Origin of the sequence: Streptomyces sp. NPDC014734 (assembly GCF_043083325.1) — a bacterium.
Lineage (GTDB): Bacteria > Actinomycetota > Actinomycetes > Streptomycetales > Streptomycetaceae > Streptomyces.
In genome coordinates this window covers 1-227,083 of sequence record NZ_JBIBYN010000006.1, presented here as the reverse complement: position 1 = coordinate 227,083, position 227,083 = coordinate 1, and the positions used below count along the sequence as shown (strand labels likewise).

Sequence of the window (227,083 nt, the reverse complement as noted above, 5' to 3'; positions counted from 1 at the left end):
CCGTGCGGCGCTACAACGGCACGATGTCCGGGGCGCCGAGCCGGGCCGCGTCGGCAGTGAGGTCGTCCGGCTGACGCTGCGACTCGCGCTCCGCCTCCACCCGCTTCTCGTAGTGCTCGACCTCCCGGTCGATGTGCTGTCCGTCCCAGCCCAGCACCGGCGCCATCAGTTCCGCGCAGAGCCGGGCGCTGCGCGTGCCGCGGTCGAAGGTCTCGATGGAGATCCGGGTGCGGCGGGTCAGCACGTCGTCGAGGTGCCGGGCCCCCTCGTGCGAGGCCGCGTAGACGATCTCGGCCTTCAGGTAGTCGTCAGCGGCGGGCAGCGGCTCGCCGAGCACCGGGTCCGCGACGATCAGATCCAGGATCTGCTCCGTCATGGAGCCGTAGCGGTTGAGCAGATGCTCCACCCGGGCGACATGGAGCCCCGTCCGGGCCGCGATTCTCGCCCGGGCGTTCCACAGCGCCGGATAGCCCTCCGCGCCCAGCAGCGGGATGTCCTCCGTGACGCACTGGGCCACCCGCTGGTCGAGACCGTGCACCGCCTCGTCGACGGCGTCCTTCGCCATCACCCGGTACGTGGTGTATTTTCCGCCCGCCACGACCACGAGACCGGGTACCGGGTGCGCCACGGTGTGCTCGCGCGAGAGCTTGCTGGTCGCCTCCGACTCGCCGGCCAGCAGCGGTCGCAGCCCGGCGTAGACACCCTGGACGTCATCCCTGGTCAGCGGCGTGGCCAGGACGGTGTTGACGTGTTCGAGGAGGTAGTCGATATCGGCGCTGGACGCCGCCGGGTGGGCCTTGTCGAGGTCCCAGTCGGTGTCGGTGGTCCCGATGATCCAGTGCCGCCCCCACGGGATGACGAACAGGACGGACTTCTCGGTGCGCAGGATCAGGCCGGTCGAGGAGTGGATGCGGTCCTTCGGGACGACCAGATGGATGCCCTTGGACGCCCGGACATGGAACAGCCCGCGCTCCCCGATCAGCGCCTGGGTGTCGTCCGTCCACACACCGGTCGCGTTCACCACCTGCTTGGCCCTGACCTCGTACTCCCCGCCCGCCTCGACGTCCTGCACCCGGGCGCCGACGACCCGTTCGCCCTCCCGGAGGAAGCCGATCACCCGCGCCCGGTTCGCGACGTGGGCGCCGTACCCGGCGGCGGTGCGCACCAGCGTCGCCACATAGCGGGCGTCGTCCATCTGCGCGTCGTAATACTGCAGGGCCCCGACCAGGGCGTCCTTCCGCAGCGACGGGGCCACCCGCAGGGCGCGGCGGCGGGAGAGGTGGCGGTGGACGGGCAGGCCGCGGCCGTGCCCCGAGGACACCGACATCGCGTCGTACAGCGCCACGCCGGAACCGGCGTAGAGCCGCTCCCACCCCTTGTGCTGCAAGGGGTAGAGGAAGGGCACCGGCTTCACCAGATGCGGGGCCAGCCGCTCCAGCAGCAGCCCGCGCTCCTTCAGTGCCTCCCGGACCAGCGCGAAGTCGAGCATCTCCAGATAGCGCAGCCCGCCGTGGATCAGCTTGCTCGATCTGCTCGATGTGCCCGAGGCCCAGTCGCGCGCCTCGACCAGACCGGTCGAGAGTCCCCGTGTCGCCGCGTCCAGTGCCGTGCCGGCGCCGACCACGCCCGCCCCCACGACCAGTACGTCCAGTTCGCGCTCGGCCATGGCGGCGAGTGCCTCGGCACGCTCCGCGGGTCCCAGTGTCGCTGTCCTCACTGCTGCCTCCCGGGGTGGATCGGGGTGGTCCGGCACGGGACGTGGCACGACCGACCGGTCGGACGTCCCTGCCCACCACTCGATTCTGTCCGCCGTCCACGACTTCGGCCACCGCCTGTGGACAACACCCGGCGGCACGGGCCAGACAATGCGACATATAGGTCATATTTACGCCTAGTCTGACATCGCACCGTCCCCAGCGGTTGCGCTTTCTGCTCCCCCATGGTCGTGTACCGGCCGGATCATGAGGTCGCCGCCCTCCGTGAACCGGCCGGTCCGAGGGAAGGACGGCCCATCCCCATGCCCGCAGACCTCGCTGTCATCGGACTCGGCCACCTCGGCCTGCCCCTCGCACAGGCCGCCGTCGCCGCCGGCGTCCAGACCGTCGGCTACGACACCGACCCACGCGCCCACGCGGAACTCGCCGCGGGCCGCACCCCCGCCGAGGGCGCGCTCACCGCCTCGGGGGTCCGCCGGATGCTCGCGGGGGGCTTCCGTCCCACCACCGACCCTGCCGAACTGGGCCGGGTCCGCACCGCGGTGATCTGCGCGCCCACCCCGCTCGGCGCCGACCGCACCCTCGACCTCACCGCCCTCACCGACGCCACCCGCGCCCTCGCCGCCCGGCTGCGCCCGCACACCACCGTCCTTGTGGAATCGGCCGTCCAGCCGGGCACCACCGAGAACCACGTCCTGCCCCTCCTCGAAGCGGGATCGGGACTGCGCGCCGGGCGCGACTTCCACCTCGCCTACTCCCCCGGCCGCCTCGACCCCGGCAACCGGACCCGCGTCTACGCCAACACGCCCAAGGTCATCGGCGGTCTCACGCCCGCCTGCACCGAATCCGCCGCCGCCTTCTACGGCCGGCTCACCGACAAGGTGGTCCGGGCCCGCGGCCCGCGCGAGGCCGAGATGACGAAGGTCCTGGAGACCAACTTCCGGCACGTCAACATCGCCCTGGTCAACGAGATGGCCGTGCTCTGCCACGACCTCGGCGTCGACCTGTGGGACGTCATCCGGTGCGCCGAGACCAAGCCCTTCGGCTTCGAGCCGTTCCGCCCCGGGCCCGGCGTCGGCGGGCACGGCGTCCCCGTCGACCCGGGCCGTCTCCCGTACCACAGCCGCACCCCCGGCCACCCGTTGCGGATGGTCTCGCTCGCCCAGGAGATCAACGACCGGATGCCGCAGTACGTGATCCAGCGCTGCGCCACCCTGCTGAACGAGCACGGAAAATCGGTGCGCGGCGCCCGGGTCCTGCTCCTCGGCGTCACCTACAAGCCCGACCTCGCCGACCAGGAGGCCTCGCCCGCCCGGGAGATCGCCTCCCGGCTGATCGACATGGGCGCCCAGATCGGCTACCACGACCCGCACGTCCTGGACTGGCGGGTGCGCGAACGGCCCGTCCCGCGCGCCGACTCGCTGTACGAGGCGGCGGCCGGCGCCGACCTCACGGTGCTGCTCCAGCACCACCGCACCTACGACCTCCAGGGCCTCGCCGTGAAGGCCCAGCTCCTGCTGGACACCCGGGGCGCGACCCCTGCGGGGGCCGCGCACCGGCTGTGAGCAGAAGATTCCGAAGATTTTGGTGGGCGATGTCATAGGTGACTGCTAGCCTGCGGCGTCACATCTCGCACATTCGTGCGCTTCCGTTCCCAGGGGGATCCCACCATGAGCCAGCCCGTGCCGCCGCCGAACCAGCAGCCCGGCGGACAGCCTTTCGACGGCAACCCTTACGCGGGCGGCCAGCAACCCGGTGCCCAGGCCGGCAACCCCTACGCCGACCAGCAGCCGGGCGCCCCCACCGGCAACCCGTTCGCGGGCCAGCAGCCCGGCCCGTACGGACAGCCCGGACAGCCCGGTCAGCCGGGACAGCCGGGACAGCCCGCCCCCGCGTTCGGCGGCGCGCCGTTCGCCCCGCCCGCACCGCCCGCCCCCGCCCGCGACAACGTGGGCCTCGGGCTGCTGACGGCGCTGGTCGCGGCGGTCGTCACGGCCTTCCTGTACGGCGTGATCGCCGGGGCGATCGAGCGCGAGGTCGGCTACATCGCCGTCGGCGTCGGCTTCCTGGTCGGCTTCGCGGCGAGCAAGGTCGGCGGCCGCAGCCCGATCCTGCCCGTGGTCAGCGCCGTCCTGTCGGTGGGCGCCGTCTACCTCGGCCAGCTCATCGGCGTCTCGATCATCCTGTCCGACCTGGTCAACCAGTCCGCGTCCACGCTGTTCATCGACCACTTCGACATCCTGACGAAGGCGTGGAACGAGGCTGCGGACTTCAAGACCTACCTCTTCCTGCTGCTCGGTGCCGTCGCCGCGTTCGGTGGCGCCAAGAAGGCAGCCGGCTCGTAGCCCGGGCCCGGCGCCCCGGTGCCGGACATGCGCGAGGGCCCCGGAAGCCGCCGACAGCGGTTTCCGGGGCCCTCGCCCGTGTCCCTGAGCGCGCGAGGCGGTCAGCGGCTGTGCTGCGAGTCCGCCACCGTCACCTCGACGCGCTGGAACTCCTTGAGCTCGCTGTAGCCCGTCGTGGCCATCGCCCGGCGCAGCGCGCCGAAGACGTTCATCGAGCCGTCGGGCGAGTGCGAGGGTCCGGTGAGGACCTCCTCGGTCGTGCCGACGGTGCCGAGGTCGACCAGCTTGCCGCGCGGCACGTCCTCGTGGACCGCTTCCATGCCCCAGTGCCGGCCGCGCCCCGGCGCGTCCGTCGCACGGGCCAGCGGGGAGCCGATCATCACGGCGTCCGCGCCGCAGGCGATGGCCTTCGGCAGGTCGCCCGACCAGCCGACACCGCCGTCCGCGATCACGTGCACGTACCGGCCGCCCGACTCGTCCATGTAGTCGCGGCGGGCCCCGGCCACGTCGGCGACCGCGGTCGCCATCGGGACCTGGATGCCGAAGACGTTGCGCGTGGTGTGCGCGGCGCCGCCGCCGAAGCCGACGAGCACACCGGCCGCGCCGGTGCGCATCAGGTGCAGGGCCGCGGTGTACGTGGCGCAGCCGCCGACGATCACCGGAACGTCCAGCTCGTAGATGAACTGCTTGAGGTTGAGCGGCTCGGCGGCGCCCGAGACGTGCTCGGCGGAGACCGTCGTCCCGCGGATGACGAAGATGTCCACACCCGCGTCGACGACCGCCTTGGAGAACTGCGCGGTGCGCTGCGGGGAGAGCGCGGCGGCGGTGACGACGCCGGAGTCGCGCACCTCCTTGATGCGCTGCCCGATCAGCTCCTCCCGGATCGGGGCGGCGTAGATCTCCTGGAGGCGGCGGGTCGCCGCCTCGGCGGGCATCTCGGCGATCTCGTCGAGCAGCGGCTGCGGGTCCTCGTACCGGGTCCACAGCCCTTCCAGGTTGAGGACGCCGAGTCCGCCCAGCTGACCGATGCGGATCGCGGTCTGCGGGGAGACCACCGAGTCCATGGGGGCGGCCAGGAACGGCAGCTCGAAGCGGTAGGCGTCGATCTGCCAGGCGATCGAGACCTCCTTCGGGTCGCGGGTTCGGCGACTCGGTACGACGGCGATGTCGTCGAACGCGTATGCCCGGCGGCCGCGCTTGCCGCGCCCGATCTCGATCTCAGTCACGATGGTGTGGCCTTTCCCTCTACGTCTGCGCTGTCCAGTATCCCCGACACACGCCGGAGGGGCGGTCCCGGGAACCCCGCCCTGTCGGAAACCGACAGTGCGGGAAGCCCCTGGCCGCCCCTCGGTCGCGTCGGTGCGCGTCACTTCCTGCTGTAGTTGGGGGCCTCGACCGTCATCTGGATGTCGTGCGGGTGGCTCTCCTTGAGGCCCGCCGAGGTGATCCGGACGAACCGGCCGTTGGCCTGGAGCTCCGGCACGGTGCGGCCGCCGACGTAGAACATCGACTGGCGCAGACCGCCGGTGAGCTGGTGGACGACCGCGGAGAGCGGGCCCCGGTAGGGAACCTGGCCCTCGATGCCCTCGGGGACCAGCTTCTCGTCGGAGGCGACGCCCTCCTGGAAGTAGCGGTCCTTGGAGAACGACTTGCGGTCGCCGCGGGTCTGCATCGCGCCGAGCGATCCCATGCCGCGGTACGACTTGAACTGCTTGCCGTTGATGAAGAGCAGCTCGCCCGGGGACTCCTCGCACCCGGCCAGCAGCGAACCCAGCATCACGGTGTCCGCGCCGGCCACCAGGGCCTTGGCGATGTCGCCGGAGTACTGCAGGCCGCCGTCGCCGATGACCGGGACACCCGCCGCCTTCGCGGCGAGCGACGCCTCGTAGATCGCGGTGACCTGCGGGACACCGATGCCGGCCACGACGCGGGTGGTGCAGATGGAACCGGGGCCGACACCGACCTTGATGCCGTCGACACCGGCGTCGATCAGCGACTGGGCGCCGTCCCGGGTGGCGATGTTGCCACCGATGACGTCGACGCCGGAGGCATTCGACTTGATCTTGGAGACCATGTCGCCGACCAGGCGGGAGTGGCCGTGGGCGGTGTCGACGACGATGAAGTCGACGCCCGCCGCGACGAGCGCCTGGGCCCGCTCGAAGGCGTCGCCCGCGACACCGACGGCGGCGCCGACCAGCAGCCGGCCCTCCTTGTCCTTGGCGGCGTTCGGGTACTGCTCCGCCTTGACGAAGTCCTTGACGGTGATCAGGCCCTTGAGCACGCCCGCGTCGTCGACCAGCGGCAGCTTCTCGATCTTGTGGCGGCGCAGCAGCTCCATGGCGTCCACGCCGGAGATGCCGACCTTGCCGGTGACCAGCGGCATGGGCGTCATGACCTCGCGCACCTGGCGCGAGCGGTCCGACTCGAAGGCCATGTCGCGGTTGGTGACGATGCCGAGCAGCTTGCCCGCGGGGTCGGTGACCGGGACGCCGCTGATCCGGAACTTGGCGCACAGCTCGTCGGCGTCGCGCAGCGTCGCGTCCGGGTGCACCGTGATCGGGTCGGTGACCATGCCGGACTCGGAGCGCTTCACCAGGTCGACCTGGTTGGCCTGGTCGGCGATGGAGAGGTTGCGGTGCAGCACGCCCGCGCCGCCCTGCCGGGCCATGGCGATCGCCATGCGGGCCTCGGTCACCTTGTCCATCGCGGCGGAGAGCAGCGGGATGTTCACCCGCACGTTCCTGGAGATGTACGAGGAGGTGTCGATCTGGTCGGGCGCCATGTCGGACGCGCCCGGCAGCAGCAGCACGTCGTCGTATGTCAGCCCGAGCGTCGCGAATTTCTCGGGCACTCCGTCGACGTTTGCAGTCATGACACCTTCCCCAAATGGCCTTGATCGGTGCGGATGTCCATGCTAACGGCCTTCGCGGGCGTCTCATTCCACGCGCAAGATCACCAAGGGTTCCCGTAGCTTCCCGCTCCACCTGCAACCGTACGGTCGTACGCATCCCGAACGGAACCCGGCCCTCGTCCGGGCCCGCCGCGTGCGCGCCGGGCGCGCGACCCCGCCGGGCCCGGCACCGCGTGCCCGGCGCGTGCCGCGCGCCGGGCCCCGCTCACTGTTCGGCGAGCGCGCGCAGTCTGCTCAGCGCCCGGTGCTGGGCGACCCGTACCGCGCCCGGCGACATGCCGAGCATCTGTCCGGTCTCCTCGGCGGTCAGGCCCACCGCGACCCGCAGCACCAGCAGTTCCCGCTGGTTGTCCGGGAGGTTGGCGAGGAGTTTCTTGGCCCAGGCGGCATCGCTGCTGAGCAGCGCGCGCTCCTCGGGCCCGAGCGAGTCGTCGGGCCGCTCGGGCATCTCGTCGGAGGGAACGGCGGTCGACCCCGGGTGCCGCATGGCGGCCCGCTGGAGGTCGGCGACCTTGTGGCCGGCGATGGCGAAGACGAACGCCTCGAAGGGTCTGCCGGTGTCCTTGTAGCGGGGCAGCGCCATCAGCACCGCGACGCAGACCTCCTGCGCGAGGTCCTCCACGAAGTGGCGCGCATCACCGGGCAGACGGTTCAGCCGGGACCTGCAGTAGCGCAGCGCGAGCGGATGGACGTGGGCCAGCAGGTCATGCGTGGCCTGCGCGTCGCCCTCGACGGCACGATGCACCAGTGCACCGATCACCGTCGTCTCGTCGTCGCGCATCGAACCATGGTGCCTCGGAGTCTTGTCTTCCGCTCCGCCGCGTCCGTAGTTGTGCACCGAAGCGTTATGAGCGGGTGCGCCGGAAGTCATGTCCTGCGCCCTCCCCTTCCGCTCGACCGAATCGTTCCCGAGGAACTCCACATCTCAAGGATGCGGCATCGGCCGGAAAGCGTCACACGCCGTCGGCGCGGCGGGCACCGCCGACGGGGCGGCGCCCGGCCCACGCGCCGCGACCGCGACACCCCGTCCGCCGGAGCACGGACGGGGAAGCGACCGGCCTCCGGCCGCAGCCGCAGGTCAGCGGACCAGGCCCCAGCGGAAGCCGAGTGCGACGGCGTGCGCCCGGTCCGAGGCCCCGAGCTTCTTGAACAGGCGCCTGGCGTGCGTCTTCACCGTGTCCTCGGAGAGGAACAGCTCGCGCCCGATCTCGGCGTTCGAACGACCGTGGCTCATCCCTTCGAGCACCTGGATCTCCCGCGCGGTGAGGGTGGGCGCCGCCCCCATCTCGGCCGACCGCAACCGGCGCGGGGCGAGCCGCCAGGTCGGATCGGCCAGCGCCTGGGTGACGGTGGCCCGCAACTCCGCCCGGGAGGCGTCCTTGTGCAGATAGCCACGGGCACCGGCGGCGACCGCGAGCGCGACCCCGTCCAGGTCCTCGGCGACGGTCAGCATGATGATCCTGGCGCCGGGATCGGCGGAGAGCAGTCGCCGGACCGTCTCCACACCCCCGAGACCGGGCATGCGTACGTCCATCAGAATCAGATCCGAACGGTCGGCGCCCCAGCGGCGGAGGACTTCCTCGCCGTTGGCCGCCGTCGTCACCCGCTCGACGCCGGGCACGGTCGCGACCGCGCGCCGGAGCGCTTCTCGGGCAAGCGGGGAGTCGTCGCAGACGAGGACGGATGTCATGACCGTCCTCCGCAGCTGATGCGCGTCACCTTGAGCCTCCAGGCTGTTTACAAGTCGTCACCTGAGCGGTTGACGCTCTCGGACACCTGCCCGATCGCTTTTCCTGTCAACCGCCTCCGCCCTCTCAACGACGGTCACTCGAAAGAGTTACGGGTCGGACGGCCGGGTTCGGCACTCTACGTGAGGACTCGTGCACGGAGGAGAGTGACGCGGATTGTCCAGCCATCAACCGGATCTTCATATAAACCTGTGCCCCATTTAGCGGGTTTTCTTTCCTTTTCCTGGTGTCTGTGACTAGATTCGCAATCAGTCATATTTACATCTACATGCACCGTGGATGTGAATGTCATGAGCACGGTCAACCTTTACGACACCGGACGACATCAGACGACACCGGACGACTACGACGTTTCCGACTCAGCATGGTTTCGAGGGGACAAGCAATGGCAGATTTCTCCCGCCTTCCCGGACCCAACGCCGATCTGTGGGACTGGCAACTGTTGGCGGCCTGCCGCGGAGTCGACAGCTCGCTGTTCTTCCACCCGGAGGGTGAACGCGGGGCGGCGCGCAGCGCCCGCGAGAACTCGGCGAAAGAGGTCTGTATGCGATGCCCGGTACGCGCCGAGTGCGCGGCACACGCCCTGGCGGTGCGCGAGCCCTACGGGGTGTGGGGCGGACTCACCGAGGACGAGCGCGAGGAGCTCATGGGGCGGGCCCGCAACCGCCTGATCGCGGCGACGGCGCCGTCGGGCGGCGTGCCGTCCCCGTCGGGGCACGGCTGATGGCCCCCGCCCCGCCCGGTCGCGGTACGACGCCGCCGTCCAGATAAAACGTTTCTCCAGAGTGACCCGGCCGCCGGGGACCGCCGAAGCGCTCCGGGCACGTCCGGGCAGCCCGGCTCAGCGGGCCGCCGCCAGGGACAGCCGGTCCAGGGTGGCCGCCACCGCGGGCACCTGCGCCAGATCGGGAAGAGTCAGGGCGACGATCTCGCGCTCGACGGCGGGCTCCACCATCACGGTGCGGACCCCCTTGGCGCGGACCGACTCGATCGCCAGCTCCGGCAGCACCGCCACCCCCAGTCCGGCGCCGACCAGACCGACGACCGCCGGGTAGTCGTCGGTGGCGAAGTCGATCCGGGGCGTGAAGCCCGACTCCTCGCACACCTCCACCAGCTGGCGTCGGCAGCGCGGGCAGCCCGCGATCCAGGAGTCGTCGGCAAGTTCGGCGACGCCGACCGCGCCCGAGCCGGACAGCCGGTGCCCCTCGGGGACGAGGCCGATCAGCCGGTCGGTGAGCAGCGGGCGCACGACCAGGTCGTCCCACTCCGCGCCGGAGGCCCCGTACCGGAACGCCAGCGCGATGTCGCAGTCGCCCTCGCGCAGCATCTCGACCGAACGCGGCGGCTCGGCCTCGACGAGGGAGACCCTGGTCCCGGGATGGGCCGCGCGCAGCGCCGCGAGGGCCCCGGGAACCAGGGTGGAACTGCCGCTGGGGAACGAGACGAGCCGGACCCGGCCCGCCCGCAGACCGGCGATCGCGGCGACCTCCTCCTCGGCGGCGGTGAGTCCGGCGAGGATGCCCGAGGCGTGCCGGACGAGGGCCTCGCCCGCCTGGGTGAGCCGCATCTCGCGTCCGGTGCGGATCAGCAGGGTGGTGCCCGCGGAGGATTCCAGGGCCTTCATCTGCTGGCTGACGGCGGGCTGGGTGCAGCCCAGTTCACGGGCCGCGGCGGAGAACGATCCGGTGGTGGCGACGGCGCGCAGAACGCGGAGGTGGCGGGCTTCGATCACCCCTCAACCATAAGCAACTCTTGGGCGTGAAGCGAACTATTCCCGTGCACCTTTGAGGACCTTGTGGCTACGTTCCTCCCATGAACCCGATGGAACGAACCGCCCCGGGCACGGCGACGGAATCCACACCCCCGGCCGGACCGGCAGGACGCGCGCAGACGGCGCCGCCCACCGCCCCGGCCGGAGCGTCGGCGAAGGTGCCGATGACGGTGCTGACGGTGAACGTGGGCCGCGCCGAGGCGGCCCCGCACACGGACGCGCCCGGCGGCGCGACGGGGATCGGCAAGCGGCCGGCCGCCGGGCCGGTGCGCGTCCGCGACCCCGGCCCGAAGGGCTCCGGCGGCAGCGGTCTGGCCGGGGACGCGGTGTGCGACCTGCGTCATCACGGCGGCAGCGACCAGGCGGTGTACGCCTTCGCCCGCGAGGACCTCGACGGCTGGGAGCGGGAACTGGGCCGGGCACTGCCCAACGGCGCGTTCGGCGAGAACCTGACGACCGCCGGAGTGGACGTGAACGGCGCGAGGATCGGCGAGCGCTGGCGGGTGGGCCCGGATCTGGTGCTGGAGGTGTCGTCGAGCCGGATCCCCTGCCGGACGTTCGCCGGTCATCTCGACGAGCGGGGCTGGGTCAAGCGGTTCACGCGGGCCTGCGCCCCGGGCGCGTACCTACGGGTGATCGAGCCGGGCGAGATCCGGGCCGGGGACGCGGTCGAGATCGTGCGCCGTCCCGCCCACGACGTCACCGTGCGGCTCGACTTCCTGGCGTCGACGACGCGGCGGGATCTGCTGCCGCGGCTGCTCGCGGCCCGCGACGCCCTGCACCCCGAGGCGCTGCGGGCCGCGCTCGCGTACGTGGAGCGGCACACGGCCGACGGGTGAGTCCGCTGGCCGGCTGTGCCGGGGCGCCCGTCCGGCCGTGATCCGCCGGACGGGCACGTCACGGCCCGGGCGATAGGGGGGACGGGCACGCCCCCCTATCGCCCCCCAGGCCGTAACGTGCCGCCCATGACGACTGCACTGATCACGGGCGCGACCGCGGGCATCGGTGCCGCCTTCGCGCGACGGCTGGCGGCCGACGGGCACAACCTGGTGCTGGTGGCCCGCGACACGGAGCGGCTGCGCGAGCAGGCCACCGAACTGCACGACCGGCACGGCATCGAGGCGGAGGTGCTGACGGCCGACCTGTCGACGGACGAGGGGATCGCCTCGGTCGAGGAACGCCTGGCGGATGGCCGGCACCCGGTCGACCTGCTGGTCAACAACGCCGGGTTCGGCAACAAGGGGCGGTACCTGGAAGTACCGATGGCCGACGAGCTGAGCATGCTCAAGGTGCACTGCGAGGCGGTGCTGCGGCTGACCTCGGCCGCCGTGCCCGGGATGCGGGAGCGCGGGCGCGGCGGGGTCGTGAACGTGGCCTCGGTGGCGGCGTTCGTGCCGCGCGGGACGTACGGCGCGTCCAAGGCGTGGGTGGTGCAGTTCACCCAGGGGGCGGCCAAGGACCTCGCCGGTTCGGGGGTGCGGCTGATGGCGCTGTGCCCGGGTTTCGTGCGGACGGAGTTCCACCAGCGGGCCGGAATGGGCACCGGCAGCATCCCCGGCTGGATGTGGCTGGACGCCGACAAGCTGGTGTCCGCCGCCCTGACGGACCTGGCGCGCGGCAAGTCGCTCTCGGTGCCCGATCCGCGGTACAAGGCGCTGATGGGGGTCGTGAAGCTGACGCCCCGCGGCCTGCTCGGAGGGGTCGCCTCCACCACGGGCCGCAAGTACGGGCCGCGGTGAGAGCCTGGCGGGTGACCTTCGGCCGGACAGCGGACGCGGCATGGTGCGTGCGATTCCCAGGCGCCGGGAGGGCCCGGTGGCGGAGCTGCTCGGCCGTTCCGGCGACGCCGGAGGCGTGCGTGCCAGGACGTGGCCGCCCGGCCAGAGGTCACCCGCCAGGCTCTCGGCCGCGGCGGCTTCCAGCGGTCTCCGGGGCCCGGCGTGGTGACCGGGCCCCGGAGACCGGGAGGGGCGTCGCCGGTGGAGCGCCCGGCGCCGCGGCCGACGGGGTGGACCGGTGGGCCCTTCCGGCCGCCGCACGGCCCGGACCGCGGCCGGACCGCGGCCGGACGACGGCACGTTGAAGGAACCGCCTAACGCACCCCGCGGCCCGCGTAGGCGCCGATGTTGGGGGCTCCCGGCCGCACCTTGTCGCCGAACCAGTCCTTGCCGCCGTTGTTCTCGATCACGGCTCCGGCGGCGAGGGCGGGCGAGCCGGCTCCGAGCCGGAAGTCGGCCCGGAGCTTCGGATCGGCGGTGATGCCACCGGGGTTCGGGCGGGTCATGTCGATGCCGAAGAAGGCGTTGTGGTCGAAGGAGAGCCCGGGTGTCGGGTTCTTGAAGGCGTACCCTCCGGTGCCCTCGCTGACGAAGACGTTGTTCCTGATGGCCAGTTCGTGCTGGGTGGTGGCGGGGCTTCCGGCGTCGTCCTGGACGAGGTAGCCGGGAATCTGCTCCTTGTTGTGGAAGGTGTTGTTGTAGATCTTCGTGTCGAGGATCGGGCCCCAGCAGTTCTGGATCAGGCGGGCGCCGTCGTTCCGGCTGACGTTGTAACGGGCCACCGTGCCCACGGTCCTGGCGCCGCTGTACGGGCAGATCAGCAGGAAGCCGCCCTTGTTGTCGTGGCTGTAGTTGTACTGGAAGACGGTGTTCTGCGAGGCGCCGTCGGCGTCGAAGGACATGCCGTCGTGGGTGTTCCCGCCGCCGGAGACCTCGTTGTACTCGACGGTGGTGTCGTCGGTGTTGAAGGTCCAGATGCCCGCGTTGGCGGAGGGCGAGCGGAGCTGGAAGCCGTCGATCCGGTTGTGGTCGACGCGGGCGCCGCTGGTGGTGTCGAGCTTCATGCCGTCGCCGGCCAGGGAGGTGAGCGTGTTGTGGTGGATGCGGACGCGGGTGCTGGGCGTCCACTCGCCCGGGTAGACGTTCGGGTCCTGTTGCTCGCCGACCAGATCGCGTTTGGAGAACGTCGACTTGAAGTAGACGCCCTCGCGGTCGACGTCCTCGATACGGTTGTTGCCGATGTCCAGGCCGTCGTACCAACTGGCCTTCGTGGTGCCCTCGACGGCGATGTGGATCGCGCTGGAGCCGGAGACCGTCTTGTAGTCGCCGCCGCGCACGTCGTGGATGTACAGGCCGGAGATGTCGAAGCCGCGGGCGACGCCGTAGTCGGTGAGGAGGAGACGCACACCGTTGCGCTCGCTGCCCGGGTTGTCGGCGTTGGTGATCTCCAGCGCCTTGAGGTGCACGTACTGCGTGTCGGCGAGCAGCACCACGTCGTGGGCGCCCGCGCCGTCGAGCCGGGCGCGCGCCGCGGCGTTGCCGTAGTCGGCGATGGTGAACGGGGCTCGGGCGGATCCGGAACCCCGGGGGGCAAGGGTGCCGGCGCAGGTGGATCCGCGCTTGAAGAGCAGCCGGTCGCCGGGGCCGTAGGTGTGGGCGTTGGCCTCGGCGAGCGACGTCCAGGGGTGCTGCCTGCTGCCGGTGGCGCCGGCCGGTGCGGCGGCGCAGTCGACGTGGAAGGCGCGGCCGTGGGGCGCGGCCTGTGCGGCGGTCTGGCCGGTGACGGTCAGACCGGCGGCCGTCAGGGCCGCGAGCGCCGCGGCGGTGACGCGATGTCTCACAATTCCTCCGTACGAACAGTCGTGATGGGACGAGCGGTCGGGGACGGGATCGGGCAATCGGTCGGGGACGGGGTCGAGTTCGGGGCCGGGCGGGCGATCGGGTGATCGGTCGGTGGGTCCGGGGACCGGCGAACGGACGGGAACGGACGGGGACATGCCGGGGACACGCCGGGACGGGACGGGTCGACGCACAGGGCGGGTCGACGCGGCACGAACCGGTACGGGCCGATCCGGTGTCGCCGGAATCCCGCACTCGGACTGCCGGAATCCTGGACTCGGATTGATCGAACGTCAATGGATCGCGTTTGAATGATCGAAACTGCCATCGTTCGATCACGTTGGTCTAGGGTCGGACAACGGCCCCGGCACCGGCCGGTCCGGGGGTCGGGCCACAACACTGCGAGGGGACTGCCGCTGTGCGCGAAAGTGCTGCTGAACGTCATGACCGCCTGCTGGGGCTGGTACGGGAACGGGGTTCGGCCCGGGTCTCGGACCTGGCCTCGCAGCTGGGGGTCTCGCCCGTCACCGTGCGCCGGGACGTGGAGGAGCTGGCCGGCCGGGGGCTGCTGGACCGGGTCCACGGTTCGGTCTCCTGGCCCCGGGACGCCGCCGCGCCCGCCGCGGGGCCGGGCGGCAGCGGCCTGGTCCTCGGCATGCTCGCGCCCTCGTCGACGTACTACTTCGCCGAGGTGATCCGCGGCGCCCACGAGGCCGCCGCCCGGGCGGGCGCACGGCTGATCCTGCGGATCTCCGACTACCGTCCGCAGGAGGACCAGGCCCGCACCGAGGGACTGCTCTCCGCGGGCGCCGAGGGACTGCTGGTGGCGCCGGGCTGGCAGCATCCGGGGGACCCCGCCGCGTTCGGCGACTGGATCGCCTCGTTGCCCGTGCCGACCGTGCTGCTGGAGCGCAGGCCCGCCGCCGGTTCCCCGCTGGACGGCCTGGACCGGGTCTGCTCGGACCACGCGCACGGGGTGCTGCTCGCCGTGCGCCACCTGGTGGAGCTCGGGCACGGGGCGCCGCTGCTGATGGCCCGCGCCGACTCCCCGACCGCCGTGGCGGTGCGCTCCGGGTACGCGGAGGCGCTGGCCGTGCTCGGGCTGCCCGCTCCGCAGGAGGTGATCGACTCCGTCCCGGCCGAGCTGGCGCCGGACGCGTTCGAGGAGGCCGTGCAGGCCCTGCGCGCGGCGGTCCGCTCCGGGGTGGCCACGGCCGCGCTGATCCACAACGACGTGGACGCGATCCAGGTCGTGCAGCGCCTTGCCGAACTGGGGGTGCGGGTGCCGGACGACCTGGCGCTGATCGCCTACGACGACGAGGTGGCGGCGCTGGCGGACACCCCGCTCACCGCGGTGGCCCCGCCCAAGCGTGAGGTGGGCCGGCACGCGACGGAACTGCTGGTGGAACGGCTCGGCAGGCGCACGGCCGAACCGCGGCGGCATCTGACGCTGCTGCCACAGCTTCGGGTACGCGAATCGTGCGGCGCCCCGCTCGCACCGGCCGGCCAGGGGTGAGGGGCCGGGGCGGGCCGGGAACCGGGAGGCGGGAGGCGGGAGGGTGGCACGGGGGCGGCACGGCGTGTCCGGGGCCGCGGCCGGAACGATGTTCCACCGCCCGTCACCCCAGCGTAGCCCAGGGCATTCCCTCCGCTTCCGTACGTAAATTATCTGATCTTTTTTCGATCAATCGCTCTTTCGCTCTTGACTTCGGTCACGGCTGGTCCAAGGATCACGGCCAACGCCAATGTCGTCGTCAGTTCAGGAGCCTCGCTGTGAGCCGCAGTTCGAGCAGAACCTCTCTCGCCGTCGTCGGCGCCGCCACCGCCCTCACCGTTCTCACGGCCTGCGGCGGCAGCGGCGACGAAACCGCCTCCACCGGAAGCGACGGCAAGCCCGTCAGCATCACCTTCTGGGGATGGGCCAAGGGGTCCAAGGAGGTCGTCGACGCGTTCAACGCCTCGCACAAGAACATCAAGGTGGTCTACGAGGAGATCCCGTCCGGGAACGCCGGCGGCTACGCCAAGATCTCCAACGCGGTGAAGGCGGGCAACGCCCCCGACCTGGTCTCCATCGAGTACCCGCAGCTCCCCGAGTACGTCAGCCAGGGCGCGCTCCAGGACATCGGCAAGTACTTCACCGACGACGTCAAGAAGAAGCTGCTCCCGCAGGCCGTCGAACTGACCACGCTCGGCGGCAAGAGCTGGGCCGTTCCGTTCGACGCCTCGCCGCAGTCCTTCTACTACCGCAAGGACCTGTTCGAGAAGTACGGCGTCGAGGTCCCCAAGACCTGGGACGAGTTCCGCAAGGCCGCCGAGAAGATCAAGAAGGCCGACAAGAAGGCCCGGATCGGCACGTTCTTCCCCGACGACCCGACCACCTTCCAGGCGATGGCCTGGCAGGCCGGTGCCCAGTGGTACAAGCCCGAGGGCGACACCTGGAAGGTCAGCACCGCCGACGCGGCCACCAACAAGGTCGCCGACTACTGGCAGGGCCTGCTCGACGACGACCTGATCCGCGCGAACGCCTCGTTCAGCCCCGAGTGGACCAACTCCCTCAAGAACGACGGCACCGTCGGCTACCTCGGCGCCGCCTGGGGCGCGGGCGTCCTCAAGGGCACCCTGCCCGAGCAGAGCGGCAAGTGGGCCGTCGCCCCGATGCCCAGCTGGGACGGCAAGCCGGCCAGCGGCATGCTCGGCGGCTCCACCTTCGCGGTGACCAAGACCAGCAAGAAGGCCGAGGCCGCGGTCGAGTTCGCCACCTGGATGTCGACCACCGAGGAAGGCATCAAGGCCCGCATCGAGTCCGGCACGTCGAGCGCCTTCCCGGCCGCGGCGGCCCTGCGCCCGGTGGCCAAGAAGTCCTTCGACGCCGGGTTCTACGGCGGTGAGGACATCTACCAGGTGTTCGAGGGCGCCGCGACGTCCATCGGCCGGAACTGGAACTGGGGCCCGACGACCGGCACCACGAACACCACCATCAAGGACCAGTTCGGCAAGGTCGCCAGCGGCTCCACCACCATCAAGGACGCGGTGAAGGCCGGACACGACGCCACCGTCGCCGAGCTGAAGAAGCGCGGACTGAAGGTCGAGGACGCAGGCTGATGAAACGCGCCCGGACGAACAGAGCCGCCGCCATCCTGCTGGGGCCCTTCTTCGTACTGTTCACCCTGGTCATGGTGTTGCCGATCGGATACGCGGTCTGGCTCAGCCTGTTCACGGAGAAACAGTCCGGCCTGGGCTTCGGCGGCACCGAGTCCGTCTTCAGCGGACTCGACAACTACCTGGCGGCCCTGGGCGACCGGGCGTTCCTTGAGGGCTTCGGCGTACTCATCGGATACTGCCTGATCTACATTCCGCTGCTGCTCGTCGGAGCCCTCGCCCTCGCCCTGCTGCTGGACTCCGCGCTGGCCCGCGCCCGACGCTTCTTCCAGCTCGCGCTGTTCCTGCCGCACGCCGTGCCCGGCATCATCGCCGCGCTGATCTGGGTGTACCTGTACACGCCCCAGCTCAGCCCGGTGGTCAGCGCCATGGAGTCCGGCGGCATCGGCTTCGACTTCTTCTCCCCCGAGGGCGCCCTCCCCTCCATCGTGAACATCGCGCTGTGGGAGTGGCTCGGCTACAACATGGTGATCTTCTACGCCGCGTTGCAGGCCATCGACCGCTCCGTACTGGAAGCGGCGACGGTCGACGGGGCGGGTGCCTGGCGCATCGCGATCGGCATCAAGGTGCCGCTGATCCGCGCCTCGGTCGTGATGGTCGCGCTGTTCACGGTCATCGGCTCGCTCCAGCTCTTCACCGAGCCGCTGATCCTCAACAAGGGGACCGGTTCCGCCGTCTCCTCCACCTGGACGCCGAACATGTACGCGTACACCGCGGCCTTCGAACGCAACGACTACGGTCTCGCCGCTGCCGCGTCCATCCTGCTGGCGCTCACGGCCGCGCTGCTGTCCTTCGTCGTCACCCGCTTCACCGGCCGGAAGGGCAAGAAAGCATGAACTCCCCCGCCTCCCGCAGCCGCTGGATGTCGAAGGCCGCCGTCAACGGCTTCCTCCTGCTCGCCGTCGTCTACATGCTCTTCCCCCTCGTCTGGCTGGTCACCGCCGCCACGAAGGACACCGGCGGTCTGCTCGCGGGCAACGCCTTCTCCTTCGAGGACTTCAACCTCGGCGAGAACCTGTCGAACCTCGCCTCCTACGGCGACGGCGTCTACTTCCGCTGGTACCTCAACAGCCTCCTGTACGCGGGCGTCGGGGCGGTCGTCTGCTCGCTGATCTGCGTCGCCGCGGGATACGCCTTCGACAAGTACGACTTCCGGGGCAAGGAGAAGCTGTTCGGCCTGGTGCTGATGGGCGTGCTCGTCCCGACCACGGCGCTCGCCCTGCCGATGTACCTGCTGGCCTCCAAGACCGGCCTGGTCAACACCTACTGGTCGGTGCTGATCCCGGTGCTCGTCAACCCGTTCGGCGTGTATCTCGCGCGGGTGTTCAGCACCGGCTACATACCGAACGAGGCCCTGGAGGCCGCCCGTATCGACGGGGCCGGCGAGCTGCGCGTCTTCTGGTCCATCGGGCTGCGCATGATCATGCCGGGCTTCGTGACGGTCTTCCTCTTCCAGTTCACCGCGATCTGGAACAACTTCTTCCTCCCCCTCGTGATGCTCTCGGACCGCAAGCTCTTCCCGCTGAGCCTCGGTCTGTACTCCTGGAACACGAACACCCACGGCGAGCCGAGCTTCTACCCGCTCGTCGTCACCGGTTCGCTTCTCGCCGTGATCCCCCTGATCGTCGCCTTCGTCTCGCTCCAGCGGCACTGGAAGGCCGGCCTGACCGCCGGCAGCGTCAAGTGACCCTTCCCACGAGCCCCCCACGAGCCCCGAGGAGTACGGGTTCCACCATGCCCCACGCCACTGACAACCGGCCGACGTCCCTGCTCGCGATGGGTCCCGGCATAGCCGACCGCCTGCTGACCGACCACCACCGCGCCCGGCTGGCCGCCCTCACCCGCACCGACCCGTACCTCGTCGCCCACGACCTGACCGACCCCTCGCCCGAGGTGGCCGCCGCGCTCGCCGAGGCCGAGGTCCTGTTCACCTGCTGGGGCGCGACACCGCTCACCGCCGAGGTGCTGGCGGCGGCACCCCGGCTGCGGGCCGTGGTGCACGCGGCGGGTTCCGTGAAGCACCACATCACGGACGTCTGCTGGGAACGCGGCATCGCCGTCACCTCGACGGCCGGGGCCAACGCCCTGCCGGTCGCCGAGTTCACGCTCGCCACGATCCTCCTCGCCAACAAGCGCGTGCTCCACTCCGCCGACCGCTACCGGGCCCTGCGCACCCAGCACGACTGGCTCGCCGAACTCGACACGTCCGGCAACTACCGCCGGACCGTCGGCATCATCGGCGCCTCGCGCATCGGCCGACGCGTCATCGAACTGCTGCGCCCCTTCGACCTGGACGTCCTGCTGTACGACCCGTACGTGGACGCTCCGGAGGCGGCGCGGCTCGGCGTCCGGCTCGCCGCGCTCGACGAGCTGTGCGCGAACAGCTCGGTCGTCTCGGTGCACGCCCCGCAGCTCCCGGAGACGCACCACCTCGTCGGCGCGGCGCAGTTCGCCGTCATGGCGGACGGGACGACGCTGATCAACACGGCGCGGGGTTCCCTTGTCGACGAGGCGGCGCTGCTGCCCGAGCTGACGTCCGGCCGGCTGCACGCGGTGCTGGACGTGACCGACCCCGAGGTCCCGCCCGCGGACTCGCCGCTGTACGGGCTGCCGAACGTGCTGCTCACCCCGCACGTGGCGGGTTCACTGGGCAACGAGCTGCACCGGATGGCCGACCATGCGCTCGACGAGCTGGAACGGTATGTCCAGGGGCAGCCGTTCGCCGACCCGGTCCGGGCCGGGGTGCTGCCGCACTCGGCGTGATTCCGCCGGCCCGTCCGGTACGTCTGAAGGCCCGCGGCCGGAGCCGCGGGCCTTCAGACGTACCGGAGCGCATGCCGGAGGCCCGGTACCCCTCGACGGGATACCGGGCCTCACTGGCTGGGCGAGAACGCGTCAGTGCGCGTGGCCGTGGCCGCCGTGACCGGCGTCGGCCTCCTCCTCGGCCGGCTTCTCGACGACCAGGGTCTCGGTCGTGAGCAGCAGCGACGCGATGGACGCGGCGTTCTCCAGCGCGGAGCGGGTGACCTTGACCGGGTCGATGACGCCGGCCTTCACCAGGTCGCCGTACTCGCCGGTCGCGGCGTTGAAGCCCTGGCCCTTGTCGAGCTCGGCGACCTTGGAGGTGATGACGTAGCCCTCGAGGCCGGCGTTCTCGGCGATCCAGCGCAGCGGCTCGACGGCGGCACGGCGCACGACCGCGACACCGGTGGCCTCGTCGCCGGTCTTGCCGAGGTCGCCCTCCAGCACCTTGACGGCGTGGACCAGGGCGGAGCCACCACCGGAGACGATGCCCTCCTCGACCGCGGCGCGGGTCGCGGAGATGGCGTCCTCCAGACGGTGCTTCTTCTCCTTGAGCTCCACCTCGGTGGCGGCACCGACGCGGATCACGCACACGCCGCCGGCCAGCTTGGCGAGGCGCTCCTGGAGCTTCTCGCGGTCCCAGTCGGAGTCCGTGGCGTCGATCTCGGCCTTGATCTGGTTGACCCGGCCCTTGACGTCGCCGGGCTCGCCGCCGCCGTCCACGATCGTGGTGTCGTCCTTGGTGACGGTCACACGGCGGGCGGTGCCCAGCACGTCCAGACCGGCCTGGTCGAGCTTGAGGCCGACCTCCTCGGCGATGACGGTCGCACCGGTGAGGGTGGCGATGTCACCGAGCATGGCCTTGCGGCGGTCGCCGAAGCCCGGGGCCTTCACCGCGACGGCGTTGAAGGTGCCGCGGATCTTGTTGACGACCAGGGTCGACAGGGCCTCGCCCTCGACGTCCTCGGCGATGATCAGCAGCGGCTTGGAGCCACCGGCCTGGATGACCTTCTCCAGCAGCGGGAGCAGCTCCTGGATCGCGCCGATCTTGCCCTGGTGGATCAGGATGTACGGGTCGTCGAGGACGGCCTCCATACGCTCCTGGTCGGTCACCATGTACGGGGACAGGTAGCCCTTGTCGAAGGCCATGCCCTCGGTGAAGTCGAGGTCCAGACCGAAGGTGTTGGACTCCTCGACGGTGATGACACCGTCCTTGCCGACCTTGTCCATCGCGTCCGCGATGAGCTCGCCGACCTGCGGGTCCTGCGCGGAGAGCGCGGCCACGGCGGCGATGTCGGACTTGTCGTCGATCGGGCGGGCGGTCGCGAGGAGGTCCTCGGACACTGCCTTGACCGCGGCGTCGATGCCCTTCTTCAGGGCGGCCGGGGAGGCACCCGCGGCGACGTTGCGCAGACCCTCGCGGACGAGCGCCTGGGCCAGCACGGTGGCGGTGGTCGTACCGTCACCCGCGATGTCGTTGGTCTTGGTGGCGACCTCCTTCACCAGCTGGGCACCGAGGTTCTCGTACGGGTCCTCGATCTCGACCTCGCGCGCGATGGTGACACCGTCGTTGGTGATGGTGGGGGCGCCGAACTTCTTGTCGATGACGACGTTGCGGCCCTTGGGGCCGATCGTCACCTTGACCGTGTCGGCAAGCTTGTTGACGCCGCGCTCAAGGGCGCGACGGGCGTCCTCGTCGAACTTCAGGATCTTCGCCATGGGAGCTGAGCTTTCCTCTCGAAACGAACTGCGCCCCCGACCGCCCGGCTGATCATGACGCACGGGGCCAGGGGCGCAGAACGGAAAAACGTGGGTGAATTACTTCTCGATGATCGCGAGAACGTCGCGAGCCGAGAGGACGAGGTACTCCTCGCCGTTGTACTTCACCTCGGTGCCGCCGTACTTGCTGTACAGCACGACGTCGCCGGTCTTGACGTCGAGCGGAAGGCGCTCGCCGTTCTCGAAGCGGCCCGGGCCCACGGCCAGGACGACGCCCTCCTGGGGCTTCTCCTTGGCGGTGTCCGGAATGACCAGGCCGGAGGCCGTGGTCTGCTCGGCGTCGAGCGGCTGGACCACAATGCGGTCCTCGAGCGGCTTGATCGCAACCTTGGAGCTGGCGGTCGACACGATCCGGTCTCCCCCTTCGGAGATCTCACGGGGTTAAGAGTCTGTGGGTGGCGACCAGGTGGATCCGTCGTCGCGGGTGCCGGACCTGCCAGTCGCACAGTACTGCTGGCACTCTCCAGGGGTGAGTGCCAGAACCGAGACTATGACCGCGATTAGCACTCGGTCAAGCGGAGTGCCAATTCAGCCAGTCGTGGCGCCCGGACGCTCCCCGTCCCGGACGACGGTTCCGGGCGGACATCGGTTCCGGCGGGGACGGTGCCGGGCGGACGACGGTGCCGGGCGGACGACGGTCCCGGCGGGGACGGTTCCGGGCAAACGACGGTTCCGGACGGACGGCGGATCCGGTGGGGCATGGGCGAGGCGACGATCCGAGCACCATGAGGGACAACGCGGAGACGGGCCGTCCCGTTCCGTACGACCGTGGGGCGCATGCCCGAAAGCCCACCCCGACCCGCCTCCGCCCTCCTCACAGGGCGCGGCGGCGCTCGTGCCGTGCCTCACGACCGTGCCGGCCTCGCACGGCGACTACCGTCGCGCGCACCCCGAGCCGATACCCGCCCCCTCGTACGACCCCGGCCGGTCCGGCCTCCCGTGTCCGAGTGGTGGGGACAGCCGGGAGTGCCGGGAGGCGGGCGGCTGATGGCAGGTGGCGGAGGTCCGCGGTCCCGGTGCCCCTCGACCGCCGCCCGGAACCCCCCGCGGGTCCGCGGGCGGGCCCGCGGCGGGTTCCGGCCGCGGATGGGTGATGTTCCGGGCGGCCTTGCGGCCCAGCCGTTCGATCGGGTCGACCGACTGCGCGCACCCGGCGGTCGCGGTCAGCAGCGCCCCGGCCGCCAGTACCCCGGCGACCAGCCGGTGCGCGCGGCTCATACGTAGTCCTCCAGCCGGGCCACGGCGAACCCCTGGTCCGTGATCGTCCGCATGACGGAGCGGACCAGGTCGGTCATGCCGACGCCCCACTCACCGCGGCCCCGGAAGTGCGTGAGGATGACGTCGCCGGGGTGCAGTGCCTGGTCCCCGCGCCACTCCATGTGGTCCGGGAACGCCTCCGCGTTCCAGAGCGGCACGGCCCTGATGCCGCAGGACCTGGCGATCCGGAGCGTGTCCCCGTTGTAGTTGCCGTAGGGCGGACGGAACAGGGCGGGCCGCTTCCCGAGCCGTTTCTCGATGACGTCCTGCTGGCCGCAGATCTCGCGCTTCTGCTCGTCGTACGAGAGCCCGGGAAGGTAGCGGTGGTGGAGCGTGTGGTTGTTGGCGGTGACGCCCAGCCGCTGCGCCTCGCCGAAGTACCCGTAATCGTCGCCCACCTCCTGGTCGGTGAGGAACGCGCTGTACGGGATGGCAAGTTCGTCCATCATCCGCAGCAGTTCGGGGTCCTTCTCGGCACCATCGTCCATGGTCAGGAAGACCACCCGGTCCTTGGTCGGAACGGTGGTGAAGACCGGCGGCAGGCCGTCGTCTCCGCCCTCGACCTCGAACCCCGCGCGGGTGGTGAGACGCGGTTTGACGGCGGGGGGCGGGGGCGCGACCAGCGGGGTGCGGACCAGCCCCCATTTCTTCGCGAGCGCCGTCCGGACGGCGGGGGCGAGTTGAGCGTTCTCGCGCGCGGGCGCGTCGGCCGGCCTGCGCGCGCGGGCGCCGGGCCGTGCCCCGGGCTGCCCGTTCGGCTGCCCGGCGGCCGGGGGCGGGGCCGCGTGGCCGGGGCCGGTGTCCGGCCGTTTCCCGGTCTCCGAGGCGCAGCCCGAACCGACGGCGGCGACCAGAAGCCCTGCCAGGATCGCGCGGGCACCCCGCCTGCCGCCGGAAGGACGCGCCCTCGATTCGCACCTCATCATGGCTAATTTTCCTTTTGTCGCATAAATGGCAGGGCGTCGCATACTGCCAGCGCGAGGGGGGTGGACCGGCCCGACACCACCGCAGGCCGGCCCGGTCAACCCGACTGGCCCACCGTCCCGGCTGGCTCACAATGGGGCGGGTGAACGCTTTCGCCCCGCACGGCCCGTCCGAACCGCACGGCCCGTCCGAACCGCATCACCCGTCCGCGCCGAACGATCCGTCCGGACCGGACGCCCCCTCCGGACCGGACGCCTCCCACGGACCGGACGGCCCGCTCGCCGCCTTCCTGGCCCTGCGCACCCCCGAGGGATCGGCGCTGCTGGAGGAGCTGCGGTCGTACGACCCCGCCCAGGAGCTGGCCGTCGCCACCCGGCTGCGCCGCACCCACCCGGCCGCCCTGGTGTCGGCGGCGCTGGGGCAGGCACGGCTGCGGCAGCGCGCGGTGGCGAAGTTCGGCGCCGAGGACGCGTACCGGATGTTCTTCACGCCGAACGGCGTCGAGCAGGCGACCCGGACGTCGGTGGCCGCCCATCGGGCGCGCAGGCTCGTGGCGGCGGGCGGGGTGCGCCGCGTCGCGGACCTCTGCTGCGGGATCGGGGGCGACGCGATCGCGTTCGCGCGGGCGGGCATCGCGGTCCTCGCCGTGGACCGGGACCCGCTGACCGCCGAGGTGGCCCGCGCCAACGCGGCGGCGCTCGGCCTGGCGGAGCTGATCGAGGTGCGGTGCGCCGATGTCGCGACGATCGACACCTCGCCGTACGACGCGGTCTTCGTCGACCCGGCCCGGCGCGGCGGCCGGGGCAGGATCTTCGACCCCGAGGCGTACTCGCCGCCGCTCTCCTGGGCGACCGCGGCCGCGCTGCGGGCCCCCCGCGCCGCGCTGAAGATCGCCCCCGGAATCCCGCACGAGGCGATCCCGGCGGAGGCGGAGGCCGAGTGGATCTCGGACGGCGGCGACGTGAAGGAGGCGGTGCTCTGGTTCGGCGACGGCTTCGCGGCCGGTTCGTTCCGGGCCACCGTGCTCCCGGCGGGGGCCGGCCTGTGGTCCGCGTCCCCGCTGCCCGCCCCGCCGGTCGGCCCGGTCGGACGCTATCTGTACGAGCCGGACGGCGCGGTCATCCGCGCCCACCTGGTCGCCGACGTCGTGGCCCGGTGCGAGGGCCGGCTGATCGACGAGACCATCGCGTACGTGACGAGCGACCGGCCGTACACGTCCCCGTGCACCACCGGGTACGAGATCACCGACCGGCTGCCGTTCAACATGAAGCGGCTGAAGGCGTTGCTGCGGGAGCGGAAGGTCGGAGTCCTGACGGTGAAGAAGCGCGGCTCGGCCGTCGAGCCGGAGGAGCTGCGCCGCCGGATGAAGCTCCAGGGGCCGAACACGGCGACGGTCTTCCTGACCCGGGTGGCCGGGGCGCCGACGATGCTGATCGGCCACCCGATGACGGACCCGGCCTGACCGGCCCGGCCGGGGCGCAGACGGCCGGGCCGTCCGGTCAGGCCAGGTCGGTGGGGCCGGTCAGGCCAGGTCGGTGAGGTCGTCGGCGTACACCTGCGAGAGCGGCTGCGGGCCCACGTACTGCTGGCAGTTGCACTGCCCCGGCTCGAAGCGGACCGGCTTCTTGGCCTCGTCCCAGGCCGTCGGCACCTCGACCCGTTCGTGACACCTGCCCTGCTTGTCGTGCTTGGCGAGGTGGTGGGTGCAGCCGCAGACCGGCTCCGGCGGCCGCTCGGCGGCCTCGACGGCCAGCCGCTCCCGGCGGGCGGCCTCCAGGAGTTCCAGCTTGCGGGTGTGCCGGTTGCGCAGCGCGGTGCGGGCGTTGTCGACGGCCCAGCCGAAGCCACCCGTCCAGAAGATGATGAGCACCCACCAGTACCACGCCATGAGACGCCCCCCTGTTTCCGGTCCTCGCGTCCGGCGTCCGGTGCCCGGTCCGCGTGTTCCGGCCAGGATAGGACCGCGGTCAGCGATGGGCGCCGCCGCCGAGGGAGAACAGCGGTTCCGGCGCGGGAACTCCGACCAGCACCCGCGCCACCCAGCGGCGGTGGGCGAACGCCTTGACGATCCCGATCAGCCCGGTGATCCAGGCGATCATCCCGAGTCCCATGATCAGCGCGACGAGCCCGTAGGGGTCCCCGAGCCCCTCCTCGGTCGCCGGGACGGCGATGCAGGTGTACAGCCCCAGTGCGCACAGCGCGTAGGACATCAGCAGCCAGAGCAGGGCGGCCCCCGGCTTCCGCAGCCGTACGTCCCGCTCCGGGTCGTGCGCCAACTCGCCCCAGGCGTGGAGCAGTCGGCGGATCTCGCGGTCGCGTCCCAGGCCGAGGCAGACGAGGGCGACCGCGGGCACCAGGCAGGCGACCCCCATGACCGCGAGGATCAGCGCGAGTACGACGCCGACCAGGTCGTAGTTCTCCTGGAACGTGATCATCGCCGTGCTGATCAACGACCAGCCCACCGCGCCGAGCACGCCCCACAGCCACAGCAGCACCAGCCGGCCCGGCGAGACGTGCCCGCGGACCAGCTCGCCGAGGACCACGGCCCGGTCGGCGAGCATGGCCTCGCGGTCCGGCCAGGCACGTATCTCCACAGGCGGTGGGGGCGGGGGAAGTTGGGTGTGCTGGGACATGGCCCGACCCTACCGAGCGGGTGTCGCGGCCCCGCGGGCGGCACGATGCGCCGATGCCGCCGGAATGCCATGCTGGGGAGGAACACACGGAGGTTCGCGATGGGGTTCTACGCCGAACGGATCGTGCCCCGGGTCGTCGACGCCGTCGGCGGGAGGAAGTCCGCCGAACCGTTGCGGCGCCGGGTCTGCGAGGGCCTGTACGGCGAGATCATCGAGATCGGCTTCGGCTCCGGGCACAACGTGCCCTTCTACCCGGAGGCCGTCACGGACGTGGCCGCGGTGGAGCCGTCCGACCTCGGCTGGAGACTGGCCCGCGACCGGATCGCCGAGGGATACGCCGCGGTGCGGCGCGTCGGGCTGGACAGTCAGTACCTGCCGTTCGACGACGCCACGTTCGACGGCGCGCTGTCCACCTGGACGCTGTGCACCGTTCCGGACGCCGACGCCGCGCTGCGCGAGGTGCGGCGGGTGCTCAAGCCCGGTGCGACGCTGCACTTCCTGGAGCACGGGCTGGCGCCGGAGGGGGACGAGGACGTGCGTCGCCTGCAGCACCGGCTCGATCCGCTGGAGCGGCGGCTCTTCGCGGGGTGCCGTCTGACCCGGCCGATCGCCGAGATGCTGACGGCCGCGGGCTTCACCGTGGTCGACCTCGACGAGTTCTACGAGAAGGGCGCGCCGCGAGCGATGGCCGCCGACTCGCTGGGCGTGGCGATGCGCTGACCTCCCCCGCGCCGGCCTCCCCGCCCGGCCTTTCCCGGGTCCGGCTTTTCCGGGTCCGGCCTTCCCGGGTCCGGGCCCGGGCCGGCCGGTGCCCTCCGGGCCCGGGCGGGACGGGCCGCCACGACGCGCCGTACCCGTCCCGGAGCCCGCTCCTCACCCTCGCGTCGGGCGGGGGGCGACCTGTTCGGCTCCTTCCCCGGCGTCCTTCGGCGAATGTCCCGCCGCGGCGACCGGAACGGTCCGGTCCGGTCGCGGGAGCAGCAGCAGGGCGGCCAGTGCCGCCGTCGCGAGCAGGCCCGCGCAGACCCAGAACGCCGCCGCGTATCCGGACGCCAGATCGGCCGGGCGCCGCCCGTCGCCGGTGACCTGCGCGGCAACGGTGACCAGGACCGCGAGCCCCAGGGAGCCGCCCACCTGGCGGGCACTGTTCAGCAGCCCGGAGGCCATGCCGGTCTCCTCGGGCGCGACATCGGTCGTGGCGGCGGTGCCGAGCGGTACGAAGCACATGCCGATGCCGACGCTGCTGACCAGGGACGGTACGAGGATCGAGAGCAGGAAACCGCCGTCGGCCCGCGCGGTCGCCGCGAACCCCGCCAGGCCGCATGCGGCGAGGACACCGCCCACCGCCAGCAGTCGTCTGGTGCCGAGTGCCGCGACCGTGCGGGTGGCGATGATCGAGCCCGCGACGACGCCCGCCGAGAACGGCAGGAAGGCGGCGCCTGCGGCGGTCGGCCCGTAGCCGAGCACGAGCTGCATGTAGAGCGAGACGAAGTAGAACGCGGCGAACTGGCCCGAACTCAGCAGCAGGGCGAAGAGATTCGCGGTGAGCACCGGTCGCCCCGCGAGCAGGCCGAGGCGGAGCAGCGGGGTTCCGGTCCGCAGTTCGACGGCGACGAAGACGATCAGCAGCAGCAGGGCGGCACCGAGCGTTCCCAGCGTCCGGGCGGATCCCCACGGGTGGGTCGAGGTGCCGACGAGCCCGAGGACGAGCAGGGTCGTGCCCCCGGTGGCCAGCAGCGCCCCGGTCACGTCGAGCCGGGCGCCGGTCCGGCCGGTGTCGGTCCGCAGTCCGGTGCGCGCGGCTCCCACCAGGGCGAACAGCACGATCGGCACGTTCACCAGCATGACCGCGCGCCAGCCCGCCGCGTCGGTGAGCAGGCCGCCGGCGAGCACGCCGACCGCACCGCCCGCCGCACCCGCCATGCCCCACAGCCCCAGTGCGCGGGAACGGGCGGGTCCGGCCGGGAAGGCCAGGGCGATCAGCGCGAAGCCGACCGGGGCGAGCGCGGCGGCGCCGACCCCCTGGACGGCTCGTGCGGCGATCAGCTCGCCGGGCGACCGGGCGAGCCCCCCGGCCAGGCTCGCGACGCCGAACAGCACGAGACCCGCCGTCAGTATCCGGCGGCTGCCGATCAGGTCCGCGAGGCGCCCGCCGAGCATCAGCAGCCCGCCGAAGGCCAGCGCGTAGGCGTTCACCACCCACAGCAGCCCGTCCGGTGTGAAGCCGAGTCCGCGCCGTATGTCCGGCAGCGCCACGTTCACCACGGACATGTCCAGCGCCACCAGGAACTGCACGGTGAGCGCCACCGCCAGCAGCCACCGCACATGTCGTGACTGGTCGTCCACAACGTCTCCTTTCCTTGCGCGTTCCTGCCCGGACACCCGGGCAGATGATTAATATACGCGTATAAAAAATGATCTCCCGAAGTCGGGGAGCGGGAACGGGAACGACCGGGGGACAATGCGGTGGTGCCAGGGACGACAGAAGACGCGCCGGAGCCGGAGAAGACCCCGAAGGCGGCGGAGAGGCCGACGACGGGCGGGAAACGAACCCCGCAGAAGCGGGCCGTCGGACGGCCCCGCAGGCTCGACCCGGACACGATGGTCGCCACCGCGCGCCGCATCATCGAGGAAGAGGGCGTGGACGCCCTGAGCATGCGGCGGGTGGCGAAGGAGCTCGGCTCCACGCCGATGGCGCTGTACCACTACGTGCGGGACAAGGACGAGCTGCTGATGCTCACCCTGTCGGGCACCGCGGACACCTTCCCCCGCCCCCCGCTGCCCGAGGACCCGCGCGAGCGACTCCTCGCGGTGGCGGTGCACATGCACGGCATCCTGGCCCGCATCCCGTGGGTGCTGGACGTGCTGGCGCTGGGCGAGCTGACCGACAAGAACGCGCTGTGGATGGTCGAGGAGATCGTCGACGCGGCCATCACCTGCGGCCTCTCCCCCGCCCGCGCGGTTTGCGCGTACCGGACGATCTGGAGCTACGTCTACGGCGACCTAATCTTCCGCAGGGCGGCCGAGCGACGGGCCGGGAATCCGCCGAGCACGCGGTACTTCCCCGAGATGATCACCGAGGAGGACGCCGGGGCGCTGCCCCGGCTCGCCGAGGTCAAGGACCGGTGGCGGGAGTACGCCGCCTCGTACGAGGTCGCCGAGCAGCTCGACGCGATCATCGACGGACTGCTCGGCCACGGGACCCGGCCCGCCCGGTCAGCCGACCGGCCCGACTGACCGGGCGCCCGGCCGCGCGGAGCCGATGCCGTTCCCGGGCGCGGAAGTGCGCACGGCCGGTATCGAGTGCCCGCGGAAGTGCGTACGGACGGTACCGGACGCGTGCCGAAGTGCGGACGGCCGGTACCGAGTGCGCGCGGAAGACGGACGGCCGGTACCGGACGCGCGCGAAAGGCGGCGTCCTCCCCGTTGGTCTCGGTGTCGCGATTCCGCCAGCACGCCGGGAGCCGGGCCTTCGAGACTGGGTGCCATGACCACATACACAGCTCGCCCCATTCCCCCCGCCGCGCTCGCGGAGCTCCGCGCCACCGACGACTCGGGCCGCCCCCTGCGGCCGTACACCGCACGCGAGGAGGGCGCTCCGATCGACTCCGTGGGCAGTCCGCTGCGCTGCTGCCTGCGGCCGATCGAACCGGGCGAACGAGTGGCCCTCGTCTCGTACGCGCCGCTGCGGCGCTGGGCCGCGGCCACGGACGCCGACCCCGGGGCGTACGACGAATCGGGGCCGGTGTTCATCCACGCCCAGGAGTGCGAGGGGCCACGTGACGCCCACTCCGGCTACCCGTTCGCACGGACCGGCGCACTGCGCACCCTGCGCCGCTACGACGCCGCGGGCCGCATCGTCGGGGGCCGCTGCTTCGAGATCCCCGAGGACGCCGGGAAGGGGTTCGACCGGGCCTTCGAGGAAGCCTTCGAGGACCCGGAGGTGGCACTCGTGCACGTGCGCGCCCTGGAATACGGCTGCTTCCAGTTCGAGGTGCGACGCCCGTAGGCCGGGTCCCCGAAGACACGGCGTCCCGGAGGACCCGGCCCAGGCCCTCCGGCGACCCGCGGAAGACCGCGGACGGGCTCGCGGACAGCCCACGGGCAGCCCGCGAACGGGACCTTCTCGGACGGACTCCCGGACAGCTCTCAGAACCCGTCGGCGGACTCCACCGCGGCCACGGACTCGAAGCGCCAGCGGTGCACCGCCCGGGTGACGAGTTCCGGCGCCGGCTCGGGAAGTTCGGGCAGCGCCGCGGCCGGGTCCGCGTCCCACCAGGTGATGACGAGGACCCGGTCCTGCGCGGCGCGCAAGAACTCCCGCCGCAGCGGCTCGCCGGCCAGTTCCGCGGCGCGGGCGCGCGCCCACTCCAGGAGTTCGGGGCCCCGGCCCGTGACGGCGCGGGCTTCCCACATCAGCGCGACCGTCGTCCCGCCCGCACCACGCTCATCGCCGGTGACGTCCGTCTCGCCCGTGCCGCCCATACTGCCCGTACCGTGCGTGCCGCTCATGAGTACAGGTTGTCCTTGCTGATCTCGTGCACATGGTCGTGATCGTGGGCATGACCGTGCGCATGGGCGCCGGGGACGTGGGTGTCGGTCACCGGCAGCGACGAGTCCGCGGACAGCTCCAGATCCGAGTGGGGCCTGTTCCGGGCCACCATCTCGGCGCCCAGTGCCGCGACCATCGCGCCGTTGTCCGTGCACAGCCCCGGCCGCGGCACCCGCAGCCGGATACCGGCCCGCTCGCACCGCTCCTCGGCCAGCGCCCTCAGCCGCGAGTTGGCGGCGACACCGCCGCCGATCATCAGGTGGTCGACGCCCTCGTCCTTGCAGGCCCGCACGGCCTTGCGGGTGAGCACGTCCACCACGGCCTCCTGGAAGGACGCCGCCACATCCCGTACCGGCACCTCCTCGCCCGCCGCCCGTTTGGCCTCGACCCAGCGGGCCACCGAGGTCTTCAGGCCGGAGAAGGAGAAGTCGTACGCGGGATCGCGCGAACCGCTCAGCCCGCGCGGGAACGCGATCGCCGCCGGATCGCCTTCCCGTGCCAGCCGGTCGATGACCGGGCCGCCGGGAAAGCCGAGGTCCAGCACCCGGGCGATCTTGTCGAACGCCTCGCCCGCCGCGTCGTCGATGGTCGCGCCCAGGGGCCGCACGTCGTTGGTGATGTCCGGCGCGAGAAGCAGCGAGGAGTGGCCGCCGCTGACCAGCAGCGCCATCGTCGGCTCGGGCAGCGGACCGTGTTCCAGCTGGTCGACGCAGATGTGCGAGGCCAGGTGGTTCACCCCGTAGAGCGGCTTGCCCAGCGCGTACGCGTACGCCTTCGCGGCCGAGACGCCGACCAGCAGCGCGCCCGCGAGGCCGGGCCCGGCCGTGACGGAGATCCCGTCGAGGTCGCGGGCGCTGATCCCGGCCTCCTTCAGGGCCCGCTCGATGGTGGGGACCATCGCCTCCAGGTGCGCGCGGGAGGCGATCTCCGGGACGACGCCGCCGAAGCGGGCATGCGTGTCGACGCTGGAGGCGACGGCGTCGGCGAGCAGGGTCGTGCCGCGGACGATGCCGACGCCGGTCTCGTCGCAGGAGGTCTCGATGCCGAGTACGAGCGGTTCGTCAGCCATCAGTCAGTCTCTGTTTCCTGTGCGGTCTCTGTTTCCCGCGCGATCCCCGGTACGGGTTCGGTGCCGTCCTCGGTCAGGCGCAGGCGCATGACGAGCGCGTCGACGTTGCCCGGCTGGTAGTAGCCGCGGCGGAAGCCGATCGGTTCGAAGCCGAAACGTTCGTACAGCTTCTGCGCCCGGGTGTTGTCGACGCGGACTTCGAGGAGCACCTCGGCGCACTCGAAGGCCGTGGCGTGCTTCAGCAGGTCGGTGAGGAGCGCGGAACCGAGGCCGCCGCCCCAGTGGTCGCGGCCGACGCCGATGGTCTGCACGTCGGCGAGGTCGCCGGCCGCGGCCAGACCGGCGTAACCGGCGATCCGGCCGGTGGCGGGGTCCTCCGCGACGACGTAGCGGCGGGTGGCCCGCGGCCCCCGGGAGTGCGCCAGCTCGGACCAGAACATCCCGGCCGACCAGGCGTCGTCCGGGAACAGCTCGTGTTCGAGCTCCAGCACCGGACCGATGTCCCACCAGCGCATCTCGCGCAGTACGGCAGTCGTGCTCGTCACTTCGGGGTGACCACCTTGTAGTTCTTCGGAACCTGGGCGTCGGGCCTGCGCAGGTAGAGCGGCTGCGGCGGCAGCAGTTCGGCGCCCGCGGCGAGCCGTTCGGCGGCGAGCGCGGCGAGCGCGCCCGCGGACACGTGCTCGGGGCCCCGGGCGTCCGGGAACGCCTCGGGGTAGAGCACCGCGCCCGCCCCGACGACGGGGATTCCGGCGAGCCGCTCGGCGATGTCGGCGGGGCGGTCGACGGCGGGGCCCTCGGAGCGGGTACGGGAATCCTCGTACCGCGCCCAGTAGACCTCCTTGCGACGGGCGTCCGTCGCGACGGCGAACGGCCCCTCCAGACCGGCCCGCCCGGCGGCGTACGCGAGACCGTCCAGGGTGCACAGCCCATGCACCGGAACGGAGAGCACCGAGCCGAAGGTGGCGGCCGTCACCAGGCCGACCCGCAGCCCGGTGTACGGGCCCGGGCCGACGCCCACGACCACGCCCGTCACGGCGTCGAGCTTCGTCCCGGCCTCGGCGAGGACCCGGTCGACGGCGGGCAGCAGCAGTTCCCCGTGCCTTCGGGCGTCGACCTGCCCGTACTCGGCGACGACGGAGGTTCCGTCGTGCAGGGCGACGGTGACGGCGGGGGTGGCGGTATCCACGGCGAGCAGGAGCACGCAAACAGCCTACGGCTCCCGCGACCGGTGTACCGCGCCCCGTCCGGCGTCCCGGTACGACCGGCCCCGGCTGCTACCGTCACCGTGCACACGCGTGTACGACGTAACGACGTACACGCTTGTAGTACAGGCGCCGACCCGCTTGCACTACAGACGCAGAGACGCGGATACGACGGACGCAGGGCGAAAGGGGCGCGCACGGTGGCTAGGGGCAGCTCGGGAATCGTGGCCGGGCTCACCGCGGCGGCGCTCGCCGTGGTCGGCGTCCTGGCGTACCAGGCATCGGCGAGCGCGCCCGCCTCCGTCGCCGCGCCCGGACCCACGGCCTCCGTCAGCGCCACCGGGCACGCGAAGCCGGAGAAGACCAAGGAGCCCCCGGCCGCGCTCCCGGCCGGGTCCGGGACCGGCAAGCGCCTGGTGTACGCGCTGGCCGACCGCCGGGTGTGGCTCGTGGACGAGTCCGGGAAGGTGCTCAGGACCTTCCCGGTCATGCCGAGCGCGCTGAATCCGCAGCCCGGCACGTACCAGGTGGCCACTCCGCGCCAGGGGCCGCCCACCAAGGGTTCGGACGGCGTGATGATCGAGCACGTGGTGCGGTTCGCGACGGTGGACGGGGTGTCCGTGGGTTTCAGCGCGGCCGTGGACGGCTCGATGAAGAGCCCGGACCCCGCTCTGAAGACGGGCGGCGTGCGGATGTCCCGGGCCGACGGGAACGCGGTGTGGGACTTCGCCGCGGTGAGCACCGCGGTGGTCGTCGTCCCGTAGTCGCGGACACACGCGCGGGCCGGAGGTGTCTTCGGACGGACCACCGCCGACGCCCCGCCACCCGTGGTCGCGGACACACGCACGGACCGGAAACCCGGCTGTCCCGGCCGTCAGCCCGCCCGGCCGTCAGCCGGCCCGGTGGGCGGGGGCGGGGGCGGGCCCGGTCTCGCACTCCTCGGTGCCGGACGGCTCGGCGCCGTCCTCGGTGCCGGACGGCTCGGCGCTTTCCGGGGTGCGGTCCCCGGACGGCGGGGGCGGGGTCGAGACGGCCGTGGCCGCGGCGCAGGCCGCCAGCAGGTCGCTCATCGACGGTGACGGCACTTCACGTTCGGCGGACATCGTCATGGATGCCTCCTGAGGCTCCGGTGGAAGGCGTTGTTAGGCAGACCTAACCCGCTCTCGTCCTCCATGTGACCACGGCGTCCCCGCCCGGCGCAACAATATGCCGACACGCTGTCGGAAAGTGGTATCGGGCCCGTCACCCGGCAGCCCCCAGAGCCTGCCGGGTGGCCTCCGCCGGGCCAGAGATCACCCGGCGGGCTCTCAGTCGCCCAGCGCCTCGCGCGTCTCCGCCAGCCCCGCCCAGCGCGGGCCTACGCCGACCAGGGTCACCGTGCGCCGCTCGTCGTCCGTGTCGCCGACCGCCCGGTGGATCAACACCCGCAGCCGGTCCTGGGACAGCTCCTCGACCTTGCCGTCGCCCCACTCCACGACCACCACCGACTCCGGCAGCGACACGTCGAGGTCCAGGTCCTCCATCTCGTCGAGGCCACCGCCCAGGCGGTACGCGTCGACGTGGACCAGTGCCGGACCGCCGGTCAGCGAGGGGTGGACGCGAGCGATCACGAAGGTCGGGGAGGTGACGGCGCCGCGCACGCCGAGCCCCTCGCCGAGGCCCCGGGTCAGCGTCGTCTTCCCGGCGCCGAGCTCACCGGTGAGCATCACGAGGTCGCCGGGGCACAGCATCCGGGCGAGTCGGCGGCCCAGGTCCTGCATCCGTTCGGGGGAATCGACGGACAGGGAGACGGTGACGGTGTCCGGCCCGGCGCCCTCGGCCGCCTCGGCCACCGGGCTGTTGTGCGGTGCTTCCATGTCCGCCAACGTTAGACCAACCGGCGGACGACGGGAGGCGACGTCGCGCGCCCGCCCAGGACGCGGCATCGCGTACGCACGCAGGAAGCGGCATCGCGCGCACCGGAGGCGACATCACGTACGCGCACCGGAGGCAGCGGCGCGCACGTACCCCGAAGGCGGCATCGCGCGCACCGGAGGCGGCGGTGTCGCGCGACGCGCCCTCAGCCGCCGCCCGGGTGTCGGTCGGTCCCGGTCGCCGAGGGCACCGCTCCGGCGCGCACCAGCAGGTCGGCCAGCCGGTCCGTCACCGTCTCCGGGTGCTCCAGCATCACCAGGTGGCCGCCGTCCGGGACGATGACCAGTTCCGCTTCGGGCAGTTGGTCGGCGATGGCCTCGCTGTGCGAACTGGGCGTCACCAGGTCCTTGTCGCCGGCCAGGATCAGCACCGGGACGTCGCGGAACGCGGGCAGCACACCGCTCTTGTCGTATTCGGTGAATGCCGGGTAGAACTCGGCGACCACGTCGATCGGGGTGGACTCGATGAGCCGTTCGGCGAACCGTTCGACCGCCGGGTCGACGTCCCGCGATCCGAACGAGTAGCGCTTGATCAGCCCGGCGAACAGGTCGGCGGTGGCCCGTCGGCCGCGCTCCACCAGCTCGGCCTGGGAGCCGAGCGCCCGGAGCACCCCCGGCAGCACCCTCCGCACCGCGTTGACGCCCGCGACCGGCAGTCCGAAGCTGACCTCGCCGAGCCTGCCGCTCGACGTGCCGACGAACGCGACGGCGGCGACCCGGTCCCGGAAGAGCCGCGGGTACTGGTCCGCGAGCGCCATCATCGTCATGCCGCCCATCGAGTGCCCGACCAGCACCAGCCTGCCCTCCGGCGCGGACGCGTCGATGACCGCCTTCAGGTCCCGGCCGAGCTGGTCGATGCCGACCGTCACCCCGTCCGCCTGGCCCCGGCCCCGCTCGGAACGGCCGTGGCTGCGCTGGTCCCAGTGGACGGTGCGGACCAGGCCGCGCAGCGCCGCCCGCTGGAAGTGCCAGGAGTCCTGGTTGAGGCAGTAGCCGTGGCTGAAGACGACGGTGACGGGCACCGGGGCCTTGCGGCCGAAGAGCCTGCGGCGGCGGGTGCCGTTGCCCGTGGTGGCGTCGGTGCCGTCCGCCCCGGTCCCCGCCCCGCCGTCCGCCCCGATACCCGTGCCGCCGTCCGGTTCGACCTCGTCGACCTCGTAGTACAGCTCGGTTCCGTCGTCGGCGACGGCCCTGCCCGGAAGTCCGCGCAGCGACCCGTACGGACCGGAGGCGTCCAGGGCCAGCCGTGCCCGTCTGCGCATGCCGCGGCCCACGGTCAGCCGCTCGACCGCGACACCGGCCGCCGCGCCCGCCGCGAGCACGCCTATGGCGGCCCCGGCGATCCCGGCCCGGCGCCAGCCCACCGCCGTGGCGGCGTCCGCCACCGCGTCCCCCGCGCTGATCTCGCTCACCGTGCCGCGCTCCTCGTCGGTCGTGGTCGGTCGTCTCCGCCGGGCCGGGGCCGGCCCGTCCCGGTCCTGATCAGATCGTGCCCGGTCGGCGGTGCCCGATCGGTCAGGACCCGGCCGGGGTGGCGTGCAGATGGACGCGCGGCACCCGGGAGCCGATCCGGGTGATGATCTCGTAGGCGATCGTGTCGGCGGCCCGCGCCCAGTCCTCGGCGGTCGGCTCGCCCCGGTCACCCGGGCCGAAGAGGACGGCCTCGCTGCCCACCTCGACCGTGTCGCCGTCGAGGTCGACGACGAACTGGTCCATGGCCACCCGGCCGGCGACCCGCCGCCACGCGCCGCCGACCAGGACGGGCCCGCGCCCGGAGGCGTGGCGCGGGATGCCGTCCGCGTAGCCGACCGGCACCAGGCCCAGGGTGGTCTCGCGGGGTGTCGTGTAGTGGTGGCCGTAGCTGATGCCATGACCGGCCGGCACCTGCTTGACCAGGGCGATCGACGCGGCGAGCGTCATGACGGGGCGCAGCCCGAAGTCCGCCGGGGTGCCCAGTTCGGGACTCGGCGAGAGCCCGTACATCGCGATCCCGGTCCGTACGAGATCGAAGTGGGCCTCGGGGATGGTCAGCGTCGCCGGGGAGTTGGCGATGTGACGCACCTCGGGGTCGACGCCCTCCTTCCCGGCGTAGTCGACCATGTCCCGGAAGGCGGTCAGCTGGGCGGCGATCGAGGGGTGGCCAGGTTCGTCGGCGCAGGCGAAGTGGGACCAGAGGCCGGTGATCCGGAGGGTTCCCGCCTCCTCCGCGGCGCGGGCCGCGGACACCAGCTCGGGCCAGTCGGCGGGCTGGCAGCCGTTGCGTCCGAGGCCGGTGTCGGCCTTGAGCTGGACACGGGCCGGAATTCCGGCCTCCGTGGCCGCGGCGACGACCTCGCGCAGCGCCCACATCCCGCTGACCGACACGTCGACGTCGGCCTCGATCGCCTCCCGCCAGGGCCCGCCCGGCGTCCACAGCCAGCACATCACCCGGCCGCCGAGTCCGGCGGCCCGCAGGGCGAGCGCCTCCTGCGGTGTGGCGGTGCCCAGCCAGGTCGCCCCGGCCTCCAGCGCGGCGCGGGCGCAGGGCACCGCCCCGTGCCCGTACGCGTCGGACTTGACGACGGCCATGAGTTGCGCACCGGCCGCCCGGGCGCGCAGCGCGCGCACATTCGCGCGCAATGCGGCGAGGTCGATCTCGGCTCGGGCTCTCAAGGACGCTGTCTCGTTCATCGCGCCCAGTCTCTCAGAGCCGCGCGCCGGGCCCTTCGGGCAGCGGCCGGAGCGGACCCCCGGTGCGGGCCGGGGACCGCCCAGGTGGTGCGGGCGTCCACCCCGGAACCCGACCGGAGACCTTCGATCGGAAAGCAGGCATGGCACTACGCTTGCGATTCCAAGGCTCCGAGCGTGTGCGTGCGCGTCAGCACGTGGCCGCCCGGTCAGAGGGCACCCGGCAGGCTCTCAGAGCCTGTCGGGTGGCCTTCGGCAGGCTCTCAGCGGTGGTGGCGCAGTTCGTGCTCCAGATGGTCGACGAGAACCGGGACATGGCTGTGCGGGACGTCCTTGACCGCCGTGACCAGCGTCACCGGGCCGCCCTCGCGGACCAGGTGCACCAGCTTGTCGACCGCCGCCGTGTGGACGGGGTCGGCCAGCTCGGCCCGGTAGCGGTCCGCGAAGGTGTCGTAACGGGTGCCGGTGCGGTCCTCGTGGTACCAGGAGCGCAGTTCCTTCGACGGGGTGACGTCCTTGAGCCACTCGTCGATCCCGGCCCGTTCCCTGGACACGCCACGCGGCCAGAGCCGGTCGATCAGGACGCGGGTGCCGTCGTCGTTCTCCTGCGGGTCGTACACCCGGCGTACGCGCACGTCGTCGGTGCCGCCGCTGCCTCCGCTGCTGCTGCTGCCCACGATCGGTCCTCCTGTCGGTGCGGGGCGGGACCCGCCCGGAGCGGGCCGCCGTCGTCGTTCCGGCCGGGCCCCATCTCCCGTCGCTCCCGTCGCTCCCGTGCCCAGGATCGCTCAGGCGCGGACGTCCCGCCACGCCTGCGGGAGCGCGTCCGCGACGTCCTGCGCGGCGACGGGCGATCCGTCGGCGGCGTGCCGGGCGGCCAGGCCGTGCAGGTACGCGCCGACGGACGCGGCGTCGCGCGGGGCGAGGCCCGCCGCCAGCAGGGAACCGGTCAGGCCGGACAGGACGTCGCCGCTGCCTGCCGTGGCCAGCCAGGACGTGCCGGTCGGGTTGACCCGCGCCGGGACGTCCCGGTCGTGGGCGGCGACCAGGGTCGTCGAACCCTTCAGCAGGACCGTGGCCCGGTGGCGGTCGGCCAGCTCGCGCACGGCGGCCAGCCGCCCGGCCTCGACCTGTTCGCGGGGGACGCCGAGCAGGGCGGCGGCCTCCCCCGCGTGCGGGGTCAGCACGGTCGGCGCGGTGCGGGCGCGTACGGCGTCGGGGTCGAGCAGCCGCAGCCCGTCCGCGTCCACGAGCACCGGGACGTCGGTCGCCAGCACATCACGGACCGCGTCCGCGGCGTCCGCCCCGTCGCCGAGGCCGGGCCCCACCACCCACGCCTGCACCCGGCCCGCCCTCGACGGGGGGCCCATGTGCACCAGCGTCTCCGGATGTGCCGCGATCACCGCGTCGCCGCCCGGACCGACGTACCGCACGGCCCCGGCCCCGCCCCGCAGCGCCCCGGACACGGCGAGCACCGCCGCCCCCGGATAGCGGGCCGACCCGGCGACGATGCCGACGACGCCGCGCCGGTACTTGTCGCTCTCGGCCGCGGGCACCGGCAGCAGCGCGGCGACATCCGCGTACTGCAACGCCTCCAGGTCGGGCACCTCGGGCAGTTCGGGCCCGAGCCCGATGTCGACGAGGCGCAGCGCGCCGGCCAGCTCGGCGGCGGGGTCGACGAGCAACCCGGGCTTGTACGTGCCGAACGTGACGGTCGCGTCGGCGCGCACCGCGTCACCGAGCACCTCGCCGGTGTCTGCCTCCACCCCGCTGGGCAGGTCCACGGCGACGACGGCGGCACCGGTCGCGCCGAAGGCCCGCACCAGTGCGGCGGCACCGGGGCGCAGCCCGCCGCGCCCGCCGATGCCGGTGATCCCGTCCACGACGAGATCGACGTGCCCGCCCCATGCGGCCATCACCACGGCGTCCGCCTCCGCGTCGGGTGACGGTCCGCCGCCCTTCGCGTCCGTCGCCACCTCGTCCGCCGCGTCCCGGTCCGTCGCGTCCCGGTCCGTCGGGTCCCGGTCCGTCGTGTCCCGGGAGGGGCGGCCGTCTCCGGCACCCCGCTCCCCCGGACCGGGTCCCGTCCCCACCACGCGCCCGCCCGCCGCGAGCAGCGCGGCGAGGCCGCCCGGGTGGGCCCGGCCCGGCGAGGTGAGCACGGCGCGCACCCCGGCGCCCCGGCGGGCCAGCCGGGCGCCCGCGTAGAGCGCGTCGCCCCCGTTGTCACCGCTGCCGACGAGCAGGACGACCCGCGCCCCGTACACCCGTCCGCGCCGCCGCAGCACATCGCCGCAGGCCGCGGCGAGCCCCGCCGCGGCGCGCTGCATCAGGGCGCCCTCGGGCAACCGGTCCATCAGGGCGCGCTCGGCGGCCCGCACGGTCCGAACGCTGTACGCGGTACGCATATGTGCTCAACCCTCCTCGACCGTCCGTCACCGCACATCGCACGCGCCGCACACGACGCTCTCCGTCGCCGTGCGCGGCGTTTCCCGTGCCGTGCTCAACCCTCCGCGATCACCACGGCCGACGCCACCCCCGCATCGTGGCTGAGCGACACGTGCCAGTGCCGGACGCCCAGCTCGGCGGCGCGCGCGGCGACCGTGCCGCGGACCCGGAGCCGGGGCTGCCCGCTGGCCTCGACGTACACCTCGGCGTCCGTCCACAGCAGGCCGCCCGGCGCGCCGAGCGCCTTGGCGATGGCCTCCTTGGCCGCGAACCTGGCGGCGAGCGAGGCGATGCCGCGCCGCTCGCCGCCGGGCAGCAGCAACTCCCGTTCCAGGAAGAGCCGGTCGGCCAGGTGCGGCGTACGCTTCAGCGCCGCGTCGAACCGTTCGATCTCGGCCACATCGATCCCCACCCCGATGATCACACGCGTTCCCTCTTCGCTCGCTCGTCCGACGCTCTGTTTCACGCGTGACACGCACGCACGCGGCACGTCTCACGCATGGAAGAAAGCTAGTGCTACTCCACGGTCACGGACTTCGCCAGATTGCGCGGCTGGTCCACGTCGTTGCCGCGGGCCGTCGCGAGTTCGCAGGCGAAGACCTGCAGGGGCACGGTCGACACCAGCGGCTGGAGCAGCGTGGGTGTCACCGGGATCCTGATCAGGTGGTCGGCGTAGGGGATCACCGTGTCGTCGCCCTCCTCGGCGATGACGACGGTGCGGGCGCCACGGGCCCTGATCTCCTGGATGTTCGACACGATCTTGTCGTGCAGCACCGAGCGGCCGCGGGGCGAGGGCACGATCACGACGACCGGCAGGCCGTCCTCGATGAGCGCGATCGGCCCGTGCTTGAGCTCTCCCGCCGCGAAGCCCTCGGCGTGCATGTAGGCGAGTTCCTTGAGCTTGAGCGCGCCTTCCAGGGCGACCGGGTAGCCGACGTGGCGGCCCACGAAGAGCACCGTGTCGTGGTCGGCGAGGGACCGGGCGAGTGCCCGGACGGGTTCCATGGCCCCCAGGACGCGGGCGACCGAGCCGGGCATCTCGGAGAGCTGGCGGACGACGGTGCGGATCTCGTCGCCCCACTTGGTGCCGCAGTTCTGGCCCAGGTACAGGGCGACCAGGTAGCAGGCGACCAGTTGGGTGAGGAACGCCTTGGTGGAGGCGACGGCGACTTCCGGTCCGGCGTGTGTGTAGAGCACGGCGTCGGATTCGCGCGGGATGGTGGAGCCGTTCGTGTTGCAGATGGCCAGGACCTTCGCGCCCTGTTCGCGGGCGTGCCGTACGGCCATCAGGGTGTCCATCGTCTCGCCGGACTGCGAGATCGCGACGACCAGGGTGCGCGCGTCGAGGATCGGGTCGCGGTAGCGGAACTCGCTGGCCAGCTCGGTCTCGCAGGGAATCCGGGTCCAGTGCTCGATGGCGTACTTGGCGATCATCCCGGCGTGGAACGCGGTGCCGCAGGCGACGACGACGACCTTGTCGACCTCCCGGAGTTCGTGGGGCGCGATCCGTACCTCGTCGAGGCGGAGCGCGCCCGAGCCGTCGATCCGCCCGAGTAGGGTGTCGGCCACGGCCCGGGGCTGGTCCTCGATCTCCTTGTGCATGAAGGAGACATGGCCGCCCTTCTCGGCGGCGGAGACGTCCCAGTCCACGTGGTAGCCGCGGACGTCGGCGGGCCGCCCGTCGAAGTCGGTGACGGTGACGCCCTCCCGGCGCAGCTCCACCACCTGGTCCTGGCCCAGCTCGATCGCGGAGCGGGTGTGCGCGATGAACGCCGCGACGTCGGAGGCGAGGAACGACTCGTCCTCCCCCAGCCCCACCACGAGCGGCGAGTTGCGCCGGGCCCCGACCACCGTGTCGGGCGCGTCCGCGTGCACGGCGACCAGGGTGAAGGCGCCCTCCAGCCGTCGGCAGACCTGACGCATGGCCTCCGCCGGGTCCGCGCACGACGAGAACGCCTCGGCGAGGAGGTGGGCGACGACCTCGGTGTCGGTCTCGGACGCCAGGTCGTGGCCGCGTTCGGCGAGTTCGGCGCGCAGGGCGGCGAAGTTCTCGATGATCCCGTTGTGCACGACGGCGACCCGGCCCGCGTTGTCCAGATGCGGGTGGGCGTTCACGTCGGTGGGTGCGCCGTGGGTGGCCCAGCGGGTGTGCCCGATCCCGGTGGTCCCGGCCGGGAGCGGGGCCTCGGCCAGTGCCTTCTCCAGATTGACGAGCTTGCCCGCCCGCTTGGCCGCGGCCAGCCCGCCGTCCGCGAGCACGGCGATGCCCGCCGAGTCGTAGCCCCGGTATTCGAGGCGCTTGAGCCCCGCGACGACGACATCCTGCGCCGACTGCCCGCCGACGTAACCGATGATCCCGCACATACCGTTTCCTTCCCTGCGCACCGACTCACTCTGCCGCATTCGCCCCTTTTCTCCGCATCGTCGCAGAAGCCGGGGCGCCCGGCAGGGGAAGCCGTGACGGGAGGGGCGGCACCGACGAGGGCGGCGACAGCCGCGGGGCGGTCCGTCAGGCAGGTACGCCGGGGCCCCCGCACCGCCCGCTCGCCCGATGCGCGGGGCCGCCCCGGGCGGATCCGAGCCCACGGAAGGCCTCCAACACACCCGACCGCGTTCGGCATCCGGGGCGAGGTACGTCCGCCAACGGGCGTGCCGGGGAGCACGACCTTGCAACCGCTCCGGCCCGGCGGGTTCAGCCAAGACCAATGCTCCACACGTCTCCGTGCCCCAGCCATCCGTCGCGCTCCTCGTGATCGTTATTGACCAGAACGGACACCTTGGTCGCACGCGAGCGGTACTCAAGGAAATCACCTTGATCAACGAATTCGAGAACGGGAGGATGCGGCAGCCTTTCCAGCTCCGCACGCAACTCATCCCATGCGAGATATCGGGCGAAATCATCTCCCATGGCAACGCGCCAACGATCGGCCACATCACTGCGGGCGGCCAACCTGTGCAGTTCGACGGCTCCCCCGGAAACGCTCCAGACCTGGTCGAGATTGAGGTAGAACTCAATGAATCCGTAGTCGCGCCTCATCGAATCGCCGTCCTCGTCGACAACATCCACAAAGTCGCAGATAATATTTTGCCGAAGATTCGCGAGAGTGGAGCCGATACCGACTCCGTACAGTCGCCCCGTCGCAATGAATGAGGCGATCATTTCAGCACCTCTCACGGCCATCCCTCCAATTTTTCAATGAGCGCCTGCATTTCATCTGCCCGATTCTTCTTGTTTCCCCAGTTATGATCAAGCATATGCTCCCGGGCCGATCTGGCCTTGACAAGGAGGTCGGAGCGGAGCTTGGGATCGGTGCGCACCGCATCCACTGCCGCTTGGACGCTCTTTTCCGATGCCCAGCCTTGCTCAAGCCTAATTGGTTCACCCGCGATGTTACCTTTTTCGTCCACGAACACATGCACTTCGTCCTCAAGACCGGGCTTCTTCTTGAGTGGAATATGAATATGAGCACCTTTGGTTGCCCAGTCGGACGCCACGGGAGATACACGTATCCTGCAAGGCTTCAGCCCTAACGGGTCAGCCATTGTGTGCGGATTATCCACATACGTCACGGCGTTGGGCGCAGGATCGAGACCCAAGGGGTCGGAGGTCACATAGCGAGCCGTTTCGGGGTCGTAGTACCTGTGGACGTTGTAGTGCAGACCGGTTTCGGGGTCGAAGTACTGGCCGGGGAAGCGGAGTGGCGTATACGCCGCACTCTTCGCCGCCCACGTTGTCGTACCCCAAAGTGTGGTGCGTGTGCACCAGGCCAGTTTCCCCGATTCGTCGATGAGTTCGCGCGGGGTGCCGATCAGATCGGTAACGATTGCGAAGAACCGCTCGTCAACGACCTCTTGACAGGAATCGTCTGCGAAAATGCGCTCCACCTGGACAGACGGACGCATGCCGTCATGATCCCATGTGAGTGTGACGGGCCCGAGCAAACTTCCCCCAGTAGTCCGCTGCTCGCAGAGCTGTGCGTCGTCCCAGGTGAAGCAGGTCTGCTCCAGCACAACGTCGCCGTCGCCGGCAAGGCGTCGCTTGGCCGTACGACGGCCCAGCGGGTCGTGTCCGCTCCAGGTTCGCCAAGTCCCGGACCTTCTTCGGGTACCGCGCCTCCTCCAGGTCCTTCTTCATCGCGACGATCTTGCCGCCCGCGCGCAGGACCTGGTCCGCCTTCTCCAGGAACTCCGGTTTGGGGATGCGTGTACGGCCCTCCACCTTGTAGACCTGGTCCTCGCCGTAGCCGATCGCGGCGCCCAGTTCCTTCGCCCGCATCCCCGCCGACTCACGTCACAGCCGGATCTGACGTCCGACAGCCGCGATCACCGGACCCGAGCCGTCCACCTGGTCGAAATCCCGCTCGGCGTCATCCACTGCGTCATCCGCTGCCTCGTCCGCCGCGCAGTTCCCGCCGTGCTCGTCCGCGTCCCTGTCCGCCATACGGCACCCGCTTTCGTTCCGCGCCCGCGCGTTGTGCGCCCGACGCCGTACCTGGAGGACAGCCCCGCGTCACCACCAGGCGGTCACTGCCCGTACCCGTTCCCTTGCGGTTCAGCGTAGGCAGCAACGGACACGCGGCACGGCGCCAACCGAGAAGTCACCCAACCGCGTGTCATCGGCTCCCTGTTCGCAGCCGCCGCTGCCCGTCCTACCGGTGGCGGGTCGCGCGGCCCACGCTCATGTACGTGAAGCCCGCGTCCAGCATCGCCGTGGACTCCAGCAGGTTGCGGCCGTCGAAGAACAGCGGGTGGCGCATGCGGCGGGCGGCGGCGGGCCAGTCGACGTCCACGAGTTCGGGCCATTCGGTGACGAGTACGGCGGCGTCGGCGTCCGACACGGCGTCGTCCACGGTGTCGTGACGGGTGGTCGAGGACCAGGGCTGGACCGGGCCGGGACGGGCCATCGGGTCCCAGCAGGTGACCTCCGCGCCCTCGGCGAGGAGGCGGGAGGCGATGACGGCACTGGGGGCCTCGCGCATGTCGTCCGTGCCGGGCTTGAACGTGAGGCCGAGCAGGGCGACCCGGCGGCCCCGCAGGCCGCCGAGTTCGGACTTCAGCCGCTGGATGGCGCGCCGGGGCTGGAGTTCGTTGACCTCGATGACGGCGTTGAGGAGCTGGAAGGGGTAGCCGGAGTTGCTGGCCATCGCCCGCAGAGCGCGTGAGTCCTTCGGGAAGCAGGAACCGCCGTAGCCGAGACCGGCGTTCAGGAAGTACGGGCCGAGCCGGTGGTCGCGGCCGATCGCGCGGGCGACGTGTTCGATGTCCGCCCCGGTCGCCTCGCACACGGTCGCGATCTCGTTGATGAAGGTGATCTTGGTGGCGAGCAGGGCGTTGGCGGCGAGTTTGACCATCTCGGCCGATGCGACGTCCATGGTCTCGACCGGCCCGTCGACTCCCGCGTAGAGCCCCTCCACCCAGCGGGCCGTGGCCTCGTCAAAGGCGCCGATCACCACCCGGTCGGGGCGCAGGAAGTCGTCCACCGCGCTTCCCTCGGCGGTGAACTCGGGGTTCGAGGCGTAGCCGACGTGGTGCAGCCCTGCCTCGTCGAGGGCGACTCGCACCCGGTCCCCGGTGCCGACCGGCACCGTGCTCTTGACCACGACCGCGACGAGGTGCGAGGCGGTGTCCTTGAGCGCGTCGACAACGGCCCAGACCCGGGAGAGGTCGGCGTCGCCGGATGCCGTGGGCGGGGTGTCCACACACACGTACACCACTTCGGCGTCCCGTACTGCCTCGTGCACGTCGAGGGTGAACGAGAGCCGTTCCTTGTTCCGGAGGATCAGGTCGCCGAGGCCGGGCTCGAAGAACGGGACGTCGCCGGAGCGCAGCAGGTCGATCCGCTCGGGCTGGATGTCACGTACCACCACCCGGTGGCCGAGTTCGGCGAAACAGGCCCCGGTGACCAGGCCGATGTAGCCCGCGCCGAACACGGCGACCCGCCGGGGCGAATGGGGAAGAGGAAGGGGAAGGGCAGGGGAATGGGGACGGGGAAGCGATGCGGAAGGGAGGGGGGCGGAGGGCAGGGCTGCGGTGTCAGTCATGGAGGGTGGGTGTCCTTCGGCCGACGCCCGTGACGTCAGCCACGGCGTCGTTGGTTTCTCGGATGGTTGCGGGCGGTGCGTTCGTTGCCGAACTTGTAGGAGCCGGTCCAGCGGGCCATGACGGCCTGTTCGTCTCCGGCGGCCACCTCTTCGACGAACCGGGCGGCGCGGTCGCCGCGCAGGGTGGTGGCCTTCCGGCCGCGGTGCGTGATGACGACGGTGCCGTCGGCGCGGTTCTCGTAACTGAATCCAGAGGGTGCGGGCATGCCGGGACTGTGCCTCATCTCGGTCGGTGCCGCCAGACGAACAGCGGCGGCCGCGGGTCGGCTCGGGTCGGTGCGCGTGGCGGAACGGGGACGTCAGTTGGCGTGGCCGGCATGTGTCGGGGCGGGCAGGCGTCGGGGCAGCGGGAGGGGCAGCGGGACGCCGCCCTCCTCGCGGGCCAGCAGGTCGCGGGCGAAGCGCCGGACGAGGGGGTGCAGTCGGTAGCCGGGCCCGCCGCCGAGATCGACCGGCTCGGTCCAGTGCGCCTCGGCGAGGCCGGCGAGCAGGTCCTCGGCCCGTTCCGGGGGTACGCCCAGGGCGCGGGCGGTGGTGCCCGGGGGTACGGGGTGCGGTCCCAGCGCCGACTGGAACCGCAGAGCGCGTCGGCTCGGCGGGGCGAGCAGGCGGTAGCCGGCCATCAGGCTTTCGCGCAACGACAGGTCGGCAAGGTCGAGTTCGGCAAGTGTGCGGTGGGGTGCGGTCAGCCGGTCGGCGAGCTTCGCGAGGGGCCACAGCGGGCGTGCGCCGGCCCGCAGTCCGGCGATGCGCAGCGCCAGCGGCAGCCCCGCGCACATCTCCACGACGTCGGCAGTGGCCCGGGGTTCGGCAGCGGTGCGGGAGCGCCCCGCCAGCATGCCGAACAGTTCGTGGGCATCGGCCGTGGGCAGCGGGTTCAGCGGGGTGCGGCCGACGCCGTCGAGGGCGTACAGCGCGTTGCGGCTGGTGATCAGAGCCGCGCAGCCCTCGGTGACCGGAAGCAGCGGGCGCAGTTGGCGTTCGTCGGCCGCGTCGTCGAGGACGAGCAGCAGCCGCCGGTCGGCGATCCGGGTGCGGTAGGTCCGTACGCGGTCGTCGAGCCCGGCCGGGATCCGGCCGGGGGGTGTGCCGAGCAGCCTCAGCAGTTCGGCGAGCGCGACCGCGGGGTCGAGCGGTTCCGGTCCGGATCCGCGCAGGTCGAGGTGGACCTGACCGTCCGGGTAGCGGTGTCTGACCCGGTGCGCGGTCCGCAGTGCCACTGCCGACTTGCCGACGCCGACCATGCCGGTCACGGTGTGCACGGCGGGTTCGCCGCCGCGTGGCCGGTGGTCGCTCAGGGCCGTGCTCAGTCGCATCACCTCCTGTTCGCGTCCGACGAAGTCGGTGGGTGCGGGCGGGAGTTCGGCGGGCGGGGGCGGGGCGACGGTGGGGGCGGCGGTGGCGGACGCCGTTGCCCGGGCGGGGCGCGGGTGCAGGGACGGGTGCCCGGTGAGCAGCGCCTGGTGCAGTCGCTGGAGTTCGGCGCAGGGGTCGAGCCCGAGTTCCTCGGCGAGCGTGGCGCGGGCGGCCCGGTAGGCGGCCAGCGCGTCGGCCTGCCGACCTGCCCGGTACAGCGCGGTCATGAGCCTGGCCCGCAGCCCCTCGCGGAGCGGGTGGGCGGCGATGGTCGCGATGAGCTCGGGGATGAGTTCGGTGTGCCGTCCGAGTTCCAGGTCGGCGTCCATCCGCTGTTCGAGCACGACAAGTCGCTCTTCCTCCAGCCGGGCGCGCTCGACGTCGACGAGTGGTTCGCAGACCCCGCCCAGCGCCTCGCCCCGCCAGCAGGCGAGGGCGTGGCGCAGGGCGTCGGCCGCGGTCCGCGGGTCGCCCGCGTCCAGCGCGGCGGCGCCGTGCGCCGCCCGTTCCCGGAAGGCGAGCAGGTCGACGTGGACCCCGTGCTCCGGCAACCGGACGAGGTAGCCGGGGCGGCGGCGCTCCACATCGATCCCGGCGCCGAGCAGCCGGCGCACCCGGGAGGCGTACGTGTGGATCTGGGCGGAGCAGGTGGCGGGGGGACGGTCGCCCCATAGCAACGCGGTGAGTTCGGTGTCGGCGACGACCCGGCCCCGGGCGATCAGCAGGGCGGCCAGGACCGTTCTGGGCTTGGCACCCCCCAGGTTGAGGGGGGCGCCGTCGCGGTGGGCCTCCACCGGCCCGAGCAGGTTCAGGTGCAGGATTTCCGTCGCGGCCACGGGGTCACGGGCCCCAGATGTTGCTGTCCTGACGGTCGTGGCTCTCCCGGAGGTGCTGACCGGGGGCCTGGCCTGCCGCGGTGGCCGCCCGGTCGTGGCGTCCGTCTGCGGCCTGGGCGGCGACGCCCGCGTGGACGGCGACGACGGCCAGCGTGGCGGTGAGCAGGGCCTTGCAGGTGGTTGCGTACGGAAGCTTCATCGTGTCCCCCAGGTGTGCACGGGGCCGGTTCCGGTCCCGTGAGCGGTCTCCCTCTCCGGCGCGGCGGCCCCTCGCTCGGTCGTACGAAGGGTCCGCGGCGGCGCTTCGCCTCTGTGGCGCGGCGCCCCCGGCCGGTGAGATCACTCTGCTCGACGGATGAGGCACTGCCCAGGGTCCGCCCCTGTCAGGGAGTTGCAATGGCAGGACTCGGACAGGAGCGGGACTCGGACAGGAGTGGGACTCGGACAGGAGCAGGACTCGGACAGGAGCGGACGGCCGGACCGCCGATGCCGCGGAGTCGGCCGGCCGGGCCGTCCATGCGGTGGGGCTGTCACGGCCGGACCGTCCATGTGGCGGAGCGGACTGCCGGGCCACCGACGCGGCGGGGCTGTCGCCGCCGACGGGGTCACCCGTGGTTGCTCTCGTGGGAGAGCAGTTCCACCAGCATGGTCAGCGGGACGGTGGAACCCCGTACGAAGCGGGCCGCGCACCGCGACAGGACGTCGTCCGCGGCGTGTTCCGCGTCGGCAAGGGTGGGCTGGGCCAGGAAGAGCACCGCCGCGTCGGCCACCGGCGGCCGGGTGTAGATGTGCTCCACCCGGTGGCCGGAACGTACCGCCGCCCAGAGTTCGGCACTCACCTCGTCCGGTGAACGGTGCAGCGGGGGGTCGGCGTGAATGTTCACGAGGTACACGACGATCGCCCCGCAGATGTGACGGCTGATTCCCTGGATCTCGTGTGAACTTTCAGCCATCGAATATGGTGTGGGCTCACATCGGTCGCACAGCCCATCCAGGTGGGTGATGTGTGCGGATTGTGAGGCTTCTGCCTTTGGGGGAGGGATAGATGCTGCGTCAACTGGGCCTCGGTCCGGATGAGGAAGCGGTGTACCGCGCGATGCTCGCGGGCGGTACGGGGGGCATTTCCGGTCTGGCTGAGCAGTTGGGCTGGACGGAGCAACGATTCCGTGCTGCGCTGGACCGGCTGGCCGCGCTGTCGCTCGTGCGGCCGTCGGCTAACGGCGGTCCGGGCCGGCCCGTCGATCCGGAGCTGGGACTGACCGCGCTGCTCATGAGCCAGGAGGAGGAAGTCCTCGAACGGCAGCGTCAGATCAGCGCGAGCCGGCTCGCCATGACCCGGATGTTGGCCGATATCCGCGCTTCGGGCGGACAGGTGGCCACCGAGGTGCAGAAGCTCGGGACGCTGGACCAGATCCAGTCGAAGATCGAGCATCTCGCGAACACCTGCACCACCGAGGTGGCGGCCTTCGTGCCGGGGGGCGGGCAGAACGCGGAGAGTCTGGCAGCCGCCCGGCCGCTGGACCGGGAGACCACCGCCCGCGGCGTCCGGCTTCGGTATGTGTTCCTCGACAGCGCGGCCAATTCGCCGGCGACCCGGGATTACGTCAACTGGCTCGCCGAACGGGGCGGTCAGGTGCGGACCGTGCCCCGGCTGCCCTCGCGAATGCTCATCTACGACCGCCGCACGGCGATCGTGCCGGTCGATCCGGCCGCCGCCGACCTCGGCGCGCTGGTGCTGCACGGCACGGGGGCGGTGGCCGCGCTGCTGGCGTTCTTCGAGCACACCTGGCAGCAGGCCCGCTCGCTGGGCGAGACCGTGATCCGCGACGACGACGATCCGTTGCTGCCCCCGGAGCGGACCGTGCTCGAACTGCTCGCCCAGGGGATGACGGACGAGGCGATCGCCCGCCAGCTGGGGGTGTCGGTGCGGACCACCCGGCGCATCACCGCCGACCTGATGCAACGGCTGGGCGCCCGCAGTCGATTCGAGGCGGGCGTTCTCGCCGCGGGCCGGGGCTGGCTCGACATCCGGGGAGCGTCCCGGCAGTGACACCGCCCGGCCGGGGGGCGGGGCCGGGACCGGAGCAGGATCCAGGACCGGCCACCCCGAAACCGGGACCGGGACCGGAACCGGAGCAGGATCCAGGACCGGCCACCCCGAAACCGGGACCGGGACCGGAACCGGAGCAGGGTCCAGGACCGGCCACCCCGGAACCGGGACCGGGACCGGGAGTGGGCCCCGGCGTCCGGGCGGCGGCGCCGGGGGCTTCCGGTCGGGCGGGACTTTCGAAACGCTCCCCAGGTCCTGGGCCGACACGGAGATTCCCCTCGTTGCGCGACTGCCCGTCCAGGGTGCCGATGTGCCCTACAAATCCTCTGCACCGGCCAGTTGCAGGTGCGCGTGCCCGCCCTGCGGCCGGTCGCGGAACCATGCGACGGTCTCGGCCAGACCGCGCGCGGTACCGACCTGCGGCTGCCAGCCCAGGTCCTCGTGAGCCCTGGTGGTGTCCGGGCGTCGGACGGATGGGTCGTCCACGGGCCGGGGCACCTGCACGATACCGGAGGCGGACGCCGTGAGTTCACGGATCCACTCGGCGAGCCGGAGAACCGAAATCTCCTCCTGGTTACCGAGGTTGACCGGTCCGGCGAGGGTGTGGCCGGCCATCCGCACAAGTCCGTCGACCAGATCGGAGACGTAGCACAGCGACCGGGTCTGCGAACCGTCGCCGGCCACCGTGATCGGCTCCCCGGCGAGCGCCTGCCGGATGAACGTGGGCACGGCACGGCCGTCGTTGGCCCGCATCCGGGGCCCGTAGGTGTTGAAGATGCGGACGATGCCGGTGTCGACGCCGTGGGTGCGCCGGTAGGCCATGGTGAGCGCCTCGGCGTACCGCTTGGCCTCGTCGTAGACGGAGCGGGGCCCGACCGGGTTGACGTTGCCCCAGTAGCTCTCGGGCTGCGGGTGCACCAGCGGGTCGCCGTACGTCTCCGAGGTGGAGGCGAGCACGAACCGGGCGCCCGCGGCACGGGCGAGGTCCAGCAGGTGACGGGTTCCCTCGGATCCCACCCGCAGGGTTTCCAGGGGCAGTTCGAGGTAGTCGACGGGTGAGGCGGGCGAGGCGAGGTTCAGCACGGCCGCCACCTCGCCCTCGACGGTGAGCGGCCCCTCGCTGACGTCCGCCTCGATCAGCCGGAACCCGCCGTCGTCGGCGAGGTGGGCCACGTTCCGCGGATCACCGGTGCTGAAGTTGTCGACGCAGACGACACCCCAGCCGTCCGCGAGCAGTCGCTCGCACAGGTGCGAGCCGAGAAAACCCGCCCCACCGGCCACTACAGCTGTCCTGGCCATTTTTCATTCCCTCCCTGGAATCGCATGGCGTACCCGCACAGGAATGTCAGGACGATCCCCGGGGCGCATTGGAATGTGTCAGGAGTAAACCACTCCCCGCAAGGGTGTGTTTCTCATCCATCGCCCCGGCATGAAGATCTCACATGCGGTATGAGTTCCTCATGCCGGAGGGCGGGCGGGATTTGTTCACGCCGAATCGGTGAGCGGAACACTACCGGCGGCGGCATTCCTCCGAGCAGAATCCAATGTGTCAACAGCGCCGGAAGGGGCCCCGCCGAAGGGGCCGTTCCCTGAATTCCGGCAGCAGTGTTCCGGCAGCAGCACAGTGGAGGAGTCGCACGCCATGACGGAGAACGCCATCACCGCGGCCAACGTGGAAGAGCTGATCGCGAAGAACATCTCGGAGCGCTTCAGCAACGACCACGAGGTCCTCAAGCTCTCCCAGCACTTCCGCCGCGAGGGCTACGTGAAGCTCCCCGGTCTGGTCTCCGAGGAGATCTTCGCCGCGGTCGCCGACGAGACGCACCGGCTGATCGACGCCCACCAGAAGCGCATCGACATCCGTCTCAAGGAGACCGGGGACTCGCCGCGCTACATGTCGACGGTGGGCCAGAAGGCGATCGCCACGGACGGCTCGCTGATCCCCGCCGTCTACGAGTCCCCCGCGCTCAAGGGCTTCCTGTCCCGCCTGGCCAAGGAAGAAGTGCTGGACTGCCCGTGGGACGAGGAGAAGTACATCATCACCCGCCAGCACCAGAAGGGTGACACCCACGGCTGGCACTGGGGCGACTTCGGCTTCACGGTCATCTGGCTGATCGAGGCCCCGTCCCTGGAGTTCGGCGGCATGCTCCAGGCCATTCCGCACACCGACTGGAACAAGGACGACCCGCGCGTCGAGGAGTACCTCCAGGAGCACCCGATCCGCTCCTACGGGCACGCCAAGGGGGACCTGTACTTCCTGCGTTCGGACACCACCCTGCACCGCACGGTCCCGCTGAACGCCGACAAGACCCGCATCATCCTCAACACCTGCTGGGCGAGCAACGCCGACCTGTCGAAGACCGCCACGCACGAGACCATGAACGCGATGTTCGACTAGGAGGCCCGAAATAACGAGAGCAGAGAATGATGGCCAGGATGCCTGCCACGCTTTCGATCACCGCGATGGTGCCCTGTTACAACGAGGAGGAGTGCATAGAGCAGGCATACCTGGAAATCAGGGAGGAGATATACCGGTACGAGGATTCCGAGATCCTCTTCGTCGACGACGGAAGCACCGACCGCACCCTTGAGATCATCAAGCGGATAGCCGAATCGGATGCGCGCGTCAGCTACCTCTCGTTCGCCCGGAATTTCGGCCTCGAATCCGCGTTCACCGCCGGATTCGCCTATGCCTCGAAGGAATGGACGGTCCAGCTCGACGCCGACCTCCAGTCCCCGCCCGCCGAACTCCACAAGCTCGCGCAACGGGCCGCCGAGGGCGGGTACGACGCCGTCTTCGCGGTCCGCAGGGCCCGCCAGGACCCGTGGCACCGGCGGCTCGGCACCCGGGGCCACCAGGCCATCGCCACCCGGGTCCTGGGCATCGAACTGCCCGTCCACGCCTCGGTGTTCCGGGTGGTGCGCACCTCGGTGGCCCGCAAGGTCGCCGAGTGCAAGGTCAGCACGCCGTACTTCATCGCCACGCTGCCGCTGATCGGGGCGCGGTACACCACGGTGGAGACCGCGCACTCCGCGCGGAGCGCGGGCCGGGGCAAGTGGTCGCTGGGCAAACTGTTCGGGCACGCGATCGACCTGTTCGTCGGCTTCTCGTACCGGCCGCTCGTCCTCGTCTACCTGGCGGCGGCCGGTGCCGCCGCCTCGGCGGCGGCGCTCCTGCTCGGTCACGGCGACACCCGGCTCCTCACCGCGGTGTCCGTGGTCCTGCACGCCGTCGGCCTCGGCACGCTCGCGCTGTTCGCCCGCTACCTGGTGCGCATCATGCGCGGCAGCGCCGGCCTGCCCCGCTACCAGATCCGCGAGGCCAACATCCCCGTACGACCGGGCGACGACCTCTACGCGTACCGACACGAGTCCACCGGCCGGGCGACCCCCGGAACGGTGCTGCAGACAGGGAATCTGCCATGAACAAGCCCCATGTCCTCGTGCTCGGCGGGGGCGAGGACCAGCTGCCCGCCTACCACGAGGCCCGCCGCCTCGGCTACGGCGTCGTCGGCGTCGACCAGCGTCCCGAGGCGCTCGGCGCGACCGCCGCCGACCTGTTCCTGTGCATGACCACCCGGGACCCGCGGCGGATCGCCGCCATGGTCGGCCACCTCGACGTCGCGGCGGTGATCTCACCGGCCAGCGACGCGGCGCAGGAGTCCGTCGCGGAGCTGAGCCGCATCCTGGGGACCCCGCACCAGCCGGCCCCGGACGCGGTCCGGGCCTCCGTCGACAAGGGCTACTTCCACTCCGTCCTGGAACGGCTCGGCCTGCCCACCTACCGCCACGTCCAGTCCGCGGACCCGGACGAACTGGAACGGGCCGCCGCCGGACTGCCGCTGCCCGTCATCGTCAAACCCAGCGACTCCTCCGGCAGCAAGGGCGTCCAGGTCGTCGCCGACCCCCGGGCCCTGCCCGCGGCGCTGGACGAGGCGCGGCGCCACTCCTTCTCCGGCCGGGTGATCATCGAGGAGATGCTGCTCGGCCGGCACCTGTCCGCCGAGGCGTTCCTGCGCGGCTCCAGGCTCGGCACCGTCGCCGTGACCGAGCGCACCACCACCGGCGCCCCCCGGATGATCACCACCGGGCACACGGTGCCCGCCGAACTGCCGCCCGCCACCGAGATCCGGCTCCGCTCACTGATCATGGACATCTGCGGGGAGCTCGGGCACATCGACGGGCCGGTCAACTTCGACTTCGTGGTCGACGACCGCACCGAGGAGATCCGCTTCATCGAGATGGGCGCCCGGCTCGGCGGCAACGGCATGCCGTTGCTGGTCAAGCACGCCTACGGCATCAACACCTACGAGGCCGCGCTGCACCTCGCGCTGGGCGAGGACTTCGACCTGACGCCCCGCCACAACAAGAAGACCGCCCTGCGCATCCTCACCAGCGACACCGACGGCATCCTGCGCACCGTCGAGGGCGCCGACGCGGTCCGCGCCCTGCCGCAGACCGTCGAACTCCAGATCTTCGCGAAGTCCGGCAGCCGGGTCCACCGCTACACCCAGGCGGGCCACAAGCTCGGCTACCTCCTGCTCGTCGCGGACAGCCACACCGAACTCCGTGAGGCGCGGGCCCGGGCCGAGGCCCTGCTCCGCTTCGGCGTGGAGCCCGACCCGCCCCGCGCCCCGCGCATCCCGCCCGTCGGCCCCGAACTCCTCACGGAGAAATCCCCGCACGACCTGCCCGTCGGCCCCGAACTCCTCACGGAGAAAACCCCGTGAACACCGTCCGTCGGCCCCGAACTCCTTACGGAGAAGACCCCGTGAACACCGTCCGGCGCAACGCGCCCTTCCTCATCCTCTTCGCGCTCGCCGCCGTCTTCGCGGGCATCGTGTGGTTCGTCCTGCCGCACGACCGCGAGGTCAAGAACCTCGGCATCCTGCTGTTCAAACTCGTGCCGTTCATCCTCGCCACCGAGGCCGTCGCCCAGCTCGACCCGGCATGGGCCAGGAAGATCCACCTGCACCTGGCGATACCGCTGTGCTTCCTGCTCTACTTCGTCTACTTCGTGCCGAAGATCTTCTTCGTCGCCGAGGTCCACCCCGAGCTCTACTACTACATCCTGACGCTGACACCGTTCCTGGTGCTGAGCCTCGTCTTCTCGTTCCGCGTCGGCGGCGGCGCCTCCCACCTGGTGCGCCGGCTGTCCTACGCGATGATCCTGCTGATGCTCTCCGGCGTCGAGGACTTCGCCTACCTCACCGTCAACGACCACACCGACCCGCAGTGGCAGACCATCCCCGAGGTGTGGACCTGGGCCTCCCACATGACGGTCTTCATCGGCCACGCCCCCAGCAAGTACGAGGCGTACGCCTTCATCATCACCCACCTGGTGCTCGTCGCGTTCGTGCTGTTCGCGCCCACCCGCTGGTTCGCCCCGGTCACCCGGATCCTCCGCCGCCCCGGCACCCGGGTCCCCGAGGCCGGCTGACGGCCGGCCGCGACGAGGAGACGACGACGATGTTCCTCCGAGAGGCCTGGTACGTGCCCGTCACGTATCTCCGCCAGTACGGCACCCGGGGCTCGCTGCGCCGCCGCCAACTGGCCCAGTTCAACGCGATGCTGGCGCACGCGCGCACCCGGGTGCCGTACTACCGCGACCACCCGGACCACCGCACCGGACCGCTGCGCACCCTCGCCGACACGGCCCGGCTCCCGGTCCTGGACAAGGAGGTCCTGCGCGCCAGGCCCCTGGAGGACTTCCTCGCCGACGGTGTGACCCCCGGCTCCCTGCCCACCTTCCGCACCAGCGGATCCACCGGGCGCCGGATCACCGTGGTGCACGACCGGCGCAGCCACGACTACCACATGGCCGCCTGCGTGCGCCGCTTCCTGGCGACCCGCCGCTACCTGCCGACCGACCGGCTCTCGCACATCCGGCCCTTCGCGCCGCCCTCGCGCGGCTTCGAGAAGGCCAAGCTGTTCCGGCGGCACGTCCTGCTCACCGACCGCGCGATGGACGACATCAAGGCCGAACTCCTCGCCGAGCGGCCCCAGGTGATCATCGGCTACCCGGTGCACCTGCGTGCCCTGCTCCGGGCCCTGACCCCGGCCGAACTCGCCGTGCTGCGCCGCACCCTGCGGCTGGTCATGACCGAGTCCGAACTTCTCGTCGACGCCCACCGGGCGCTGTTCGAGAAGGAGTTCGGGGTGCCGGTGCGCGACGAGTACTCGGCGTTCGAGGTGCTCAACATCGCCTACGAGTGCGCGTACGGCCGGGCCCACCTCGCCGAGGACCGCCTGCTGGTGGAGATCCTCGACGAGCGGGACCGGCCGCTGCCGGACGGCTCCGAGGGGCGGGTGGTGGTGACCGCGTTCATGGAGCGCGCGATGCCGCTGATCCGTTACGACCTCGGGGACATCGGCAGGATCGAGACCCGGCCCTGCCGGTGCGGGCGGCGCTTTCGCACCCTGCGGCTCACCGTCGGCCGGGTCAACGACTCGGTCCTGCTGCCCACCGGGCGTCACCTCTACCCGGACACCTTCCTGCACCTGGCGGCGACGTTCCCCGGCATCGCCGAGTGCTCCGTCCACCAGGACCGCGCGGGCGCCGTCCGGCTCGACGTGGTCCCGGCCGGGGCCATGGACGACGACGCCTGGGCCGCACTGTGCGCGGCGGTGGCCGAGCGGCTGCACACCGTGGCCGAGTGCGCGTTCCCGCTGCGCGTCGTGAAGGCCGACCGGATCGAGATCACCGCGGGCGGCAAGGGCCGTTTCGTGACCTCCGAGGCGGTGGCACCCGGGCCGGTGCCGGCCGACGCCCCATGACGGCCGACGCCCCGGCCCCGGCACGGGACCGGCAGGCGGGCGGGGCCGTCCCGCGGCGGCCCACCACCGGCCTGCTGACCTCGCTGCTCGCCGGACGCGCCGCGTTCCGGCTCGCCCTGCTCGGCGCGAACACCGTCCTCCTGGCGAGCTGGGGCCAGGGCCCCTACGCGCACTACGCCGGGGCCATGGGCACCGCCCAGGTCCTCACCACGATCACCTCCCTCGGCATCGAGAAGTCCGCCCTGAAGCTGGTCCCCCGGGCCCGGCGCACCGGCGGCCAGCTGATCAGCGTCTTCCTCGCCTGCGCACTGGCCCTCACCGGAGCGGTCGTGCTGTGGCTGGGCTGCGCGACGGCGTTCGTGGCGGCCGACGACCACCGGATGGCGATGCTGCTGGCCGGCCTGTACGCCTCCCTGCTCGGCCTGAACACCGTCCTGGTCGGGCTGTGCCGGGCGCTGGGCCGCAACCGTGCCGACATCGCCAACTTCGCGGCCCTGTCGCTGACCGTCGTCACCGGGACCGCCCTCACGGCCCTGTTCGACCGTGGTCCGGTGTTCTTCATCGGCTGGCTCCTGGGCGGGACCGCCGTGCTCAACCTGGCGCAGTTGCCCGCGCTGTACCGGGCCGCCGCCCGGCCGGTGCGCCGCCGGGTGGCCGTACCCGCCGTCTCCACCTCCCTGCTCATGGCGGCCGGGGACGTCGCCGCCTCCGGCACGCTCAGCCTGCTCTTCGCCCTGCTCGGCGCCTCCCGCCACCACGCGCAGAGCGGTCACCTCTACCTGATGGTGCTCGCCTCGTCCGTCCTGCTGAACGGCTTCGGCTACCTCATGCGGCTCTTCCAGCCCCATGTGTCGCTGACCCTGCGCACCGTGGAGGCCGATCTGCTCGACCGCCGGGTGGCACGGCGGCTTCCCCAGATCGCGGTGACCGGAACGGTGTGGACCGCGCTCGCGCTCCTGCTCACCCACCACGCCGAACGGAGCGGCCTGGTGTCGCCGCCGGTCGCCGTCCTGCTCCTGTATGTCCTGTGCGTACCGCTGTTCTTCGCGGTCGGCAGCGTCAACTACCTGCTGGAGAACGCCACCGCGCGCACCCTGCGGGTCACCGCCGCCGGATCGGTGGCCGGGCTCGTCTGCGCGGTCCTCCTCGGCCTGGTGCTGGTGCCCGCGCTCGGCGCGCTCGGCGCGGTCACCGCGCTCGTGACCGGGGAGATCGCCCACGCCCTGGCCGCCCGTCTGCTGCTGGGGGCCGGCGCGAGACCGGCCGCCGCCCCGGCCCCGTGACCACCGCGCCCCGTGACCACCGGCCCGTGACCATCGCGCCCCGCGCAAACCCGACCCACCTGGGGGAGCCCACCCGATGAACGACCGTCCCCGGACCGGCCGCGGCCCTGCCGACGACCGTCCCGCCGATGCCCGTGCCACCGAAGCCCGTACCGCCGCTTCCCGTACCGCCGACGGCCCTCGCGCGGACGGGCGGCCCGCCTGGCGGGGCGTCGTCTACCCGCTGCTGATCTCCGTCCTCGCCCTGGGCGCGCTCTTCGCCGTGCTCGGTCTCGGTGTCGGGGTGCCCGACGACCTCCCGGCGGGCGCCGCCGCGACACCTCCGGCCGAGGCCGCCCGCGCCAGTGAGACGCTGCTGCGGGTGGTGGCCGCGCTCGCCGCCGTCGCCGCCGTCGCCGCGGCGGGCGGCGCGCTCGCCCGCCGGATCGGCCAGCCACCGGTCGTCGGCGAGATAGCCGCCGGTCTGCTGCTCGGCCCGTCCTGCCTGGGGGCGTTCCTCCCGGTCTCGAAGGAACTGTTCTTCCCGGAGAGCGCCGCGCCGGTGCTGAACCTGCTCGCCCAGGTCGGCCTGATCCTCTTCATGTTCTCCGTCGGATCCGAGTTCGACCCCTCCCAACTGCGCCGCAGCGGGCGCGTGGTGGGGGCGGTCAGCCAGGGCAGCATGATCATCCCGTTCGTCCTGGGGGTGCTGTCCTCGGGGCTGGTCTACCGGGAGTTCGCCGCCGGGCACGTCGGGTTCCTGCCGTTCGCGATCTTCCTCGGCACGGCGATGAGCATCACCGCGTTCCCGGTGCTCGCCCGGATCGTGCAGGAGTCGGGCCTGTCCCGGCACCCGCTCGGCACCATGGCGATGACCTGCGCAGCGGCCTGCGACGTCATCGCCTGGGGAGCCCTGGCCACCGCGATGGCCGTGGCCGGGGCGGGCAGCGTCTGGGGCGCGGGCGGCACGGTGCTGCTGGCCGCCGCCGTCGCGGCAGCGGTGCTGCTGCTGGGACGCCCGCTGGTGCGGGCCGCCGAGCAGTGGTCGGACCGGGTGGGGCTGCCCGCCGCCGCCCGGCTGGTGTTCCTGCTGCTGCTCGTCTTCTCGCTGGCCTGGCTCACCGACCTGATCGGCGTCCACTCCATCTTCGGCGCTTTCCTCGCCGGTCTGCTGCTGCCGCACCGCCCTGACAGTTCGCTGACCGCGGTGCAGACCCGCGTCGACTCCCTCAACCGGCGGCTGCTGCTGCCGCTGTTCTTCCTGTCCGTCGGCATGACCGTCGACCTCACCCAGGTCACCGGACACGCCGGACTGCTGCTGGCCGGGACCGTCGCCATCGTCACCGCGGTGGCCGGCAAGCTCGCCGGAACCGCCGTCACCGCCCGCACCGCGGGCCTGTCCTGGCGGTACTCGCTCGGGCTCGGTGTCCTCCTCAACGCCCGCGGCGTCACCGAGATCGTCGTGCTCCGGGCCGGACTCGACGCCGGGCTGATCAACCAGAACGCGTTCACCGTGCTGGTCGTGATGGCCGTCCTCACCACGGTGATGACCGGACCCGCGCTCGGCCTGCTCGGCCTCTCCGGCCGGGCGGCGTCCCCCGTCCCCGCGCACCCAGAACCCGCCCCCAGAGAGAAGGAACCCGCATGACCACCGGCAGCAACACCACCGCCCCCGTCTCCCTCGTCACCGGCGGCGCCGGCTTCATCGGCTCCCACGTGGCGCGCGAACTCCTCGCCGCCGGCCACCGGGTGATCGTCCTCGACGACCTCAGCGGCGGCGTGCGCGGCAACGTCCCCGCCGAGGCGGAGTTCCGGCACGGCAGCGTCTGCGACCCCGAGGTGGTCGACGCCGTGTTCGCCGCCCACCGCGTCGACTACGTCTTCCACCTCGCCGCGTACGCCGCCGAGGGCCTGAGCCACTTCATCAAGCGCTTCAACTACATGAACAACGTGGTCGGCAGCGTCAACCTGATCAACGCCGCGGTCAACGCGGGCTCGGTGAAGTGCTTCGTGTTCACCTCGTCGATCGCCGTTTACGGGGCGGGCCGGCTCCCGATGAGCGAGGACCTGGTACCCGCGCCCGAGGACCCGTACGGCATCGCCAAGTTCTCCGTCGAGCAGGAACTCCAGGTGACCCACCGGATGTTCGGGCTGCCGTACGTCATCTTCCGGCCGCACAACGTCTACGGCGAGTACCAGAACATCGGCGACCGCTACCGCAACGTCATCGGCATCTTCATGAACCAGGCGCTGCGCGGCGAGGAGTTCACCGTGTTCGGCGACGGGGAGCAGACCCGCGCGTTCAGCTACATCAAGGACGTGGCGCCCGCCATCGCCCGCTCGGTGGAGACCCCCGAGGCGTACAACGAGGTCTTCAACGTCGGGGGCGACCGGGTCTACAGCGTCAACCGCATCGCGGCGGCGGTCTGCGACGCGATGGGCGTGGACCTGCGCGTCAACCACCTGCCGGAGCGCGACGAGGTGCGGGACGCCTACGCCACGCACGACAAGGCCCACAAGGTGTTCGGCGTCCCCGAGCACCCGGTGGACCTGGAGGACGGCATCGGCCGGATGGCCCGCTGGGTGCGGGAGGTCGGCCCGCAGGAGCCGTCCGTGTTCTCCGGCATCGAGGTGGTCCGCAACCTGCCGCCGTCCTGGCGGGCCGCCCTGGAGGAACGCCGCTCGATCTGAGCGCCCGACGAGATCCCGGGGGCGGCCCGGCCCCGCCGCCCCCGGGGGCTCAACCACCCGCTCCGGCCCGCACCTTCACGATCTTGATCTTGCCGTTGCGTTCCGGAGCGATGAACGGCACCGGGGTGACCGTCACGTCGAAGTCCGGCACCGCCTGACGCACCGACGCGGCGATCCGGTCCACCACCGACCCGTCGGCGTGCGGCGCCAGCACCACCGCGACGGTGACCTGCGCGGGCCGCTCCTGCACCAGCTGCATGCGCGCCACCTCGGGGAAGTCCTGCACCCTGTAGGTGAGGAAGTCGGCGTAGAACTCCCGCCCGTCCGCACCCCGGAAGCGGTCCTCGCTGCGCCCCTGCACCCGCAGCACCACCGGGGTACGGCGCCCGCAGCCGCAGTCGGCCGGACCGATCGTGACCCGGTCGCCGAGCCGGTAACGGATCAGCGGCATCGCCTCGCTGTACAGCCGGGTCACCAGGATCTCGCCCTCCACCTCGCGGCTGCCGTCGGCGAGGACGGCGGTGCCGTCGTCCTGCTCCACCTCGACCACCACGTCCGCGCCGCGCAGGTGCAGCGAGCCGCGCCGGCAGGTGCGGGCCACCGTGAACACCTCGACGGAGGCGTACACCTCGTGGCACCGCGCCCCCAGATGGCCGAGCACCCGGGCCCGCGCGGTCGGTGTCAGCCGCTCGCCGCCGAACAGCACCCGGCGCGCGCCGGTGTAACGCGTCCCGCGCCGCTCCAGTTCGTCCACGACGGAGGCGATCACGTGCGGGAAACCCACGAGGAAGGTCGGCCGGGCCGCCAGGAACGCCTCCACCTGCTCGTCCAGGGTGGAGCTGGTGTCGATGTGGAAGGTGCGCAGCAGCCCGAACCGTTCCAGCGGGTGGCGCAGGAACGGCTTGACCCGGAAGTACGCCATCCGGTCCCACGGCCGCAGACCGGAGGCCAGCATGTCGTACAGGTACGAGGCGCGCAGGTACCCCAGGTCGCGCTCCGAGTTGCGGACGGTGATGGGGATGCCGGACGAGCCGCTGGTGGTGCCCGGTTTGGTGGTGGCGGTGGTGAACCCGGCCGCGAGGAGTTCCCCGGGCGGGCAGGAGTGCAGGTCGGTGCGGTCCAGGACCGGCAGCGAGGGCAGGTCCCGCGGGCCGCGGAAGGCGGCGGCCGTCGCCGGGTCGATCAGTTCGCGGTAGCGCGGCACCCGCGCCTGCGCGTGCCGCACCAGCCGGACCAGCAGCCGCCGCTGCTCCTCGGCGAGCCGTTCCGGGGCCGCCCGGTCGAGGCGTACGGTCCGCACGAGGTTGCGCAGCACGGGGCCGAGCTTCATGACGGGTGAGAGTCCTGGGGTCACGGTGTTCTCCGCATGATGGGGGTGCCGTGCACGGGGCAGCGCCCCGGACGGAACGACTCCGCCGCGTCCGGGCGGGCGTGGACGAGGGTGGGAAGGCGTCGGCGCAGCAGGGTCAGCACGGTCGTGTCGCCGAGCGGGCGGGCGTCCACCCGGCCGGTGTTGAGGTGCAGTTCCCCGCAGGAGGGGGGCACCGCCCCGAGGTGGCCGAGCCACGGCTCGTACCAGAGCGCGCCGGGGAGCGGCCCGGACGCGGCGGTCTCGGCCAGGCTGGTGCGGGCCACCCGCGCCTGGTCCGGGCCGCACGGCGGGCCGGTGCCGCCGGGGTCACCGACCACCACCGCGGGGCCCTCGGGCAGGGTGCCGGGCCGGGTGCCGCCTTCCGCGTACGGGTCGGTGCGGGCGTCGGCGGTGAGCACGGTCCGCCAGGTGGAGCCGTGGGCCCGGACCGGGTCGCGCAGGCCCCGTGCCGCCTCGTACACGTCAAGGCCGCGGGTGCGGTGGCCGGCCAGCCGGAGCGCCTCGTACAACTCGTCGACGTGCTCGGCCGCCGGGCGGCCGGGCTCCCGGCGGGCCGGTGGCGCGGCGCCCAGCGGCATCAGCAGGTGCCGCCGCTCCTCCGCCTCGGCGCGGCCGAGCGGTGGCAGGGTCCCGGTGGCGGCGTACCGCTCCCGGTAGTGCGGGACCGTGCGCACCGCGCGTCGCACGGTCCGTGGATAGGTGTGCGGTCCACCCGCCATGTCAGCAGAGGGTGTTCTGGTCGTGGACGAGCAGCCACCGGCCGTCCGTGCGGGCGAAGACCAGGCCGAGCAGGTAGGACAGCCGGTAGGGCTCGCCCTCCGCGTCCAGGTCGCGGTAGTCGACGCGGAGCACGGCGACCGCGGTGTCGTCCTGCACCACGGAGCCGGTGAGCTCGGTCCCCATCGTCCAGTCGGGGTCCCGGAACCAGTCCCGGTGGAAGGCCCGGACGTCCTCGGCGCCCGTCACGGTCCTCCCGTCGGGCAGGATGCAGGTCGCCTCGTCGTGGACCGTTTCCATGTACGCGTCCAGGTCGCGGGCGTCGATGGCCGCCAGGTGGTGTTCGAGGGCGGTGGTGAACTCCATGCGGAGGGTCCTGCTTTCTCGGCGTGGTGCCGTCATCGGTCCGGCGCGTGTCCTCACGGGCCGGGGCGTGGTCGTGCGGGCCGGGGCACGCACGGTCGTGCGGGTCGAGAAGGACTCGGGGAAGAACTCGGGGAAGGGCTCGGGGAAGGGCTCGGGGAAGGGCCCGAAGGCCTCGGAACGGCTCAGAAGGGGACGGCGACGGCGTGCCGCTCCACCACGACGGCGCCGAAGGACTCCTTGAGTCCGCGCATGCCGGGCCCCAGGTGGACCGCGCCCACCCCGGCGCCGATCATCCGGTCGATCTCGCGCAGGTACAGGTCCAGGTACAGGTCGCGGGTCCCGTCCGAACCGGTCACCGTGGTGGCCCAGCCGCCCGGCACGTCCAGCACCAGGTCGAGCGAGAGCAGCCGGCCCGACGCGCGCTCGCGGTGGGTGAAGTAGGAGGCGCCCGGATGGGTGTTGAGCCTCTCGAAGTAGGCGGGCAGCAGCGGGGTGGTCGCCCCGGGGCGGCGGGTGTGCTTCATCCGGGTCAGCTGGTCGAGGCGGCTGGCACGGACCGGGTCGACGGCCGCCACCCGTTCCGTGACCAGGCCGGGGTCGTCGCCGACCCGTTCGTACAGGGCGGTGAGCCGACGGCGCCTGGTGCGCGGCAGTCCCGCGAAGTAGGCGTCCATGGAGTCCCAGCGGTTGTGCAGCACCGAGCAGGGCGCCGTCCTCCGGCGGACCGTGAACCGGCCCGTGGTGTCGGCGAGTTCGTCCTTCTCCACGTCCCGGTGCAGGACGCCCAGGCAGCGGGCGCCCAGGTGCCGGCGAAGCGCCCGTTCGAAGGCGCGCAGCGCGGTGCGGCGGGCGGCGGCGTCGAGCCGGTCGGCGTAGGTGCGGCCGCTGCTGAAGCTGTTCGGCAGATGGACCTGGAACCAGCCCGGCGGCCGGGGGCGTTCCGGGGCGGCGAACCGGCCGGACGGGGACAGCAGCCCGAGCAGCCCGCAGAACGCGGCGACCGGTTCGCCGGCGTCGCGGACCAGGCCCGCGTGGACCGGCCGGAGGCTGCCCCAGGCGGCGGCCTCCAGCAACGCCTCCTCCCACAGGGCGCAGCCGTTCGACGAGCGGACGAGGGCGTCCCAGCCGTCGGGGGCGGGGCCCCGGCCGGGGGTGAAGATCTCAGCCCGCATGCGGCACCGCCTCCTGGAGCGCGGGTTCGTGAGGGCCGGACTCCCCGGACTCCCCGGACGGCGACGACCCGGGCGGCGACGACCCGGGCGGCTGCTGCTCCGTCGGCCGCCCGTCCGGGTCCGTCGGCAGCGGCTCACCGCGCAGCGGGCGGCGGCCGTGGTCGCGGTAGGCGGCCAGGGCGTCGGCGAGCACGGCGGGGGTCAGGGCGTCGGCGAGGGTGTCGAGCCGCGGCCCGTGTCCGGTGCCGAACAGGGCCCCGTAGATCTCCCGGAAGTCCTCCCGGGTGCGGGCGTCGTGGGGGGCGCCGGGACCGTCGTGGGCGCGCAGCCGGTCGATGAGCGCGTCGACGGCCGGGCCGGTACGGGTGGGGGCGGCGGTGCCCCCGTATCGGTGACGGCCGTGCGTGCGCAGCCAGGTCTGCGCGTGGCGCACCCGTTCGGCGAGGAACTCCCCCGCCGCGTGCGGGTGGCGCTGTTCCAGGTGGCGCAGGGCCGGTGCGGCCCGGCCGCCGTGGGCGTGGAGCGCGCCGACCACCGACCGCATGCCCGGCAGCACGGCGCGTTCCGCCGGGTCCTCGTCGCTCAGCAGGTCCCACAGGACGCGTGCCCGTTCCCGGTCCGGCACGGCACGCGCGAACCTGTCGAAGGTGTCGTACGCGCCGAAGAACGCGCCGGGCCCGAAGCCGAGCCGGAAGTCGGAAAGGCAGTTGCCCCGGGCGTAGAGCCACAGCACCAGCACCGGCGGGTAGACCGCCAGCAGGTCCCGGACGTACGGGCCGCCGCCGCGCGAGCCGGACACCTTGCCTCCGCCGCGCTCGCCGCGCACCAGCCCGTACGGCACGATGACCGGCTGCGGACGGCGGAGGTAGTGGTCGTAGACGGGCCGGGTGCGGTCCATCGTGCTGCCCGCGCTGCAGTGGTCCTGTCCGGCGGGCTCGCAGTCGATGTGCTCGTGGGCGACCCGCAGGGCCCAGTCGAGCGCCCACGACGGTTTGACGACCGCCGGGTCGCGCGCGGTGAGTTCGGCGCCGCACCCGTGGCAGCGGTACCGGGCCGCCGCCGCGCCCAGTTCGTGGATCTCGGTGTCGTTGCGGCCGCACTGGAGGCAGTAGACGGCGAACAGGTCGCGTCCGTCTTCCTTGCCGAGCAGCCGGGCCAGCCGTCCCGCGTCGCGCTGGAGGCGCCGCTGCCGCTCGCGGTACTCGCCCGAGCGGTAGCGCTCGAACTGGTAGTGCGTCTCCCACCGGGAGCCGGGCGGTGTCCGGCCGTCCTCGTCGGCGTCGGCCGGCAGGATGCCCATGTCCCGCAGCTCCGCGAGGTAGGCGCGGCAGATCCGGGTGGCGCGCTCCCGGTGCACGGCCAGCGGGCGCCCGCCGTGTCCGGCGAGTTCGGGATCGCGGGCGGCCTGGCTCTCGCGCACCGGGTCGTAGTCGTCGAAGCTCAGCAGGATCGCCGAGCGCCGTCCCATCCCGGTCAGCGCCCGGTGCACCAGATGGGCGCAGACGGTGTCCCGGAAGTTCCCGATGTGGAAGTAGCCGGTCGGGGACATGCTCGTCTGGATCAGGATGCGGTGGTGCGCGGGGTGCCGGTCGGCGAGCCGCCGCGCGTAGTCGAGCGCCCAGTGCGGGGCCGCCCGGTCCTGCGCGTGCAGACCACCGCCGGGCGCGTCCGCCGCGGCCCCGCCCCGCACCCGCGCGCGTCGTGTCATTGGCATGACGGCAGTACAGCGCGAGCGCCGATGAAGGCCCTATAACGACCTGTGTCCCCCTGTCGGCGGCGGGCGCCCGGAGCCGGTCGGACGGCCTGCGGCCGGGGCCGCCCGGTGGAAGGCCACCCGACAGGCTCTCAGGCCAGCCAGCCGTTCTCCCGGGCGATCCGCAGCGCGTCGACACGGTTGCGGGCGCCGAGCTTGTTCACGATCGTCGTCAGGTAGTTGCGCACCGTGCCCACCGACAGGTTCGTGACGGCGGCGATCTGGGCGGCCTCCGCGCCCCCGGCGACCCGGTCGAGCACCTCGACCTCCCGCGGCGTGAGCGGGTTGTCCCCGATCTCCCAGGCGGCCATGGCGAGTTCGGGGTCGATGATGCGCCGCCCCGCCCCGACCTTGCGGACCGCTCCGGTGAGTTCCTCGGGCGAGGAGTCCTTCGGCAGGAACCCGCCGACCTGGGCCTCCAGGGCCCGCCACAACTGGCCGGGACGCGGCATGCCGGTGAGGATCAGCGTCCGGCAGTCCGGCACCTGCTCCCGCAGCCGGGCGGCGGCGGTGATCCCGTCCATCCCCGGCATGCCGATGTCGAGCACGGCGGTGTCGGCGCCGGTACGGATCACGGCGGGCACCACCTCGCTGCCGCTGCCCACCTGGGCCACCACCTCCAGATCCGGCTCCAGGTCCAGCAGCGCGGCGAGCGCCACCCGTATCACGTGCATGTCCTCGGCCAGCACGATCCGCTGCATGCGGTCCCCCTGTCTCCCGCTCGGCCGGTCGGTCGCCGTTCTGTGTACCAGGGAACGGAGCACGCCCGGCCGGGCCGTATAGCCCGGTGATAGCGCTCCCGGCGAAGCTCTGCGACCAGCAGGAGCAGTCGACGACAGCAGACCGGGGGACGCCGTGCCACAGCCTCTGACCGCACCGCCCACACCCGCACCCCCCATGCCCGCACCGCCCGCACCCGCACCCGCACACCCCACGGCCGTACCGTCCTCGCCGCCGCGCGCGGACGCCGCACTTCCCGCCGCCGAACGGCGCCGGATCGTCGTGGCGGAACGGGTCCGCTTCGCCCGCGACCTGCACGACCTGGTCGGACCGGGGCTGTCGGCGGTCATCCTCCAGTGCGAACTGGCGAACCGGCTCCTGGACAGCAGTCCGGACACCGCCCACGACCAGTTGGCCGAGGCGCTCCGGGGCATGCGCCGGCTCCTCGGCGAGGTGCGGACGGTGGCGCACGGCTACCACTGCCTTTCCCTGGACACCGAGATCGAGTCCGCCCGCACCCTGCTGGAGTCCGCGGGCGTGCGGACCGAAGTCGTCCTGGGGCGCGCGGCGCTGCCCGCACCGCTCCAGACGGTCCTCGCCGCGGTGGTGCGCGAGGCGACGGCCAACGTCCTGCGGCACAGTGAGGCCCGTTCCTGCTCGCTGCTGGTCCGGACCGGCACCGCGTCGGTCCGGCTCACCGTCAGCAACGACGGCGTACGTGCCCGCCGGGCCGCCGGACCGGCCCCGGGGATCGGCCTGCGCAGCCTCGCCGAACGGGTCGCCGCGGTCGGCGGGCACCTCACCCACGGCGCCGGACGGCCGGGCCACCACACCCTGGAGGCCCGCTTTCCGCTGCCGACGGCGGACACGCCCGGCTCCCGCGCATGCGTCCCCCACGTGACCGAGCCCACCCCCCACTCCGCCCGCACTCCCGCGACAATGAACCCGTGATCTCTTCGCCGCCACGGAGCACCCAGCGACGCGCCGACCACGCGGCGACCCCGTACGTCGATCTCTCCCGCGCCGAATGGAGCGCCCTGCGCGACAGGACCCCGCTGCCGCTGACCGCCGACGAGGTGGAGCGGCTGCGCGGGCTCGGGGACGTCATCGACCTCGACGAGGTGCGGGACGTCTACCTGCCGCTCTCCCGGCTGCTCAACCTCTACGTCCAGGCCACGTCCGGGCTGCGCGGCGCGCTGAACACCTTTCTCGGTGACGCGGGCAACGGGCAGGGCGCCCAGCGCGGCACCCCGTTCGTCATAGGGGTCGCGGGCAGTGTCGCGGTCGGCAAGTCCACCAGCGCCCGCATCCTCCAGGCCCTGCTGGCCCGCTGGCCCGAGCACCCCCGGGTGGAACGCGTCACCACGGACGGGTTCCTGCTGCCGATGAAGGAGCTGAGGGCGCGCGGGCTGATGTCGCGCAAGGGGTTCCCCGAGTCGTACGACCGGCGGGCGCTGACCCGGTTCGTCGCCGACATCAAGGCGGGCAAGGAGGAGGTGACGGCTCCCGTCTACTCGCACCTGATCTACGACATCGTGCCGGACGAGCGGCTCGTCGTGCGCCGCCCCGACATCCTGATCGTCGAGGGCCTGAACGTGCTCCAGCCGGCACTGCCCGGCAAGGACGGCCGCACCAGGGTCGGGCTCGCCGACTACTTCGATTTCAGCGTGTACGTCGACGCGCGGACCGAGGACATCGAGAGCTGGTACCTCAACCGGTTCCGGAAGCTGCGCGAGACGGCGTTCCGGGACCCGTGCTCGTACTTCCGCAAGTACACCCGGGTCTCCGAGGAGGAGGCCCTGGAGTACGCGGCCACGATGTGGCGGACCATCAACCGCCCGAACCTCGTGGAGAACGTCGCACCCACCCGGGGCCGTGCCACCCTGGTGCTGCGCAAGGGGGCGGACCACAAGGTCCAGCGGCTCTCCCTGCGCAAGCTCTGACCCACCGCGGATCCCCGCCGCCCGCACTCCCCGAGGAGCCCGTCGCGTGCTGCACCTGCGCCTGATCGTCCCGGCCGCCCGTACGGACGAGGTGGTGCGCCTGGTGGAGGGCACCGTCGGTACGACGCACCTCGTGGTGATGCCCGGGGTCGCCCGCGACCCGGTCGGCGACGTGGTGATGTGCGACGTGGCGCGCGAGGCGGGCGACGAACTGATCGGCGCGCTGCGCGGACTCGGGATCGACGAGCAGGGCTCGATCGGCGTGGAGAACCTCGACCTCGTGCTGTCGGCCAGAGCCGAGCGGGCCGAGGAGGAGGCGCCCGGCGACAGCGCGGACGCGGTGCTGTGGGAGGAGCTGACGGAGGCCACCAGCGAGGAGTCGACGTTCAGCGTGACGTACGTGTCGTTCCTCGCCGTCGCGACGATGCTCGCCGCCGTCGGCGTGATGCTCGACAACGCGATCCTGATCGTGGGCGCGATGGCGGTCGGCCCGGAGTTCGGGCCGCTGGCCGGGATCTCCACGGCGCTGGTGCAGCGCGCCCCGCGCCTCGCGCTGCGCTCGCTGCAGGCGCTGATCGGCGGCTTCCTGCTCGCGATGGTGCTGACGGCCGGGTTCGCCTGGCTGCTGGACGCGCTCGGCCAGTTCAGCTACGAGATGATCGAGGCCGACCGGCCCAACACGTCGTTCATCTGGAAGCCGGACCCGCTGTCGTTCGTGGTGGCGTTCCTTGCCGGGATCGCCGGGACGCTCTCGCTCACCTCGGCGAAGTCCGGCGCGCTGATCGGCGTCGCCATCTCGGTGACGACGGTTCCCGCCGCGGCGAACGCCGCGGTGGCGTTCAGCTACGGCGAGTACAGCCAGATGTGGGGTTCGACGGCCCAGCTGCTGGCGAACCTCGGCGGGATCGTGGTCGCGGGGACGGCGACGCTGCTGCTGCAGAAGTACCTGTGGGCGGTGCGACGCCGCCGGGCGGGCCGCACCGGGCACCCCTCCGGCGGCCGGTAGCGCCCCGGCCGCCCCGCGCGCCGCCGGGCCTGCGACGGGGCGCACGGGATCGCACGGGAACGGTCAGGGGCTGTCGGGTGATCTCCGGCCGGAAGGCGGACGGGGCATGGTGCGTGCGATTCCCAGGCGCCGGAAGGGCCCAGTAGCGGAGCCACTCGGTCGTTCCGGCAACGCCGGAAGCGTGCGTGCCAGGACGTGGCCGCCCGGTCAGAGGTCGCCCGACAGGCTCTCAGCCGAGCGCCGACTTCACCACGTCGGCGAGCCGTTCGGCGACCGCCCGGGCCTGCTCGATGTCGGCCGCCTCGACCATGACCCGCACCAGCGGCTCGGTGCCCGACTGGCGCAGCAGCACACGGCCGGTGGAGCCGAGTTCGCGCTCCGCCTCGGCGACGGCGGCGGCGATCTCCGGCGAGGTGCCGACGCGGGACTTGTCCACGTCGGGGACGTTGATCAGGAGCTGCGGCAGCCGCCGCATGACCCCGGCCAGATCGGCCAGGGTGCGGCCGGTGGCGGCGACCCGGGCCGCCAGCAGCAGACCGGTCAGGGTGCCGTCGCCGGTGGTGGCGTGGTCCAGGACGATGACGTGCCCGGACTGCTCGCCGCCCAGCGCGTAGCCCTCGGCCTTCATCGACTCCAGCACGTAGCGGTCGCCGACGGCGGTCTGGACGAGTTCGATGCCCTCCCGCTCCATGGCGATCTTGAAGCCGAGGTTGGACATGACCGTGCCGACCACGGTGTCCTTGCGCAGCCGCCCGGCCTCGCGCAGGGCGAGGGCGAGCACGGCGAGGATCTGGTCGCCGTCGACCTCCTCGCCCGACCCGTCCACGGCGAGGCAGCGGTCGGCGTCGCCGTCGTGCGCGATGCCGAGGTCGGCGCCGTGCTCGACGACGGCGGCCTTCAGCAGCTCCAGGTGGGTGGAGCCGCAGCCGTCGTTGATGTTCAGGCCGTCCGGGTCGGCACCGATCGTGACGACCTCGGCACCGGCCCGCGCGAAGGCCGCGGGCGAGACCCCGGAGGCCGCGCCGTGCGCCTCGTCGAGGACGACCTTCAGCCCGTCGAGCCGGTTCGGGAGGACGCCGACGAGGTGGCCCACGTACCGGTCGAAGCCCTCGGTGTAGTCGGTGACCCGGCCCACCCCGGCACCGGTCGGCCGCGCCCACGGCGCCCCGGTGCGGTGCTGCTCGTAGACGGTCTCGATCCGGTCCTCCAGCTCGTCGGCGAGCTTCTGCCCGCCGCGGGCGAAGAACTTGACGCCGTTGTCCGGCATGGCGTTGTGACTGGCGGAGAGCATCACGCCGAGGTCGGCGCCGAGCGTACCGGTGAGATGGGCCACCGCGGGGGTCGGCAGGACCCCGACCCGCAGCACGTCGACGCCCGCGCTGGCGAGCCCGGCGACGACGGCGGCCTCCAGGAACTCCCCGGACGCGCGTGGGTCACGCCCCACCACGGCGGTCGGCCGATGCCCCTCGAAGGTGCCCGCCTCGGCGAGCACATGCGCCGCAGCGACCGACAGACCGAGCGCGAGCTCGGCCGTCAGGTCCGCGTTGGCGACACCGCGCACACCGTCCGTGCCGAAGAGTCGTCCCACTGGTGTCCTCCGAAGATGCTCCGAAACCGCAATACAAACCAAGACAGAACAAACCAAAGCAATACAGCCGTCCCCGGCACGTCCGGCACACCGGGCACCGGAATCCCGGCCGGGGCGACGCCCGACGGCCGCGTACCCGAACGACCGCGCACCCGGGCACGGGCCGCGCACGCACGCGCGCGAATCCGGGCCCCGCGAGGGACCCGCACGCCCAGCCACCTCGACACGGTCAAGCGTATGAACGTCTTATGCCGTTATACGCCCAGGGGTGTCGATAGACGAACGCCCCGGCAAGCACGAGTGTGCCGCCGGGGCGAACGTGTAAAGCAGGTGAGCAGGCGGTTTAGCGCTTGCTGTACTGCGGGGCCTTGCGGGCCTTCTTGAGACCGGCCTTCTTGCGCTCGACCGCACGGTCGTCGCGGGAGAGGAAGCCGGCCTTCTTCAGCGCCGGACGGTTGTTGTCGACGTCGGCCTCGTTCAGCGCACGGGCCACACCGAGACGCAGGGCGCCGGCCTGACCCGAGACGCCGCCACCCGAGATGCGGGCGATGACGTCGTAGCGGTTGTCGAGCTCAAGCACCTTGAAGGGCTCGTTGACTTCCTGCTGGTGCACCTTGTTGGGGAAGTAGTCCTCAAGGGTGCGACCGTTGATCTTCCACTTGCCGGTGCCCGGAACGATCCGGACGCGGGCAATGGCGTTCTTCCGACGGCCGAGGCCGGCGGCGGGCTGCGGGTCGCCGAAGCGGGACGCCAGCGACTCGCTGGTGTACTCGCCCTCGACGGGAACCTCCGACTCGAAGGTGGTCACCTCGGCGAAAACCTCTTCGCCCTCGACCGGGTTCTCAACAGTGGTCTCGGCCACGATTCTCCTCAGATCTTTCTTTTGGTCTTGGGGGGAGGCCGGAACTACTGCGCGACCTGGGTGATCTCGAACGGGACCGGCTGCTGAGCAGCGTGCGGGTGCTGGTCGCCCGCGTAGACCTTGAGCTTCGAGAGCATCTGGCGGCCCAGGGTGTTCTTGGGGATCATGCCCTTGATGGCCTTCTCGACGGCCTTCTCGGGGCTCTTGGCGAGCAGCTCGTCGTAACGGACGGAGCGCAGACCACCCGGGAACCCGGAGTGGCGGTACGCCATCTTCTGGGTCTTCTTGTTGCCGGACAGGTGAACCTTGTCGGCGTTGATGATGATGACGAAGTCGCCCATGTCCATGTGGGGGGCGTAAGTCGCCTTGTGCTTGCCGCGGAGGAGGTTCGCAGCCGTGGTGGCCAGACGGCCCAGGACGATGTCCTGCGCGTCGATGATGTGCCACTGGCGCGTCACATCGCCGGGCTTGGGGCTGTACGTACGCACGGTCGTAGCCTTCGCTTCTTCAGTGAGTGAGTCCTGACAAGGCCACCCGGACGATCACACCAGCCCTGGCGGAACTACGGGGACGCAACCCGAGTGCCTGCCGCTGGTCATCGGCCCGGTGGACCGGCGTAAGGGCCCCTCGCGTGAGAACGACCAAGCCAATACGCATAACAAACCAGAAGCCTACCTTCGCTCCCCCGCGCGGGTCAAAATCGCCCCCCGCGCCCCGTCGCACCGCCCCCGGCGGAGAGGGGCGCGGCGGTCGCCCCACCCGCGGTCAGCGCGCCCGTTCCACCCTCCGCTCGTCCCACACCGGCTCCTTCGACTCCCGCACCACACCGTCCGAGCCGAACACCAGATACCGGTCGAAGGACTTCGCGAACCACCGGTCGTGCGTGACCGCCAGCACCGTCCCCTCGTACACCTCAAGACCGTCCTGGAGGGCCTCGGCCGACTCCAGGTCCAGGTTGTCCGTCGGCTCGTCCAGCAGCAGCGCGGTCGTACCGGCGAGCTCCAGCAGGAGGATCTGGAACCGCGCCTGCTGCCCGCCGGACAGCTTCTCGAACGGCTGGTCGCCCTGCCGCTCCAGCTCGTAGCGGCGCAGCACCGACATCGCCCCGCCCCGGTCCTTGGCGTGCTGCGTCCAGAGGATCTCGACGAGCGTGTGGCCCAGCAGCTCCGGATGCGCGTGGGTCTGCGCGAAGTGGCCGGGCACCACCCGCGCCCCGAGCTTCCAGGTGCCGGTGTGCGCCACCGGCTCGCCCGCGAGCAGCCGCAGGAAGTGTGACTTGCCCGACCCGTTCGAACCGAGGACCGCGACCCGTTCCCCGTAGAAGACCTCCAGGTCGAACGGTTTCATCAGTCCGGTCAGCTCCAGCCCCTGGCAGGTCACCGCCCGCACCCCGGTCCGGCCGCCGCGCAGCCGCATCCGGATGTCCTGCTCGCGCGGCGGCTCCGGCGGCGGTCCCGCGTCCTCGAACTTCTTGAAGCGGGTCTGCATGGCCCGGTAGCGCGACGCCATGTCCGGACTGTTCGCCGCCTGCTGCCGCAGCCGCAGGACCAGCGCCTTCAGCCGGGCGTGCTCCTCCTCCCAGCGGCGCAGCAGCTCCTCGAACCGGGCGAACCGGTCCCGCCGGGCCTCGTGATACGTGTCGAAGCCGCCGCCGTGCACCCAGACGTCGCTGCCCGCCGGGCTGGGCTCCACGCTGACGATCTTCTCGGCGGCCCGGGACAGCAGCTCCCGGTCGTGGGAGACGAAGAGGACCGTCTTGCGGGTCTCCTTCAGCCGGTCCTCCAGCCACCGCTTGCCGGGGACGTCGAGGTAGTTGTCCGGCTCGTCGAGCAGCAGCACCTCGTCCGGCCCGCGCAGCAGCGCCTCCAGCACCAGCCGCTTCTGCTCCCCGCCGGACAGCGTGCGCACCTCGCGCCACTGCGCCTTCTCGTACGGGACGCCGAGCGCGGCCGTGGTGCACATGTCCCAGACCGTCTCGGCCTCGTAGCCGCGGGCCTCCGCCCAGTCGCTCAGGGCCTGTGCGTACGCCATCTGCGCGGCCTCGTCGTCGACGGTGAGGATGCGCTCCTCGGCCACGTCGACCGCCCTCGCCGCCTCCCTGATCCGTGGCTGGGCCACGGACACCAGCAGGTCGCGCACGGTGCGCTCGTCCCGCACCGAGCCCACGAACTGCGGCATCACCCCCAGCCCCCCGCTCACCGACACGGAACCGCCGTGCGGCTGGAGATCGCCGGAGAGCAGTTTCAGCAGCGTGGTCTTGCCCGCGCCGTTGGCCCCCACGAGGGCGACCACGGCCCCGTCCGCCACCCGGAACGAAGCATCGCCGAGCAGCACCCGCCCGTCCGGTAGGTAGTACTCAAGATGGCCTGCTTCGAGATGTCCCATACCGAGCATTGTCACGGCCCGCGAAGTCCTGGCCCAACCGATTTGCGTTGCGTCTAGGATCGCGGCATGAGCTTCGGGCAAGGGGGGCCCTCGTGGGGGCCCGGAGACGCACAGACTCCGGACTGGGCGGCGCTGGCCGATCAGTCCGCCGCGCGCAACCGCCGCAAGAAGTGGTTGCTGATCGGTGGCGGCGTGCTCGCCACCGCGGCGGTCGGCGCGATCGTCGCCACCGCGGTCGTCACGACCGGCGGGAAGGACCCCGCCGGCTCCGGCAAGAACGCGGGCAAACTCCCGGCACCTGCCGATCTGCCCGACGAGACCGCCGAGCCCGAGCCGTCCTTCTCCTCGGTGGCCCCGCCGCCCCCGCCGGACCCGAAGGAATTCGTTTCCGACGCCAAGAAGGACAGGGCGCCGATCACCGTCGACGCGTTCTTCCCCGGCAAGAAGCTGACCATGGGCGACCGTGTCTACGTCAAGGGAGCCACCCAGCAGACGAGGAGCTGCGCCGCCACCACCAAGGGCGCCCTCGGCTCCGTCCTCACCGGCAACGACTGCGAACAGGTCGTCCGCGCCACCTACAGCAAGGACGGCATCGCCGTCACCGTGGGCGTCGCGGTCTTCCGGACCGAGGCCCTGGCCAAGCGGACGGCCCAGCAGGCCTCCGGCAGCATCGCCCCGCTGAGCGGCGACGGCGTACCGGCGTTCTGCCAGCCCGGATCGGTCTGCCGCCGCACCGCCAACTCCTACGGCCGGTATGCCTACTTCGCGATCACCGGCCACACCGACGGCAAGAGCGTCACCGCCTCCGACAAGAACGCCTACGCCGCCGGAGACGACCTGACGAACTTCACGTTCCGTCAGATCCGCCACCGGGGCGAGCTCCAGGCGTCCGCGGCGGCCACCGCCGGGACCGGCTGACGGGGCCGGCGGTCCGGAGCCCGCCGGGTGACCTCCGACCGGGCGGCCACGTCCCGGCACGCACGCTTCCGGCGTCGCCGGAACGACCGAGCAGCTCCACTGCCGGGCCGTCCCGGCGCCCGGGAATCGCACACAGCGCGCCCTGTCCGCCTTCCGGCCGAAGGACACCCGGCAGACTCTCAGCAGCAGCCCTCGCCCGGCAGCGATCTGACGTTCCGTGCCTCGACGGCCCGGGCGGCCAGCAACTCATCTGCGGGGTAGGCGACTTCCTCCAGCGTCAGGCCGTGCGGACGCACCACGTGCACCCCGGGGTTGCGCACCCGTGCCGCCAGCACCCTGGCGGGCCACTCCGGGGAACGGCGCCCGTCCCCCACGAACAGCGCGGCGCCGATCAGCGCCCGCACCATGTTGTGGCAGAACGCGTCGGCCTGCACGGTCGCCGTCAGGACTCCCGACGCCTCGTCACGCACCCAGCTCAGCTTCTGCAGCGTACGGATGGTCGTGGCGCCCTCACGCTTCTTGCAGTACGCCGCGAAATCGTGCTCCCCGGTCATCCGCGCCGCGGCCTCGTTCATGGCGTCGACGTCCAACGGCCGGTCGTGCCACAGGACATGACCGCGCAGCAGCGGATCGACCCCGCCGGGCCGGTCGGACACCCGGTACGCGTAGCGCCTCCACAGGGCCGAGAACCGGGCGTTGAACCCCGCCGGCGCCTCGGCGATCCGCCAGATCCGCGCGTCGGGCGCCATCCGCCCGGCCATCCGGCGCAGCAGCTTGTCCCCGTGCTCGGCCCACACCTCGTCCGGCAGGTCGACATGGGCGACCTGCCCCCGGGCGTGCACCCCGGCGTCCGTCCGCCCCGCCACGGTCAGGTCGTACGTCCGCGAGGACCGGGTGACGGTCCGCAGCGCGTCCTCGATCTCACCCTGGACGGTCCGCCGGCCGGTCTGCTTGGCCCAGCCGGAGAATTCCTTGCCGTCGTACGCCAGGTCCAGCCGCAGCCGCACGGACCCGGCCTCCACCTCGTCACTCACCCGCGCATCCTCTCAAAGCAGAACGGGCCCGCACCGCCCCGAAGGGTGGTGCGGGCCCGTCCGTCGGTCTCGGAACGCTCAGAGCCCTACGGGCTCTCAGGCGTCCTTGGACTCGGCGTCGGCGTCGGCCGGCTTCGCGTCCTCGACGACCTCGGTCTCGGCGGCGTCCTTCTTGAGGGCGTCCTCCTTGACCGCACGCTTCGTGGCGGCCTCGGCCTCACCGGTGGCCTGCTGGGCCACGGTCAGCGCCTCGACCAGCTCGATCACGGCCATCGGGGCGTTGTCGCCACGACGGTTGCCGATCTTGGTGATGCGGGTGTAACCACCGGGGCGGTTCTCGTACCGCGGGGCGATCTCGGTGAAGAGCGTGTGGACGATGCCCTTGTCCGTGATCGACTGCAGCACCAGGCGACGGTTGTGGATGTCGCCCTTCTTCGCCTTGGTGATGAAGCGCTCGGCGACCGGACGCAGGCGACGGGCCTTGGCCTCGGTCGTGGTGATGCGGCCGTGCTCGAACAGCGCCTTCGCGAGGTTGTTCAGAAGCAGCTTCTCGTGCGCGGCGCTGCCGCCCAGACGGGCACCCTTGGTGGGCTTCGGCATGGTTCTTCTCCTTGTGTGCTGCACCGGCCGTATCAGGTACCGGTGTCAGTTCCCGCGCGGCGGACACCGCGCGGAAGATCAAGAGCCGACGGGCCGCGATCGTGATCGGGCCCGTCCGGCGTGCGAGGCCGGAGCCTCACCCCGGTCCGGGGCGCCCGGAAGGAATCCCGGACGCCCCGGCCGGAGGCGGATCAGTACTGCTCGGTCTCCGCGAAACCGGCGTCCGCGTCGTCGTCGGCGCCGAAGGCGTCGGCGGCGGCGGTCGGGTCGAATCCGGGCGGGCTGTCCTTGAGCGCCAGGCCCATGCCGGCCAGCTTCGCCTTGACCTCGTCGATCGACTTCGCACCGAAGTTGCGGATGTCGAGCAGGTCGGCCTCGGAGCGGGCGACGAGCTCGCCCACGGAGTGGATGCCCTCGCGCTTGAGGCAGTTGTAGGAGCGGACCGTGAGCTCCAGCTCCTCGATCGGCAGCGCCAGATCGGCGGCGAGCGCGGCGTCCGTCGGGGACGGGCCCATGTCGATGCCCTCGGCGTCGATGTTGAGCTCGCGCGCCAGGCCGAACAGCTCGACCAGGGTCTTGCCCGCCGACGCCATGGCGTCACGCGGCCGCATGGCCTGCTTGGTCTCGACGTCGACGATCAGCTTGTCGAAGTCGGTGCGCTGCTCGACACGGGTCGCCTCGACCTTGTACGTGACCTTGAGCACCGGCGAGTAGATGGAGTCGACCGGGATACGGCCGATCTCCTGGCCCACCTGCTTGTTCTGGACGGCGGAGACGTAGCCGCGACCGCGCTCGACGGTCAGCTCCATCTCCAGCTTGCCCTTGCCGTTCAGCGTGGCCAGGACCAGGTCCGGGTTGTGGACCTCGACGCCGGCCGGCGGGGCGATGTCGGCAGCGGTCACCAGGCCGGGACCCTGCTTGCGCAGGTACATCACGACCGGCTCGTCGTGCTCCGAGGAGACGACGAGCTGCTTGATGTTGAGGATGAGGTCGGTGACGTCCTCCTTGACGCCCGGCACGGTGGTGAACTCGTGCAGGACACCGTCGATCCGGATGCTGGTGACGGCGGCACCGGGGATCGAGGAGAGGAGGGTACGGCGGAGGGAGTTGCCGAGGGTGTAGCCGAAGCCCGGCTCCAGCGGCTCGATCACGAACCGGGAGCGGAACTCGTCGACGACCTCTTCGGTCAGCGACGGACGCTGAGCGATAAGCATGGTGCGTTCCTTCAGTCGTGGGCGCCCACTATTTGACGCCCCCAGGTACTGACAAGGGTACGGGCGGTACGCCCCGAGAAGGGGGTACCGCCCGGACCCGCGTTACTGCTCCGCGCAGACGATCAGACGCGACGGCGCTTGGGCGGCCGGCATCCGTTGTGCGGGGTGGGGGTGACGTCCTGGATCGAGCCGACCTCCAGGCCGGTGGCCTGGAGCGAACGGATCGCGGTCTCGCGGCCGGAGCCCGGACCCTTCACGAAGACGTCGACCTTGCGCATGCCGTGCTCCTGCGCGCGACGGGCGGCCGACTCGGCGGCCATCTGCGCGGCGAACGGGGTGGACTTGCGCGAGCCCTTGAAGCCGACGTGGCCGGCGGAGGCCCAGGAGATCACGTTGCCCGAGGGGTCCGTGATCGAGACGATCGTGTTGTTGAACGTGCTCTTGATGTGCGCGTGGCCGTGAGCGACGTTCTTCTTTTCCTTGCGACGCACCTTCTTGGCTGCGCCCTGACGTCCCTTGGGGGGCATGTCTTGACTCCAGATGGAGAGGGGAGGTGATCGGTCCTACAGCGAAGACCGCTGGTTGCTGCGGGTTCCGGTGGTCCGGACGTCCGCAGTGCGTCCGCTGAGGACTACTTCTTGCCCGGCTTCTTCTTGCCGGCGATCGCGCGACGCGGGCCCTTGCGGGTACGAGCGTTCGTGCTGGTGCGCTGGCCGTGGACCGGCAGGCCGCGGCGGTGACGCAGACCCTGGTAGCAGCCGATCTCGACCTTGCGGCGGATGTCGGCCTGGATCTCGCGGCGGAGGTCACCCTCGGTGCGGAGGTTGGCGTCCACGTACTCGCGGATCTTGACCAGGTCCTCTTCGGCCAGGTCGCGAACGCGGGTGTTGGGGTTCACACCAGTGGTGGCGAGAATCTCCTTGGACCGGGTGCGCCCGATGCCGAAGACGTAGGTGAGGGCAACCTCCACGCGCTTTTCGCGCGGGATGTCAACACCTGAAACGCGTGCCATTCAATGGCTCCAGTTGTCATGTCGGGGGTCTTCCGCAGTGCCGCTCCCGACCGCCGACCCCTCGTTCCCGAGAGGTGGTACGTCCGGGTCCCCGGCCCCCGCCGGAGGTGTCGTCAGCCGAAGCGTGGACGGACTCTGCGTATGTACGTTGTTACGTGCGTCGCGCGAAGTGCTGCGAGATGCAGGGGGTCGTGCGTCAGCCCTGGCGCTGCTTGTGGCGCAGGTTGTCGCAGATGACCATGACCCGGCCGTGACGGCGGATCACCTTGCACTTGTCGCAGATCTTCTTGACGCTCGGCTTGACCTTCATGGGATGTCAGGTTCTCCGGGTCAGTGCCATCACCGCGACGGAGCGCGGTGCGGGCAAGATCTACTTGTAGCGGTAGACGATCCGGCCACGCGTCAGGTCGTACGGAGAGAGCTCCACCACGACCCGGTCATCCGGAAGGATACGGATGTAGTGCATCCGCATCTTGCCGCTGATGTGCGCGAGGACCTTGTGACCGTTCTGGAGTTCCACCTTGAACATGGCGTTCGGGAGGGACTCGATCACGGTGCCCTCAATTTCGATGGCACCTTGCTTCTTGGCCACGCTTCGCCTTTCGAATCGGCTACCTTGATCGGCTTCCGGCGCCCCGTGTGGAAATGTGGACACACGGATGCACGAGAGCCGACGCGTCAGTCTACGTCAGCGGACCCCAAAAGACGAATCCGTCAAGTTTGCCCAGCGGAGTAGATCCTTAGACCTGCACCGCGCCGGGAAGGGGCCCGCCCGGCCCGGCGGGTCCGGCACCGCCTCGATCCCGGCCCCTCCCCCCACGCCGCCCCTCGCGGGCTCGGCGCCGGGGCGCCTCACAGGCTTCGGGCAGCCGCGCCGGGCTCCGCCCGCCGGTCCCCCGCTCAGCCCAGCGGGTCCGGAGCCGCCTCGATCCCGTACTGCGCGAGCTTCGCCCGGCCGCAGTCGGGGGCGGTCAGGACCAGGGGGCCCTGCTCGGTGAGGGCGATCGAGTGCTCCCAGTGCGAGGACCAGGTGCCGTCCGTGGTGATCACGGTCCAGTCGTCCTGGAGCACCTCGGTCCGTGCCGTGCCGAGCGACACCATCGGCTCGATGGCGAGGCAGACGCCGGGGACCAGCTTGATGCCCTTGCCGCGCTTGCGGGCGACATAGTTCAGCAGGTGCGGGTCCATGTGCATCTCGGTGCCGATGCCGTGCCCGCCGTAGTCCTCGATGATCCCGTACTTGCCGGTGGCGGGGCGGGGCTGGCGGCGGATGTAGGACTCGATCGCCTTCGAGATGTCGACGAGGCGGTTGTTCACCTTCATCGCGGCGATCCCGGCCCACATGGACTCCTCGGTCACCCGGGAGAGCTCGATCAGCTCCGGAGCGTGCCCGGTGCCCACGAAGGCCGTGTACGCGGCGTCGCCGTGCCAGCCGTCGACGATCGCGCCGGCGTCGATGGAGATGATGTCGCCGTCCTTGAGGACGGTCTTGTCGTCCGGGATGCCGTGGACGACGACCTCGTTGACCGAGGTGCAGATGGTCGCGGGGAACCCGCCGTACCCGAGGAAGTTCGACTTGGCCCCGTGGTCGGCGATCACCTTGCGCGCGACCCGGTCCAGGTCCGCCGTGGTGGCGCCGGGAACCGCCGCCTCCCGGGTGGCCTCGTGAATGGCAGCGACCACCAGGCCCGCCTCACGCATCTTGGCGATCTGCTCCGGGGTCTTGATCTGCACCATGGTGCGGCGCCTCTCTGCATCGATGGGGGGACGATCGAAGGGTGACGGGTGCGCCGTACTCAACCATACGGCGCAAACAGTCGGCCGCGACGCCCCTGGGCGCCGCGGCCGACTGTACGAGTACTGCGGGTGTGGTCCGTCAGTCCTTGCCGGACTTCAGGGCCTCCATCGCCCGCTCGGTCACGTCGGTGACCTTGCCGAGCGCGGAGATGGTGACCACCAGGTTCTGCGCCCGGTAGTAGTCGATGATCGGCTCGGTCTGCGTGTGGTAGACCTCCAGCCGGGTGCGCACCGTGTCCTCGCCGTCGTCGTCGCGCTGGTACAGCTCGCCGCCGCAGACGTCGCAGACGCCCTCTTCCTTCGGCGGGTTGTACGTCACGTGGAAGACATGCGCGCCGTCCTTCCGGCAGATCCGGCGACCGGCGATGCGCTTGACCACCTCGTCCTCGGGGACCTCCAGGTCCAGGACGGCGTCCAGCTTCGTGCCCTCGTCCTTCAGCATGGCGTCGAGGGCCTCGGCCTGACCCACGTTGCGCGGGAAGCCGTCCAGCAGGAAGCCGTTCGCGGCGTCCGGCTGGGACATGCGGTCCTTGGCCATCCCGATCGTGACCTCGTCCGGTACCAACTGTCCCGCGTCCATGTAGGCGCGGGCCTTCTTGCCGAGCTCGGTGCCCTGGCTCATGTTGGCCCGGAAGAGATCGCCCGTGGAGATCTGCGGAATCGACAGATTCTTGGCAAGGTACGCGGCCTGCGTTCCCTTGCCGGCACCGGGCGGTCCGACGAGGACGATTCGCATCAGCGGAGGAACCCTTCGTAATTGCGCTGCTGGAGCTGACTCTCGATCTGCTTCACGGTCTCCAGACCCACACCCACGATGATCAGGATGCTCGTCCCGCCGAACGGGAAGTTCTGGTTCGCACCACCGAAGCCTGCCAACGCCATCGTCGGCACCAGAGCGATCAGGCCCAGATACAGCGAGCCCGGCCAAGTGATCCTGTTGAGCACGTAGCTCAGATACTCGGCAGTAGGTCGACCAGCCCGGATACCCGGGATGAACCCACCATACTTCTTCATGTTGTCGGCGACTTCCTCGGGGTTGAACGAAATCGCCACATAGAAGAAGGCGAAGAAGACGATCAGGAGGAAGTACGCGGTGATGTAGTAGGGGTGGTCGCCCTTGACGAAGTTGTCCCGGATCCAGGTCGCCCAGCCCGCGTTGGAGTTGGAGAACTGGACGATCAGGGCGGGAATGTAGAGCAGCGAAGAAGCGAAGATGACGGGGATCACACCCGCCTGATTCACCTTCAGCGGAATGTACGTCGACGTACCGCCGTACGACCTGCGGCCGATCATGCGCTTCGCGTACTGCACCGGGATGCGGCGCTGGGCCTGCTCGACGAAGACGACGAGGCCCACCATCACGAAGCCGATCAGGATGACGGTGCCGAACTCGATCCACCCGTCGGCCAGCTTGCCGCTGGTCTTGATGGTCCACAGGGCACCCGGGAAGCTGGCGGCGATCGAGATGAACATCAGGATCGACATGCCGTTGCCGATGCCGCGGTCGGTGATGAGCTCACCGAGCCACATCACGGCCGCGGTGCCCGCGGTCATGGTGATGACCATGACGATGGTGGTGAAGATCGACTGGTTCGGCACGATCTGGTCGGCGACCGGGCAGCCGCTGAACAGTGCGCCACTGGTGGCGGTGGCCACCAGGCCGGTGCCCTGGAGGATGGCGAGCGCGACGGTCAGATAACGCGTGTACTGCGTGATCTTCGCCTGACCGGACTGCCCCTCCTTCTTGAGCGCCTCAAGTCGGGGAATCACCACGGTCAGCAGCTGAAGGATGATACTGGCCGTGATGTACGGCATGATGCCGAGCGCGAAGATCGTGATCTGCAGCAGTGCACCACCGCTGAACATGTTGACCAGACCGAAAAGGCTGTTGTTGCCCTTACTGGCCTGATCAACACACATCTGGACGTTCTCGTAACTCACTCCCGGTACCGGGATATGTGCCCCGAGCCGGTAGATCACGATGATGCCGAGCGTGAAGAGCAGCTTCTTGCGCAGGTCGGGCGTCTTGAACGCCCGGGCGAACGCGGTGAGCACGGTGCCTCCTGCGACCCCCGCGCAATGCGAAGAGGTGACGGTCTTGAGGTTCGACGAATACGTAACAAATCAATGGTTCCCCGGGCGGGCGCCCAGGGGTTACCACACAACAACGCACGCCACCTTACCGGCGACCATGCCCCCCTAGGAACGACCAACCGGGGATGCCCCATATGAGAGGCATCCCCGGTCGGATGTTCAGGCCATCGAGTCGTCTCAGACGAGCTCGGTGACGGTACCGCCGGCGGCGGTGATCTTCTCCTTGGCGGAGCCGGAGACGGCGTCGACCGTCACCTGCAGCGCCACGGAGATCTCGCCCTGTCCGAGGACCTTGACGAGGTGGTTGTTGCGCACGGCACCCTTGGCGACCAGGTCGGCCACGGTGACCTCGCCACCCTCGGGGTAGAGGGTCGCGAGCTTGTCCAGGTTCACGACCTGGTACTCGGTGCGGAACGGGTTCTTGAAGCCCTTGAGCTTCGGGAGACGCATGTGGAGGGGCATCTGCCCACCCTCGAAGCGCTCCGGAACCTGGTAACGGGCCTTGGTGCCCTTGGTACCACGACCGGCGGTCTTACCCTTGGACGCCTCACCACGACCCACACGGGTCTTGGCGGTCTTGGCGCCCGGGGCGGGCCGGAGGTCATGGGCCTTCAGCGGCTTGTTCTCCGCCATGTCAGTCGACCTCCTCGACCGTCACGAGGTGGCGGACGGTGTGCACCATTCCGCGGAACTCGGGGCGGTCCTCCTTGACGACCACGTCGTGCAGGCGCTTGAGCCCGAGCGAACGCAGCGTGTCACGGTGGTTCTGCTTGCTGCCGATGTACGACTTCGTCTGCGTGATCTTGAGGCGAGCCATTACGCACCCGCCCCGGCACGCGCACGGAGCAGAGCCGCGGGGGCGACGTCCTCAAGCGGCAGACCGCGGCGGGCCGCGATCTCCTCGGGACGCTGCAGGCCCTTGAGGGCCGCCACGGTCGCGTGCACGATGTTGATCGCGTTGTCGGAGCCGAGCGACTTCGACAGGATGTCGTGAACGCCGGCGCACTCCAGAACGGCGCGCACCGGGCCACCGGCGATCACACCGGTACCGGGGGAAGCCGGCTTGAGCAGGACGACGCCCGCAGCCTTCTCGCCCTGGATCGGGTGGGGGATGGTGCCCTGGATGCGCGGGACCTTGAAGAAGTTCTTCTTGGCCTCTTCCACGCCCTTGGCGATGGCCGCGGGAACTTCCTTGGCCTTGCCGTAGCCGACACCGACGGTGCCGTCACCGTCGCCCACCACGACCAGCGCGGTGAAGCTGAAGCGACGACCACCCTTCACAACCTTGGCGACACGGTTGATCGCGACGACGCGCTCGACGTACGCGGTCTTCTCGGCGGCAGCTGCGCCGCCGTCACGGCCCTTCCGGTCCCGCCGCTCGCCGCCACCGGCACCGCTTCCGCGGCGCTGGGGTCCAGCCATTGGATTTACCTCTCTCTGTTACGTCCGCTGTGCGTAGGAACCGGGCTCAGAACTTCAGACCGGCTTCACGGGCGGCGTCAGCCAGAGCGGCAATCCGCCCGGCGTACTGGTTGCCACCGCGGTCAAACACGACGGCCTCGACGCCTGCGGCCTTGGCGCGCTCGGCGACCAGTGCGCCGACCTGCTTGGCCTGGGTGCTCTTGTCGGACTCGCCGCCACGGATCGAGACGTCCAGGGTCGACGCCGACGCGACCGTGTGGCCCGCGATGTCGTCGATGACCTGGGCGACGATGTGGCGGTTGGACCGCGTCACGACCAAGCGGGGACGCTCGGCCGAACCGGAGACGTGCTTGCGGACACGGATGTGGCGACGCTTGCGGGCGGCACGCTTGTAGGCGTCGCCCTTGGCGATCTTCACGCCGTATGCCATGGCTACTTACCAGCCTTTCCGACCTTGCGGCGGATGACCTCGCCGGCGTACTTGACGCCCTTCGCCTTGTACGGGTCGGGCTTCCGCAGCTTGCGGATGTTGGCAGCCACTTCGCCGACCTTCTGCTTGTCGATGCCCTCGACAGACAGCTTGGTCGGGGACTCGACCTTGAAGGTGATGCCTTCCGGCGCCTCGACGGTGATCGGGTGGCTGTAGCCCAGGGCGAACTCCAGGTTGGAGCCCTTCGCCTGGACGCGGTAACCGACACCGCTGATCTCGAGCGCCTTGGTGTATCCCTGGGTCACACCGGTGATCATGTTCGCCACCAGCGTGCGGGACAGGCCGTGAAGGGCCTTGTTCTGACGCTCGTCGTTCGGGCGGGTGACGTTCAGGACGCCGTCCTCACCCTTGGTGACCTCGATCGGCGACGCGACGGTGTGCGTGAGGGTGCCCTTGGGACCCTTCACCGCGACCGTGCGACCGTCGATGGTGACGTCCACACCGGCGGGAACCTGGATGGGGAGCTTGCCGATTCGCGACATGAGCTTTTCCTCCGTTCCCGACTACCAGACGTAGGCGAGGACTTCCCCACCTACGCCCTTCTTCTGCGCCTGCTGGCCGGTCAGGAGACCGTGGGACGTGGAGATGATCGCCACGCCCAGGCCGCCGAGGACCTTCGGCAGGTTGGTGGACTTTGCGTAGACACGCAGACCCGGCTTCGAGATGCGCTTGATGCCGGCGATCGAACGCTCGCGGTTCGGGCCGAACTTCAGCTCCAGGACGAGGTTCTTGCCGACCTCGGCGTCCTCGACCTTCCAGCCGGTGATGAAGCCCTCCTGCTGGAGGATCTCCGCGATGTGCGACTTGATCTTGCTGTGCGGCATCACGACGGAGTCGTGGTATGCCGAGTTCGCGTTGCGCAGACGCGTGAGCATGTCTGCGATGGGATCAGTCATGGTCATGAATTGGCCTTCGGCCTCTCTCGCCGGGGTTTCCTGTATGCGCCATCCCTCTCCCCGCTCAGAGGCGGGACGGGTGCGGTGCGGGGACCTACGGCGTAGTAAGTCGGTCGTGGACGGCAGGCGCCCAACCCCGCAAGCCTACGGCATGCGAGGCGGGGCTCCCGCCGACCAGATGCTTACCGAGAGCTTCTGTGCGATTCCCAACGCCCAAGGGGCGGAGGAGAATTACCAGGAGCTCTTGGTCACGCCCGGCAGCTCGCCACGGTGAGCCATCTCACGAAGGCACACGCGGCACAGGCCGAACTTGCGGTAGACGGAGTGGGGCCGGCCGCAGCGCTGGCAGCGGGTGTACCCGCGGACGCCGAACTTCGGCTTGCGGGCGGCCTTAGCGATCAGAGCCTTCTTCGCCACGGTCAGTTCTCCTTGAACGGGAAGCCGAGGTGACGAAGGAGGGCACGACCCTCGTCGTCATTGGTCGCCGTGGTGACCACGGTGATGTCCATGCCCCGGACCCGGTCGATCTTGTCCTGGTCGATCTCGTGGAACATGACCTGCTCCGTGAGACCGAAGGTGTAGTTGCCACGGCCGTCGAACTGCTTCGGCGACAGGCCACGGAAGTCACGGATACGCGGCAGCGCGAGCGACAGCGTACGGTCCAGGAACTCCCACATCCGGTCACCGCGGAGGGTGACGTGGCAGCCGATCGGCTGACCCTCGCGCAGCTTGAACTGCGCGATGGACTTGCGGGCCTTGGTGACGGCCGGCTTCTGGCCGGTGATCGTGGTGAGGTCGCGCACGGCGCCGTCGATCAGCTTGGAGTCGCGGGCGGCGTCGCCCACACCCATGTTGACCACGATCTTGACCAGGCCGGGAACCTGCATGACGTTCTCGTACGAGAACTCCTCACGCAGCTTGCCGGCGATTTCCTCGCGGTAGCGCGTCTTGAGACGCGGCGCAGTGGTGGCAGTCATCAGATGTCCTCACCGGTCCGCTTGGCAACGCGGATCTTGTTGCCCTCGTCGTCGAAGCGGTATCCGACGCGAGTGACGACCTTCTTGCCGTCCTTCTCCACAACCAGCTGCACGTTGCTGACGTGAATCGGGGCCTCGGTGGTGACGATGCCGCCGGTCTGCGAACCGCGAGCCGTCTGACCGGCCTTGGTGTGCTTCTTGACCCGGTTGACACCCTCGACGAGGACGCGGTCCTGGGCGGGGTAGGCCACGATGACCTTGCCCTGCTTGCCCTTGTCCTTACCGGTGATGACCTGAACCAGGTCGCCCTTCTTGATCTTCATGCTTACAGCACCTCCGGCGCGAGCGAGATGATCTTCATGAACTTCTTCTCGCGCAGTTCCCGGCCCACCGGGCCGAAGATGCGGGTGCCGCGGGGGTCACCGTCGTTCTTCAGAATGACGGCGGCGTTCTCGTCGAAACGGATGTACGAGCCATCCTGACGGCGACGCTCCTTGACGGTGCGAACGATGACGGCCTTGACGACGTCACCCTTCTTCACGTTGCCACCGGGGATCGCGTCCTTGACGGTGGCGACGATGACGTCACCGATGCCCGCGTAGCGGCGACCCGAACCACCGAGAACACGGATGGTGAGGATTTCCTTCGCACCCGTGTTGTCGGCGACGCGAAGTCGCGACTCCTGCTGGATCACGTCTATCTCCTGATCGTCTGCCGGTTCCCGGCGGGGGCCGCCCCGTGTCCGGAGCGGTCCCCGCCGAGCCTGGCGGAACTTGCCTGAGGGGAGTGCCCCTCAGGAATTACTTGGCCTTTTCGAGGATCTCGACGACGCGCCAGCGCTTCGTCGCGGACAGCGGCCGGGTCTCCATGAGGAGGACACGGTCGCCGACGCCTGCGGCGTTCTGCTCGTCGTGGGCCTTCAGCTTGTTCGTACGGCGGATGACCTTGCCGTACAGCGCGTGCTTCACGCGGTCCTCGACGGCGACGACGACGGTCTTGTCCATCTTGTCGCTGACGACCAGACCCTCACGGGTCTTGCGGAAACCGCGGTCGGTGTTCGTCTCAGTCACAGTCTTCTCGCTCATCAGACGCTCTCCACCGTCTCGATGCCCAGCTCGCGCTCGCGCATCAGGGTGTAGATCCGGGCGATGTCCTTACGGACGGACTTGAGCCGACCGTGGTTCTCGAGCTGCCCGGTCGCCGCCTGGAAGCGGAGGTTGAACAGCTCTTCCTTGGCCTCGCGGAGCTTGTTGAGCAGCTCCTCGTTGCCCAGCTCGCGCAGCTCGGACGCCTTGGTTCCGGCCGACATCACGCCTCACCTGCCTCGCGCCGAACGATGCGGCACTTCATCGGAAGCTTGTGAGCAGCGCGGGTGAGCGCCTCACGAGCAATCTTCTCGTTCGGGTAGGACAGCTCGAACATCACCCGACCCGGCTTGACGTTCGCGATCCACCACTCGGGAGAACCCTTACCGGAACCCATGCGGGTCTCGGCGGGCTTCTTCGTCAGGGGACGGTCCGGGTAGATGTTGATCCAGACCTTGCCGCCACGCTTGATGTGGCGGGTCATCGCGATACGAGCCGCCTCGATCTGGCGGTTCGTCACGTACGCCGGGGTCAGCGCCTGGATGCCGTACTCGCCGAACGCAACCTGCGTGCCACCCTTGGACATACCGCTGCGCTTCGGGTGGTGCTGCTTGCGGTGCTTGACCCTACGGGGGATCAGCATTTCGGTCAGGCCTCCGTTCCGGTGCTCTCAGCAGCCGGAGCGGCAGCGGCGGGAGCCTCGGCCTTGGGGGCCTCGGCGGCCGGAGCCGACTGCTGCTGCGGCTTGCGGCCGCGACCGCCACGCTCGCCACCGCGACCGCGACCGGCCGGGCGGTCGGCGCCGCCACGGGCCGGGCGGTTGCCGGCGCGGGCAGCGGCGTTCTCGGCGCGGACCTCGGCGATGTTCTTGACGTCGCCCTTGTAGATCCAGACCTTCACGCCGATGCGGCCGAAGGTCGTCTTGGCCTCGAAGAAGCCGTAGTCGACGTTCGCGCGGAGCGTGTGCAGGGGCACGCGGCCCTCGCGGTAGAACTCCGAGCGGGACATCTCGGCGCCGCCGAGGCGGCCACCGCACTGGATCTTGATGCCCTTGGCGCCGGCCTTCATCGAGCTCTGCATGCTCTTGCGCATGGCCCGACGGAAGGAGACGCGGGAGGAGAGCTGCTCGGCGACGGCCTGGGCCACCAGCTGAGCGTCCACCTCGGGGTTCTTGACCTCAAGGATGTTCAGCTGGACCTGCTTGCCGGTCAGCTTCTCCAGCTCGCCGCGGATGCGGTCCGCCTCGGCGCCGCGGCGGCCGATGACGATGCCCGGGCGGGCGGTGTGGATGTCAACGCGGACGCGGTCGCGGGTGCGCTCGATCTCCACCTTGGAGATGCCGGCCCGCTCCATGCCCTTCGTCATCATGCGACGAATGGCGACGTCTTCCTTGACGTAGTCCTTGTACAGCTTGTCGGCGTACCAACGGGACTTGAAGTCCGTGGTAATGCCGAGCCGGAACCCGTGCGGGTTTACCTTCTGGCCCATTACCGGGTTCCTTCCTTGCTGCTGACGACCACGGTGATGTGGCTGGTCCGCTTACGGATCCGGTAGGCACGGCCCTGGGCACGCGGACGGAACCGCTTCAGGGTCGGGCCCTCGTCCACGTACGCCTCGCTGATGACCAGCGTGGAGGCGTCGGTGTGGTCGTAGTTGTGTGCGGCGTTGGCGATGGCGCTGTCCAGCACCTTGCCAACCGGCACGCTCGCGGCCTGCGGGGCGAAACGCAGGACCGCCTGAGCCTCCGTGGCATCCATGCCACGGATGAGGTCCACCACGCGGCGGGCCTTCATGGGCGTGACGCGGATGTACCGCGCCTGGGCCCTGGCTTCCATGGTTGTCCCTTCGGTGTAAGTCATGAGTCGTTCCACCCCGCCTAGCGGCGCTTCGACTTCCGGTCGTCCTTGACGTGGCCGCGGAAGGTGCGAGTCGGCGAGAACTCGCCGAGCTTGTGGCCGACCATCGACTCGGTGACGAACACCGGGACGTGGATCTTGCCGTTGTGCACCGCGATGGTGTGACCCAGCATCGCCGGGACGATCATCGAGCGACGGGACCAGGTCTTGATGACGTTCTTGGTGCCTGCCTCGTTCTGAACGTCCACCTTCTTGATGAGGTGGCCGTCGACGAAGGGCCCCTTCTTGAGACTGCGCGGCATCTAAACCCGCTCCTAGCGCTTCTTGTTCGTCTTGCGGCGGCGGACGATGTACTTGTTGCTCGCCTTCTTGGGAGAACGAGTACGACCCTCCTTCTGACCCCACGGCGAGACCGGGTGGCGACCACCGGAGGTCTTGCCCTCACCACCACCGTGCGGGTGGTCAACCGGGTTCATCGCGACACCGCGGACGGTCGGGCGGACGCCCTTCCAGCGCATGCGGCCGGCCTTGCCCCAGTTGATGTTCGACTGCTCGGCGTTGCCGACCTCACCGATCGTGGCGCGGCAGCGGGCGTCGACCAGGCGGATCTCACCCGACGGCATGCGGAGGTGGGCCATGGAGCCCTCCTTCGCGAGCAGCTGCACGGAGGCACCCGCGGAACGGGCGAACTTCGCGCCGCCGCCGGGCCGCAGCTCGATGGCGTGGATGGTCGTACCGACCGGGATGTTGCGCAGCGCCAGGTTGTTGCCGGGCTTGATGTCGGCGGCCGGGCCGTTCTCGACACGGTCGCCCTGCGACAGGCCACGCGGCGCGATGATGTAGCGCTTCTCGCCGTCCGCGTAGTGCAGGAGCGCGATGCGCGCGGTGCGGTTGGGGTCGTACTCGATGTGCGCGACCTTGGCCGGCACGCCGTCCTTGTCGTGACGACGGAAGTCGATCACGCGGTAGGCGCGCTTGTGGCCACCACCCTGGTGGCGAACGGTCACACGACCGGCGTTGTTACGGCCGCCCTTGCTGTGCAGCGGGCGGACCAGCGACTTCTCCGGCGTGGACCGCGTGATCTCGACGAAGTCGGCGACGCTGGAGCCACGACGGCCCGGGGTCGTCGGCTTGTACTTGCGGATACCCATTGATTCTCAGTCCTCGGAAGAATTCCGGATCCTGGACAACTCGACCTCCGTCAGGAGGTCGGGCCGCCGAAGATGTCGATACGGTCGCCCTCGGCGAGGGTCACGATGGCGCGCTTCGTGTCGGCGCGCTTGCCGAAACCGGTGCGGGTGCGCTTGCGCTTGCCCTGGCGGTTGATCGTGTTGACCCCGGTGACCTTGACCGAGAAGACCGCTTCCACGGCCTGCTTGATCTGGGTCTTGTTGGAGCCCGGCGCGACGATGAACGTGTACTTGTTCTCGTCGAGCAGCGCGTAGCTCTTCTCGGACACGACCGGCTTGACGAGGACGTCACGCGGGTCCGTGTAGGTCTTGCTGGTAACGGTCGCCTCGCTCATCAGGCGTCGCTCCCTTCGGTCTCAGCGGTCTGGGGGCCAGACACGAAGGACTCGAAGGCGGCCTGGGTGAAGACCACGTCGTCAGAGACGATCACGTCGTACGTGTTCAGCTGGCCCGGCTCCAGGATGTGCACCTGGGGCAGGTTGCGAGCGGACAGCCACGCGGCCTCGTCGGCGCGGTCGACGATCAGGAGCAGGTTCTTGCGCTCCGAGATCTTGCCGAACAGCGTCTTGGCGGCCTTGGTGGAGGCGGCACCCTCGACCACGCCGGTGACGACGTGGATGCGGGAGTGACGGGCCCGGTCCGAGAGGGCACCGCGCAGGGCGGCGGCCTTCATCTTCTTCGGGGTCCGCTGCGAGTAGTCACGCGGCACGGGGCCGTGGACGACGCCACCGCCGGCGAACTGCGGAGCGCGGGTCGAACCCTGACGGGCGCGGCCGGTGCCCTTCTGGCGGTACGGCTTCTTGCCGCCACCACGGACTTCGCCGCGGGTCTTGGTCTTGTGCGTGCCCTGACGGGCAGCTGCCAGCTGCGCGACAACGACCTGGTGGATCAGCGGAACGCTGGTCTTGGCGTCGAAGATCTCCGCGGGGAGCTCGACGGTCCCGGCCTTGTCGCCTGCCGGCGAAAGGATGTCAATGGTGCTCATCGGTTCCTCAAGCCCCCTTGGCCGCGGTACGGACCAGGACGAGGCCGCCGTTCGGACCGGGGACCGCTCCCTTGATGAGGAGCAGACCCTTCTCCGCGTCAACGGCGTGAACGGTCAGGTTCTGGGTGGTGACCCGCTCGTTGCCCATGCGGCCCGCCATGCGGAGGCCCTTGAACACACGGCCCGGGGTGGCGCAGCCACCGATGGAACCGGGAGAGCGGTGCTTGCGCTGGGTGCCGTGACCGGCGCCGAGGCCCTTGAAGTTGTGACGCTTCATGACACCGGCGAAGCCCTTGCCCTTGCTCTTGCCCGTGACGTCGACCTTGACGCCGGACTCGAACACCTCGGCGGTGACTTCCTGGCCCAGCGTGTACTCGCTGGCGTCAGCGGTGCGCAGCTCCACCAGGTGGCGGCGCGGGGTCACGTCGGCCTTGGCGAAGTGGCCCTTGAGGGGCTTGTTCACCTTGCGGGGGTCGATCTCGCCGAAGGCGATCTGGACTGCCTCGTAGCCGTCGGTGTCGTTGGTGCGGACCTGGGTGACGACGCAGGGCCCGGCCTTGACGACGGTCACCGGGACGACCCGGTTGTTCTCGTCCCAGACCTGGGTCATGCCGAGCTTCTCGCCCAGGACGCCCTTAATGTTCTTAGCCATCTCGCGCGTCACCTCAGAGCTTGATCTCGATGTCGACGCCCGCCGGCAGGTCGAGTCGCATCAGCGAGTCAACCGTCTTCGGCGTGGGGTCGAGGATGTCGATGAGGCGCTTGTGCGTGCGCATCTCGAAGTGCTCGCGCGAGTCCTTGTACTTGTGCGGCGACTTGATGACGCAGTACACGTTCTTCTCAGTGGGCAGCGGCACCGGGCCCGCGACCGACGCACCAGTGCGAGTCACCGTCTCGACGATCTTCTTCGCCGAGGAGTCGATGACCTCGTGGTCGTAGGCCTTGAGCCGGATGCGGATCTTCTGTCCCGCCATGGCTACTAGTAGTCCTGTCTCTCGCTAACGCTCTGGAACCCGGTGGTTCCGCTTCCGCCTCCGACCCACGCGGTCGGGCGTGTCGCACTCCCTCTACGCAGATCTCCCATGCGGGAGGTCCCAACCAAGGGGGTGCGGGCCCGAGGACCGCGCTGGTGCTCAATCAAGAGCGTCGGGGGCGAATACCCACCGGGTGCCTGGCCGGCGCCCCACTGACGCTTCCCGGAAGATTCCCGTACGTCCGACCCGCGGGGGGTCGACGAGTACTGTGGGACTCGCTTCCGGTCCTCCCGGCGGGAGGCGCGCAGCATTGACACTCAACCGAGCAACCTGGTCAGTGTGCCATACGGCGCGCGAGCCTGGCCAATCGGGCCGGAAATCCTACCCCCCGCCGCCGCCCGGTCAAACGGAGGCACGCGGCGGGCGCGGCCGGTGGATCGCGCGGACGTGCGCGGCACCCCTCCGCGGATCGTCGAAAATCCGGTCGAGGGCCGCATGTCCCCGCCCCTACAGTGGCCGGTCGGCACACCGTCGTCACCAGGGGCTCTCGTCATGCGTACGCACTATCCACGCACCGCCCACCTGCCCTGGTCGCCGGGGGCGACCTCGGACGACGTGCGGATCGCGGACCTCGCCGCGCTGGCCGGCCGCGAGGTCGTGGTGACCGAGAAGCTGGACGGCGAGAACACCACGCTCTACGCCGACGGCCTGCACGCCCGCTCCCTGGACTCCGCCCACCACCCCTCCCGGGGCTGGGTGAAGGCGCTCCAGGGCCGGATCGGCGCCCGGATCCCCGAGGGGTGGCGGGTGTGCGGCGAGAACATGTTCGCCCGCCATTCGATCCCGTACGACGGCCTGGAGAGCTTCTTCTACGGCTTCTCGGTCTGGGACGGCGAGCGCTGCCTGGACTGGGACCGGACCGTGGTGTTCCTGCGCGGCCTGGGGATACCGGTACCGCCCGTGCTGTGGCGCGGGGTGTTCGACGCCCGCGCCGAGAAGGCCCTGCGGGCGCTGAGGCCGGACACCGGGCGCCAGGAGGGCTACGTCGTGCGCCCCGCCGACGGTTTCGCCGCCGCCGGCTTCGGCCGTCTGGTGGCGAAGTGGGTGCGGCCCGGTCACGTACGGACCGACACGCACTGGATGCACGCCGCCGTGGTGGAGAACGGACTCGGCCCGGCCGCCGCCCTGTGGGCCGTGCGGTCCGGCGCGCCCGTCGACCCGGCGGCACTGGCCGCCGCCGCGTACCCGGCTACGGGGACGGGGACGGGTGACGACGGGGCCGGCCCGGGCATCGGGGACCCGGCGGCCGCCACCGCGACGGGCGACGCGCTCGACGCGCTGGGCCGGACCGGTGACGACCGGCTGACCGGCGTCCTGGCCGCGCTGCTCCACCGGGGCCGCCGCGCGGAACTCGCGCCCGCGCTGGCCCGGACGGTGGGGATGCCGGTGGCCCGGCGCGTCGCCGACCTCGTCGGGCTGTACCCCTCGCTGCACCGCCCCCACCCCGACGAGGAACGCCGCACCGGCCTGGTGCGGATGTCGTTCGCCGCCGATCTGCCGGTGCTGCACGCGCTGGCCGGCGCGGTGGCGGGGACGGACGAGGAACGCGAACAGGTGGAGTGGTCGGCGCTGCACGCGGAGGGCCTGCGGGAGCCCGAGGGGCTGGACGCCGCCTTCGCGGACCTGGCCCCGGACGCCGCCGCCCGTTGCCGGGCGCAGGCCCGCGAGGCGTACGCGCTGGGCCGGGTCGCCACCGCCGAGGAGGCGGTCGCCGCGACCTGGCGGTGGCGGACCGGGGACTTCCCGCGCCTGATCCACCTGGTCGGCCCGTCCGGCAGCGGCAAGAGCACCTTCGCCCGGGCCCTGCCGGGCGTCGACACGTATCTCTCGCTCGACGACCTGCGCGACGCCCGGGGTGCGCGCGCCGACCAGCGGGCCAACGGGGAGGTGCTGCGCGAGGGCCTCGACCGGCTGGACGCCGCGCTGACCGGGGGCGCCACGGTCGTCTGGGACGCCACCTCGCTCAACCCGCACCAGCGCTCCCTGGTGCACGCGGTCGCCCGGCGCCGGGACGCGCTGCTCACGCACGCCGTGACCGTGGTCGACGGGGCGGAACTCGTCCGCCGCAACGGCCGCCGCAGCCACCCGGTGCCCCCGCAGGTGCTGACCTCGCAACTGCACCGGTACGTGCCCCCGTACCCGGGTCAGGCGCACCGCACCTGGTACGTCGGCGCGAGCGGAACCGTGGAGGACAGGGCGTAGATGCGTACCAGCGAGGAGATCTACCACCGGGTCCGCTGGGACGCCCGGTTCGATCCGGCGCGCTTCGTACTGGGCGTGGCGCAGCGCGGGACGGTGCCGAAGCGGGTGCCGCTGCCCCGGTTCACGCCGGGCGGGGACATCCCCTGGCACCGGGTGCTGTTCTTCGAGGCGGACGGCGAGCTGGTGTGGGACCGGTCCTCCGGTGTGGACCGGATCGACGCCACGGACGCCGGACGCGTACGTGCCCCGCGCCGACTGCCGTCCCCTTTCTTCACCTCGCGGACCCCGCACGCGTACCGCGCGTCGCGGGGCGCCTGGGCGCCTCTGGAGGAGCATCCGCAGGCCCCCGTCTCCTCCTCCGGCCGCCGTCTGACGGTGCTGACCTGGAACACCCTCTGGGACCGCTACGACAGCGACCGCATCGACACCGCCCGGCGCCGCCCGCTCCTCCTCGACGCCCTGGAGCGCGCGGACGCGGACGTCATCGCCCTCCAGGAGGCCGAACCCGCCCTGCTCTCGATGCTGTTGGCGGCACCCTGGGCCCGTGAGGACTACACGCTGTGGGCCGAACCGTCCCGTCGTGACGTCGCCGACTGCGGTCTGCTGCTGCTCAGCAGGGTCCCGGTGCGCGAGGCGGGCCTGCACGTCCTGGGCCCGCACAAGGCGCTCGCCGCCCTTGTCGTGGAGGGCCCGGACGGGCCGGTGACGGTCGCGGTCACCCACCTCAGCAGCGACCACTCGACCGACGGGGCGGGCCGCCGGGACACCGAACTCACCGATATCGCGACCGGTTTGGCGTCGGTCGAGGGCGAGGTGCTGCTGCTCGGCGACTTCAACGACGGCGGGAACACCCCGCAGGACCGGCTGGGCATGCCTGACGCGTGGAGCCTGGTGCACGGGGCGGACGACCGTACGCCGACGTTCGACCCGTCGGTCAATCCGCTGGCCGCCGTCTCCTCCCTGTCGGGGCGGTCGTCCCGGCTGGACCGGGTCCTGGTCCGCTCGGAGCGGCTGCGGCCGGTGTCGGCGGCGCTGCTGGGCGACGCGCCGACACTGGACGGGCTGTACGTCTCGGATCACTTCGGGGTGCGGGTGGAGCTGTCCGCCGGGGCGGCGGAGGAGGACGGGGGCTCGCCGGAGGACGAGGCCGCGCGGGACGAGGCATGCGGGACGGCCGAGCGCTCCGCCGTCGCGGCCGAGGAGGCCGTCGCCGCGGACCTGGTCCGCCGGGTGACCGCCGCCCTGCCGGGGGCCCGTGTCCACCTTGCCGGTTCACGGCGGATGGGCTGCGCGCTGCCCGGCGCCGACGTGGACCTGGTGGCGGCGCTGCCCGGCGACGGGGGGCTGCCGGGGATACCGGCCCGCCTGGCGGCGGCCCTGCCGGACGCCGTCGACATCCGCGAGGTGACCGGGGCCCGCGTCCCCGGCCTGCGCTTCGGTGTCCGAGGCGGTGCCGGTGCCGACGTCGGGGGCAGTGACGGCGTCAGGGGCCTGCGGGTGGACCTGGTGACCGTCGCGACGGGCCCGCTGCCCCCGGCCGAGGCGGTTGCCCGCCGCGCCGAACTGGGCGAGGCGGCAGCCACGGCGCTCAGCGCGGTGAGCGACGCGGACGCGGTGCTCGCGGCGGCCAACCCGCACCGGGAGGCGTTCGTCCGGCTCGCCCGCGAGGTGAAGGCGTGGGCGAGGGCGCACGGTCTGGACTCCGCCCCGTGCGGCGGGCTGCCGGGCCTTGCCTGGTCCGTCCTGGCCGCCCGCACCGCACGCGAATCGGGCGACCTCCCGCCGCTCCCACTCCTCCGGCACTTCTTCGCGACCTGGGCCACGTGGGACTGGAACCGCCCGGTGGGCGTCGAGGAGGCCAACCGGGACACCGCTCCCGGGGATGCCCCGCTGACCGTGCTGACCCCGACCGCCCCGGTGCGCAGCTGCACGTCCCAGCTCTCCGCGGCGGGGCGCGACCTCGTCGCCGAGGAACTCTTCCGCGCCTGGGAGATCCTGGAGTCCGCTCCCGACTCCGCCCCCGTCCCGCGCGCCCGGCTCCGCGCCCGCCCGCCGCTGCACCTGCGGCATGCCGCCTGGGCGGTCGTCTCCGTACGGCACGGCGAGGACGAGGGCCGCTTCCGGGGCCGGATCCTCGCCCTGCTCGCCGCCCTGGCGGATGCGGGCTCCCCGGACGCCCACGCCTGGCCCCGCCCGTGCGACGCCGACGCCACCCATGTCCGGTACGCGATCGGTCTCGGCCGCACCCCGCCCGACGCGCCCCGGCTCGCCGAGATCGGCGGGGAGCTGCTGCGTGGCCTCCCCGACGCACGGATCACGCGGGCGAGCGGGGGCGAGGCTCCGGATGTGCGGTGAGCGCGGGACCGGCGGTGAGACCGGCGGACCGTCCGGGGCCGGCTCCTGCACACGGCACGCTCAGCATCGGTGAGCAGGAGATCCGGCAGGTTGTGAGACGGCTCCGGCACGCGCCGAGGAGCGCGAATCGCTCAGCTTGCCCACACGTACGAGACGAAGCCCGCCCACGCACCCGGCGCGAAGGCGAGCCGAGGTCCGTCAGCGTCCTTGGAATCACGCACATGCACCGCGTCGGGTGCCGCCGCGACCTCGACGCAGTCGTTGCCGTCGCCACTACTGCTGTAACTGCTCTTGAACCAGGCCGACTCGGAAACGTCCTGGGCAGAAGTCATGCGGATCATGTCTCTCCCAGCATTCGCTCGATGAAAGCCCGTGGCTCTCCTGGCAAGAGGACCCGAGCCCGAACAAGGCGGGGCACGACCGCTCAGCTCTCCCACACGTACGAGACGAAGCCCGCCCACGCACCCGGCGCGAAGACGAGCCGAGCCCCCTGCGCGTTCTTCGAGTCGCGCACGAGCACCGCATCGGGTGCCGCCGCGACCTCGACGCAGTCACCTTCGTTGCCGTCACTGCTGTAGCTGCTCTTGAACCAGGCCGACTCGGAAACGTCCTGTCCGGAAGCACTGCGGATCATGTCTCTCCCAGCATTCGCTCGATGAGGGCCAGAGTCTCTCGGGGCGTGAGAGCCTCGGCCCGGATGACGCCATACCGCAGTTCGAGGATACGGAGCTGTTTCGCATCGGTCACCCCGCGCCCGTTGAACGCCCCGTGCGAACGCCCCACCGCTGAACCGTCTCTGAACTTCAGCACTCTGATGTCTCCGTCCATGCCAGGATGCGCCTCGCGGTGCGTAGGCATCACTTGAAGGGTGACATTGCGCAACTGCCCGATCTCCAGGAGTCGTTCGAGCTGACGCCGCCACTCCATCGTGCCCCCGATGGGGCGCCTGAGCGCCGACTCCTCCTGGACAAAACTGAAAGCGGGTCCGGGCGATCGCTCGAAGACCGACTGCCGCGCCATCCGCGCGGCCACCATCCGTTCCACCTCGTCCTGCGAGTACGCGGGCTGCCTGGCCTCGAACAGCGCCCTCGCATGGCCCGGAGTCTGCAACAGTCCGTGCAGGCCGTGCGCCATATAGGCCGCGATCTCGACCGCCTTGGCCTCCAGCTTCGTCAGATCCCGGATCTTCTTCGGGTACCGCGCCTCCGCCACGTCCTGCTTCATCGCGGTGATCTTCCCGCCCGCGCCCAGCACTTCGTCCGCCCCGTCCAGGAACTCCGGCCGGGGGATGCGTCGGCCGCCCTCCACCTTGTAGACGAGGTCCTCCCCGTACCCGATCGCGGCTCCCAGTTCCGCGGCGCGCAGCCCCGCCGCTTCCCGCCACGCCTTGATCTGGCGCCCCACCGCGGCAACCACAGCCACCACCGACTCGTCATCGGGATCGACGTCCCAGCCCGGCTCGTCCGCCCCGGCGTCCCCACGCCCCGTTCCGGCCACATCCACGCTCATCCGTGCCCCACTTCCGACGCGCTTACCGTTTTGGGCCCAACCTCTGGTGTCTCCCACACGTCACCCCGGACAGCCGGGACAGCACTGGACAAGCACGGGACAGTCACCGTACGTAAGTGGCCTCTCACTGTTCACGGTACGCGGGCACGGCCACGCTGAGTGGCGTGAACCAACACATCACCCGAACCGAACGTTCCACTCCCACGCGCCAGTTCATCGTGCGGCTCTTCCCCACCGGTCGAGGCGCCAGGCTCGCCCGCGTCTTCGCCACGGCGCGCCTGAGCGACTGGGGGCTTCCCACGGATCCGGCCGCGCACATCGTCGCCGAACTCGCCGCCAACGCCGCCGTTCACGGCCGCGTACCGGGCCGGAGCTTCCAGCTCCGCCTCACCGCCCGCCGTGACCAGCTCCTGCGGATCGAGGTGACCGACACCCTGGGCGAGCGACTGCCCGTCGCCTCCGCCCCCGACCACGACGCGGAGAGCGGGCGCGGCCTCCTCATCGTCGAAGCGCTCGCCAACCGCTGGGGCGTCGATGTCGGCCCCGTCCCCCGCAAGACGATCTGGGCCGAGATCGACCTCGTACCGCGACCGCTCCACCGGGTCGCGGAAAGCCGCGACCCGGTGAGCCGAGTCCCCGCGCCCCACGACGCATAAAGCTTTGAAGAACCCGGGGAAATCACCCTCCCCAACCGAACCCGACCACCGTCCCGCACGCGTCACTCACTCGGGTGACATGGGGCAACCGGGCTGGATTTCACGTGGGTTGACCGGCCTATGCTCGCCGCGACAACTCCAGACATGCGACGGCCCCCGACGAGATTCACAGTCTCAACCGGGGGCCTGACCACCGAGGAAGTAGGAGCTTCCCGATGGATACCTCGCAGATTACCGCGCCCTCGCGCGGTGTGTCCCCCGTACTCGAAGACGGCACACCGTCATCCGGTGTCATCCACGTCAACTTCCGGCATGCCGCGGGCTTCACCGTCATCGGCAACCACCTCGCCCAGCACCGCGGCCTCTCCCTCACCGCGATCGGGCTCGCCGCCCACATCCAGTCGCTCCCCGCCGGAGCCAGGATCGGCATCAAGCGGCTCGCCGAACGTTTCCCCGAGAGCGAGGCCCGCATCGCCGCCGCACTGCGTGAACTCGCAGCCCACGGCTACCTCCACCGCAGCCGCGTGCGCCTCGCCGACGGCCGCATCGTCACCCGCACCTTCTCGTACAACCAGCCCGGCACCACCGCGCACCCCGTCACAACAACCCCTCGGACACATGCCGCCGCCCGCGAGCCGGCCTCGCCGCCCGCATCATCACCACTGCCGTCGTCGCCGCCCCCGGCCGCTCCCGACTCCGCCCCCGTCCCGAACCCCGCACCGCGGCCTCAGCCCGCCCCCGCCCTCGGACCGGACCCCACCGCGCGCAGCACACCGCCACCCGCCCCGCTGCCCCGACCGCAGGAACTCACGCCGGAACTCCAGCACGCGGCCACCGCGCTCCTCGCGAACCTGCGCCGTCGCACGCCCCGGCTCATCCTCTCCGAGAACGACATCCGCGCCCTCGCCCCAGGCGTCGCCACCTGGCTCGAACGCGACGCCCGCCCCGACACCATCCACCACGCCCTCACCACCGACCTCCCCGCTCCTCTCAAGCACCCGGCCGGACTCCTGCGCCACCGGATCACGACACTCCTGCCACCACCGCTGCCGGGCTCCCAGGACATCGCCGCACTCGCACGGCCCGACGTCACCGTCGCCCCGCTCCAGAACTGCGACCGCTGCGACCGCGCCTTCCGCTCCCACCACCCGGGCCGGTGCCGCGACTGCCGGTCGGACCTCCACACAGCCGCCTGACCCGGAACATCACCCACCAACCCGAACGGACCCGTATGGTCAGCTCACCCCACGAGGCAATGCACCGCATCTTCCAGGAGTACCCCGGCCTCTTCTCCCGCGGCTCCGAGGTACTCGGAGTCGATATCCCACCGCCCACCTCGGCCACCGCCCTGCCCACCGACCTCACCGAGGCCCGCCCCGTCGAACGCCGGGTGGACACCCTCCTGCGCATCGAGACGGAGCACGACGGGCCGTTCGTCCTCGCCATCGAGGCCCAGGGCAAGAAGGACCCGCGCAAGACCGCGAGCTGGCCGTACTACGTCAGCTATCTCCACAACAGATACGGCCTGCCCGTCCTGCTGCTGGTCGTCTGCCAGGACCACGCCACCGCCGAATGGGCCGCGCGCCCCATCTCCATCGGCGTCCGTCGATGGCAGACGCTCACGCTGAGCCCCCTCGTCGCCGGGCCGCACAACATGCCCGTCATCACCGACGTGGCCGAAGCCCGCAAGGACCTCGCGCTCGCCACCCTGGCCGCCATCACACACGCCGACAATCCGGACGTCGGTGCCATACTGAAAACCCTGTCCGCCGCACTGCGGGACACCCCGGAAGCAATCACCGACCCCATCGTCGAACTCACCGCACAGGGCCTGGGCAACCGCCCGGCCGCACAACAGTGGAGGAACCTGGTGGCCGTGGACCTCTCTTTCTACAAGTCCTTCATGTCGGAGGAAATCCGGGACGAAGGCAGGGCGCAGGGCAGGGCTGAGAGCATCCTGCTCGTACTGGAACAGCGCGGACTCACCGTTCCCGACACCGTGCGCGAGCGGATCACCGACTGCGACGACCCCGAGACCCTGCGCCAGTGGCTCGTGCGGGCTGTCACCGCCACCTCCGCCGAGGAGATCTTCACCGCGAAGTAGCCCGTGGCTGAACTCCCGAGCGCGGAGACGGCCGACGGTCGTCAGCCCCTGGCCCGCCCGAGATCCTTGACAGGTGAGGCCAGGGGCAACACGCCCTGCATGCCGCTATGGACGGGACGGTCGGGGGCGTCGAGCCACAGGTGTTCCCCGTCGCCGTCCACGGTGAGTCCGAAGCGGTCGAAGCCGGGGCGGCCATGGCGCTCCCACCACCGATGGGCGGCTTCGGCTTCGTCCCACAGGCGGCGCGGCCCCGACTGCCACACGCGCGCCGTGCCCTGGTCGCGGAACATGACGCATGCCCACGAACCGTCGGTGAGCCCGTAGAACCACACCGGCCGTGTCCCTCCGCGCTTCTCGGCGACGGTGCTGGAGCAGTTCCCAACACACGCGCCGAGCTCGCGCCGCGTCCGAGACGATCTCGTCGACCTCCACCGTGACGACGTGCCGGGCGCCCAGGCGGTGGGCGAGGAGGGCGGCATTCCACCCGGTCCCCGTGCCGATCTCCAACGCCCGGTGTCCCGGCCGCACGTCGAGATCCCGCAGCGTCCGGAACACCACACTCGGCATGGACGCCGAACTCGTGGGCTCACGGCCCGGTGCGGTCCCTTCGCGCCTGCCGTCGTCCCACTGCGTGACGACGGGTACGTCCGCGTCGGCGTACCGGTGCCAGGTCTCGGGATCGTCCGTTCTGCTGACGGCCACGCTCCGCCCGGCGTCCATGTCGAACGGCCACATCACATCGGGCAGGAACGCGGACCGGGGCACCGCGCTGAAGGCGGGCGCTCAGTCCGGAGACAGGACGCCCCGCTCGGACAGGACTCGCCCCGGCTCCGTACGCCGGGGAGACCCGGTGTTCACGTCATCGGTCACTGCTCGCGCACCTCGGATGCCCCGGACTGCGGCGGGTTGGGCACACCGGGACCGCCATCAGGGCTCGGCGGTTCCCGCGGTCCCGGCCACGGCTCTCCGGCAGCCCGTCGCCACCGTTCCCGCCCTTGTCGAGGATCAGATTCACGGTGCCGTCTCCGTTCACCTCGCTGGTACGGGAATCCGCCCCGTCTCGTCCCTCTCGGGCCCGTCTCGTCCCTCTCGGGCCCGTCTCGTCCCTTGCGGACCCCGTCCCGTCGCACTTTCCGGGTTCCTCCTGGGCCCAGGGATGGATCGCGTCGCTTCGCGCGGCAGCGGCGGGGACTCGATGTCCTGCTGTCCCACACAGCATGCCCGCAGTTGGCATATGCACCCGGCCCATCCACCCCGAAAAGCAGTACGAACGGAGGAGCACCGCCCCGGCGACGGCACCGCTCGCGCTGGACACGAAGATCGGCCAACCGGTAGAACTCCCGTTCGGTACTTTGCGGATCGGGGATTCATGAGCAGCACTGCGGCACCGCCGCCCGAAGAAGGTTCCACGTCGTCCGGGGAGAGCGCTTCGCCCTCCGCCGGAGGCTCCTCGCCGTCCGACGACGAATGGGCGGAGTTCCTCCGGCAGGCCGAGAGCGGGGCCGGGCGGGAGAACGCGCCCAAGGAGCCCTCCGCGCGGGCCCGGATGGTGACCGCGCGGATGCGGGCGCTGGACGAGGGCGCGGCGGCGGCCCGGTCGCGCAAGGGAGGCCGGCTGTGGCCGGGGCGGAAGAAGGCCCCGGTGGCGGGCGCCTGGCAGCCGGAGGGCTGGCGGACCGGGCCCGAGTGGCGGAAGAACGGCCGTGCACGACAGCGGAGCGGCTTCGTATCGGCTCTTGCCGTCCTGGCGGTGGTGGCTCTGGTCCTGGTCGCGATGCGTCCGAGCCTGCTGACGGATCACCTGCCGTGGCGGGACGACGCGTCCGACACGACCGCGCTTCCACCCTTGCCGCCGGAGTCCGCGCGGCCGACGTCGGCCCCGTCCACCGAGGCGCGGGACGACGGCCCCACCCTGGCCGAGCCGTTCCGGGGGTCGCCCGCGCTCCGCTGGGCCGACGGCGCGGACGGCATCGAGGTTCCGCCCGCCAAGGCGGTCGGCGGGATGAGCGAGCAGCGGGTGAAGCATGCCCTGTCCACGATGAAGAAGCTGTTGGTGGCGACCAATCTGGACCCGGCCACTCTGCGCGGTGAACCCACCGGGGCGGCGCTCGACCTGCTCGAACCCCGCCAGAAGGACATCCAGACGGATTTCCGGACGGCGCTGGACCACCCCACCAAGGACCACGATCCGCTTGCCCTGTTCACCCGCTTCGATCCCGGGCAGGTCCGCCTGGTCGGCGACGTGGTCAAGACGCGGGGCCGGATGACGTTCGAGGCGGGCAAACCCGGCTCGGTCGAGGTGCACGCCGACTACACCTTCGTCTACCCGGTGCGGAAGGCGGAGTCCGGTTCGTCACAGGTCGAGCGCACTCTGATGCGACGCGTACTGACGCTGGTGCTGTACGACCCCGCGAAGTGGCAGACGACGGCGGACAAACCTGCCCTGGTGCGGATCGACTACCAGCTCTACAACTCGGCCTGCGAGGTCTACGACGGCTACGCGCACCCGCAGTTCCCCGACGACGCACCCGACCCCGCCGCCACGGGTTCGGCATCGGACCCGTACGACCGCAGCGCGGCTCTGTCCGACGACAGGAAGGGCTGCGGCACGGTCACCCGGACCTGACCCCCATGCATTCACCACGAAGCAGCCCGTCCCGGCGGTGCGCGGGCGCGCGGGTCACCGGATCGCGAAACCGGCGATGCGGTGGACCCGCGGTCCGGCGTGCCTCGACATCGTGGGCCGGAACACGGTCGCCCGCGACCTCAAGAGATCAAGGACGGGGAAACCGCCCTTTCCGGCCCTCGCCTTCCTCCCGTCGCTCCGTCACTCACCCGCACAGGTGAGGTTTGCCAACTGGCCCGGCTCTTCCGCCGATGCGCAGGCATATGCTCGCCGCGACACACCACCCCGGACATATGTCGGCCCCCCGGCCGGGACCGACATCCCGGTCGAGGGCCCGGCACCCCGGCCGAGGACCTGACCGCCGAGGAACCGGCCCCTCGCCGGACTCACCGCACAGGGCCCGGGCAACCGCCCGGCCGCACGACGACGGAGGAACCTGGTGGCCGTGGACCTCTCCTTCTACAAGTCCTTCATGTCGGAGGAAATCCGGGACGAAGGCAGGGCGCAGGGCAGGGCGCAAGGCCAGGCCGAGAGCATCCTGCTCGTACTGGAACAGCGCGGACTCACCGTTCCCGACACCGTGCGCGAGCGGATCACCGACTGCGGCGACCCCGAGACCCTGCGCCAGTGGCTCGTGCGGGCCGTCACCGCCACCTCCGCCGAGGAGATCTTCACCGCCCGGCCGTGATGTCACTCCCCGCGTCATGACCTCGTCGCCCCGGTGGTGGGTCTCGACCGCCGCGTTACGCACTCGACGCCCCCGACCAGGCAACCTGTCCCTCCCCAACTCCGTCTATCCCCCCGCAAGCGCGGCCCTCCCCCCGTCGCGGCCTGCACGGAATCAGTACGCAGCGCAGCGCGGGGCGCGCCCGCCGCCGCTGCGGGGGAATGGACGGAGCACGGTGTTGACGGAAAGATCCGCGCCGCGCGCGGCCCGCACGGGGCTGCCGCGGCGCACATTGCTGATGGCCACGATCAGCGCGGCGAGCGCCGCCGCACTCCCCGCCTGCACGGCCCTCGCGCCGCCCCGCCGCCGCAATCCGGCCCCGGACCCCTTGCCCGGCCTGCCGATCAGCACCGCGCGACCGGCCCTGATGATGCAGGTGCTCGCCCATCCGGACGACGACCTGTACTTCATGAACCCGGACACCCGGCAGGCGTTCCACGACAAAACGCCCCTGGTCTGCGTCTACCTGACCGGCGGCGAGGCCGACGGCGTCAACCGCATGCCGGGGCGTCCGCGTCCCGCCCCCGACAAGGCCGCGTACTCCTCCTCCCGGCACCAGGGGCTCCGCCAGGCCTACGCGACCCTGCTCGGCCTCGACAGCTTCACGAACTGGGAGAAGTCGGTCCTCGAACTCGACGGCGGACACCGCGCCGAGATCAACCGACTCGCGCACGACGGCCGCCGGGTCGAGCTCATCTTCATCAACACCGCCATGCACACCAGTTACGGACGGCTCGGGCTGCCCAGCCTCTGGCAGGACCGGCGACTCGTCCTGCCCACCGTCGTCGCCGACGACTCACCGCTGCGTCAGGCGGGCTCGTACACCTACGACGGGCTGCTCGACGTCCTGGTCGGGCTCTTCGACACGTACCGGCCGACCGCCGTGCACACCCTGGACCCGGACCCCGACATCCAGCACAGCACCGAGGCCGCCCGACGCCGGGACAGCGAGCAGAAGGGCTACTCCGACCACCCCGACCACACCGCGACCGCGCTGTTCACCTGGACGGCACTGATCCGGTGGGTGGCACGGGTCACCGCCCGTGGTGGCGAGGTGCCCAGCTTCGCCACCACCGCCTACCGGGCCTACTACAACCGGCACTGGCCCAAGAACCTGCCGCCCGCCGTCCTGGCCCGGAAGGCGGAGGTCCTGGTCCCCTACGGCGGTTCGGCCGACTGGGACTGCGGCAACCCGGGGGGCTGCGGCGACTACAACGTGGGCGGCGACCGGCCGCTCACCAACCGCAAGGGCTGGGTGCGGTCCACCCACTACCGCTACCCCGGTCCCCGTCCCGTCCTCGGCACCGAACCGGACGGGCGGCTCGTCGCGTACGGGGTGCTGGGGCTGCGCGCGGTCCGCTGGCGCGAGAGCACGCCGGGCAGCGGGATGTGGAGCCTGCCGGACGACCTCGGCGGCGGCCCGCTCGCCCCGGTCCTCGGCGGCACGGCCCTGCCGGACGGGCGACAGCTCCTGTTCGGCCTGCGCTTCGACGCGATCGGCGGGCACGGCTCCGACAACACCCGCGAGATCGTCGCCCTGGAACAGGGCTCCCCCGGCGGCGACTTCCGCGCCTGGAAGGGGCTGGGCAATCCGGAGCGCGGGCAGGACACCGGACGCCGCATCGGCGTCCCCGTCGCGGTCACCGCCCCCGACGGGCGCGTCCACCTGTTCGTCCGGAACGCGGAGAAAGGTCTCAGCACCCGGGTACGGGACGTGTCCGGCCGGTGGGACGACTGGCGCGACATGGGCGGCGGCGAGATCCAGGACGGGCTGTCCGCCGTGGTCGACTCCGAGGCCCGGGTCCACGTCTACGCCGCGGGGCGTTTCGCGGTGCACCACTGGGCGCAGGACACCCCCGGCGCCCCGGTCACCGCCCGCACCCAGATCAGCGGAGTACCGATCCCCGGCGACGGTCCCGGCGCCCTGGCCTCACCGGACGGGACCGTCGACCTCTTCTACCGCGCCGAGGCGAAGGCGGCCCTGACCACCGTCCGGACCGGCGGGACGACGGACAAAACCGGCACCGGCATCGCAGAACACGGCCGGAACACCGGAACCCCCACCGGCTTCGACGGCTACGGACCGGTGACCGCCGTCGGCCCGGCGCACTCCCCCACCCTCCTCGGCCGCACCGCGACGGGCCTGGTCCAGCTCCGTACCCCTCACGGCCTCACCGTACGGAAACAGGGCCCGGTACCGCTGGACGCCCCTGCCCTGCACCTCGGCAAGGACGGCCGCCCGGTCGTCGTGGCCCTCGGCGTCGACGCCCACCCCTGGCTCTGGCGCCCCTGACGACGCTGTTGACCCTCGACCTGGTCAAGGGCCCAGAGTTCAGGGCGTGGAGAACGAGATGCGCAGCATCGGCGAAATGGCCCGCGACAGCGGACTCGGCGTGAGCACCCTGCGGTTCTACGACCGTGCGGGCGTGCTGGTCCCGGCCCGGGTGGACCCGGACAGCGGCTACCGGTGGTACGCCCCCGAGCAGCTCGCCGAATCCGTGTTGCTGGCCGGGCTGCGCCGGACCGGTATGCCGTTGGCCGACATCCGGCTGGTACTGGCCGGATGGTCGGCCGCCGACAGCGACCTGGTACGGCAACTGCTCCGGGCGCATCTGCTCCGGCTCGAAAGGGGCCTGTCCGACGCCCGCGGCGAGTTCTCCACGATCCGAGCCCTACTCGACCACAGGGAGAACCCCATGGCTGCGCTCCGCACCACAACGCTCCGCTCGACGGTTTCCGCCCCCGAACTGGCCACCGCCCTGGACGCGGTCCGTTTCGCCGCCGGTACCGACCCGGACCTCCCCATGCTCCACGGCGTCCTGTTCGACTTCGAGGGCGGAGAACTCCGGCTCGTGGCCACCGACCGGTACCGGCTGGCCGTCGCGCACGCCGGTACGACCGGGCACGAGGGCCCCCGCGTGCAGGTCGTCGTCCCGTCCCCGCTCGCCGACGCCATGCGGGCGCTGCTCATCGACGACGCGGCCACGCACCTCACCGTGGACGGTGACCGCGTGATCCTGGAGGCGGGCGACCGCCAGGCGGCCGGCCGGTGCCCCGACCACGACTTCCCCGACTACCGCCGCCTCGTCCGCCTGCCGGCCGGACGCCGGGTGCTCGTCGACGCCCCGGCCTTCCGGCAGGCAGTGGAAACCGGCCCCACCCGTCCGAGCACGGTGCGCGGACAGGACGGCCCGTGCGGCGACCTCAGCCTGCTCGGGCCGACGGACGACGGCACGGTGACCGTCCTCGACGACGGCGACGACCACCGGGACGACGTCATCGCCGTCAACCGCGAGTTCCTGCTGCACGCCCTCGCCGCCGGAGCCCGTGACCGGCTGGTCCTGGAACTCGGCGCCCCGACCGCCCCCCTCGCGATCCGCCGGACCGACTCCGAGGACACCTTCTCGCTGCTGATGCCCGTCCGGCTGGAGAACTGACCGGCCGCCCCGCCCGAGAACCGCAGGCCACTCCGCCCGTCGCCGGAACACCCACGCCGCAGCGAGGACGAATCCCGCGGACCCCAGGACCGGGGCGCCCCCGCCCCACACGCCGAAGGGCCCCGTCCCACCGCATACGCGGCGGGACGGGGCCCTTCTTGGTGCTCTGTGCGGAGCAACCAGGTCAGACGATCAAGTAATTACTTGACGATCTTGGTGACCTGGCCGGCGCCCACGGTCCGGCCACCCTCACGGATGGCGAACTTCAGGCCCTCCTCCATGGCGACCGGCTGGATCAGCTGGACCGACATGACGGTGTTGTCGCCCGGCATGACCATCTCGGTGCCCTCGGGGAGGGTCACGACGCCGGTCACGTCCGTGGTACGGAAGTAGAACTGCGGGCGGTAGTTGTTGAAGAACGGGGTGTGACGACCACCCTCGTCCTTCGACAGGATGTAGGCCTGGGCCTCGAACTCGGTGTGCGGCGTGACCGAACCGGGCTTGATGATGACCTGGCCGCGCTCGACGTCCTCGCGCTTGATGCCACGGAGGAGCAGACCGACGTTCTCACCGGCCTGGCCCTCGTCGAGCAGCTTGCGGAACATCTCGATGCCGGTGACCGTGGTGGTGGTCTTCTCCTGGCGGATACCGACGATGTCGACGGTCTCGTTGACCTTGAGGACACCACGCTCGATACGACCGGTGACGACGGTGCCACGACCGGTGATCGTGAAGACGTCCTCGATCGGCATCAGGAACGGCTTGTCGACGTCACGCTCGGGCTGCGGGATGGCCTCGTCGACGGCCTTCATGAGCTCCAGGACCGAGTTGCCCCACTCCTTGTCGCCCTCAAGGGCCTTCAGAGCGGAGACCTTGACGACCGGAACGTCGTCGCCCGGGAACTCGTACTCGGAGAGGAGCTCGCGCACCTCGAGCTCGACGAGCTCCAGGATCTCCTCGTCGTCCACCATGTCGGCCTTGTTCAGGGCGACGACGATGTACGGAACGCCGACCTGGCGGGCCAGGAGCACGTGCTCCTTGGTCTGCGGCATCGGGCCGTCGGTGGCGGCGACCACGAGGATGGCGCCGTCCATCTGCGCGGCACCGGTGATCATGTTCTTGATGTAGTCCGCGTGACCCGGGCAGTCGACGTGCGCGTAGTGACGCGACTCCGTCTGGTACTCGACGTGCGCGATGGAGATGGTGATACCGCGCTGGCGCTCCTCGGGAGCCTTGTCGATCTGGTCGAAGGCCGAGGCCTCGTTCAGGTCCGGGTACGCGTCGTGCAGCACCTTGGTAATGGCGGCCGTGAGGGTCGTCTTACCGTGGTCGATGTGACCGATGGTGCCGATGTTGACGTGCGGCTTAGTCCGCTCGAACTTCGCCTTCGCCACTGGGTCCTCCTGTGGAGTGGTTCTGTACGCCTTGCTTCATCGGCGCCAGGGTGATCTTTGCTGGGATGCCGGGGCCGGGGACATTCACCGCATTGCTTGCGCTCCGCGACGAATGCCCCACGAGGCTCCGGTGACAAGCCTAAAGCGTGAGCTCGGGAGAGTTACTCGCCCTTGGCCTTCGCGATGATCTCCTCGGCGACGTTCCGCGGAACCTCGGCGTAGGAGTCGAACTGCATCGAGTAGCTTGCGCGACCCGAGGTCTTGCTGCGGAGGTCTCCGACGTAGCCGAACATCTCCGAGAGGGGCACGAGGCCCTTCACGACGCGAGCGCCGCTGCGCTCCTCCATGGCCTGGATCTGGCCACGGCGGGAGTTGATGTCGCCGATGACATCGCCCATGTAGTCCTCGGGCGTGGTGACCTCGACGGCCATCATCGGTTCGAGGAGAACCGGGGACGCCTTGCGCGCGGCCTCCTTGAAGGCCTGCGAACCGGCGATCTTGAAGGCCAGCTCGGAGGAGTCGACCTCGTGGTAACCACCGTCGAGAAGAATGACGCGGACGCCCGTCATCTCGTAGCCGGCCAGGATGCCGAACTGCATGGCTTCCTGCGCACCCGCGTCCACCGAGGGGATGTACTCCCGGGGGATACGGCCACCGGTGACCTTGTTGACGAACTCGTACGAGGCCTCGCCGCCCTCGATGGGCTCGATCGCGATCTGCACCTTGGCGAACTGACCGGTACCACCGGTCTGCTTCTTGTGGGTGTAGTCGACGCGCTCGACGGCCTTGCGGATCGTCTCGCGGTACGCGACCTGCGGCTTGCCGACGTTCGCCTCGACGCGGAACTCGCGCTTCATGCGGTCGACGAGCACTTCGAGGTGCAGCTCGCCCATACCACCGATGATGGTCTGGCCGGTCTCCTCGTCGGAGTGCACCTGGAAGGACGGGTCCTCCTCGGAGAGGCGCTGGATGGCGACACCCAGCTTCTCCTGGTCACCCTTGGACTTGGGCTCGATGGCGACCTGGATGACCGGGGCCGGGAAGTCCATGGACTCCAGGATGACCGGCGCCTTGTCGTCGCAGAGCGTCTCACCGGTGGTGGTCTGCTTCAGGCCCATGACGGCGATGATGTCGCCGGCGCCCACCGAGTCGATCTCCTCACGCTTGTTCGCGTGCATGCGGTAGATCTTGCCGATGCGCTCCTTCTTGCCCTTGACGGAGTTCAGCACCGAGGTGCCGGACTCCAGGCGGCCCGAGTAGACCCGGACGAAGGTGAGCTTGCCGAGGTGCGGGTCGCTCATGATCTTGAACGCCAGCGCCGCGAGGGGCTCCTCGTCGGACGGCTTGCGCTTGACGACGGCCTCGGGGTCCTTGACGTCGTGGCCCTCGATGGCCTCGACGTCCAGGGGCGAGGGAAGGTAGCGCACGACGGCGTCGAGCAGGGGCTGGACGCCCTTGTTCTTGAACGCGGTGCCGCAGAACACCGGGGTGACGGTCGTCTCGCCGTCCTTGCCGGAGTTGATGGTGATGCGACGGATGGCGTCGTAGAGCTGCTCCGCGGTGGGCTCCTCGCCCTCCAGGTAGAGCTCCATCAGCGCCTCGTCGTTCTCCGCGACGGACTCCAGGAGCTTGCCGCGCCATTCCTCGGCCGCCTCGGCGAGCTCGGCCGGGATGTCGACGACGTTGTACGCCTCGCCCTTGGTCGCTTCGACGGGGTAGACGAAGGCCTTCATCGTCACGAGGTCGACGACACCCGTGAAGTCGGCCTCGGCACCGATCGGCAGCTGCATCACGATCGGGGTCGCGCCGAGGCGGTCCGAGATCATGCCGACGCAGCGGAGGAAGTCGGCACCGGTGCGGTCGAGCTTGTTGACGAAGCAGATGCGCGGCACGCCGTAGCGGTCCGCCTGACGCCAGACGGTCTCGGACTGCGGCTCGACGCCCGCGACACCGTCGAACACGGTGACGGCGCCGTCGAGGACGCGGAGCGAACGCTCCACCTCGACGGTGAAGTCGACGTGGCCCGGGGTGTCGATGATGTTGATGGTGTGGTCAACATCGTTGAGGGGCCAGTGGCAGGTCGTCGCGGCGGACGTGATGGTGATGCCGCGCTCCTGCTCCTGCTCCATCCAGTCCATCGTGGCGGAACCCTCGTGGGTTTCACCGATCTTGTACGAAACGCCGGTGTAGAACAGGATCCGCTCAGTGGTGGTCGTCTTGCCCGCGTCGATGTGGGCCATGATCCCGATATTGCGGACCTTGGCCAGGTCAAGCGAAGTGGTGGCCATAAGGCTCAGTCTTCTCTCGGTCTCGATGTGGGTAGCGACTACCAGCGGTAGTGCGCGAAGGCCTTGTTGGACTCGGCCATCTTGTGGGTGTCCTCACGCTTCTTGACTGCGGCGCCAAGACCGTTCGAGGCGTCGAGCAGCTCGTTCATGAGGCGCTCGGTCATGGTCTTCTCGCGGCGGGCGCGGGAGTAACCCACGAGCCAGCGCAGCGCGAGCGTCGAGGCGCGACCCGGCTTGACCTCGATCGGCACCTGGTAGGTGGCGCCACCGACACGGCGGGACTTGACCTCAAGCGACGGCTTGACGTTCTCAAGAGCGCGCTTCAGCGTGATGACCGGGTCGTTGCCGGTCTTCTCGCGGAGGCCCTCCATGGCGCCGTACACGATGCGCTCGGCGGTGGAACGCTTGCCGTCGAGCAGGATCTTGTTGATCAGCGAGGTGACAAGAGGAGAGTTGTAGACCGGGTCGATGATGACCGGGCGCTTCGGGGCGGGGCCCTTACGAGGCATTCTTACTTCTCCTTCTTGGCGCCGTAGCGGCTGCGGGCCTGCTTGCGGTTCTTGACACCCTGGGTGTCGAGCGAGCCGCGGATGATCTTGTAACGAACACCCGGCAGGTCCTTCACACGGCCACCACGCACGAGCACGATGGAGTGCTCCTGCAGGTTGTGTCCCTCACCCGGGATGTAGGCCGTGACCTCGATACCGGAGGTCAGACGCACACGCGCGACCTTACGGAGTGCCGAGTTCGGCTTCTTCGGGGTGGTCGTGAACACACGCGTGCAGACGCCGCGGCGCTGGGGCGAACCCTCAAGTGCGGGCGTCTTGTTCTTCTCGACCTTGTCCTGCCGGCCCTTCCGGACCAGCTGCTGGATCGTAGGCACTACTTCTCCGGTTTCTGTGTGCCGTTCGTGAAACTAACCTGGAACGCCACCGACCCACGCGGTCGGGTGTGTCGAATACTGCAGGCCGCTGCCGCAAGGCAGGACTGGCGCAGATTGCGGCGGCCGTCGACGAACTCGCGGTGCGGCTGAAGACACGCACACGAGCCCAGGCACACCCCAGGCACAAGGTCTGAGCGTACCTACCTCGTCGACTCCGGTCAAAACAAATGCGTCTCACCCCGACACGCCGGGCTTCCGCAGCTCGGGGGCGGGGCGACGGGAATGAGACAGCCACTCACCGACATCCGGCGGAAAATCGATCTCGGCGATCCGGACGTGCACGTTCTCAGTACATTGAACGGCGCGGCGGGCGATCGCACGATCGGGGGCGTGATGACGGCGGCGTACGCGTCCGACGGCGACGGACTCGATGACCGGGTTCCCTTTCTCGCACGGCTGGAGCGGGCGGACCGGATGTCCCTGCTCCGACTCGGCCGCGAGCTGGATTTCGCCGCCAAGGCGCCCCTCCTCCGCCAGGAGGAACCCTCCGCCCATGTCCTGCTGATCCTCCACGGCTGGACGAAGGTCACCACCTCCGCCCCGAACGGCTACGAGGCGTTGCACGCCCTGCGCGGCCCCGGCGACATCGTCGGCGAGTCCGCCGCGCTCACCGGCCGGCCCCGCTCGGCGACGGTGACCGCGTTGTCCCCGGTACGGGCCGTGGTCGTGGCCCACGAGAAGTTCCGTGCGTTCGTGGCCGGCTCCTCCGCGGTCACCTTCACACTCCTGGCCCTGACCGCCGACCGGACGCGGGCCGCGGACCGCCGCAGCCTGGAGTTCGCCGCGATGACCGTGCGCGAACGCTTCGCCGTGCTGCTGCTCGATCTGGCACGCACCCACGGCGGCCGTACGGACGACGGCATAGAACTCGACATACCGCTGAGCAAGCAGGAGCTGGCCGGGGCGGTCGGGGCGTCCAGGGAAATGGTCCAGCGGCTGCTGAAGGACCTGCGGGAGCGGGGCATCGTCGTGACGGGCCGGCGGGCGATGGTGATCAGGCGACCGGACGCGCTCCGCCGGATCGCCCGGGCCCAGGACGCCGTCCGCCCGGGCGACCGCCACGAGGCCCCGCGGGTGCCGTAGGCCCCCGCGCATCCCGACATCCCGCGCATCCCGACATCCCGCAGGTTCCGTACGTCCCGCAGGTTCCGTACGTCCCGCAGGTTCCGTACGTCCCGCGGGCCCTGTGGGTCCGCACGTCCCTCGGACCGGGTGGGCCCGCGGACAAGCCTCTCGGCCCCCGTGGCCCCGCGGAGAAGGACGGTTCGTCCGGCTCCACTGCACAGTCGTGCTCCCGGCGCTGTGCACACGGTCACACTCCGAGTGAGTCTTCCGTCCTCACCACCGCGCCCGCACCGGCCCCACGCTCGTGTCCCCACCCACGAAGACCCGAGCGAGAGGCCCCCCGTGAACGACCCCGTGAACAGCACGATCCTGCTGCTCGACATCGAGAAGTACAGCGACCGCGACGACGTCGAGCAGGCGTACCTGCGCCGCATGCTCTACGACCTCGTCGACCGGGCGCTGCTGGCGGCCGGGATCGACGAGACCCGGCGCAGGCGGGCGGACCGCGGTGACTCCGTGATGGAGCTGATCGACGCCAACTGCTCGGTGATCGCTCTTCTGCGGGCGCTGCTGACCGAGGTCCCGGCCCAGCTGCGCAGCCGCAACCGACGCGCGGCCGCGTCCGCCCGGATGCGGCTGCGCGGTGTGGTCGCCTCGGGGTACGTCGCGGTGGACGGGCTCGACGGATGGGTGGGCAGCGACCTCAACCACGCGTGCAGACTGCTGGACGCGGAGTTGCTGAGGAACGCGCTGCGGGACGACCCGGAGGACTTCGCGCTGTGTGTGTCCGATGCCGTGTACCAGGGGGTCGTGCGGCACAGTCACACCGGCGTACCGGCCGAGGAGTTCCGTTCCGTCACGGTGGACAGCAAGAACGGCCCGCTCGCCGCCTGGCTGCGCGGCCCGGTTCCGCACGCGGTCCCGCGCTCCGGGGACGCGGACGCGGCGGCCGGCCCGGGCGTCGTCCCGCACACCCCGCAGGCACCGGCCCGGACCTTCGACTTCGGGGGCGCCACGGTCTCGGGCGGCGTCTTCGGCGGAACCAACCACGGCATCGGCGGCGGCACCTTCAACGGCGACGTCCACTTCGGCGACGGCGGCCGTGGGGAGCGCCGGTGAGCGTGGAGGAACAGCCGGTCCCCCCGGGGGACGACCGGCCCGCCGAGGGGGCGGACGGTCACCAGCCCGACACCGAGCCGCCCGGGGAGGCCGACCATCCGCAGCCCGCCTGGGCGGCCCGCCGGGATCTGGAGAGCCACACCCCGCGGACCATGGGGCTCGGGAACGGGACCCGGATCGACGGCGGTGTCCACGGCGGCGTCAACCACGGCATCGGCGGCGGCACCTTCTACGGCGACGTCCTGGTCGGCAAGACGGAGATCGTCTACCAGTTCGGCTCGTCCTCCGCACTCCATGCCTCGGGCGAGATCGCGCGGTCCGCCCTCGACGAACTGTCCGCCTGCTTCGTCCCCGCGCACGACGGCTTCGAGGCGTTGACCGACCGGTTGCGCGAGGAACACGTCCTGGTGCTCTCCGGCCCCTACTTCACGGGACGGCGAACCGCCGCGCTCATGCTGCTGCACCGGGTCGGCGCCGACCCGGTGCGCGCGATCGGACGGGACACCACTCCCGGACAGCTCACGGCCGGCCTGGGCGGCGGTACGGCGCACGGCGGCCCGACCGGCCACGTCCTGTGCGACCTGATCACCGAACCCGGCCGGCCGCTGCGCGAGGCGGACCTGCTGGCCGCCCGCAAGGAACTGGGCGAGGACGCCTACCTGGTGATCACCGTCGGTCCGACGGCCCTGCTGGAGGACGTACCCGTGGTGGCCTGGGAGGCTCCTCCCGCGGGTGAGGTCCTCGCCGCGCACCTGGGCGCACTGGTGGATGAGGACGGCGTGGCCGGGCTGCTGTCCCTGCCGGCCGTGGCCGCGTTCCTCCAGCGGAGCCACCAGCCCCGCGAGGCCGCCGAATTCGCCCGGCTGCTGGCGAAGTACGCGGCCGGGGAGGCCGACGCCGCTCAGCTCGGGGACTTCTCCCTGGTCGCGCTGGAGAACCAGGTACAGGAGTGGTTCGAGGACGACGGGTCCGTACTGCGTCTGCGGGACAAGGCGTTCCTCGTCGCCCTCGCCGCCTTCGACCAGGGCCCGTACGCGCTGACGGCCGAACTCAGTGATCGGCTCTACGCCTTCCTCCAGGAGACCGAGAGCGGTACGAATCGCGTCACCGTCCCGGTCTTCGGCACGCACATCGGCAAGCGGCTCCAACTTGCCCGGGCCCGCCGGTTCGAGGCCGAGGAACCCACCGAGTGGGGCCCGGTCCAGCAGGTGAAGGCCGAGTTCCTGGATGAGCGGGCTCCGCTCGTGCTGCTGCGCGAGATGTGGACGGGGCACCCGTCGGCCCGGCCCGCGCTCGTACGGTGGCTGCGACGGCTGGCGGAGGACGGACGGCCGTTCGTCCGGACCCGCGCCGCCTCCACCGTCGCGGTGCTCGCCCACACCGACCTGCCGTCCGCCATGGCGCTGGTCATCGAGCCGTGGGCCTCCTCCCGCCTCTACCGGCACCGTGTCGTCGCCGTCAGCGCGCTGACACTCGCCCACCGCCTCGGCACCCCCAACGTGCCGCGCATCCTCGACGCCTGGTGCGAGAGCGAGACGCCGCCACTGCGCTGGGTGGCCATCCGCGCCCATGGGCTGATCGGCCCCGAGCGTCCCTCCGAGACCCTGGCGGCGCTGCGTGCGGCGGCCCGGCATCAGGCGGGGCAGTCCGGACGGGCGAGGCAGGCGGGACAGCCGGACCACGACGCGGAGATCTCGGAACAGCTGGCCCAGTCCGCGGAACTGCTGCTGCTGTCGCCGGCGGGCGACGACGTACTCGCGGGACTGCTCAGAACGCTGCACGACGACCGGCCGGCCACCGACCTCGCCCTCGACGGCTTCATCAGCGCCTGCCGCCGCACCGAACAGGACGAACGCCGCGGCCTGCCGAGCGTGCTCGCCTGGTACACCCGGGCCGCGGCTGAACGGACACCGTCCGCCGACGGCATCGCGACCCTGTGGCGCACCGCCCTGGAGAGCCTCGGCCACACCCGGGAGGCGCTCGACGTGCTGCGCCTGTGGGTACTGGCGGCGGACCACGACCCGAGCACGGAATGGGCGCTCGCGGCCCTGCTGCCCGCCCTCGTCACCACACCGTCACAGCGCCAGCGGCTCAGCCATCTGCTGCGCACCATGCCCGGCGAGGACGGCGCCGATCCCCCGCCGGTGGCGAACCGTCTGCTCGCCGTCCTGCCGCCCGCCTGATCCGTACGACACCGTCCACAGCAACAGGAGAGTGCGCCATGCTCGAATTCCGCCGTGCGCCCGACTGGGATCAGCACGCCGACCGCGGCAGCCGGTTGGCCGACCCGGTGGTCACGGTCCGCCAACTGTCCCGTTTCGGGTTCGCCCGCCGACCGCTCACCCGCATCGATCACGCCCTTGTCTTCTCGGCCCCCGACGGTTCCTACGACACCTACCTCCCGCCGGTCCGGCCCACCCGGATGGGGGCCGCGGCCAAGCGCTACACCTCGGTGTTCGAGGTCGACATGGGCGTCCACCCCGTGCGCGAGGAGATCGTCCTGCCGAGCGACGACGACGCCTTCGAGTTCGGGGCGGCCGTCGAACTCGCCTGGCAGGTCGCCGATCCCGCCATGTTCGTGGCGAGCCGGTACCGGGACGTGCCCCGATTACTGATCAACGAACTGGAACAGGCGGCCCGGCCCGTCACCCGGCGTCACGCCGTTTCGCACAGCGCGGAGGCGGAACAGGCGCTGCTGCGGGAGGTACCCGCGCAGGGTGCGCTCGGCGCCCGGGCCGGGCTCACGGTCACCTGGACCGTACGGCTGCGCGGGGACCAGGGTGCCATCGATCACGTGCGGCGCATGAGGTCCATCGATCACGCCGCCACCGAACAGGTCCATGCCGAGCGGCGCGGCCGGGAACACGATGCGGCGATCGACCGGCGGAGCAGGGAGCAGGACACGCTGCAGTGGGAGCGTGCTGCCGCGTTCGGTGCGCAGCAGCACGAACTCGCGCTGCGGGAGCAGGGGTGGCAGCACGCGCAGGCGGTCGACCGGGCCCGTCGGCACATGGAACTGCAGCAGGTGAACGCGGAGAAGATCGCCTTCTACGAGAAGTACCTGGAGCAGGGCGGGGTCCGTGCGTGGGCGCTCCACCTGGCCGACCACCCCGACGACACCGGCCTCGTGGTGCGGAACCTGCGGGACGACCAGATGCGGGCGATCCGGGCGAAGTTGGCACTGGCCGGCGAACTCCTGACCGGGGACAGCGCGGAGAACCACGAGCTGGAGACGCCGAAGAAGCTTGCGTTCCAGGCGGTGATCGAGGTGCTGGACCAGCATCTGCCCGGTGTCACGGCGCAGAGCACGGCCGCCGGCCGGCTGACCGTGTCGATGCCCGAGGAGACCTCGGGACCGGTCCCGCGGGACGTCTCCTGGTCCTCCCCCGGTCGTGCCGCCCGGATCGACCCTGCCGAAACCGGCACCGGGGGCGGGCACCGACCGGACGCAACCGCCTCCCGCGCCTCCGGCCGGGAGGACGACACGCCCCTGAGCGCACTGCCGGGTTGGCGTCCACCACCCGGCTACGGCAGCACTCCCCTGAGACCGGCGGATACGGACCTGGCGTCGGCGGGCACGGCAGGTGCGCGGGGGACGGCCGGAACGGTCGGCCTGTCGAAGGCCGAAGCGGCGACGGCCGGAACCGCACCTCTCTCCGGGGCAGCGGCCCCTCCCGGAACGGCGGACTCGCCGTACGCCGCCGCGGACCCGCCCGGCACACCGGACCGAGAGGACCGGAAGGCATGACCGGCATCACCCCGGACCCGCTCCCCCCGGTCCGCCGCACCGACGTCGGGACACAGCTCCTCCTCGATCTGCGCTCGGAGATCGCGCGGGCCGACAGCAAGGCGTCCGTGCTGGTCGCCGCGCTCGGCATGACCGCGGGCGTGATCAGCGGCTGGCTGGCCGGCAACGAATGGCGCCCGGACGCGCTCTCCGGCCCCGGCACCGCCCTGTGGTGGACGGGGACCGGCGGACTGGCGACCGCGCTGCTCTCCCTGCTGATGGCCGTACTCCCGCGCTATCGGGGCAGTACCTGGACACCCGGAGCACCTCTCACGTACTTCGCGGACATCAGGCGCGCCGCCCGCGAGAACCGGTTGGCGGAAGCGCTCGACGCCACCGAGGACGATGCCACCGCCGCACTCGTCATCGCCCTGGCCGAGACCAGCCGCATCGCCGTGCGCAAGCACCAGTGGATACGCGCGGGGCTGCTCGCCTACTCCGTGGGGACCGTGCTGCTCCCCGCCTCGCTGTTCCTCGGCTGACCCTCCTCCTCACGCGAAGGACGACCATGACCCGACCGGCACCTCGGCCACAGGACCCCGGCGACGGACCCGACCGACCGGACGACGGCCCCGGGCGGGCCCCGCACGACGGCGAGAGTGCGGCGCCGCCCCGGACTCGGTACGCGACCGCCGCGCCCGACGACCTGGTCTACGAGCACGGGCCGGGCAGGCGCGTGTACTACGCCGCGCACCAACGGCGCGTGGACGCCGCCGCGCTCGGAAGGCTGGTGCTGGCGCTGCCGGCCTTCCTGCTGAGCGCTCTGGTGACGCTGCTCGCCGGCACGGTGCTGGACCGCTGCCTCGGGTTGCCGTTCTGGTTGCCCGCACTGCTCTGGCTGGTCTCCGGCACCCTCGTCTTCCACCGGCCCACGGAGGATCTGCTGGCCCGGTACCACCTCGGTCTCCAGCGGCCGACACCGTGCGAGGCCACTCGGCTGGAACCGGTGTGGCGGGAGGTGACGGCCCTCGCCGGTGTCGACGGGACGCGCTACCAGCTCTGGATCGAGGAGAGCGACGACCTCAACGCGTATGCCGCCGCGGGCCACATCGTGGGCGTCACCCGGTTCGCGCTCGAACAGTTGCCGAGTGCCCAGTTGGCCGCCGTACTCGCCCATGAGCTCGGGCACCACACCGGTGGCCACGCGTGGTCCTCGCTGCTCGGCCACTGGTACGGGCTGCCGGGCCGCGGGGTGTGGCGCGTCCTCCGCGCGACGGCCCGCCACCTGATCACACCGGCCCGCTGTGCCGTCTACCTCACCCTCGGCGCGCTGCTCCTGGCCGTCGGCGGCCTCGCCTCGGCCACCATGGCAGTCCTGTACGGACTTCCCCTGCTCCTGGTGCTTCCGTACTTCTCGGCGGCGTGGGACCGGCGCGCCGAACTCCGTGCCGACCATCACGCCGCCGCACTCGGCTTCGCACCGCAGCTCGCGGATGTGCTCCAGACCATGCACGCGAACGAGGTACGGGCACGGCAGACGACGTCCACCGCGGTCAAGGGCAAGGGCCGGAGGCCCGCACCCGTGCGGCTGCTCGCCTCCCACCCCGACGTCCCGACCCGACTGCACCACCTGCGGCCCTACCTGTAGCCGCGGGTGTCCTGCCCCGGAGACGGCCCCCGGCACACGCCGGAGGGCGGCCACCCCGCACACGGGATGACCGCCCTCCGGTCGTTCGGGCGACTCGCCTACTGGTTGTACGGACCGTAGTCGTAGTCCTCCAGCGGAACGGCCTGGCCGGAGCCGGTGCCGAACGGCGAGTAGTCGATGTCGTCGTAGCCGACGGCCGAGTACATCGCGGCCTTGGCCTCCTCGGTCGGCTCGACCCGGATGTTGCGGTAGCGGGACAGGCCCGTACCGGCCGGGATGAGCTTACCGATGATGACGTTCTCCTTGAGGCCGATGAGGCTGTCGGACTTGGCGTTGATCGCCGCGTCCGTCAGCACTCGGGTCGTCTCCTGGAAGGAGGCGGCCGACAGCCAGGATTCCGTCGCCAGCGAGGCCTTGGTGATACCCATCAGCTGCGGACGGCCGGAGGCGGGGTGACCGCCCTCGGTGACCACACGACGGTTCTCGGTCTCGAACTTCGAGCGCTCGACGAGCTCGCCCGGCAGCAGTTCCGCGTCGCCGGACTCGATGATCGTCACGCGGCGGAGCATCTGCCGGATGATGATCTCGATGTGCTTGTCGTGGATCGACACGCCCTGCGAGTTGTAGACCTTCTGGACCTCGCCGACCAGGTGGACCTGGACGGCGCGCTGGCCGAGGATGCGGAGCACGTCGTGCGGGTTGGTGGCACCCACGGTGAGCTTCTGGCCCACCTCGACGTGGTCGCCCTCGCCGACCAGCAGACGGGCACGCTTGGAGATCGGGTAGGCCGTCTCCTCGCTGCCGTCGTCCGGGGTGACGACGATCTTCTTGGTCTTCTCGGTCTCCTCGATGCGGACACGGCCCGCGGCCTCGGAGATCGGGGCGACACCCTTGGGCGTACGGGCCTCGAAGAGCTCGACGACACGGGGCAGACCCTGGGTGATGTCGTCACCGGCCACACCACCGGTGTGGAAGGTACGCATCGTCAGCTGGGTACCGGGCTCACCGATGGACTGGGCGGCGATGATGCCGACCGCCTCGCCGATGTCGACGAGCTTGCCGGTGGCGAGCGAGCGTCCGTAGCAGAAGGCACAGGTGCCGACCGCGGACTCGCAGGTCAGGACCGAGCGGGTCTTGACCTCCCCGACGCCGGCGGCGACCAGCGCGTCGATCAGCACGTCACCGAGGTCGACGTTGGCCGGCGCGATGACCTTGCCGTCGACGACGACGTCCTCGGCGAGCATGCGGGCGTAGACCGAGGTCTCGACGTCCTCCGTCTTGCGGAGCACGCCGTCGGCGCCCTTGACGGCGATCTTCAGCTTGAGGCCGCGGTCGGTGCCGCAGTCCTCCTCGCGAATGATCACGTCCTGCGAGACGTCCACCAGACGACGGGTCAGGTAACCCGAGTCGGCGGTACGCAGGGCGGTGTCCGCCAGACCCTTACGGGCACCGTGCGTGGAGATGAAGTACTCCAGCACGGACAGGCCCTCGCGGAAGGACGCCTTGATGGGACGCGGGATCGTCTCGTTCTTGGCGTTGGACACCAGACCACGCATACCGGCGATCTGACGCATCTGCATCATGTTTCCTCGGGCGCCCGAGTCCACCATCATGAAGATCGGGTTCGTCCGCGGGAAGTTCTCGTTCATGGCCTCGGCGACCTCGTTGGTCGCCTTGGTCCAGATCGCGATGAGTTCCTGCGTGCGCTCGTCCTTGGTGATCAGACCGCGCTCGTACTGCTTCTGGACCTTCTCGTCCTGCGCCTCGTAGCCCGCGACGATCGCCTTCTTGGCCTCGGGGACCACGACGTCGGAGATGGCCACGGTGACACCGGAACGGGTCGCCCAGAAGAAGCCCGCCGCCTTCAGGTTGTCGAGCGTCGCCGCCACGATGACCTTGGGGTAGCGCTCGGCGAGGTCGTTGACGATCTCGGAGAGCTGCTTCTTGCCGACCGAGTAGTCGACGAACGGGTAGTCCTCGGGCAGCAGCTCGTTGAAGAGCGCGCGGCCCAGGGACGTGCGCAGCCGGAACGAGTCGCCCTGCTGGTACTCCCGCTCCCCGACGGCGTCGTCGCCCTCCGCGGCGACCGGCGGCACCCAGCCGCGCGGCGGGATGGTGCCCACCGGGAAGCGGATGTCGACCTTCGCCTGGAGCGACAGCTCGCGGGCGTCGAAGGCCATGATGGCCTCGGCCGTGGAGCCGAAGGACCGGCCCTGGCCGACGACGTCGCGCTCGGCCTCGTCCGTGGTGAGGAAGAACAGACCCAGCACCATGTCCTGGGTCGGCATGGTGACCGGACGGCCGTCGGCCGGCTTCAGGATGTTGTTCGAGGACAGCATCAGGATGCGGGCCTCGGCCTGCGCCTCCGCGGACAGCGGCAGGTGCACGGCCATCTGGTCACCGTCGAAGTCCGCGTTGAACGCGGTGCAGACGAGCGGGTGGATCTGGATGGCCTTGCCCTCGACGAGCTGCGGCTCGAAGGCCTGGATGCCGAGGCGGTGCAGCGTGGGCGCACGGTTCAGCAGCACCGGGTGCTCGGCGATGACCTCTTCGAGGACGTCGTACACCACGGTGCGACCGCGCTCGACCATGCGCTTGGCCGACTTGATGTTCTGCGCGTGGTTCAGGTCGACCAGGCGCTTCATCACGAACGGCTTGAAGAGCTCCAGCGCCATGGCCTTCGGCAGACCGCACTGGTGCAGCTTCAGCTGCGGACCGACGACGATCACGGAACGCGCGGAGTAGTCCACGCGCTTGCCGAGCAGGTTCTGACGGAAACGACCCTGCTTGCCCTTCAGCATGTCGCTGAGGGACTTCAGCGGGCGGTTGCCGGGGCCCGTCACCGGACGACCGCGACGACCGTTGTCGAAGAGGGCGTCCACGGCCTCCTGGAGCATGCGCTTCTCGTTGTTCACGATGATCTCGGGCGCGCCGAGGTCGAGAAGCCGCTTCAGGCGGTTGTTGCGGTTGATCACGCGGCGGTACAGGTCGTTCAGGTCGGAGGTCGCGAAGCGGCCACCGTCCAGCTGCACCATCGGACGCAGGTCCGGCGGGATGACCGGCACGCAGTCGAGCACCATGCCCTTGGGCTTGTTGCTGGTCTGCAGGAACGCGGAGACGACCTTGAGGCGCTTGAGCGCACGGGTCTTCTTCTGGCCCTTGCCGGTACGGATGATCTCGCGGAGGCGCTCGGCCTCCTCGTCGAGGTCGAAGGACTCCAGGCGCTTCTGCAGCGCGGCGGCGCCCATGCAGCCGTCGAAGTACGTGCCGAAGCGGTCACGCAGCTCGCGGTAGAGCAGCTCGTCGCCCTCCAGGTCCTGGACCTTGAGGTTCTTGAAGCGGCTCCACACCTCGTCGAGGCGGTCGATCTCGCGCTGCGCGCGGTCGCGGAGCTGCTTCATCTCGCGCTCGGCGCCCTCGCGCACCTTGCGGCGCACATCGGCCTTGGCGCCCTCGGCCTCCAGCTCGGCCAGGTCGGTCTCAAGCTTCTTGGCGCGGGCCTCAAGGTCGGCGTCGCGGCGGTTCTCGATCTGCTGGCGCTCGACGGAGACGTGCGCCTCCAGCGAGGGCAGGTCGCGCGTGCGGCGCTCCTCGTCCACGTACGTGATCATGTACGCGGCGAAGTAGATGACCTTCTCCAGGTCCTTCGGCGCGAGGTCGAGCAGGTACCCGAGGCGCGACGGGACGCCCTTGAAGTACCAGATGTGGGTGACGGGGGCGGCGAGCTCGATGTGGCCCATCCGCTCACGACGCACCTTGGCGCGCGTGACCTCGACGCCACAGCGCTCACAGATGATGCCCTTGAAGCGGACACGCTTGTACTTGCCGCAGTAGCACTCCCAGTCCCGGGTCGGACCGAAGATCTTCTCGCAGAAGAGTCCGTCCTTTTCGGGCTTGAGCGTGCGGTAGTTGATGGTCTCCGGCTTCTTGACCTCGCCGTGGGACCAGGTCCGGATGTCGTCCGCGGTGGCAAGGCCGATCCGCAGCTCGTCGAAGAAGTTGACGTCGAGCACTTGTCGTCAATCCCTCTTTCGGGGGTTCGAGCCCCCTCGCGTCAGGCGAGAAATCGGGGCACTTCAGCAATGGTCTGAACGGGTCCGGGGAGAGCCGGCCGGATCAGGGAGATCCGGCCGGCCAACCCGTCAGACCTCTTCGACGCTGCTCGGCTCGCGCCGGGACAGGTCGATACCGAGCTCCTCCGCCGCGCGGAAGACGTCCTCGTCCGTGTCGCGCATCTCGATGGACATGCCGTCCGAGGACAGCACCTCCACGTTGAGGCAGAGCGACTGCATTTCCTTGATGAGCACCTTGAAGGACTCGGGGATGCCGGGCTCGGGGATGTTCTCGCCCTTGACGATGGCCTCGTAGACCTTCACGCGGCCGGTCACGTCGTCGGACTTGATCGTCAGGAGCTCCTGGAGGGCGTATGCGGCGCCGTATGCCTCAAGGGCCCACACCTCCATCTCACCGAAGCGCTGTCCACCGAACTGGGCCTTACCACCCAGCGGCTGCTGGGTGATCATGGAGTACGGCCCCGTCGAACGCGCGTGCAGCTTGTCGTCGACAAGGTGGTGCAGCTTGAGGATGTACATGTAGCCGACCGAGACCGGGTCCGGGAACGGCTCGCCGGAGCGGCCGTCGAACAGCTTGGCCTTGCCGGAGGGCTGCACCAGGCGGTCGCCGTCGCGGTTCGGGATCGTGGCCTCGAAGAGACCGGAGATCTCGTCCTCGCGCGCACCGTCGAAGACGGGGGTGGCGACGTTGGTGCCGGGGGCGACCTGGTCGGCGCCGATGGCCTGCAGGCGCTTGGCCCACTCGTCACCGAGGCCGGAGACGTCCCAGCCGCGGCTGGCGAGCCAGCCGAGGTGGATCTCCAGGACCTGTCCCGGGTTCATTCGGGACGGGACACCCAGCGGGTTGAGGATGATGTCGACCGGGGTGCCGTCCTCCAGGAACGGCATGTCCTCGATCGGCAGGATCTTCGAGATGACGCCCTTGTTGCCGTGACGGCCGGCGAGCTTGTCACCGTCGGTGATCTTGCGCTTCTGCGCGACGTAGACGCGGACCAGCTGGTTCACGCCCGGCGGCAGCTCGTCGCCCTCCTCGCGGTCGAAGACGCGGACGCCGATGACCTTGCCGATCTCACCGTGCGGGACCTTCAGCGAGGTGTCACGGACCTCGCGCGCCTTCTCGCCGAAGATCGCGCGGAGCAGGCGCTCCTCGGGGGTCAGCTCGGTCTCGCCCTTGGGCGTGACCTTGCCGACGAGGATGTCACCGGCGACGACCTCGGCACCGATGCGGATGATGCCGCGCTCGTCGAGGTCGGCGAGGACCTCCTCGGAGACGTTCGGGATGTCCCGGGTGATCTCCTCGGGGCCGAGCTTGGTGTCACGGGCGTCGACCTCGTGCTCCTCGATGTGGATCGAGGAGAGGACGTCGTCCTGCACGAGGCGCTGCGACAGGATGATCGCGTCCTCGTAGTTGTGACCCTCCCACGGCATGAACGCCACGAGCAGGTTCTTGCCGAGGGCCATCTCACCGAACTCGGTGGCCGGACCGTCGGCGAGGACCTGGTCGGCCACGACCCGGTCGCCCTCGGAGACGACGACCTTCTGGTTGACCGAGGTGCCCTGGTTGGAGCGCATGAACTTGGCGATGCGGTACGTGGTGTACGTGCCGTCGTCGTTCGTCACGGTGATGTAGTCCGCGGAGACCTCCTGGACCACACCGTCCTTCTCGGCCTTGAGCACGTCACCGGCGTCGGTGGCGCAGCGGTACTCCATGCCGGTGCCGACGAGCGGGGCCTCCGACTTAATCAGCGGCACCGCCTGACGCATCATGTTCGCGCCCATGAGGGCACGGTTGGCGTCGTCGTGCTCCAGGAAGGGGATCATCGCGGTCGCGACGGACACCATCTGGCGCGGCGAGACGTCCATGTAGTCGACCTCGGCCGGCGGCACGTAGTCGACCTCGCCGCCGCGGCGGCGGACCAGCACGCGAGGCTCGGTGAAGCGCAGGTCGTCGGAGAGGGTCGCGTTCGCCTGGGCGATGACGTAGCGGTCCTCCTCGTCGGCCGTGATGTAGTCGACCTCGTCGGTGACCTGACCGTCGACGACCTTGCGGTACGGCGTCTCGATGAAGCCGAACGCGTTGACGCGGCCGTACGAGGCGAGCGAACCGATCAGACCGATGTTCGGGCCTTCGGGGGTCTCGATCGGGCACATGCGTCCGTAGTGGGACGGGTGCACGTCACGGACCTCGAAGCCGGCCCGCTCACGGGAGAGACCACCCGGGCCGAGCGCGGACAGACGACGCTTGTGCGTCAGCCCGGACAGCGGGTTGTTCTGGTCCATGAACTGGGACAGCTGGCTGGTGCCGAAGAACTCCTTGATGGAGGCGACGACCGGCCGGATGTTGATCAGGGTCTGCGGCGTGATCGCCTCGACGTCCTGGGTCGTCATGCGCTCGCGCACGACGCGCTCCATGCGGGCGAGACCCGTACGGACCTGGTTCTGGATGAGCTCGCCGACGTTGCGCAGGCGGCGGTTGCCGAAGTGGTCGATGTCGTCGGTCTCGACGACGATGTTGCGACCGGACTCGCCGACCGTCTCGGTCTCACCGGCGTGCAGCTTGACCAGGTACTTGATGGTCGCGATGACGTCGTCGGTGGTGAGCACACCGGCGTTCAGCGGCTCGTCGGCGCCGAGCTTCTTGTTCACCTTGTAGCGGCCGACCTTGGCGAGGTCGTAGCGCTTCGGGTTGAAGTAGAGGTTCTCCAGCAGCGTCTGGGCGGCCTCACGGGTGGGCGGCTCGCCCGGGCGGAGCTTGCGGTAGATGTCGAGCAGCGCGTCGTCCTGGCCCTGGGTGTGGTCCTTCTCCAGGGTGGCGCGCATGGACTCGTACTCGCCGAACTCCTCCAGGATCTGCTCGGTCGTCCAGCCGAGAGCCTTCAGGAGAACGGTGACGGACTGCTTGCGCTTGCGGTCGATGCGGACACCGACCATGTCGCGCTTGTCGATCTCCATCTCCAGCCAGGCACCCCTGGACGGGATGATCTTGGCGGAGAAGATGTCCTTGTCGGACGTCTTGTCGATGGAGGAGTCGAAGTAGACACCGGGCGAGCGGACCAGCTGCGACACGACGACACGCTCGGTGCCGTTGATGACGAAGGTGCCCTTGTTGGTCATGAGCGGGAAGTCGCCCATGAAGACCGTCTGGGACTTGATCTCGCCGGTCTCGTTGTTGGTGAACTCGGCGGTGACGAAGAGCGGGGCGGCGAACGTGAAGTCGCGCTCCTTGCACTCGTCGATCGAGTTCTTCGAGGGCTCGAAGCGGTGGTCGCGGAACGTCAGCGACATCGACCCGGAGAAGTCCTCGATCGGAGAGATCTCCTCGAAGATCTCCTCCAGTCCGGACTTGGTGGGGACGTCCTGTCCACTGTCCAGAGCAGCCTCGACGCGAGCCTTCCAGGCGGCATTGCCGAGAAGCCAGTCAAAACTCTCGGTCTGCAGCGCGAGGAGGTTCGGAACCTCGAGGGGCTCCTTGATCTTTGCAAAGGAGATGCGCAGCGGGGCGGTGCTGGCACCGTTGTTCGTATTCGCGGTCGAGGCGTTGCGCGAGGCGGCCAAGAGGGGGTCCTTCCGAGGGCTCGGACTCACTACGCGCGTACCGGTCCCAAGCTGGACGCCGAGACGGTCGGTTCCTGATTCGGCCGGATAGGGCCAGGTCAGAGACGGTTGATCGTCGGTGCTCAAGCGAGGGCATGCCCCTGGTGACGGGCAGGAGGCAGCTAACAGGCAGCGCAAAGGGACAGTGTAGCCAAACGGCACACTGATGTCCAGTGAGGGTTCTCAGAGACCCACGTTGCTCTCACCAGCTCGTCTCAACACCTATTGGTTCCGCGCGTGCTGCGCTCTTCTTTACTGCCCTCTTCGGCCACGATCCATGCCTCGGATTCGGATCGATGTGCTGACGCGTCCTGAGAATTGCGCGCCGAGTGCGGTTCGTCAAGGCCCCCTGCCGGGACGGCGCCCCGGACGCCTCCCGGCGTCGGCCTGGCCGCGCCCCGGGAGGCAACGGCGATGATCACCATACTCGTCAACGCGGGAAGAGCAAGGCAGCCGTCCCGGGTACGCCGAAGGGCGACCACCCTGATGGGTGATCGCCCTTCGTGTGACGGCCGACGTGCCCCACGGCACGGTCGGCCGGAGGAGTCAGCGGACTCCCTGAGTCACTTGACCTCGACGGAAGCGCCGGCGGCCTTGAGGGACTCGGCAGCCTTCTCGGCGGCCTCCTTGGCGACCTTCTCGAGAACCGGCTTCGGGGTGCCGTCGACGAGGTCCTTGGCCTCCTTCAGACCCAGCGAGGTCAGCTCACGCACGACCTTGATGACCTGGATCTTCTTCTCGCCGGCACCGGTGAGGATGACGTCGAACTCGTCCTGCTCCTCGACGGCCTCGGCGGCGGCGGCCGGGCCGGCCGGGCCGGCGACGGCGACGGCAGCGGCGGCGGTGACGTCGAACTTCTCCTCGAAGGCCTTCACGAACTCGGAGAGCTCGATGAGGGTCATGTCCTCGAACTGCGCGAGCAGGTCTTCCTGGCTGAGCTTCGCCATGATGGGCGATCCTTCCACTAAATCGGCTGGTGCCGGATGTACATGTGAGGCGGGCGTACGTTCGGCCCGCTACGACCGCCGCCTAGGCGACGGTCAATGCGCGAGCCGAATTACTCGGCACCGCCCTGCTCGGCCTGCTTGGCGCGCAGCGCGTCCACGGTACGGACGAGCTTCGACGGCAGCGCCTGGAAGAGCGAGGCAGCCTGGGACTGCTTGCCCTTGAAGGCACCGGCCAGCTTGCTGAGCAGAACCTCGCGGGACTCGAGGTCCGCGAGCTTCTTGATCTCATCGGCGGTCAGCGCCTTGCCATCAAGGACACCGCCCTTGATGATGAGGTTCGGGTTGTCCTTGGCGAAGTCACGAAGACCCTTCGCCGACTCCACCGGGTCACCGGTGATGAAGGCAACCGCCGTCGGACCAGTGAAGTGGTCGTCCAGCGAAGTGATCCCGGCCTCGTTGGCCGCAATCTTGGTCAGCGTGTTCTTCACCACGGCGTACTGGGCGTTCTCACCGAGCGAACGGCGCAGCTCCTTGAGCTGGGCCACGGTGAGACCCCGGTACTCGGTCAGCACGGCGGCGTTCGAGCTGCGGAACTGGTCCGTCAGCTCGGCCACCGCGGCAGCCTTGTCGGGCCTTGCCATGAGCGTCGGCCTCCTTCCGGGTGATGAGGACCGCTCAGAAGGGGCCGGGAAAGACGAACGCCCCGGCGCAGGGGGCCAGGGCGTAGCTCAACCGGATGGACTCCGGGAACTCTCCACAGTCACCTGCGCGGGTCGCCCGTACTCGACGGATCCTTCGGTCACCATCCTCCTTGCGGGAGAACAGCGACGACCAGCGGTCTTTGGCTTCTGTAGGAGAGTACGCGACGGGTGCCGGGGCGGGCAAATCCGCCCGCCCACCGCTCTCCGGCCGGGCTCAGCCGGCCTGCGCGACGGACTTCTCCAGGTCCTTCATCACGTCGGTGAACGTGGCGGTGTCGGCGGCCGGGGGCTTCTCCGCCGAGACCTTCGTGCCGTAGTCGCTGTAGTACATCGTCACGTTCATCTCGCCGGTCTTCATCTTGGCCCGTTCGGTCTTCTTGATCAGCAGATCGTTCTTGTCGACCCAGATGTCGACCTGCTCGGTGCTGATCCCGGCCTCGTTCAGCTGCTGCTTCAGCTCGGCGAGCTGCTTGTCGTCGAGCCCGGAGTCCTTCCCGGTCAGCTCGGCGACGTCGAGGGTGCCCGAGTAGTGCGTGGTGGAGACGCCTCGCACATCCTCCTCGCCGACCTTCTCGACGTCCCCGGAGGCCAGCAGGGAGCGCACTCCCTGGTTGGGCGCGGCGCTCTGCATCTGCTGCTTCATCGCCTCGCCGGAGGCACCGGCGAGCTCCGCCATGTCGGCGTACCGGTAGCTGATCCAGTGCTTGCCACCGGTCTGCGCGGCGAAGGCGTCGCCCATGTTCACGGCGTAGCCGTCCTTGTAGTAACGGGCCTCCATGGCCCCGTTGCCACCGCCCTGCTTCAGGACGCCCGCCATGCTGCCGCCGGTGTAGGTGATCTGCATGCTGCCGGACAGGCCGTCGGCCCAGCCGACCACACCGGTCTGCTTCATCGACATGAGGTCGCCCATCTCGATGGTTCCCTCGACCTTCGCCGAGCTGACCCCGTCGGTCTTCTTCTCGATCTTCCGCAGTGCGGCCACCAGGTCCGCGGTGCCGGCGCCACTGCACGACGTGACCGATATCAGCGCCACGGCCACCGCCGCGGCCGGGCCCACACGTCGCGCGGTTCTGGTCCTCATGCCGTCTCTCCACCCCTCGTTCGGCTCCGGGAGCCTCACGCTAACGCACGGCACCGACACAACCGGATCGTATGTGCGAACACGGGGACGGGCCCCGCACCTCAAGAGGTGCGGGGCCCGTCGGTGTCACACGTGACGCGGCGTGCTGCCGAGCGCGGGGGCTCAGACGGAGGCCGGGTCCTCCTCGACGAGGAGGTTACGGGTGCGGTTGGCGTCCAGCGGGATGCCGGGGCCCATCGTGGTGGCCAGGGTGGCCTTCTTGATGTAGCGGCCCTTGGCGGCGGACGGCTTCAGACGGAGGATCTCCTCCAGCGCCGCCGCGTAGTTCTCCACCAGCTTGGTGTCGTCGAACGACGTCTTGCCGATGATGAAGTGCAGGTTCGAGTGCTTGTCGACGCGGAACTCGATCTTGCCGCCCTTGATGTCGTTGACAGCCTTCACGACATCGGGGGTGACGGTGCCGGTCTTCGGGTTCGGCATCAGACCACGCGGACCGAGCACCCGGCCGAGGCGGCCGACCTTGCCCATGAGGTCCGGGGTGGCGACGACGGCGTCGAAGTCCAGACGGCCCTTCGCCACCTCGTCGATGAGCTCGTCGGCGCCGACGATGTCGGCGCCCGCGGCTTCCGCGGCCGCAGCACGGTCACCGGTCGCGAAGACCAGGACCCGGGCGGTCTTGCCGGTGCCGTGCGGGAGGTTCACGGTGCCGCGGACCATCTGGTCGGCCTTGCGAGGGTCGACACCCAGGCAGAACGCGACCTCGACGGTTCCGTCGAACTTGGTGGACGCGGTGTCCTTGGCGAGACGGACGGCCTCGAGCGGCGCGTAGGTGCGCGACCGGTCGATCTTGGCGTCCGCAGCGCGGAGGTTCTTGCTGCGCTTCACTTCTGCTCCTGTGGTTTCGGGATGTGGAGTCGTGGTGCGGACCAGCGCTTGGCCCTACCACTGCGTACGTGAGGGGCTGAGTCAGCCTTCGACCGTGATGCCCATGGAACGGGCGGTGCCTTCGATGATCTTCGACGCGGCGTCGAGGTCGTTGGCGTTCAGGTCGGGGAGCTTCGTCGTGGCGATCTCGCGGACCTGGGCGGCCGTCAGCTTGGCGACCTTGGTCTTGTGCGGCTCGCCGGAGCCCTTCTCCACGCCCGCGGCCTTGAGGATCAGCTTCGCGGCCGGCGGAGTCTTGGTCACGAAGGTGAAGGAACGGTCCTCGTAGACCGTGATCTCCACCGGCACGACCATGCCACGCTGCGACTCGGTCGCGGCGTTGTAGGCCTTGCAGAACTCCATGATGTTGACGCCGTGCTGGCCGAGCGCGGGGCCGACCGGCGGGGCCGGGTTGGCCGCACCGGCGTTGATCTGGAGCTTGATAAGCCCCGTGACCTTCTTCTTCTTGGGAGGCATTGCTCTCTCCGGGTCCTAGTGAGAGTGTTTCGCCACCATCCGGTCATCCGGACGGAGGCATACCGCGCAACGATAACGGGTATGGCTGCGCGACCAAAAACCGAGCAGGTCAGACCGGCTGCGAAACCGGCCCGACCTGCTCGGTAGGCGTATGTCCGAAAACTGACGGCGGCCGCTGGTTCCGCGGCCGGACGCTAGTTCTTCTGGATCTGGTCGAAGCTCAGCTCGACCGGGGTCTCGCGGCCGAAGATCTCGACGAGACCCTTGACCTTCTTCGAGTCGGCGTTGATCTCGTTGATCGTCGCCTGGAGCGTCGCGAACGGGCCGTCCGTGACGGTGACCGAGTCGCCCACCTCGAAGTCGAGCACCTGCACCTCGACCTTGCGGGCCGGCGCCGGCTTGCCCTCGGCCTCGGCCGCCTCGCGGGCGGCCTTCTCCTCGGCCTCCGGGGCGAGCATCTTGACGATCTCGTCCAGCGTCAGCGGGTACGGGTCGTACGCGTTGCCCACGAAGCCGGTGACACCGGGGGTGTTGCGGACGACGCCCCAGGACTCGTTCGTCAGGTCCATGCGCACCAGGACGTAGCCCGGGAGCTTGTTCTGGCGGACGTTCTTGCGCTCGCCGTTCTTGATCTGGACGATCTCTTCCTCGGGGACCTCGGCCTGGTAGATGAAGTCCTCGACGTTGAGCGAGACGGCGCGCTGCTCCAGGTTGGCCTTCACGCGCTTCTCGTAGCCCGCGTAGGTGTGGATGACGTACCACTCGCCGGGGAGGCCGCGCAGCTCCTCGCGCAGGGCCTCGACGGGGTCCACCGGGGCGGCGGCCTCCTCGGCCTCCTCCTCGGCTGCCTCGGCGTCGGTCTCGTCGTCCCCGTCGTCCTCGGACACCGCGTCGGCGTCGCCCTCGACGTGCAGGGCGGCCTCCTCGGCGGGCTCGCCCGCGGCGGCGTCGGCAGATTCGGCCTGGTCCGGGTCCTCGGCGTCCGCTCCCTCGACGATGTCGAGCTCGTCCTCGGCGGACTCGAAGGCGCCCGCCGTCGGCTCGACGGCGTCGTTCAGGTTCGGGTCAGACACGGTGGCTGCTTCTTCCTGGATACAAATGGGTGGAACATGCGAAAGGGGCGCCAAAGAGGCGCCCTCCGCGGGATCAGCCGAAGACGTACTTGATGACCCGCTGGAATCCGAAGTCAATCACGGTCACGAGCCCGATCATGACGACGACGAAGACGATCACCACACTGGTGTACGTCGTCAGCTGCGAACGAGTCGGCCAGACGACCTTGCGCAACTCGGCGACAACCTGGCGGTAGAACAGAGCAAGGCGGCCCAGGGGGCCCTTCTTGCCGCGCTTGCCGCCCTTCCGGGCCTTCTTCGGCTCGGGTACTTCATCCTCGGCATCAGGCATGTCGATGGAGCCCACGGCGTCCGTCACGCTTCTCACCTGATTCCGGGTCGTGGCCGTGCCGCGCCCGGTCGAGCCGCACGGCGGTGCATTGAAGTACGTACATGCGCACACTTCCTGGCGAAGGAATGTGTAGCAGGGCCGGAGGGACTTGAACCCCCAACCGCTGGTTTTGGAGACCAGTGCTCTACCAATTGAGCTACGACCCTTTGTGGTTTCCACCAACCTACCGCATCCTCCCGAATGCTCCGGGTGGGGAAACGGCGCGGCGGTGAAGGCCAACGACAGGTGAGTGTACGTGCTCAACGGCCCGGCGTCGAACAGAAGGCCCGCGACAACTCCCTGCCGCTTCCCGTCCGTAGGGTGTCGCGCCTCCGTCCGGACCGTGAATCCCGTGCGCCGACGGGCTCGGCGGTCTGTAACCATGGAGGCCATGAGCGCTGCAACTTCTCCGTCCGAGCGCCGGGTCTCCGCCCGCGTCGGTGCCATCTCCGAGTCCGCCACCCTCGCCGTCGACGCCAAGGCCAAGGCCCTCAAGGCCGCCGGCCGTCCGGTGATCGGCTTCGGCGCCGGTGAGCCCGACTTCCCGACCCCCGGCTACATCGTCGAGGCCGCCGTCGAGGCCTGCCGCAACCCGAAGTACCACCGTTACACCCCGGCGGGGGGTCTCCCGGAGCTCAAGGCCGCGATCGCGGAGAAGACGCTGCGCGACTCCGGCTACGAGGTCGACGCCTCCCAGATCCTGGTGACCAACGGCGGCAAGCAGGCGATCTACGAGGCGTTCGCCGCGATCCTCGACCCGGGCGACGAGGTCATCGTCCCGGCCCCGTACTGGACCACCTACCCCGAGTCGATCCGGCTGGCCGGCGGTGTCCCGGTGGAGGTCGTGGCCGACGAGACCACCGGCTACCGGGTCTCCGTGGAGCAGCTGGAGGCGGCGCGCACGGAGCGCACGAAGGTCGTCCTGTTCGTCTCCCCGTCGAACCCGACCGGCGCCGTGTACAGCGAGGCGGACGCCGAGGCGATCGGCCGCTGGGCCGTCGAGCACGGCCTGTGGGTGCTGACCGACGAGATCTACGAGCACCTGGTCTACGGCGACGCGAAGTTCACCTCGCTGCCGGCGATCGTGCCCGAGCTGCGCGACAAGTGCGTCGTGGTCAACGGCGTCGCCAAGACGTACGCGATGACCGGCTGGCGGGTGGGCTGGGTGATCGGCCCGAAGGACGTCGTCAAGGCCGCGACCAACCTGCAGTCGCACGCCACGTCGAACGTCTCCAATGTCGCCCAGGTGGCCGCGCTGGCCGCCGTGTCGGGGAACCTGGACGCGGTCGCCGAGATGCGCACCGCCTTCGACCGGCGCCGCCGCACCATCGTCCGGATGCTCAACGAGATCGACGGCGTGCTGTGCCCTGAGCCCGAGGGCGCGTTCTACGCGTACCCGTCGGTGAAGGAGCTGCTCGGCAAGGAGATCCGCGGCCGGCGTCCGGCCACCTCGGTCGAGCTGGCGGCGCTCATCCTGGACGAGGCCGAGGTCGCGGTCGTGCCGGGCGAGGCCTTCGGCACGCCGGGCTACCTGCGCCTCTCGTACGCCCTGGGCGACGACGACCTCGTCGAGGGCGTCTCCCGGATCCAGAAACTGCTGGCGGAGGCCAAGGCGTAACGGCCCTGGGTGGAATTCCACTCCTGCCCAGGGACGGAATTCCGCCCCTGCCCGACCCCCGGCTCCGGCCGGGGGTCGCTTGTTTGTTCTGGCTTTACCTCTGATTGGCGCAGTGGCTACCGCCGGACCCGGCGCATGCGGCAAGATCCTGGAATGGAGCGTGATGTACGGCTGTTGCCCAAGGCCCACCTGCACTTGCATTTCACCGGGTCGATGCGGCCCACCACCCTGCTGGAACTCGCCGACAAGTACGGCGTGCACCTGCCGGAGGCGCTGACCGGCGGCGAGCCGCCCAGACTGCGGGCCACGGACGAGCGCGGCTGGTTCCGCTTCCAGCGGCTCTACGACATCGCCCGTTCCTGCCTGAGAGAGCCCGAGGACATCCGGCGCCTGGTGCGCGAGACGGCCCAGGAGGACGTCGCGGACGGTTCCGGCTGGCTGGAGATCCAGGTCGACCCCACCTCGTACGCCCCGCTGCTCGGCGGGCTGATCCCGGCGATCGAGATCATCCTGGACGCGGTGGACGCCGCCTCGCGCGAGACCGGGCTGCCGATCCGGGTGGTGATCGCGGCGAACCGGATGAAGCACCCGTTGGACGCGCGGACGCTGGCCCGGCTGGCGGTGCGGTACGCGGACCGGGGCGTGGTCGGATTCGGGCTCTCCAACGACGAGCGCCGCGGCATGGCCCGGGACTTCGACCGGGCGTTCGCCATCGCCCGCGAGGGCGGACTGCTGGCGGCCCCGCACGGCGGCGAGCTGTCCGGCCCGGCCAGTGTGCGGGACTGCCTGGACGACCTGGACGCGGCCCGGATCGGCCACGGCGTGCGGGCCGCCGAGGACCCGCGACTGCTGCGCAGGCTGGCGGAGCGCGGGGTGACCTGCGAGGTGTGCCCGGCGTCGAACGTGGCACTCGGCGTCTACGAGAAGCCCGCCGACGTCCCCCTGCGCACTCTGTTCGAGGCCGGGGTGCCGATGGCGCTGGGCGCGGACGACCCGCTGCTCTTCGGCTCCCGGCTGGCCGCCCAGTACGACCTGGTGCGGCGCCACCACGCGTTCACCGACGAGGAGCTCGCGGAACTTGCCCGGCAGTCGGTACGGGGCTCCGCGGCACCGGGCACGGTCCGGACGGAGCTGCTGGCGGGCATCGACGCCTGGCTGACGAGGCCGGCCGGTCAGCCGGGCCGTCCGGGGCCGCCCAGCCCCCGTACCAGCGCCCCGGCCACGGAGGCGGCGAAGGCGTCGAGGGACTGCGGCGGCGCGCCGTCCTCCGTGGCCTCGTAGGCGAACGCCCGCTGCGCGCAGGCGCCCAGCAGCAGTGAGGCCGCCGCGTAGGTGTCCGCGTCGGCGCGGATCCGCCCGGCCTCCCGCTCCGAGCGGAGGTAGGCGTCCAGGCCGCGCAGAGGCATGTGCGGGCCGGTGCCCAGCTCCCGCATCGCCTCGTGGTGGCGCGCCCTGAGCCGGGGGTCGGCGTAGAGCGAGGCGGCGATCGGGAAGCTCTGCTCGTAGAAGAGCGCGGCCCGGCGGGCGATCTCGGTGAGGTTCTGCTCGACGGTGCGCTCCCCGGCCTCCGGGGCGGCGGCAAGCCGCTCCAGCAGCGGGCCGACCTTGGGCAGCCGCTCCCTGAGCACGGCAACGAACAGTTCCTCCTTGCCGGAGAAGTGCTTGTAGAGCGCGGCCTCCGAACAGCCTGCGGCCCGGGCGATCTCCTTGGTGGTGGCGCGGGCCAGACCGATGGTGAGCATCAGCCGGTAGGCGGCGTCGAGGATGCGGACCCGGGTCGGCATCCGCTCCGCTCTCTGTTCCATGCGAACTCCGAAGGCGCTTGACGGGGTGGTGAGTGTGCGCTCACCCTATGGGTGAGTGAATACTTACTCACCCCGGAGGGTGCGCAATGAGGATCACGGTGTTCGGCGCGACCGGCGGCGTCGGTCAGGAGCTGGTCCGCCAGGCCGTGGCGGCGGGGCACGAGGTGACGGCGGTGGTCCGCGACCCGGCGCGGCTGCCCGTCCGGCTCTCCGAGGTGCGGGTGCACGCGGTGGCCGGGCTCGACGACCCGGAGGAGCTGCGCGAGGTGGTGGCGGGCCGGGACGCGGTGCTCTCCGGGCTCGGCTCGCACGGCCGACGGGCGAACGGCGTGGCGGAGCGGCTGACCCGGGCGGTGCTGCGGGCGATGGAGGCGGAGGGGACGCGGCGGCTGGTCGTGGTCAGCGCCGCCCCGGTCGGTCCGCGGCCGGCCGACGACCCGCTGGTGGACCGGCTGGTCCGCGCGGCGGTGGGCGCGGTCCTCGGGGAGGTCTACGCGGACCTCGCGCGGATGGAGGCGGCGCTGGCCGCGAGCGCGGCGGACTGGACGTCGGTGCGTCCGCCGAAGCTCACCGACGGCCCGCTGACGGGGAAGTACCGGACGGTGATCGGCGGCAGTCCGCGCAGCGGCCGGACCATCTCGCGGGCCGATGTGGCCCACGCGATGCTGGCGCTGGTCGACGATCCGGCGTCGGTACGGCAGGGCGTGGGCGTGGCGTACTGAGCACGGACCGGGGCGCGGCGGGCACGGTCCGCCGGGAGCCGGCGTACACGTGCGGGCGCGGCGCGGAGGGACCGGGTGCGTGCGGGCCGAGGCGCGCCGCGCCGTCCTCTGGGCGTCTCCTACAGGCTCACGCCGACCGTCACCGGCTCGTTGACGAGGGTGACGCCGAACGCCTCGTGGACCCCGGCGACGACCTCGCGGGCGAGTGCGAGGAGGTCCTCGGTGGTGGCGCCGCCCCGGTTGGTGAGCGCGAGGGTGTGCTTGGTGGAGATGCGGGCGGGCCCGGTGCCGTGGCCCTTGGCGAAACCGGCCCGGTCGATGAGCCAGGCGGCGGAGGTCTTGGTGCGTCCCGCGTCCGCGGGGAAGGCGGGGGGCGTCACCCCGGGACCGAGCCGCTCCCTGGCGCGGGCGAGGAACGCCTCGTACTCCGCCGCCTCCAGGATCGGGTTGGTGAAGAAGGAGCCGGCCGACCAGGAGTCGTGGTCCTCGGGGTCCAGCACCATGCCCTTGCCCGCGCGGAGCTTGAGCACGGTCTCGCGTGCGGCGGCGGCGGACACGCGCTCGCCCTGCTCGACGCCCATGGCACGGGCTGTCTCGGCGTACCTGAGCGGCGCGGACAGACCGCCCGCGTCCTCCAGCCGGAAACGGACGCGGAGCACCACGAACCGGTCGGGTTCGGCCTTGAAGCGACTGTGCCGGTACGAGAACGCGCAGGCGGTGTTCGGGATGGTGACCGTTTCGCGGGCCCGGCGGTCGTAGGCGACGACCTCGGTGATGGTGGAGGACACCTCCTGGCCGTAGGCGCCGACGTTCTGGATCGGGGTGGCCCCGGCGGAGCCCGGGATTCCGGCCAGGCACTCGATGCCCGCGAGGCCGGCTTCGACGGTGCGGGCGACGGCGTCCGTCCAGATCTCCCCGGCGGCCAGTTCCAGTGAGGTGCCGTCGAGGACGAAGCCCTCGGTGGCGATGCGCAGGACGGTGCCGCCGAACCCCTCGTCGCCGATGACCAGGTTGCTGCCGCCGCCGATGACCAGGAGCGGGGTGCCGGTGTCGTCCGCCTCGCGCACGGCTTCGATCACCTCGGCGTCGGTCGTCGCCGTGAGGAGGCGGGCGGCCGGGCCGCCGAGCCGGAAGGTGGTCAGGGGGGCGAGGGGGGCGTCATGGAGTTCCTGCACGGGGACAAGAGTACGGTCCCGGTCGCGGACGGCCGAGGACGCGTGGTCCCGCGGCCCCACTGCTCGGGCGGGGCCGCGGGACCGGGCACGGGGGTGCCCCGGCCCGGACGGCGGGTTCAGACGGCGACCGGCACCCGCTCCTCGGCCGCCCCGGCGGCCTCGTCTACTCCGGGCGTCCGCTCCGTGCGGCGCCCGGGTATCAGCAGGGCGACGAGGGCGGCCAGTGCCACCACGCCGGAGCCGATCCACACCGCCGGAACGGTCCCGTCCGTGAAGGACCGCGCGGACTCGTAGCCGCCCCGCGAGGAGAAGACCGTGGCGAGCACCGCGATGCCGAGGGCGCCACCGACCTCGCGCAGGGCGTTGTTGGTGCCGGAGGCGATGCCCTGCTCGGCGGGGCGCACGCTGGACATCACGAGTCCGGCGGCGGGCGCGAAGTACAGGGCCATGCCGATGCCCCCGATGATCAGGCCGGGGAGCTGGTGGCTGTACGGGACGTCGGGCTCGATGACCACGGCGAAGAGGGCGAGGCCGACGGCCTGGAGGGCGAGTCCGGTGACGACCACCGGTCGGCCGCCGAACCGGTCGGAGAGCATTCCCGCGATCGGCGCGACCAGCATCGGCATCCCGGTCCAGGGCAGCATCCGCAGGCCGGCCTCGGCGGGCGAGTAGTCCAGCACGGCCTGGAGGTACTGGCTGAGCAGGAAGATCGACCCGAACATCCCGAAGAACATGAGCAGACTCGCCGCGTTGATCCCGAGGAAGGCGCGGCTGCGGAAGAGTCGCATGGGCAGCATCGGGCGCCTGGCGCGGAAGCCGTGGAGGACGAAGCCGGCGACGAGCACGGCGCCCACGAGCAGCGAGGTGAGGACGGTGGCGCTGGTCCAGCCGTCGGTGTTGGCGTTGACCAGGCCGTGGACGATGCCGAAGAGTCCGCCGCTGACCAGGAGCGTGCCGGGGATGTCGAGTCGCGCGTCGGGCGCGTACGACTCGGCGAGGCGCAGTCGGGCCACCGGCAGCAGGAGCAGCCCGACCGGGACGTTCACCCAGAAGATCCACTGCCAGGACAGGTGCTCGGTGAGGCTGCCGCCGATCAGCGGACCGCCCGCCACGGCCAGTCCGGTGACGGCGCTGAAGATCCCGAGCGAGGCACCGCGGCGGGCCGCGGGCACCGCGGCCGTGAGGAGGGTGAGCGTCAGCGGCATCATGATCGCCGCGCCGGCGCCCTGGACGGCCCGGAAGGCGATCAGCTCGCCGATCCCGGACGAGAGCGCGGCCGCGGCGGAGGCTCCGGTGAACACGGCGAGGCCGATGAGGAAGAGCCTGCGGCGCCCGAACCGGTCGCCGAGGGCCGCACCGAGCATGAGCAGGACGGCGAAGGTGAGGGTGTAGGCGTTCACGGTCCATTCGAGCTCGGCGAGTTCGCCGCCGATGCTCTTGCGGATGGAGGGCAGCGCGGTGGTGACGACGAGGTTGTCGAGGGCCGCCATGAACGCGGCGACGCTGGTGATGACGAGGGTCCAGGCCGCTCGCGAGCGGCCTGCTGTGGGCTGGTTCACTGCTCCCCCTGCGGGTTAGTTATCAATGACTAACTTCTCTGGGCAGAAAACTGGGCGGAACCCGGGACGGACCCGACGGAACCGGGATCCGGACGGAACCCGGTCGCGCCGTGCGGAAGATCGAGGTCGAGCCGTTCGGACAGGTCGTGCCGTTCGAGCAGGTCGTGCCGTTCGGGCAGGTCGAGCCGTTCGGGATAGGGAGGCGGCACCGTCCGCAAGACCGGCACCGCACCGTTCAGGAGACTGGTTTGGCCGAGTCGTAGAACCCGGACCAGACCCGGTGCCCGGCCGGGTAGCCGAGCGAGGTCAGGGTGTTGATGAGCATTCCGTACGCGAAGAACGAGGTCGTCTCCTCGGCGTCGGCACCGAGCGCGAGGTGGACCTCGTCCCACATCCGCAGCCACGCGGTACGCAGCGCCTCGCCGAACTCCTGGTCCCCCGCGGCCCCGGCACTGGCCACGGCGGCATAGGTCTGCATCTGCATCCGGAGCTTCTCGGGGTCGTCGACGATGAGGCGCTGGTACGCGGCGGCCATCGCCGAGACCACGTCGCAGCCCTCAAGCCCCTCGGCGGCGTCGGCGAAGACCTTCCGGGTGTCCAGAAGACAGCGCTCGGCGGCGGCGAGGAACATGGCCTGCTTGTTGGGGAAGAGACGGAAGAGGTACGGCTGCGAGACGCCGACACGCTTGGCGATGGCCTCGGTGGAGGTCGCGTCGTAGCCGCCGCGGGCGAATTCGGTGATCGCCGCGCGGATGACGCTCTCGCGGCGTTCTTCTGCGCTCATCCGTACCATGGCGCAAAGTTAGTACTCAATCACTAACTTGGCAAGCGGGGGCCGGGGGCGGCCACGAGGGGAGCACACCGGGACACGCGCGAGGGGCGCCGCCTCGGAAGGCGGCGCCCCTCGCGGACGTTCGTACCGTTCTCGGAGCCTCGCCGGATGACCTCGGAGCGGATGGTGGACGCGGTCCGGTGCGTGCGGTTCCCGGTCGGAGGTCACCCGGCGGGCTCTCAGGCGAGCCGCACCACGGCCCGGGCCATGCCCAGCACCTTCTTGCCCTCGCTCGTGGCCGTCAGATCGATCCGCACCCGCTTGTCGTCCAGCAGGGCGGCCACCTTGGCCCCGACCTGGATCACGGCGCCCGTGTCGTCGTTCGGCACGACGACCGGCTTGGTGAACCGCACCCCGTACTCGACGACCGCGCCCGGGTCTCCGGCCCAGTCCGTGACCACGCGGATCGCCTCCGCCATGGTGAACATGCCGTGCGCGATGACGTCCGGCAGCCCGACCTCGCGGGCGAACTTCTCGTTCCAGTGGATCGGGTTGAAGTCACCGGAGGCACCCGCGTACTGCACCAGCGTGGCCCGGGTCACCGGGAAGGACCGCGCCGGCAGCTCCGTACCGACCTCGACCGACTCGAAAGCGACCTTCGCCGTCATCACGCCTCCTCGGCGGCGCGCGCCACCAGCTTCGTCCACGCGGTCACGACGTGCTCACCGGACTCGTCGTGGACCTCGCCGCGGATGTCCAGGATGTCGTTGCCCGCCAGCGACTTGATGCCCTCGATCGTCGAGGTGACCGTCAGCCGGTCCCCCGCCCGCACCGGACGCACATGGGCGAACTTCTGGTCGCCGTGCACCACGCGGTTGTAGTCCAGGCCCAGCTGCGGGTCCCGCACCACCTGCCCCGCCGCCTTGAAGGTGATCGAGAAGACGAACGTCGGCGGCGCGATCACGTCGCTGTGACCGAGCGCCTTGGCGGCCTCGGGGTCGACGTACGCCGGATTGGCGTCCCCCACCGCCTCGGCGAATTCGCGGATCTTCTCCCGGCCGACCTCGTACGGCGGGGTGGGCGGATAAGTCCGCCCCACGAAGGACTGGTCGAGCGCCATGGGCTCGCTACCTCCTGATGAAAGATGAAAAGGCCGAAACAACAGCCCCATACAACGACACGAGGCCGCCCCCAGTGGGGACGGCCTCGTGTACGAGCCTGATTCAGCGCGTTTCGCGGTGCGCGGTGTGCGAGTTGCAGCGCGGGCAGTGCTTCTTCATCTCAAGACGGTCCGGGTTGTTACGCCGGTTCTTCTTGGTGATGTAGTTCCGCTCCTTGCACTCCACGCAGGCCAGCGTGATCTTCGGGCGGACGTCGGTGGCAGCCACGTGAGTGCTCCTTGGACGGACGGATGGACGGATGAACGCAAAAAAGAGTAGCCGATCGAAGGACCGACCCCACAATCGGCTACCGTAAGTAGCGGTGACCGGACTTGAACCGGTGACACAGCGATTATGAGCCGCTTGCTCTACCGACTGAGCTACACCGCTTTGATGAACAGGTTCCCCCGCCTAAGCGGGGATTCCCGATCACCAGAGCCCCAATGCGGAATCGAACCGCAGACCTTCTCCTTACCATGGAGACGCTCTACCGACTGAGCTATTGGGGCGAGCGAGGAAGACATTACACGCTCGGTCGCCGATCCCCCAAATCCGTTTCGGCGCACCGGCCCGGGCGCCCGGCCGGGCCGCTCCCGACCCGCTCCCGACCCGCCCGCCGACCGCCTGAGCAGCGGCTCGATCACCCCGGGAGGCGTCTTCGGTCACGGCGGCAACGCCCGTGTCCCCACGCCTCAAACGCCTCCCGGGACCACACCGGTACGACTAATTCGCTCCTCCTCGAACCGGACCGAACACCCCCCTAGGCTCGACTCACTCTGCGTGACCCCTGCTCCCCCTCCCGTTCTCAGGCCCCGTTCCAGGAGCGCGATGCCCGACAGCCAGCCGTGGCCGCACGACGACCACGCCGCCGACGCGGCCGATGCGTCCGGCGGTCCCGACACCGCCGAGACCGGCACCCTGGTGCTCCGCGGCGCCCGTCTGATCGACGGCCGCGTCGTGGACGTACGGCTCGGCGGCGGCCGCATCGAGGCCGTCGGCACCGCGGGGAGCCTGGCCGCCTCCGGCGCACGGGTGGACCTGCGCGGCCATCTGCTGCTCCCGGCCCCGGCCGAGCCCCACGCCCACAGCGACACCGCGCTCACCGCCGACGGCCCGGGCCCCGGTCTCCCGGGCCCCGTCTCGCACCGCCCCCAGGACGTCCAGCGCCGCGCCACCGAGGCCGCGCTGCTGCAACTCGGCCACGGCGCGACCGCGCTGCGCGCGCACGTGCGGATCGGCTCGGTCCAGGGCCTCGCCTCGCTCGAAGCGGTGCTGCGGGCCGGCGACTCGCTGCGCGGCCTCGTCGAGCTGACCCCGGTCGCCGTGCCCAGGTTGCTCACCGGCGTCGCGGGCGCCGACAACCTGGCCATGCTGCGCGACGCGGTGAAGACGGGGGGCTGCGCGGTCGGCGGCTGTCCCGACCTCGACCCGGACCCGGCGGGGTACGCCGAGGCGGTCCTGGAGATCGCCGCCGAACAGGGCTGCCCCGTCGATCTGCACACGGACGGCGACGACCCGGCCCGGCTCGGCCGGCTGGCCGCCCTGGCGGGCGGGCTGCGGTCAGGGGTCTCCGTCGGCCCGTGCGCCGGTCTGGCCCGGCTGCCGGTACCGGCGGCGACCCGGGCCGCCGACCAGCTCGCCGCCGCCGGGGTGACGGTGATCTGCCTCCCGCAGGGCGGCTGCTGCGGGGTGGAGGGCCGGGGCATCGCCCCCGTCGGGCTGCTGCGGGCCGCCGGGGTGCGGATCGCGGCGGGCAGCGGCGCGCTGCGGGACGTCGCCAACCCGGTGGGCCGCGGCGACCCGCTGGAGGCCGCCTACCTGCTGGCCTCGCAGAACGACATGCGCCCCGACGAGGCGTACCGGGCGGTCTCCTCCGCCGCCAGGAAGGCGATGGGCCTGCCCGAGGTACGGGTGGAGGCGGGTTTCCCGGCCGAACTGCTCGCGGTGCGCGGGGACCAGCTCCCGGGCGTGCTGTCGCTCGCGTACAGCCGCATCGTGGTGCACCGCGGCCGGGTGGTGGCGCGGACCAGCGCGGTGCGCGAGTACTGCGACTCGGAGACCGTCGTCGCCCTCGGCCTGCCCCGCCAGGGGCGGCCGGACAGCGGTCCCTGCGGCGGGCCCTGAGCGCGGCGGCCCGTCGCGGCGTACGGTCGGGAGCATGCGCATTGTCATCGCAGGTGGACATGGTCAGATCGCGCTGCGGCTGGAACGGCTGCTCGCCGCGCGCGGGTACGAGGCGATCGGCATCATCCGTGATCCGGAACAGAGCGAGGACCTCCGGGCGGTGGGCGCCGAACCGGTCGTCCTGGACCTGGAGTCGGCCACCGCGGACGTCGTGGCGGAGGTCCTGCGCGGCGCCGACGCGGCGGTCTTCGCGGCGGGCGCGGGCCCGGACAGCGGCGCGCCGCGCAAGGAGACCGTGGACCGCGGAGCGGCGGTGCTGCTCGCGGACGCGGCCGAACGGGCGGGCGTGCGGCGCATGGTCGTGGTCTCGGCGATGGGCGCCGACCCCGACCACCCGGGCGACGAGGTGTTCGACGCGTACCTCAGAGCGAAGGGCGCCGCGGACGCGGACGTGCGTGCCAGGTCCGCGCTGGACTGGACGGTCCTGCGCCCCGGCATGCTGACGAACGACGCGGGCACGGGGCTGGTCCGGCTGGCCGCGTCGACCGGTCGCGGGCCGGTGCCGCGCGACGACGTGGCGGCGACGCTGCTGGAACTGCTGGAGACCCCGGCGACAGCGGGGCTGACGCTGGAACTCGTCTCGGGGAACGTGCCGGTGACGGTCGCGGTGAAGGACGTGGCGGGGAACTGAGCCGACGGGCCCTCGCCGACCGGGCCCGTACGACCGCGCGGCCCGGTTCAGTCCCGCGGCGCCGGGCGGACGGTGATGCCGTGGCGCTCCAGCAGGGCGGCGGTGACGCCGTCGCCCTCGCGGAGTTCGCCCGTGAACGTGCCGTCGTAGACCGTGCCGCGCCCGCAGGAGGGGCTGCGCGCCATCAGCAGCGCCTCGGTGCACCCGGCCGCGCGCGCGGCCTCCAGCGCGCGTTCGGCGCCGTCCACGAACTCCCGTGTCACGTCACGCCCCGCGTCGTCGACGACGCGGGCGCGGCCGTCCAGCACGTCGTGGCCGTCGCCGCCGACGATCTCCGCGGGACGGCGCGGAGTGGGCAGCCCGGCGGCGACCTCCGGGCAGAAGCCGACGGGGCGGCGGTCCCCGATGGCCTCGGCCACCGCGTCGGATGCCTTGCCCCGGCCGTCGAAGCGGCAGGGCACGCCGCGCAGACACGCGCTGACCAGTACGGGTTCCATGTTCACGACCCTCGACGTTCACGACCCTCGTGCGGGAAACAGAGAAGGCCCCTGTCCTGGGACAGGGGCCTTGTCTTGTGGCGGCGCCAGGATTCGAACCTGGGAAGGCGAAGCCGGCAGATTTACAGTCTGCTCCCTTTGGCCGCTCGGGCACACCGCCGGGTTTTGCTGCTGTGGAGAACCGCTTTTCGGCGGTGCTCCCCGGCAACGACGTAAACGATACCCGATGCCCGGGGGTGCTCCGCCACCGGTTTGATCAGCGACCGGATCCGGCGCCGGGGAGGCCGACGGGCCCCGTCCTCCCCGGTGTATTCAGCGCGCGGCGACGGCCACGGCCCTTAGGCTTTGCCCCGACGGGCGGGGCCGACACGGCCGCGCCCGCGCGTACGAACCCCCCGTATTCCCAGCACCCCCGATACAAGGAGCCACACGTCATGGCCGACTCCAGTTTCGACATCGTCTCGAAGGTCGAGCGGCAGGAGGTCGACAACGCCCTCAACCAGGCCGCCAAGGAGATCTCGCAGCGTTACGACTTCAAGGGCACCGACGCCTCCATCTCGTGGTCCGGCGAGAAGATCCTGATGCAGGCGAACGGCGAGGAGCGGGTCAAGGCGATCCTCGACATCTTCCAGTCCAAGCTGATCAAGCGGGGCATCTCGCTGAAGTCGCTGGACGCGGGCGAGCCGCAGCTCTCCGGCAAGGAGTACAAGATCTTCGCCACGATCGAGGAGGGCATCTCCCAGGAGAACGCCAAGAAGGTGGCGAAGATCATCCGCGATGAGGGCCCCAAGGGCGTCAAGGCGCAGGTCCAGGGCGATGAGCTGCGGGTCAGCTCGAAGAGCCGGGACGACCTGCAGGCCGTGCAGGCGCTGCTGAAGGGCAAGGACTTCGACTTCGCGATCCAGTTCGTGAACTACCGGTAGTCGACGGTCCGCCCCGTCGGCGGCACGTCCGAGGCACATCTCCCGGGAGCGGGGCGGTGCGGCACTCCCGCACCGCCCCGCGGCCGGGACGCGCTGTCCGAATACCGCCGGTCGCGCCGGGCCGGGTGCCGCAGACTGGTCCGTGCCGGAACGGCGATCGGGCCGTTTCCGGCGTGACGGACGCACGGACGCGGCCATGACGGACGCACGGGCGCGGAGAGGACGAGCCATGACCATGTACGCAACGGTCGACAGCCCGCTGGGCGAACTGCTGCTGGTCGGCGAGGAGGCCGCCGGTACCGCCGGAGGGGTCGCGCTCGCCTCGCTCTCGCTGCCCGGGCAGAAGGGTGCCGCGGTGGTCCGGGAGGACTGGGTCCACGCGCCGGGCGCCTTCGCGGGGATCGCCGCGCAACTGCGGGAGTACTTCGCCGGACGGCTCACACGTTTCGACATCGCGTACGCGGAGGGAACGGGCACCGGCTTCCAACGGCGGGTGTGGGCCGCACTGGACGACGTGCCGTACGGGGAGACCGTGTCGTACGGGCAGATCGCCGAGCGGGTCGGCACGTCCGGGACCGGGGTGCGGGCCGTGGGCACGGCGATCGGACGGAACCCGCTGCTTGTCGTGCGGCCGTGCCACCGGGTGATCGGCGCGGACGGGGCCCTGCGGGGTTACGCGGGCGGCCCGGAGCGCAAGCGCCAGCTTCTGGGGCTGGAGGGCGCCCCGGCGGTGCGTTGACGTGTCCGGGCTCTTCCCGAGGCCGCGGACGGTCGTCGCGCCCGGTGCGGTGCATGTGCCCGAGTGGCTGTCGCCGGAGCGTCGGCGGCGGCTGGTGGAGGCCTGCCGGGAGTGGGCGCGGGGCCCGGTGCCCCTGCGGCACACGGTGCTGCCGGCCGGCGGGGTGATGTCGGTGCGGACGGTCTGCCTGGGGTGGCACTGGCAGCCGTACCGGTACTCGCGCACCGCCGACGACGTGAACGGCGCACCGGTCGCCGCGTTCCCCGACTGGTTGGCGGAGTGGGGCCGTGAGGCGCTGGCCGCCGCGTACGGGGACGGGTACCCGGCCGGGACGTACGCACCGGACGCCGCCCTCGTCAACTTCTACGACGACACGGCACGGATGGGCATGCACCGGGACGGGGAGGAACGGTCCGGTGCCCCGGTGGTGTCGCTGAGCATCGGCGACACCTGTGTCTTCCGTCTCGGCAACACGGAGAACCGGGGGCGGCCCTACACGGACGTGGAGTTGGCCTCCGGCGACCTGTTCGTCTTCGGCGGGCCGTCACGTCTCGCGTTCCACGGCGTGCCGAGAATCCGCCCCGGAACCGCGGATCCGTCGTCGGGGATGCGCCGCGGGCGGCTGAATCTGACACTGCGCGAGACCGGGCTCACCGGTTCCGTTCCCGGTTCCGGCGGCGGCTCCGGTCCCGGTCCTGGCCCCCGTCCCGACTCCGCTCCCGGCCCCGCTCCCGGCCCTGATCGCTGAGGGGTATCCCGTCGGGGCCGCTGTGCCGGGTGCGCGTGCCGAAGTCCGGTCCGGGCGCCACGCGGTGCGTGGAAGGGGGCATTCCGCCGGGCGCGGGGCGGAGCGCGCCGTCCTCTCCGCGGCTGCGAGCAACTGCGCGGCGTCATTCACGCGTCCCTGGTGAACGACGGCACCGACAATCCCGTCGGTGTGCGCCGGCCGCCGGGTCCGTGCGGGTCGGAGGGCAGGATCGCCCGCGCCGCCCCTCCGTTTCCGGCGCCCGGCCTTCCGGGCCGATACTGGCACTGAGCACGGCCGGTGGACGAACGAGACGGAGCACAACGGTCATGAAGCCGATTCAGCTGATCCTCAACATCCTGTGGGTGGTGTTCTGCGGCTTCTGGATGGCCCTCGGCTACGCGGTCGCGGCACTCATCTGCTTCATCTTCATCGTGACCATCCCCTTCGGCATCGCCTCGCTGAGGCTCGCGGGCTACGTCCTGTGGCCGTTCGGCCGGACCACGGTGGAGCGGCCGGGCGCGGGGGCGCCCTCGTGCGTGGGCAACGTGATCTGGCTCGTCTTCGCCGGATGGTGGCTGGCGCTCGGGCACCTGCTCACCAGCATCCCGTTGTTCGTGTCGATCATCGGCATCCCGTTCGGCTGGGCGAACCTGAAGCTGATCCCGCTCTCCCTGATGCCGCTGGGCCGAGAGGTGGTCCCGACCGACGAGGCGTTCGGGGGCCGGTGACGACGGGAGCGGGCTAGCGCCCGGAGGCGGTGAACGCTCGAGGACGGGGCGGGGCGCAACGGATCGCACGGCGCGGGCTCCGGCCCCCTCGGGGCCGTTCCGCCCGACCGGCCGCCCTCGGGGCCGTTCCGCCCGGCACCCCGTCCTCGGGGGCTTTCGTCCGGACCGGGCCGGACCTCGCGGAGCCGGCATGATCCATGCGGGCGGCCGGTCCTACGGGCGGCCGCCCGCCATCTGCTCCAGTCGGGCGATGCGCTCCGCCATCGGGGGGTGGGTGGAGAACAGCTTGGACATGCCCTGGCCGGGACGGAAGGGGTTCGCGATCATCATGTGGCTCGCGGTCTCGATCCTCGGTTCGGGGGGCAGCGGGAGCTGTTTCGTTCCCGCTTCGAGCTTCCGCAGGGCCCCGGCGAGGGCCAGTGGGTCGCCGGTCAGCTGGGCCCCCGAGGCGTCGGCCTGGTACTCGCGGGAGCGGCTGACGGCCAGTTGGATGATGGACGCGGCGAGCGGGCCGAGAATCATGATCATCAACATGCCCAGGAGGCCGGGGCCCTCGTCGTCGTTGGACCGGCCCACCGGGATCAGCCAGGCGAAGTTGACGAGGAACATCACGACGGAGGCGAGTGCTCCGGCGACGGACGAGATCAGGATGTCGCGGTTGTAGACGTGGCTCAGCTCGTGTCCGAGGACGCCGCGCAGCTCTCTCTCGTCCAGGATCTGCAGGATGCCCTCGGTGCAGCAGACCGCCGCGTTGCGCGGGTTGCGGCCGGTCGCGAAGGCGTTGGGGGCCCGGGTCGGGGAGATGTACAGCCGGGGCATGGGCTGGCGGGCGGCCGTCGAGAGCTCGCGGACCATGCGGTAGAGCTGCGGCGCCTCGAATTCGCTGACGGGGCGGGCCCGCATGGCCTTCAGCGCCAGCTTGTCGCTGTTCCAGTAGGCGTAGGCGTTGGTGCCGACGGCCACGAGAAGCGCGACGATCAAGCCCGTACGTCCGAAGAAGCTGCCGATGACGATGATGAGTGCGGACAGCCCCCCGAGGAGTACGGCGGTCTTCAGCCCGTTGTGCCGGCGGTGCACGGTACGCCCTCCAAGTGGTGCGGCAGGGGAACCCTTTGCTCGGTGATCTCCACTCCCCCAGTGGAGCCTCCCGTACGGATCAACGCCAGGCGAGGTGGGCTAGTTCCCTTGTGCGCGGCGCCGTGGGACACGGCCGTCCGGCGTGTACGGCCCGATCGGGCGCTGGGCCGAACGGGTCGGGCCGGGCTCGGCGGGGGGGCGGAACGCGCCGGGGCCCGTCCGGCCGTGACGGGCCGGACGGGCCCCGGTGAGGTCGGGCCGCGTGCGGGAGGAACGTGCCGGACGGGGGCCGCTCCGGGCCCTCAGCGCTGGGCGGGCAGACCGGCGACCGCGAGGGCCTCGGGGTCCGGCTCGATCTCGCTGGTGCAGTGGGCACAGCGGGAGGCGACGGCCGGGATCTCGGTGTAGCAGCGGGGGCAGTCGCGCAGGGCGGCCTTGATGTCGACCTTCTCGTCCGCCTTGGTGAAACGGTTCTGGACCTTGGCCATGGGGACGACGACACCGAAGTAGAGCACCGCCGCGGTGATCAGGAAGGCGATGGCGGCGGCCAGGAACTTCCCGTACGGGAAGATGGTGCCCTCCAGCGAGAACTCCGCCGAGCTGAAGTCGCCGACCGATCCGGTGGCGAGACCGATCAGCGGGGTGATGAACGCGGTGCTGAACCCGGTGACGACCGCGGTGAACGCGGCTCCGACGGCAAGACCGATGGCCATCGAGATGACGTTTCCGCGCAGGATGAAGTCCTTGAACCCGTTCAGCACTGCTCTTGCTCCCTCTGGGACATGGGTGTGGGTGTCGCGATGTGCGGCCATCGACCTTGCCCTGAGCGGGCCGCTCCGGGCAAACCGATCTTGGTGTGTCAGAAGAGGTCGACGGCGGCGAACTTCAGGATGGTCTGCGGAACGCCGGAGAGCACGATGCCCGCCACGGCGGTGAGGGCGATCGCGACGGTGACGGGAACCGGGACATGCTGCCTGGTGGGAGCGGGTGCGGCCGTGGTCGCGGGGGTCGCCTGCGCAGTGTGTGCCGCGGCCTCGTCCGAGGTGTCCCGCGGTGCGCGGAAGAGCGCAGCCGTCCATTGCAGGTAGTAGTACAACGCGATCACGACGTTGACGGCCATGACGACCGCGAGCCAGCCGAGTCCCGCGTCGACGGCGGCGGAGAAGACCGTGACCTTCGCGAAGAGGCCGACGATGCCCGGCGGCAGCCCGGCCAGGCAGAGCAGGAAGAACGCCATGACGAGCGCGGTCACGGGGCGGGTGGCGTACAGGCCGCGGTAGTCGGAGAGCCGGTTGCCGGGGTGGGTTCGGGCGACGAGGGCGGCGACCGCGAAGGCGCCGAGGTTCACGACGGCGTACATCAGGGCGTACGCGACGGTGGAGCCGATGTGCCGGTCGCTGGCGTACGCGGCGGCGGCGATCGGCACCAGGAGGTAGCCGGCCTGGCCGACGGACGACCAGGCGAGCAGCCGTACGGCGCTGCGTGCGCGGTCGGCGTTCTGGCGCAGGGCGGCGACGTTTCCGACGGTCATGGTGAGCGCGGCGAGGACGGCGAGGGCCGGTCCCCAGACGTCGGCGTACGCCGGGAACGCGATCACGGTGACGAGGACGAGGCCGGAGAAGCCGACGGCCTTGCCGACGACCGAGAGGTAGGCGGCGATCGGCAGCGGGGCGCCGACGTAGGTGTCGGGGACCCAGAAGTGGAAGGGCGCGGCGGCCGTCTTGAAGGCGAAGCCGACGAGGGTGAGCACGACACCGGTCTTGGCGAGGGTGTCGAGTTGTCCGGGCACGTCGTCGAGTCGGGCGGCGAGTTCGGTCAGGTGGAGGGTGCCGGTGGCCGCGTAGACGAAGCTGACGCCGAGGAGGGTGACGGCGGTCGCGACGACGGAGGAGAGGAAGAACTTCAGCGCGGCCTCGGAGGACCGGCGCTCGCCGCGTTTGATCCCGACCAGGGCGAAGGCGGGCAGCGAGGCGACTTCGAGGGCGACGACGAGGGTGGCGAGGTCGCGGGCGGCGGGCAGCAGGACGGCACCGGACGCGGAGGACAGCAGCAGGAACCAGAACTCGCCGGCCGGGAGTCCGCGGGTGTCGCCGAGCGAGAGCAGCGCGGCGAGCAGCGCGCCGCCGAGCACCAGGGCCTGGATGACGAGGGCGAAGTGGTCGGCCGTGTAGCTGCAGGCCCCGGTGGTGCCGGTGCCGGTGGCCGCCTCGGTGAGGCAGAAGGTCGACCGGTCTCCGGCTCGCAGCGGGGCGAGGAGGGCCACCGCGGCGACGAGCCCGGCGACGCCGATCCACCCGAGCAGCGGTTTGCGGCTCTCGGGCAGGAAGAGGTCGGTGACCAGGACGATCAGGGCGACGGCCGCGACGGCGACCGGGGGTGCGATCGCGAGCCAGTCGACGGACTGGACCAGGCTGCCGACGCTTTCGGCAGCGGTGGTGACGGCGGCGGCGGTGCTGTCGGCCGCGGTGGTGAGGAGGCCGGTGGAGGGGTCGGCGGCGGTGCCGGCGACGACCGGGGTGACGACGGCTGCGGTCACGACTTGCCTCCTGCGAGGAGCTTCTGCACGGCCGGGTCGGTGAGGCCGAGGAGGACGGCGGGCCACAGGCCGGCGAGAACGGTGAGGGCGACGAGCGGGGTCCAGGTGGCGAATTCGTGGCTCTGGACATCGGCGATCGGCTGCGGTTGCTCGCGCTGTCCACCGGTCGCTTCCGGCTTCTCGCCCATGCAGACGCGACGCACCACGATGAGCATGTACGCGGCGGTGAGCAGGGTGCCGAACGCGGCGATCGCCATGAAGGTGCGGAACGCGGGCCGGCTGAGACCGTCGGCGGGGTCGAAGGAGCCGAACAGGGCAAGCATCTCGCCCCAGAATCCGGCGAGTCCGGGCAGGCCGAGGGAGGCGATCGCGGCGAAGGCGAGGAGGGCGCCGAGGCGGGGGGCGCGGCCGTACAGCGCGGCCCCGGTGGCACCGGAGAGGGTGTCCAGGTCGGCGGTGCCGTACCGGTCCTTGAGCGCGCCCACCAGGAAGAACAGCAGGCCGGTGATGAGGCCGTGGGCGATGTTGGCGAAGAGCGCGCCGTTGACGCCGGTGGGGGTCATGGTCGCGATGCCGAGGAGCACGAAGCCCATGTGCCCGACGGAGGAGTACGCGATCAGACGCTTGAGGTCGCCCTTGGCGCCGGGCCGGGCCAGCGCCAGGCAGGCGAGGGATCCGTAGACGACGCCGACGGCGGCGAAGGCGGCGAGGTAGGGCGCGAAGGTGTGCATGCCGTCGGGGGCGATGGGCAGCAGGATGCGGACGAATCCGTAGGTGCCCATCTTCAGCAGGACCCCCGCGAGGAGGACCGAGCCGACGGTCGGGGCGGCGGTGTGGGCGTCCGGGAGCCAGCTGTGCAGCGGCCACATCGGGGTCTTCACCGCGAGCCCGACGCCGATCGCCAGAACGGCGATGACCTGCACGGACGAGGTGAGCCCGCGGCCGTTGTCCGTGGCGAGTGCCACCATGTCGAAGGTGCCGCTCTTCAGTCCGATGAGGAGCAGGCCCAGCAGCATGATCACCGAGCCGAGCAGCGTGTAGAGGATGAATTTCCCGGCGGCGGCCTGCCGTCCCGCGCCGCCCCAACGGGCGATCAGGAAGTACATCGGGATGAGCACTGTCTCGAAGGCCAGGAAGAACAGCAGCAGATCGAGGACGGCGAAGGTGGCGAGGGTGCCGGTCTCCAGGAGGAGGACGAGTGCGACGAACGCCTTCGGGGAGGGGCCCGCGGGGGGCTTGAAGTAGCTGTACAGCGCGCAGAGGAAGGTCAGCAGCGCGGTCAGTACGAGAAGGGGGAGCGAGATGCCGTCGATGCCGAGGTGGATCCGGACGTGGAGTGCCGGGATCCAGTTGATGTCGGTGGTGGCCTGCATCGTCGACGGGTGGTCGTTGTCGAAGCCCGCGGCGAGGACGAGCGCGGCGAGGAGGACCACGCCGGTGACGGTCACGCCGTGGCGGAGCACCGCCTGGTCGGGGCCGGTGCCCTTCAGCCCGGGCGGGGCGGGGAGGAGAGCGGCCGCGGCCCCGATGAGCGGGATCACGACGATGAACGCGAGAAGGAACTGCATCACGGATTCACTGATATCGATCACGGCTCACGACCCGGCGTTGACGTTGGCGAAGACGACGGCGGCGATCGCCAGGACCAGGGAACCGGCCAGGAGCGCGCCGAGGTAGGTCTGCACGTTCCCGGTCTGGGCGCGGCGGACGGCGGTGCCGAGCCAGCGCGCCCCGGTGCCGGAGCCGCGCACGTAGGTGTCGACGACCTCGCGGTCCAGGAAGCGGACCAGGCTCGCCGCGGCCTGTACGGGGCGGACGAACAGGGCCGTGTACAGGGCGTCGAGGTGGAAGCCGGTGGCGGCGTGGCGGTGGAGCGGGCCGAGCAGCAGGCGGCCGGGGTCGGCCGGGTCGGGGGCGTCGCCCGCCGTGCCGTAGGCGGCGGTGTGCGCGGTCAGTGCCTCCGCCTCGACGAGGGCGGGTTCGGCGTCGGGGTGGGCGGCGACGGTGCCCACGGCGGTGCGGGCGGCGAGCGCCGTGGTGTGGCGCCAGGCCCCGTAGGTGATGAGTCCGCCTGCGAGGCCGACGCCGGTGGAGAGCACGGCGGTGGTCAGGGACGGGGTGAGGGCGTGGCCGTCGAACCAGTCGCCGATCGCGCCGACCGTGAGCCCGAAGGCGATCGTGGGGACGGCGAGGACCCACAGGACGGTGGTCATCGCGACGGGCTGGCGGCCGTGGTCCGGGACCTCGGCGCCGCGGCCCCGGAAGGCGAGGAGCCAGAGCCGGGTGGCGTAGGCGGCGGTGAGGACGGCGGCGAGCAGTCCGGCGACGAGTACGGTCCAGCCCGCGGCGGACGGGGCGACGTGCCGCTCCCCGAGCGCGGTGTGCTCGGCGGCGACGAGGACGGCTTCCTTGGAGAAGAAGCCGGCGAACGGCGGGATGGCGGCGAGCGCGAGCAGGGCGACGGTCATCGTCCAGTAGGCGTCCGGGATGCGCTTGGCCAGGCCGCCCATGCGTGACATGGCGGCCAGTGAGTTGGTTCCGGCGGCGTGGATGACGACGCCCGCCGCGAGGAAGAGGACGGCCTTGAACGCGCCGTGGGACAGGAGGTGGAAGACGGCGGCGGCGCGGTCGCCGACGGCGAGGGCCCCGGCCATGTAGCCGAGCTGGCCGATCGTCGAGTAGGCGAGGACGCGTTTGATGTCGTCCTGGGCGAGTGCGGCGAGCCCGGAGCCGATCATCGTGATCGCCGCCATCACGGAGAGGACGACGAGGGCGGCGCCGGACTGGGCGAAGACGGGGAGGAGCCGGGCCACGAAGTAGATGCCGGCGGCGACCATCGTCGCGGCGTGGATCAGCGCGGAGACCGGGGTGGGACCGGCCATCGCATCGGGCAGCCAGGTATGCAGGGGGAACTGCGCGGACTTGCCGGCGACGCCCGCGAGGAGCAGCAGGGCGATGAGTGTGGGGTGGTCGAGGCCGCCGCTCGCGACGGCGCCCAGGACGCGGGTGATGCGGAACGAGCCGGTGTCGGCGGCTAGCGCGAACAGTCCGATCAGGAAGGGGACGTCGCCGAGCTTGGTGACCAGGAAGGCCTTGAGGGAGGCGGCGCGGGCTTCGGGCGTCTCCCAGTAGTGGCCGACGAGGAAGTACGAGCAGATGCCCATGATCTCCCAGCCGACCAGGAGCACCATCAGGTCGCCGGAGTAGACGACGAGCAGCATCGCGGAGGTGAAGAGGGAGACGAGGGCGGCGTAGGAGGGGTAGCGGGGGTCGTCGCGCAGGTAGGCGGTCGAGTAGATCTGCACGCACGTGGCGACGAGCCCGACCAGCACGGCGACGAGGGCGGCGAAGCCGTCCAGGTGCAGGGCGAGGTCGATCGGGACCGAACCGGTGGGGGTGAGCCGGGTCGCCGCGTCGATGGCCCCGTCGCCGCCCTGGCGGAGGGCGACGACGACGGCCAGGCCGAAGGCGGCGAGGGTCGGCAGTACAGCGAGGGGGCGTACGAAGCCGGGGGCGGTGCGTCCGGTGAGCAGACCGGCCGCGGCGCCGAGGAACGGGAGGAGGGGGACGAGGACGGCGAGGGTCGTGGTGGTCACCTGGTGGCCTCTGCCTTCTTTGCCTTCCCTGCCGGAGCAGTGTCCTGGTCTTCGGTGGCGCGCCGCGTGCCGCTTCCGTCGGCCCCGTCGGCCCCGTCGTCGGGGAGCGCTTCGGCCGCGTCGGTCTCGGCGGTGTCGCGGAGCCGGTCGATGTCCGAGGTTCCGCGATTGCGGTACACGGCGAGGACGACGGCCAGGCCGATGCCGATCTCCGCCGCCGCGATCGCGATGGTGAAGAGGGTGAGGCCCTGGCCGGCGTGGAGGGTGTCGCGGAGCCAGACGTCAAAAGCGACGAGGTTGAGGTTGACGGCGTTGAGCATCAGCTCGACGGACATCAGGACCAGGATCGCGTTCCGGCGGGCGAGCACCCCGTAGAGCCCGGTGCAGAAGAGGAGGGCGGCGAGCACGGCGGGATAGGCGAGGTGCATCAGCTCTGCTCCTTGCCGTGCTTGCGGGACAGGACGACGGCGCCGACGAGGGCGGCGAGCAGCAGGACGGAGAGTGCCTCGAACGGCAGCACCCAGTGCCGGAAGAGGAACGCGCCGGTCACTTCGGTGGAGCCCCGGGCCGGGCCGTCGAGGTCGATCCAGGTGGCGCGGAAGGCGTCGACGACGACCCAGACGAGGGTGCCCGCGGACGCAGCGGCGACGCCGAGGGCCGCCCAGCGGTTGCCGGAGTCGACGTCCGGGGAGCGGCCGATCGGGGCCTTGGTGAGCATCAGTCCGAAGAGGAGGAGAACGACCACGGAACCGACGTAGATCAGTACCTGCACCCAGGCGATGAACTCGGCGGTGAGCAGGAGGTACTCGACGGCGAGCCCGCCGAGCGCCACGACCAGCCAGAGGGCCGCGTGCACGAGCTGCTTGGTCGTGACGGTGATGAGGGCGGCGCCGAGGGTGGCGATGCCGACGAGCACGAAGACGATCTCGACGCCGGTCGGGGAGAGGAACCCGGACGGAGCGGACTGGGCGGTCTGTACGGCCTGGGCGGCCTGCGCGAGAGGGGCGGACTGATCGAACCGGGTGAGGTGGGCGAGTTCAGTGGAGTGGGCGACGTGGGCCGCTACGGCTGCGAGTGTCACTCCTCCCCCTCTTCCTTCTCCGCCCTCTCGGGCCTGTCCGTCTTCTCGGTCGTCCCTGCCGCGGTCGTTCCCGGCTCGGCGGTCTGCTGGGCCTGCTGGGCCTCTTTGGCTCGCTGGGCTTCGAGTTTCTCCGCCGTCTTGCGCGCGGCGGCGATCTCCTTCGGCTCCTCGGCGCCCGGGTCGAGCGCGGGCGGTTCGGGCACCGTCCACATCCACTCGCGGAGCTTGTCGCGCTCATGAGTGAGTTCGCGGATGTCCGTCTCGGCGTACTCGAACTCCGGCGACCAGAACAGTGCGTCGAAGGGGCACACCTCGATGCAGATGCCGCAGTACATGCAGAGCGAGAAGTCGATCGCGAAGCGGTCGAGCACATTGCGGCTGCGCTCGCGTCCCCCCGGGGCGGCGGCCGGCACCGTCTCCTTGTGGGAGTCGATGTAGATGCACCAGTCCGGGCACTCGCGGGCACAGAGCATGCAGACCGTGCAGTTCTCCTCGAACAGCCCGATGACGCCGCGGGACCGGGGCGGGAGTTCGGGCTGGACGTCCGGGTACTGCGCGGTGACGGTCTTCCGTGTCATCGTCCGCAGGGTCACGGCCAGTCCCTTGGCCAGGCCGGAGCCGGGAATACGGGACCGGGCGGGCGGGGAGGGGTCGGGCCGGTGGGGCGGGTGGGACGCGGCCATCAGTTGATCGCCACCTTCACGATGCCGGTGAGCGCGATCTGCGCGAGAGCGAGCGGGATGAGCGTGGTCCAGGCGAGCTTCTGGAGCTGGTCCTCGCGGAGTCGGGGGTAGCTGACCCGCAGCCAGATCACGACGAAGGCGAGAATCGCGGTCTTGACGAGCGTCCACACCCAGCCGAATCCGTCGGCGCCGAACGGGCCGTGCCAGCCGCCGAGGAAGAGAACGGTGGTCAGGCCGCACAGCACCACGATGCCAGCGTATTCGGCGAGCAGGAACAGTGCGAAGCGCAGCCCGGTGTACTCGGTGTACGCGCCGAAGATGATCTCCGAGTCGGCGATCGGCATGTCGAACGGCGGACGCTGGAGTTCGGCGAGCCCGGCCACGAAGAAGACCAGCGCACCGACGATCTGCCAGGGCAGCCACCACCACTCGAAGGCGTCGAGGATGCCGGTGAGCGAGACGGTTCCGGCCGCCATCGCCACGGAGGCGGCGGCCAGCAGCATCGGCAGCTCGTACGCGAGGAGCTGGGCGGCCGTGCGCAGCCCTCCGAGGAGCGAGAACTTGTTGGCCGACGCCCAGCCGGCCATCAGTGAGCCGAGCACGCCGACACCCATCACGGCGAGCACGAAGAAGACGCCCGCGTCGACCACCTGCCCGACCGCTCCGTCGCCCGGCCCGATCGGGATGGCGACGAGTACGAGCAGGTACGGGAGCAGCGCGACGGCCGGGGCCAGCTGGAAGACTCGGCGGTCGGCCTCGGCCGGGACCACGTCCTCCTTCTGCGCGAACTTCACGCCGTCCGCGACGAGCTGAGCCCAGCCGTGGAAGCCACCGGCGTACATGGGTCCGAGGCGGCCCTGCATATGGGCCATCACCTTGTGCTCGGTCTGCCCCACGACGAGGGGGAGAACCATGAACGCGACGAAGACGATGACGAGCCGGAGGGCGACGTCGAGCACGTCGTTCACGCGGGATCGCCTCCGTGGGAGCGGTCGTCGGTCCGGGGCCGATCGGGGTTCCGGGGCTGGTCGGGAGCCAGGGGCTGGTCGGGAGCCAGGGGCTGGTCGGGAGCCAGGGGCTGGTCGGGAGCCGGGGGCTGGTCGGGAGCCGGGGGCTGGTCGGGGGTTTCGGCGGGTTCGGACGTCTTGGCCGGTCGAGCCGTTTCGGACCGTTCTTCAGGCGCCTTGGCACCGTCCGCATCGGCCTCGACCGGTTCGGGGCCGGTGCCGAATGCCGGGCGGGCGTGGTGCCAGGGGGCATCGCCGCTTCCGGTCTTCGCATCCGTTCCGGTCGCTCCCGTTCCGGTCGCTTCCGGTTCGGTTTTCCCGGCTCCGGTTTTTCCCGGTTCGGTCGTTCCCGGTTCGGTCGTTCCCGGTTCGGTTTTCCCGGCTCCGGTTTTTCCCGGTTCGGTCGTTCCCGGTTCGGTCGTTCCCGGTTCGGCGGCGGCGCGGCGCTGGCCGGCCGAGCCCTGGGCGGCGGTGCGGGTGCGGCGCGGCGGTACCGGAGCGGCCCCTTCGGCCGTGGCCGGTGCGGACGGTGCCGTGGCCGGTGCGGACGGTGCCGCGGCCGCCTGCTGCTGGCCGGCCGATCCCTGGCTCGCGCTGCGGGTACGACGCACCGGGCGGTCGCCCGCCGCGCGCGCGGTTCGGGCGGGACGGGACGGGGCGGGCGGGAGCTGGCCCTTCAGGGGCCCCCACTCATTCGGGTCGGGAACGCCCGGCGGCAGCATCGTGCGCCGCTTCGGTCCGCCGTGCTCCGACTCACCCGGCTCCTTCGCGCCGGGCCACGCCTTCGCGACGCGTGCCGCCAGTACGAAGTCCTTGCGCAGCGGGTGGCCCTCGAAGCCCTTGGGCAGCAGCAAGGGCACCAGATGGGGGTGGCCCTCGAAGCCGATGCCGAACATCTCGTGCGTCTCGCGCTCGTGCCAGGCGGCGCCCGCGTAGACGTGGACGGCGGTGGGGAGGGCGGCGGCGTCGTGCGGAACGGTCGTCCGGACAAGGAGGCGCCGGACCCTGCCCTCGGCAGGGGCCGCGACATGGGCGCAGACCCGGAAGCCGGTGCCCGGCTCGTCGACCGCGCTCAGCCAGTCGAAGAAGGTGCAGCCCAGCCGGTCGCGGGCCGTTTCGAGCGCGGTGATCCAGGAGGTGGCGGGAACGTCGACGGTCAGCAGGTCGTACGCGTACTCGGCCGTCGCGCCCTCGCCGAAGAGTTCGGCGGCGGCGTCCGGCAGCCGGTCGTAGGCCTCGGAGGCGTCGGAGACGTCGGAGACGTGCGCGGACCGCCCGCGCTCGTCCTGTCCGCTGCCGTCCGGCCGCAGGCCGTCGTACCCGCCGCCGTCCGGTTCCCGGCCGTCCGGGGCCGGGGCCGCGTTGCCGCGGTCTTCCGTTCCGGTCACTTCTGTTCCTCCCCCGGAACCGGCGGGGCGGCGACCAGGCCGCTGCGCAGCGCGTCGGTGGAGGGCCGCGCGTCACCGCCGGTCGCGTACCGCTCGCCCAGCGACTCGCGGGCGATCTTCTCCTGGAGTTTGAGGATGCCCTGGAGCAGCGCCTCGGGCCGGGGCGGGCAGCCCGGTACGTAGACGTCGACCGGAATGATCTGGTCGACCCCCTTCGTCACGGAGTAGGAGTCCCAGTACGGACCGCCGCAGTTGGAGCAGGCGCCGAACGAGATGACGTACTTGGGCTCGGGCATCTGCTCGTACAGCCGTTTCACGGCAGGAGCCATCTTGTCCGTCACCGTGCCGGAGACGATCATGAGGTCGGCCTGGCGGGGGCCGGGGGCGAACGGGATCACGCCGAGCCGGATGAAGTCGTGCCGGGCCATGGAGGCGGCGATGAACTCGATGGCGCAGCAGGCGAGCCCGAAGTTGAAGACCCAGAGGCTGTAGCGGCGGCCCCAGTTGAGGATCACCTTCATCGGCTCGGGAGCGAGGCGCGAGAGCACCCCGAGCCGCTTGGGCTCCGGCAGGAACGTCGGAACGTGCCGCGGTTCGGTGGTTCCGGTCCCGGAGGCCGACTCGGCACCCGCACCGGGCCGGTGCTCGGGGGGCGGCGGGCTCGTCACGTCCATTCGAGGACGCCCTTCTTCCATGCGTAGAGCAGTCCTACGGCCAGGAAACCGAGGAAGATGAACATCTCCACCAGGGTCGTCGCCCCGTATCCCGGCGCGGCGAAGACGGTCGCCCACGGGAACAGGAAGATCGAGTCGACGGCGAAGATCACGTACAGGAAGGCGTAGACGTAATAGCGGACCTGGGTATGTGCCCATCCTTCACCCACCGGGTCCACGCCGCACTCGTACGTCAGGAGCTTCTCCGGCGTCGGAACCACGGGACGCAGCAGTCGGCCGGCCCCGAAGGCCACGGCGACGAACAGCACGCCGATCACGGCGAGCAGTCCGATCACCGCGTATCCGTGGAAGTAGTCCGACGCGAGAACGGTCGGTTCCGGCAGGTCCGCCACGTCCGCCCCCCTCGTTCCCTCGAAACCGTTTCGGCGATGTGTGTACGCGGATGTTGTACGCACGGGAGTCTAGGCCCTGTTAAAGGGAGGGTAAGCAGTCGCGTCGGACAACAGTGGGGTTATCCCTACTTCACCCCACCCATGAGCCCCATGGCATGTACGGGCCGCACCCGGCAGGCTGGACGCATGACCATGAGCCCGTCTGTACCCGTCGACGACATGCCACCACCCGCCCGCCTCGCTCTCGACCGGTGGACGTGGAAGGAACTCGCCCACCTCCTGGCGAACCTCCCCATGGCCATCGTCGGGTTTCTTTACACGGTGTTCATGATCGGTATCGGTGTGGCGCTCACGGTCACGGTGGTCGGGCTGCCCCTGCTCGCCATCGGTCTGCACGGGGAACGGCTGGTCGGCCGGGTCGAGCGGGGCCGGGCGCGGTCGATGCTGGGCGTGCGGATCGACGAGCCCAGCCCGATGGTGCTCGCCCGCGCGGAACAGGGGTTCTTCCCGTGGCTCTGGTCGAGTCTCAAGGACCCGGTGGGCTGGCGGACCGCGCTGTACTCCTTCGTCCGGCTGCCGTGGGGCGTGCTCACGTTCGGCGTGATGGCCGTCTCCTTCTTCGTGCTGTGGCCGGTGCTCCCCTTCATCGCGCGGGTGCTCGGAAACGTCGACCGGGCGATGGTGCGCGGGCTGCTCGCGCCGTCCGACGAGTTGGAGCGCCGGATCGCCGAGCTGGAGTCGGACCGCGGGGTGGTCGTGGACACCGCCGCCGCCGACCTGCGCCGCATCGAACGCGACCTCCACGACGGCGCGCAGGCCCGCCTCGTCGCCCTCGCCATGGGCCTGGGCCTGGCCAAGGAGAAGCTCACCGACGACCCCGAGGCCGCCGCCCGCATGGTCGACGAGGCCCACGGCGAAGTGAAGGTCGCCCTCCAGGAACTCCGCGACCTCGCCCGCGGCATCCACCCCGCCGTCCTCACCGACCGCGGACTCGACGCCGCACTCTCCGCCATCGCCTCCCGCTGCACCGTCCCCGTCACGGTGACGGTGGATCTTCCCGCGCGTCCGGCGGAGGCGATCGAGGGGATCGCGTACTTCACGGTGTCCGAGCTGCTGCAGAACGTCAGCAAGCACAGCGCCGCCCGCTCCGCGACCGTCGACGTCTGGCGGACCGCCGACCGGCTCATGCTCCAGGTCACCGACAACGGACGCGGCGGCGCGCGGATGGACGGCGGCACGGGCATGGCCGGGCTGGCCGAACGGCTCGGTGCCGTCGACGGGCTGTTCGTCCTCGACTCGCCCGCGGGCGGCCCGACGACGGTCACCGCGGAGCTGCCCTGGCGGGACCGGGGCCAGAATCCCGATTCCGGCCGGGACCGGGGGGACCGCGGCCGGGTCCGCACGTCGCCCGCCGAGCGTTCCTGAGCCTGTCGGTTGGCCTTCGACCGGAAAGCGGACGCGGCGTGATGCGTGCGGTTCCAGGGCGCCGGAATGGCCCGGTGGCGGAGTTGCTCGGTCATGTCGGCAGCGCCGGAAGCGTGCGTGCCAGGACGTGGCCGCCGGGTCGGAGGCCACCCGACAGGCTCTGGGCCGGCCGGACCGCCCCGGACCTGCCGCAGGCCCCGACCCACGCGGACGCGCCGCCGGATGCCCCTCGACGCCGCGATGCCGCTCGACGCCGTGAGTCCGCTCGACGCCGTCGGGCGGCATCGGACACCGTCGCGCGCCCGGCGGTGGAGCCGTGCCCGGACCGGGACGGCCGCGCCCGACAGCGGAGCCACCACCCGGACCGGGGTGGGGAAAACCCCCCGCCCAGGAGGGATACCGCCCTCATGGTGAGTGATCCCCCGACCCGACATCCTTGGATTACGGCCGGAGAGCCGCCGCGGCCACCACTCGGCCCGGCGACCACCCGGCCCGTCGGCCCCATCCCGTAACACAGCACCCCAGCACCGCAGCACCCCAGCGCCCCAAGCACCCCAAGCACCTCGGCGAGAAGAACCGAACGTCGCCGAGAAGAACCCGGAAGAAACGGACACCACCCCATGGCCACGGCATACGGACCGGACACGCGGGACCACCAGCGGTCCCCGGGCGCCGGTTTCGGGGGCCACCCCCCGGTGAAGCACTTCCTTCCCGCCGGGTTGCGCGCGCCCTTCGAGGGCAGGACCTGGCGCGAGTTCGGCTATCTGCAACTGAGCCTGGTGATCAGCCCGGTCCTGTTCGCGCTGGCGATCAGCCTGACGACCGCGGGCCTGGGCATGCTGATCACCTTCCTCGGGGTCCCGGTCCTGGCCGGCTCGCTGGCGATGTGCCGCGGCTTCGGCGCGTTCGAGCGGGCCCGGGCGCGCGGGCTGCTGCACCTGGACGTGGCGGCCCCGGACCCGGTGCGCGGCCGGACCGGCGGCGCGATGTCCTGGATGGGTGCGGTCCTCAAGAACGGAGCTGCCTGGCGACACCTGCTCTACTCGCTGCTGCACTTCCCGTGGGCGATGTTCTCCGGTGTCGTCTCCCTGGTCTTCTGGGCGACCGGCTGGCCCCTCCTCACCTATCCGCTGTGGCAGTGGGTGTTCCCGACGTGGGTGGGGTCCGGCGGCATCCAGCTGTACGGCGACGACCACCACCGGATCTACCTCGACTCCCCCTTCGAACTTGCCGCGACCAGCGTGTGCGGCCTGGCCCTGGTCCTGTTCACGCCGTGGCTCATCCGCGGTCTGACGAGCGTGGACCGGCTGATGGTGGCGGGGCTGCTCGGCCCGTCCCGGCTGGCCACCCGCGTGATCGAGCTGGAGTCGGACCGCGGGGTGGTCGTGGACACCGCCGCCGCCGACCTGCGCCGCATCGAACGCGACCTCCACGACGGCGCGCAGGCCCGCCTCGTCGCCCTCGCCATGGATCTCGGTCTGGCCAAGGAGAAGCTCACCGACGACCCCGAGGCCGCCGCCCGCATGGTCGACGAGGCCCACGGCGAAGTGAAGGTCGCCCTCCAGGAACTCCGCGACCTCGCCCGCGGCATCCACCCCGCCGTCCTCACCGACCGCGGACTCGACGCCGCACTCTCCGCCATCGCCTCCCGCTGCACCGTCCCCGTCGTCGTCGAGGTCGACCTGGCGAGCCGGCCCGCCCAGGCGATCGAGGGGATCGCGTACTTCACGGTGTCCGAGCTGCTGCAGAACGTCAGCAAGCACAGCGCCGCCCGCTCCGCGACCGTCGACGTCTGGCGGACCGCCGACCGGCTCATGCTCCAGGTCACCGACAACGGACGCGGCGGCGCCGACGCCTCCTCGGGCAGCGGTCTGGCCGGCCTGGCGGAGCGCCTGAACGCGGTGGACGGAGTGCTCGTCGTGGACTCGCCGGCCGGCGGTCCCACCCGGATCACGGCCGAGCTGCCCTGGCGTGGCTGATTCTCTCCGTCCGTCCGGCCTTCCCGCCGTCGTCCCGCCGTCCGTCCCGCCTTCCCTCCGGGGTCCTTCCGTCCGCGGCGCCGCGGACGGAAGGACCCCGCGACCGCGGCGGGCCCGTACCCGTTTCCCCGCGTTTCCCCGCGCACGCGCACGGCGCCGAGGCACGGCCCCGGCGCCGCGGCCCTTCGCATCCCGTGCTCCCGGCCGCCGCACAGGCTCGAAATCAAGCCTGTGCGGCGGCCGGGAGCACGAAATCGCGAATACTGGGATGCTGGACGTCGTACGGGCAGGACCAGCGGACAGCGAATGAGCAGTGGGGGAACACAGCGTCATGGTGGAGGACAGGGTGCGTGTCGTCATCGCCGAGGATTCGGTACTGCTCCGGGAGGGACTCACCCGGCTGCTGACCGATCTCGGGCATGACGTCGTGGCGGGCGTGGGCGACGCCGAGGCGCTGATCAAGACGGTGCACGATCTCGCCGGCCAGGACGCGCTGCCCGATGTGGTGGTCGCCGACGTGCGGATGCCGCCGACCCACACCGACGAGGGCGTCCGCGCGGCGGTACGGCTGCGCAAGGAATACCCGGACATCGGGGTACTGGTCCTTTCGCAGTACGTGGAGGAGCAGTACGCGACCGAACTGCTGGCCGGTTCCAGCCGTGGTGTCGGCTACCTGCTGAAGGACCGGGTCGCCGAGGTCCGGGAATTCGTGGACGCGGTGGTCCGGGTGGCGCAGGGCGGCACGGCCCTGGACCCGGAGGTGGTGGCGCAGCTGCTGGGCCGCAGCCGCAAGCAGGACGTCCTGGCCGGGCTGACGCCGCGCGAGCGGGAGGTCCTCGGCCTGATGGCGGAGGGGCGGACGAACTCCGCGGTGGCCAGGCAGCTCGTGGTGAGCGACGGCGCCGTGGAGAAGCACGTCAGCAACATCTTCCTGAAGCTGGGACTGTCCCCCAGCGAGGGGGACCACCGCCGGGTCCTCGCGGTGCTGACCTACCTGAACTCCTGAGGAACTGACACGCTGTCAGATGACTGACGGCACGGCGACCGGCCGCCGCGGGCACCCCTCGGCGGCCGTCCCTCCGACCGGCTCCTCGACCGGGTCACGACCGGATTTCGCGGCAGGGCCGGGGCCGAGGTCCTACAACCAAAGAATGAACGCGCAGTGTCTTCGTCGAACGGCTGGGGGCTCGCAAAACATGACAAACCGGTATCGAAGTGCGTCTCAAAACAGCGTCCACCATGTGATCGGTCCGGGGGAGGCGACCCTTACCGACGTAGGGTGGGCCCCGGGACCGCCGGTCGGCCGGCCGGTCCCGAACCGCCGCCCCGAGGGAGGTCCAGTTCAGTGAGCCAGGTCAGTAGCCCAGCCGAACAGGCCGATGAGGCCGGTGAGTCGCTCGTCGGGGGACAGCGTGCTCCGGGTGCCGATCGCACGGGCACGAGCGAGAAGGAGATCCGCCGCCTGGACCGGGTGATCATCCGGTTCGCGGGTGACTCCGGTGACGGCATGCAGCTCACGGGGGACCGGTTCACTTCGGAGACGGCTTCGTTCGGGAACGATCTGTCGACGCTGCCGAACTTCCCCGCCGAGATCCGCGCCCCCGCAGGCACCCTGCCGGGGGTTTCGTCGTTCCAGCTTCACTTCGCCGACCACGACATCCTCACCCCCGGCGACGCCCCCGACGTACTGGTCGCGATGAACCCGGCCGCGCTGCGGGCGAACATCGGCGACGTACCGCGCGGCGCCGAAATCATCGTGAACACCGACGAGTTCACCAAACGACCGATGGCGAAGGTCGGCTACACCACCAGTCCGCTGGAGGACGGGTCCCTGGAGGCCTACAGCGTCCACCCGGTGCCGCTGACGACGCTCACGATCGAGGCGCTGAAGGAGTTCGGGCTCTCCCGCAAGGAGGCCGAGCGCTCGAAGAACATGTTCGCGCTCGGGCTGCTCTCCTGGATGTACCACCGCCCGACCGAGGGCACCGAGGCGTTCCTGCGCACGAAGTTCGCGAAGAAGCCTCAGATCGCCGAGGCGAACGTGGCGGCGTTCCGTGCCGGGTGGAACTTCGGCGAGACGACGGAGGACTTCGCCGTCTCCTACGAGGTGGCACCCGCCTCGCAGGCGTTCCCGACGGGGACGTACCGCAACATCTCCGGAAACCTCGCGCTGTCCTACGGGCTGATCGCCGCGTCCCGGCAGGCGGACCTCCCGCTCTACCTGGGCTCGTACCCGATCACCCCGGCCTCCGACATCCTGCACGAACTGTCCCGGCACAAGAACTTCGGCGTGCGCACCTTCCAGGCCGAGGACGAGATCGCCGGAATCGGTGCGGCGCTGGGCGCGGCGTTCGGGGGCTCGCTCGCGGTGACGACGACGTCGGGCCCCGGGGTGGCGCTGAAGTCGGAGACGATCGGGCTGGCGGTCTCGCTGGAGCTGCCACTGGTCGTCGTCGACATCCAGCGCGGCGGCCCGTCGACGGGGCTGCCGACCAAGACCGAGCAGGCCGATCTGCTCCAGGCGATGTACGGGCGCAACGGCGAGGCCCCGGTGCCGGTGGTGGCTCCCAGGACCCCGGCGGACTGTTTCGACGCGGCCCTGGACGCCGCCCGGATCGCCCTCACCTACCGCACCCCGGTGTTCCTGCTCTCCGACGGCTACCTGGCCAACGGTTCCGAACCGTGGAAGATCCCGGAGACCGGCGAGCTGCCCGATCTGCGCGTCCGGTTCGCCACCGGCCCCAACCACGAACTCGCCGACGGCACCGAGGTGTTCTGGCCCTACAAGCGCGACCCGCAGACCCTGGCCCGCCCCTGGGCCGTCCCCGGCACCCCCGGCCTCGAACACCGCATCGGCGGTATCGAGAAGCAGGACGGCAGCGGCAACATCTCCTACGACCCGGCCAACCACGACCTCATGGTCCGCACCCGCCAGGCCAAGATCGACGGCATCGAGGTGCCGGACGTGGAGGTCGACGACCCGGCCGGGGCCCGGACCCTCGTTCTGGGCTGGGGCTCCACCTACGGCCCGATCACCGCGGCCGTACGCCGGCTGCGCGCCGCGGGGCGCCCCATCGCCCAGGCCCACCTGCGCCACCTCAATCCCTTCCCGAAGAACCTCGGCGACGTGCTGAAGAGCTACGAGAAGGTGGTCGTACCCGAGATGAACCTCGGTCAGCTCGCCACCCTGATCCGGGCCAGGTACCTCGTGGACGCACACAGCTACAACCAGGTCAACGGAATGCCGTTCAAGGCCGAACAGCTCGCGACGGCTCTTGAGGAGGCCATCGATGCCTGACACCAACGAACTCCTCCACCTGGTGCCCCGGGCCGAGGCCAAGCAGTCGATGAAGGACTTCAAGTCCGACCAGGAAGTGCGCTGGTGCCCCGGCTGCGGCGACTACGCGGTCCTCGCCGCCGTGCAGGGCTTCATGCCGGAGCTGGGTCTGGCGAAGGAGAACATCGTCTTCGTCTCCGGCATCGGCTGCTCGTCCCGCTTCCCGTACTACATGAACACCTTCGGGATGCACTCCATCCACGGCCGCGCCCCCGCCATCGCCACCGGGCTGGCCACCTCCCGCCGCGATCTGTCGGTCTGGGTCGTCACCGGTGACGGCGACGCGCTGTCCATCGGCGGCAACCACCTCATCCACGCCCTGCGCCGCAACGTCAACCTCAAGATCCTCCTCTTCAACAACCGGATCTACGGACTCACCAAGGGGCAGTACTCCCCCACCTCCGAATCCGGAAAGATCACCAAGTCGACGCCGATGGGGTCGCTCGACGCCCCCTTCAACCCGGTGTCCCTCGCCATCGGCGCGGAGGCGTCCTTCGTCGCCCGCACCATCGACTCCGACCGCAAGCACCTCACCAGCGTGCTGCGGGCGGCGGCCGACCACCCCGGTACCGCCCTCGTCGAGATCTACCAGAACTGCAACATCTTCAACGACGGCGCCTTCGAGGCCCTCAAGGACAAGGACCGGGCCCAGGACGCGGTGATCCGCCTCGAACACGGCAGGCCGATCCTGTTCGGCACCGACGACTCCAGGGGCGTCGTCCGCGACCCCGCCACCGGCGACCTGGAGATCGTCACCGTCACCGAGGACAACAGGGCGCGGATCCTCGTTCACGACGCGCACGCCACGTCACCGACGACGGCCTTCGCGCTGTCCCGGCTCGCCGACCCCGACACCCTGCACCAGACCCCCATCGGGGTGCTGCGCAGTGTGGAGCGGCCGGTCTACGACACGCAGATGGCCGAACAGCTCGACACCGCCGTCGAACGGAACGGCAAGGGCGATCTCGCCGCCCTGCTCGCGGGCAACGACACCTGGACGGTCGTCGGCTGACGGAGGCCCCCGAACACCTCACGACCGCCGGACGGGCTGAATTTCGGCCCGTCCGGCGCCGTGCGGGCCGGTGGACGGGTGGTCGGCCGCGCACCATGTGGCCATGGCCCTGGACCGTCCCGTGTATCGCATCAAGCGGCATCTGCTCGGCAGACCACTCACCACCGAGCGCATCGGCGAGCAGAAGCTGAACAACCGGACGGCGCTCGGGGTGCTCGCCTCCGACTGCATCAGCTCGTCCGCGTACGGCTCCGAGGAGATGCTCCGGGTCCTCGTGCCGGTCGTCGGTGCCGCCGCGTTCACCCTGCTCATGCCGGTGACCGGCGCGATCCTGTTCGTCCTGGTGCTGCTGACGCTCTGTTACAGCGACGTCGTGATGATCTACACCCGGGCGGGCGGGTCGTACGTCGTCGCCCGGGAGAACTTCGGCCCCGACGTGGCGCAGGTCGCCGCCGTGGCGCTGCTCGTCGACTACATCGTCACGGTGGCCGTGCAGACCTCGGCCGGTACCAACGCCCTGATCTCGCTCGCCCATCTGGTGGGCAACGGCTTCACCGGGCTGGACCACCTCCAGCTCCCGGTGTCGGTCGTCGTGATCGTGCTGCTGATGTACGGGAATCTGCGCGGGGTCCGCGAGGCGGGCCGGGCCTTCGCGCTGCCCGCCTACCTCTTCATGGCGGCGGTGGGCCTGATCCTGGTCGCCGCCGGGGTCCGTTGGCTGCTGGGCGAGCTGCCGCACGCCGATCTGCACGCCGAGGGGGTGGTGCCGCTCGGCACCCCGGGCAACGGCTGGCTCTACGGCGCCTCGCTCTTCATCGTGCTGCGCTCGTTCGCCAACGGCGGCTCGTCGCTGACCGGGCTCGAAGCGATCTCCAACGGCATCTCCACGTTCCGTGAACCCCAGGGCCGCAACGCGCGGCGCACCCTCATCGCCATGAGCGCGGTGCTCGGCGTCCTGGTGCTGGGGGTCTCCGCGCTGGCGCACTTGACCCACGCCGTCCCGTACAAGGACGGAACCCCGACCGTCATCGCGCAGGAGGCGCACCTCGCGTTCGGCGGCGGCCCGCTCGGCACCGCCGGGCTGGTCTTCGTGCAGCTGGCGACCGCGCTGGTGCTGTACACCGGTGCCAACACCCCGTTCACCGGCTTCCCGTACCTCGCCAGTTTCGTCGCCCAGGACAGGTTCCTGCCCCGGCAGCTGACCCGGCGCGGGCACCGGCTGGCGTTCTCCAACGGCATCATCGCGCTGACCGTGGTCTCGCTGGCGCTGCTGCTGGTGACCGGCGCCAGTGTGGACCGGCTGGTGGCGTTGTACGCGATCGGTGTGTTCACCGCGTTCACCATGGCCGGGGCCGGTCTGACCGCGTACCACCTGCGCCGCCGCGAACCGCACCGCAGGCTGAAGATCGCGGTCAACGGGCTCGCCGCGTTCATCTCGGCCGCCGTCGTGCTGATCTTCGCGGTCACCAAGTTCACCGAGGGCGCCTGGCTGGTCGTGGTGATCTTCCCGCTCGGGGTGTGGGCCCTGATGCGGATCAACCGCGAGTACCGGCACGAGGCTGCCGCGTTGCGGGGCATCCAGGCCCCGGGGGCCGACCGGGAGCTTTTCCGCCGTCACCTGGTCCTCGTCCTCGTCGAGACGCTGGACCTGGCGACGCTCAAGGCCCTGCGGTACGCCCATGAGCTGCGACCGGACGAGATCCGGGCGGTGCACTTCGCGATCGACGAGGCGTACGGCAGGCGGCTTGCCTCCCGCTGGGGGGCGACGGCCGCCACCTCCGTGCCGCTGGAGCTGGTGGCGTGCCCCGACCGGCGGCTGCGGCACGCGATGATGCAGCTCGCCGCCCGGGCCACGGCGGACGGGGACACCTGGCTGACGGTGCTGGTGCCGCGGCGGACGTACCGCAACGTGCTCGGGAAGCTGCTGCACCGGGGCACCGGCGAGCAGCTGGCGAAGACACTTGCACGACTGCCGCATGTGGCGGTGACGATCCTGCCGTTCGACGTCTCGCACGCACTGCGGGAGCTGGAGGAGGGGGAAGCGCCGCAGCCGGACTGACCGCCCCGCGCCGACCGCCCGGGACCGCCCTCAGGCCTCGCCGGCCTTCTGCCGGTCGTAGGTCTCGCGCGCCGCCCGCACCACGTCCAGGCGCCGCTCCGTCCAGCGGGCCAGCGCCCATACCTGCTCGGCGGCCTCCCGGCCCAGCGCGGTGAGCGAGTAGTCCACCCGCGGCGGGATGACCGGTGCCGCGTCCCGGTGCACGAAACCGTCGCGCTCCAGCGTCCGGAGGGTCTGGGCCAGCATCTTCTCGCTGACGCCGCCGACCTCGCGGCGCAGTTCGCTGAAGCGGTACGAGCGTTCCAGCAGCGCGGCGAGGACCAGCACGCCCCAGCGGCTGGTGACGTGTTCGAGCACCAGCCGGGAGGGGCACATCGGGCGGTTCACGTCGGGCTTCCGGTCCGCCTCGGAGGCACGGGCCGCCTCGGAGGCACGGGCCGGGGCGGACGCCGGGTTCGCGCCGGACGCGCGGTTCACACCAGGCATGTGCTTCACATCGGGCGTGTGCTTCACATCGGGCGTGTGCCTCACATCGGGCGTGTGCCTCACATCGGATGCGTGAGACGCATCCGGCATCGGAGACACGTCGGACGTGCGGTCGTCGGGTCTGCGGTCCGGGGCACTCACGCTCATGCCAGTACCTTACTTCAAAGTGGGTACTTTCCCATGGTTAGTACCCACCCTAGGGTGAGTATCAAGCCCGAACGAGGACCAGCGCCACCCGAATGAGGAGACCCCCATGAGCATCGTCGTCACCGGAGCCACCGGAGCTCTCGGCCGGCTCGTCGTCGACAAGCTTCTCGCCACCGTCCCCGCCGACGGGATCGCCGCCGTCGTCCGCGACGAGGCGAAGGCCGCCCCGCTCGCCGCCCGCGGCGTCGAGATCCGCGTCGCCGACTACGACCGCCCCGAGTCCCTCAAGGGCGCCTTCCGGGCCGGTGACCGCGTTCTGCTCGTCTCCGGCAGCGAGGTGGGCCGACGCGTCCCGCAGCACACCGCCGTCATCGACGCGGCCAAGGAGGCGGGCGTGGCGCAGCTCGCGTACACCGGCATCCTCGGCGGACCCGACGCCGACTTCGAGCTGGCCGCCGAGCACAAGGTCACCGAGCGGCTGATCCTCGACTCCGGGCTGCCGCACACCTTCCTGCGCAACGGCTGGTACACCGAGAACTACACCGCCAACCTCGGCCCCGTCCTGGAGCACGGCGCCGTCGTCGCCAATGCCGGTGACGGCCGGGTCGCCTCCGCCAGCAGGGCCGACTACGCCGCCGCGGCGGTCGCCGTACTGACCGGCGAGGGCCACATCGGGGCGGCGTACGAGCTGAGCGGCGACATCGCCTGGTCGCTCGCGGAGTACGCGGCCGAGATCGCCAAGGCCGCCGGCAGGGACATCGAGTACCGGAACGTCCCGGCCGCCGCGCACCAGGAGATCCTGGTCGGCGCCGGCGTGCCCGAGCCGTTCGCCGCGATCCTTGTCGACGTGGACGCGGCGATCGAACGCGGTCTGCTCGCCGGTACGAGCGGCGACCTGGCCCGGCTGATCGGCCGGCCCACGACGCCGCTCGCCGAGACGGTGGCCGCGGCGGTGGCGGCCACCGGGGCCTGACCACCGCCCCTCCGGCCTCCCGGGCCCCCGGAAACCCGGGCGTCCCCTGTCATGACCGTATGACGATACGGCCATGACAGGGGACGTCGGGCGGGGATACCGTCGTGCCGTCGACACCGTGGTCGGCACACACGCCGGGAGGGGCCCGTGAAGGGGACGAATGATCAACGGGCCGGACTGCTCTCCGGTGTCGCGGCCTACGGAATGTGGGGCGTCGTCCCCCTGTTCTGGCCGCTGCTCAAGCCGGCCGGGTCGGTCGAGATCCTCGCCCACCGCATGGTCTGGTCCCTCGGTGTCGTCGCCATCGCCCTGCTGGTGCTGCGCCGCTGGTCCTGGATCGGTGAGCTGATACGGCAGCCGAGGAAGCTCGGGCTGATATCGGTCGCCGCGGCCGTGATCACGGTCAACTGGGGTCTGTACATCTGGTCCGTGAACAACGGCCACGTCGTCGAGGCGTCGCTCGGCTACTTCATCAATCCGCTGGTCACCATCGCCATGGGCGTCCTGCTGCTCGGCGAACGGCTGCGCCCCGCACAGTGGGTGGCGGTCGGCACCGGTGTCGCGGCGGTGCTCGTGCTGGCGATCGGCTACGGGCGGCCGCCGTGGATCTCGCTGGCGCTGGCGTTCTCCTTCGCGACCTACGGCCTGGCGAAGAAGAAGGTCGCCATGGGCGGCCTGGAATCGCTCACCGCCGAGACCGCCGTGCTGTTCCTGCCCGCCCTCGGCTATCTGCTGTGGCTGGGCGCGCGCTCCACGTCGACCTTCGGCTCCGAGGGTCTCGGCCATGCGGCGCTGCTCGCCTCGACGGGCGTGGTGACGGCCATCCCGCTCGTCCTGTTCGGGGCGGCGGCGATCCGGGTGCCGCTGTCCACACTGGGCCTGCTCCAGTACCTGGCCCCGGTCTTCCAGTTCATTCTGGGCATCGTGTACTTCCACGAGGAGATGCCGCCCGAGCGGTGGGCCGGATTCGCCCTGGTGTGGCTGGCGCTCACCCTGTTGACCTGGGACGCGTTCCGGACGGTACGACGAGCGCGGGCGCAGATGCGGGCCGGTACGGCGCGGGCGGCGACGCGTTCCACCGCTCCAACACCGCCGGCCGGGGATTCCGCCACGGCCCCCGCGTCCCGGGACACGGCTCCGGCATCCCCGGAGGCCACGACCACACCTTAAAAGTTACCTGGTTGCATTTTTAACTCGGTTGCGTTTTGCTGGGTCTCCCACGGAACCACGACCGAGGAGTCCGCATGCCCGCGAGCACGCCCGCCACCCAGGTACTGATCATCGGCTCGGGTCCGACCGGCCTGACCCTGGCCTGCGACCTGGCCCGCCGTTCCGTCGCCGTACGGATCATCGACAAGTCCCCGGAGTTCCCGCGCAGCTCGCGGGCCAAGGGCCCCAACGCCCGCTCCCTGGAGGTACTGGAGGACCTGGGGGTGGCGGACCGGGTGCTGGCCACGGGCTCGGCGTCACTGCCCATGCGCAAGTACCGCGGCGGGCTGCCGATCGCCGACACCGACCCGTACGAGGCCGCGCACCCCGCATCGGACACCCCGTACACCCGCATGCGGCTGATCGCCCAGTGGGCGCTGGAGAAGATCCTCCGCGACCGCCTCGCGGAGTACGGCGTCCACGTCGAACTCGGCGCGGAGGCGACCGGGCTGACGCAGCACGCCGACTCGGTGGACGTCGCGCTCGCGGACGGCCGGAGCATCGCGGCGCGGTACGTGGTGGGCTGCGACGGCGCCCACAGTCCGGTGCGCAAGCTGCTCGGCGTCACCTTCGAGGGCAGTACGGCCGAGGAACAGATGATGGTCTGCGGGGACGTCGTGGTGGACGGCCTCGACCGGGGCTTCTGGCACCAGTGGTTCGACGAGGACGGAGCCGTGATGCTGTGCCCGATCCCGGGCACGCGATCGGGCTGGTGGTTCCAGGCGAGCCCGGAGCAGGACGCGGCGGGGAACCCCGTACCGCCCTCGCCGGAGAGCTTCCGGCGCCTCTTCGCCCGGCACACCGGATTGCCCGGCGACCGCCTGTCCCGGGCGGAACTGCTGTCCACGTACCGGGTCAACGAGCGCATGGCCGACCGCTACCGGGTGGGCCGGGTCCTGCTGGCCGGGGACGCCGCGCACGTGCATGCCATCGCGGGCGGGCTGGGCATGAACACCGGCATCCAGGACGCCCACAACCTGGGCTGGAAGCTCGCGCTGACCGCCACCGGACGGGCGGCCGAGGGCCTGCTGGACACCTACGAGGAGGAGCGGCTGCCCGTCGCGGCCCGGACTCTGGGCCTCGCGGCCGAGCGGCTGCGGATCACCCTCGACGCGATCAAGGAGCCGGGTGGTGGCCTGGACTCGGCGGTCAGCACGGAGACCAGCGGACTGGGCGTCGGCTACCGCTGGAGCACGCTCGCCCGTGACACCCGCCGGGACGCGCGTTCCCGCGTCGGCACGGCTCCCGGCCCGCGCGCCGGTGACCGGGCCCCGGACGCCACCTGCCGGGACGCCGCGACCGGCGCGCCGGCCCGCCTGTTCGAGGTGTTCGCCGGACCGCACTTCACCCTGCTGGGCTTCGGGCCGGGCACCACGGACGCGCTGCGCGCGGCGGAGGCCGAACACGGCGACGTGCTGCGGGCGTTCGCGGTGGGCACGGGGGCGCGGCACGGGCTGTCGGACCCGGCGGGCCGGGCCCGCGCGGCCTACGGCATCACCGACGACGCGCTGGTCCTGGTCCGCCCGGACAACCACGTGGGCCTGATCGCACCGGCCGGTGACGGGCGGGCCGTCGGGGACTACCTGAACGACCTCGTCGGCACGGCCCCGGCCACCGGCACGGCTCCCGCTACCGGAACGACTCCGGCCGTCGACACGGCTCCCGCCGTCTGAGCGCCTCGCCGGAAGAAGGCCGTTACTGCATTCCGCACAGCGCGCGTACGGCATTCAGGCGGGCTTGGGGTCCGTCACGGTGAGGCAGCCCGAACCTACCAACCGTTTATATTCTTCTGACATGCCATGAGCCGAACCACGCGCGTGCCCGGAAGCATCGCCCGCCTGTTCCTGCGCACCACCATCGCGACCCTGTCCACCCTGTCGTTCGTCGTCTGCGAGGCCTCACCCACGGCCCACGCGGACGGCGGCGGTGTGCAGCGGGCCCGCCTCTCCTCCGGTCCCGACTCCTCCGGTCCCGATCGTGGCACGTCCGGCCCGACCTGGCCGATGTCCCACCTCCGGGAGACACGCTTCCGACCGCAGGCCGGAAGCATGTCCTGATCCGTCCCGCATCGGCGAGCGGCCCCGGGCGGATGCCGTGGTCCAGTACGAGACCCGTCCCGTGCCGTGCCGACGGTCGAGCACCCCTTGAGTGTCCGCTCAGTCGGCGGCGGTGTGCCGGGCGCGGTGGGCCCGGACCTTGTGGAGGTTCCCGCAGCGTTCCATGGCGCACCACCGCCGCCGACCGGGGCGCGAGGTGTCGACGAAGAGCAGCGCGCACCTGTCCGAGCCGCACTCGCGGACGCGGTCGGCGTACGGCCCGGTGAACAGTTCCACGGCGTCCCGCGCCACGGTCGACAGCAGGGCCGTCCCGGTGGCACCCGGGGCCCACGAGAATCCGCCGGACGCGGCGTCGACCCGGGGGACGAGCGGCGGTTCGGCCGCCACCGCGTTGACCACGCCGAGGGGGCCCGGAGCGAGCGGACGGTCGTGCGCACGGGCCTGGGCCAGATCCCACAGAGCGGCGCGCAGTTCGTGCGCCCGGCGCAGTTCCGCCGCGCTCACCTCCAGGGACAGCCCACCGGGCAGCCTGCACTCCCCCGCCCATCGCACCAGGTCGGCCGGGGTGTGCAGCACCTCGTACGCGGCGTACCGCTCGCTCCCGCCGGTGGGCAGCAACTCCAGGCACAGGGCTCCGGGATCGAAGCGGTAGGGGCGGCCCTCCTGCGTGTGGAGGGTCAGCCCCGGCGCTTCCCTTGCGGGCTCAATCATGTAACCATTATAAATGGTTTCCATGACTCTGCACTGGAAAGTCGTCATCGACTCGACCGACCCTCACGCGCAGGCCGCCTTCTGGGCCGAGGCCCTCGGCTACCTCGTCGAGGACAACAGCGCACTGCCCGAGCGGTTGATCGGGGCCGGGGCGGTACCGGAGGCGGCGACCGTCCTGGTGGACGGCCGTCGCGCCTGGCGGGACCTCGCCGCGGCCCGGCATCCCGACGACCCCTTCGAGGAGGAGAGCGGGACGGGCCTCGGACGGCGCCTGCTGTTCCAGCGCGTGCCGGAGGCCAAGACCGTCAAGAACCGTCTCCACCTGGACGTGCACGCGGGACCGGGTCGACGTGACGCGGAGGTGACCAGGCTGGAGGGCCTGGGCGCGAAGGTGTTGCGCGAGGTCGAACAGCCGGGCGGCACCTGGTCGGTCCTTGCCGATCCCGAGGGCAACGAGTTCTGCGTGCATTAGCGGCCCCGGGGGAAACCGGGCCCCGCGACCGGGCGCGACGGGAGGGCCGCCAGGACCGGCCGAGGCCCTGCCGCCCCCGGGGAGAGCGACAGGGCCTGCGGTCCCGGGCCCCGCCCGGCTCAGCCCTTCACCACGTCCTGCGGATACCAGCGCAGTTCCACGGTGTTGCCGTCCGGGTCCCGGACGTACACCGACTGCGCGGTGCCCCGGGCGCCGGAGCGGTCGACCGGGCCCTCCAGCACGGTGAAGACGCCCGAGTCGATGACCTGCCGCCAGTCCAGCGGTTCGACGACCAGGCAGATGTGGTCGACGTTCGACGCGGTGCGCGGGCCGCCCAGCAGATCGATGATCGTGGTCGGGCTGACCCGCGCCGAGGGGAACGGGAAGGTACCGGCCCGCCACTCCTCGACCTTCATCGGTTCCAGGCCGAGCAGCCCGCAGTAGAACTCCAGGGAGCGCTCGACGTCCTGCACGTTGAGCACCAGGTGGTCGAAGTCCTTGACCTTTACTCTCACGGCACAACCTTTCTGCCATTCACATGGGGATTCGACCGGCGTATGGGTCCGGCCCGGCCCGATCCAGCCCATTCCATCCCGTTTCATCGCATTTTCTTTGGGTTCCGGTCCGGTCCGGTCCGGTCCGTTCCGTTCCGGTTCAGGAGGCCTCGGCGGCCGACGCGGCCGGGGGCCAGGGGACCCCGGCCAGCAGCGGCAGGATCTGCTCCTCCTCGCCGTCCAGATGCGCGTTCAACTCCTGGGACATCCTGTTCAGTTCCGCACGGAAGCGTTCGGGGTCCGCGCCGCCCAGGTCGGCGAGGAGTGCGACGAGTTCGCCCTGGATGCGCGCGACGGTGCGGTGTTCGTCGGCGAGCCGGGCGAACGTGTCGGCAAGGTGCGGGTGATGGCGGGCGATTCCCGGGAACAGGTGCGCGTCCTCGCTCATGTGGTGGAACTCCAGGGACTGGCAGAACGCGAGGCAGCGCTGGCGGATCCGCAGCCCCAGTCCCGGCACCGGGGGCGCACCGGGGCCCCGATGGGCCGCCCGGGCGGCGAAGTGGGCATCGACCTCCGCCTCCACCTGGGCCAACTGGCCCCGGAGCCAGGTGTGCACCTCCATGAGCTTGTCGGCGAGGCTGTTCACCTCGGCGGGGGCCTCCCAGCCCTCGGGCTCGGCGCGCTCCAGCACCACGACCGGCAACGGACGGGCGGTCCTGGCCTGGTAGTCGGCGTATCCGGGCGCCGCGGCCACGGCATGCGCGAAGAGCCGTTCGCGCCGTGTCCCCTCGGCGGGGACGGCGAGGGCCTGGAACGTACGGGTGCCGACCTCCACCCGTACCACCGGGTGGGCGAGGAGGTTGTGGTACCAGGCGGGATGGGCCGGGGCGCCCATGTTGGAGCCGACGACAAGCAACGCGTCGCCGTGCCGGACGTAGCCGAGCGGGGTGGTGGTCTCCTTCCCCGACCGCGCGCCGGTGGTGGTCAGCAGGAGGAGGTCACCGCCCTCGAAGGGGCCGCCGACCTCTCCCCCGTTGGCGCGGAACTCCTCGATGACGGACGTGTTGAACGATGTGGGCATGCGGATCTGTCTCTCCGTAAAGCACGGTGGAAGCGCGGTGTGAGCGCGGTGGAGGCCTCGACGGCTGCGGGAACGGCTGGTCGCGAGTCGCGCGCGGCGGCGCATGTCGGGCACGAGTGCCCGGAGGGCACGGGACGCCGCGCGATCGATGCGTCGGGTCAGAAGCAGGGCGCGGAGTATGAACTCATGACGGGTCCCCGGGTGAAGGGTGTTCGCCCGGTCGTCGGCCGGCCCACTGCTCTTTGGCCGACGTCACGCGACACCTCCGCCATTACACGCAGCCGACCGCCGGCTGTCAACGCGAGCGTCCCGGCACCTCCGCGCAACCGTGCCGGCCGCGCGTCCTCAACGTCAGCCGCGCGGGGACACGGGTGCCGTCCCCCGCCGCGCCCCGGGCGGAACCGTTCGGGCCTCCCTCACGGTCGCCTCCGGCGCGCCCAGCGCGCGCAGCACCTGCGCGACCAGCGCCGCCACTTCCTCCTCGTTCTGCACCGGCTTGCGCAGCAGATGGCGGTAGTACACCGGGCCGTACAGCATCTCCACGGCCAGCGGAAGATCGGCGTCCGGTGGGATCTGGCCCTGTTCCTGGGCGCGCCGCAGGCGGCCGACCGCCTCCGCGAAACGCGGGTCGACCAGCTTCGTCCTCACCGTCTCCGCGAGCACGTCGTCGTGATGGACCTCGGAGAGTATCCCGGCGTAGGCGGGGCCGAACGGCGGCGTGGACAGCAGCCGTACCGCGCCCATCACATTCGCCCGGAGGTCTGCGGCGATGTCCCCGGTGTCGACGAACGGTGTGCTGCCGACCAGCCCGTCCGTGAACGCCTCCAGGAGCACCGCGCTCTTCGCGGGCCACCAGCGGTAGATGGTCTTCTTGCTGACGCCCGCTCTGGCCGCGATCGCCTCGATGGTGACACGGCCGTACCCCTTCTCCGTGCACAGTTCGAGCGCGGCTTCCAGGGTCGCCCGCCGTGATCTCTCGCTGCGGCGCAGTGAACTCGGCGATGTGATCATTCCGTGAGCATAGGGGCGTTCGGACCCACCCTTGTTGACAGCCCGTCGCCATAAGTCGAACAATGCTGAGGCGGAAACGGAACGTGCCGTGTCGCATCGTTCCCGTTGTTCGCACCGTTCGTGCCGTTCGTGCCGCGACGAGCCGATCGGGGGACGGCTTGCCCGGCCGACGGTGCGCGGGCGGTGCCCCGTACCACCGGCCGCTCCCTCGCACGGGCGTCGCGCCGTGGCTCAGGACGTGATGTCCTTCGTGGTGAACCGGGCCCAGGCGGCCGAGCCGAACACCACCGCGTACAGGCCCTGCAGCCCCAGGTTCCTCACCAGTTCGTCCCAGTACACCGGCTCGCGCAGCAGGTCCGCGTAGGACATCCAGTAGTGCGGGAAGAGGTACGGGTGGACCGCGCTCAGCTGCGGAATCGTGTCCACGATCTGAACCGTGATCAGCAGGCCGACGCTCGCCGCCATGGCCGCGATCCCGCTCGTGGTGAGGGTCGAGACGAACAGCCCGATCGCCGCGAAGCCGATCAGCGATGCCGCGACCACCACCGCGATCAGCCCTGCCCTCGCCAGCCCCTCGCCGAAGCCGATCCTGGTCCCCGAGATGGTGGTGACGTCCCCGACCGGGAAGAGCATCGCCCCCGCGGCGAGCGCCGACAGGGCCACGACCAGGGTCGCCGCCAGGCAGAACGTGAGGACGGACGCGTACTTCGTCAGCAGCAGCCGACCCCGGCCCGCCGGGGCGACCAGCAGGTAGCGCAGGGTGCCCGCGTTGGCCTCGCCCGCGATCGAGTCGCCCGCGACGACGCCGACGGCCATCGGCAGGAAGACCGGGAGCGTCACGGCGAGGGCCGCGAAGACCAGGAACAGACCGTTGCCGGTGATCTGGGAGAGGAACGCGGGGCCCTGGCCACCGCCCGGACCGGGCGAGGAGCCGTGGTTCGTCTCGATCCGCACCGCGATCCCGATCAGGACCGGAACGGCGGCAAGTACCCCGAGCAGGGCGAGGGTGCGCCATCGGCGGAAGGTGATGGTCAGCTCGGAACGGAGGATGCCGAAGGTCCACGCCGGGCCACGCGCCCTGTCGCTCCCGTCGCCCCCGCCCGCCGCCTTGGCCCCGTGCGTCCCGTCGCCCCCGTCGGCCCCGTCGGCCCTGGCTGCCCCGTCCGTCCGGTCGGCCCCGTCCGTCCCGCTCACCGCGTCCACTCCACTCGTATCACCCGTTTCATCCGTTCCGCCCGCTCCGGTACGTGCGATGTCAGTCCGCGACATCGAATCCCTCCCCGGTGAGGGCGACGAACGCGTCCTCCAGCGAGGCCCGTTCGACGCCGAAGGACCGCAGGCGCACCCCGGCGCGCACCAGCGCCGCGCTGAGGTCGGCGAGTTCCACGCCGGCGGCCGGGGCGTCGGCGCTCACCCGGTCGCCGTCCGCCGCGACGCCGAGGACGCCGAGCCCCGTCAGGACCCGGACGGCCTCGCCGGGGTCGGGGGTCGTGACGGCAAGCCGGCCGCGGGCGCCCGCCGCGAGTTCGGCGACCGGCCCCTGGACGATCAACCGGCCCGCGGCCATCACCGCGGCGTGCGTGCAGACCTGCTCGATCTCGTCGAGGAGGTGGGAGGAGAGGAAGACGGTGGTGCCGTCCGCCGCCAGTTCCCGGACCAGGGTGCGGATCTCCCGCATCCCCTGCGGGTCCAGGCCGTTGGTCGGCTCGTCGAGCACGAGCAGGCGGCGCGGCCGGAGCAGGGCCGCCGCGAGGCCGAGGCGCTGTTTCATGCCGAGCGAGTACGCCCTTGCCCTCCGGCCGGCCGCCGCGGCGAGCCCGACCCGGTCCAGGGCCTGTCCGACCCGGGCCCGGCGGGTGCGCGGGTCGGCGGTCGGGTCGGCGGAGTCGAACCGCAGCAGGTTGTCCCGGCCGCTCAGGAAGCCGTACAGCGCCGGTCCCTCGATCAGCGCGCCGACCTGCGGGAGCACGGAACGGGCCGCGCCCGGCATGGCGCGTCCGAGCACCCGCGCGGTGCCGGACGTCGGCTCGATCAGGCCCATCAGCATCCGGATCGTCGTGGTCTTGCCGGAGCCGTTGGGGCCGAGGAACCCGAAGACGCTGCCGGCCGGTACGGCGAGGTCGAGGCCGTCGACGGCGGGCCGGCCGGCGCCGTAACGCTTGGTCAGGCCCCGTGTCTCGATCACCGGGCCGGGCGCGTCCACCGCGCCCGGCCCGGCGGCGGTCCCGGGCTCTGTCATGAGTGGCTCCCTGAGTCGGGGCGGACCCCGGTCCGGGTCGGACCGGGGCCCGGCGGAACGTGTCCGGACGGACATGATCGGACGGAGTGTCCGTCCGGGCGTGATCGGACGGGCGCGATCGGACGAACGTGATCGGACCGGCCCGGCAGGGCCTCGTCAGGCGGCCCCGGCTGAACACGGCCGGACGCCCCCTGCGGAACATGGCCGACGGGCCCGGCCCGCGGCCCGTCGGCCGGGCCGCAACGGCCCGCCCCGCCGTACGGAGGGTACGGCGGGGCGGGTGGACGGTGCGGCGGGGCGAACGCGCCGCGCCCCGGCGTCAGGAGGCGTTGTCGGCGGCCTTGACCAGGCTCTCCGGCGTGACGGCACCGACGTAGACCTTGCCGCTGTCGGTCATCAGCGCGTTGACCAGGCGGGTCTTGAAGACCGTGCCCGAGCCGAACTTCCCGGTGACCTTGTCGCCCAGCGCGTCCAGGAACTGCTGCGCCTCGGCAGGTACCTCGCCGGACGCCTTCGAGGGGAGCCCGGCGCCGCCCGGAACGGTGATCTCGGCGATCGCGTTCCAGCCCTCGCCGATGACCTTCGTGTCCTTGGCCCCGTCGGCGCCCTTGCCCCCGGCACCCGGCTCACCGACGCCCGGGAAGATCCCCAGACCCTCCGGACCGCCGGACTTGTGCTGCTGCGCCTTCGCGTCGTCGGCCTCGGTCACCTGGGCGCCCTTGGGCGGGGTGAACGTGAACGAGGAGGCGGCGGGCTTCGCGAAGTCGACCTTGGTGAACCCGGCGTCGACGACGGCCTTGCCGCCACCGCTCGGCAGCAGGGTGAACTTCAGCGGCACACCGTTCTTCGCGTCGACCGCGACCGTGACCGAGGCGACGGTGGAGCCCGCCTGCTTCGGCTTGACGACCAGCTTGTACGCGTCGCGTCCGGCGACCCGCGCCGTGCCGTCGACCGTCACCGAGGTGGTGGGGCCCGCGGCCTTCAGGAACTGCTCGGCGAGCGCCTTCGGCGTGGTCGGCACGGAGTCGGGAACCGGCGCCGAGCTGCCGTTCCTCTTCGCCCCGGCGCGGTCGTCCGTGGCGTGGTACGCCTGGTTGCTGCCGCTGTCGTACGCCCAGACCTCGGCACCGTCGCGGATCAGGCTGTACTCCGCCGCGTCGTCCAGGACGGAGAGCCGCTGCCGGTCGGGGCCGTCGGTGGCGATCCGCAGGGTGTGCGTGCCCGATGCCAGCTCCGTCAGCTTCGTCTGCGGGTCGGCGCTCGATCCGCCCTCGCCGCCACCGGGGCCGCCGCCCTTCACGAACGCGTCGGCGAGACCGCCGAAGGACGGGAGGCCGAGGTCCGTGCTGATCCGCACGGTTCCGGAGAGCTGCTGGGTGTCGGAAGCGGCGATCTTCTCGATGAGCTGCTGTGCGGTGATCTTCGGCAGATCGGGGTCACCGGTGCTCGCGAGCGCCGGGACGAGCCCGATCGTCGCCGCCGCCACCCCCGCCACCGCGACCGGGACGGCGTACCGCGCCGCCTTCCGGCGGGCGGCGGCGCCCTTGGTGCCGCCGTCGGTCGCTGTGCTGTCGTTCGGTGCCATATCTGTGCCCTACCTCCGTGGTCGGCGGCTTCCGTCCGGGATGCACTCGTCCACTCCGTGCCGCCATTCTCACCTGGTTCGTTCAGGAGCGGATGTGCTCCATCCGACCAAATCGGCGGCGCGAAGACGTCACCCGAGGGGAGCAACCGCGCCTACCCCTCCGGGATGACACCGGTGGCGCGTCCCTCCCCCGACCCGTAGGGGCACCATGCGGCCGAGGTCTGACGGAGCGCGTTTCCGGCGGCGTTCAGCCCGCGCGATGCACCACCGCGTCGCACATCTCCTCCAGCGCGGCCTTCGCGTACCCCCCGGGCAGCGGGGCCAGCGTCCGGCGCGCCGCCTCGGCGTACCGGACGGTGTCCCGGCGGGCCTGCTCCAGCGCCGGATGGGCGCGGAGCCTGCGCAGCGCCTCGGCGTGCCGGGCGTCGTCGGTGAGGTCGCCGTCGAGGAGGGCGACGAGCTCCAGGTCCTCCGGCCGTCCCTCGGCCGCCGCCCGCGCCCGCAGGTGGAGCACCGGGAGGGTGGGAATGCCCTCGCGCAGGTCGGTACCGGGGGTCTTGCCGGACTCGTGGGAGTCGGAGGCGATGTCGAGCACGTCGTCGGCGAGCTGGAAGGCGACGCCGAGCCGCTCCCCGTACTGGGTGAGGATGTCGACGGCGGCCTCGTCCGCACCGGCCATCAGCGCGCCGAACCGGCAGGCCACCGCGATCAACGAGCCGGTCTTGCCGCTCAGTACGTCGAGGTAGTGCTCCACCGGGTCGCGGTCGTCGGGGCCCGCGGTCTCCAGGATCTGCCCGGTGACCAGCCGTTCGAACGCCTCCGCCTGGATGCGTACGGCCTCCGGACCGAGGTCGGCCAGTATGTGCGAGGCACGGGCGAAGAGGAAGTCCCCGGTCAGCACGGCCAGCGAGTTGCCCCAGCGGCTGTTGGCGCTCTCGACGCCCCGGCGCACGTCGGCCTCGTCCATCACGTCGTCGTGGTAGAGCGTCGCGAGATGGGTCAGCTCGACGACGACGGCCGCGGGCACGATGCCCGGCGCGTACGGATCGCCGAACCGGGCGGACAGTATGGCCAGCAGTGGCCGGAAACGCTTGCCCCCGGCGCGCACCAGATGCTGTGCGGCCTCCGTGATGAAGGGCACGCCGCTCTTGGTGGCATCGAGCAGCCCGGACTCGACAGCAGCCAAACCGGCCTGGACATCGGCCTCAAGAGCGCGGTCCCGCACGCTCAGTCCGAACGGCCCGACGACGGTCACGAGGGGATCTCCTGTCTGCTGACGATCACACGGTTTGTCGATGTGTCGCTGTCATCACTCAAGTCAGCGTATCCGGTCCCCTTTGGATCACCGTGGGCGCCTTCCCGCCACCGCCGGTATGTTCGAGATCAGCTCATACGATCAGGAGTCATCCTTTTGTCCCACACGGCCACCGACACCCAACCGACCCAGCCCCCGCCCGGCGACGACCACGCCTTTTTCGGCCAGCCACGGGGTTTGATGACACTGTCCGGCCTGGAGGTCTGGGAACGGTTCTCGTTCCTGGGCATGCAGGCGATCCTGGTCCTCTACTTCGCCGATACCGTCGCCCGCGGCGGCATGGGCATGGAGGCGGGCACCGCGGCGTCCGTCTCGGCCGCCTACGGCACCCTTGTCTACCTGGTCTCCGTGGCCGGGGGCTGGCTTGCCGACCGGATCCTCGGCTCGTACCGGGCCGTCCTGTACGGCGGGATCCTCATCGCCTGCGGGCACTACGCCATGGCGGTGCCCACCGACGCCATGACCTGGACCGGCCTCGGCCTGATCAGCGCCGGGACCGGGTTGCTCAAGCCCAATGTGGCGTCCATGGTCGGCAAGCTCTACCGCACCGACGACGAGCGGCGCGACGCCGGATTCGCCCTCTACTACATGGGCATCAACATCGGCGCGTTCCTCGGACCGCTGGTCACCGGCTGGCTCGGCGACCACGCGAGCTGGCACTGGGGCTTCTCCGCCGCCGCCTTCGGCATGACCCTCGGCCTGATCCAGTACGTCCTGGGCCGACGTCACCTGGCCGGGCGAAAGCACAGCGCCGAATTCGCGCTGGCGCCGGAGCCGATGCGGCGCGCCGTGCGGCTCGTCGTCGCCGGTGCGGTCGTGGTGGCCGCCGCGGCCACCGCGCTGGCCCTGTCCGGATGGCTCACCATGGGCCGGTTCGTCGACGTCCTCACCCTCGTCTCGGTGATCGCGCCGGTCGTCTACTTCGTGGTGATGTTCCGCAGCCGCCAGGTCACCGCCGAGGAACGCGGCCGACTGCGCCCGTACGTGGTGCTGTTCCTGGCCTCGGTCGTCTTCAACTTCATCCTCTTCCAGGCGTACTCGACGATGATGCTGCTCGCGTCGACCAACGCCCGTACCGAGATCTTCGGCTTCCACTTCCCGGCGAGCTGGTACGCCTCCGCGCTCGGCGCCTTCGAGGTCGCGCTCGCCCCCGTGGTGGCGACCGTCTGGGCCCGGATGGGACCGCGTCAGCCGCACGCCTCCAACAAGATCGCGATCGGGGTGATCCTCGGTGGGCTCTCCTTCCTGCTGATGGTGCTGCCGACCTCCGGGCACTCGGGCGACACGTACAAGATGGCCGCCTGGTGGATCGTCGGCTCGTACCTGCTGCTCGGCCTCGGCGACATCCTGCTGGAGACCTCCGGCATGTCGGCGTCCACCAAGCTCGCGCCGAAGGCGTTCGCCGGCCAGACGATGGCGCTCTGGTTCCTCTCGCTGGCCCTCGCCAACGGCATTCAGGCCCAGGTCGTGAAGCTCTACGGCGAGGTCTCCAACCCCGCCTACTTCGGCGTCAACGGCGCGATCGCGGTGGTGGCCGGTGTTGCCGTCATCGCCGCCGCCCCCTGGCTCAGACGCACCATGCACCCCGTCCACTGAGGTACCGCCATGCACATCCGCACCACGTTTCCGTACGAGACCACCCATGAGGACGTCCGCATCCCGCTGCCGGACGGAACCCTGCTGTACGCCCGGATCTGGCGGCCGGTCACCGACGAACCGGTGCCCGCGCTCCTCGAATACCTGCCGTACCGGCTGACCGACTGGACCGCCCCGCGCGACTGGCAGCGCCACCCCTGGTACGCGGGCCACGGCTACGCCTCCGTCCGGGTGGACGTGCGCGGCCACGGCAACAGCGAGGGAATGCCGGGCGACGAGTACGACGCCACGGAACTCGCCGACGGCGTCGCCGTCGTCCACTGGCTGGCCCGACAGGAGTGGTGCTCGGGCCGGGTCGGCATGTTCGGCATCTCCTGGGGCGGCTTCAACTCGCTCCAGATCGCCGCCCTCGCCCCCGAGCCGCTGAAGGCGATCGTCACCGTCTGCTCGACCGACGACCGCTACGACAACGACGTCCACTACATGGGCGGCTCCGTCCTCGGCGTCGACATGCACGCCTGGGCGGCCACCATGCTGGCCTTCGCCTCCCGGCCGCCGGACCCGGCCCAGGTCGGCGCGGACTGGAAGGACATGTGGCTGGAGCGGCTGGAGAAGGTCGAACCGTTCATCCACACCTGGCTGGCGCACCAGACCCGAGACGACTACTGGAAGCACGGCAGCGTCTGCGAGGACTACTCGGCGATCCGGGCGAACGTGCTCGCGGTCGGCGGCTGGCACGACCCGTACCGCGACACCGTGCTGCGGCTCGTCGAGCACCTGCCGCCGGACCGGGTGCGCGGACTGATCGGCCCCTGGTCGCACCAGTACCCGGACCGCGGCCTGCCGCCCGGACCGGCGATCGGCTTCCTCCAGGAGACGCTGCGCTGGTGGGACCAGCACCTCAAGGACGAGGACACCGGCATCATGGCCGAGCCGCTGCTGCGGTCCTGGATCAGCGAGTCGCACCGGCCCGCGACGGTGTACGAGACGCTGCCCGGCCGCTGGGTCGGCGACACCGCCTGGCCGTCCCCGAACGTCTCGACCGTCGCCTACGCCCTCCAGGGCGGCCCGCAGATCGTCGACTCGCCGCAGCAGACCGGCGTGGACGCCGGGCGCTTCTTCCCGTTCGGCAACGACGCCGACCTGCCGCCCGACCAGCGCGACGAGGACGCCAAGTCGGTCTGTTTCGAGTTCCCGGTCGAGGACACGCCGATCGAGATCCTCGGACGGCCCCGGGTGAGGCTGCGGCTGCGCATGGACGTACCGCGCGGCCAGGCCGTCGCCCGGCTCTGCGACGTCGCACCGGACGGTTCCTCCACCCTCGTCACCCGCGGCGCGCTCAACCTCTCCGCCCGGCACGGCCGCGACCGCGCCGTGGACTGGCCGGTGGGCGCGACCGAGGAGGTGACCTTCGAACTGAACGGCATCGGGCACACCTTCCCGCCCGGCCACCGGATCAGGCTCGCGGTCTCCTCCGCGTACTGGCCGTGGATCTGGCCGCAGCCGGGGTCGGTGGGCTTCACCCTGGACGCCGACGGGAGCTTCGTCGAACTCCCGGTGCGCCGCCCCACCGAGGACCCGGGGATCCGGTTCGAGGAACCGGAGCAGTCGCCGCCGCTCGGCGTCGTCCACCCGGTGTCGCTGGACGAACAACGGCCCGAGCGGCTGGTGGTCCGTGACGTCGCCAAGGGCGAATGGCGACTGGAGGTCGACCCGCGCTACGGCGGCACCCGCGTCTACCCGGACGGCCTGGAATTCACCGAGGACGCCCTGGAGACGTACACCGTCCAGCAGGACGACCCGCTCTCCGCCCGCACCCGCTCCGACTGGACGATCAGGCTCCACCGGCCGGAGATGGCGTGGGACGTGCAGATCGAGACCCGTTCCCAGATCGGCGCGGACGACACCGACTTCATCACCTCCGACGAGGTGGTCTGCCGGGACGGCGGCGAGGTCGTCTTCCACCGCACCTGGGAGAAGCGGATCCCGCGCACGGCCGGCTGAGCACGGTTGCGAGCCTGTCGGGTGACGTCCGCCCGGCCGGAGGTCACCCGACGGGCTCTTGCCCAACCGGGGAGCAATGGGGGAGCAGGCTCGCCCTGTTGCTCCCCGGCTCGTCGGCCGCTGTGCCCCACACCCCGGGCACAGTGGAACCTTCCGGGCATCGGGGGCAGTTGAGACACTCCCCGTCGGTACGGTCGCCGACGTAACGTGTCCCCCAAGCGACCTGGAAAGCGAGGCGGCAACACATGCCCGAGCAGAGCAGCCCGCTCGATCCGGCCGAGGGCGATCCCTTCGGCCCGCACAACCTTCCGTACGGTGTGTTCTCCACCCCCGACCGCCCCGAGGACCGCCGGGTCGGCGTCCGCATCGGCGACCACGTACTGGACGCCGGGGCCGCCGCGCACGCGCTCGGCTCGCCCTACGCGCGGCTGCTCGACCGGCCGGACCTGACCGAGCTGCTGGCCGCCGGCCGCACCGCCTGGCGGGACGTCCGACGTGCGCTGACCTCATGGGTGACGGTCCCGGCACACCGCCCGGACATCGAACCGCTGCTCCACCCAGTCGATTCCGTCACGCTCCACCTGCCGTACCGGGTCGCCGATTACGTCGACTTCTACGCGAGCGAGCACCACGCCACCAACGTCGGGAAGATCTTCCGGCCGAACGGCGATGCGCTGACCCCCAACTGGAAGCATCTGCCGATCGGTTACCACGGCCGCTCCGGCACGGTCGTCGTCTCCGGCACCGACGTGGTGCGCCCGTCCGGACAGCGCAAGGCGCCCGGCGACGCCGCGCCGGTCTTCGGCCCATCGGTCAAGCTCGACATCGAGGCCGAGGTCGGCTTCGTCGTCGGCGTCGGTTCCGAGCACGGCCGCCCGGTCCCGCTCACCGACTTCCGCGAGCACGTCTTCGGGCTCTCGCTGCTCAACGACTGGTCGGCGCGGGACATCCAGGCCTGGGAGTACGTCCCGCTCGGCCCGTTCCTCGGCAAGTCCTTCGCCACCTCCGTGTCGGCGTGGGTGACCCCGCTGGAGGCCCTGGAGGCCGCCTGGACCGCGCCGCCCGCCCGCGACTTCCCGCTCCTGCCCTATCTGGAGGACGGCGACGAGGAGCAGGGCGGCGGACTTGACCTGCGGATCTCCGTCGCGATCAACGGACAGCCGGTCGCCGAGCCACCGTTCGCCACCATGTACTGGACGCCCGCCCAGATGCTGGCCCAGATGACGGTGAACGGCGCCTCGCTGCGCACCGGCGACCTGTACGGCTCCGGCACGGTCAGCGGCGCCGAACAGGGCCAGCGCGGTTCGCTGCTGGAGCTGACCTGGAACGGCGGCGAGCCGCTGGAGCTGGCCGACGGCAAGCGGGCCTTCCTGGAGGACGGCGACACCGTGACGATGACGGCCTGGGCCCCGGGCCCGGACGGCACCCGGGTCGGGCTCGGCGAAGTGACGGGGCGCATCGTCCCGTCCGTCTGACGCCTCGCGTCCGTCCCTTCCGCGCGGCTCCCGCCGCGCGGCCCTCGACGTTGACGGCCGTGTCCCCGAGGGGCGCGGCCGTCAGCGGCTCCCGATGGGTTCGCCTGTTCGCGCGAGTCCGAACCGGTTCCGGGTCGATACGCTGGACAGATCGGCGCGACTCCGTGCATGTGAGCACTGATGGGCGTCGAACCCGGGACCGAGGAACCGAGGTGGGGGGTTCCGCCCGTGGGCGGCTGGACCGCCGACCGTTTCCGGTCGACCTGGACTCAACGACATCACCCCGCGCCGCCGGGCGGCGGCCCCGGAATAGCCCCGGCGCCGCCGTTCCACCCCCGCCCCGCACCACCCGTCGTGAGGCCCCCGCTCTCCGCACGGGGGGGGCTCACTCGAACTCGGGCGGAGGCTCCTCGTCCCAGCCGAACCCCGGATCGTCGTCCGGGGCGGCCGACGGGGCCGACGCCCGCGCGGCCGGAACAGGGGCGTCCGGGACGGCCTTGCCCCGTACCGCGGCAGAGCCGGCACGCCCCGCCCCCACCGCTGGTGCCGCACCGGGCGCCGCCGCCCCGGAACCGGCCTCGACCAGCGCCTCCTGCCGCGTTTCCGCCTGCGCGTCTCCCGACTCGTCGGCCGCACCGGCGAACTCCGCCAGCACCTCCAGCACACCCTCCCCGTACGTCGCCAGCTTCTTCTCTCCGAGGCCGCTGATCCCGCCCAGCGCGGACACCGAGTCCGGCCGCACCGCGGCGATCTCGCGCAGCGTCGCGTCGTGGAAGATGACGTACGCCGGAACGCCCTGCTCCTTCGCCTGCGCACCGCGCCAGGCCCGCAGTGCCTCGAAGACCGGCACCGCCTCGGGCGTCAGCTCCGCGACGGCCGTGGAGGACTTCGCCTTGCGTTCGCCCTTCGTGGAGCGCGAGGCGGGCTTCGCCGTCTCCTTGCGCAACAGCACCTCGCGCTGCCGCTGGAGCACCGCGCCGCTGTCCTCGGTCAGCACCAGCGTGCCGTACTCGCCCTCCACCGCGAGCAGCCCCTGGGCGAGCAACTGCCTCACGACTCCGCGCCATTCGGCCTCGGACAGCTCCTCGCCGATCCCGAAGACCGAGAGCTGGTCGTGGTCGAACTGGATGATCTTCGCGGTCTTGCGGCCGAGCAGGATGTCGATGATCTGGCCCGCGCCGAACTTCTGCCCGCGCTCCCTCTTCAGCCGCACCACCGTCGACAGCAGCTTCTGGGCGGCGACCGTGCCGTCCCAGGTCTCGGGCGGGGTGAGGCAGGTGTCGCAGTTGCCGCACGCCTCGGCGGTCGGGTCCTGGCCGAAGTACTTCAGGAGCTGGCCGCGACGGCACCGGGCGGTCTCGCACAGCGCCAGCATCGAGTCGAGGTGGGAGGCGGCACGGCGGCGGAACGCCTCGTCGCCCTCGCCGCCCTGGATGAGCTTGCGCTGCTGGACGACATCCTGGAGCCCGTACGCCATCCAGGCGGTGGACGGCTGCCCGTCACGGCCCGCGCGGCCGGTCTCCTGGTAGTAGCCCTCGACCGATTTCGGCAGGTCGAGGTGGGCGACGAAGCGGACGTCCGGCTTGTCGATGCCCATGCCGAAGGCGATCGTCGCGACGACGACCAGGCCCTCCTCGCGGAGGAACCGGGACTGGTGGGCGGCACGGGTGCCCGCGTCCAGTCCCGCGTGGTACGGCACGGCCTCGATGCCGTTGCGGCAGAGGTACTCGGCGGTCTTCTCCGTCGAATTGCGCGAGAGGCAGTAGATGATGCCCGCGTCCCCGGCGTGCTCCTCCTTCAGGAAGGAGAGCAGTTGCTTCTTCGGGTCCGCCTTGGGCACGATCCGGTACTGGATGTTCGGCCTGTCGAAACTGGCGACGAAGTGCTTGGCGTCGGGCATGCCCAGACGCTGGGTGATCTCCTCGTGCGTGGCGTTCGTCGCCGTTGCCGTCAGGGCGATGCGCGGCACGTCGGGCCAGCGCTCGCCGAGGACCGAGAGGGCGAGGTAGTCGGGGCGGAAGTCGTGGCCCCACTGGGCGACGCAGTGCGCCTCGTCGATCGCGAAGACGGAGATCTCGCCCCGGGCGAGCAGGCCGAGCGTGGAGTCCAGCCGCAGCCGCTCCGGGGCCAGGTACAGCACGTCGAGCTCGCCCGCGAGGAACTGCGCCTCCATGGAGCGGCGCTCGTCGAAGTCCTGCGTGGAGTTGACGAAGCCGGCCCGGACCCCGAGCGCGCGCAACGCGTCGACCTGGTCCTGCATGAGGGCGATCAGGGGCGAGACGACGACGCCCGTGCCGGAGCGGACCAGGGCCGGGATCTGGTAGCAGAGGGACTTGCCGCCACCGGTCGGCATGAGCACGACGGCGTCGCCGCCGGCCACCACGTGGTCGACGATCGCTTCCTGCTCGCCGCGGAACGATTCGTATCCGAACACCCGGTGCAGGGTCTGCCGTGCGTCGCTCTCGGTCACTTCCATGGTCCCGCCCGTCGTGCTCGTGCCGCCTGGTTCCCCGGTGCCGTCCGTGGCCCGTCCCGTCACCGCTCCCCTGCCACCTTAGGGTCTGGGTACGACAACGCCGGACGGGCTTGACTTACCGAGCCCGTCCGGCGCCGTTGCCGCGGTGCGTGCGCACCGCCGCGTGCGGATGCGTGTGCGCTACCTCACGAAGATCCCCGCCTGACCGGCCAGGTCCAGGAAGTACTGCGGGGCCAGGCCCAGCACCAGTGTGACCGCGACACCGACGGCGATCGTGGTCATCGTCAGCGGGGACGGGACGGCGACCGTCGGGCCGTCCGCCTTCGGCTCGCTGAAGAACATCAGCACGATGACCCGGATGTAGAAGAACGCGGCGATCGCCGACGAGATCACACCGACCACGACCAGCCCGCCCGCACCGCCGTCGGCCGCGGCCTTGAAGACGGCGAACTTCCCGGAGAACCCGGAGGTCAGCGGGATACCGGCGAAGGCGAGCAGGAACACCGCGAAGACCGCCGCGACCAGCGGCGAGCGCCTGCCGAGCCCGGCCCACTTCGACAGGTGCGTCGCCTCTCCGCCCGCGTCGCGCACCAGGGTGACGACGGCGAACGCGCCGACCGTCACGAAGGAGTACGCGCCCAGGTAGAAGAGGACCGACGAGATGCCGTCCGGGGTGGCCGCGATGACACCGGCGAGGATGAACCCGGCGTGCGCGATCGAGGAGTAGGCGAGCAGTCGCTTGATGTCGGTCTGGGTGATGGCGACGATCGCCCCGCCCAGCATGGTGACGATCGCGATGCCCCACATGACCGGACGCCAGTCCCAGGTGAGACCCGGCAGCACCACGTACAGCAGGCGCAGCAGCGCGCCGAACGCGGCGACCTTGGTGGCGGCGGCCATGAAGCCGGTGACCGGGGTCGGGGCGCCCTGGTAGACGTCCGGGGTCCACATGTGGAACGGGACGGCGCCGACCTTGAAGAGCAGCCCGGTCAGGATCATCGCGCCGCCGATCAGCAGCAGCGCGTCGTTGCCCATGGTGGCGGCGAGCGCCGGGTCGATCTTGGTGACGGAGCCGTCGACGACGCTCGCGATCGTGGCGTACGACATGGAGCCCGCGTACCCGTACAGCAGGGCGATGCCGAAGAGCAGGAACGCCGAGGAGAAGGCGCCGAGCAGGAAGTACTTCACCGCGGCCTCCTGCGACATCAGCCGCTTGCGGCGGGCGACGGCACAGAGCAGGTACAGCGGGAGGGAGAAGACCTCCAGGGCCACGAAGAGCGTCAGCAGGTCGTTGGCGGCGGGGAAGACCAGCATGCCCGCGATGGAGAAGAGGACCAGCGGGAAGACCTCGGTGGTGGTGAACCCGGCCCGGACCGCGGCCTTCTCGCTGTCGCTGCCGGGCACCGAGGCGGCCTGCGCGGCGAAGGAGTCGACGTTGTTGCCGTGCGAGGCGGGGTCGAGCCGACGTTCGGCGAAGGTGAAGACGGCGACCAGCGAGGTCAGCAGGATGGTGCCCTGCAGGAACAGCGTCGGGCCGTCGATCGCGATGGCACCCATCGCCGCGATGTGCGCCTTGGTGGTGCCGTACCCCCCGGCCGCGAGGCCGACGATCGCCGCGAACGCGGCGGCGAGGGCGACGACGGTCAGGAAGACCTGCGTGTAGTAGCGGGACCGGCGCGGCACGAACGCCTCGACGAGCACGCCCACCACGGCCGCGCCGATCACGATGAGGACCGGCATGAGCTGGGTGTACTCGATGACCGGGGCCTTGAATTTCTCGGCCGGGGCGGCCGAGGTCACCCCGCCCGCCATTGCCCACAGGCTGTGGACAGCTGTTGCGCTCACTTGGCGGCCTCCACCTCAGGCTGGGGGTCCTTCTTCTGGACGTCCGACATGGTGTGCTGCACCGCCGGATTGACGATCTCGGTCAGCGGCTTCGGGTAGACCCCCAGGAAGAGCAGCATCGCGATCAGCGGGAGGACCACGGCCAGCTCGCGGACCTTGAGGTCCGGCATGCCCCGGACCTCGGCCTTCACCGGGCCGGTCATCGTCCGCTGGTAGAGGACGAGGACGTACAGCGCGGCGAGCACGATGCCGGTGGTGGCGATGATGCCCGCCGCCGGGTACGCGCTGAACGCGCCGACCAGGACCAGGAACTCGCTGACGAACGGGGCGAGCCCGGGCAGCGACAGGGTGGCGAGACCGCCGATCAGGAAGGTGCCGGCCAGGATCGGGGCCACCTTCTGCACCCCGCCGTAGTCGGCGATGAGCCGCGAGCCGCGCCGGGTGATCAGGAAGCCCGCCACCAGCATCAGCGCGGCGGTCGAGATCCCGTGGTTGACCATGTACAGCGTGGCGCCGGACTGGCCCTGGCTGGTCATCGCGAAGATGCCCAGCACGATGAAGCCGAAGTGCGAGATCGACGCGTAGGCGATCAGGCGCTTGATGTCGCGCTGGCCGACGGCGAGCAGCGCCCCGTAGACGATGCTGATCAGGGCCAGGACGACGATCACCGGCGTCGCCCACTTGCTGGCCTCCGGGAAGAGCTGGAGGCAGAAGCGGAGCATCGCGAAGGTGCCGACCTTGTCGACGACCGCGGTGATCAGGACGGCGACCGGGGAGGTCGCCTCGCCCATGGCGTTGGGCAGCCAGGTGTGCAGGGGCCACAGCGGGGCCTTCACCGCGAAGGCGAAGAAGAACCCGAGGAACAGCCAGCGCTCGGTGCTCGTCGCCATGGAGAGCGAGCCGCTGGCGCGGGCCTCGGCGATCTCGGAGAGCGAGAACGTCCCCGCGACCACGTACAGCCCGATCACGGCGGCCAGCATGACCAGGCCGCCGGCCAGGTTGTAGAGGAGGAACTTCACCGCGGCGTAGGAGCGCTGCGCCGCCGCGTTCTCGTCGCCGCCGTCCGCCGCGGACACGGAGGAGGCGGCCCGGTCCCCGAAGCCGCCGATGAGGAAGTACATCGGGATGAGCATGGCTTCGAACAGGACGTAGAAGAGGAAGACGTCGGTGGCCTCGAAGGAGAGGATCACCATCGCCTCGGTCATCAGCATCAGGGCGAAGAAGCCCTGGGTGGGCCGCCAGCGGCGGCTCTTGTTCTCCAGGGGGTCGGCGTCGTGCCAGCCCGCCAGGATGATGAAGGGCAGCAGCAGGGCGGTGAGCGCCATGAGCGCGACCCCGATGCCATCGACGCCCAGTTCGTAGCGGACGCCGAAGTCCTTGATCCAGGCGTGCGACTCGGTGAGCTGGTAGCGCGGGCCGCCGGGCTCGAACCTGGCGAGCGCGACGCCCGCCAGGACGAGTGTCGCCAGCGAGAACACCAGCGCCGTCCATTTGGCGGCGGTGCGCCGGGCGGCCGGGACGGCGGCGGTGGCGACCGCGCCGATCGCCGGGAGCGCCGCCGTCGCTGTCAGGAGGGGAAAGGACATGTGATCAGACCGCCCTCATCAGCAGGGTCGCGGCGATGACGATCGCCGTACCGCCGAACATCGAGACCGCGTAGGAGCGGGCGTAGCCGTTCTGCAGCTTGCGCAGTCGGCCGGAGAGCCCGCCCATCGTGGCGGCCGTGCCGTTGACGACCCCGTCGACCAGGGTGTGATCGACGTACACCAGGGAGCGGGTGAGGTGTTCGCCGCCGCGGACCAGGACCACGTGGTTGAAGTCGTCCTGGAGGAGGTCGCGGCGGGCGGCCCGGGTGAGCAGCGAGCCGCGCGGGGCGGTGACCGGAACGGGCTTGCGTCCGTACATCGCCCAGGCGATGGCGACCCCGACGACGAGGACCACCATGGTGGCGGCCGTGACGGTGGTGGCGCTGACCGGGGCGTGTCCGTGGCTGTGTCCGGTGACCGGCTCCAGCCAGTTCAGGAAGCGGTCGCCGACGGAGAAGAGGCCGCCCGCGAAGACCGAGCCGAAGGCCAGGATGATCATGGGGATGGTCATCGACTTCGGGGACTCGTGCGGGTGCGGCTCGTTGCCGTCCGCGTCGGGCTGCCAGCGCTTCTCGCCGAAGAAGGTCATCAGCATCACCCGCGTCATGTAGAACGCGGTGATCGCGGCGCCCAGCAGGGCGACCGAGCCGAGGATCCAGCCCTCGGTGCCGCCCTTGGCGAAGGCAGCCTCGATGATCTTGTCCTTGGAGAAGAAGCCGGACAGGCCGGGGAAGCCGATGATGGCCAGATAGCCGAGGCCGAAGGTGATGAAGGTGACCGGCATGTACTTCCTGAGGCCGCCGTACTTCCGCATGTCGACCTCGTCGTTCATGCCGTGCATGACCGAACCGGCGCCGAGGAAGAGCCCGGCCTTGAAGAAGCCGTGCGTCACCAGGTGCATGATCGCGAAGACGTAGCCGATCGGGCCCAGCCCGGCGGCGAGGATCATGTAGCCGATCTGCGACATCGTCGACCCGGCGAGTGCCTTCTTGATGTCGTCCTTCGCGCAACCGACGATCGCACCGAACAGGAGCGTGACCGCGCCGACGATCACCACGACCAGTTGCGCGTCCGGCGCGGCGTCGAAGATCGCGCCGGACCGGACGATGAGGTAGACGCCCGCGGTCACCATGGTCGCGGCGTGGATAAGGGCCGAGACCGGGGTCGGGCCCTCCATCGCGTCACCGAGCCAGGACTGCAGCGGAACCTGGGCCGACTTGCCGCAGGCGGCGAGCAGCAGCATCAGGCCGATCGCCGTCAGCTTGCCCTCGCCCGTGTCCCCGGTCGACGCCAGCACCGGCCCGAAGGCGAAGGTGCCGAACGTGGTGAACATCAGCATGATGGCGATCGACAGGCCCATGTCGCCGACCCGGTTGACCAGGAACGCCTTCTTCGCGGCGGTGGCCGCGCTCGGCTTGTGCTGCCAGAAGCCGATCAGCAGGTACGACGCCAGTCCGACGCCTTCCCAGCCCGCGTACAGCAACAGGTAGTTGTCGGCGAGGACCAGCAGCAGCATCGCCGCGAGGAACAGGTTCAGATAGCCGAAGAAGCGGCGACGGCGTTCGTCGTGCTCCATGTAGCCGATCGAGTAGATGTGGATCAGGGTGCCCACGCCGGTGATCAGCAGCACGAACGTCATCGACAACTGGTCGAGCTGGAAGGCCACGTCGGCCCGGAATCCCTCGACCGGGACCCAGCTGAACAGCTTCTGGTGCAGCGCCCGGTCGTCCGCGCCCCGCCCCAGCATGTCGAGGAAGAGCACCGCACCGACGACGAACGACGCGGCGGCGAGCAGGGTGCCGATCCAGTGTCCGGAGCGGTCGAGCCGTCGGCCACCGCAGAGCAGGACCGCCGCTCCGAGCATTGGCGCCGCGACGAGCAGCGCAATCAGGTTCTCCACGATTCAACGTCCCCTTACAGCTTCATCAGGCCGGCGTCGTCGACCGAGGCCGAGTGGCGGGAACGGAACACCGACACGATGATCGCGAGCCCCACCACGACCTCCGCGGCGGCGACGACCATCGTGAAGAACGCGATGATCTGGCCGTCGAGGTTGCCGTGCATCCGGGAGAAGGTCACGAACGCGAGGTTGCAGGCGTTGAGCATCAGCTCCACGCACATGAACAGGACGATCGCGTTCCGCCGGATCAGCACCCCGGCCGCGCCGATGGTGAACAACAGGGCCGCGAGATAGAGGTAGTTGACCGGATTCACTTGGCGACCTCCTCTTCTTCGTTGTCGCGGCCGAGCCGCTCCTCGGAGCGCTGCTCCAGCGCCCGGAGCTGCTCCAGGGCTTCGCCCGACACGTCACGGACCTGGCCGCGTTCGCGCAGCGTCGGCATGACGGTGAGCTCGGACGGGGTGCCGTCCGGGAGCAGACCGGGGATGTCCACCGCGTTGTGCCGGGCGTAGACGCCGGGGGCGGGCAGCGGCGGCAACTGGCTGCCGCGCACCCGCGCCTCGGACAACTCCCGCTGGGTGCGGGAGCGTTCGGTGCGCTCGCGGTGGGTGAGCACCATCGCGCCGACCGTCGCGGTGATCAGCAGGGCGCCGGTGATCTCGAAGGCGAAGACGTACTTGGTGAAGATGAGGCTCGCCAGCCCCTCGACGTTCCCGCCGTGCTGGGCGTTGGCGACGCCGAGCCCGTTGAAGCTGTTCAGCGAGGCGTTGCCGATGCCCGCGATCAGCAGGACGCCGAAGCCGAGACCGCAGCCCGCGGCCAGCCAGCGCTGGCCCCTGAGGGTCTCCTTCAGCGAGTCGGCGGCCGTGACGCCGACGAGCATGACGACGAAGAGGAACAGCATCATGATCGCGCCGGTGTAGACGACGATCTGGACGATGCCGAGGAAGTAGGCGCCGTTGGCCAGATAGAACACCGCCAGGACGATCATGGTCCCGGCGAGGCTCAGCGCGCTGTGCACGGCTCTTTTCATCAGGACGGTGGACAGCGCGCCGAGTACGGCGACGATGCCCAGGATCCAGAACTGGACGGCCTCCCCGGTCGAGGTCTGGGAGGCCGCCGCGGCCAGGGCGGTCATGCGCCCACCCCCTGCGCCGGACCGTTGTTCTCGTGGCGCTCGTGCGTGTCGTCCGACGGCTTCTCGCCCTTGGAGACGGCTACCTGACGCTCCGTACCGGGCGCGGCCTCGGTGACCAGACCCCGGTAGTAGTCCTGTTCGTCCATCCCGGGGTAGATCGCGTGCGGGGAGTCGACCATGCCCTCCTCCAGGCCCGCGAGCAGCTCGTCCTTGGTGTAGATGAGGCTCTCGCGGGTGGTGTTGGCGAGCTCGAACTCGTTGGTCATCGTGAGCGCCCGGGTCGGGCACGCCTCGATGCACAGTCCGCACAGGATGCAGCGGGCGTAGTTGATCTGGTAGACGCGACCGTAGCGCTCACCCGGGGAGTAGCGCTCCTCGTCGGTGTTGTCCGCGCCCTCCACGTAGATGGCGTCCGCCGGACAGGCCCAGGCGCACAGCTCGCAGCCGACGCACTTCTCCAGCCCGTCCGGGTGACGGTTGAGCTGATGCCGGCCGTGGAAGCGCGGCGCCGTCACCTTCTGCGTTTCCGGATACTGCTCCGTCAGACGCTTCTTGAACATGGCCTTGAAGGTCACGCCGAAGCCGGCGACGGGGTTCTGGAACTTCTCTCCTGAGGGCTCCTTCGACTCAGACACCGTCAGCCTCCTTTCCGTCACTCGAATTTCCGTCACTCACCGTGTCCGACCCGCCACTGACAACGAGTTGTCGCTCGCCCCGCGGCCTGCGGCGCGGCACCGGCGGCAGGGTCTGTCCGGGCAGTGGCGGCACCGGGAACCCGCCCGCCATCGGATCGAACTCCGGCTCCGGACCCGCCGCCTCCGCTTCTGCCCGGCCCTTCTTGTCGCGGAAGACGTCAACGACGAAGGAGAGCAGCAGGATCGCGATCACGGCCCCGGCCACGTACAGGACGATCCGGGAGAAGTCGTAGCCCTCGTTGCTCAGCGCCCGCACGGTGGCGACCATCATCAGCCAGACCACGGAGACCGGGATCAGGACCTTCCAGCCGAGCTTCATCAGCTGGTCGTAGCGGACGCGGGGAAGCGTGCCGCGCAGCCAGATGAAGAAGAACAGCAGCAACTGGACCTTGAGGACGAACCAGAGCATCGGCCACCAGCCGTGGTTCGCGCCCTCCCAGAAGGTGCTGATCGGCCAGGGGGCCCGCCAGCCGCCCAGGAACAGGGTGGTGGCGACCGCGGAGACGGTCACCATGTTCACGTACTCGGCGAGCATGAACATCGCGAACTTGATCGACGAGTACTCGGTGTTGAACCCGCCGACCAGGTCGCCCTCGGACTCCGGCATGTCGAACGGGGCCCGGTTGGTCTCCCCGACCATCGTGACGATGTAGATGATGAAGGACACCGGCAGCAGCAGGATGAACCAGCGGTCCTGCTGCGCCTCCACGATCTGCGACGTCGACATCGACCCGGAGTAGAGGAAGACCGAGGCGAACGCGGCACCCATCGCGATCTCGTAGCTGATCATCTGGGCGCAGGAGCGCAGCCCGCCCAGGAGCGGGTACGTCGACCCGGACGACCAGCCCGCCAGCACGATGCCGTAGATCCCGACCGAGGCCACCGCGAGGATGTACAGCATCGCGATCGGCAGGTCGGTGAGCTGCATCGTCGTCCGGTGCCCGAAGATCGAGACCTCGTTGCCGGACGGGCCGAACGGGATCACGGCGATCGCCATGAACGCCGGGATGGCGGCGACGATCGGCGCGAGCACGTACACGACCTTGTCGGCGCGCTTGACGACGAGGTCTTCCTTCAGCATCAGCTTCACGCCGTCGGCGAGCGACTGGAGCATGCCCCAGGGCCCGTTCCGGTTGGGGCCGATGCGCAGCTGCATCCAGGCGACGACCTTGCGCTCCCACACGATGGAGAACAGCACGGTCACCATCAGGAACGCGAAGCAGAACACCGCCTTGATGACCACCAGCCACCACGGGTCGGTGCCGAACATCGACAGGTCCTCGGCGGCGAGCACGGCATCGCGCGGTGCCGCGGCCAGTTGAGCGAAGGCTGTCACGCCCCCACCTCCGGTGTGATGTCGTCAGTGCCCGGTGCTACGGGGCCGATCCGGACCAGGCCGCCGGGCCGGGCGCCGGTGTCGGCCGGGACGCCCCGCCCGACGGAGTTCAGCGGCACCCAGACCACCCGGTCCGGCATGTCGGTGATCTTCAACGGGAGTTCGACGGCGCCCGCCGGGCCGGTGACGGCCAGCAGGTCGCCGTCCTTGACGCCGGTCTCGGCGGCGGTGGCGGCGGACAGCCGGGCGACCGCGGCGTGCCGGGTGCCGGCCAGCGCGTCGTCGCCCTCCTGGAGCCGCCCCAGGTCGAGCAGCATCCGGTGCCCGGCCAGGACCGCCTCGCCGTCGCCCGGCCGGGGCAGCGGCTGCGCCGGCTCGTTCGGGTCGTCGGCGTGCGCGCCGGTCCAGCCGCCGAGCCTGTCGAGTTCGCGGCGCACGGACCTCAGGTCCGGCAGTGCGAAACGGGCGGGCCCGTCGGCGTCGGTGGCACCGGCCAGCGCGTCGGCGAGCATGTGCAGCACCCGCGCGTCGGTCGGGGCGAGCGTCCGGGTCATCTGCTCGGGCTTCAGCGCCGCCTCGAACATCCGGGCCCGGCCCTCCCAGTTGAGGAAGGTCCCGGACTTCTCGGCCGCCGCGGCGACCGGCAGGACCACGTCGGCCCGCTCGGTGACCTCGCTGGGCCGCAGCTCCAGCGAGACCAGGAATCCGACCCGGTCCAGGGCCTCCAGGGCCCGCGCCGGGTCCGGCAGATCGGCCGGCTCGACCCCGGCGACGAGCAGTGCGCCGAGTTCGCCGGTGGCCGCCGCCTCCAGGATCTGGCCGGTGTCGCGGCCGAAGCGGGAGGGGAGTTCGGCGATGCCCCAGACGGACGCCACCTCGTCCCTGGCCCGCGGGTCGGTCGCCGGACGGCCGCCGGGCAGCAGCGACGGGAGCGCGCCCGCCTCCACCGCGCCGCGCTCTCCGGCCCGGCGCGGGATCCACACCAGCGCCGCCCCGGTCGCGGTCGCCGTCCGCACCGCGGCGGTCAGCCCGCCCGGTACGGAGGCCAGCCGCTCGCCGACCACGATCACGGAGCCGTCGCCGCGCAGCGCCTCGGCCGCCGCGGCGCCGTCGCCGTCGAGTCCGACGCCGCCCGCGATGGCGTCCAGCCACTCGGTCTCGGTGCCGGGGGCGGCGGGAAGCAGGGTGCCGCCCGCCTTCGTGAGGCCGCGGGTGGCGTGCGAGGCGATGGCGTAGGTGCGCTGTCCGTGCTTGCGGTTGGCCTTGCGCAGCCGCAGGAAGACGCCGGGCGCCTCCTCCTCGGACTCGAACCCGGCCAGCAGCACCGTCGGGGCCTTCTCCAACGAGGTGTAGGTGACACCCGATCCGTCCAGGTCCCTTCCGCGCCCGGCGACGCGGGCGGCAAGGAAGTCGGCCTCCTCACCGCTGTGCGCGCGGGCCCGGAAGTCGACGTCGTTGGTGTCCAGCACGACCCGGGCGAACTTGCCGTACGCGTACGCGTCCTCGACGGTCAGCCGACCGCCGGCCAGGACGCCGGCCCGGCCGCGCGCGGCGGCGAGTCCGGTGGCCGCGGCGGCCAGGGCCTCGGGCCAGCTCGCCGGTTCCAGAACGCCGTCCGCGTTCCGCACCAGCGGCGTGGTCAGCCGGTCGCGCTGCTGCGCGTAGCGGAACGCGAAGCGGCCCTTGTCGCAGATCCACTCCTCGTTGACCTCGGGGTCGTCGGCGGCGAGCCGCCGCATGACCTTGCCGCGCCGGTGGTCGGTGCGGGTGGCGCAGCCGCCCGCGCAGTGCTCGCACACCGACGGCGACGACACCAGGTCGAAGGGGCGGGAGCGGAACCGGTACGCGGCCGAGGTGAGTGCCCCGACCGGGCAGATCTGGATGGTGTTCCCGGAGAAGTACGACTCGAACGGGTCGCCCTCGCCGGTGCCGACCTGCTGGAGCGCGCCGCGCTCGATCAGCTCGATCATCGGGTCGCCCGCCACCTGGTTGGAGAACCGGGTGCAGCGCGCGCAGAGCACACAGCGCTCGCGGTCCAGCAGTACCTGGGCGGAGATCGGTACGGGCTTCTCGTAGGTCCGCTTCTTCCCGTCGAAGCGGGAGTCGGCGCCGCCGTGCGACATCGCCTGGTTCTGCAGCGGGCACTCGCCGCCCTTGTCGCAGACCGGGCAGTCCAGCGGGTGGTTGATGAGCAGCAGCTCCATCACACCCTTCTGGGCCTTCTCGGCGACGGGCGAGCTGAGCTGCGACTTGACGACCATGCCGTCGGTGCAGGTGATGGTGCAGGACGCCATCGGCTTGCGCTGGCCCTCGACCTCGACGATGCACTGGCGGCAGGCGCCGGCCGGGTCGAGGAGCGGGTGGTCGCAGAAGCGCGGGATCTCGATGCCGAGGAGTTCGGCGGCCCGGATGACCAGGGTGCCCTTGGGCACGCTGATCTCGATGCCGTCGATGGTCAGCGTGACGAGGTCCTCGGGCGGGACGGCCGCCTCGCCTCCTCCGGAGGGCGCACTCGTGGTGACGGTCATGCGTTCACCCCCTGGTGAGCGTTCTTGTCGTCGGCCCAGGCGGTCGACCTGGCGGGATCGAAGGGGCAGCCCCTGCCCGTGATGTGCTGCTCGTACTCCGCGCGGAAGTACTTCAGCGAGGAGAAGATCGGTGAGGCGGCGCCGTCGCCGAGGGCGCAGAAGGACTTGCCGTTGATGTTGTCGGCGATGTCGTTCAGCTTGTCGAGGTCGGCCATCTCCCCCTTGCCGGCCTCGATGTCGCGGAGGAGCTGGACGAGCCAGTACGTGCCCTCGCGGCAGGGGGTGCACTTGCCGCAGGACTCGTGGGCGTAGAACTCGGTCCAGCGGGTGACGGCGCGCACGACGCAGGTGGTCTCGTCGAAGCACTGGAGCGCCTTGGTGCCGAGCATGGATCCGGCGGCGCCGACGCCCTCGTAGTCGAGCGGGACGTCGAGGTGTTCGTCGGTGAACATCGGGGTGGAGGAGCCGCCCGGGGTCCAGAACTTCAGCCGGTGCCCGGGGCGCATGCCGCCGCTCATGTCGAGCAGTTGGCGCAGCGTGATGCCGAGCGGGGCCTCGTACTGGCCGGGGCTCGCGACGTGTCCGCTGAGCGAGTACAGCGTGAAGCCCGGGGACTTCTCGCTGCCCATGGACGTGAACCAGTCCTTGCCCTTGTTCAGGATCGCGGGAACCGAGGCGATGGACTCGACGTTGTTCACCACGGTGGGGCAGGCGTACAGACCGGCGACCGCGGGGAAGGGGGGGCGCAGCCGGGGCTGGCCGCGTCGCCCTTCGAGCGAGTCGAGCAGTGCGGTCTCCTCACCGCAGATGTACGCGCCCGCGCCCGCGTGCACGGTGAGTTCCACGTCGAGCCCGGAGCCCAGGATGTTCGTGCCGAGCAGGCCCGCCTCGTACGCCTCGCGCACTGCCTCGTGCAGCCGTCGCAGCACGGGGACGACCTCGCCGCGCAGGTAGATGAAGGCGTGCGCGGAGCGGATCGCGTAGCAGGCGATCACGATGCCCTCGACGAGGGAGTGCGGGTTGGCGAAGAGGAGCGGGATGTCCTTGCAGGTCCCGGGCTCCGACTCGTCGGCGTTGACGACGAGGTAGTGCGGTTTGCCGTCGCCCTGCGGGATGAACTGCCACTTCATCCCGGTGGGGAAGCCGGCGCCGCCGCGTCCGCGCAGACCGGATGCCTTGACGTAGGCGATGAGGTCGTCCGGGGCCATGGCGAGAGCCTTGCGCAGGCCCTCGTACCCGCCGTGGCGGCGGTAGGTGTCCAGGGTCCAGGAGCGCGGTTCGTCCCAGAACGCGGAGAGGACGGGGGCGAGCAGCTTCTCGGGGTCGCCCCCGTTGCCGCCGCCGTTGTCGCCGATCTCGGTGGTCAACGTCATCACGCTCCCTCCTCGGCTGCGGGGCCCGCCGGGTGGTCCGGGTCGGAGGCGGAGGTCCGCTGCGGTGCGTCGTGGGAGCTGAGGTGCTCGGACGGCGACGGGTCGTGCGGCTGCTCCCCGCGCGGGTTCGCGCCGCGCGGGGCGACGACGCGCGGGTGCGGTTCCTCGCCCTTGGCGAGCCGGAGGCCGACCAGCGAGGCGGGGCCCGCGCCGCCGGAGGCCTCGACGGCGCCGGGGCGTTCGTCGGGGAAGCCGGCCAGGATGCGGGCGGTCTCCTTGTACGTGCACAGCGGGGCGCCGCGGGTAGGTTCGACGGTGCGTCCGGCGATCAGGTCGTCGACCAGGCGGGTCGCGCTCTCGGGCGTCTGGTTGTCGAAGAACTCCCAGTTGACCATCACCACGGGGGCGAAGTCGCAGGCGGCGTTGCACTCGATGTGTTCGAGGGTGATCTTCCCGTCCTCGGTCGTCTCGTCGTTGCCGACGCCGAGGTGCTCCTTGAGCCGGTCGAAGATCGCGTCGCCGCCCATCACCGCGCACAGGGTGTTGGTGCAGACGCCGACCTGGTAGTCACCGCTCGGCCCGCGCCGGTACATGGTGTAGAAGGTGGCGACGGCGGTGACCTCGGCGGTGGTGAGGTCGAGCATGTCGGCGCAGAACGCCATGCCGGTGCGGGAGACGAAGCCCTCCTCGGCCTGCACCAGGTGCAGCAGCGGCAGCAGTGCGGACCGGCTGCCGGGGTAGCGGGCGATCACCTCCTTCGCGTCCGCTTCGAGCCTGGCTCGCACCTCGGCCGGGTAGGCGGGGGCGGGGAGCTGCGGCATCCCCAGACTGACTTCCTGTCGTGCTTCGGTCACCGGTCGACGCCTCCCATCACGGGGTCGATGGACGCGACGGCGACGATGACGTCGGCGACCTGGCCGCCCTCGCACATCGCCGCCATGGCCTGGAGGTTGGTGAAGGACGGGTCGCGGAAGTGGACCCGGTAGGGGCGGGTGCCGCCGTCGGAGACGACGTGCACGCCGAGCTCGCCCTTGGGCGATTCGACGGCGGTGTACACCTGGCCGGGCGGGACCCGGAACCCCTCGGTCACCAGCTTGAAGTGGTGGATCAGGGCCTCCATCGAGGTGCCCATGATCTTCTTGATGTGGTCGAGCGAGTTGCCGAGCCCGTCCGGGCCGAGCGCGAGCTGCGCGGGCCAGGCGATCTTCTTGTCGGCGACCATCACCGGGCCGGGGGCGAGCCGGTCGATGCACTGCTCGATGATCCGCAGCGACTGGCGCATCTCCTCCAGCCGGACGAGGAATCGGCCGTAGGCGTCGCAGCTGTCGGCGGTGGGGACGTCGAACTCGTAGTTCTCGTATCCGCAGTAGGGGTCCGTCTTGCGCAGGTCGTGCGGGAGTCCGGCGGAGCGCAGGATCGGCCCGGTGGCGCCCAGCGCCACGCAGCCGGTCAGGTCGAGGTAGCCGACGTCCTGCATGCGGGCCTTGAAGATGGGGTTGCCGGTGGCGAGCTTGTCGTACTCCGGCAGGTTCTTCTTCATGGTCTTCACGAACGCGCGCAGCTGGTCGATCGCGCCGGGCGGCAGGTCCTGGGCGAGTCCGCCGGGCCGGACGAACGCGTGGTTCATCCGCAGGCCGGTGATCAGCTCGAACAGGTCGAGGACGAGTTCGCGGTCACGGAACCCGTAGATCATGATCGTGGTGGCGCCGAGCTCCATGCCTCCGGTGGCGATGCACACCAGGTGCGAGGAGAGCCGGTTCAGTTCCATCAGGAGCACGCGCAGGACGGTGGCCCGGTCGGGGATCTGGTCCTCGATGCCGAGGAGCTTCTCGACGCCGAGGCAGTACGCCGTCTCGTTGAAGAACGGCGTCAGGTAGTCCATGCGCGTCACGAAGGTGGTGCCCTGGGTCCAGCTCCGGTATTCGAGGTTCTTCTCGATGCCGGTGTGGAGGTAGCCGATGCCGCAGCGGGCCTCGGTGACGGTCTCGCCGTCGATCTCCAGGATCAGCCGCAGCACCCCGTGCGTGGACGGGTGCTGGGGGCCCATGTTGACGATGATGCGCTCGTCGTCTGACGTGACCGCGGACTCGACGACCTCGTCCCAGTCGCCGCCGGTGACTGTATATACAGTCCCCTCGGTCGTGGCGCGAGGTGTTGCAGGGGGAGTGGTCATCAGGAGTACGACCTCCGCTGGTCCGGAGCCGGGATCTGGGCGCCCTTGTACTCGACGGCGATGCCGCCGAGCGGGTAGTCCTTGCGCTGCGGGAAGCCCTGCCAGTCGTCCGGCATCATGATCCGGGTGAGGGCGGGGTGACCGTCGAAGACGAGCCCGAAGAAGTCGTATGCCTCGCGCTCGTGCCAGTCGTTGGTCGGGTAGACCGCGACGAGCGACGGAAGGTGCGGATCGTCGTCCGGGGCCGACACCTCCAGGCGGATCAGCCTGCCGTGGGTGAGCGAGCGCAGGTGGTAGACCGCGTGCAGCTCGCGGCCCTTGTCGCCGGGGAAGTGGACCGCGCTGACCCCGGTGCAGAGCTCGAAGCGCAGGGCCGGGTCGTCGCGCAGCGTCCGGGCCACCCGGACCAGGTGCTCGCGGGCGATGTGGAAGGTGAGCTCGCCGCGGTCGACGACGGTCTTCTCGATGGCGTTCCCGGGGAGCAGGTCCTGTTCCTCCAGGGCCCCCTCCAGCTCGTCGGCCACCTCGTCGAACCAGCCGCCGTACGGGCGGGACGTGGCGCCGGGCAGGGCCACGGTGCGGACGAGGCCGCCGTAGCCGGAGGTGTCGCCGCCGTTGTCGGCGCCGAACATGCCCCTGCGTACGCCGATGACCTCGCCGCCCTCGTCGCGCGGCGCGGGCAGGCCGTTGTCGCCCTGCGCGTCGTGGACGTGGTTCTCGCTCATCGCAGCAGCCCCTTCATCTCGATCAGGGGCAGGGCCTTGAGCGCGGCCTGCTCCGCCTCGCGGGCGGCCTCCTCCGCGTTGACCCCGAGCTTGGTGTTCTGGATCTTCTGGTGGAGCTTGAGGATCGCGTCCATCAGCATCTCGGGCCGCGGCGGGCAGCCCGGCAAATAAATATCAACCGGGACAATATGATCGACACCCTGAACAATGGCGTAGTTATTGAACATCCCGCCCGATGAGGCGCAAACCCCCATGGAGATCACCCACTTGGGGTTGGGCATCTGGTCGTAGACCTGCCGCAGGACGGGCGCCATCTTCTGGCTGACCCGCCCCGCCACGATCATCAGATCCGCCTGGCGCGGCGATCCGCGGAAGACCTCCATCCCGAAACGGGCAAGGTCGTAGCGCCCCGCACCGGTCGTCATCATCTCGATGGCGCAGCAGGCGAGGCCGAACGTGGCCGGGAAGACGGAGGATTTCCGTACCCAGCCGGCGGCCTGCTCGACGGTGGTCAGCACGAAGCCGCTGGGCAGCTTCTCTTCGAGTCCCATGGTGTGCCCCTCAGCCCCTCAGTCCCATTCCAGGCCGCCGCGACGCCATACGTACGCGTAGGCGACGAAGACGGTGAGCACGAAGAGCAGCATCTCCACGAGCCCGAAGATCCCCAGCGCGTCGAAGGTGACCGCCCAGGGATAGAGGAAGACGATCTCGATGTCGAAGACGATGAAGAGCATCGCCGTCAGGTAGTACTTGATGGGGAAGCGGCCGCCTCCGGCCGGAGTGGGGGTGGGTTCGATCCCGCACTCGTACGCTTCGAGCTTTGCCCGGTTGTACCGCTTGGGGCCGATAAGCGTGGCCATGACCACGGAGAAGATCGCAAACCCTGCCCCGAGGGCGCCGAGCACGAGGATGGGCGCGTAGGCATTCACGCTCCTCGCTCCTTCCAGTCGTCCTTGACCGTTGGACCGCATCGGGCGATTCGGCTCGCCGCCCCACCAAGATCGTGCACATGTGAGGCAGTTCACAAGCCCGACTGCCCCGCATCCTATGCCCGCCGTCCTGTGATCTGCGACACGGGGTAGTAGACGGAGTTTGTGATCTCCACCACCCGACGAACGATCATGAAGCCGGATGGGGGTCGATCTTTTCACGCAAAGCGGCAGAGCCGTCACGAGATGTGACATCTGATGCTGTTATCGCTGGTCAAAGTGCGTTTCCAATAACAATGGAACGCCTCTACACGCAAATTGGCAATGGACGGCGATGCGTGATATGTGCATTCACCCGCACCGGGGTCGTCGGACCCCCGGCCCGGACCGCCGGGGCTCACCCTCGCGCGGGGGCGCGCGTCGGGCGAAGCGGACTGTGCGCGCATTCACGATCTTCCGGACGGGCGACCCGCCCGCCGGGATCACAGCCGTCGGCGCCCGCGCTCCCCCGCGCCGGTCCACGCGTCGCCCGCATCCCCGGGTCGCCCGTGCGCACCACCCGCACGCCTCGCCCGCGTACCCCATTCGTGTACGCACTCCCATGAACCACCCGCAACCGCTCACACCCGACATGCGTTCCGTGACCTGCGTCACTCGACGACCACCCCCATGAAAGCGGGCTTGGCCATCAGTGCGAACGGATGGTAAGTGGCGGGCAATTCGGACTAATTGGCGAAAGTCCGTGATCACAGCGGTGATCAGGTGTGCCCGTTATGCCCGTTACGGCGTCAATAAGGCCCGCCGGAAAGCGGATTCACAGATTCCGAACGTAACTGTGTCGCAACACACGTTTCTTGATGGGAGGCCGCGAGCCCTGATAGCGCTAGTACCCATGTCCCACACCGCTCACATACCCAGCCACCGGAAGCCCCGCCGAAGCGCTCCGAAGACAGCGCTGCGCGCCGGAGTTGCCGGTGGCGTCCTCAGCACCATCGCGGTCGCCGGCGCTGCCGGACCGGCTCAGGCCGAGCCGGTGACCCAGACCATCGAGATGCCCACCATCACCGAGGGCCTCTCCACCGCCGTCGCCGCGTCCGCCCAGGCGACGGCTCAGGTCGCCGAGGACCTGCAGACGCAGGCACAGCAGGATGCCGCCGCGACCACCGCCGCCAAGGCCGCCAAGAAGGCCAAGGCCGAGGCGGTCCGCAAGGCCGAGGCCAAGGAGAAGGCCGAGGCCGCCGCCAGGGCGAAGGCCGAGACCGCACTGCGCGCCTCGCGCACCCAGGTCCGTACGACGCTCAGCGCGACCTCCGGCTCCACCGCGGGCGCCTCCTCGTACGCGTCCACGTCCTCCTCCTCTTCTTCCTCGTCGCACGCGACCGGCACCGCCGCGTCCATCCTCGCCTTCGTGAAGGCCCAGGTCGGCGACGCGTACGTGCCCGGCGGCACCGGCCCCAACTCGTGGGACTGCTCGGGCCTGGTCCAGGCGGCGTTCCGCTCGGTCAACGTCGACCTGCCGCGCGTCTCGCAGGCCCAGTCCACCGCGGGCACCCAGGTCTCCCTGAACAACCTTCAGCCCGGCGACATCCTGTACTGGGGCAGCGCCGGCAGCGCCTACCACGTCGCGGTGTACGTGGGCGGCGGCGAGTTCGTCGGCGCGCAGAACTCCCGCACCGGTGTGGTGCAGCGCCCGCTCTCCTACGACCCGCCGTCGGGCGCGGTCCGCGTTCTCTGATTCACAAGCGCGCCGGACAGGTGCGCGAGCACGTCGACGACGTGCCGTGAAGACGGCGAAGGGCCGTCGCTCCCCCGCTCGGGAGCGGCGGCCCTTCGCCATGCCGACGGCCCGGCCGGTTCCCCTCTCCGTCCGTCGTCCGACGGCCCGAGAATGTGCACACCTTGGGCACGGGAGGGAAATTGCCGGTGTCCATGTCTTGCTTCGCTCATTGTTTCCGGTCGCCCGCAACAGGTACCACGGCCGACGAATTCCTTCACCGTCCATCAGCTCGGTCCAGGTGAATGCCTGTCGGCGGCAGGCATTCCAAGAAATCCACGGAGAGCGTCGGGGACCGGCGGCCGGGACGTCCGCCTGAAGAACCATTTCGCCGGTCGGGAACGGAATCACGCGATGGGAAATTCGGCATGCCCGGCCTGTCCCGAACGGGCTGGACCGAGTACCGCAAGAACCCCATACGGACGGGCGCTTCGCCCTCACCGGAAAACTGCTGCCACCGTCCGGCCCCTGAGATCCGCCCGGTCCGGTCGGACGGGGAAACCTGGTGAGGTCCGGTGGGAGCCGGGTGGGGGCCGGTGGAACCGGGTGGGGGAAACCCCACCACGGCTGCGGTGCTGACCCCCCATGGAATTCGGGTGCCCTCTTTACTGTCCGTGCCGGCCGTTGACGACACGATGATTACATGCAGCCGACGCATGCTCATTCGCCCAGTCGTGGTCGCGACTCATTCATAGACATCATCAGAGCGCTCTGCGTGCTGGCCGTGATTTCCCAGCACTGGCTCATGCCGGTTCTGGCCTATGACAACGGTCAATTGAGCACCGGAAACGCTCTCGCAAGTCCTGGGTGGTGGATTGTCACCTGGCTGACCCAGGTCATGCCCATGGTGTTCTTCGCCGGTGGGGCCGCCAATTTCTTTTCGTTCCGGTCGGTGACGTCGGTGCGCGACTGGCTCCGGAGCAGAATCGCGCGCCTCCTGGTTCCGGTCGTGCCGCTGGCTGCCGTATGGCTGCTCCTGCCGCATGTGCTGATCGCTGGAGGTGTGCCTCAGCAGCCGGTATTGATGGCGGGCAAGATCGCCGGGCAGCTTCTCTGGTTCCTCGCCGTCTATGTGCTGGTGGTCGCCGTCACGCCGGTCATGTACGCGTTGTACCGCCGGTACGGATGGCGCGTGATCGGGGTCCTCGCCGTCTGTGCCCTGGTCGTCGACGTGCTGCGTTTCGAGGTCAGCCCCGCGATCGGTTTCCTGAACGCCCTCTTCGTCTGGCTGGCGGCCCACCAGTTCGGCTTCCACTACGCCGACGGCTCCCTGAACATGCGGAGCCGGTGGGCGTCGTCGGGTCTGGCCGTCGTCGGCTTCGGGCTCACCGCGGCAGCCGTGTTCTTCGGGCCCTATCCGTCGTCCATGATCGGAATGCCCGGCGCCCCCGTCTCCAACATGAGCCCTCCGACGGCGCTGATGGTGTCGTTGACGATCGGCCAGCTCGGACTGTGGCTGACGCTCAAGCCCGTGCTGACGCGACTCGCCGCGCGTCCGGGCGTCGCCGCTGTCCTGCGGTGGTGCGGGGCCCGCTTCATGACCCTGTATCTCTGGCACATGCCGGCCCTCGTGGTGACCGCGGGAATCTTCGTGGTCGGGCTCGGGCTCGCCACTCCGACGCCCGGCAGCCCGATGTGGTTCGCCGTGATCCCGGTGTGGGTCTCAGTCGCCGGGGCGTCCCTGGTGTGCCTCACCAAGATCTTCGGCAGGTTCGAGACCCGTCGTGGTTCCGGCGAGTCGTCGGACACGAGCCTCGGCAGGGTCGTTCTCGCGGCCGTGCTCTCCGCCGGCGGGCTCCTCGGGCTCGCCGCACAGGGGTTCATCTCCCCCGGGAACTCCCTGGGGCCGGTGCTCTCGGTGCTGCTGGTGGTGGCGGGGCTGCTCATCGTGCGGGCGAGGAGCACCGTGCGGGAGGCGGGGCCTGTTCGGGAGGCGGCCATGCCGAAATCCGCCGGCGCGCGCCGCTCCCGCACCGTGCCCGTTCAGGTGGCGGTGCGCCGTGAAGGCGCCCGCGCCCTGGCGGCGAAGACAGCGGCCAACGGCCTCACGCCTTGAGCCCGTCCGCGTCACGCAGTCCGTGGCGCACCGTCCGTCGTCCGCGCAGTCGGTGTTCGTCGTCCGGGGCTCCTGCCCGTGCCGGAGCTCCGGGAGCGGGAGAGCCGCCCGGCGCCTCATGCCCCGCCGGACGGGTCTCCCCCGGCGCCGTCGGGTGCGAGGTGCTGTCGGACCAGACCGACCAGACCGTCGACGAGAGGGCCCGGCTCGACGGACGGGTCGAGCGACCGCTGGAGCAGGTAGCCGTCGATCGCCGCCGTGAGGGTGACCGCGACGACGAGCGGACGCGTGACGCCGCGGGCCGCGAACCAGTCGCACAGCACCTGCCGGAACTCGGCGAGCAAGCGGGCGGTCTCGGCGCGCAGTTGGTCGTCCCGGCCCGCCGCGACGAGGGACTCGTACAGCAACAGCAGTTCCGGGTCACGTGGATCGTTGGCCGACAGCGCGCGAAGCATGACCTCGACGGCCACGACCGGATCCGGCTCCTCCAGGGCTTCGCCGACCCGGTCGAGGAAGAACGTCCGGATCTTCCTCAGGGCGGCGATGCGCCGGAGTTCGCCGATGCTTCCCACGTGGTAGTGGATCACACCGGTGTTGACGCCCGCGCGCTCCGCGACCCGTCGGCTGCTCACATCGCCCCAGCCCAACTCGGGGATGAGCGAGGCGGTGGCCTCGATGAGCCTTTCGCGCGTATCCGTCCGGCGCGAGGGATTCGCGGACTCGCTGTTCACAGTCGCATTCCTTGGATCGAGATGACCACGTTCACACCGGCCGAGGCCAGTGCGATCGCTTCGAGGACCAGCAGTTGCACCGGCAGGGCATCGGGCACGACGGGGAAGACCGCGCCGAGATCGGCCGCGAAGACCGCAATGTAGCCGAGGCTCAGCACCAGCGCCGCCACGAATGCCCAGTGCTGGTCCGCCATGGCGAACCCTGCCACCACGAAGCTGGCGAGGCCGAGCGAGGTCAGATACACGTTGAAGGCGTTGAACTGCCATCGGGGCAGCGGGGAGAAGTCCCGCGTGTCGATCAGCTTCCCCGGAACCATGGGAATCAGCAGGAGCGCCTCCCAGACCAGGAGCGCCGCCGTCACCGTCGCCAGCAGTGATTGATTCATTACACCCTCCGTCGCCGCCGCGAGAACCGGCAGCCGTCCAGAACCGGTGGCTGCCGGGAATCGACAGCCATTGATTTGGACGATAGTCCTGGACGACCGTCCAAATCAACACGGGCCCACACCCCCTCACGCCGTGCCGACGGGACGTCGCACCGCCGGACAGGACGACATGGAGCAGGAATACACCGGGGCAAGGTTGCCGCCCGAGCCTCATGCGTCCGGGTGGACCGGACCCTCGGCGGCACGCAAGACTGTGCGGCAATCAGAGGAAGGTGACATGCCACCGAGGGACAACCCCACCGCACGACAGATCCGGCTGGGCTGCGAGTTGAGGAAGCTGCGCGAGCAGGCCGGCATGACCGCGCGCGAGGCCGCCGGACTGATCTCCACCGATCAGGCCAAGATCAGCCACATAGAGGCCGGCCGCATCGGCGTCGGCGAGGAACGCATCCGCCGTCTGGCCAGCTTCTACTCCTGCGACGACACCGCACTGGTCGACGCGCTGTGCGCCATATCGCGGGAGCACCGGGGTCAGTTCTGGTGGGACGGCTACCGCGGCGTACTGGCGCCCGGGTTCCTGAACATCGCGGAGCTGGAGCACCACGCCCGGTACATGCGCTGCCTCCAGTCGGTGACGATGCCCGGCCTGCTCCAGATCCGGGAGTACGCCCGGGCCCTCTTCGAGGGCGTCTTCCCCAAGCTGTCCGAGGACGAGGTGGAAGCGCGGGTCGAGCACCGGATGCTCAGGCAGGACGTGCTGAACCGCGCGGAACCGCCGAAGTTCGACGTCGTCATCCATGAGGCCGGGCTGCGCATGAGGCCGGGGGGCCGCAAGGTCGCACGGGCCCAGCTGGAACGACTCCTGGAGGAGACGGAACGCCCGGCCGTGACCGTACGCGTGATCCCGTTCGCCGCCGAGCAGTTCGTCGATGTGACGCAGACCGTGCTGTACGCGGGCGGGGTCGTGCCTCAACTGGACACCGTCCACATCGACGCCCCGTTCAGGGGTGTCCACCTCGATGCCGTGGCCGATCTGAACCGGTACCGCATGCAGCTCGACTTCGCGGAGGAGGTCGGTCTCGATCCCGCCGAGTCCCGGAGCTTCATTCACCACATCGCACGCGACCTGTGATAATCCGTGACATGGACACTGAGACCAACTGGCAGAAGTCGTCGTTCTCCGGCGGCGGAGAGCAGTGCGTCGAGGTCGCACGCCATGCCGAGGGGATCCTGTTGCGGGAGAGCGACGAACCGCGCGTGATCACCCGCACGAGCCGCGAACTGTTCGCGACGTTCGTCCGGAGTGTCAAGGCGGGCGAATTCGACCAGGTCATTCGATAGCACGCGCCGCTGTCACTCGTACGAGCCCCTGTCCGGTCCGGCCAGGGGCTCGTGCTCGTTCAGGAAAAGAATGCACCGGCGCAAGGTTGATCCAGTCACATCCGTGACACTTCGCGTCCCGTGCGTCATCGCCCCGACGGCGCAATACATCCCGCCGCACCTGGCTCCACCCCCACTCGCGTCGCTCCTCCGCCACCCGGGCTCGAAGCCTCGGCACCCCGCGCTCGGACGGTCCGCCATGCGTGCGGCTCCCCGGCAGTCACGGGCGGCTCGACACCCACAGGCCGCTCGCCCCGTGCCGCTGCCGAACCGTTCCCCCGCACGCCACCCCGCAGCGCGGGAATAACCATGGGTTAGGCTCACCGGGGCGCAGCGAGGGGCCTCGGCCCGGACTCGGGCCCGGAGCCAGGATCCCGTGCCGGTCGTCGTACCGAGATCGCCATCGGCCCGGCCCCGTCCCGTCCCGCCCTGAGCAGCGACCCCCGGAGAAACCCGGTGCAGCGGAACCGGAAGAAGCTGTTCAGGAGTCGGCCCGTCGGGCCGGGATGTGAGGCCGCCCGTGCGGGACTACTTGCTGATGCTGTTCATCACGGCTGCGGTGACCCATCTCCTGACCGGACCGGTCCGCAAGTTCGCCATCGCGATCGGAGCGGTACCGGAGATCCGGGCACGTGACGTCCACCGCGAGCCGACTCCGCGCCTCGGGGGCATCGCCATGTTCGGCGGGCTGCTGGCCGGGTACCTGGTGGCATCGCACCTCCCGCATCTGGAGGAGATCTTCACCCAGAGCTCGACACCCCGGGCACTGCTGTCCGGGGCCGCGCTGATCTGGCTGCTGGGGGTGCTCGACGACAAATGGGAGCTCGACTCGCTGGTCAAGCTCGGCGGGCAGTTGCTGGCCGCCGGGGTGATGGCGTTCCAGGGGCTGACGATCCTCTGGCTGCCGGTACCGGGCACCGACGGGTTCTACCTCGCCGACTGGCAGGGCACTCTGCTGACCGTGGGACTGATCGTCTTCACGATCAACGCGGTGAACTTCGTCGACGGGCTCGACGGACTCGCCGCCGGGACGGTGGGCATCGCGGCGACGGCGTTCTTCCTGTACGCGTACCGGCTCTGGTACGGCTACGGCATCGAGGCCGCCGCCTCCACCACGCTCGTCTCCGCGATCCTCGCGGGCATGTGCCTCGGCTTCCTGGTGCACAATTCGCACCCGGCCCGCATCTTCATGGGCGACTCCGGGTCCATGCTGCTCGGGCTGCTCATCGCGGGCTGCGCGGTCTCCGTCACGGGCGAGGTCGATCCGGGCCTGTTCAACCGGCCCGTCGACGGCACCTCGGGAACGGCCGCGATGGTTCCGGTCTACATCCCGTTGCTGCTGCCGCTGTCGGTGATCGCGCTGCCCGTCGCGGATCTCCTGCTCGCGGTCGTCAGGCGCACCTGGAACGGGAAGTCTCCGTTCGCCGCCGACAAGGGGCACCTCCACCACCGGCTGCTCCAGCTCGGGCACTCGCACCGGCGGGCCGTGCTGCTCATGTACTTCTGGTCGACGCTGATCTCGTTCGGGGTCGTGGCGTATTCGGCGCGGGGTGCCAAGTCCTGGATCCTGTACGGGGTCGCGATCGTCTGCGGGCTGGGGCTGATCCTGCTGCTCCAGCCCCGCTACGACTTCGCCATCACCGATGTGCTGGCCCGGATGCGGCTGATGCGGCCCCGGACCGAGGGACGTGTGGTCGCCACCGGCGGGCAGTGCGCCGAGGAGGACGCTGCGGCCGAGCGGCGCCCCCACGCGGACGCCGGGCAGCGGTCGTAGGCCGCGCCCCGGCCGCTCCGGTCAGCCCGGTCAGCCCGGTCGCTTCGGTCGCCGCGGTCACTTCGGTCGCCACGGTGGCCGGGCACCGTCCGGACGGCGGCCGACCGGGGTCCGCGGGCGGCGCCCCGAGTCCCGGGAACCCGGGGAGAACCCCGAGCAGGCGTCGGGGCTCGTCCCGGGGTCTCCCAGGGTGATTCCTGATCGTCAACGCCTGCCTCCCGTCGGAGAGTTGGGGACGTTCGCCGCCCCCTTCCCACTGGAGCAGTCCCATGCGCAGCCGCCTCGCCCCCGCGCTCGTCGCCGCCGCCCTCCTCGCGGGCGCGGCCCTGCCCGCGGCAGCGGCCGGGCCGCCCCCGGCCGCCGCACGCACCACGCCCCCCGCGAGTGTCGCGGCCTCCGCGCGCCCGTCCGCGCAGGACATCGTCGACTCGCTGCCGAGAACGGTCTACGCGGGCGCGCTGATCAGGCGGGACGGTGTCGGCGCGGCCATGGGGCCGGTCGTCCCCGACGCCCATTTCAGGATCGGCAGCACCACCAAGATCTTCACGCAGACCGTCGTCCTCCAGCTCGTGGCCGAGCGGCGGATCGGGCTGGACGCCCCCGTCCGCGCCTATCTGCCCACGCTCGTGCCCGCCGCGTACGAGCGGGTCACCGTGCGGCATCTCCTCGACCACACCAGCGGCTTTCCGCGGCCCGCCCGGACCCCGGGTCCCGACGACGGTGCGGGCTGGTGGCTGCGGTCGGTGACCCCGGCCGGTTTGCTGAGCGCGTCGTTCGCCGCGACGGACCCGCTGCGGACGCCGCCCGAGCCGGGCTCCGTACAGCAGTACAACGGGCTCAACGCGTTCGCTCTCGGGCTGATCGTCGAGAAGGCCACCGGCCATTCCTTCGCCCATGAGCTCCGGCAGCGCGTCATCCTGCCGCTGGGTCTCCGTCACACGAGCCTGCCCGCTGCCGACGACCCGGCCATTCCCTCGCCCCACGCCCGGGTGTACGTCGGCGGGGACGACGTCACCGAGCAGAGCCCGTACCCGTGGGCCGAGGGCGGCATGATCTCCACCGCCGCCGACCTGGACCGCTTCCTCACCGCTCTGTTCCGGGGCAGGCTGCTGCCGCCCGCCCAGCAGAAGCTTGTCTTCGCGGTGCCCCACGACGCGTCCAGCGCCCCGACCAACACCAGTTGCCCCGGCGGGGAGCCCTGCTTCAGTGTCGGCGGGCTGATGCGGTACGAGCTGCCGGACGGCCGGACCGCCTGGGGCAAGACGGGATCGCGGCCCGGCTGGGACAACGGGTTCTTCGCCACCGAGGACCTGGAGCACCGGGTGGTCTACTCGCTGAACCCCACCGGGGCCGACTCCGGAATCACGCACATACGGCGGATCGTCGTCGACTCGCTCACGGACTGAACGCCGTCGGTACCGGCCGGCGCGGGGCCGGACGACGGGGCCGGACGGCGCGGGGCCGGACGACGGGGCCGGCCCCGCGCCCCGGGGAGCGGTTCCTCAGGAGGGCGAGTCGGTCCGGTGCGCCGTCGAGAAGCGCGTCACCTTCCCGATCACGTCCTCGCTGTAGAGACGGAGCGCCTGCTGCACCGCGAACTGTGCCATGTACGCGCGGAACGCGTCCGGCGGCTCCTCCGCCAGCCGCAGCATCCGGCGGTTCGTCACCACCGCCGGGCTGTCGAGCCGCTCCGCCGCCGTCTCCACCGCCCGGTCCATGTCGGCGCTCTCCACCACCTCGTCGACGAAGAGCCGGGCGTCCGGTTCCGTCGCCCGGATCCGCCGTCCCCACAGCACGATCTGCCGGGAGATCCGGGCCCCCGCCGACTGCTGGAGGCGGAAGTTGGAGACGCCGGGGATAATGCCCTCCTGCGCGGCCGGCAGGCTGAGGAACGCGTCGGACGCCGCGATCACCCGGTCGAAGACGTGCAGCAACTGCGCCCCGCCGCCGATGGCGAAGGTGTCCACGGCGGCCACCCACGGCTTGACCACCGTCGGGGAGTGCCACGCCCCCGCGTGATCGGCCATCAGCCCCCGCGAGATCTTCGCGATGTACCCGAGTTCGCGGCGCAGCAGGAAGTCGACAAGGGAGATCTCGCCCGCGTGCAGGGCCTTGAGGTTGATCCCGGCGCTGAACACGCGACGGCCCCGGTAGCGCGGGTGCGTCATCTCGCCGCCCCGGAGCACACCCACCCCCACGTCCGGGTCGAGCAGCACCAGGTCGACGGCGGTCTCCATGTCGTCGACCTGCCGGTTGTCCTCGGCGTTGAGGCTGTCCTCGCGGCACATGGTCAGGTACGCGGCCGAGCCGCGACGTTCGACCCGCACCGAACCCAGGTCCGCCGTTCCGGTGCGCCGGAACTCCGCCAGGTCCGCCAGCGCGCGTTCCGTCGGCCGCAGCATCGAGTCCATCAGGTGCGGTCCCGCCACCGGGGACTCCAGGAGCCGCGAGAACAGCAGTCCCTGGTCGATCTCCCGGCCTTCCTTCAGCCCCTGGGCCCGGCCGCGTTCGACGGCCATCTGCTCCGCCGTCGGCACCAGGCCGGGGAAGGCGAGGGCCGCCCCGTCGGCGAGGACCGCGAGCCGGGGGCGGCGGGTGCGCCCGTCCGTCAGCTCGTCGTACACCGCGTCGGCGTGCGCGGCCAGGAAACGGGCGCGCAGCTCCCGGGCCGTGTTCTTCGCGGCGGTCGCCGCCTCCCGCTGCCCGGGCGAGCGGTCGGCGGGTTCGGGCAGCGCGGCAAGGATCTCGTCCGCCTCCGTCGCCGCGGCGAGCAGGGCCTTGCGCGCGGTCGACAGCTCGCCGTCGACGTCCTCGTACGCGTCGGCCATCAGACCCCGGCCTCCCGCTCCGTGCCCTCGGCCCGCTCGCGCTCGCGCCGCAGCGAACGGTCGCACGCCGACAGGTGGCTGCCCAGCGCGTCCTCGAAGCTGTTGCTCGTCGCGTCGATCAGCAGCCTTCGGCGCACCGCGAGTTCGGGTCCGGGGAACGCGGCAAGCAGCTCCGCAGCCGTCTTCACCGAGGCCTCGCGCCGGTCGTCGGCGACGACCTCGTCGAGCAGGTTCAGTTCCAGGGCCTCGACCGCGGCCAGGGGCGTCCCGAACAGCACAGCGCGCCGCACCCGGGCCGCCCCCGCGTGGCTGGCGAGCCGGAACACCGCCATGCCGGGCCACACCCCGTCCGGCCGCACGTGCAGCCGCAGCACCGTGTCCGGGGTGGCGATCCGGTAGTCGGCGGCCAGCAGGACGTCCAGCGCGACGCCGCCGCACTCGCCCTCGGCCAGCGCGAGCGTGGGTGCGCCGAGACGTTCCATGCGGCGCAGTGCCCGCTCCCACTTGCTCACCAGGTGTACGTCGACCCCGTCACCCCGCAGGTCCCGGTCGGCGGCCCCGCCGGTCAGGCGCAGGACGCCCACGGCGCGGTCCCCGGCTGCCTCCAGCCGGTCGCAGAAGGCGTCCAGGTCGGCGACGAGGGCCGGGGACAGGGCGCGCGCGGTGTCGACGCGCAGCTCGGGGCCGTCGAGCGGCCCGTCGACGGGATGATCCGTACCGGCCGTGGTGGCCGTCGCAGTCCGTGCGGACAATGCCTTGCCTCTCCGTGTGTGATGCGTGATGTGACATGCGTGAACCACGAGGTGCGATGCGTGGGGTGACGCTGACATGTGTGATGCGGCGCGGGGGCCGGGTGCCGGCCCCCCGGCGCCGGCTCACCAGCGGACCAGCGCCGTCTCGATCGTCGAGCCCGGACCCATCGTCATCAGCACCCCGTACTCACCCGGCCGGACGAGGCCCTCGTCGAGCAGCCGTTGGTACGAGAACAGGAAGGAACCGCTGGAGAGGTTGCCGTACTCGCGCAGCACCTCGGTGGTGTGCCGGACGTCGTAGCGGGTCAGGCCGAGGTTCACCATCACCGACTCCACGACCTTCTTGCCGCCGGAGTGCACCAGCCAGTGGCCGATGTCGCTGCGGCGCAGCCCCGTGCCGTCGAGGAGCTTGTCCACCACGGTCTCCACGCGCCCGCCGACCACGTACGGGATGTCACGGTCGAGGAAGAAACTGAAGAGGTTGGCGTCGTCGTCCCAGTCGTAGCGCATCGCGCCGATCGCCTCGGGGATGATGCCGCTCGTGAACTTGAGGATGTCCGGGCCGTGTTCGCCCCCAGGCCCGGGCGTCTCCTCGCCGCCGACCACACAGATCGCCGCCGCGCCGTCCCCGAAGAGGCTGTTGACCACGGCGGTGCGCATCGTGCCGTCGAAGACGTACGCGGCGGAGCACACCTCGATGCACACCATCAGGGCAAGTTCGCCGGGGTGTGCGTGGGCCCAGCCGGACACCGCGTTCAGGGCGTTGAGGCCCGCGTTGCAGCCCATGCCGACGACGTCGAGGCGGCTGCAGTGGGTGTCGATGCCGAGTTCTCGGATCAGGTGCGCGCTGAAGCCCGGCGTCATGAACCCGGTGGTGGTCACGCAGGTCAGGTAGCGGATGTCGGAGAGTTCGCGGTTCGCGTGCTTGAGGGCCGCCTGCACGGCCTGCGCACCCATGGCGATGCCCTCGGCCCGGTGCTTGGCGAGGAGTTGTCCCTGCACCTCCTGGGCGCGGCTGCCGTCGGGGCGCTTCGACGGGAGGGTCAGGAAGCGCCGCTCGATGGCGCTGTTCAGGAAGACGGACCGGATGCGACGGTCCTCGATGTCGAAGGTGTCGAGCAGTTCCTGTTGCGTGTACGAGTTCGGCGGGGTGGCCGTGCCGACCCCGGTGATCCGGGAGATGGGCGACCGCGTCAGCGGAATCGCGCCCGCCGTGCGCAGGGCGCCGGGGTTGGGGAGGCGGAGTGCGGTAGTCACCGGTACGTCCACCCCCAGCTCCGACGGGCGCTCCTGATGAGCTCCTTGACCTGTTCCTCAGCCAACGTCGTTCACCTCGTTCCGTAGAGTCGTTCCAATGGCTCGCAGGGCATGGCTCTTGACGATCTCGAAGTGGCCCCGGGATACCTGATGAACAGTCACTTCGCCTGTGAGGTAGGGCTTCCAGGATGCCGATGGCGACGGGCCCGGCCGGTCGGGCTCGGCCGCGTCGAAGACCAGTGTCCGGGCGCGCACGGGGCGCGGGCGGTGCGCGACGGCCGCGACGAGGTTCTCGTGGGCGACGCGCGGCAGCCGCTCCAGGACCCGGTCCGGCAGGTCGGCGAGCGGGTGGTCCGCGGGCAGCGCGCCGCGCAGCGCGTCGGCGGAGGGGAACGCGGCGGTGCCGGCCGGCCACTCGGCGGCGCCGTCCAGGGCCACGTACACCGCCTCCGGCACACCGGGCGGCGGTCCGTCGGGGCCGCCCGCCGGGGCGTCCACGAGCGCCAGGAGGGCCACCGTCTCTCCCAGGTCCTCCAGTTCGGCGGCCAGGTGCTGCGCGACGATCCCGCCCAGCGACCAGCCCACCAGGACATAGGGGCCGCTCGGCCGGAGCGCGCGCAGCCGCTCCAGGTGGGCCGCCGCGATCAGCGGCACGTCGAGCGCCGCCACCTCGCCCGGTCCGTCCAGGCGCGGGTCCTGCAGCGCGTGCACCGGGTGCTCCCGCGGCAGGTGGGCGAGCAGCGAGGAGTACGCCCAGCCGAGCCCGCTCGCGGGCGGCAGCAGGAACACGGGGCACCCGGCTCCTCCGGCGCGGAGGGTCAGGACCGGGCCGACGCCGTCGCCGGTACCGGTGGTCCCGGTGGCGGTGGCGGACGCCGCCGTGTCGAGCGCCCGCTCCAGGAGTTCCACGGTCGGCGCCTCGAACACGGTGCTCACCCGCAGTTCCACGCCCAGCGTCTCGCGGACGCGGCCCACCAGCCGGATCGCGAGCAGCGAGTGCCCGCCGAGGTCGAAGAATCCGTCGCCGGCCCCGACCTCGGACACCCCGAGCACCTCGGCGAACAGCGCGCACAGCGCCTTCTGGCGCTCCGTCGTGGGGGCGCGCCCGCGCCCGGCGGGGGTCCGGTCGGGCTCGGGCAGCGCGGCGCCGTCCAGTTTGCCGTTCGCGTTCACCGGCAGTGCGTCCAGTTCCACCAGGTGCGGCGGCACCATGTGGCCGGGCAGTCGGGCCGAGAGGTGGTCGCGCAGGGTGGCCGCGTCCACCGTGCCCGGGGCCGTGCCGACGAAGTAGCCGACGAGGCCCTGTCCGCCGGAGCGGTCCGGGCGGGCGACCACCGCGGCCCGCGCGACGTCCGGGTGCGCGGTGAGGGCGGCCTCGATCTCGCCCGGTTCCACCCGGAAGCCGCGGATCTTGAGCTGGAAGTCGTCGCGCCCCAGGTACTCCAGGACACCGTGCCGCGTCCAGCGCACCCGGTCGCCCGTGCGGTACATGCGCGACCCGGGCGGGCCGAACGGGTCCGCCACGAACCGTGCCGCCGTGAGGCCCGGCCGCCCCAGGTAGCCCCGCGCCACCCCGGAGCCCGCGATGTACAGGTCGCCCGCCGTGCCCGGTGCCACCGGTCCCATTGCCGCGTCGAGCACGTACACCGCGGTGTTGGGGAGCGGGCGGCCGATCGGCACCGTGCGGGCGGCGGCGACCGGCACGTCCAGGAGCGTGGAGTAGACGGTGGTCTCGGTGGGCCCGTACTGGTTGACCACGACCGCGGCGAGCGCGGCCATGTCCCGGGCCAGGTCGGCCGGCAGCGCCTCGCCCGCGGTGATCATGCGCAGCCCGCGCAGGGCGTCGGGCACCTCGGCGACCAGCACGCGCCACAGGCTCGGCGTGGCCTGGAGCACGGTCACCCGGTGGCGGTGCAGCAGCTCGGCCAGCACGGCGGGGTCGCGCGCCGCGTCGCGCGGGGCGAGCACCATGCGGGCACCGGAGACCAGTGGCAGGTACAGCTCGGTCACCGCGATGTCGAAGGCGATCGTGGTGACCGCCGCGATCCGGTCGTCGGGCCCCACGCCGTGGTGGTCGCGCTGCGCGAGCACCAGGTTGAGCATGTTGCCGTGGGTGACGACCACTCCCTTGGGGCGGCCCGTGGAACCCGAGGTGTAGATGACGTACGCGGCGGCGTCGGGCGGCACCGGGCCGCCCCGCTCCTCGTCGGACAGGGGGGCGGGCGACCCGGCCGCGATCCGGTCGGCCGTCGCCGCCTCGTCCGGGCACACGACCGGGCAGGTGGCGGGCACGGACCGCGCCGTCTCCGACTCCGTGAGCAGCAGCGCCGGATCCGCGTCGGCCAGCACTGCGGACAGGCGCTCGGCCGGGTGCGCGGTGTCCAGCGGCAGGTACGCGGCGCCGGTCTTCAGGACGGCGAGCAGCGCGACGACCATCCGCTCCGAACGCGGCAGCGCCACGGCGATCAGCCGTTCGGGCCCCGCGCCCAGCCCTCGCAGGTGTCTGGCCAACCGGTTGGACGCCAGGTCGAGTTGACGGTATGTCAGTGCCGTGCTCCCGAACACCACGGCCGGCGCGTCCGGGGTGCGGGCCGCGTGGTCCTCGAATGTGCGGGCGACCGAGACGGCGGTGACGGGGCGCGCGGTGTCGTTCCAGTCGACGAGCAGTCGCCGCCGCTCGTCCGCGTCCAGCACGTCGAGGTCGTCGATCCGGGCCTCGGGGTGGGCCGCCACCTGTCGCAGCACACGCTCCAGGCGGCGCGCCAGCGCCTGCGCGGTGTCCCGGTCGAACAGGTCGGAGCCGTATTCGACGAATCCGTCAAGGCCGGCGGCCCCGCCGTCCTCGCCCCAGCACTCGCCCAGGAAGAAGGAGAGGTCGAACTTGGCGATGTCCGCGCGCCCCGGCTCGGGGCGGCAGGCGAACCCGGCGAGCTCGAAGTCCGCGATGCCGCCGCTCTGCATGGACAGGTACACCTGGAAGAGGGGGTGGTGGGCGAGGGAGCGGGTGGGGGAGAGTTCTTCGACGAGGCGTTCGAAGGGCAGGTCCTGGTGGTCGTAGGCGGCCAGGTCGGTGGTTCGGGTGCGGTCGACGAGTTCGGTGAAGGTGGGGTTGCCGGAGGTGTCGTTGCGCAGGACGAGGGTGTTGACGAAGAAGCCGATGAGTTCTTCGAGTGCGGCGTCGTCGCGTCCGGCGACGACGGTGCCCAGGGGGATGTCGGTGCCCGCGCCGAGCCGGGTGAGCAGGGCGGCGACGGCCGCCTGCACCACCATGAACACCGAGGCGCCGCGTTCGCGGGCCACCGCGCGCAGCCGCGTGTGCACCTCGCCGTCGAGCCGCACGGGCACGCTGCCGCCCCGGTAGGAGGCGCGGGCGGGCCGGGGCCGGTCCGTGGGCAGTACGAGCTCCTGCGGCAGCCCGTCCAGGACCCGCCGCCAGTGGGCGAGCCGACGCGGCCCCTCGACGTCGAGGAGTTCGTGCTGCCACAGGGTGTAATCGGCGTACTGGATCTCCAGCGGCTCCCAGTCCGGGGCGTGTCCGGCGAGCCGCGCGGTGTAGGCGGTGGACAGGTCGGCCGAGAGCGGGGCCATCGACCAGCCGTCGGCCGCGATGTGGTGCACCACCGTCACCAGTACCGACTCGTCCGGCCCCGGCTCCACCACGCGCACCCGCAGCGGCACTTCGCGGGCCAGGTCGAAGTGGTGCCCGGTCGCCTCGGCGACCCGTTCGGCCACCTCGTCGGGCGTGCAGGGCACGAACTCCACCGGTGCGTCGGCGCGGGCCAGGATGCGCTGGACCGGCTCGCCCGCCACTTCCGCGTACACGGTCCGCAGGACCTCGTGCCGGGCGACGACGTCCTGTACCGCCGCCGTGAACGCCTCGGGCTCCAGCGTCCCCGCGACCCGTGTCACCACCGGGATGTTGTACGTCGCCGACGGGCCGTCGAGCCGGTACAGGAACCACAG

The 227,083-nt window shown here is 71.0% G+C and carries 211 protein-coding genes, 4 tRNA genes and 5 pseudogenes; 72 read left to right on the top strand and 148 right to left on the bottom strand.

All coding sequences use genetic code 11. The features are described from left to right. Positions 1 to 10 precede the first annotated feature (10 nt). A complete protein-coding gene (locus ACF1CT_RS13130; RefSeq protein ID WP_391783880.1) occupies positions 11 to 1,717 on the bottom strand; it encodes a glycerol-3-phosphate dehydrogenase/oxidase in 1,707 nt (568 codons plus the stop codon). Positions 1,718 to 2,017: 300 nt separating this feature from the next. Here ACF1CT_RS13130 and ACF1CT_RS13125 point away from each other — a divergent pair, with 300 nt between their 5' ends. Together ACF1CT_RS13125 and ACF1CT_RS13120 are read left to right on the top strand one after the other, a co-directional pair. Beyond that, positions 2,018 to 3,280 (top strand): nucleotide sugar dehydrogenase, encoded by a 1,263-nt coding sequence (locus ACF1CT_RS13125; protein ID WP_391783879.1) that lies wholly within the window; start codon positions 2,018 to 2,020, stop codon positions 3,278 to 3,280. Positions 3,281 to 3,385: 105 nt separating this feature from the next. After that, positions 3,386 to 4,060: a hypothetical protein gene (locus tag ACF1CT_RS13120; protein ID WP_391783878.1), complete on the top strand. Its 675-nt coding sequence runs from the start codon at positions 3,386 to 3,388 to the stop codon at positions 4,058 to 4,060. A gap of 101 nt (positions 4,061 to 4,161) precedes the next feature. Here ACF1CT_RS13120 and ACF1CT_RS13115 read toward each other — a convergent pair whose 3' ends face one another. From ACF1CT_RS13115 to ACF1CT_RS13100, 4 genes are all read right to left on the bottom strand, one after another. Further along, the gene (locus ACF1CT_RS13115) at positions 4,162 to 5,286 is read right to left on the bottom strand and encodes a GuaB3 family IMP dehydrogenase-related protein (protein WP_391783877.1); all 1,125 of its coding nucleotides are present in this window, start codon (positions 5,284 to 5,286) and stop codon (positions 4,162 to 4,164) included. A gap of 140 nt (positions 5,287 to 5,426) precedes the next feature. Beyond that, entirely contained in the window at positions 5,427 to 6,932 is a 1,506-nt protein-coding gene (gene guaB / locus ACF1CT_RS13110; protein ID WP_391783876.1) for an IMP dehydrogenase, read from the bottom strand. Positions 6,933 to 7,176: 244 nt separating this feature from the next. Then, the gene (locus ACF1CT_RS13105; RefSeq protein WP_093893485.1) at positions 7,177 to 7,752 is read right to left on the bottom strand and encodes a sigma-70 family RNA polymerase sigma factor; all 576 of its coding nucleotides are present in this window, start codon (positions 7,750 to 7,752) and stop codon (positions 7,177 to 7,179) included. Positions 7,753 to 8,049: 297 nt separating this feature from the next. After that, positions 8,050 to 8,661 carry a response regulator transcription factor gene (locus tag ACF1CT_RS13100; protein ID WP_003948568.1) on the bottom strand — a complete coding sequence of 204 codons (612 nt, stop codon included), beginning with the start codon at positions 8,659 to 8,661 and terminating at the stop codon, positions 8,050 to 8,052. A 443-nt stretch (positions 8,662 to 9,104) separates the two neighbouring features. Here ACF1CT_RS13100 and ACF1CT_RS13095 point away from each other — a divergent pair, with 443 nt between their 5' ends. Then, positions 9,105 to 9,443: a WhiB family transcriptional regulator gene (locus tag ACF1CT_RS13095; protein WP_391783875.1), complete on the top strand. Its 339-nt coding sequence runs from the start codon at positions 9,105 to 9,107 to the stop codon at positions 9,441 to 9,443. Between the two features lie 117 nt (positions 9,444 to 9,560). On the opposite strand, the gene ACF1CT_RS13090 is transcribed toward ACF1CT_RS13095, so the two are convergent. Continuing rightward, a complete protein-coding gene (locus tag ACF1CT_RS13090) occupies positions 9,561 to 10,451 on the bottom strand; it encodes a LysR family transcriptional regulator (RefSeq protein WP_391783874.1) in 891 nt (296 codons plus the stop codon). Between the two features lie 203 nt (positions 10,452 to 10,654). Between ACF1CT_RS13090 and ACF1CT_RS13085 the strand changes: the two genes are divergently transcribed. Further along, positions 10,655 to 11,329, top strand: a complete 675-nt coding sequence (locus tag ACF1CT_RS13085; protein WP_391783972.1) for an MOSC domain-containing protein — start codon at positions 10,655 to 10,657, stop codon at positions 11,327 to 11,329. A gap of 126 nt (positions 11,330 to 11,455) precedes the next feature. Further along, entirely contained in the window at positions 11,456 to 12,229 is a 774-nt protein-coding gene (locus tag ACF1CT_RS13080; RefSeq protein ID WP_391783873.1) for an SDR family NAD(P)-dependent oxidoreductase, read from the top strand. A gap of 353 nt (positions 12,230 to 12,582) precedes the next feature. On the opposite strand, the gene ACF1CT_RS13075 is transcribed toward ACF1CT_RS13080, so the two are convergent. Then, the gene (locus ACF1CT_RS13075) at positions 12,583 to 14,109 is read right to left on the bottom strand and encodes a right-handed parallel beta-helix repeat-containing protein (RefSeq protein WP_391783872.1); all 1,527 of its coding nucleotides are present in this window, start codon (positions 14,107 to 14,109) and stop codon (positions 12,583 to 12,585) included. A 416-nt stretch (positions 14,110 to 14,525) separates the two neighbouring features. On the opposite strand from ACF1CT_RS13075, the gene ACF1CT_RS13070 reads away from it, so the two are divergent. The 5 genes from ACF1CT_RS13070 (at position 14,526) to ACF1CT_RS13050 (ending at position 20,029) form a co-directional block, all read left to right on the top strand. Continuing rightward, positions 14,526 to 15,623: a substrate-binding domain-containing protein gene (locus ACF1CT_RS13070; protein WP_391783871.1), complete on the top strand. Its 1,098-nt coding sequence runs from the start codon at positions 14,526 to 14,528 to the stop codon at positions 15,621 to 15,623. Between the two features lie 257 nt (positions 15,624 to 15,880). Further along, on the top strand, positions 15,881 to 17,209 hold the full coding sequence (locus ACF1CT_RS13065) for an ABC transporter substrate-binding protein (RefSeq protein WP_391783870.1): 1,329 nt from the start codon (positions 15,881 to 15,883) through the stop codon (positions 17,207 to 17,209). Beyond that, positions 17,209 to 18,102, top strand: a complete 894-nt coding sequence (locus ACF1CT_RS13060) for a carbohydrate ABC transporter permease (RefSeq protein WP_391783869.1) — start codon at positions 17,209 to 17,211, stop codon at positions 18,100 to 18,102. Before ACF1CT_RS13065 ends, ACF1CT_RS13060 begins: the two co-directional genes overlap by 1 nt. Beyond that, entirely contained in the window at positions 18,099 to 18,953 is an 855-nt protein-coding gene (locus ACF1CT_RS13055; protein WP_391783868.1) for a carbohydrate ABC transporter permease, read from the top strand. The genes ACF1CT_RS13060 and ACF1CT_RS13055 overlap by 4 nt, the downstream gene beginning before the upstream one ends. Positions 18,954 to 19,000: 47 nt before the next feature. Then, the gene (locus tag ACF1CT_RS13050; RefSeq protein ID WP_391783867.1) at positions 19,001 to 20,029 is read left to right on the top strand and encodes a hydroxyacid dehydrogenase; all 1,029 of its coding nucleotides are present in this window, start codon (positions 19,001 to 19,003) and stop codon (positions 20,027 to 20,029) included. A 132-nt stretch (positions 20,030 to 20,161) separates the two neighbouring features. On the opposite strand, the gene groL is transcribed toward ACF1CT_RS13050, so the two are convergent. The 4 genes from groL to ACF1CT_RS13030 all read right to left on the bottom strand — a co-directional run bounded on the left by groL (position 20,162) and on the right by ACF1CT_RS13030 (position 24,030). Next, positions 20,162 to 21,787 (bottom strand): chaperonin GroEL, encoded by a 1,626-nt coding sequence (groL, locus tag ACF1CT_RS13045; protein WP_391783866.1) that lies wholly within the window; start codon positions 21,785 to 21,787, stop codon positions 20,162 to 20,164. A 99-nt stretch (positions 21,788 to 21,886) separates the two neighbouring features. Then, a complete protein-coding gene (gene groES / locus ACF1CT_RS13040; RefSeq protein ID WP_018101172.1) occupies positions 21,887 to 22,195 on the bottom strand; it encodes a co-chaperone GroES in 309 nt (102 codons plus the stop codon). Between the two features lie 525 nt (positions 22,196 to 22,720). Then, the gene (locus tag ACF1CT_RS13035) at positions 22,721 to 23,065 is read right to left on the bottom strand and encodes a hypothetical protein (protein WP_391783865.1); all 345 of its coding nucleotides are present in this window, start codon (positions 23,063 to 23,065) and stop codon (positions 22,721 to 22,723) included. Then, positions 23,062 to 24,030, bottom strand: a complete 969-nt coding sequence (locus ACF1CT_RS13030; protein ID WP_391783864.1) for a polysaccharide deacetylase family protein — start codon at positions 24,028 to 24,030, stop codon at positions 23,062 to 23,064. The genes ACF1CT_RS13035 and ACF1CT_RS13030 overlap by 4 nt, the downstream gene beginning before the upstream one ends. 131 nt (positions 24,031 to 24,161) lie before the next feature. On the opposite strand from ACF1CT_RS13030, the gene ACF1CT_RS13025 reads away from it, so the two are divergent. Then, positions 24,162 to 25,490 (top strand): methyltransferase domain-containing protein, encoded by a 1,329-nt coding sequence (locus ACF1CT_RS13025; protein ID WP_391783863.1) that lies wholly within the window; start codon positions 24,162 to 24,164, stop codon positions 25,488 to 25,490. Between the two features lie 60 nt (positions 25,491 to 25,550). Here the strand turns inward: ACF1CT_RS13025 and ACF1CT_RS13020 are convergent, their stop codons facing one another. Beyond that, entirely contained in the window at positions 25,551 to 25,916 is a 366-nt protein-coding gene (locus ACF1CT_RS13020; protein ID WP_391783862.1) for a hypothetical protein, read from the bottom strand. A gap of 79 nt (positions 25,917 to 25,995) precedes the next feature. Then, complete coding sequence (locus tag ACF1CT_RS13015) at positions 25,996 to 26,661, bottom strand: hypothetical protein (protein WP_391783861.1); 666 nt, start codon at positions 26,659 to 26,661, stop codon at positions 25,996 to 25,998. 99 nt (positions 26,662 to 26,760) lie between these two features. On the opposite strand from ACF1CT_RS13015, the gene ACF1CT_RS13010 reads away from it, so the two are divergent. Next, entirely contained in the window at positions 26,761 to 27,381 is a 621-nt protein-coding gene (locus ACF1CT_RS13010) for a class I SAM-dependent methyltransferase (RefSeq protein ID WP_391783860.1), read from the top strand. Positions 27,382 to 27,534: 153 nt separating this feature from the next. Here ACF1CT_RS13010 and ACF1CT_RS13005 read toward each other — a convergent pair whose 3' ends face one another. Beyond that, complete coding sequence (locus ACF1CT_RS13005; RefSeq protein WP_391783859.1) at positions 27,535 to 29,007, bottom strand: MFS transporter; 1,473 nt, start codon at positions 29,005 to 29,007, stop codon at positions 27,535 to 27,537. Positions 29,008 to 29,130: 123 nt separating this feature from the next. On the opposite strand from ACF1CT_RS13005, the gene ACF1CT_RS13000 reads away from it, so the two are divergent. Both ACF1CT_RS13000 and ACF1CT_RS12995 read left to right on the top strand, forming a co-directional pair. Continuing rightward, positions 29,131 to 29,898, top strand: coding sequence for a TetR/AcrR family transcriptional regulator (locus tag ACF1CT_RS13000; protein ID WP_391783858.1), 768 nt, complete (start codon positions 29,131 to 29,133; stop codon positions 29,896 to 29,898). Positions 29,899 to 30,148: 250 nt separating this feature from the next. After that, positions 30,149 to 30,670, top strand: a complete 522-nt coding sequence (locus ACF1CT_RS12995) for a DUF1203 domain-containing protein (RefSeq protein WP_391783857.1) — start codon at positions 30,149 to 30,151, stop codon at positions 30,668 to 30,670. 140 nt (positions 30,671 to 30,810) lie between these two features. Here the strand turns inward: ACF1CT_RS12995 and ACF1CT_RS12990 are convergent, their stop codons facing one another. The 4 genes from ACF1CT_RS12990 to tsaB form a co-directional block, all read right to left on the bottom strand. Then, the gene (locus ACF1CT_RS12990) at positions 30,811 to 31,077 is read right to left on the bottom strand and encodes a hypothetical protein (RefSeq protein ID WP_391783971.1); all 267 of its coding nucleotides are present in this window, start codon (positions 31,075 to 31,077) and stop codon (positions 30,811 to 30,813) included. Between the two features lie 92 nt (positions 31,078 to 31,169). After that, entirely contained in the window at positions 31,170 to 32,282 is a 1,113-nt protein-coding gene (gene tsaD, locus ACF1CT_RS12985) for a tRNA (adenosine(37)-N6)-threonylcarbamoyltransferase complex transferase subunit TsaD (RefSeq protein WP_391783856.1), read from the bottom strand. Further along, on the bottom strand, positions 32,282 to 32,827 hold the full coding sequence (gene rimI / locus ACF1CT_RS12980; protein WP_391783855.1) for a ribosomal protein S18-alanine N-acetyltransferase: 546 nt from the start codon (positions 32,825 to 32,827) through the stop codon (positions 32,282 to 32,284). The genes tsaD and rimI overlap by 1 nt, the downstream gene beginning before the upstream one ends. Beyond that, a complete protein-coding gene (tsaB, locus tag ACF1CT_RS12975; protein WP_391783854.1) occupies positions 32,824 to 33,486 on the bottom strand; it encodes a tRNA (adenosine(37)-N6)-threonylcarbamoyltransferase complex dimerization subunit type 1 TsaB in 663 nt (220 codons plus the stop codon). The genes rimI and tsaB overlap by 4 nt, the downstream gene beginning before the upstream one ends. Positions 33,487 to 33,687: 201 nt before the next feature. Here tsaB and ACF1CT_RS12970 point away from each other — a divergent pair, with 201 nt between their 5' ends. Continuing rightward, positions 33,688 to 34,251, top strand: coding sequence for a hypothetical protein (locus ACF1CT_RS12970; RefSeq protein WP_391783853.1), 564 nt, complete (start codon positions 33,688 to 33,690; stop codon positions 34,249 to 34,251). Between the two features lie 126 nt (positions 34,252 to 34,377). Here the strand turns inward: ACF1CT_RS12970 and ACF1CT_RS12965 are convergent, their stop codons facing one another. The 17 genes and pseudogenes from ACF1CT_RS12965 to ACF1CT_RS12885 form a co-directional block, all read right to left on the bottom strand. Next, entirely contained in the window at positions 34,378 to 34,596 is a 219-nt protein-coding gene (locus ACF1CT_RS12965) for a hypothetical protein (protein ID WP_391783852.1), read from the bottom strand. 198 nt (positions 34,597 to 34,794) lie between these two features. Beyond that, a complete protein-coding gene (tsaE, locus tag ACF1CT_RS12960) occupies positions 34,795 to 35,343 on the bottom strand; it encodes a tRNA (adenosine(37)-N6)-threonylcarbamoyltransferase complex ATPase subunit type 1 TsaE (RefSeq protein ID WP_391783851.1) in 549 nt (182 codons plus the stop codon). 203 nt (positions 35,344 to 35,546) lie between these two features. Further along, entirely contained in the window at positions 35,547 to 36,812 is a 1,266-nt protein-coding gene (locus ACF1CT_RS12955; protein ID WP_391783850.1) for an alpha/beta fold hydrolase, read from the bottom strand. Positions 36,813 to 36,915: 103 nt separating this feature from the next. Beyond that, on the bottom strand, positions 36,916 to 38,070 hold the full coding sequence (gene alr, locus ACF1CT_RS12950) for an alanine racemase (protein WP_391783849.1): 1,155 nt from the start codon (positions 38,068 to 38,070) through the stop codon (positions 36,916 to 36,918). 260 nt (positions 38,071 to 38,330) lie between these two features. Further along, positions 38,331 to 38,744 (bottom strand): DUF488 domain-containing protein, encoded by a 414-nt coding sequence (locus tag ACF1CT_RS12945; RefSeq protein ID WP_391783848.1) that lies wholly within the window; start codon positions 38,742 to 38,744, stop codon positions 38,331 to 38,333. Between the two features lie 111 nt (positions 38,745 to 38,855). Continuing rightward, positions 38,856 to 40,475, bottom strand: a complete 1,620-nt coding sequence (locus ACF1CT_RS12940) for an NAD(P)H-hydrate dehydratase (RefSeq protein WP_391783847.1) — start codon at positions 40,473 to 40,475, stop codon at positions 38,856 to 38,858. A 95-nt stretch (positions 40,476 to 40,570) separates the two neighbouring features. Further along, on the bottom strand, positions 40,571 to 40,939 hold the full coding sequence (locus ACF1CT_RS12935; RefSeq protein ID WP_376237407.1) for a holo-ACP synthase: 369 nt from the start codon (positions 40,937 to 40,939) through the stop codon (positions 40,571 to 40,573). A 92-nt stretch (positions 40,940 to 41,031) separates the two neighbouring features. Then, positions 41,032 to 42,879 carry a glutamine--fructose-6-phosphate transaminase (isomerizing) gene (gene glmS, locus ACF1CT_RS12930; protein ID WP_391783846.1) on the bottom strand — a complete coding sequence of 616 codons (1,848 nt, stop codon included), beginning with the start codon at positions 42,877 to 42,879 and terminating at the stop codon, positions 41,032 to 41,034. Positions 42,880 to 43,207: 328 nt separating this feature from the next. Then, positions 43,208 to 43,675, bottom strand: a complete 468-nt coding sequence (locus ACF1CT_RS12925) for a hypothetical protein (protein ID WP_391783845.1) — start codon at positions 43,673 to 43,675, stop codon at positions 43,208 to 43,210. A 356-nt stretch (positions 43,676 to 44,031) separates the two neighbouring features. Next, positions 44,032 to 44,583 (bottom strand): annotated as a pseudogene (locus ACF1CT_RS12920) (RHS repeat-associated core domain-containing protein); the annotation flags it as partial. Between the two features lie 91 nt (positions 44,584 to 44,674). Continuing rightward, a pseudogene (locus ACF1CT_RS12915) lies at positions 44,675 to 44,794 on the bottom strand (helix-turn-helix domain-containing protein); the annotation flags it as partial. A 12-nt stretch (positions 44,795 to 44,806) separates the two neighbouring features. Further along, positions 44,807 to 44,956 carry a hypothetical protein gene (locus ACF1CT_RS12910; protein ID WP_391783844.1) on the bottom strand — a complete coding sequence of 50 codons (150 nt, stop codon included), beginning with the start codon at positions 44,954 to 44,956 and terminating at the stop codon, positions 44,807 to 44,809. Between the two features lie 208 nt (positions 44,957 to 45,164). Next, a complete protein-coding gene (locus ACF1CT_RS12905) occupies positions 45,165 to 46,556 on the bottom strand; it encodes a UDP-glucose dehydrogenase family protein (RefSeq protein ID WP_391783843.1) in 1,392 nt (463 codons plus the stop codon). Positions 46,557 to 46,591: 35 nt separating this feature from the next. After that, positions 46,592 to 46,822: a hypothetical protein gene (locus tag ACF1CT_RS12900; RefSeq protein WP_391783842.1), complete on the bottom strand. Its 231-nt coding sequence runs from the start codon at positions 46,820 to 46,822 to the stop codon at positions 46,592 to 46,594. A gap of 93 nt (positions 46,823 to 46,915) precedes the next feature. Continuing rightward, positions 46,916 to 48,808 carry a BTAD domain-containing putative transcriptional regulator gene (locus ACF1CT_RS12895; RefSeq protein ID WP_391783841.1) on the bottom strand — a complete coding sequence of 631 codons (1,893 nt, stop codon included), beginning with the start codon at positions 48,806 to 48,808 and terminating at the stop codon, positions 46,916 to 46,918. A gap of 4 nt (positions 48,809 to 48,812) precedes the next feature. Continuing rightward, a complete protein-coding gene (locus ACF1CT_RS12890; protein WP_391783840.1) occupies positions 48,813 to 49,007 on the bottom strand; it encodes a hypothetical protein in 195 nt (64 codons plus the stop codon). A gap of 406 nt (positions 49,008 to 49,413) precedes the next feature. After that, entirely contained in the window at positions 49,414 to 49,761 is a 348-nt protein-coding gene (locus tag ACF1CT_RS12885; protein ID WP_391783839.1) for a hypothetical protein, read from the bottom strand. 92 nt (positions 49,762 to 49,853) lie between these two features. On the opposite strand from ACF1CT_RS12885, the gene ACF1CT_RS12880 reads away from it, so the two are divergent. Continuing rightward, positions 49,854 to 50,858, top strand: a complete 1,005-nt coding sequence (locus ACF1CT_RS12880; protein WP_391783838.1) for a LuxR C-terminal-related transcriptional regulator — start codon at positions 49,854 to 49,856, stop codon at positions 50,856 to 50,858. Positions 50,859 to 51,173: 315 nt separating this feature from the next. On the opposite strand, the gene ACF1CT_RS12875 is transcribed toward ACF1CT_RS12880, so the two are convergent. Continuing rightward, positions 51,174 to 52,157, bottom strand: a complete 984-nt coding sequence (locus ACF1CT_RS12875) for a UDP-glucuronic acid decarboxylase family protein (RefSeq protein WP_391783837.1) — start codon at positions 52,155 to 52,157, stop codon at positions 51,174 to 51,176. 343 nt (positions 52,158 to 52,500) lie between these two features. On the opposite strand from ACF1CT_RS12875, the gene ACF1CT_RS12870 reads away from it, so the two are divergent. The 8 genes from ACF1CT_RS12870 (at position 52,501) to ACF1CT_RS12835 (ending at position 61,588) form a co-directional block, all read left to right on the top strand. Beyond that, positions 52,501 to 53,256: an ArpA protein gene (locus ACF1CT_RS12870; RefSeq protein ID WP_391783836.1), complete on the top strand. Its 756-nt coding sequence runs from the start codon at positions 52,501 to 52,503 to the stop codon at positions 53,254 to 53,256. A 38-nt stretch (positions 53,257 to 53,294) separates the two neighbouring features. Further along, a complete protein-coding gene (locus ACF1CT_RS12865; protein ID WP_391783835.1) occupies positions 53,295 to 54,284 on the top strand; it encodes a glycosyltransferase family 2 protein in 990 nt (329 codons plus the stop codon). Next, on the top strand, positions 54,281 to 55,588 hold the full coding sequence (locus ACF1CT_RS12860) for an ATP-grasp domain-containing protein (protein ID WP_391783834.1): 1,308 nt from the start codon (positions 54,281 to 54,283) through the stop codon (positions 55,586 to 55,588). The genes ACF1CT_RS12865 and ACF1CT_RS12860 overlap by 4 nt, the downstream gene beginning before the upstream one ends. Positions 55,589 to 55,629: 41 nt before the next feature. Further along, the gene (locus tag ACF1CT_RS12855; RefSeq protein ID WP_391783833.1) at positions 55,630 to 56,298 is read left to right on the top strand and encodes a hypothetical protein; all 669 of its coding nucleotides are present in this window, start codon (positions 55,630 to 55,632) and stop codon (positions 56,296 to 56,298) included. Between the two features lie 29 nt (positions 56,299 to 56,327). Continuing rightward, a complete protein-coding gene (locus tag ACF1CT_RS12850; RefSeq protein ID WP_391783832.1) occupies positions 56,328 to 57,635 on the top strand; it encodes a phenylacetate--CoA ligase family protein in 1,308 nt (435 codons plus the stop codon). Beyond that, positions 57,632 to 58,918: a hypothetical protein gene (locus ACF1CT_RS12845; RefSeq protein ID WP_391783831.1), complete on the top strand. Its 1,287-nt coding sequence runs from the start codon at positions 57,632 to 57,634 to the stop codon at positions 58,916 to 58,918. Before ACF1CT_RS12850 ends, ACF1CT_RS12845 begins: the two co-directional genes overlap by 4 nt. 76 nt (positions 58,919 to 58,994) lie before the next feature. Next, a complete protein-coding gene (locus ACF1CT_RS12840) occupies positions 58,995 to 60,545 on the top strand; it encodes a cation:proton antiporter (protein WP_391783830.1) in 1,551 nt (516 codons plus the stop codon). Next, positions 60,542 to 61,588 (top strand): NAD-dependent epimerase/dehydratase family protein, encoded by a 1,047-nt coding sequence (locus tag ACF1CT_RS12835; protein WP_391783829.1) that lies wholly within the window; start codon positions 60,542 to 60,544, stop codon positions 61,586 to 61,588. Before ACF1CT_RS12840 ends, ACF1CT_RS12835 begins: the two co-directional genes overlap by 4 nt. Positions 61,589 to 61,637: 49 nt before the next feature. On the opposite strand, the gene ACF1CT_RS12830 is transcribed toward ACF1CT_RS12835, so the two are convergent. The 6 genes from ACF1CT_RS12830 to ACF1CT_RS12805 all read right to left on the bottom strand — a co-directional run bounded on the left by ACF1CT_RS12830 (position 61,638) and on the right by ACF1CT_RS12805 (position 67,669). After that, complete coding sequence (locus ACF1CT_RS12830) at positions 61,638 to 62,942, bottom strand: phenylacetate--CoA ligase family protein (RefSeq protein WP_391783828.1); 1,305 nt, start codon at positions 62,940 to 62,942, stop codon at positions 61,638 to 61,640. Continuing rightward, on the bottom strand, positions 62,939 to 63,679 hold the full coding sequence (locus ACF1CT_RS12825; RefSeq protein ID WP_391783827.1) for a hypothetical protein: 741 nt from the start codon (positions 63,677 to 63,679) through the stop codon (positions 62,939 to 62,941). Before ACF1CT_RS12825 ends, ACF1CT_RS12830 begins: the two co-directional genes overlap by 4 nt. A gap of 1 nt (position 63,680) precedes the next feature. Next, positions 63,681 to 64,043, bottom strand: coding sequence for a YybH family protein (locus ACF1CT_RS12820; RefSeq protein ID WP_391783826.1), 363 nt, complete (start codon positions 64,041 to 64,043; stop codon positions 63,681 to 63,683). 182 nt (positions 64,044 to 64,225) lie between these two features. Further along, the gene (locus ACF1CT_RS12815) at positions 64,226 to 65,215 is read right to left on the bottom strand and encodes a hypothetical protein (protein WP_391783825.1); all 990 of its coding nucleotides are present in this window, start codon (positions 65,213 to 65,215) and stop codon (positions 64,226 to 64,228) included. Further along, complete coding sequence (locus ACF1CT_RS12810) at positions 65,205 to 66,929, bottom strand: lysine--tRNA ligase (RefSeq protein WP_391783824.1); 1,725 nt, start codon at positions 66,927 to 66,929, stop codon at positions 65,205 to 65,207. Before ACF1CT_RS12810 ends, ACF1CT_RS12815 begins: the two co-directional genes overlap by 11 nt. Before the next feature lie 131 nt (positions 66,930 to 67,060). After that, positions 67,061 to 67,669 (bottom strand): DNA-binding response regulator, encoded by a 609-nt coding sequence (locus tag ACF1CT_RS12805; protein WP_391783823.1) that lies wholly within the window; start codon positions 67,667 to 67,669, stop codon positions 67,061 to 67,063. A 196-nt stretch (positions 67,670 to 67,865) separates the two neighbouring features. On the opposite strand from ACF1CT_RS12805, the gene ACF1CT_RS12800 reads away from it, so the two are divergent. From ACF1CT_RS12800 to ACF1CT_RS12790, 3 genes are read left to right on the top strand one after another with little or no spacing between them, the layout of a single operon-like run. Continuing rightward, positions 67,866 to 68,639 carry a sensor histidine kinase gene (locus ACF1CT_RS12800; protein WP_391783822.1) on the top strand — a complete coding sequence of 258 codons (774 nt, stop codon included), beginning with the start codon at positions 67,866 to 67,868 and terminating at the stop codon, positions 68,637 to 68,639. After that, entirely contained in the window at positions 68,636 to 69,631 is a 996-nt protein-coding gene (coaA, locus tag ACF1CT_RS12795) for a type I pantothenate kinase (RefSeq protein WP_391783821.1), read from the top strand. Before ACF1CT_RS12800 ends, coaA begins: the two co-directional genes overlap by 4 nt. A gap of 46 nt (positions 69,632 to 69,677) precedes the next feature. Further along, complete coding sequence (locus ACF1CT_RS12790) at positions 69,678 to 70,637, top strand: DUF389 domain-containing protein (protein WP_391783820.1); 960 nt, start codon at positions 69,678 to 69,680, stop codon at positions 70,635 to 70,637. Between the two features lie 229 nt (positions 70,638 to 70,866). On the opposite strand, the gene glmM is transcribed toward ACF1CT_RS12790, so the two are convergent. The 4 genes from glmM to ACF1CT_RS12770 form a co-directional block, all read right to left on the bottom strand. Beyond that, a complete protein-coding gene (glmM, locus tag ACF1CT_RS12785) occupies positions 70,867 to 72,225 on the bottom strand; it encodes a phosphoglucosamine mutase (protein WP_391783819.1) in 1,359 nt (452 codons plus the stop codon). 343 nt (positions 72,226 to 72,568) lie between these two features. Continuing rightward, positions 72,569 to 73,087 carry a 30S ribosomal protein S9 gene (gene rpsI, locus ACF1CT_RS12780; protein ID WP_391783818.1) on the bottom strand — a complete coding sequence of 173 codons (519 nt, stop codon included), beginning with the start codon at positions 73,085 to 73,087 and terminating at the stop codon, positions 72,569 to 72,571. 44 nt (positions 73,088 to 73,131) lie between these two features. Next, positions 73,132 to 73,575 carry a 50S ribosomal protein L13 gene (rplM, locus tag ACF1CT_RS12775; RefSeq protein WP_391783817.1) on the bottom strand — a complete coding sequence of 148 codons (444 nt, stop codon included), beginning with the start codon at positions 73,573 to 73,575 and terminating at the stop codon, positions 73,132 to 73,134. A 277-nt stretch (positions 73,576 to 73,852) separates the two neighbouring features. Then, positions 73,853 to 75,472 (bottom strand): ABC-F family ATP-binding cassette domain-containing protein, encoded by a 1,620-nt coding sequence (locus tag ACF1CT_RS12770; RefSeq protein WP_391783816.1) that lies wholly within the window; start codon positions 75,470 to 75,472, stop codon positions 73,853 to 73,855. 66 nt (positions 75,473 to 75,538) lie between these two features. Here ACF1CT_RS12770 and ACF1CT_RS12765 point away from each other — a divergent pair, with 66 nt between their 5' ends. Next, on the top strand, positions 75,539 to 76,390 hold the full coding sequence (locus ACF1CT_RS12765; RefSeq protein WP_391783815.1) for a hypothetical protein: 852 nt from the start codon (positions 75,539 to 75,541) through the stop codon (positions 76,388 to 76,390). A 179-nt stretch (positions 76,391 to 76,569) separates the two neighbouring features. On the opposite strand, the gene truA is transcribed toward ACF1CT_RS12765, so the two are convergent. The 31 genes from truA to rpsJ form a co-directional block, all read right to left on the bottom strand. After that, positions 76,570 to 77,424, bottom strand: a complete 855-nt coding sequence (truA, locus tag ACF1CT_RS12760) for a tRNA pseudouridine(38-40) synthase TruA (protein WP_391783814.1) — start codon at positions 77,422 to 77,424, stop codon at positions 76,570 to 76,572. Positions 77,425 to 77,520: 96 nt separating this feature from the next. Then, positions 77,521 to 78,024, bottom strand: coding sequence for a 50S ribosomal protein L17 (gene rplQ, locus ACF1CT_RS12755; protein WP_391783813.1), 504 nt, complete (start codon positions 78,022 to 78,024; stop codon positions 77,521 to 77,523). Between the two features lie 191 nt (positions 78,025 to 78,215). Then, positions 78,216 to 79,238: a DNA-directed RNA polymerase subunit alpha gene (locus tag ACF1CT_RS12750; protein WP_073786804.1), complete on the bottom strand. Its 1,023-nt coding sequence runs from the start codon at positions 79,236 to 79,238 to the stop codon at positions 78,216 to 78,218. A gap of 122 nt (positions 79,239 to 79,360) precedes the next feature. Beyond that, on the bottom strand, positions 79,361 to 79,765 hold the full coding sequence (rpsK, locus tag ACF1CT_RS12745) for a 30S ribosomal protein S11 (protein WP_003956432.1): 405 nt from the start codon (positions 79,763 to 79,765) through the stop codon (positions 79,361 to 79,363). Between the two features lie 104 nt (positions 79,766 to 79,869). Continuing rightward, positions 79,870 to 80,250 carry a 30S ribosomal protein S13 gene (gene rpsM, locus ACF1CT_RS12740; protein ID WP_018519286.1) on the bottom strand — a complete coding sequence of 127 codons (381 nt, stop codon included), beginning with the start codon at positions 80,248 to 80,250 and terminating at the stop codon, positions 79,870 to 79,872. A 196-nt stretch (positions 80,251 to 80,446) separates the two neighbouring features. Further along, positions 80,447 to 80,560, bottom strand: coding sequence for a 50S ribosomal protein L36 (rpmJ, locus tag ACF1CT_RS12735; protein WP_003956441.1), 114 nt, complete (start codon positions 80,558 to 80,560; stop codon positions 80,447 to 80,449). 60 nt (positions 80,561 to 80,620) lie between these two features. Then, on the bottom strand, positions 80,621 to 80,842 hold the full coding sequence (infA, locus tag ACF1CT_RS12730; RefSeq protein ID WP_003956442.1) for a translation initiation factor IF-1: 222 nt from the start codon (positions 80,840 to 80,842) through the stop codon (positions 80,621 to 80,623). Between the two features lie 308 nt (positions 80,843 to 81,150). Beyond that, positions 81,151 to 81,987: a type I methionyl aminopeptidase gene (gene map / locus ACF1CT_RS12725; protein ID WP_391783812.1), complete on the bottom strand. Its 837-nt coding sequence runs from the start codon at positions 81,985 to 81,987 to the stop codon at positions 81,151 to 81,153. 139 nt (positions 81,988 to 82,126) lie between these two features. Beyond that, positions 82,127 to 82,783 carry an adenylate kinase gene (locus ACF1CT_RS12720; RefSeq protein ID WP_391783811.1) on the bottom strand — a complete coding sequence of 219 codons (657 nt, stop codon included), beginning with the start codon at positions 82,781 to 82,783 and terminating at the stop codon, positions 82,127 to 82,129. Beyond that, positions 82,783 to 84,102, bottom strand: coding sequence for a preprotein translocase subunit SecY (gene secY, locus ACF1CT_RS12715; protein WP_391783810.1), 1,320 nt, complete (start codon positions 84,100 to 84,102; stop codon positions 82,783 to 82,785). Before secY ends, ACF1CT_RS12720 begins: the two co-directional genes overlap by 1 nt. 216 nt (positions 84,103 to 84,318) lie before the next feature. After that, the gene (rplO, locus tag ACF1CT_RS12710; RefSeq protein WP_391783809.1) at positions 84,319 to 84,774 is read right to left on the bottom strand and encodes a 50S ribosomal protein L15; all 456 of its coding nucleotides are present in this window, start codon (positions 84,772 to 84,774) and stop codon (positions 84,319 to 84,321) included. A 1-nt stretch (position 84,775) separates the two neighbouring features. After that, positions 84,776 to 84,958: a 50S ribosomal protein L30 gene (gene rpmD / locus ACF1CT_RS12705; protein WP_018550611.1), complete on the bottom strand. Its 183-nt coding sequence runs from the start codon at positions 84,956 to 84,958 to the stop codon at positions 84,776 to 84,778. After that, positions 84,958 to 85,563, bottom strand: coding sequence for a 30S ribosomal protein S5 (gene rpsE, locus ACF1CT_RS12700; protein ID WP_030914151.1), 606 nt, complete (start codon positions 85,561 to 85,563; stop codon positions 84,958 to 84,960). The genes rpmD and rpsE overlap by 1 nt, the downstream gene beginning before the upstream one ends. Before the next feature lie 46 nt (positions 85,564 to 85,609). Then, positions 85,610 to 85,993 carry a 50S ribosomal protein L18 gene (gene rplR / locus ACF1CT_RS12695; protein ID WP_391783808.1) on the bottom strand — a complete coding sequence of 128 codons (384 nt, stop codon included), beginning with the start codon at positions 85,991 to 85,993 and terminating at the stop codon, positions 85,610 to 85,612. A gap of 2 nt (positions 85,994 to 85,995) precedes the next feature. After that, positions 85,996 to 86,535 (bottom strand): 50S ribosomal protein L6, encoded by a 540-nt coding sequence (gene rplF / locus ACF1CT_RS12690; protein ID WP_376237306.1) that lies wholly within the window; start codon positions 86,533 to 86,535, stop codon positions 85,996 to 85,998. A 21-nt stretch (positions 86,536 to 86,556) separates the two neighbouring features. Further along, positions 86,557 to 86,955, bottom strand: a complete 399-nt coding sequence (gene rpsH / locus ACF1CT_RS12685) for a 30S ribosomal protein S8 (RefSeq protein WP_005313538.1) — start codon at positions 86,953 to 86,955, stop codon at positions 86,557 to 86,559. 225 nt (positions 86,956 to 87,180) lie between these two features. Then, positions 87,181 to 87,366, bottom strand: coding sequence for a type Z 30S ribosomal protein S14 (locus ACF1CT_RS12680; RefSeq protein WP_003948630.1), 186 nt, complete (start codon positions 87,364 to 87,366; stop codon positions 87,181 to 87,183). 2 nt (positions 87,367 to 87,368) lie between these two features. Beyond that, complete coding sequence (rplE, locus tag ACF1CT_RS12675) at positions 87,369 to 87,926, bottom strand: 50S ribosomal protein L5 (RefSeq protein ID WP_006126888.1); 558 nt, start codon at positions 87,924 to 87,926, stop codon at positions 87,369 to 87,371. Next, a complete protein-coding gene (gene rplX, locus ACF1CT_RS12670) occupies positions 87,926 to 88,249 on the bottom strand; it encodes a 50S ribosomal protein L24 (RefSeq protein ID WP_073786786.1) in 324 nt (107 codons plus the stop codon). Before rplX ends, rplE begins: the two co-directional genes overlap by 1 nt. Before the next feature lie 2 nt (positions 88,250 to 88,251). Continuing rightward, positions 88,252 to 88,620, bottom strand: a complete 369-nt coding sequence (gene rplN / locus ACF1CT_RS12665; RefSeq protein ID WP_003966950.1) for a 50S ribosomal protein L14 — start codon at positions 88,618 to 88,620, stop codon at positions 88,252 to 88,254. Positions 88,621 to 88,726: 106 nt separating this feature from the next. Further along, the gene (gene rpsQ / locus ACF1CT_RS12660) at positions 88,727 to 89,011 is read right to left on the bottom strand and encodes a 30S ribosomal protein S17 (protein WP_030977953.1); all 285 of its coding nucleotides are present in this window, start codon (positions 89,009 to 89,011) and stop codon (positions 88,727 to 88,729) included. Continuing rightward, a complete protein-coding gene (rpmC, locus tag ACF1CT_RS12655) occupies positions 89,011 to 89,235 on the bottom strand; it encodes a 50S ribosomal protein L29 (RefSeq protein ID WP_014047786.1) in 225 nt (74 codons plus the stop codon). The genes rpsQ and rpmC overlap by 1 nt, the downstream gene beginning before the upstream one ends. Continuing rightward, positions 89,235 to 89,654, bottom strand: coding sequence for a 50S ribosomal protein L16 (gene rplP / locus ACF1CT_RS12650; protein ID WP_072485538.1), 420 nt, complete (start codon positions 89,652 to 89,654; stop codon positions 89,235 to 89,237). The genes rpmC and rplP overlap by 1 nt, the downstream gene beginning before the upstream one ends. Before the next feature lie 5 nt (positions 89,655 to 89,659). Beyond that, positions 89,660 to 90,499, bottom strand: coding sequence for a 30S ribosomal protein S3 (rpsC, locus tag ACF1CT_RS12645; RefSeq protein ID WP_148838707.1), 840 nt, complete (start codon positions 90,497 to 90,499; stop codon positions 89,660 to 89,662). Continuing rightward, positions 90,499 to 90,846: a 50S ribosomal protein L22 gene (rplV, locus tag ACF1CT_RS12640; protein ID WP_009997296.1), complete on the bottom strand. Its 348-nt coding sequence runs from the start codon at positions 90,844 to 90,846 to the stop codon at positions 90,499 to 90,501. The genes rpsC and rplV overlap by 1 nt, the downstream gene beginning before the upstream one ends. Positions 90,847 to 90,887: 41 nt before the next feature. After that, positions 90,888 to 91,169, bottom strand: a complete 282-nt coding sequence (gene rpsS / locus ACF1CT_RS12635) for a 30S ribosomal protein S19 (RefSeq protein WP_003966956.1) — start codon at positions 91,167 to 91,169, stop codon at positions 90,888 to 90,890. A 12-nt stretch (positions 91,170 to 91,181) separates the two neighbouring features. Then, positions 91,182 to 92,018 carry a 50S ribosomal protein L2 gene (gene rplB, locus ACF1CT_RS12630; RefSeq protein ID WP_283853424.1) on the bottom strand — a complete coding sequence of 279 codons (837 nt, stop codon included), beginning with the start codon at positions 92,016 to 92,018 and terminating at the stop codon, positions 91,182 to 91,184. 50 nt (positions 92,019 to 92,068) lie between these two features. Continuing rightward, on the bottom strand, positions 92,069 to 92,392 hold the full coding sequence (gene rplW, locus ACF1CT_RS12625; protein WP_391783807.1) for a 50S ribosomal protein L23: 324 nt from the start codon (positions 92,390 to 92,392) through the stop codon (positions 92,069 to 92,071). Beyond that, a complete protein-coding gene (gene rplD, locus ACF1CT_RS12620) occupies positions 92,392 to 93,042 on the bottom strand; it encodes a 50S ribosomal protein L4 (RefSeq protein ID WP_391783806.1) in 651 nt (216 codons plus the stop codon). Before rplD ends, rplW begins: the two co-directional genes overlap by 1 nt. Positions 93,043 to 93,049: 7 nt before the next feature. Next, positions 93,050 to 93,694 carry a 50S ribosomal protein L3 gene (rplC, locus tag ACF1CT_RS12615; RefSeq protein WP_148838704.1) on the bottom strand — a complete coding sequence of 215 codons (645 nt, stop codon included), beginning with the start codon at positions 93,692 to 93,694 and terminating at the stop codon, positions 93,050 to 93,052. A gap of 13 nt (positions 93,695 to 93,707) precedes the next feature. Continuing rightward, positions 93,708 to 94,016: a 30S ribosomal protein S10 gene (gene rpsJ, locus ACF1CT_RS12610; RefSeq protein WP_003948644.1), complete on the bottom strand. Its 309-nt coding sequence runs from the start codon at positions 94,014 to 94,016 to the stop codon at positions 93,708 to 93,710. A 552-nt stretch (positions 94,017 to 94,568) separates the two neighbouring features. On the opposite strand from rpsJ, the gene ACF1CT_RS12605 reads away from it, so the two are divergent. Continuing rightward, a complete protein-coding gene (locus ACF1CT_RS12605) occupies positions 94,569 to 96,278 on the top strand; it encodes an RNA ligase family protein (protein ID WP_391783805.1) in 1,710 nt (569 codons plus the stop codon). Continuing rightward, complete coding sequence (locus tag ACF1CT_RS12600) at positions 96,279 to 98,633, top strand: poly(A) polymerase (protein WP_391783804.1); 2,355 nt, start codon at positions 96,279 to 96,281, stop codon at positions 98,631 to 98,633. 131 nt (positions 98,634 to 98,764) lie between these two features. On the opposite strand, the gene ACF1CT_RS12595 is transcribed toward ACF1CT_RS12600, so the two are convergent. The 3 genes from ACF1CT_RS12595 to ACF1CT_RS12585 all read right to left on the bottom strand — a co-directional run bounded on the left by ACF1CT_RS12595 (position 98,765) and on the right by ACF1CT_RS12585 (position 100,142). Next, positions 98,765 to 98,974: a DUF397 domain-containing protein gene (locus ACF1CT_RS12595; RefSeq protein ID WP_391783803.1), complete on the bottom strand. Its 210-nt coding sequence runs from the start codon at positions 98,972 to 98,974 to the stop codon at positions 98,765 to 98,767. 83 nt (positions 98,975 to 99,057) lie between these two features. Further along, positions 99,058 to 99,267 (bottom strand): DUF397 domain-containing protein, encoded by a 210-nt coding sequence (locus ACF1CT_RS12590; RefSeq protein WP_391783802.1) that lies wholly within the window; start codon positions 99,265 to 99,267, stop codon positions 99,058 to 99,060. Further along, the gene (locus ACF1CT_RS12585; protein ID WP_391783801.1) at positions 99,264 to 100,142 is read right to left on the bottom strand and encodes a helix-turn-helix domain-containing protein; all 879 of its coding nucleotides are present in this window, start codon (positions 100,140 to 100,142) and stop codon (positions 99,264 to 99,266) included. The genes ACF1CT_RS12590 and ACF1CT_RS12585 overlap by 4 nt, the downstream gene beginning before the upstream one ends. A 164-nt stretch (positions 100,143 to 100,306) precedes the next feature. On the opposite strand from ACF1CT_RS12585, the gene ACF1CT_RS12580 reads away from it, so the two are divergent. The 3 genes from ACF1CT_RS12580 to ACF1CT_RS12570 all read left to right on the top strand — a co-directional run bounded on the left by ACF1CT_RS12580 (position 100,307) and on the right by ACF1CT_RS12570 (position 102,902). Continuing rightward, positions 100,307 to 100,798, top strand: coding sequence for an ATP-binding protein (locus tag ACF1CT_RS12580; RefSeq protein ID WP_391783800.1), 492 nt, complete (start codon positions 100,307 to 100,309; stop codon positions 100,796 to 100,798). Between the two features lie 215 nt (positions 100,799 to 101,013). Beyond that, on the top strand, positions 101,014 to 101,994 hold the full coding sequence (locus tag ACF1CT_RS12575) for a helix-turn-helix domain-containing protein (RefSeq protein ID WP_391783799.1): 981 nt from the start codon (positions 101,014 to 101,016) through the stop codon (positions 101,992 to 101,994). Positions 101,995 to 102,029: 35 nt separating this feature from the next. Beyond that, positions 102,030 to 102,902, top strand: coding sequence for a hypothetical protein (locus ACF1CT_RS12570; protein ID WP_391783798.1), 873 nt, complete (start codon positions 102,030 to 102,032; stop codon positions 102,900 to 102,902). Positions 102,903 to 102,943: 41 nt separating this feature from the next. Here ACF1CT_RS12570 and ACF1CT_RS12565 read toward each other — a convergent pair. Beyond that, positions 102,944 to 103,667 (bottom strand): annotated as a pseudogene (locus tag ACF1CT_RS12565) (hypothetical protein). A gap of 604 nt (positions 103,668 to 104,271) precedes the next feature. On the opposite strand from ACF1CT_RS12565, the gene ACF1CT_RS12560 reads away from it, so the two are divergent. The 4 genes and pseudogenes from ACF1CT_RS12560 to ACF1CT_RS12545 all read left to right on the top strand — a co-directional run bounded on the left by ACF1CT_RS12560 (position 104,272) and on the right by ACF1CT_RS12545 (position 109,692). Beyond that, positions 104,272 to 105,528, top strand: coding sequence for a hypothetical protein (locus tag ACF1CT_RS12560; RefSeq protein ID WP_391783797.1), 1,257 nt, complete (start codon positions 104,272 to 104,274; stop codon positions 105,526 to 105,528). A 373-nt stretch (positions 105,529 to 105,901) separates the two neighbouring features. Then, positions 105,902 to 106,216, top strand: a pseudogene (locus ACF1CT_RS12555) (hypothetical protein); the annotation flags it as partial. Positions 106,217 to 106,493: 277 nt separating this feature from the next. Further along, positions 106,494 to 108,548 (top strand): PIG-L family deacetylase, encoded by a 2,055-nt coding sequence (locus ACF1CT_RS12550; RefSeq protein ID WP_391783970.1) that lies wholly within the window; start codon positions 106,494 to 106,496, stop codon positions 108,546 to 108,548. Positions 108,549 to 108,594: 46 nt separating this feature from the next. Further along, positions 108,595 to 109,692: a MerR family transcriptional regulator gene (locus tag ACF1CT_RS12545; RefSeq protein WP_391783796.1), complete on the top strand. Its 1,098-nt coding sequence runs from the start codon at positions 108,595 to 108,597 to the stop codon at positions 109,690 to 109,692. A 200-nt stretch (positions 109,693 to 109,892) separates the two neighbouring features. Here the strand turns inward: ACF1CT_RS12545 and tuf are convergent, their stop codons facing one another. The 4 genes from tuf to rpsL all read right to left on the bottom strand — a co-directional run bounded on the left by tuf (position 109,893) and on the right by rpsL (position 114,257). Continuing rightward, positions 109,893 to 111,086 (bottom strand): elongation factor Tu, encoded by a 1,194-nt coding sequence (gene tuf, locus ACF1CT_RS12540; protein WP_391783795.1) that lies wholly within the window; start codon positions 111,084 to 111,086, stop codon positions 109,893 to 109,895. Positions 111,087 to 111,247: 161 nt separating this feature from the next. After that, positions 111,248 to 113,374, bottom strand: coding sequence for an elongation factor G (gene fusA / locus ACF1CT_RS12535; RefSeq protein WP_391783794.1), 2,127 nt, complete (start codon positions 113,372 to 113,374; stop codon positions 111,248 to 111,250). A 38-nt stretch (positions 113,375 to 113,412) separates the two neighbouring features. After that, positions 113,413 to 113,883, bottom strand: coding sequence for a 30S ribosomal protein S7 (gene rpsG / locus ACF1CT_RS12530; protein ID WP_072485550.1), 471 nt, complete (start codon positions 113,881 to 113,883; stop codon positions 113,413 to 113,415). 2 nt (positions 113,884 to 113,885) lie between these two features. After that, positions 113,886 to 114,257, bottom strand: coding sequence for a 30S ribosomal protein S12 (gene rpsL, locus ACF1CT_RS12525; RefSeq protein ID WP_003948652.1), 372 nt, complete (start codon positions 114,255 to 114,257; stop codon positions 113,886 to 113,888). A gap of 393 nt (positions 114,258 to 114,650) precedes the next feature. Here rpsL and ACF1CT_RS12520 point away from each other — a divergent pair, with 393 nt between their 5' ends. The 6 genes from ACF1CT_RS12520 (at position 114,651) to ACF1CT_RS12495 (ending at position 121,876) form a co-directional block, all read left to right on the top strand. Continuing rightward, complete coding sequence (locus tag ACF1CT_RS12520) at positions 114,651 to 115,400, top strand: Crp/Fnr family transcriptional regulator (RefSeq protein ID WP_391783969.1); 750 nt, start codon at positions 114,651 to 114,653, stop codon at positions 115,398 to 115,400. Between the two features lie 324 nt (positions 115,401 to 115,724). Then, the gene (locus tag ACF1CT_RS12515; RefSeq protein ID WP_391783793.1) at positions 115,725 to 116,501 is read left to right on the top strand and encodes a hypothetical protein; all 777 of its coding nucleotides are present in this window, start codon (positions 115,725 to 115,727) and stop codon (positions 116,499 to 116,501) included. Then, a complete protein-coding gene (locus ACF1CT_RS12510) occupies positions 116,498 to 118,684 on the top strand; it encodes a hypothetical protein (RefSeq protein WP_391783792.1) in 2,187 nt (728 codons plus the stop codon). The genes ACF1CT_RS12515 and ACF1CT_RS12510 overlap by 4 nt, the downstream gene beginning before the upstream one ends. A gap of 38 nt (positions 118,685 to 118,722) precedes the next feature. Continuing rightward, a complete protein-coding gene (locus tag ACF1CT_RS12505; RefSeq protein WP_391783791.1) occupies positions 118,723 to 120,249 on the top strand; it encodes a hypothetical protein in 1,527 nt (508 codons plus the stop codon). Further along, positions 120,246 to 120,770, top strand: coding sequence for a Pycsar system effector family protein (locus ACF1CT_RS12500; RefSeq protein ID WP_391783790.1), 525 nt, complete (start codon positions 120,246 to 120,248; stop codon positions 120,768 to 120,770). The genes ACF1CT_RS12505 and ACF1CT_RS12500 overlap by 4 nt, the downstream gene beginning before the upstream one ends. A 26-nt stretch (positions 120,771 to 120,796) precedes the next feature. Then, positions 120,797 to 121,876, top strand: coding sequence for a M48 family metalloprotease (locus ACF1CT_RS12495; protein WP_391783789.1), 1,080 nt, complete (start codon positions 120,797 to 120,799; stop codon positions 121,874 to 121,876). 98 nt (positions 121,877 to 121,974) lie between these two features. Here the strand turns inward: ACF1CT_RS12495 and ACF1CT_RS12490 are convergent, their stop codons facing one another. The 10 genes from ACF1CT_RS12490 to ACF1CT_RS12445 all read right to left on the bottom strand — a co-directional run bounded on the left by ACF1CT_RS12490 (position 121,975) and on the right by ACF1CT_RS12445 (position 135,283). Beyond that, positions 121,975 to 125,889, bottom strand: coding sequence for a DNA-directed RNA polymerase subunit beta' (locus ACF1CT_RS12490; RefSeq protein WP_391783788.1), 3,915 nt, complete (start codon positions 125,887 to 125,889; stop codon positions 121,975 to 121,977). A 129-nt stretch (positions 125,890 to 126,018) separates the two neighbouring features. Continuing rightward, a complete protein-coding gene (rpoB, locus tag ACF1CT_RS12485; RefSeq protein ID WP_391783787.1) occupies positions 126,019 to 129,504 on the bottom strand; it encodes a DNA-directed RNA polymerase subunit beta in 3,486 nt (1,161 codons plus the stop codon). Between the two features lie 602 nt (positions 129,505 to 130,106). Next, a complete protein-coding gene (gene rplL, locus ACF1CT_RS12480) occupies positions 130,107 to 130,490 on the bottom strand; it encodes a 50S ribosomal protein L7/L12 (protein WP_391783786.1) in 384 nt (127 codons plus the stop codon). A gap of 110 nt (positions 130,491 to 130,600) precedes the next feature. Further along, the gene (gene rplJ, locus ACF1CT_RS12475) at positions 130,601 to 131,131 is read right to left on the bottom strand and encodes a 50S ribosomal protein L10 (protein ID WP_391783785.1); all 531 of its coding nucleotides are present in this window, start codon (positions 131,129 to 131,131) and stop codon (positions 130,601 to 130,603) included. 274 nt (positions 131,132 to 131,405) lie between these two features. Beyond that, positions 131,406 to 132,272, bottom strand: a complete 867-nt coding sequence (locus ACF1CT_RS12470; protein ID WP_391783784.1) for a hypothetical protein — start codon at positions 132,270 to 132,272, stop codon at positions 131,406 to 131,408. Positions 132,273 to 132,434: 162 nt separating this feature from the next. Next, the gene (rplA, locus tag ACF1CT_RS12465; protein WP_391783783.1) at positions 132,435 to 133,157 is read right to left on the bottom strand and encodes a 50S ribosomal protein L1; all 723 of its coding nucleotides are present in this window, start codon (positions 133,155 to 133,157) and stop codon (positions 132,435 to 132,437) included. An 81-nt stretch (positions 133,158 to 133,238) separates the two neighbouring features. After that, a complete protein-coding gene (gene rplK, locus ACF1CT_RS12460) occupies positions 133,239 to 133,673 on the bottom strand; it encodes a 50S ribosomal protein L11 (protein ID WP_073786749.1) in 435 nt (144 codons plus the stop codon). 194 nt (positions 133,674 to 133,867) lie between these two features. Beyond that, positions 133,868 to 134,746, bottom strand: a complete 879-nt coding sequence (gene nusG, locus ACF1CT_RS12455; RefSeq protein WP_391783782.1) for a transcription termination/antitermination protein NusG — start codon at positions 134,744 to 134,746, stop codon at positions 133,868 to 133,870. Positions 134,747 to 134,819: 73 nt separating this feature from the next. Then, positions 134,820 to 135,104 (bottom strand): preprotein translocase subunit SecE, encoded by a 285-nt coding sequence (secE, locus tag ACF1CT_RS12450; RefSeq protein ID WP_391783781.1) that lies wholly within the window; start codon positions 135,102 to 135,104, stop codon positions 134,820 to 134,822. Positions 135,105 to 135,210: 106 nt separating this feature from the next. After that, positions 135,211 to 135,283, bottom strand: a tRNA-Trp gene (locus tag ACF1CT_RS12445). A 224-nt stretch (positions 135,284 to 135,507) separates the two neighbouring features. Between ACF1CT_RS12445 and ACF1CT_RS12440 the strand changes: the two genes are divergently transcribed. Together ACF1CT_RS12440 and ACF1CT_RS12435 are read left to right on the top strand one after the other, a co-directional pair. Then, complete coding sequence (locus tag ACF1CT_RS12440) at positions 135,508 to 136,734, top strand: pyridoxal phosphate-dependent aminotransferase (protein ID WP_391783780.1); 1,227 nt, start codon at positions 135,508 to 135,510, stop codon at positions 136,732 to 136,734. A 153-nt stretch (positions 136,735 to 136,887) separates the two neighbouring features. Next, positions 136,888 to 137,892: pseudogene (locus ACF1CT_RS12435) on the top strand (adenosine deaminase); the annotation flags it as partial. 14 nt (positions 137,893 to 137,906) lie between these two features. On the opposite strand, the gene ACF1CT_RS12430 reads toward ACF1CT_RS12435, so the two are convergent. Beyond that, positions 137,907 to 138,539, bottom strand: coding sequence for a TetR/AcrR family transcriptional regulator (locus ACF1CT_RS12430; protein WP_391783779.1), 633 nt, complete (start codon positions 138,537 to 138,539; stop codon positions 137,907 to 137,909). A gap of 86 nt (positions 138,540 to 138,625) precedes the next feature. Here ACF1CT_RS12430 and ACF1CT_RS12425 point away from each other — a divergent pair, with 86 nt between their 5' ends. Further along, positions 138,626 to 139,261: an NAD(P)-dependent oxidoreductase gene (locus ACF1CT_RS12425; RefSeq protein ID WP_391783778.1), complete on the top strand. Its 636-nt coding sequence runs from the start codon at positions 138,626 to 138,628 to the stop codon at positions 139,259 to 139,261. Positions 139,262 to 139,380: 119 nt separating this feature from the next. Here the strand turns inward: ACF1CT_RS12425 and ACF1CT_RS12420 are convergent, their stop codons facing one another. The 8 genes from ACF1CT_RS12420 to ACF1CT_RS12385 form a co-directional block, all read right to left on the bottom strand. Next, entirely contained in the window at positions 139,381 to 140,436 is a 1,056-nt protein-coding gene (locus ACF1CT_RS12420) for a UDP-N-acetylmuramate dehydrogenase (protein WP_391783777.1), read from the bottom strand. 116 nt (positions 140,437 to 140,552) lie between these two features. After that, positions 140,553 to 141,995 carry a DHA2 family efflux MFS transporter permease subunit gene (locus tag ACF1CT_RS12415; RefSeq protein ID WP_391783776.1) on the bottom strand — a complete coding sequence of 481 codons (1,443 nt, stop codon included), beginning with the start codon at positions 141,993 to 141,995 and terminating at the stop codon, positions 140,553 to 140,555. Positions 141,996 to 142,230: 235 nt separating this feature from the next. Next, positions 142,231 to 142,779, bottom strand: a complete 549-nt coding sequence (locus tag ACF1CT_RS12410; protein ID WP_391783775.1) for a TetR/AcrR family transcriptional regulator — start codon at positions 142,777 to 142,779, stop codon at positions 142,231 to 142,233. 227 nt (positions 142,780 to 143,006) lie between these two features. Next, positions 143,007 to 143,435 carry a MaoC family dehydratase gene (locus tag ACF1CT_RS12405; protein WP_391783774.1) on the bottom strand — a complete coding sequence of 143 codons (429 nt, stop codon included), beginning with the start codon at positions 143,433 to 143,435 and terminating at the stop codon, positions 143,007 to 143,009. Then, entirely contained in the window at positions 143,435 to 143,887 is a 453-nt protein-coding gene (locus ACF1CT_RS12400; protein ID WP_391783773.1) for a MaoC family dehydratase N-terminal domain-containing protein, read from the bottom strand. Before ACF1CT_RS12400 ends, ACF1CT_RS12405 begins: the two co-directional genes overlap by 1 nt. A gap of 103 nt (positions 143,888 to 143,990) precedes the next feature. Continuing rightward, positions 143,991 to 144,155, bottom strand: coding sequence for a 50S ribosomal protein L33 (rpmG, locus tag ACF1CT_RS12395; protein WP_003956487.1), 165 nt, complete (start codon positions 144,153 to 144,155; stop codon positions 143,991 to 143,993). A gap of 89 nt (positions 144,156 to 144,244) precedes the next feature. Next, positions 144,245 to 144,317, bottom strand: a tRNA-Met gene (locus ACF1CT_RS12390). Positions 144,318 to 144,363: 46 nt separating this feature from the next. Continuing rightward, positions 144,364 to 144,436: transfer RNA gene (locus ACF1CT_RS12385), tRNA-Thr, on the bottom strand. Between the two features lie 319 nt (positions 144,437 to 144,755). On the opposite strand from ACF1CT_RS12385, the gene ACF1CT_RS12380 reads away from it, so the two are divergent. Then, positions 144,756 to 146,051, top strand: coding sequence for an amidohydrolase family protein (locus tag ACF1CT_RS12380; protein ID WP_391783772.1), 1,296 nt, complete (start codon positions 144,756 to 144,758; stop codon positions 146,049 to 146,051). Positions 146,052 to 146,085: 34 nt separating this feature from the next. Next, complete coding sequence (locus ACF1CT_RS12375; protein ID WP_391783771.1) at positions 146,086 to 146,742, top strand: SDR family oxidoreductase; 657 nt, start codon at positions 146,086 to 146,088, stop codon at positions 146,740 to 146,742. Positions 146,743 to 146,789: 47 nt separating this feature from the next. Here ACF1CT_RS12375 and ACF1CT_RS12370 read toward each other — a convergent pair whose 3' ends face one another. Together ACF1CT_RS12370 and ACF1CT_RS12365 are read right to left on the bottom strand one after the other, a co-directional pair. Continuing rightward, the gene (locus tag ACF1CT_RS12370) at positions 146,790 to 147,239 is read right to left on the bottom strand and encodes a DUF523 domain-containing protein (protein ID WP_391783770.1); all 450 of its coding nucleotides are present in this window, start codon (positions 147,237 to 147,239) and stop codon (positions 146,790 to 146,792) included. 78 nt (positions 147,240 to 147,317) lie between these two features. Continuing rightward, positions 147,318 to 147,399, bottom strand: a tRNA-Tyr gene (locus ACF1CT_RS12365). Positions 147,400 to 147,673: 274 nt separating this feature from the next. On the opposite strand from ACF1CT_RS12365, the gene ACF1CT_RS12360 reads away from it, so the two are divergent. From ACF1CT_RS12360 to ACF1CT_RS12345, 4 genes are all read left to right on the top strand, one after another. Continuing rightward, a complete protein-coding gene (locus ACF1CT_RS12360; RefSeq protein ID WP_391783769.1) occupies positions 147,674 to 148,162 on the top strand; it encodes a YajQ family cyclic di-GMP-binding protein in 489 nt (162 codons plus the stop codon). Positions 148,163 to 148,391: 229 nt separating this feature from the next. Continuing rightward, positions 148,392 to 148,901, top strand: a complete 510-nt coding sequence (locus ACF1CT_RS12355) for a methylated-DNA--[protein]-cysteine S-methyltransferase (protein ID WP_391783768.1) — start codon at positions 148,392 to 148,394, stop codon at positions 148,899 to 148,901. A gap of 1 nt (position 148,902) precedes the next feature. After that, positions 148,903 to 149,649 carry an alpha-ketoglutarate-dependent dioxygenase AlkB family protein gene (locus ACF1CT_RS12350; protein WP_391783767.1) on the top strand — a complete coding sequence of 249 codons (747 nt, stop codon included), beginning with the start codon at positions 148,903 to 148,905 and terminating at the stop codon, positions 149,647 to 149,649. A gap of 326 nt (positions 149,650 to 149,975) precedes the next feature. Next, positions 149,976 to 150,377, top strand: coding sequence for a YccF domain-containing protein (locus tag ACF1CT_RS12345; RefSeq protein ID WP_391783766.1), 402 nt, complete (start codon positions 149,976 to 149,978; stop codon positions 150,375 to 150,377). 213 nt (positions 150,378 to 150,590) lie between these two features. Here the strand turns inward: ACF1CT_RS12345 and htpX are convergent, their stop codons facing one another. The 12 genes from htpX to ACF1CT_RS12285 all read right to left on the bottom strand — a co-directional run bounded on the left by htpX (position 150,591) and on the right by ACF1CT_RS12285 (position 162,811). Continuing rightward, positions 150,591 to 151,454: a zinc metalloprotease HtpX gene (gene htpX / locus ACF1CT_RS12340; protein ID WP_391783765.1), complete on the bottom strand. Its 864-nt coding sequence runs from the start codon at positions 151,452 to 151,454 to the stop codon at positions 150,591 to 150,593. Between the two features lie 302 nt (positions 151,455 to 151,756). Further along, a complete protein-coding gene (locus tag ACF1CT_RS12335; protein ID WP_391783764.1) occupies positions 151,757 to 152,215 on the bottom strand; it encodes an MscL family protein in 459 nt (152 codons plus the stop codon). A gap of 98 nt (positions 152,216 to 152,313) precedes the next feature. Further along, positions 152,314 to 153,990, bottom strand: coding sequence for an NADH-quinone oxidoreductase subunit N (locus tag ACF1CT_RS12330; protein ID WP_391783763.1), 1,677 nt, complete (start codon positions 153,988 to 153,990; stop codon positions 152,314 to 152,316). Beyond that, complete coding sequence (locus tag ACF1CT_RS12325; protein WP_391783968.1) at positions 153,987 to 155,558, bottom strand: NuoM family protein; 1,572 nt, start codon at positions 155,556 to 155,558, stop codon at positions 153,987 to 153,989. The genes ACF1CT_RS12330 and ACF1CT_RS12325 overlap by 4 nt, the downstream gene beginning before the upstream one ends. A 27-nt stretch (positions 155,559 to 155,585) precedes the next feature. Further along, positions 155,586 to 157,586, bottom strand: a complete 2,001-nt coding sequence (locus ACF1CT_RS12320) for an NADH-quinone oxidoreductase subunit L (protein ID WP_391783762.1) — start codon at positions 157,584 to 157,586, stop codon at positions 155,586 to 155,588. Next, the gene (gene nuoK / locus ACF1CT_RS12315) at positions 157,583 to 158,014 is read right to left on the bottom strand and encodes an NADH-quinone oxidoreductase subunit NuoK (protein WP_391783761.1); all 432 of its coding nucleotides are present in this window, start codon (positions 158,012 to 158,014) and stop codon (positions 157,583 to 157,585) included. Before nuoK (ACF1CT_RS12315) ends, ACF1CT_RS12320 begins: the two co-directional genes overlap by 4 nt. Next, the gene (locus ACF1CT_RS12310; protein ID WP_391783967.1) at positions 158,014 to 158,511 is read right to left on the bottom strand and encodes an NADH-quinone oxidoreductase subunit J; all 498 of its coding nucleotides are present in this window, start codon (positions 158,509 to 158,511) and stop codon (positions 158,014 to 158,016) included. Before ACF1CT_RS12310 ends, nuoK (ACF1CT_RS12315) begins: the two co-directional genes overlap by 1 nt. Positions 158,512 to 158,663: 152 nt before the next feature. Next, positions 158,664 to 159,350, bottom strand: a complete 687-nt coding sequence (locus ACF1CT_RS12305) for a NuoI/complex I 23 kDa subunit family protein (RefSeq protein WP_391783760.1) — start codon at positions 159,348 to 159,350, stop codon at positions 158,664 to 158,666. Beyond that, the gene (locus ACF1CT_RS12300; RefSeq protein ID WP_391783759.1) at positions 159,350 to 160,318 is read right to left on the bottom strand and encodes an NADH-quinone oxidoreductase subunit H; all 969 of its coding nucleotides are present in this window, start codon (positions 160,316 to 160,318) and stop codon (positions 159,350 to 159,352) included. Before ACF1CT_RS12300 ends, ACF1CT_RS12305 begins: the two co-directional genes overlap by 1 nt. Further along, positions 160,315 to 161,580 (bottom strand): NADH-quinone oxidoreductase subunit C, encoded by a 1,266-nt coding sequence (locus ACF1CT_RS12295; RefSeq protein ID WP_391783966.1) that lies wholly within the window; start codon positions 161,578 to 161,580, stop codon positions 160,315 to 160,317. Before ACF1CT_RS12295 ends, ACF1CT_RS12300 begins: the two co-directional genes overlap by 4 nt. Positions 161,581 to 161,741: 161 nt before the next feature. Further along, positions 161,742 to 162,419, bottom strand: coding sequence for an NADH-quinone oxidoreductase subunit B (locus tag ACF1CT_RS12290; protein WP_391783758.1), 678 nt, complete (start codon positions 162,417 to 162,419; stop codon positions 161,742 to 161,744). Then, entirely contained in the window at positions 162,410 to 162,811 is a 402-nt protein-coding gene (locus tag ACF1CT_RS12285) for an NADH-quinone oxidoreductase subunit A (RefSeq protein ID WP_391783757.1), read from the bottom strand. The genes ACF1CT_RS12290 and ACF1CT_RS12285 overlap by 10 nt, the downstream gene beginning before the upstream one ends. 186 nt (positions 162,812 to 162,997) lie before the next feature. Here ACF1CT_RS12285 and ACF1CT_RS12280 point away from each other — a divergent pair, with 186 nt between their 5' ends. From ACF1CT_RS12280 to ACF1CT_RS12255, 6 genes are all read left to right on the top strand, one after another. Further along, complete coding sequence (locus tag ACF1CT_RS12280) at positions 162,998 to 164,236, top strand: sensor histidine kinase (protein WP_391783756.1); 1,239 nt, start codon at positions 162,998 to 163,000, stop codon at positions 164,234 to 164,236. Positions 164,237 to 164,856: 620 nt separating this feature from the next. Further along, a complete protein-coding gene (locus ACF1CT_RS12275) occupies positions 164,857 to 166,215 on the top strand; it encodes a sensor histidine kinase (RefSeq protein ID WP_391783755.1) in 1,359 nt (452 codons plus the stop codon). A 331-nt stretch (positions 166,216 to 166,546) separates the two neighbouring features. After that, a complete protein-coding gene (locus tag ACF1CT_RS12270) occupies positions 166,547 to 167,221 on the top strand; it encodes a response regulator (protein WP_391783754.1) in 675 nt (224 codons plus the stop codon). A 339-nt stretch (positions 167,222 to 167,560) separates the two neighbouring features. Continuing rightward, a complete protein-coding gene (locus tag ACF1CT_RS12265) occupies positions 167,561 to 169,513 on the top strand; it encodes a 2-oxoacid:acceptor oxidoreductase subunit alpha (protein WP_391783753.1) in 1,953 nt (650 codons plus the stop codon). Then, entirely contained in the window at positions 169,506 to 170,564 is a 1,059-nt protein-coding gene (locus ACF1CT_RS12260; RefSeq protein WP_391783752.1) for a 2-oxoacid:ferredoxin oxidoreductase subunit beta, read from the top strand. Before ACF1CT_RS12265 ends, ACF1CT_RS12260 begins: the two co-directional genes overlap by 8 nt. A 103-nt stretch (positions 170,565 to 170,667) precedes the next feature. Then, on the top strand, positions 170,668 to 172,623 hold the full coding sequence (locus ACF1CT_RS12255) for an APC family permease (protein WP_391783751.1): 1,956 nt from the start codon (positions 170,668 to 170,670) through the stop codon (positions 172,621 to 172,623). Positions 172,624 to 172,653: 30 nt separating this feature from the next. Here ACF1CT_RS12255 and ACF1CT_RS12250 read toward each other — a convergent pair whose 3' ends face one another. Continuing rightward, a complete protein-coding gene (locus ACF1CT_RS12250; protein ID WP_391783965.1) occupies positions 172,654 to 172,998 on the bottom strand; it encodes a winged helix-turn-helix transcriptional regulator in 345 nt (114 codons plus the stop codon). 364 nt (positions 172,999 to 173,362) lie between these two features. On the opposite strand from ACF1CT_RS12250, the gene ACF1CT_RS12245 reads away from it, so the two are divergent. The 4 genes from ACF1CT_RS12245 (at position 173,363) to ACF1CT_RS12230 (ending at position 177,495) form a co-directional block, all read left to right on the top strand. Continuing rightward, on the top strand, positions 173,363 to 174,229 hold the full coding sequence (locus tag ACF1CT_RS12245; RefSeq protein ID WP_391783750.1) for an SDR family oxidoreductase: 867 nt from the start codon (positions 173,363 to 173,365) through the stop codon (positions 174,227 to 174,229). Between the two features lie 147 nt (positions 174,230 to 174,376). Continuing rightward, positions 174,377 to 175,399, top strand: coding sequence for an EamA family transporter RarD (gene rarD / locus ACF1CT_RS12240; RefSeq protein WP_391783749.1), 1,023 nt, complete (start codon positions 174,377 to 174,379; stop codon positions 175,397 to 175,399). A gap of 74 nt (positions 175,400 to 175,473) precedes the next feature. After that, on the top strand, positions 175,474 to 177,111 hold the full coding sequence (locus ACF1CT_RS12235; protein WP_391783748.1) for an FAD-dependent monooxygenase: 1,638 nt from the start codon (positions 175,474 to 175,476) through the stop codon (positions 177,109 to 177,111). 126 nt (positions 177,112 to 177,237) lie between these two features. Next, positions 177,238 to 177,495, top strand: a complete 258-nt coding sequence (locus ACF1CT_RS12230; RefSeq protein ID WP_391783747.1) for a hypothetical protein — start codon at positions 177,238 to 177,240, stop codon at positions 177,493 to 177,495. A gap of 99 nt (positions 177,496 to 177,594) precedes the next feature. Here ACF1CT_RS12230 and ACF1CT_RS12225 read toward each other — a convergent pair whose 3' ends face one another. Continuing rightward, entirely contained in the window at positions 177,595 to 178,206 is a 612-nt protein-coding gene (locus tag ACF1CT_RS12225) for a CGNR zinc finger domain-containing protein (RefSeq protein ID WP_391783746.1), read from the bottom strand. A gap of 22 nt (positions 178,207 to 178,228) precedes the next feature. Between ACF1CT_RS12225 and ACF1CT_RS12220 the strand changes: the two genes are divergently transcribed. Next, positions 178,229 to 178,678: a VOC family protein gene (locus ACF1CT_RS12220; RefSeq protein WP_391783745.1), complete on the top strand. Its 450-nt coding sequence runs from the start codon at positions 178,229 to 178,231 to the stop codon at positions 178,676 to 178,678. Between the two features lie 119 nt (positions 178,679 to 178,797). Here the strand turns inward: ACF1CT_RS12220 and ACF1CT_RS12215 are convergent, their stop codons facing one another. The 7 genes from ACF1CT_RS12215 to ACF1CT_RS12185 form a co-directional block, all read right to left on the bottom strand. Beyond that, positions 178,798 to 179,193: a VOC family protein gene (locus ACF1CT_RS12215; RefSeq protein ID WP_391783744.1), complete on the bottom strand. Its 396-nt coding sequence runs from the start codon at positions 179,191 to 179,193 to the stop codon at positions 178,798 to 178,800. Positions 179,194 to 179,332: 139 nt separating this feature from the next. Then, a complete protein-coding gene (locus ACF1CT_RS12210) occupies positions 179,333 to 180,253 on the bottom strand; it encodes a nitroreductase/quinone reductase family protein (RefSeq protein WP_391783743.1) in 921 nt (306 codons plus the stop codon). Positions 180,254 to 180,604: 351 nt separating this feature from the next. Continuing rightward, positions 180,605 to 181,264: a TetR/AcrR family transcriptional regulator gene (locus ACF1CT_RS12205; protein WP_391783742.1), complete on the bottom strand. Its 660-nt coding sequence runs from the start codon at positions 181,262 to 181,264 to the stop codon at positions 180,605 to 180,607. Between the two features lie 231 nt (positions 181,265 to 181,495). Beyond that, a complete protein-coding gene (locus tag ACF1CT_RS12200) occupies positions 181,496 to 182,458 on the bottom strand; it encodes an ABC transporter permease (RefSeq protein ID WP_391783741.1) in 963 nt (320 codons plus the stop codon). Positions 182,459 to 182,519: 61 nt separating this feature from the next. Continuing rightward, entirely contained in the window at positions 182,520 to 183,503 is a 984-nt protein-coding gene (locus ACF1CT_RS12195; protein ID WP_391783740.1) for an ATP-binding cassette domain-containing protein, read from the bottom strand. A gap of 319 nt (positions 183,504 to 183,822) precedes the next feature. Further along, entirely contained in the window at positions 183,823 to 185,088 is a 1,266-nt protein-coding gene (locus tag ACF1CT_RS12190) for an outer membrane lipoprotein carrier protein LolA (protein ID WP_391783739.1), read from the bottom strand. 247 nt (positions 185,089 to 185,335) lie between these two features. Then, positions 185,336 to 186,343 carry a polyprenyl synthetase family protein gene (locus ACF1CT_RS12185; RefSeq protein ID WP_391783738.1) on the bottom strand — a complete coding sequence of 336 codons (1,008 nt, stop codon included), beginning with the start codon at positions 186,341 to 186,343 and terminating at the stop codon, positions 185,336 to 185,338. A 156-nt stretch (positions 186,344 to 186,499) separates the two neighbouring features. Between ACF1CT_RS12185 and ACF1CT_RS12180 the strand changes: the two genes are divergently transcribed. From ACF1CT_RS12180 to fahA, 3 genes are all read left to right on the top strand, one after another. Further along, entirely contained in the window at positions 186,500 to 187,999 is a 1,500-nt protein-coding gene (locus ACF1CT_RS12180) for a peptide MFS transporter (RefSeq protein ID WP_391783737.1), read from the top strand. Between the two features lie 9 nt (positions 188,000 to 188,008). Beyond that, complete coding sequence (locus ACF1CT_RS12175; RefSeq protein ID WP_391783736.1) at positions 188,009 to 190,003, top strand: CocE/NonD family hydrolase; 1,995 nt, start codon at positions 188,009 to 188,011, stop codon at positions 190,001 to 190,003. 245 nt (positions 190,004 to 190,248) lie between these two features. After that, positions 190,249 to 191,478: a fumarylacetoacetase gene (fahA, locus tag ACF1CT_RS12170; protein ID WP_391783735.1), complete on the top strand. Its 1,230-nt coding sequence runs from the start codon at positions 190,249 to 190,251 to the stop codon at positions 191,476 to 191,478. A 385-nt stretch (positions 191,479 to 191,863) separates the two neighbouring features. Here the strand turns inward: fahA and recQ are convergent, their stop codons facing one another. The 15 genes from recQ to ACF1CT_RS12095 form a co-directional block, all read right to left on the bottom strand. Beyond that, positions 191,864 to 193,954 carry a DNA helicase RecQ gene (gene recQ, locus ACF1CT_RS12165; protein WP_391783734.1) on the bottom strand — a complete coding sequence of 697 codons (2,091 nt, stop codon included), beginning with the start codon at positions 193,952 to 193,954 and terminating at the stop codon, positions 191,864 to 191,866. Between the two features lie 180 nt (positions 193,955 to 194,134). Then, entirely contained in the window at positions 194,135 to 195,799 is a 1,665-nt protein-coding gene (gene nuoN / locus ACF1CT_RS12160; RefSeq protein ID WP_391783733.1) for an NADH-quinone oxidoreductase subunit NuoN, read from the bottom strand. Then, entirely contained in the window at positions 195,796 to 197,385 is a 1,590-nt protein-coding gene (locus ACF1CT_RS12155; protein WP_391783732.1) for an NADH-quinone oxidoreductase subunit M, read from the bottom strand. The genes nuoN and ACF1CT_RS12155 overlap by 4 nt, the downstream gene beginning before the upstream one ends. 4 nt (positions 197,386 to 197,389) lie before the next feature. Continuing rightward, a complete protein-coding gene (gene nuoL / locus ACF1CT_RS12150) occupies positions 197,390 to 199,285 on the bottom strand; it encodes an NADH-quinone oxidoreductase subunit L (protein WP_391783731.1) in 1,896 nt (631 codons plus the stop codon). 14 nt (positions 199,286 to 199,299) lie between these two features. Then, positions 199,300 to 199,599 (bottom strand): NADH-quinone oxidoreductase subunit NuoK, encoded by a 300-nt coding sequence (gene nuoK, locus ACF1CT_RS12145; RefSeq protein ID WP_376237093.1) that lies wholly within the window; start codon positions 199,597 to 199,599, stop codon positions 199,300 to 199,302. Beyond that, positions 199,596 to 200,423: an NADH-quinone oxidoreductase subunit J gene (locus ACF1CT_RS12140; protein ID WP_391783730.1), complete on the bottom strand. Its 828-nt coding sequence runs from the start codon at positions 200,421 to 200,423 to the stop codon at positions 199,596 to 199,598. Before ACF1CT_RS12140 ends, nuoK (ACF1CT_RS12145) begins: the two co-directional genes overlap by 4 nt. Next, positions 200,420 to 201,058: an NADH-quinone oxidoreductase subunit NuoI gene (gene nuoI, locus ACF1CT_RS12135; protein WP_391783729.1), complete on the bottom strand. Its 639-nt coding sequence runs from the start codon at positions 201,056 to 201,058 to the stop codon at positions 200,420 to 200,422. The genes ACF1CT_RS12140 and nuoI overlap by 4 nt, the downstream gene beginning before the upstream one ends. Next, the gene (nuoH, locus tag ACF1CT_RS12130) at positions 201,051 to 202,454 is read right to left on the bottom strand and encodes an NADH-quinone oxidoreductase subunit NuoH (RefSeq protein ID WP_391783728.1); all 1,404 of its coding nucleotides are present in this window, start codon (positions 202,452 to 202,454) and stop codon (positions 201,051 to 201,053) included. The genes nuoI and nuoH overlap by 8 nt, the downstream gene beginning before the upstream one ends. Further along, on the bottom strand, positions 202,451 to 204,982 hold the full coding sequence (locus ACF1CT_RS12125; protein ID WP_391783727.1) for an NADH-quinone oxidoreductase subunit G: 2,532 nt from the start codon (positions 204,980 to 204,982) through the stop codon (positions 202,451 to 202,453). Before ACF1CT_RS12125 ends, nuoH begins: the two co-directional genes overlap by 4 nt. Further along, positions 204,979 to 206,355 carry an NADH-quinone oxidoreductase subunit NuoF gene (gene nuoF / locus ACF1CT_RS12120; protein WP_391783726.1) on the bottom strand — a complete coding sequence of 459 codons (1,377 nt, stop codon included), beginning with the start codon at positions 206,353 to 206,355 and terminating at the stop codon, positions 204,979 to 204,981. Before nuoF ends, ACF1CT_RS12125 begins: the two co-directional genes overlap by 4 nt. Next, positions 206,355 to 207,176 (bottom strand): NADH-quinone oxidoreductase subunit NuoE, encoded by an 822-nt coding sequence (nuoE, locus tag ACF1CT_RS12115; protein WP_391783964.1) that lies wholly within the window; start codon positions 207,174 to 207,176, stop codon positions 206,355 to 206,357. The genes nuoF and nuoE overlap by 1 nt, the downstream gene beginning before the upstream one ends. A 29-nt stretch (positions 207,177 to 207,205) precedes the next feature. After that, positions 207,206 to 208,528: an NADH-quinone oxidoreductase subunit D gene (locus ACF1CT_RS12110; RefSeq protein WP_391783725.1), complete on the bottom strand. Its 1,323-nt coding sequence runs from the start codon at positions 208,526 to 208,528 to the stop codon at positions 207,206 to 207,208. Continuing rightward, complete coding sequence (locus tag ACF1CT_RS12105; RefSeq protein WP_391783724.1) at positions 208,528 to 209,253, bottom strand: NADH-quinone oxidoreductase subunit C; 726 nt, start codon at positions 209,251 to 209,253, stop codon at positions 208,528 to 208,530. Before ACF1CT_RS12105 ends, ACF1CT_RS12110 begins: the two co-directional genes overlap by 1 nt. Beyond that, positions 209,250 to 209,804, bottom strand: a complete 555-nt coding sequence (locus tag ACF1CT_RS12100) for a NuoB/complex I 20 kDa subunit family protein (RefSeq protein ID WP_376237069.1) — start codon at positions 209,802 to 209,804, stop codon at positions 209,250 to 209,252. Before ACF1CT_RS12100 ends, ACF1CT_RS12105 begins: the two co-directional genes overlap by 4 nt. Before the next feature lie 18 nt (positions 209,805 to 209,822). Next, on the bottom strand, positions 209,823 to 210,182 hold the full coding sequence (locus ACF1CT_RS12095; protein ID WP_003992243.1) for an NADH-quinone oxidoreductase subunit A: 360 nt from the start codon (positions 210,180 to 210,182) through the stop codon (positions 209,823 to 209,825). Between the two features lie 892 nt (positions 210,183 to 211,074). Here ACF1CT_RS12095 and ACF1CT_RS12090 point away from each other — a divergent pair. Together ACF1CT_RS12090 and ACF1CT_RS12085 are read left to right on the top strand one after the other, a co-directional pair. Next, complete coding sequence (locus ACF1CT_RS12090) at positions 211,075 to 211,917, top strand: C40 family peptidase (protein ID WP_391783723.1); 843 nt, start codon at positions 211,075 to 211,077, stop codon at positions 211,915 to 211,917. 682 nt (positions 211,918 to 212,599) lie between these two features. After that, positions 212,600 to 214,012 (top strand): acyltransferase, encoded by a 1,413-nt coding sequence (locus ACF1CT_RS12085; RefSeq protein WP_391783722.1) that lies wholly within the window; start codon positions 212,600 to 212,602, stop codon positions 214,010 to 214,012. Between the two features lie 116 nt (positions 214,013 to 214,128). Here ACF1CT_RS12085 and ACF1CT_RS12080 read toward each other — a convergent pair whose 3' ends face one another. Continuing rightward, positions 214,129 to 214,743, bottom strand: coding sequence for a TetR/AcrR family transcriptional regulator (locus ACF1CT_RS12080; RefSeq protein ID WP_391783721.1), 615 nt, complete (start codon positions 214,741 to 214,743; stop codon positions 214,129 to 214,131). Next, positions 214,740 to 215,129 (bottom strand): hypothetical protein, encoded by a 390-nt coding sequence (locus ACF1CT_RS12075; protein ID WP_391783720.1) that lies wholly within the window; start codon positions 215,127 to 215,129, stop codon positions 214,740 to 214,742. The genes ACF1CT_RS12080 and ACF1CT_RS12075 overlap by 4 nt, the downstream gene beginning before the upstream one ends. A 277-nt stretch (positions 215,130 to 215,406) precedes the next feature. Between ACF1CT_RS12075 and ACF1CT_RS12070 the strand changes: the two genes are divergently transcribed. The 4 genes from ACF1CT_RS12070 to ACF1CT_RS12055 all read left to right on the top strand — a co-directional run bounded on the left by ACF1CT_RS12070 (position 215,407) and on the right by ACF1CT_RS12055 (position 219,689). Beyond that, the gene (locus ACF1CT_RS12070) at positions 215,407 to 216,261 is read left to right on the top strand and encodes a helix-turn-helix domain-containing protein (protein ID WP_391783719.1); all 855 of its coding nucleotides are present in this window, start codon (positions 215,407 to 215,409) and stop codon (positions 216,259 to 216,261) included. Between the two features lie 11 nt (positions 216,262 to 216,272). After that, a complete protein-coding gene (locus ACF1CT_RS12065; protein ID WP_391783718.1) occupies positions 216,273 to 216,470 on the top strand; it encodes a DUF397 domain-containing protein in 198 nt (65 codons plus the stop codon). Positions 216,471 to 217,017: 547 nt separating this feature from the next. Continuing rightward, the gene (locus tag ACF1CT_RS12060; RefSeq protein ID WP_391783717.1) at positions 217,018 to 218,283 is read left to right on the top strand and encodes an MraY family glycosyltransferase; all 1,266 of its coding nucleotides are present in this window, start codon (positions 217,018 to 217,020) and stop codon (positions 218,281 to 218,283) included. Between the two features lie 269 nt (positions 218,284 to 218,552). Further along, positions 218,553 to 219,689: a serine hydrolase domain-containing protein gene (locus ACF1CT_RS12055; protein WP_391783716.1), complete on the top strand. Its 1,137-nt coding sequence runs from the start codon at positions 218,553 to 218,555 to the stop codon at positions 219,687 to 219,689. Between the two features lie 96 nt (positions 219,690 to 219,785). Here ACF1CT_RS12055 and dpgC read toward each other — a convergent pair whose 3' ends face one another. From dpgC to ACF1CT_RS12035, 4 genes are all read right to left on the bottom strand, one after another. Further along, on the bottom strand, positions 219,786 to 221,111 hold the full coding sequence (dpgC, locus tag ACF1CT_RS12050) for a (3,5-dihydroxyphenyl)acetyl-CoA 1,2-dioxygenase DpgC (RefSeq protein ID WP_391783715.1): 1,326 nt from the start codon (positions 221,109 to 221,111) through the stop codon (positions 219,786 to 219,788). Then, positions 221,111 to 221,863 (bottom strand): enoyl-CoA-hydratase DpgB, encoded by a 753-nt coding sequence (gene dpgB / locus ACF1CT_RS12045; RefSeq protein ID WP_391783714.1) that lies wholly within the window; start codon positions 221,861 to 221,863, stop codon positions 221,111 to 221,113. Before dpgB ends, dpgC begins: the two co-directional genes overlap by 1 nt. A 123-nt stretch (positions 221,864 to 221,986) precedes the next feature. Next, complete coding sequence (dpgA, locus tag ACF1CT_RS12040; protein ID WP_391783963.1) at positions 221,987 to 223,084, bottom strand: 3,5-dihydroxyphenylacetyl-CoA synthase DpgA; 1,098 nt, start codon at positions 223,082 to 223,084, stop codon at positions 221,987 to 221,989. Between the two features lie 93 nt (positions 223,085 to 223,177). Further along, the coding region (locus tag ACF1CT_RS12035) for an amino acid adenylation domain-containing protein (protein ID WP_391783713.1) at positions 223,178 to 227,083 on the bottom strand (3,906 nt) is incomplete at its 5' end.

Bases quoted from the DNA above. Each gene is read 5' to 3' on its own strand.
- ACF1CT_RS13030 (WP_391783864.1), bottom strand. From the start codon at position 24,030: ATGATGAGGTGCGAATCGAGGGCGCGTCCTTCCGGCGGCAGGCGGGGT.
- fusA (WP_391783794.1), bottom strand. From the start codon at position 113,374: ATGGCCACCACTTCGCTTGACCTGGCCAAGGTCCGCAATATCGGGATC.
- nuoK (WP_391783761.1), bottom strand. From the start codon at position 158,014: ATGCACCTCGCCTATCCCGCCGTGCTCGCCGCCCTCCTCTTCTGCACC.
- ACF1CT_RS12720 (WP_391783811.1), bottom strand. From the start codon at position 82,783: ATGCGAATCGTCCTCGTCGGACCGCCCGGTGCCGGCAAGGGAACGCAG.
- ACF1CT_RS12840 (WP_391783830.1), top strand. From the start codon at position 58,995: ATGAACGACCGTCCCCGGACCGGCCGCGGCCCTGCCGACGACCGTCCC.
- ACF1CT_RS12440 (WP_391783780.1), top strand. From the start codon at position 135,508: ATGAGCGCTGCAACTTCTCCGTCCGAGCGCCGGGTCTCCGCCCGCGTC.
- ACF1CT_RS12090 (WP_391783723.1), top strand. From the start codon at position 211,075: ATGTCCCACACCGCTCACATACCCAGCCACCGGAAGCCCCGCCGAAGC.
- glmS (WP_391783846.1), bottom strand. From the start codon at position 42,879: ATGTGCGGGATCATCGGTTACGTCGGCGGGCAGTCGGCGCAGGATGTC.
- ACF1CT_RS13125 (WP_391783879.1), top strand. From the start codon at position 2,018: ATGCCCGCAGACCTCGCTGTCATCGGACTCGGCCACCTCGGCCTGCCC.
- tsaE (WP_391783851.1), bottom strand. From the start codon at position 35,343: ATGGAAGCACCGCACAACAGCCCGGTGGCCGAGGCGGCCGAGGGCGCC.
- ACF1CT_RS13010 (WP_391783860.1), top strand. From the start codon at position 26,761: ATGGGGTTCTACGCCGAACGGATCGTGCCCCGGGTCGTCGACGCCGTC.
- ACF1CT_RS12910 (WP_391783844.1), bottom strand. From the start codon at position 44,956: ATGGCGGACAGGGACGCGGACGAGCACGGCGGGAACTGCGCGGCGGAC.
- ACF1CT_RS13025 (WP_391783863.1), top strand. From the start codon at position 24,162: ATGGGGCGGGTGAACGCTTTCGCCCCGCACGGCCCGTCCGAACCGCAC.
- ACF1CT_RS12500 (WP_391783790.1), top strand. From the start codon at position 120,246: ATGACCGGCATCACCCCGGACCCGCTCCCCCCGGTCCGCCGCACCGAC.
- ACF1CT_RS13055 (WP_391783868.1), top strand. From the start codon at position 18,099: ATGAACTCCCCCGCCTCCCGCAGCCGCTGGATGTCGAAGGCCGCCGTC.
- alr (WP_391783849.1), bottom strand. From the start codon at position 38,070: ATGAACGAGACAGCGTCCTTGAGAGCCCGAGCCGAGATCGACCTCGCC.
- rplX (WP_073786786.1), bottom strand. From the start codon at position 88,249: ATGAAGATCAAGAAGGGCGACCTGGTTCAGGTCATCACCGGTAAGGAC.
- ACF1CT_RS12110 (WP_391783725.1), bottom strand. From the start codon at position 208,528: ATGACCACTCCCCCTGCAACACCTCGCGCCACGACCGAGGGGACTGTA.
- rpsG (WP_072485550.1), bottom strand. From the start codon at position 113,883: ATGCCTCGTAAGGGCCCCGCCCCGAAGCGCCCGGTCATCATCGACCCG.
- groL (WP_391783866.1), bottom strand. From the start codon at position 21,787: ATGGCGAAGATCCTGAAGTTCGACGAGGACGCCCGTCGCGCCCTTGAG.
- ACF1CT_RS13015 (WP_391783861.1), bottom strand. From the start codon at position 26,661: ATGTCCCAGCACACCCAACTTCCCCCGCCCCCACCGCCTGTGGAGATA.
- rpsH (WP_005313538.1), bottom strand. From the start codon at position 86,955: ATGACCATGACTGATCCCATCGCAGACATGCTCACGCGTCTGCGCAAC.
- ACF1CT_RS12965 (WP_391783852.1), bottom strand. From the start codon at position 34,596: ATGACGATGTCCGCCGAACGTGAAGTGCCGTCACCGTCGATGAGCGAC.
- ACF1CT_RS12815 (WP_391783825.1), bottom strand. From the start codon at position 65,215: ATGCGGGCTGAGATCTTCACCCCCGGCCGGGGCCCCGCCCCCGACGGC.
- ACF1CT_RS12825 (WP_391783827.1), bottom strand. From the start codon at position 63,679: ATGGCGGGTGGACCGCACACCTATCCACGGACCGTGCGACGCGCGGTG.
- ACF1CT_RS12075 (WP_391783720.1), bottom strand. From the start codon at position 215,129: ATGAATCAATCACTGCTGGCGACGGTGACGGCGGCGCTCCTGGTCTGG.
- ACF1CT_RS12805 (WP_391783823.1), bottom strand. From the start codon at position 67,669: ATGCAGCGGATCGTGCTGGCCGAGGACATGCACGTGATACGGGTGGCG.
- ACF1CT_RS12585 (WP_391783801.1), bottom strand. From the start codon at position 100,142: ATGAGCGTGGATGTGGCCGGAACGGGGCGTGGGGACGCCGGGGCGGAC.
- ACF1CT_RS12245 (WP_391783750.1), top strand. From the start codon at position 173,363: ATGAGCATCGTCGTCACCGGAGCCACCGGAGCTCTCGGCCGGCTCGTC.
- ACF1CT_RS12410 (WP_391783775.1), bottom strand. From the start codon at position 142,779: ATGAGCGCAGAAGAACGCCGCGAGAGCGTCATCCGCGCGGCGATCACC.
- rpmD (WP_018550611.1), bottom strand. From the start codon at position 84,958: ATGGCTCGCCTCAAGATCACGCAGACGAAGTCGTACATCGGCAGCAAG.
- ACF1CT_RS12380 (WP_391783772.1), top strand. From the start codon at position 144,756: ATGCCCGACAGCCAGCCGTGGCCGCACGACGACCACGCCGCCGACGCG.
- ACF1CT_RS12800 (WP_391783822.1), top strand. From the start codon at position 67,866: ATGCCCGCACCGCCCGCACCCGCACCCGCACACCCCACGGCCGTACCG.
- ACF1CT_RS12055 (WP_391783716.1), top strand. From the start codon at position 218,553: ATGCGCAGCCGCCTCGCCCCCGCGCTCGTCGCCGCCGCCCTCCTCGCG.
- ACF1CT_RS12255 (WP_391783751.1), top strand. From the start codon at position 170,668: ATGGCCCTGGACCGTCCCGTGTATCGCATCAAGCGGCATCTGCTCGGC.
- ACF1CT_RS12765 (WP_391783815.1), top strand. From the start codon at position 75,539: ATGAGCTTCGGGCAAGGGGGGCCCTCGTGGGGGCCCGGAGACGCACAG.
- ACF1CT_RS12845 (WP_391783831.1), top strand. From the start codon at position 57,632: ATGACGGCCGACGCCCCGGCCCCGGCACGGGACCGGCAGGCGGGCGGG.
- ACF1CT_RS12235 (WP_391783748.1), top strand. From the start codon at position 175,474: ATGCCCGCGAGCACGCCCGCCACCCAGGTACTGATCATCGGCTCGGGT.
- ACF1CT_RS12400 (WP_391783773.1), bottom strand. From the start codon at position 143,887: ATGGCGCTCGACCAGTCCTTCGTGGGGCGGACTTATCCGCCCACCCCG.
- tsaD (WP_391783856.1), bottom strand. From the start codon at position 32,282: ATGGCTGACGAACCGCTCGTACTCGGCATCGAGACCTCCTGCGACGAG.
- ACF1CT_RS13095 (WP_391783875.1), top strand. From the start codon at position 9,105: ATGGCAGATTTCTCCCGCCTTCCCGGACCCAACGCCGATCTGTGGGAC.
- ACF1CT_RS12520 (WP_391783969.1), top strand. From the start codon at position 114,651: ATGACGGCGGCGTACGCGTCCGACGGCGACGGACTCGATGACCGGGTT.
- ACF1CT_RS13085 (WP_391783972.1), top strand. From the start codon at position 10,655: ATGACGGTGCTGACGGTGAACGTGGGCCGCGCCGAGGCGGCCCCGCAC.
- ACF1CT_RS13080 (WP_391783873.1), top strand. From the start codon at position 11,456: ATGACGACTGCACTGATCACGGGCGCGACCGCGGGCATCGGTGCCGCC.
- guaB (WP_391783876.1), bottom strand. From the start codon at position 6,932: ATGACTGCAAACGTCGACGGAGTGCCCGAGAAATTCGCGACGCTCGGG.
- ACF1CT_RS12590 (WP_391783802.1), bottom strand. From the start codon at position 99,267: ATGATCCGCAGTGCTTCCGGACAGGACGTTTCCGAGTCGGCCTGGTTC.
- ACF1CT_RS12430 (WP_391783779.1), bottom strand. From the start codon at position 138,539: ATGGAACAGAGAGCGGAGCGGATGCCGACCCGGGTCCGCATCCTCGAC.
- ACF1CT_RS12085 (WP_391783722.1), top strand. From the start codon at position 212,600: ATGCAGCCGACGCATGCTCATTCGCCCAGTCGTGGTCGCGACTCATTC.
- rpmC (WP_014047786.1), bottom strand. From the start codon at position 89,235: ATGTCGGCCGGAACCAAGGCGTCCGAGCTGCGCGAGCTGGGCAACGAG.
- ACF1CT_RS12820 (WP_391783826.1), bottom strand. From the start codon at position 64,043: ATGGAGTTCACCACCGCCCTCGAACACCACCTGGCGGCCATCGACGCC.
- ACF1CT_RS12750 (WP_073786804.1), bottom strand. From the start codon at position 79,238: ATGCTTATCGCTCAGCGTCCGTCGCTGACCGAAGAGGTCGTCGACGAG.
- ACF1CT_RS12070 (WP_391783719.1), top strand. From the start codon at position 215,407: ATGCCACCGAGGGACAACCCCACCGCACGACAGATCCGGCTGGGCTGC.
- ACF1CT_RS12370 (WP_391783770.1), bottom strand. From the start codon at position 147,239: ATGGAACCCGTACTGGTCAGCGCGTGTCTGCGCGGCGTGCCCTGCCGC.
- rpsM (WP_018519286.1), bottom strand. From the start codon at position 80,250: ATGGCACGCGTTTCAGGTGTTGACATCCCGCGCGAAAAGCGCGTGGAG.
- ACF1CT_RS12995 (WP_391783857.1), top strand. From the start codon at position 30,149: ATGACCACATACACAGCTCGCCCCATTCCCCCCGCCGCGCTCGCGGAG.
- ACF1CT_RS12885 (WP_391783839.1), bottom strand. From the start codon at position 49,761: ATGGCTGAAAGTTCACACGAGATCCAGGGAATCAGCCGTCACATCTGC.
- ACF1CT_RS12210 (WP_391783743.1), bottom strand. From the start codon at position 180,253: ATGCCCACATCGTTCAACACGTCCGTCATCGAGGAGTTCCGCGCCAAC.
- recQ (WP_391783734.1), bottom strand. From the start codon at position 193,954: ATGGAAGTGACCGAGAGCGACGCACGGCAGACCCTGCACCGGGTGTTC.
- ACF1CT_RS12810 (WP_391783824.1), bottom strand. From the start codon at position 66,929: ATGCCAATGACACGACGCGCGCGGGTGCGGGGCGGGGCCGCGGCGGAC.
- rpsS (WP_003966956.1), bottom strand. From the start codon at position 91,169: ATGCCGCGCAGTCTCAAGAAGGGGCCCTTCGTCGACGGCCACCTCATC.
- rplE (WP_006126888.1), bottom strand. From the start codon at position 87,926: ATGACTGCCACCACTGCGCCGCGTCTCAAGACGCGCTACCGCGAGGAA.
- fahA (WP_391783735.1), top strand. From the start codon at position 190,249: ATGCCCGAGCAGAGCAGCCCGCTCGATCCGGCCGAGGGCGATCCCTTC.
- ACF1CT_RS13020 (WP_391783862.1), bottom strand. From the start codon at position 25,916: ATGGCGTGGTACTGGTGGGTGCTCATCATCTTCTGGACGGGTGGCTTC.
- ACF1CT_RS12290 (WP_391783758.1), bottom strand. From the start codon at position 162,419: ATGGACGTGACGAGCCCGCCGCCCCCCGAGCACCGGCCCGGTGCGGGT.
- ACF1CT_RS12280 (WP_391783756.1), top strand. From the start codon at position 162,998: ATGACCATGAGCCCGTCTGTACCCGTCGACGACATGCCACCACCCGCC.
- ACF1CT_RS12600 (WP_391783804.1), top strand. From the start codon at position 96,279: ATGCGTACCAGCGAGGAGATCTACCACCGGGTCCGCTGGGACGCCCGG.
- rpsC (WP_148838707.1), bottom strand. From the start codon at position 90,499: ATGGGCCAGAAGGTAAACCCGCACGGGTTCCGGCTCGGCATTACCACG.
- ACF1CT_RS12355 (WP_391783768.1), top strand. From the start codon at position 148,392: ATGACCATGTACGCAACGGTCGACAGCCCGCTGGGCGAACTGCTGCTG.
- rplF (WP_376237306.1), bottom strand. From the start codon at position 86,535: ATGTCGCGAATCGGCAAGCTCCCCATCCAGGTTCCCGCCGGTGTGGAC.
- ACF1CT_RS12860 (WP_391783834.1), top strand. From the start codon at position 54,281: ATGAACAAGCCCCATGTCCTCGTGCTCGGCGGGGGCGAGGACCAGCTG.
- ACF1CT_RS12205 (WP_391783742.1), bottom strand. From the start codon at position 181,264: ATGATCACATCGCCGAGTTCACTGCGCCGCAGCGAGAGATCACGGCGG.
- ACF1CT_RS12900 (WP_391783842.1), bottom strand. From the start codon at position 46,822: ATGCCCGCACCCTCTGGATTCAGTTACGAGAACCGCGCCGACGGCACC.
- ACF1CT_RS12065 (WP_391783718.1), top strand. From the start codon at position 216,273: ATGGACACTGAGACCAACTGGCAGAAGTCGTCGTTCTCCGGCGGCGGA.
- rpsK (WP_003956432.1), bottom strand. From the start codon at position 79,765: ATGCCCCCCAAGGGACGTCAGGGCGCAGCCAAGAAGGTGCGTCGCAAG.
- ACF1CT_RS12325 (WP_391783968.1), bottom strand. From the start codon at position 155,558: ATGCAGTTCCTTCTCGCGTTCATCGTCGTGATCCCGCTCATCGGGGCC.
- rpsQ (WP_030977953.1), bottom strand. From the start codon at position 89,011: ATGAGCGAGAAGACTGTGACTGAGACGAACACCGACCGCGGTTTCCGC.
- ACF1CT_RS12890 (WP_391783840.1), bottom strand. From the start codon at position 49,007: ATGAAGCTTCCGTACGCAACCACCTGCAAGGCCCTGCTCACCGCCACG.
- rplW (WP_391783807.1), bottom strand. From the start codon at position 92,392: ATGAGCGAGGCGACCGTTACCAGCAAGACCTACACGGACCCGCGTGAC.
- nuoF (WP_391783726.1), bottom strand. From the start codon at position 206,355: ATGACGTTGACCACCGAGATCGGCGACAACGGCGGCGGCAACGGGGGC.
- ACF1CT_RS12880 (WP_391783838.1), top strand. From the start codon at position 49,854: ATGCTGCGTCAACTGGGCCTCGGTCCGGATGAGGAAGCGGTGTACCGC.
- ACF1CT_RS12835 (WP_391783829.1), top strand. From the start codon at position 60,542: ATGACCACCGGCAGCAACACCACCGCCCCCGTCTCCCTCGTCACCGGC.
- ACF1CT_RS12305 (WP_391783760.1), bottom strand. From the start codon at position 159,350: ATGGCCGCGTCCCACCCGCCCCACCGGCCCGACCCCTCCCCGCCCGCC.
- ACF1CT_RS12595 (WP_391783803.1), bottom strand. From the start codon at position 98,974: ATGATCCGCATGACTTCTGCCCAGGACGTTTCCGAGTCGGCCTGGTTC.
- ACF1CT_RS12100 (WP_376237069.1), bottom strand. From the start codon at position 209,804: ATGGGACTCGAAGAGAAGCTGCCCAGCGGCTTCGTGCTGACCACCGTC.
- ACF1CT_RS12275 (WP_391783755.1), top strand. From the start codon at position 164,857: ATGGCCACGGCATACGGACCGGACACGCGGGACCACCAGCGGTCCCCG.
- ACF1CT_RS12155 (WP_391783732.1), bottom strand. From the start codon at position 197,385: ATGTCCTTTCCCCTCCTGACAGCGACGGCGGCGCTCCCGGCGATCGGC.
- rplJ (WP_391783785.1), bottom strand. From the start codon at position 131,131: ATGGCAAGGCCCGACAAGGCTGCCGCGGTGGCCGAGCTGACGGACCAG.
- ACF1CT_RS12770 (WP_391783816.1), bottom strand. From the start codon at position 75,472: ATGGGACATCTCGAAGCAGGCCATCTTGAGTACTACCTACCGGACGGG.
- ACF1CT_RS12925 (WP_391783845.1), bottom strand. From the start codon at position 43,675: ATGATCGCCTCATTCATTGCGACGGGGCGACTGTACGGAGTCGGTATC.
- rplV (WP_009997296.1), bottom strand. From the start codon at position 90,846: ATGGAAGCCAGGGCCCAGGCGCGGTACATCCGCGTCACGCCCATGAAG.
- ACF1CT_RS12865 (WP_391783835.1), top strand. From the start codon at position 53,295: ATGCCTGCCACGCTTTCGATCACCGCGATGGTGCCCTGTTACAACGAG.
- ACF1CT_RS12425 (WP_391783778.1), top strand. From the start codon at position 138,626: ATGAGGATCACGGTGTTCGGCGCGACCGGCGGCGTCGGTCAGGAGCTG.
- rplB (WP_283853424.1), bottom strand. From the start codon at position 92,018: ATGGGTATCCGCAAGTACAAGCCGACGACCCCGGGCCGTCGTGGCTCC.
- ACF1CT_RS12940 (WP_391783847.1), bottom strand. From the start codon at position 40,475: ATGCGTACCGCGTACAGCGTTCGGACCGTGCGGGCCGCCGAGCGCGCC.
- ACF1CT_RS12360 (WP_391783769.1), top strand. From the start codon at position 147,674: ATGGCCGACTCCAGTTTCGACATCGTCTCGAAGGTCGAGCGGCAGGAG.
- rplC (WP_148838704.1), bottom strand. From the start codon at position 93,694: ATGGCTAAGAACATTAAGGGCGTCCTGGGCGAGAAGCTCGGCATGACC.
- ACF1CT_RS12570 (WP_391783798.1), top strand. From the start codon at position 102,030: ATGGTCAGCTCACCCCACGAGGCAATGCACCGCATCTTCCAGGAGTAC.
- ACF1CT_RS12220 (WP_391783745.1), top strand. From the start codon at position 178,229: ATGACTCTGCACTGGAAAGTCGTCATCGACTCGACCGACCCTCACGCG.
- rplK (WP_073786749.1), bottom strand. From the start codon at position 133,673: ATGCCTCCCAAGAAGAAGAAGGTCACGGGGCTTATCAAGCTCCAGATC.
- ACF1CT_RS12250 (WP_391783965.1), bottom strand. From the start codon at position 172,998: ATGTGCCCCTCCCGGCTGGTGCTCGAACACGTCACCAGCCGCTGGGGC.
- ACF1CT_RS12195 (WP_391783740.1), bottom strand. From the start codon at position 183,503: ATGACAGAGCCCGGGACCGCCGCCGGGCCGGGCGCGGTGGACGCGCCC.
- rpmJ (WP_003956441.1), bottom strand. From the start codon at position 80,560: ATGAAGGTCAAGCCGAGCGTCAAGAAGATCTGCGACAAGTGCAAGGTG.
- ACF1CT_RS12870 (WP_391783836.1), top strand. From the start codon at position 52,501: ATGACGGAGAACGCCATCACCGCGGCCAACGTGGAAGAGCTGATCGCG.
- nuoE (WP_391783964.1), bottom strand. From the start codon at position 207,176: ATGCCGCAGCTCCCCGCCCCCGCCTACCCGGCCGAGGTGCGAGCCAGG.
- rplO (WP_391783809.1), bottom strand. From the start codon at position 84,774: ATGGCGGAGAACAAGCCGCTGAAGGCCCATGACCTCCGGCCCGCCCCG.
- ACF1CT_RS12575 (WP_391783799.1), top strand. From the start codon at position 101,014: ATGGATACCTCGCAGATTACCGCGCCCTCGCGCGGTGTGTCCCCCGTA.
- ACF1CT_RS12605 (WP_391783805.1), top strand. From the start codon at position 94,569: ATGCGTACGCACTATCCACGCACCGCCCACCTGCCCTGGTCGCCGGGG.
- ACF1CT_RS12190 (WP_391783739.1), bottom strand. From the start codon at position 185,088: ATGGCACCGAACGACAGCACAGCGACCGACGGCGGCACCAAGGGCGCC.
- ACF1CT_RS13100 (WP_003948568.1), bottom strand. From the start codon at position 8,661: ATGACATCCGTCCTCGTCTGCGACGACTCCCCGCTTGCCCGAGAAGCG.
- ACF1CT_RS12990 (WP_391783971.1), bottom strand. From the start codon at position 31,077: ATGTGGGAAGCCCGCGCCGTCACGGGCCGGGGCCCCGAACTCCTGGAG.
- ACF1CT_RS13105 (WP_093893485.1), bottom strand. From the start codon at position 7,752: ATGCGCGACGACGAGACGACGGTGATCGGTGCACTGGTGCATCGTGCC.
- ACF1CT_RS12270 (WP_391783754.1), top strand. From the start codon at position 166,547: ATGGTGGAGGACAGGGTGCGTGTCGTCATCGCCGAGGATTCGGTACTG.
- rpsE (WP_030914151.1), bottom strand. From the start codon at position 85,563: ATGGCTGGACCCCAGCGCCGCGGAAGCGGTGCCGGTGGCGGCGAGCGG.
- dpgC (WP_391783715.1), bottom strand. From the start codon at position 221,111: ATGGCCGACGCGTACGAGGACGTCGACGGCGAGCTGTCGACCGCGCGC.
- ACF1CT_RS12230 (WP_391783747.1), top strand. From the start codon at position 177,238: ATGAGCCGAACCACGCGCGTGCCCGGAAGCATCGCCCGCCTGTTCCTG.
- ACF1CT_RS12405 (WP_391783774.1), bottom strand. From the start codon at position 143,435: ATGACGGCGAAGGTCGCTTTCGAGTCGGTCGAGGTCGGTACGGAGCTG.
- map (WP_391783812.1), bottom strand. From the start codon at position 81,987: ATGGTGCAGATCAAGACCCCGGAGCAGATCGCCAAGATGCGTGAGGCG.
- ACF1CT_RS12550 (WP_391783970.1), top strand. From the start codon at position 106,494: ATGGCCACGATCAGCGCGGCGAGCGCCGCCGCACTCCCCGCCTGCACG.
- rplL (WP_391783786.1), bottom strand. From the start codon at position 130,490: ATGGCGAAGCTCAGCCAGGAAGACCTGCTCGCGCAGTTCGAGGACATG.
- ACF1CT_RS12345 (WP_391783766.1), top strand. From the start codon at position 149,976: ATGAAGCCGATTCAGCTGATCCTCAACATCCTGTGGGTGGTGTTCTGC.
- ACF1CT_RS12560 (WP_391783797.1), top strand. From the start codon at position 104,272: ATGAGCAGCACTGCGGCACCGCCGCCCGAAGAAGGTTCCACGTCGTCC.
- ACF1CT_RS13060 (WP_391783869.1), top strand. From the start codon at position 17,209: ATGAAACGCGCCCGGACGAACAGAGCCGCCGCCATCCTGCTGGGGCCC.
- rplQ (WP_391783813.1), bottom strand. From the start codon at position 78,024: ATGCCGAAGCCCACCAAGGGTGCCCGTCTGGGCGGCAGCGCCGCGCAC.
- ACF1CT_RS12905 (WP_391783843.1), bottom strand. From the start codon at position 46,556: ATGACTGACACCGCAGCCCTGCCCTCCGCCCCCCTCCCTTCCGCATCG.
- rplR (WP_391783808.1), bottom strand. From the start codon at position 85,993: ATGGCATACGGCGTGAAGATCGCCAAGGGCGACGCCTACAAGCGTGCC.
- rpsJ (WP_003948644.1), bottom strand. From the start codon at position 94,016: ATGGCGGGACAGAAGATCCGCATCCGGCTCAAGGCCTACGACCACGAG.
- ACF1CT_RS12260 (WP_391783752.1), top strand. From the start codon at position 169,506: ATGCCTGACACCAACGAACTCCTCCACCTGGTGCCCCGGGCCGAGGCC.
- ACF1CT_RS12875 (WP_391783837.1), bottom strand. From the start codon at position 52,157: ATGGCCAGGACAGCTGTAGTGGCCGGTGGGGCGGGTTTTCTCGGCTCG.
- ACF1CT_RS12470 (WP_391783784.1), bottom strand. From the start codon at position 132,272: ATGAGGACCAGAACCGCGCGACGTGTGGGCCCGGCCGCGGCGGTGGCC.
- rplP (WP_072485538.1), bottom strand. From the start codon at position 89,654: ATGCTGATCCCCCGTAGGGTCAAGCACCGCAAGCAGCACCACCCGAAG.
- ACF1CT_RS13050 (WP_391783867.1), top strand. From the start codon at position 19,001: ATGCCCCACGCCACTGACAACCGGCCGACGTCCCTGCTCGCGATGGGT.
- ACF1CT_RS13120 (WP_391783878.1), top strand. From the start codon at position 3,386: ATGAGCCAGCCCGTGCCGCCGCCGAACCAGCAGCCCGGCGGACAGCCT.
- ACF1CT_RS13035 (WP_391783865.1), bottom strand. From the start codon at position 23,065: ATGAGCCGCGCGCACCGGCTGGTCGCCGGGGTACTGGCGGCCGGGGCG.
- ACF1CT_RS12125 (WP_391783727.1), bottom strand. From the start codon at position 204,982: ATGACCGTCACCACGAGTGCGCCCTCCGGAGGAGGCGAGGCGGCCGTC.
- ACF1CT_RS12105 (WP_391783724.1), bottom strand. From the start codon at position 209,253: ATGAGCGAGAACCACGTCCACGACGCGCAGGGCGACAACGGCCTGCCC.
- ACF1CT_RS12505 (WP_391783791.1), top strand. From the start codon at position 118,723: ATGCTCGAATTCCGCCGTGCGCCCGACTGGGATCAGCACGCCGACCGC.
- ACF1CT_RS12225 (WP_391783746.1), bottom strand. From the start codon at position 178,206: ATGATTGAGCCCGCAAGGGAAGCGCCGGGGCTGACCCTCCACACGCAG.
- ACF1CT_RS12175 (WP_391783736.1), top strand. From the start codon at position 188,009: ATGCACATCCGCACCACGTTTCCGTACGAGACCACCCATGAGGACGTC.
- ACF1CT_RS12140 (WP_391783730.1), bottom strand. From the start codon at position 200,423: ATGACCGCCCTGGCCGCGGCGGCCTCCCAGACCTCGACCGGGGAGGCC.
- rplD (WP_391783806.1), bottom strand. From the start codon at position 93,042: ATGAGCACCATTGACATCCTTTCGCCGGCAGGCGACAAGGCCGGGACC.
- ACF1CT_RS12495 (WP_391783789.1), top strand. From the start codon at position 120,797: ATGACCCGACCGGCACCTCGGCCACAGGACCCCGGCGACGGACCCGAC.
- ACF1CT_RS12375 (WP_391783771.1), top strand. From the start codon at position 146,086: ATGCGCATTGTCATCGCAGGTGGACATGGTCAGATCGCGCTGCGGCTG.
- ACF1CT_RS12850 (WP_391783832.1), top strand. From the start codon at position 56,328: ATGTTCCTCCGAGAGGCCTGGTACGTGCCCGTCACGTATCTCCGCCAG.